Genomic DNA, 230,686 nt, shown 5'->3' with positions numbered 1-230,686 from the left:
TCATGAAGTTGCGCAGACAAGTCTTCCTTATTTTTCAATAAATTATAAATCATCGATTGAAGAAGGTAATTATAGTTTACTGGCAAGATAAACTGATCAATTTTTTGCAGTTCAATTAATAATTTCATCCTACATTCCTCCCTGAATTAAAATACATCTTCTTATATTATAGATATTACAAAATTTTGTAACCGCTGTCAAATTATATTGTTACATTTTATCATCTTAAATCAACTGTGAAATCACTGCTTGCTCTTCAAATCAAATAAATAGTGCTACAACTTGTTGACACCAATAATTCAGGATTCAAAAATCTTGCAGTAGATTTAGCTAATACAAAATTAAAATAGACGAGAATAACTTAGCGGTTATTTCAGATTGAAGAAAAAATCTATTTTGGACAATTTGTTAGTGAGTCATCGTATTCAACATTCAAATGGTGATAAAGACTTTCCACACGGTAATAGCAGTTTTGAATCATTTTATACAACAATCAGTATTGAGCATAAAGGCTTCAAAACTGATACGCATACATTACCCAATACATAGATATTTTCTATGATTCACGAATAGACTTAGTAAATCGGATTATCCTCATCAGAGTTATTTTGAATAATAAATTGTTTAGTTACCTAAACTTCTTCATTAAAAGGTGACTAGTTTTCCAAAAATGTGTTTAGAATATTGACAAAATGCATGTTTTGTTCTTGTTACAAATGGAAGAATGAACGAACTTTATATAATTTATAATAATAAAAGAATTGGACGTATTTCAGTAAGTTCTATTGGCGAAAATTTGGCTTTTCAATAGAGTTCAAAAATGATATAATCAATAATGTACTTTAATGATACTGTCTCAACCAAAGCTAGTGAGTTAATATTAGCCACGATTTCAGTAAACTGACAGGTGAGAGAATATGTCATAGAAAGCGAGGTAGCCTCACAAGAATAGAGTCCAAGTAATACGAATCTAAGTATAGACTTCATAGCTTAATCAAGTAACATTTAAAATATCTGTTGAGTATCTTTGTGAGATTTCTACGTAAGAAAATATTTTAAAAGAGGATAAGCGTGGTGCTTTTTATACGTCGAATATACATTCATAAGACTTTCGTTCAAGAACTAACGCAATGGAAAGAAAAACAAGCTCATCTATTACTAGAGTTTACGGACAATACAGAAGACTTACAAATCTTTCAAGACAGTCCTTTACAATTGACTGCTCCAATAGTTTCTAATCAAAAGATTAAATTGAAAAAAAGAATACCTGCGTCATTAAAAATGATTCGTAATCACGATTTCCGGCATTCACATGCAGCGTTTCTAGTTTCAAAAGGACTCAGAAACGGTGAGGGAAAAGATTATATATTTTTTACACTTATGAAACGACTTGGACACAGTAGCATTAATACAACTATTAACATCTACTCGCACCTATTCCCAACTCAACAAAAAGAAGTCGCCAATGCTTTTGACAACTTCTAGGGCAAAAAATGGCAAAAAAATTTATAAAACAAGGCACAAAGCCTTGATACGAAAGGAATCTTAAAAATCTTATGATGAACATGCAAAACATGATGCGCCAAGCACAAAAACTTCAAAAACAAATGGAACAAAGTCAAGCAGAACTCGCTGCTATGCAATTTGTTGGAAAATCTGCTCAAGACCTTGTCCAAGCGACCTTAACTGGAGATAAGAAAGTTGTTAGTATTGACTTCAGTCCAGCAGTTGTAGATCCAGAAGACCTAGAAACCTTGTCTGATATGACCGTTCAAGCCATCAACGCTGCTCTAGAACAAATCGACGAAACGACTAAGAAAAAACTAGGTGCTTTCGCTGGAAAATTACCATTCTAATCACCTACAGAAAAAGGAGGAAGGTTCACTTCTCCTTTTTTCTATGTTAGAAATTAAAGAACTCCGTAGCTTTTTTCAAAAGGAGATCGGTGTATTCTGGATCTTCCTGAGCTGCTGCTAAAGTCTCCTGTAGCATTTCCATGTCATCTGTAATCATCCCATCTACTGACAACTGCAAGGATTTATCAAGTGCGTCAGAGCTATTGATGGTCCATACGTAAAGCTTTTGTTCTGTATACCAAAGTTTAGTGACAAAGTATTCATCCAATGTTGAATACTCCATGGTATATCCTGTTGCCTTGGTTTTTGGGAAAATACTGTTATATGGTAGGATAAAATAAACTGGAATAGTCGAATCATATTTCAGAACTTGGTCAATCACATGATAGTCTAGTGATTGCATCTGATGACCATACTGCTTGATAATCGGTCCATACTTCTCTAGAAAACGTTCCATCATTTGTGGACTGTCTTTTTTACTGGTTTTGATTTCAATCAACAATCTTTGATGAAGTTCATTCGCGCGATTGAGATAATCATCAAAACTAGATATTTTGGTTCGATAGCCATTTTCAGAAATATCTAACCCTGTCAACTCCTCCAAAGTCAAGTCTTGAGGTCTGGCATTGATACCTGCTAAGTTCTTAAGATTGGCGTCATGCATCATCACAAACTGACCATCTTTGGTCTCCTGTACATCCATTTCAATCAAATCTGGTTTCAGTTGCGCTGTTTTTTCCAAAGACTGTACAGTGTTTTGTACACCATTTTTATTTGAAACGCCCCTATGTGAAATGACTAAAGGGGTATTTGTCACAGGAGCTTCCAGATAGATATAACCTTCCAGCGCAAAAAAGATACTAGCACAGCCCATAACCCCCCACCTCATTAGGTGATCTTTTTTTCTTCTTGGCATAATCTCCAGCTCCTCTCCTGTCAAAAAGGAGACAAACTTAACAAGGAAATAACTCAACGCCATATAGTGAACATTTTTCATCAAGACAAAGTTGATAACTCCAAGAATCAGTGATTCTTTCTGTGTTAAATTGTCAATTACAATCTGTCCTATTAGCAAGGGAGTCAAGAGAAGGAAGAAAAAGAGATAGGTTTTAATAATAATAAGTAGCAAGTTCCAAGCATAAAAGAGAACTTGTTTTTTTGTCTTTTGCAGACTATATTTTACTCCTTCTCTCACAGTCCTCTTTTCAAAGAGAATCTTCGGAAGGGCAAACATGAGTCGGACAGACACATAGAGCAAAATCCAAGCAGATGCAAAAATCATCAAGCCTACTAGCCAGTACTTGTCTTCCAGATAAGTCACGATAAAGTCTGGAATAACGATTTTATTTAAGTAATAAATTTTTAAAATTTTCCTGATGAAAGGAAAGAGCATGGCTACGTAGAAGAATACAAAGGCCATCTTACAGAAGCTCAAGCGTTTCATGAACAGAAAACTTTGCTGGAAAACTTTGCGACTGTACTCAATCAAGGTTCTCTTTTCGTGGTAGAGAAGGTGACGCGCCCCAATAAAGAGTAGGCAAATCTGGAAATAGGCCACCAAAAGATTGATTACAATCAAGACGAGAAAGGCCAGACTGATTAAAGGAGAACTCGTGATAATGGCAAAAATATTATTGTAAGAAATAAACAAATAGCCCGTCTGGCTGAGTAAAAGACCAGCAAGAAAAGAATTGAGAGGTAACCACAGATATTCCACCATCATGAAAATTAAGAAAAAGAGGAAGAGAACTTTATCTAGGTTGAGGTAAATTTTCCTAAAACCTAGTTTTTTAGGTTTTTCAGGTTTCATAGGCACTCCTAGTCTAGAAATTGAGATAAGTCTAGCCCACCAAAAGGATTCATGGATAGATTACTCTGTTCTTCTAACAATAGTTTTCCTTCGTCAGACTCCAAAAAAGTTTCATAAACACGCGCTGTCATGCGGGCATCTTCTAAACTATTATGTGACTTACCATGAAAGCCTAAGAAATTCGCCACAGTTTGCAATTTAAGATTAGCTATGCCGTGTAGGTCAGAACTACGGCGTTCAAAAGCCTCATCATATAGGTCGACCTTGTACTGGTCACGATAGTCCAAGCCATGCTCCAAGAGAATAGGTAAATCACTCTTGGATGCATTGTATCCAACGATAGGTGAATTGCCAACAAAAGCCTGAAAGTCTTGTAAAACTTGTTCTACTTTTGGCGCATCTTTCAAGGTTTCAGCTGTAATTCCTGTCAAACCATTAATAAAACTCTTTAAAGGCACGCTGGTATAGACATAAGAATCAAAGGCACCTATCTCTTGACCATCTTGAAAACGAACTGCTGATACCTGAATTAAATGAGTAACCCCTTCGTGTTGATTGAATTCTAAGTCAAAGGCGATATAGTCTCTTAATTTTTCCATCTTTTACCTCAATTCCGACTCAATTTAAACTATAAATAATAAAAGAAGCTATTAGGTTAGTGAATAACCCAAACAGCTTCTTTATTTTCCTCCAAATAGGCGAGCAAAAAAACCTTTTTTGGTTGCTTGGACTTCTTCTTTTGCTTGGTCTAACTCTAGTTTCAAGCTTTCTTGATCCTTCATAGCTTGAAGAGTTAACTGTTGCTGTTGGTCCAATTGTTTGTCCTTTTCTGCAATCTGACGGTCTTTGATGCGCATCTGCTCATCTTTTTCTGCCAGTTGCTGGTCCTTGGCCTTGAGTTGCTCGTACAAACGAAGAATTTCAGCATTTTTCTCATCGACCAAGATTTCCATCAGTTCGCGTTGTTTGACATCATCACTGACTGGTTCATCTTCAAAAATCGTTTTTTTGTAGATTTCTTCTAGCTTGATTAAGCCACTTCGAGTAACTACTGTTACACCTTTGTCATTTTTTTTCGTGTCTTCTTCGGGAAGTTCTTTAACACGATTGTTGATTGCCTGACGAGATAGTCCTAAGACCTCTGCAATCTCGCTGACGGTCATTTCAATACTCATAATATCCTCTGAAACGTTTTCTAGCTTTTCTTTATTTAAATCTTATCATAAGCTAGATAAACTGTCAAATTTCCGCTTAATTCAAGGCCTTTAAAAAGGCTAGTAAGACTTGGGCCGAACGACGTCCAGCTTCGATAATAAACTCATCAAAAGAGATAGAGGCTTCGTGATTGGCATTGTCACTCATAGCACGAATGACGAGGAAAGGTAGGCCAAGAGTCTGAGCCGCTTGAGCAATGGCCGCCCCTTCCATTTCAACTGCTAAAACAGCTGGAAAGTGGGATTTGATACTAGCAATCTTATCATCCCCAGCTATAAAACTGTCCCCTGTAGCAATCAAGCCTAGGTGCCAAGTCTGTTCTACTTGAGATAAACTTTCTTTAATCCCAGTGATAAACTTCTGATCTGATTCAAAGTAAAGAGGTTGACCAGCCATCTGACCATAAGCATAGCCAAAAGCAGTCACATCCACATCATGGTAAGCCAACTTATCCGCAATCACTACATCTCCAACGGCAATCCCTTCTGCAAGTGCACCTGCTGATCCTGTATTAATAATGGCTTCTACTTGGAAGTGGTCAGCTAACACCGCTACACTCATAGCCGACATAACTTTCCCAATCCCACTCTGAACTAGGACAACTTCTGTCTTGCCAATAGTACCAGTGTAGTAAGTATTTCCTAAGACTTGGACTTCTTTGGGTTTATCCAAATTCTGAGTCAAATATAGGAGCTCTTCTGGCATGGCAGCAATGATTCCAATTTTCATTTCATTTCCTTTCAATTACAAGAGTTTCATTGCCAAAACTAGCAAAATCAAAAGTAGGATGACTGCAAACAAGATGCGATTGAGTTTCGAATTAAAAACATTTCTCTTAGTGTTCTCAATGCGGCGGCTCTTATGAATCGTTGGTTCTACTTCGATTGTAAGTGTATCTTGACTAAAACCGCGGTCTCTAGAACGTGAATTACCAAAATGTTGTGAAGACGTTGGTAGGATCTTGGTTTCCTCATCATCTTGAAGAGGTGGTCCTGAGATTTTCTCACCTCGGTTGGCACGTTCAATCATTTCGTCTGTTAATAAAGGTTTTCCCATGGGTTTCTCCTCTATTTCTTTTGTAGTTCCCAGTACTGGATTGCCATGATAGTCTTGGCATCACAGATATGGCCTGACTGGATCAGGTTCTTGGCCTCCTCTAGACTCACTTCTAGAACTTCCAAGGTTTCATCATCATCTTGTGGGCGAGGATTTTCTACCTTGACCAAATCACTAGCGAGGTAGAGTTTTAGTTTTTCATTACAAAATCCAATCGCAGAATAGAAATCGTACAACAGTTCTAACCTACCAGTGTAGGCAACTTCTTCTTCCAATTCACGGAGGGCAGCTGCCATTGGATCTGCATTTTCACCAAGTTCTAGTTTTCCTGCGGGAATCTCATAAGAGACGGCCTCGATAGCCTTTCGGTATTGCTTAACGAGGACAATTTTATCCTCAGTTGTCACGGCTAGAACACAAACGGCTCCATTGTGAAAAATCAGGTCACGTTGGGCAGTACCCTTTCCTTCTGGTAGTTCTACCTGGTCTTGTACTAGTTTGAAAATAGGACCTTGATAGATTTCCTTTCGGTGAATCGTTTTTTCTTCAAATTCCATGACAAACTCCTACTGGTTCTTAGGATGATGAGGTAAGCGTGTTGCGTACTCGTCTTTGTTAACTTGTCGTCCACGACCGATAGCAACGGCATCAGCAGGAACATTCTTGGTAATGGTTGAACCCGCTCCAACCAGAGAATTATCCCCAAGTTCTACAGGAGCAATAATAGTTGAGTTTGAGCCAACAAAGACATTATTGCCAATGACAGTTTTGTATTTATTTTTGCCATCGTAGTTGACTGTAATAGTTCCTGCACCAAAATTAACGTTGCTGCCCACTTCACAGTTTCCGATATAGGTCAAATGACCTGCCTTGGTATTTTCACCGATTGAAGAGCCTTTAACTTCTACGAAGTTACCAATGTGAACTTGGGAAGCTAGGCTTGAACCTGGACGAATGTGGGCATAGGGGCCGACTGTCACACCGTCCGCAACACTACTTTCCTCAATCATAGAATTCGTAATCACAGCTCCAGCTCCAATGGTGCTATCCACGATATAAGTCCCATTTGTTAAAATGGTCTCCGCACCAATCTTCGTTTGACCTTTCAAGGTAACGTTGGCTTCAATTTGGACTTCAGGAGCAATCTCAACATCAATGTCAATGTAAGTTGCTTCTGGATTAACAAAGCTGACACCATTGACCATATGTTTTTGATTGATACGGCGGCGCATCACTGCTTCCGCAGTCGCAAGAGCTACACGGTCATTTACCCCAAGACTTTCATCAAAATCCTTGAGAGTATAAGCGCCAACCTTCTCACCCGCATTACGGAAAATACCAATCACATCAGTAATATAGTATTCACCTTGAGCATTGTTAGTGTTGATATTTTTAAGGGCTTCAAAAAGACGTTCATTATCGAAAACATAAGTACCAGTATTGATTTCCTTGATTTGTTTTTCAAAGTCTGTGGCATCTTTCTGCTCAACAATACGAAGAACTTCAGCGTTATCGTTACGGACGATTCGACCATATCCAAAAGGATCAGCTGCTTCAGCTGTTAAAATCGTCGCAACATTTTTGTGATTGATATGGAAATCCAAGAGGTTTTTCAAGCTTTCACCTGTAATCAGAGGTGTATCCCCAGCGATAACCAAGGTGTGCCCAGTGCGATTTTGGAGAATGGGCTCTGCCATCATGACAGCATGCCCAGTTCCTAGTTGTTCTGATTGGGTAACAAAGTCTGTCTGACCAGCCAAGACTTGCTCAACTAGCTCAGCCTTGTGACCAACTACAGTAACTGTTTTTTCAGGTTGAATAGCACCAACACTACGAAAAACATGTTCCAACATCGAAATTCCTGCTACTTTATGAAGTACCTTTGGAAGATCTGATTTCATGCGAGTACCTTTACCCGCTGCTAAAATAATGGCATAATTTGACATACTATTCTCTTTTCTGTAAAAATTCCCTTATATTATACCATAATTTTACTTTTAAAGAACAAACAAACAGGTGCTTTCCTGAAAATCTCCCCTACTTGTCTACATTTCTAGACTGTTTCCTTTGATTTTTTTAAATTTTTACGATAAACTAAATAAATATGAGAAAACAAATTCATCCTGCTATTATTTTTAGTTTATTTGGAATTTTCATAGCGATTTTACTCCTCAACAAACCAAGTTTTGAGGACCATCCTGTCAAAACTAAACCAAATTCTCTTCAAGTTGAAACACAAGCCTTGCATAATCTTGACAAACCCATTATCGACGTCTCTGGTTGGCAAAGACCTGAGGAGATCAACTACGACACCTTATCTCAAAACATTTCTGGTGTTATCGTTCGCGTGCACAATGGGGCTCAGCACACTGAAACAAATGATGCTGCCTTTATCAATGGTGTCGATAAAGCCTATAAAAATCATATAGCAGAATTTCAAAAACGGAATGTCCCTGTGGGGGTTTATGCCTATGTAGCTGGAAAAAATAAGGAAGAAATGGAGAAGGCTGCTGAAGTCTTCTACAACGCTGCTTCTCCCTACAATCCTAGCTACTACTGGTTAGATGTTGAAGAAAAAACAATGTCCGATATGAATGAAGGTGTTGAAGCCTTTCGTGCCAAACTGGCAGCTCTCGGCGCTAAAAATATCGGTATCTACGTTGGGGTTTACTTCATGCAAGAGCATAGTATCAATACAGATAAGTTCACTGCTATTTGGATCCCCTCCTATGGAACAGACTCAGGTTATTTTGAAACGAAACCAAATACCGATCTGGACTACGATCTCCACCAGTACACTTCTAAGGGGAGAATTGCAGGATTTGAACATCATTTGGACATCAATTTGATTTCTACTGCTAAAGAGAAGGAAGAAACCTTCAGAAAACTATTTTTAAGGCCATAAGACAAGTGAAAATAACAAACTTTTTCACTTGTTTTTTCATTTTCTCCCCGTCTGTGTTATAATTGATAGCATAGAGAAAGAATTTTATGAAATTGAGGATTTTATTATGTTTTCATGGATTGCACGAGTTATTAAAGGAATCGTCATCGCATTAGGATTTATCCTACCGGGAATTTCTGGCGGTGTTTTAGCAGCTATTTTGGGTATTTACGAGCGAATGATTGGCTTTCTGGCTCACCCCTTTAAAGATTTTAAAGAGAATGTCCTTTACTTTATCCCAGTAGCTATCGGGATGTTGCTTGGGATTGGTTTATTTTCCTATCCGATCGAGTATTTGCTAGAAAATTACCAAGTCTATGTTTTGTGGAGCTTTGCTGGAGCTATCATCGGTACAGTTCCTAGCCTCCTTAAAGAATCTACTCGAGAGTCTGATCGTGATAAGATTGACCTAGTCTGGTTCTGGACTACCTTTATCATTTCAGGATTGGGTCTTTACGCGCTCAATTTTGTCGTAGGGTCACTCAGTGCTAGTTTTGCAAACTTCATCTTAGCAGGTGTTCTTTTAGCTCTTGGTGTCTTGGTGCCTGGTTTAAGTCCGTCAAATCTACTTTTGATTTTGGGACTGTACGCTCCAATGCTGACTGGTTTTAAGACCTTTGATTTGTTTGGTACCTTCCTTCCTATCGGGATTGGTGCAGGAGCAACCCTCATTATCTTTTCAAAATTAATGGATCACGCCTTGAACAACTACCACTCCCGTGTTTATCACTTTATCATTGGGATTGTGCTTTCAAGCACCCTCTTAATTTTGATCCCAAATGCCGGAAATGCTGAAAGTATCCAATACACTGGGCTTTCTATTGTGAGCTATGTTCTCGTTGCCTTCTTCTTTGCGCTTGGTATTTGGCTTGGTATCTGGATGAGTCAATTGGAGGATAAGTATAAATAATGGCAAAGAAAGTTAAGATTAAAAAAACCTTGGTCGAGCAGATCTTGACCAAGGCAGGTATTGACCATACTGGTATTCAAATCAATGCGCTTGAAGGAGAACTTCCTCCTGAATACGACCGAAAACAGATTTTTAAAACCTTGGCTCTTTTGGGAGACAAGACAGGACCGATTATTGGAATTGTTCCCATAACGGAACACCTGTCTGAGAAAAAACTAGCAAAGGTTTCTGGCAATAAAAAAGTAAGCATGATTCCTCAAAAAGATTTGGAAAAAACGACAGGCTATGTTCATGGAGCTAACAACCCTGTCGGTATTCGTCAGAAACACAATTATCCCATTTTTCTCGATAAGACTGCTTTGGACTTGAATCAAATGATTGTCTCTGCTGGGGAAATTGGCCACAGCATTATCGTCGCGCCACAAGACTTAGCCAGCTTTGTAAAAGCGGATTTTGCTGATATCTTGGAGGAAAGTAAGTAATGAAACTCTATTTTGTCCGTCATGGTCGCACCCTCTGGAATCTTGAAGGACGTTTTCAAGGTGCTAGTGGTGACTCTCCCCTTCTTCCAGAGTCTATTGATATCCTAAAGCAACTTGGCCAGTATCTTAAGGATATTCCTTTTGATCAGATTTATTCAAGTGATTTACCTCGAGCAGTCAAATCTGCTGAGATTATCCAAAGCCAACTCCAGGCCCCTTGTCCTTTAAAGAGCATTCCTGACTTACGTGAATGGCAACTTGGCAAACTAGAGGGATTAAAAATCGCTACGCTCAATGCCATCTACCCACAACAAATCAAGGCCTTTCGCTCTAATCTGGCTCAGTTTGATACGAAGATGTTTGAAGCGGAATCCCTCTACTCTACGACTCAGCGTACTGTTCAATTTATCAAATCTCTGAAAGAAAGTTCGGCTGAAAACATTCTAATCGTTGGTCACGGTGCAAATCTCACTGCTAGCCTACGTACTCTTCTAGGCTATAAAGAGGCTCATCTTCGCAAAGATGGAGGCTTGGCCAATGCTAGTCTGACAGTTTTAGAGACTAATGATTTTGAAACCTTCACTCTGGAAAGATGGAATGACACTTCCTATCAAGAAAAATAATGGAACTTGATCTTAATGGTCAAGTTCTTTTTAGTTTTCAAAGAATATCCGTGAATTTCTCGGCTATTTATGATAAAATGAGAGTATCGCAAAAAATGACTCATCGTATCAAATTTTGAGTAAAATTAGGAGGAACCCATGTCTACAGAACATATGGAAGAACTAAATGACCAGCAGATCGTTCGCCGTGAAAAAATGGCTGCGCTCCGTGAACAAGGAATCGATCCCTTCGGAAAACGTTTTGAACGTACTGCTAACTCTCAAGAACTTAAAGACAAATTTGCAGAACTTGATAAAGAACAACTACACGAATTAAACGAGACTGCTACAATTGCTGGACGCTTGGTAACTAAACGTGGTAAAGGGAAAGTCGGCTTTGCCCATCTCCAAGATCGTGAAGGTCAAATTCAGATTTACGTTCGTAAAGACGAAGTTGGTGAAGAAAACTACGAAATCTTCAAAAAGGCTGACCTTGGTGACTTCCTTGGTGTCGAAGGTGAAGTCATGCGTACAGATATGGGAGAGCTCTCTATCAAGGCAACTCACATTACACACTTGTCTAAAGCACTTCGCCCACTTCCAGAGAAATTCCACGGTTTGACTGACGTTGAAACAATTTACCGTAAACGTTACCTTGACTTGATTTCTAACCGTGAAAGCTTTGAACGTTTTGTCACTCGTTCAAAAATCATCTCTGAAATCCGTCGTTATCTTGATCAAAAAGGTTTCCTTGAAGTGGAAACACCTGTCCTCCACAACGAAGCTGGGGGCGCTGCTGCTCGTCCATTTATCACTCACCACAATGCACAGAACATTGACATGGTGCTTCGTATCGCGACCGAGCTTCACTTGAAACGTCTTATCGTTGGTGGTATGGAACGTGTCTATGAAATTGGCCGTATCTTCCGTAACGAAGGAATGGATGCTACTCACAACCCTGAGTTCACTTCTATCGAAGTTTACCAAGCTTATGCGGATTTCCAAGATATCATGGACTTGACGGAAGGTATTATCCAACACGCTGCTAAGGCAGTTAAGGGTGATGGTCCTGTTAACTACCAAGGAACTGAAATTAAGATCAACGAACCATTTAAACGTGTTCACATGGTAGATGCTATCAAGGAAATTACTGGTGTAGACTTCTGGCAAGACATGACTTTCGAGGAAGCTAAAGCTATCGCTGCTGAGAAGAAAGTTCCAGTTGAAAAACATTACACTGAAGTTGGTCACATCATCAATGCATTCTTTGAAGAATTTGTTGAAGAAACCTTGATCCAACCAACCTTTGTCTACGGTCATCCAGTAGCTGTCTCTCCACTCGCTAAGAAAAATCCTGAAGACGAACGCTTTACAGACCGTTTCGAGCTCTTCATCATGACCAAAGAGTACGGTAATGCCTTTACTGAGCTCAACGACCCAATCGACCAGCTTAGCCGTTTCGAAGCCCAAGCAAAAGCTAAAGAACTTGGTGACGATGAAGCAACAGGTATCGACTACGACTACATCGAGGCTCTTGAATACGGTATGCCACCAACAGGTGGTTTGGGTATCGGTATCGACCGTCTCTGCATGCTCCTCACTGATACAACTACTATCCGTGATGTATTGCTCTTCCCAACAATGAAATAACCCCTTATCCTCTGGTTTTTGCCAGAGGTTTTTTTGATAAGAAAAGAGACTCAATTTGAGGAAAAAATTTAGAAAATCTTTCCAGAATATAGTGAAATGAAATAAAATCTGAACAAATTGATTGGAAAAGTCAAATCAATTTCTAGCAATGTTTTAGAAGTCACAGTATACTATTCCAGATTTAATACGCTATATTAAATGGCTATCATGCGCTTTCCCAATTGATAAAAAGACTACGTTTTGCTAATCAAAACGCAGTCTCATCCACTATTTTATCTCACTGTCCTTCTTGTACTTCTTTGGTTGCTACATCTTCTCCAAACCATTTTTGACTGATTTCTTGGAACTTACCATCCTTATAAAGACTAGAAAATCCTTCATTTATCTTATTAACCAGAGTTGTATCTTCCTTACGTGCTCCAACTGCAAAAGCTTCTGTTTCTAGTCCAACTGTAAAGACATTATAATCGTTTAAAACGCCTTCTGCTTCTAAATAATAGTTTGCATAGACACGATCAATCAATAGGCCGTCAATTCGATCGTTTTTCAAATCAATCAAGGCTTCATTAAAGGTTTGGTATTGATTCGCTTCATTATTAGCGACAATATCCTTCAAAATCGCTGGCTTTCCTTCAAAGTCCGCATAACCAGATGAACCAGCTTGAGCTCCCAAAGTCTTTCCAGTCATATCTTTTACAGTCGTGATACCTGACGATTTCTTAGTAACCAATACCTGCTCATTCTTCATATATGAGTTACTGAATGCTACCTTTTCACGACGTTCGTCTGTAGCGGAATAGCCATTCCAAATCAGATCAATCGTTCCTTTTGTCAATTCAGCTTCTTTCAAATCCCAATCAATCGGTTGCCAATTTACCGTAATTCCGTATTTTTCAAAAACAGCTGTAGCTAAATCAATATCAAATCCTGCATAGGAACCATCTTTCTGAGCAAATCCCATTGGAACAAAAGTACTATCAAACCCAATAGTAATAGACTTGTTAGACTCGTACTTAGACCAATTATCTCCACTAGTTTCACTAGAATTTTTCCCACAAGCTACTAAGAACAAAGCAGTCATTAGACTGACTAATACAAGCATCAATTTTTTCATCATTTTTCCTCCTATTTAGGCTCTACTTTTAATAATACATCCGCAATATTTTCAGCGAATTGTAAATCGTGGGTAACCACAATTTGCGTCATCCCAAGTTCCCTATTTTGCAAAATCAGTTTTTCCACTTCCAAGCGCAATTCTGGATCCAAGGCAGAAGTTGGTTCATCGTAACCAATGATTTCTGGGTCAATCATCATAGCACGCGCCAAGGCCACCCGCTGCTTTTGCCCACCTGATAATGAAAATGGATAAGCATCTGCGTGCCCTGCTAGTCCTAACTGTTCCAAGAGTACACGCGCCTTCTTCTCAGCCTCTTCCTGCTTCATTCCCATAGTTTTCACAGGCGATAGGGTCAAATTGTCCAGAACTGATAAATGAGGGAAAAGTTGAAAATCTTGGAAGACAAATCCTAGTAGGTTGCGCTTTTCTAGTTCGTCTAAAGCTAGCGATTCGCCGTTATAGTAAATTTCCCCTGAATCGATTGTTTCCAATCCAGCTAACATACGTAATAAGGTTGTTTTTCCGCCTCCTGATGGACCTACGATTGCCAGGATTTGCTTTTCAGGAATTGATAGGCTGAAATTAGTTAAGATTTGTTTGCCACCAAAGGCCTTGTTGATGTTTCGTAATTCTAACATGGCAACCTCCTATCTATAGTAACTGTACTTCTTCTCAACTTTTTTGGCAAGGATAGTCACAATACCAATCAAAATCAAGTAAATTGCTCCTGCCAAGAACATAGGAATCAGACTAGCATCACGGTTGGCTGCTGTACGACTAGCCAAAATCAAATCTGAAATACCTAAGGCATAGACCAAAGAAGTATCCTTGACCAAACTCATGACTTCATTAAATACACTAGGAAGAACAATTTTGGTCACCTGTGGTAAGATAATATAGCGCACTGTGGCAAAAGGGCTAAACTTCAAGACCTTAGCAGCCTCATATTGCCCCTTAGGAATAGTATCAATCCCTCCACGGAAGATTTCAGCAAAGTAAGCTGCATAATTCAAAACAAAGGCAATAATAGCCGCAGGAAGGCGATCCAAACGAATCCCAATATTTGGAAGCACATAATAGATAAAGATCAATTGTAAGAGCAAGGGTGTTCCTCGCATGATCCAGATATAAATGTTGATCAGATAATGGAGGAGTTTCCAATGGACTTGCAAGGCAAAAGCAATCAAAACGCCCAAGGGAATAGAAAAAATCAAGACCAGTGCAAAAACCTGTAAAGTCATGCTTGCACCGCTCAATAAACTCGGTAATATCTCAAACAAATAAGACATACTGCACCTCCTAAAAATAATTGTTCCTATTATAGCATAAATAAACAATTTATCAAGGGTTATTGTAAAAAAATTCTATTTCTTTCAAAAAACGTATCTGACAAATTGACAGATACGTTTTTTGAGAGATAACTTTTAAAGTGTTTCTAAGAGTTCTTGCATCTGAACATCATCTGGGACTAGTTTTAAACAGGCTTCGGCTTGCACTTTGGCTTCTTCAAAATATCCCAATTCACGCAAGAGATAGCTATATTGCTCCAGAAACTCTGGATTGTCCTTGAGGTCAGACGATAGTTCTTGATAGAGCTCATAGGCCTTATCTAAATCCTCGATTTTCTGGTAAGAGCGTGCAATCATCCACTTGGTCAGGAGGTTTTCAGGTTCTTGACTTTGGAGAGCGATGATATCCTCATACCGCTCTTGTTCCATATAAATGGTTGCGAGACGAAGGAAAATTTCTTCTGTATCCTCTGCATCTTCTTTGGCAGTAAGGAGAAACTGCTCTGCAGCACCAGAATCATGCAATTCATACGAAAACTGTGAGGCTGCTAGCAAGAGACGAGTCTCAAATGGATTTTTCTCCAAACCTTGTTTAGCGATACGGAGAGCTTCTTCTATCTGATGTTCCTTGTGCAAAGCTTGACTATAACCATACTCATATCCTTCAAAATCTGGTGAAATGGTATCAATCTGCTTAAAGTAAAGAACAGATTTTTGATACTCTTCTTGGTCAAAGTAAAGACTAGCCAGTTCAAAAGCAGTTTGGTCATCGTATTCTAGTTCTAAGGCTTTTTCTAAGAACTCAGTTGCAGCTTCAAACTTGCCTAACTGGGCATAAGCGTAGCCAATTCGTTGATAGGTTGATACGCCCGTTTGCTCATAGATGGAGCGATTGTCTAATTGAGCATAGCCCTGAATGGCTTCCTGATAATTTCCTAACTCGCTATCCAACTCAGCCAAACCAAAAAGTAATAAGGCATCATCTGAGTAATTTAAGGCTTCCAGTAACTTTTCGCGTGCTACATCTGTCAATCCTTCCAACTGATAGAGGTCTGCCTTCAAGGCCAAGGCCGATACGTACCAGTCACTTTCGGGTGTGATTTCCTCAAGGTAAGCAAAAGCTTCCTCAACATTGCCATCCTCGCTAGCAATGCTTGCTAAGTTCAGATTCACTTCTGGAAATTCTGTAACGATATTTTGGTAAATTTCTTTTGCTTGAGGATAAAAGCCAATTCCCTCTAGATAGCTTGCTAGTTCGTAAAGAACTTCACTTGAATCTGTTTCGAGGGCTTTGTGATAATACTGATCCGCCTTGGTTAAATCCTGTTCATCCAGAGCCTGGAGCATGCGTTGACTATTGTTCACTCTTGATTTCCTCCCCCTTTTCTTCATACAAGCCGCTGACTTTTTTATACCAGTTAAAGATAGCTGAGATAACGACCTTGGCAGAGGCATAGACAGGGATTCCCAGCAAGACTCCCCAAATACCAAACATAGAACCTGAAGTTAGGAGAACAAAGAGGACATTGATCGGATGGATGTTTAGCTGACTACCCAAAATAAGCGGAGAAACGAAGCGACCTTCAATCGTTTGTTCAACAATAAAGACAATAATCACTTTCAAAAGCATCACAGGTCCTGCAATCAAGCCCAAAACCAGAGCAGGCAACATCGCTAGAAAACTACCCAGGTAAGGTACTAGATTGAGGATACCAGCCGTAATACCAAGAGTCACAGCATATCTGAGATCAATAATCTTAAAGAAGATAATAAACATAATTGCCACGATAATAGCAACTGTAACCTGCCCTCTAACGTAGTTTGATAACTGTTTATTAACATCTGACAAAACTTGTCCGACAGGTTCTTTTAACTTGTTTGGGATGAATTTAGTTAGGTAATCCCGCAAGCCTTTCCCATCTCTCAAAAGATAAAAGAGCATAAAGGGTACGATAATGACCGCTACAATCACCTGAGAAACACTACTGATAAAGGCGCTGACCCAGTTAACGGCTTGAGAAGAAATTTTGCTGGCCCATATCGTTGCTTCTGTAGAAACATTTGCAAGAACCTGCTCCAACTGCGGTCTAAAATCATCTGGCAAGCGTTTGGTTACAAGGTCATTGATAACCATATCAGCATCCTTAAGATAAGTCGGCACATTCTTCGCAAAATTTAAGACTTGGCGTTGCAGATTAGGAATTGCGACTGCCAGCCCCCAAATGATAAAGAGTCCAATAATAACAAAAACAATACTAACGGCAAGAACACGATTGATCTTGTGTTTCTCCATCCAGTCAACAATCGGATTGAGGAGGTAATAAAGTAAACCAGATAGAATAACTGGTAACATGACAACCCCAAGAAAGTCTAAAACGGGTAAAAATATAAAACTAATCTTACTTAGAATGAAAATGTTTAGCCCCAGTAACAAGGTTACTAAAAATACAGTGATGGCTTTATTATCTAAAAACCACTTAAAAAACCAAGATAGGCTAAAATGTTTCTCTTTATGTTCCATAAATACATCCTTTCTGTCATTATTTCATTATACCATTTTTAATCTAAAATAACTCTTATTAAAGTGCTTACATAGATTAAACGAACACTTCCTGACTGTCATTTTGTGGTATAATGAACTTATCATTATTAAGAGGTATGGACATGAAAGAAACTGTTTATTTTGGAACTTATACTCGTCGCTCATCTAAAGGGATTTACAAGGCAGATTTTGATACAGAAACAGGCCAGCTTGCAAACCTTGAACTCTTTGCTGCTGAACCAAGTCCGACCTACCTTGCCTTTGACCAACAGCAACACTTATACACCGTAGGAAGCCAGGATGGCTTAGGTGGAATCGCTGCATACAAGACAGATGGCGTTTTGCTAAATCATGTGGTTGAAGAAGGCGCTCCCCATTGTTATGTGGCAGTGGATGAAAAGCGCAGTCTCGTTTACGGAGCCAACTATCACAAAGGCCAAGTTCTGGTTTATCAGCGCCAAGCAGATGGTTGTCTCATCCAAACGGACCTGGATCAGCATAGTGGACAAGGCCCTCATGAAAATCAAACTTCTCCTCATGTCCACTTTACAGATCTAACACCTGACCAGTATCTCGTCACATGTGACCTAGGTACTGACGAGGTGACGACCTATGATGTTAGCCCAGAAGGAAAACTAAGTAAGCTCCACACTTATCACAGCCAGTCTGGAGCAGGTGCTCGCCACATCGTTTTCCACCACCACTATAAGATTGCCTATCTCATTTGCGAACTAAATAGTACCATTGAAGTCTTGATTTACGATGGGGTTGGTGAATTTGAACGCATGCAAGTCATTTCAACCTTACCAGACGGCTATGAGAGATTCAATGCTACTGCAGCCATTCGTCTTTCAAAAGATGGGAAATACCTTTATGCATCCAACCGAGGTCATGATTCCATTGCCGTCTATACAATCCTCGCTGATGGCAGTCTGGAATTATTAGAGATAGTACCAACACATGGACAAAATCCACGTGATTTCGACCTAACTCCTGATCAAGAGTTTCTCATTGCTGTTCATCAAGATTCTGATAACGCAACCGTCTTTAAGCGTAATCCTGAAAGTGGTCGTCTTGCAGAACTTTCTAACGATTTCCATGTCCCAGAAGCAGTCTGCATTCACTTTGCGAACTAAGATAATCAAAAAATGAACTTGAATCTCAAGTTCATTTTTTGATTATAGTTTATTTCCGACATTAATACGGTTAATGGCACGTTGAAGAGCAATCTTAGCGCGTCGTTCTTGGTCAATTAAGTGCTTGTCTTGAGCTTCTTCAATCTCACGTTCAGCACGAAGTTTAGCACGTTGGGCACGGCTAATATCGATATCACGAGCACGTTCTGCTGAGTCTGCTACAATAGTAATGATGTCATTGGCAATCTCGATAATCCCTCCGTTCACTGCAATCCAGTTCACATGAGTATCGTCATCGATTCGTTTTACCTTTACTTCATCAACCGCTAAAACCGCAATCATATTTTCATGTCGTGGCAAGATCCCCATCTCACCATCCAGAGTTCGTACCGATACAAAGCTGGCATGGTGATCATAGACGAGGCCATCTGGTGTCACGATCTGGACAGTTAAATGAGCCATAGATCACCTCTTAAAATCCCATTTTCTCAGCCTTAGCAATGACGTCTTCGATTGAACCGACACCACGGAAGGCATCTTCCGGTAGATGGTCATGTTTTCCTTCAAGGATTTCCTTAAAGCCGCGAACTGTTTCCGCTACTGGTACATAAGAACCAGGTTGACCAGTAAATTGTTCGGCAACGTTGAAGTTTTGAGACAAGAAGAACTGGATACGACGGGCACGAGCAACCAAAGTCTTTTCTTCATCAGAGAGTTCATCCATACCAAGGATAGCAATGATATCTTGCAATTCATGGTAACGTTGAAGGACACGTTTGACTTCAGCAGCAACTGCATAGTGCTCCTCACCAACAATCTCAGGTGCCAAGGCACGAGAGCTTGAAGCAAGTGGGTCAACGGCTGGGTAAATCCCCAACTGTACCAACTTACGTTCCAAGTTAGTTGTTGAATCCAAATGAGCGAAGGCCGTTGCTGGCGCAGGGTCAGTATAGTCATCCGCTGGCACATAGATAGCCTGGATAGAAGTTACAGAACCCTTCTTAGTTGAAGTGATACGCTCTTGCAATTGACCCATTTCCGTAGCAAGGGTTGGTTGGTAACCAACGGCTGAAGGCATCCGACCCAAAAGGGCAGATACTTCTGAACCAGCTTGAGTGAAACGGAAGATATTATCGATAAAGAGAAGCACATCTTGGCCTTCTACATCACGGAAATATTCGGCGATTGTCAAGCCAGTAAGGGCAACACGCATACGTGCTCCAGGTGGTTCATTCATCTGACCAAATACCATGGCTGTTTTCTCGATAACACCTGATTCTTTCATTTCCCAGTAAAGGTCGTTCCCCTCACGAGTACGTTCCCCAACACCGGTAAATACTGAAATACCACCGTGTTCTTGGGCAATATTGTGAATCAATTCTTGAATCAGGACAGTTTTACCAACTCCGGCACCACCGAAAAGTCCAACTTTACCACCTTTTAGGTAAGGGGCAAGAAGGTCGATAACCTTGATCCCTGTTTCCAAGATTTCAGATGAGGTAGACAATTCATCAAAAGTTGGAGCTTTCTTATGAATTGGCTGACGCTCAGCGTCTTCAGCGAAAGGAGCATCCAAGTCGATGGTATCTCCCAAAACATTGAAGACACGTCCCAAAGTTTCTTTACCTACTGGAACAGAGATTGGGCGGCCTGTGTCCAAAACTTCCATTCCACGAGTCAAACCATCTGTTGATTCCATGGCGATCGTACGAACCATACCATCACCCAACTCCAAGGCTACTTCAAGGACGATTTTTGTTTTTCTTTCGTCATTTTTGTAGACGACAAGTGCATTATTAATCTCAGGAAGTGTTTCCCCTGCTGCGAACAAGACGTCGACAACGGGTCCAATAACCTGAGCAATTTTACCTGAACTCATCTCCTTCTCCTATTCTATATAAGATACTGTCGGTTCCTAGTTCACCTAGGGCCTAAGTTCATTTTGATATGAGGGAGGCAAAGCCTTATTCTAAGGCACTAGCCCCCGCTACAATTTCTGTAATTTCTTGTGTAATCGCCGCCTGTCTGGCACGGTTATACTGGATTGTCAAATCATTGATGACTTTCTTAGCATTATCAGTCGCCGTTTGCATGGCTGTCATACCTGCAGCATTCTCAGCTGTCTTGGCATCGATGATAGCCCCGTATATCATACTTTCTGCAAACTGAGGTAACAACTGCTCTAGAATCTCATCACGACTCGTTTCCAACTCAAATGTCAAGCTATACTCTTCATCTGCTTCATTTGGATCTAAGTCAACAATCGGCAACATTTGTTCCACACGCATTTGACTTGTGAGAGTATTGACATGATGGTTGTAACAAACATAGAGTTCATCAAAAAGTTCATTTTGATACATTTCAATCGTTTTTGAAATAATTTTACGAACTTCATCAAAACTTGGTTGGTCGGCCAAGCCACGTAGTTCATAGATTGGTTGAATGCCACGAGCCTTAAAGAAATCAGCTCCCATACCACCAATACAGATTATCTCAAAACCTGTACCATCTGGATGGTATTCTTCTTTCAACTCCATCACAGCTTTAAGGATGGAAGCATTATAACCTCCAACCAAGCCACGGTCTGAAGTAATAACGATATAGCCTGTTTTCTTAACTGGGCGACTAATGAGCATCGGATTGGTAGAACCACCAGATCCGTTACCATGCAGAATATCCGTCAAAAGCTTACGAACCTTCTGAGCATAAACTTGAAAGTTACGTGCTGCTTCTTCAGAGCGACCTAACTTGGCAGCCGATACCATTTGCATGGCATTGGTGATTTGACTAGTATTTTTTGTTGAGGCGATTTTTGTTTTAATATCATTTAGAGATACTGCCATTTGACACCTCTATTCTTATTGGAAGCTGGATTGATTGAGAAACTCTGTAATCGCAGCATCCAAGACTGCTTCTTCTGGCAAGTCTTTTGTTTCACGAATAGTTTCCAAAATCTCTGGATGTTGTGCATCAAAGAAATCATGAAACTCTTCCTCAAAACGAACAATGTCATCTACAGGAATCGTATCCAAGAAACCATGTGTCAAAGCATAAAGAATGGTTACTTGTTTCTCAACAGGTAATGGTTTATGAACTGGTTGTTTCAGAACTTCAACGGTACGACGTCCACGATTTAACTTAGCTTGAGTAGCCGCATCCAAATCAGAACCAAACTTAGTGAAGGCTTCCAACTCACGATATGAAGCAAGGTCGATACGAAGTGTACCAGCAACCTTCTTCATAGCTTTGATTTGTGCAGAACCACCTACACGAGATACAGATGAACCCGCATCAATAGCTGGACGAATACCCGCATTGAAGAGACCATCGCCAAGGAAGATTTGACCATCTGTGATTGAAATCACGTTGGTTGCGATATAAGCAGAGATATCTCCTGCTTGTGTCTCGATAAATGGTAGAGCTGTGATTGAACCACCACCAAGTTCATCAGAAACCTTAGCTGAACGCTCAAGCAAACGGCTATGAAGGTAGAAAACATCCCCAGGGAAGGCTTCACGACCTGGTGGACGACGAAGCAAGAGGGAGAGTTCACGATAAGCGACCGCTTGTTTTGAAAGATCATCATAAACGATCAAAACATGCTTCCCTTGGTACATAAACTCTTCTGCCATAGCAACCCCAGCATAAGGAGCTAGGAAGAGCAATGGAGAAGGTTGTGAAGCAGAAGCTGTCACAACGATTGTGTAGTCCAAGGCACCGTACTGACGAAGTGTTTCAACTTGCGTACGAACAGTTGACTCTTTTTGCCCAATCGCTACATAGATACAGATCATATCTTGACCTTTTTGGTTCAAAATAGCATCAATAGCGATGGTTGTTTTCCCTGTCTGACGGTCACCGATAATCAACTCACGTTGACCACGACCAATCGGAACAAGGGCATCAATAGCTTTCAAACCTGTTTGCAATGGTTCTGATACAGACTTACGTTGCATAACGCCAGGAGCCGGCGCTTCTACTGGACGAGACTTATCAGTATGGATTTCTCCAAGACCGTCAACTGGACGACCAAGTGGATCCACAACACGTCCAATAAGGCTCTCACCAACAGGAACTTCCATGATTTTACCTGTACGGCGAATGGTATCGCCTTCACGAATATCTGTAAAGTCACCTAGGATGATAATCCCAACGTCTGTCGACTCCAAGTTCTGCGCCATCCCATAAGAGCCGTTTTCAAAAATCAACAGCTCCCCGCTCATGGCATTTTCAAGGCCGTGAGCACGCGCAATTCCGTCCCCGATATAGGTTACAACACCTGTTTCAGATACATCAAAATTGGGTTTGAAATTTTCAATTTGTTGCTTAATTAAAGCGCTGATTTCTTGTGCGTTAATTGCCAAAAGAACACCACTTTCTATTTCAAATTTTCTTTAACAACTCGAAGTTGTTGTTTAATACTCACATCAATTGTCTTGTGATTAGCAAAAATGACAAAACCACCAATGAGTCCTTCATCAATTTGTTCTTTGACGCTCCGCACTTTCAGAGACATTTTTTTCTCTATCAATGGGAGCAGACGTTCCTTCTGTTCATCTGTTAAAGGATGGGCTGAAGAAATAGTTACTACAAAACGATTGGTCTCTTTTTCAAGGCGATTCAAACAATCTGCAATTACTTCATAAAAAAGATTTGCTCTGTGATTGTAAACCAGAACTTGAATAAAGTTTTGCATTAAAGGTGACACAGAGTCTTGAAAGAAACCAACTGTTTTTTCCTTATCTGACTCATCGACTGCCACCTGAGCTAAAAAAGAAGGTAAGCCCGTTTCTTCTGCGACTTGCTTGATTTGATCCAAGTCTGAAAAAATCCGGTCCTCTTCTCCTTTTTCAATCACTAATTGGACAAAAGGCATGCTGTACTTTTCAATGACCTTTGCTGTTTTCTTGTCCATTAGGCTTCTCCTAGCTGATCGATATACTGATCAATGAGTTCCTTATGGGCATGACTGTCAAGGTTTTGTGAGATGATTTTTCCAGCTAAACTAACTGTCAAATCTGCTACCTCACCTTTAACGCTTTGTAAAGCCTCAGCTTTGTTTTGCGCAATTTCTTGGTTAGCTTTTTCTTTCAAGCGACCAGCTTCTAGCTTAGCTTCAGCCAGAATATCTGATTTGCTCTTTTCAGCTGTCTCCTTAGCATTCTCGATGATAGTTTTAGCTTCGCTACGGCTTCCTGCTAATTCATCTTCACGCTTTTGAGCAAGAGTTTCTGCTTTTTGACGAGCTTGTTCAGCACCATCAATATCAGCAGCAATCTTTTCGGCGCGTTCTTCGAAGACACTTGTCAAGTTTGACCATGCGTATTTTTTGACTAAGACGATCAAAAGGATAAAAGAGCCAGCAATTAAAATAAAGTTACCAATCAATTCACCTACTGTTACGTGCATCATTTACTCCTTTCTACTCTTCATCATTAATTTTATTTCCTAGATACATTGAAGACAAGACTGTGAATACATAGGCCTGAACACAGGAAATAAACACAGAGAATGCCGTCCAGACAAGATTGGTAACAAATGCGACTGGATACCAATAAAGAGCCTGATGAGAAAGAGTAATAAGCAAGCTTGCCATCACTTCTCCGGCAAAGATATTCCCGAACACCCGCAAAGCAAGTGATAGGAAATTCGTGACTTCTTCAAGGAGATTCATCGGTGTCATAAAACCTGGGGTTACAAAGCCTTTCAGATACTTTTTAACACCACGGCGACGAATTCCTTCTATATGGGTCATCAGGATAATTCCAAATGACAAAGCCAAGTCAAACTGGAGATTTGCAGTTGGCGATGTCCAAAGGTTTGTCCCATCTGTAGTTTGAAGTTTCGCCATCAAACCAAGATTGTTTGCGATAACCATAAAAAGAAATAAACACAAGTAAAAGAGTGAGTAATCTTTCATGTACCGAGAACCTACGTTGGGTTCTGTAAATCCGACTACAAAGTCATAGAGATACTCTAGTACATTTTGCTTTCCTTTGGGTTTCACAGTCATATTACGACTTGCCCAATAGATAAAGGCAAAAATCAGTGCCACAGACAACAAAGTCAATGCTGTCAAGGTTAAATCAAAGGTAACAGGACCAATATTGATGGTTGGATTGATACTTTCTTCCATCTAGAATCCTCCCTTTTCCATTTTATACTTCTCTTTATTTGATGATAAATGAAAATACGAGAGTTACAAAGAATGTTCCTTCGATAAAGGCAATCCCCATGATCATCAAACTACGCAATTGTGGGATGATATCTGGTTGGCGTGCTGCAGACTTGAACAAACCGTTCATCAAAAATCCTTCTGCAAGGGATACACCCATACAGGCAAGACAAAGACCGAAAAATGTTAAATTCATGATGAATTCTCCTTTTATTTAAAATTTACTTACTTAGTTTAGTCCTAAAATTTGTTTTTGTCAACTTTTTACTTACGTTGGAAGCGTTTCAGATGATTTATTTTTATTTTTGCTATTTTTATACCACTGTATAGATAAGTTTCTCATTTTATGATGAAATGTGTTTCCACTTTTTCTATATTTTCCGAAATAAATTGAAAAATCCAAGTTTAGAACTTGGATAGATTCATTTTATTTGAAATAGTAGGAATAGTGTTGTTTACACCCTGGATTAAATGGAGATTTGCAATAAGGGCAGGCTATTTGTTTTTGATATTCTTGAAATGTTATTGTCCTCATACAAGCCCCACATAAAATCGGTCGATCCTCCGCAAGCGTCAAGGGGTAAGGTGAAAACAAATGCGTTTCTATAGCATTGTGGCACTGATAGCAAGCATAGTATTTTTTACACTCATAGCACTGGAGGGAAATAATATCCTTTTCACCATGATAGTGAACACATCTGCTTTCATTATCTACCAACAATCCTTGCACTTGAATCATTCACTTTTCCTTATCTAGGCACGAACTGTGACACTTGTCCCGTCTTCCTTATAGAGATTGATAAGACCTTCTTTGAGAGCTCGAACCATATCCCCAGCTTGCACAGGTTGAGGAACCTTAATGGTCAAGAGTTCCATTGGATTTGGAGCACGGTCGATTTTATTGCCTTTAGAATCGTGAAGATTTTCGATATAGGTTTCAAAATGACGGAAACCTGGTCCATAAAACTCAACTTGATCTCCTTCATTGATAACATTCCGTTGACGAATGGTTGCTGTCTGGGTTGCATCATCATAAGAAACCACCTCAGCGACAAACTTGTATTCAGGGATTTTACGACGTGCACCAAACAACTGTTCATTTTCTGTAGGTGTGCTATAGTAGAAACCTGTTGCCAATTCACGCTGGGCAACTTTCCACATCTCATCTACCAGGTCTTGTTTAATAGCTTCAAATTTTTCTGGGCTTTCAAGGTAAGCATCCACAGCCGCCTTGTAGCAGTTTGTTACTGTTGAAACATAGTGAATAGACTTCATTCGACCTTCAATCTTGAGACTATCTACACCATTTTCAATCATATCTGGGATATGGTCAATCATAGACATATCAACGGCAGACATTGAAAATTCTTCTGGGATTTCACCCTTAAGGCTCTTACGTTCTTGGCCAAAGGGCATATCGTAGAGGTCGTATTTCCAACGGCAAGACTGAGAACAGCCTCCGCGGTTAGCATCACGCATACTCATGTGGTTTGAAAGCGTACAACGACCTGAGTAAGAAATACACATGGCTCCATGTACAAAGGCTTCAATCTCAACATCTGTACGTTTGCGAATCTCTGCCAATTCTTCCATTGAAACTTCACGAGCCAAAACCACGCGAGTTAGACCAAGTTCTTTCCAGAACTCTAGAGTTTCATAGTTAGTGGCACTTGCTTGGGTAGAGAGGTGGATTTCTAAACCTGGTGCTTCTGTTGCTGCAATCATGATCAAGGCTGGATCTGACACGATAACTGCGGCAATCCCGATGTCACGCAACTTACGGAACCATTCTCCAGCACCAGCTTCGTTTCCTTCGTGCATTACCATGTTAGCAGCCACATAGACCTTGGCACCGTACTTGGCAGCGAACTGGACACCTTCTTCCATCTGTTCAAAGGTAAAGTTTCCAGCACGGCTACGAAGACCATAGGCCTGTCCACCGATGAAGACTGCGTCCGCACCATATTGAACAGCTACTTTCAGTTTTTCTAAAGTTCCAGCAGGTGAAAGAACCTCAGGACGTTTTAATGTTTTTGTCATGTTTTCTCCTATTTGCAATATAAAAGTTTGACGTTTTTCCTTCTCATTTTATAGTAAATAAGTGATAAAATCAAGCCTAGACAGATTGTTTTGACAATTCTAATCTTCTTAAAAACGAAAAACTAGTCTTCTGAGACTAGTTGTTTTCAAGATAAAATTCAAAACGTTCACCCACATACTGACTCTTAACATATTCAAAAGCCGTCCCATCATCGAGATAGGAAACCTGAGTCAATGCCAGAATCGCATGCCCTTTCTCAACTTCTAAGTAATGGGCAATCTTTTCCTTAGCCAATCTCGCATAAATGGTCTGTTGGGATTTTCCAATTCGGTAACCATGTTCTTGCAAGGTCTGAAAGAAATGACTGGTTACTTCTTCTTTTTTAAAATTCTTAATGAACTTTTCGGGGATAGAAGCTACTTCATAGACTAACGGAACTTGATCAGCATAACGCACCCGTTCCATGCGGATAATATTCTCTGTCGGAGTAATCCCTAGCTTTGCGACCTCTTGCTCATTTGGAATGGTTCTTCTGTAAGAAATAAGTTGGCTGGAAGGTACTTTGCCCTGAGATTTGACAATCTCCGTAAAACTGGTTGTCCCTCTCATTTTTTCTTGGACACGAGTGCTAGAGACAAAAGTCCCACTTCCTACACGACGCTCCAAAACTCCTTCCTCAACTAAGAGAGAGATGGCCTGGCGTAATGTCATCCGGCTAACTTGAAACTGTTCCGCTAAATCTCGCTCACTTGGAAGTCTCTCTCCGATTTTCCAATGATGCTCATCTATATCCTTTTTTATCTGATCGTGGATTTTCATATAGGCTGGTAACATGATTCTCACTTCTTTTCTTTATTTTCTCCATTGTACCGTATTTAATTAGAAAAAGTCAAACTTTGCCTTGTTTAGTTGGTAATTCACCCTCATTTATGATAAAATATTGAAAAAGATATTTCTTTTGAGAAAGGAAAAAGATGAGCAACATTTCAACTGATTTGAAAGATGTCGAAAAAATCATCGTACTGGACTATGGTAGCCAATACAACCAGCTGATTTCACGCCGTATTCGTGAAATTGGTGTTTTTTCAGAGCTAAAAAGCCATAAAATTTCAGCTGCAGAGGTTCGTGCGATTAACCCTGTAGGGATTATCCTCTCTGGTGGCCCAAACTCTGTATACGAAGATGGTTCATTTGATATTGACCCAGAAATTTTTGAACTCGGTATTCCAATTTTGGGAATCTGCTACGGTATGCAACTTTTAACCCATAAACTTGGAGGAAAAGTTGTTCCTGCAGGTGATGCTGGCAACCGCGAGTATGGCCAATCACCACTTACTCACACAACTTCTGCCCTCTTTGAAGGGACTCCTGAAGAACAGATTGTTTTGATGAGCCATGGCGATGCTGTTACAGAGATTCCAGCTGATTTTGTTCGAACTGGAACTTCTGCTGACTGTCCTTATGCAGCTATTGAAAACCCTGACAAGCACATCTATGGTATCCAATTCCACCCAGAAGTTCGCCATTCTGTATACGGGAATGATATCCTTCGTAACTTTGCCCTTAACATCTGTCAGGCTAAAGGTGACTGGTCAATGGACAACTTCATCGATATGCAGATCAAGAAAATCCGTGAAACTGTAGGTGACAAGCGAGTTCTTCTCGGCCTATCAGGTGGTGTTGACTCTTCTGTTGTTGGAGTTCTTCTTCAAAAAGCAATCGGTGATCAATTGATCTGTATCTTTGTAGACCACGGTCTTCTCCGTAAGGGAGAGGCTGAGCAAGTTATGGACATGCTTGGTGGTAAGTTTGGTTTAAATATCGTCAAAGCAGACGCTGCAAAACGCTTCCTTGACAAACTTGCTGGCGTTTCTGACCCTGAACAAAAACGTAAAATCATCGGTAATGAGTTTGTTTATGTCTTTGATGACGAAGCAAGCAAGCTAAAAGATGTAAAATTCCTTGCTCAAGGAACGCTTTACACTGACGTGATTGAGTCTGGTACAGATACTGCTCAAACTATCAAGTCACACCACAACGTAGGTGGTCTTCCAGAAGACATGCAGTTTGAACTCATCGAACCACTCAACACTCTTTACAAGGACGAAGTTCGTGCCCTTGGTACAGAGCTTGGTATGCCAGACCACATCGTATGGCGCCAACCATTCCCTGGACCAGGACTTGCTATCCGTGTCATGGGTGAAATCACTGAGGAAAAACTTGAAACTGTTCGTGAGTCTGATGCTATCCTTCGTGAAGAAATCGCCAAAGCAGGTCTTGATCGTGACATCTGGCAATACTTCACTGTCAACACAGGCGTTCGTTCAGTCGGTGTTATGGGTGACGGTCGTACTTACGACTACACAATCGCCATTCGTGCCATTACTTCTATCGATGGTATGACAGCTGATTTTGCCAAGATCCCTTGGGAAGTCCTTCAAAAAATCTCTGTACGTATCGTAAATGAAGTAGACCACGTTAACCGTATCGTCTACGATATTACAAGTAAACCACCAGCAACCGTTGAGTGGGAATAATTGCAATCAATAAGACAATATAATTTATTAACTCAAAAAAACTAAAGGGCAAGAAGATTTTTTCATAACCTTAAAAATCTTCTTGCCCTTTAGTTCTTTATTTTTTGTTATTTTTCTCTCATACGAAAACATATAGAAATCTAATTATCAATGATACATAAATATTTTAACTTTTTTATCTTATATTCAATTCTCCTTTATTAATTTGTTTGAGAAGGAACATACCTTGTGGTATTTTTAATATCCATTCTTAAATTATTTTGAACAACATTATTATATCATTTCTGATTAGATATGAATTTTACATAACTTTTTAAGGCTAAATGATTAAAAGATAAATATAGTTTTTTTCATTCTATTCCTACTGCAAATCAGATAGCAAGAAGCAAAATTTTAACAAATTCTTTTTCTATATCTACTCATCCCTATACTTAATTTTTTCCACTTCTACAACTGAAGCGGGATTAGCAGTTCGGTAATCTAAAATTTTATTTTTAAAATCAGAGTTTTCTACAATTGTCATATCAAAAGTAAGTCTATTTGAGTTAGAAGTATCCGCTATAATTTTGGAACCAATTTCATATTCTTCCAATACACGCCCTCTAAATAGTAATAAAGCTCTTTTTACTCCATTAATTTTCGAAAGTGAAATTCTCCAACTACCATTGGCACGGTCTACCAACTCTTCATCGTTACCGAAAGGAATTGTTCTGTCTTTGTCACTAAGTTTTAAAATCAATAATTTTTCCATAATATTTACACACTTTCTATTTTTTATTAAATTATAACATAGTTTACTCTAAAAGTAAATAAATTGCGATTCTTATTTTATAAGAGCATAACTCTTATTCAGGAACATAAAGAAATAACAAGTTTGTGCTCATTTAATCTTGACATAACAATAGAATAAGAAAATCAGGAATAGAGTTAATAAGTTTAAAAAGTCCTAGAAATCAATATTTCTAAGGCTTTTTCTTTCATATTTTCAAAATAAGGAATTTTTGTAATATAGAGAGTCCTTGAGCTTTAACTCCTCTTTTTAAATCCCTAAAACCATGCTATAATATAGTAAGTATAAGTCCAATAACCTGACTATAAAAGTCAACGATAAAGATTTCTTACATCATCCGTAAGTGTTATTCTACTCTGATTCATACTATAATGAAAGTAACAAAAGATGGAGGTGTTTCACATGGAAACAATTTTACGAGTAGAATCATTAACAAAGCATTATGGAAAAGAGTCGAATATCACCAAGGCCTTGAACGGCATATCTTTTCAAGTTGTCAAAGGTGAGTTCTTAGGGATTATGGGGAGCAGTGGATCTGGAAAAACAACCCTTCTTAACTGTCTCGCCACTATCATCAAGCCAACTGACGGTTCCATTCAAATGCAAGAAAAGGATTTAAGTCAATTAAAAGGTAGTCAGTTAGCTGATTATCGTGGTAAGGAAATTGGTTACCTCTTTCAAAATTTTGAGCTTTTGGACAATCTGACAGCCAAAGAAAATATTTTACTTCCCTTGTCTTTGCACAAGGTCGATGCCAACGAAAGCAAGGTTCGGTTAGAATTGCTTTCCCAATATCTGGATATTTCTGAACTTCTGGATAAGTTCCCATCTCAATTATCGGGTGGTCAACGGCAAAGGGTAGCTGCTGCGCGTGCCTTGATTTTAGACCCTAAGATTGTATTTGCGGATGAGCCCACAGGGGCTTTGGATTCAAAAAATGCGACCATTTTGATGCAAAAATTATCCAAAATGAATCAAGTTGAAGAAACCACCATTCTCATGGTGACCCACGACTCCGTCGCTGCCAGCTTTTGCAACCGCATCTTGTTCATCCAAGACGGAAAACTATTCCATGAAATCCGACGCGATTATCCAAGAGAAAGTCAAGAAGACTTCTACCACAGAATACTAAAGGTCATGGCAGCGCTAGCTGGAGGTGATGGCAATGTTTTCTAAATTAGTCTCAAGAAACAGCAAGAGGGATCGAAAGAATAACGGCTTGTATTTCAGTTCCATGGTTCTTTCTATTATCTCCCTTTACATCATCCTTTCTTTGTCACATCAAGATGTGATGCTCTTTCTAAAACAAATAGAGAGTGACGCTGTAAATAAAATCTTTAGCATGATTCCCATTTTTTACGTAGCAACGCTCTTTATTCTCTTTTTTCTAGTCTACTTCGCAAGCAGTATGCAGATGGAAAGGAGAAAACATGAATTTGGTGTCTATCTCACACTAGGCATGCGAAGAAGCAAACTGTTCTTGCTACTCCTCCTTGAGGATTTGAGAAACAGTGTCCTTGCCCTTGGAATAGGCCTTCCAATTTCAATCTTGATTTCAGAACTGATCAGCCTAATAACCGCTAAAATTGTGGGACTAGGGATTATTGAGCATCAATTTTCTCTATCTACTACAGCTCTACTCTATACAGTCATTGGCTTCCTAGCCGTAAAATTAGCTGTTTTTGTCCTTTTAAGTGCAAAGACGGCCAATAAGGAAATCGGAAACCTGCTTCCCTATTCACCCTCTGGAATGAAGAAACTACTCCCCAAGGGTGTGTACCTTCTTGCTTCCGTCCTCGGAATTTTGCTTCTAGAAACAGCCTATTACATGGGTATGAGTGGACGAGCTTGGGAAAGTGTCATAACCATGGGCATCACTGTTCTCTTGGGGACTCTAGGAACTATCCTCCTCTTCTTTGGTATGCGTTTATTTATAGACTTTTTGGTCAAGCTTGGAAACAATCGAAAACTTCATGCCTATAATTTTAGACAGATTCAGGAATTAGTTATCCAGCGCTCAACTATACTGGCCATCTGCTCCCTCTTAATCTTCTCTGCCTTGTGCCTCTTTGGAGCAGGTGTTGCTATTGCAAGTGGCAATTCAGGCAATCAAACCCACGTATTGGATTATACTTTTAGAGACAGCAAGCAAGAAACAGATGAAAATCTTGATATAGACACAGTTAAAAAAGAGCTTGAAGCTACAGGACTAGCATCACAGTTTTCAAAGATTCTGCAAATCAAAGTCGGCAAACCGAAAGAACACGAATCCGTGTCCTTCGAAGACGTCATCAAGGAGTTGAAAACTCAACAAGACAGCAAGAACAAGGAAATTTTACTCCATAAATTTAAACAGTCGACTACTTCCCACCTCATACCAGTTTCCGAATACAATGAACTTAGAAAGGCTGCCAATCTCCCTCCTCTAGAATTAACTAGCAAGGAAGCCTACTTGTATATGGGGAAAGATTTTCTCCCAGATGAGAATCTCGTCAACTCTGTCCTGAAATCAAATCCTCATGTCAAAGTCATGGGAAATGATGTAAAATTAATTGGAGAGGTACAGTCTTTACCAATTGTAACGGACCGTGAGGTAACCCTCTCTGTAGCCCTCATAGTCCCAGATGAAACCTTTATGAACTATACAGATGGTCAGTATTCGAACTATGTCAGCGGTATCTTGGCTCCTGAGCTGGTCAAGGAAAAAGGCCTGATGAAAGCTATCTCAGATACCAATGAAAAGCTAAATCAAACCTCTCTTGGCTATGAAAGCTATATACAAAATATGGGAAGACAATTGTTTTATATCATCTCTGCCAGCTATATCACCATCTATCTGGCTATCATCTTCCTTGTTGTCGCAAATACAATCATCGGCGTTCAATTTTTGATGGGTCAGAGACAATCCTACAGACGATACCAAACCTTGATCCATCTCGGTGCCAACTACGAAACTCTTTGTAAATCTTCAGAAAAACAAGTCAACTGGTATTTCGGTCTGCCAATAGCCCTTGCACTTATCAGTAGTAGCTTCGGAGTGAGCTCCCTCCTCACAGGAATAGTACCTGCTAGTGTAAGAATGGACATGGGGCAAAAATTTATCACAGCCATGCTGATCGTACTGCTCTTAGCTGGCTTTGAAGTCATCTATATCAGAATTGTAAAGAAAAATAGCAACAAGTATTTGTTATCCTTAATGGAACCCAAAAGAGATGAATAAAGTCGCATAAATTAGAAAAGGAGGAACCGATATGAAGCATATTCTGGTTATTGAAGATGAAGCCTTGATTCGAGATGAAATTGTCATCTTGTTAGAGAAAGCTGGTTACCAAGTTGATAAGTTGACTGACTTCAAAGAAACAAGCCAGCAAGTGCTGCAATACGATACGGATTTAATCATACTGGATTTGAATTTGCCAGGAGAAACAGGTTTTCAAATTTGTAAAAATCTCAAGTCAAAACGCTCTGTGCCCATATTGGTTCTCACCTCTCGTGAACAACTAAAAGATGAGATCTACGCCCTGAAATTAGGGGCAGATGAGTATCTAACAAAGCCTTTCAAAAAAGAAAGATTCTTGGCACGTATAGAAAATATCTTGAAACGCTATGAAGGTAGACAAAATCTACTTGAAAAAGATAATTTTCTACTGGATCGAAATACCTATACCCTTTATATAAATGGACATTCGATTTTACTCCCCCAAAATCAAGGGAAATTGTTAGAAACCTTATTAGTGGCAACTGATTCTGTCGTCACAAAAGAAGAATTGAGCATGAAACTGTGGAATACAACTGAGTTCATCGATGAAAATGCCCTTCAAGTAAATATTGCAAGGCTAAAAAAGGTGATGAAACAGGCTGGCATTGCCCTTCAAGTCAAGTCCGTCAGAGGTATTGGTTACAAGCTAGAAGAGGTAAGTCCAGATGAAATATAATCTAAAATATCTAGCTACTTATCTGCCTTGGTTACTTGTTCTCTTAGCATTTGATCTATTTACAGCTGTCCTGCTTTGGCTTTCAGATGTGAGAATGTTTCAGGCCCTCATCCTTCTCTATATTTTAGCCACCGTCCTGCTCTTTTTCATCCTATCACTCCTACTGATAAGAAAAGAAAGAAAAAAATCCGCTACCTATAAAGCCTTCATAGCCAATCCTAAGATCGATACTGAGCTTGAATTATTGCATTTATCAAGTGCCTCAGAGAAAGAAAGCATTGAACAAATGGCAGATACACTTTATCAAAAGCAGGCTGAAATAGGAAAGCTCAACTCATTACTAGCCGAGTACGAGGACTATGTTGAAAAATGGGCACATGAGATTAAACTCCCTCTATCGCTTCTTTCCCTCCTTTTGGACAATCAAAGTGACCAGTTGCCGAAGGATACAGCTTTTAAGTTGGACTATGTGAGAAATCAAATACAAGAAAATGTATCGCAGATCCTATTCTACTACAGGGTGAAAAGTGAGAAAAATGATTTTCTATTTGAAGATCTTGACCTAAAAGAGTGTATCCAAGACCTCTTGGAAAACTTTGATCCCTTGCTCAAAGAAAAGAATTTTACGATTCAGCTAGAAAATATACAAGGAACTTGCTACACTGATCAACGCAGTTTTGAATTTATCCTCTCCCAAATCCTCGCCAACGCCCTTAAATACAGCTCTGACAAGCCCAAACTCAGTATTTCTATATCAAAAGACAAGGAGCACACAGCATTGATTATTAGGGATAATGGCTGCGGAGTTAAAGCTTGTGACTTACCTCATATCTTTGAGAAAGGTTTTACAGGTGATTCAGGAGAGACAAGGAAAAAATCGACAGGCATGGGCCTCTATCTGGTCAAACAATTAGCAGATGCTTTAAAAATCGAAATCACAGTAAAATCCGAATGGATGCAAGGCTTTGAAATCTCTCTTTCTATTTAGTCATTTTTCAATTAAGAAAATTGCCTAATCATAGAAAGCACATATTTTATACCAAAAAGGAAAGCACTTCTGCTTTCCTTTTTTATTTACGTTTTTTCTTCGCTTTTTTCATTTTGTTGGCCATACGTTTCATAGACTGTTTCATGGCAAATTCACCGATTTTACCTTTGAGTCCGCCACCAAACATCTGGCTCATATCTGGCATGCCTGCTCCTCCGAGACCTGACATATCCGGCATTCCACCTTGTCCCATCATGCCTTCAAGGGCAGACATATCCATCCCTCCCATATTTGACATATTTTTTGGAAGGTTATTTGGATTGATTCCCATTTGCTTCATCATCTTGTTCATATCGCCAGACATGACACCTTGCATGAGCTGTTTGGCCTGGTTAAAGTCTTTGATAAATTTATTGACTTCAACAAAGGTATTTCCAGAACCTGCAGCGATACGACGGCGACGGCTTGGATTTAACAAATCGGGATTTTCACGCTCCTCAGGTGTCATGGAAGATACAATGGCACGTTTGCGCGCAATCTGACGCTCGTCCACCTTCATGTTTTGAAGGGCTGGATTGTTAGCCATACCTGGAATCATCTTGAGCAAGTCTTCCATTGGTCCCATATTTTGCACCTGATCCAATTGATCAATGAAATCATTGAAATCAAAGGTGTTTTCGCGCATCTTCTCAGCCATTTCAAGGGCTTTTTGCTCATCGTATTCCTGAGAAGCTTTCTCAATCAAGGTCAGCATATCCCCCATACCAAGGATACGGCTTGACATACGATCTGGGTGGAAGGTTTCGATATCTGTTATCTTTTCACCCGTACCAGTGAACTTGATAGGTTTTCCAGTGATGTGGCGAACAGACAAGGCCGCACCACCACGAGTATCCCCATCAATCTTGGTAAGGATGACACCAGTTACTTCCAACTGAGCATTAAACTCACGGGCAACATTAGCCGCTTCCTGACCGATCATGGCATCAATGACGAGGAGGATTTCATTTGGCTGAGCCAGTGCTTTAACATCACGAAGCTCATTCATGAGAAGTTCATCGATTTGTAAACGCCCTGCCGTATCAATCAAAACATAGTCGTTGTGGTTGGCCTGCGCTTGCTCCAAACCTTGGCGAACAATCTCAACAGCTGGTACTTCTGTTCCAAGTGCAAAGACTGGAACATCAATCTGCTGTCCAAGTGTTTTCAACTGGTCGATGGCGGCTGGGCGGTAAATATCCGCAGCAATCATCAAAGGACGAGCATTTTCTTCCTTCTTGAGTTTATTAGCCAGCTTACCAGCAAAGGTCGTTTTACCAGCCCCCTGCAAACCGACCATCATGATAATGGTTGGAATTTTTGGTGACTTGATAATTTCTGCCGTATCGGAACCTAAAACAGCTGTCAATTCCTCATCAACGATTTTGATAATCTGTTGGGCTGGATTGAGGGTATCAATGACCTCGTGTCCGATTGCACGTTCACGAACCTTCTTGATAAAGTCCTTTACAACAGGCAAGGCAACGTCGGCTTCCAGCAAGGCCAAGCGAATTTCTTTGGTTGCTTCCTGGACATCAGCCTCAGAGATTTTTCCTTTTTTACGTAGATTTTTAAAGACGTTCTGTAAACGTTCTGTTAAACTTTCAAATGCCATTTTTCTTCCTCTTACTCTCTATTATCAATGCTTGTTAAAATTTCTATCTGCTCCTGCAGAAAGTCATCCTTGGGATAACGCTCCAAGATCTGGTCAAAAATCTGACTGCGGACAATGTAGTCCGAATACATGTGCAGTTTCATCTCATAATCTTCTAGAATCTTTTCCGTCCGCTTGATATTATCATAGACAGCCTGACGACTGACACCGAACTCTTCAGCAATCTCAGCAAGACTATAATCATCAGCATAATAGAGTTCAATATAGTTCATCTGCTTGTCTGTCAAAAGCGCCGCATAAAATTCAAAAAGGGCGTTCATACGATTGGTTTTTTCGATTTCCATAACTTTTATTATACCAAAAAAACTATTATACTGCTAGAGTAGAAGCACTTCAAATAGAGTAAGGAGAAGAAAAAAAGAACCTTGCAAGGCAAGATTCTTTTAGTGTCTGACTTAAATAATTGTTCTTCTGGGAACTTAATCGAATTAAGCTTCGATTTCTGTAACCATACCTGAACCAACAGTACGTCCACCCTCACGGATAGAGAATGTAGTACCTTGTTCTACGGCGATTGGGTGGATCAACTCAACGTCGATAGTCACGTTATCACCAGGCATTACCATTTCAGTACCTGCAGGAAGTTCGATTGAACCTGTAACGTCAGTAGTACGGAAGTAGAATTGTGGACGGTAGTTGTTGAAGAATGGAGTGTGACGTCCACCTTCTTCTTTAGTAAGGATGTAGACTTCACCTTTAAATTTAGTGTGTGGGTTGATTGAACCTGGTTTAGCGATAACTTGTCCACGTTCGATTTCGTCACGTTGAACACCACGAAGAAGGACACCTACGTTATCTCCGGCAAGACCTTCGTCAAGTTGTTTACGGAACATTTCAACACCAGTAACAACTGCTTTTTGAGTTTCTTCTTTGATACCAACGATTTCGATTTCGTCGTTGACACGAACAGTACCACGGTCGATACGTCCTGAAGCAACTGTACCACGTCCAGTGATTGAGAATACGTCTTCGACTGGAAGAAGCAATGGTTTTTCAGTGTCACGTTCTGGTTCTGGGATGTACTCATCAACAGTGTTCATCAATTCCATGATGATGTCTTCGTATTTAGAGTCACCTTCAAGAGCTTTAAGAGCTGAACCTTGGATAACTGGAAGATCGTCACCTGGGAAGTCGTATTCTGACAAGAGGTCACGGATTTCCATTTCAACCAATTCAAGCAATTCTTCGTCGTCTACCAAGTCAATTTTGTTCATGAAGACGATAAGGTGTTTAACACCAACCTGACGAGAAAGAAGGATGTGCTCACGAGTTTGTGGCATTGGTCCGTCAGTTGAAGCTACTACAAGGATAGCTCCGTCCATTTGAGCGGCACCAGTGATCATGTTTTTAACGTAGTCCGCGTGCCCTGGAGCGTCGATGTGAGCGTAGTGACGTTTTTCAGTTTCGTACTCAACGTGCGCAGTGTTGATAGTGATACCGCGTTCGCGTTCTTCTGGAGCAGCATCGATAGACGCATAGTCTTTTGGTTGGTTAACTGCTGAAGGCAAGCGACGTGCCAATACAGTTGTGATAGCTGCAGTCAAAGTAGTTTTACCGTGGTCAACGTGTCCGATAGTACCAATGTTAACGTGTGGTTTACTACGATCGTATTTTTCTTTTGCCATTTGAGTAAAAGCCTCCAATAAAATATATTTTATAGATAGACAGTAGGCAATACAGTCTAACTTTCCTTACTATTTTATCAAATTTCTGCTAAATTGCAAGTGTTTTACACATATTTTGTGAATTAATCTAAATCTTATCAAATCCTGTTCTTCTGCTTCTTTATAGCAATATGAATTCAAACTTCTTTTTGTTTGGAGATAGTATTTTCATCAAAAAATCAGGTTTCCCTGATTTTAATTTGATTCTGTTTTTTCCAGTTCCTTAGCTTCTTTATGGTTTTCATATAATTTCGCTAGGAACTTAGTAATTTCTTTAAAAATAGAGTAAGTAGGTACTGCTACGACCATTCCTATGACACCGTAGATATTACTTGACAGTAAAAGGAGCACCAAGATTGTAATCGGGTGTACTTTCATAACCCCTCCAACGATACGTGGATAGAGAACATTTCCGTCAATCTGCTGAATAATAAGCATATAAGCAACCGCAATCAACATACGATGAGGATCCGTGAACACATTGGCAATCACCATTGGAATTAAGCCAATACTTGGACCAACATAAGGAATCAAATTTGCGATTCCAGAGAAAATAGCAAAAACTAGGGCGTACTTTAATCCGATAACGCTATAGCCAATATAGGCTAAACATCCAATAATAACCGCATCAATCGCAATTCCACTGATATAACGGGCTATAGTTGTATTGAGATTGGTTAAAAGGCTAGAAAGATTCAATTTGTCATGTTTTAAGATGGTACGTTCCAACATTGGTAGCAACTTATGACCATCCAACAAGAAATAAATCAAGAATACAGGGGTCATAATGAGAATCAGAACCGTACTAAACAAAGCTGAAAGAACGCTTCCTAAACTGTTGCTGACGCTATTCAGGATATTCTGGAGGATATCCACATAGGAGAGATTCAGTTGTTGAATTGTTTGTTGAATATCAATATTTTGGAAGACTGGATTCATGGACAAATCGATGATCAAATCTTGTAGTCTACTATAGATATTTTGACTAGAAATAATCAAGCTGGTCAACTGATTAATCAAAATCGGCAAGAGATAAACGACCCCTACAACGATAGCACCAATCAAGGCACAAAGAGTGACCAAGACACCAATTAGACGATTGATCTTACATCTCTTTTCCAAGAAAGTAACGACTGGATTTGTAATGTAGTAAAAAAATCCACCAAGCAAAAATGGAATCATGATGGTATTCACAACCGTTACGAAGGGAGTAATGATGGCTCCCATTTCTCGCCAAAGATAGAAAATCAGTGTTAATAATAAAATTTCAGCTGTCCAAAAAAATAATTTGTTTCTACGGAACATAGGTATCCTCCTTCTCTCTATTTTACCATATTTCTGAAAAAGATAAGTTGGCTTTAGTAAAAAAGCGAGAATATTTTTTTTCTTTATGATAAAATAAAGCTAATATGAAAAAAATAATTTTATCTTTTATGACACTTTTAGTTTTTGGAACAGCTTCTACTGTTTCTGCTCAGGAGTTTGATGTTGCTGCTAAACATGCCATTGCCGTCGAAGCTACAACTGGAAAAATCCTCTATGAAAAAGATGCAAATCAGCCTGTAGAAATTGCTTCTATTACCAAACTGGTTACAGTTTATCTGGTCTATGAAGCTCTGGAACAAGGAACTATCAGCCTATCTACACCTGTTGATATTTCGGACTATCCTTACAAACTTACAACTAATTCTGAGGCGAGTAACGTCCCTATGGAAGCCCGAAATTATACTGTTGAACAGCTATTAGAGGCTACAATGGTATCCAGCGCGAACAGCGCTGCGATTGCACTAGCAGAAAAGATTGCTGGTTCTGAGAAAGACTTTGTAGACAAAATGAGGGCTAAACTTCTTGAATGGGGAATTCAAGATGCAACTATTGTAAACACAACTGGTTTAAATAATGAGACACTTGGCGATAATATCTATCCTGGTTCTAAAAAAGACGATGAAAACAAGTTGAGTGCCTACGACGTTGCAATCGTCGCTCGTAACCTCATCCGAGATTATCCTCAAGTTTTGGAAATCACCAAAAAACCAACTTCTACATTTGCAGGACTTGAAATCCACTCAACCAACTATATGTTGGAGGGAATGCCTGCCTATCGTGGTGGTATTGATGGACTAAAGACAGGTACTACTGATAAAGCTGGTGCTTCATTCGTTGGAACAACTGTTGAGAAAGGGATGCGTATTATTACGGTTGTTTTGAATGCAGATCAACAAGATACCAACCCTTATGCACGTTTTACTGCTACTTCTGCACTTTTAGATTATATTTCTGCAAACTTTGCCTTAAAAACTGTTGTTCAGAAAGGTGAAGCATACAAAGACAGTAAAGTGACTGTACTTGACGGGAAAGAAGATAGCGTTTCGGCAGTCGCTAAATCAGACATTTCCATCGTCCAACGCATCGAAAGTGGTACTACACCGGCTCTCCAATTCACACCGAAATCAACATCAGAAATAGCTCCATTGGAAGAAGGCAAGGTTGTTGGTACCCTAACCTATGATGATCAGGATTTGGTCGGCCAAGGCTATCTCACTTCCGACAAACCGTCTTTTGAAATGGTCTCTGAAAAGAAAGTTGAAAAAGCCTTCTTCTTAAAAGTTTGGTGGAATCAATTCATCCGCTTTATCAATGAAAAACTATAAAAAAATCGCGAACAATCGCGATTTTTTCTTTATTTCATTTCTTTAAAAGCCGCTTCTGCATCTGCATTGCTAATAGCACCGAACTGAATTCTCCCGATTTTACCTTGACTGTCAATCAAGTATTCCGTTGGAATACTACGAATTTGGTAGGCTTGGAAGGTAGTTGCTTGCGTATCATATAGAACTGGAATATCCTTGTAGCCTTGTTCTTGGTACCATTTTGGAAAGTCTTGAACTGTTTTTTCACCTTGGAGACCAGGTGCAATGACACTCAAGATTTCAAAGTCTCGATCTTGTTTGGCAGCTAATTCCATCAACTCAGGCATGCTTTTTTTGCATGGTCCACACCAAGAAGCCCAGAATTTCAAATAAACTTTTTTCCCTTTATAATCTGATAACTTCACTTCTTTGCCATCCATAGACTGCAAGGTGAAGTCTGGTGCATCCTTACCGACTGCGATTTGTTGTACAGCAGGTTGTTTTGGACTGCTTGTCTGTTTGGTTTCTTTTTCACCACAGGCAATCAACAAGAATAGAGACATGAGGCTCAATCCAGCAAAAATAACTTTTTTCATTTTTTCTCCTTTTATCCAAGAATTCCTGACAAGGCATTTAACTGCCCTAGCATTAATAATAATCCCATCAAAATAATCAAAGCTCCCCCGATTTTCTTTAGTAGAATCATATGGGGTTTTAATTTACTAAAATAGGGCATAATCCAGCCCGAAGCCAAGGCCAAAAGAATGAAAGGAAGGGCCATTCCCAATGTGTATACTAATGTTAACACGGCTCCTTGCCAAGCACCATTGCCACCTGAAGCTGCTAGGGCCAAGACTGAACTTAAGACCGGTCCGATACAAGGGGTCCAACCAAAACTAAAGGTTATCCCAAGTAAAAAGGCTGATAGATAGTGATTAGACTTAGATTGTTTGAAGGTGACTGTCTTTTGAACTTCCAGTTTATTGAAATGCAAGATTTCCATCTGGTGAAGCCCTAAAAGAATAATGACTATTCCCATAGCATAACGAAACCAGGCTGCATAGAGCATGTGCCCTAGGAATCCAGCTCCAAATCCTAAAATAAAGAAAATTAGGGAGATTCCTGCAATAAAGCACAAGGTCCGAATTAAGCCTGACCAGGCAACGTCTCTTCCAAAAAAGCGAAAACTTTTCGAATTTCCCTGATCATCCAGTAAAATACCAGCATAGACAGGTAGCAAAGGAAAGATGCAGGGTGAAAAGAAGGACAGAATACCTGCTAAAAAAACGGATACTAGAAATATAATCGACTCCAACGAATTACCTACTTTCACAAAATTCTAATCTTATTTTACTACAAAAGAAAAAATTTGTGACAACTTTGCTACGCTTGTCTATTTTATCTAAACTTGAAACAAAAAAGAAGCTAAGCTCCTTTCAGATTGAAGACAAAGTCCTTAGACCACAAATTTCTAAGGGCTTTTCTTTGTGTAAAGTCGTATAATAGAGGTAAGAAAAGTTGTCAGGTGTTCCCTATGTTTCACAAAGAAAATCTAGAATATAACCGTAATCAAGTTGGTTTTTACACGCTAGATGAACTCGTTCCGCAAGCCCATTTTCTTCGTCAGGTTGAGCAAGTGGTCGATTTTTCCTTCATCTATGACTTAGTCGCAGATACTTATTCTGAAGATAAAGGTCGTCCTAGTTTAGACCCTGTTATGCTGGTTAAAATCCCTCTCATCCAATGTTTCTACGGTATCCGTTACTTGCTCTTGGTAGCTTTCCACTTGTGCCAGCAAGTCTGCCACTTCTGCTAAATCTCTCGTTTTTAACTCTCTGATGGACTGGGTAAAGGTGTATCTCTCACCCAAAGCCCTAAAATCAATCACTGTTTTTCTATGCATATCTTAAGTATAGCACAAAAAGGCAGACCTAGAACAGCTAAATCCAGCTTTGTTTACTGATTTCCATAACGAAAAATCTTATCTAAGTTGCTTTTTTCTACTTTTGGCAATTTTCCATCAGATAGCATCCCTTCTTCTTGTAAAAGATGGTCTTGTTTGGAGTGCTTTGCACAAGAATTCAACAAAAAAACAGGGAGAGTCCTGGTTTCTATACCCTTACTCTCTCTGTCTTTTACTGTTCAGAAATTAAAAATTGATTTGAAGTTTTAATGATGTTTACCGTTTCCTTGACATCTAAATCATCTGTGAATAGAAAATGATGTTTCTCACTATTTTTAGCTAGAAACTCATTTCTTGCTTGGATTGATAAATTGCCTGTTCTCTCAATTTCTTTTCGAGAAGAATCTCTATCTTTCAAGGTTTCTTCTTGAGCCATTAGGACACAATATTTTAGCTTGATTTGTTTTTCTTTTAAAAAGGTGGCAATTTTCTTCAGTTGATCATCAAATATGACATACTCTATCACGACGGTAATGCCTCGGTCGATGAAATTATTGGTCAGACTGATGATATTATCCCAGAACAAATCCACGTAAAATCCATTATCTTCCCAAGGAGCTACGAGACCTCCTTTAATCATTAAGTAAATCATATCCCCCTCTATAACTGCACTTTTGTCAAAAGAATAGGCCAACTCTTTGCTGACAGTGCTCTTTCCAACGCCTGGGGGACCTGAAATGATATAAACACAATTTTCCAACTTTACCCTCTATATACTTGAAATATCTCTCTAACTTATGATCATTCTCCGCCCACTTATGACTTTCTTATGAAGTCTTCTGGATACTGTGCACGCGCACCCCCGATGAGTTTGGGACGGCTAGCGAGAGCGGTTACATGGGCATGTCCAATCTTACGCAAAACTGGTCGAATCGGAACCTGCACATGCTTGACATGCATGCCAATTGCGGTATCTCCGATATCCAATCCAGCATGAGCCTTGATGAACTCCACCTCAACAGGGTCTTTCATAAACTTAAAGGCAGCTAGCTGACCCGAACCGCCTGCATGAAGAGTCGGAAGGACACTGACGATTTCTAGACCAAACTGCTCTGCCACCTGACGTTCAACGACTAGGGCCCGATTAACATGTTCACAACCTTGAACAGCTAGATGAGTTCCTATTTTCTCTAGAATATCTAGGATGGTTTTCACAATGATTTCCCCAATTTCTTGGCTGGATTCCTTGCCAATCTGGCCCCCTAAAACTTCGCTAGAGGATAGACCTAAGACAAAGAGACTTCCTTCACGCAATCCTATCTTTTCCAAAACATCCTCAATTACCTGCTGTGTTTCTGTTTTAATTTTACTTTTGTCCATCACTCTTAACCTCATTATTCTCCTACTATCATATCTTTTTTTACTGATTTTATCAAGACCAACTAATCATTCTGATTTTTAATAGTAAAACTCCCAGAATTGACTGGGAGCTAACTTGTTTCTATTTTATTGATGTATATTTCAACCGTCGTCCCTTTTTCGGGTGCAGAATTGATCTTCATCTGGTAATTGTCTCCAAAATGAAGTTTAAGTCGTTGGTCGACATTTTGAAGGCCAACTCCCCCACGTTTGAGGTTACTCTGACTACTGTCGCCAGCAGCTTGGAAGCCAACACCATCATCCTCAATGCGGATGACTAGTCCTGAATCCTTTTTCTGAACAGAGACTTTAATACGGCCCTGACCCTCCTTCTCCTTGATGCCATGGTAAAGAGCATTTTCTACAAGAGGTTGCAACACCAACTTGGGTAAGACTAGGTTATCAAAAGCAGGTTCTTCATCAATCTCATACTCCAGCTTATCTCCGTAGCGTTGTTTCTGGATAAAGAGGTACTGGCGGACATGATTAATCTCATCAGACAGGTAAATCAAATCCTTTCCTTGATTGAGCGCCAAGCGGAAATAGGTTGCCAAGGACTTGGTCACCTGAACCACTCGCTGACTATCCTGAAACTCAGCCATCCAGATGATAGTATCCAAAGTATTGTAGAGGAAATGGGGGTTAATCTGGCTTGACAAGGCTTGAAGTTCATACTGCCGGGTCGCTTCTTCCTGCCTGCGCACATCTGCCATCAGCTGATCAATCTGATCCAACATGGCATTAAACTGGCGAGTCACTTCTCTCAGTTCATAGGCGCCAGCTTCCTTAGCACGAAGATTTTGTGTACCAGAAGCAATTTCCAGCATGGTTTCTCTCAGGTCCTTCAAAGGAGCAATCCAGCGTTTGAGACTGAACCACACCAAGCAGAGACAGGTAAGAAGAGATAAGGCACTAGCACCAAGCAAGGTCCACATGAGTTGACTCCGAACCTGGTCTAACTTCTCCAACGAAGACACGCCTATGACCGTCCAATCTGTTCCTGCAATCTCTTCCTGACTGACGTAGGATTGGTGATCCAGCGTATAGCCCTGCCCCGTCTCAATGTAGGGTTTCATGGCCTCCATTTCACTCGCTGAGCTATAGACAGTACGTTTAGGATGGTAGACAAATTCATGGTTTTCATTGATGATAAAGGCAAAGCCCTGCTGGCCCAACTGGAGTTGGTTGAGATAGGCTTCCAAAGTTTCATAGGAAATATCCAAACGAAGCACACCAAGATTGGCTCCCTTTGCATCAACAAGTTCCTGAGTAACAGAAATGACCCATTGACTATCTGATTTACGAGCTGGGGTTAAAACTGGCTTAGCTCCCTGATGAATAGCCTTTTGGTACCAATCCTCAGCCATCATATCTGAGGAAGTTTTCATTTGCACACTGTCATCTGTAGAAATAACCTGACCGGATTTGGTGACCAGTACCACCGTTTTCAAGTCCTGGTCTGCCTTTAAGATAGTCAAAAACAGATCTCGGATTCCCTTGACTTGGTCTTGGTTAGGATTCTCAGCATAGGCTAGGACATCCGTCTGCTGGGTCAAACTGGTAGAGGTGGTTTCTAATTTTTTGATATAAGACTGAATAAAGTGGCTAGTCTGGCTAATTGTCGTTTGGCTATTGCCCTCAATGCTAACCTCAATGGCCGAGGAACTAGATTGATAGTAGAAAGTCCCGACCACAGCCAGGAGAATGAGAAAGACCAGAAAGATGGAAATAACCATTCTAACTAAAAGAGAAGAACGCTTCATCGGCCTTCTCCCTTCTTAAACTGACGAGGTGTCACACCTGCAATCTGTTTAAAACGTTGGGTAAAATAGTTCATATCTTCAAAGCCAACCTTTTCGGCTATCTCATAAATCTTTAAATCTGTGGTCAGAAGCAAGAGCTTGGCTTGTTTGACACGCTCTCTCACCAGATAATCCTGAAAAGGCAGGCCCAACTCTTTCTTAATCAAGGAGCTCAGATAAGTCGGACTAAAACCTAAGTCACTGGCCAAGCTCTTTAAACTAAACTGACTGTTAGCCAAATGAGACTGGATCTTCTGAGCCAGGTTTCCTTCAAACTTATCGGTTAATAAATCTTGTAACTGCTCTTCTTTTTCTTCCTTGTCTAGTTTTTGCTTGATTTTCCCCAACATTTCCTCAATATCCTGACGAGAAAAGGGTTTGAGCAGGTAATCATCCACACCTAGTTTGACAGCAGATAAGGCATAATCAAAATCATCGTATCCTGTCAAAAAAACTAGGTGAACCTGAGGATAGGTTTCTCGGACCAGACTGGCCAACTGGATGCCATTTAGCTGAGGCATATTGATATCGGTTAAAATGATATCTGGCACCTGCTTTTGAATTAAATCCCAAGCCTGTCTTCCATTTTCAGCCTGACCGATGATTTCCATATCGTAGGCCGCTACATTGACCAGCTTGGTCAAGCCTTGTCTTACCAGATACTCATCTTCTACGATTAAGATTGTGTAGGTCATGCTCTGCTCCTTTACCACTTACTAGTATCAGTATAGCAAAATTCTCCTCTAACTGCTTAGGAAAGACTTCTTAATCAACATAATCTAGTAAATAGGCATAACCTTTTTCTGCCATTTGATCTTTAGGAATAAAGCGGATAGAAAGGCTATTGATACAGTAGCGTAAGCCACCCTTGTCCTGAGGCCCATCTGTAAAGACATGGCCAAGGTGAGAATCTCCAACTCGGCTTCTTACTTCCATGCGTGTCATATTGTAAGACTTATCTTCCTTGTAGGTGGCAACATCTGGACTGATTGGTTGGGTGAAACTAGGCCAACCACAACCAGACTCAAACTTGTCCTTTGATGAAAAGAGGGGTTCGCCAGTTGCTACATCCACATAGATACCGGATTCAAATTTATCCCAGTAGCGGTTTGAAAAAGCTCGTTCTGTTTGATTTTTCTGGGTAACTGCATACTCCTCAGGTGACAAGGTCTTTTTCAATTCTTCATCGCTTGGTTTAGGATATTTGCTGGCATCAATGACAGGGTAGGCCGCCTGATTGACATTGATATGACAGTAGCCATTTGGATTTTTCTTGAGGTAGTCTTGGTGATAATCCTCAGCCACCACAAAATTCTTCAAGTTTTCCTTTTCAACTGCCAGAGGTTGGTCGTATTTCTTAGCCACCTCATCAAAGACTTGGTTAATCACCTCTAAATCCTTGTCATCTGTGTAATAAACACCGGTACGATACTGGGTCCCCACATCATTCCCTTGTTTATTTTTGCTGGTTGGATTGATAATGCGGAAGTAATGAAGAAGAATTTCCTTGAGGGAAATTTGATTAGCATCATAGGTAACATGAACAGTCTCTGCATGTCCTGTTTGGTTAATCAATTCGTACTTGGTTGTTTCCCCTCTACCGTTTGCATAGCCTGAAACGGCATCTGTCACTCCAGGCACGCGTGAGAAGTATTCCTCCACTCCCCAGAAACATCCTCCAGCTAGATAAATTTCGTGCAAGTCTGCGTCTTTGCTCACTTCTGTTTTTTTCACTGTTTTTCCTCCTTGGCTAACTGATGTTTTCTCAATTTGCGAGCTATCTGTCTGCCCTGCATTTCGCATTAATAGAAAATAGAAACCGGTTATGGCTAGAAGAATGACCCCTGCCAAGACAAAAAATTTTACTTTATCATTCATGGCCTTTCTCTACCCCATTTCTTTCAATTCTTTTAAAATCATATCCTTATCCATAAAACCTGGTTGTGTTTTGACCAGCTTGCCTTCCTTGTCTATAAAGGCTTGAGTTGGATAAGAACGGACACCATAACTTTCCAAGAGTTTACCTGATGGATCAATTAGAACTGGGAAATTTTTATAATCCAAGCCCTTGTACCAGTTCTTAAAGTCCGCTTCAGCTTGTTCTCCCTTGTGACCAGGAGACACCACTGTTAAGACCACGTAGTCATCACCAGCATCCTTAGCAATTTCGTCCGTATCTGGAAGACTAGCTAGACAGATAGAACACCAAGAAGCCCAGAATTTAAGATAGACTTTCTTGCCCTTGTAATCAGACAAGCGATAGGTCTTGCCATCGACTCCTGTTAGTTCAAAATCAGCGACTGCCTGACCCTTGGTGGCAGTTTGCGAACTGACTTGTTCTGTTTTGGTTTGCTCCTTCATAGTAGACTCGTCTGCCATGTTTTTAGCCGAACAGGCTGCCAAGCAACAGATTGAGCCTACTCCAAGGAGACATGTTTGCCATTTTTTCATTTCTTTTTCCTCTCTATTCAAATAATGTAGTCAAAATGGAAGCATTTCCCAAAAGCACCAAGATTCCCATCAGGATAATGAGGAAACCACCGACTTTTTTGAGGGTTCCGAGATAAGGATGGAGTTTTCGGAAATGTTTCAAAACATAGCTGGAGGCGAGAGCTAGAACCAAAAATGGTAGCGCCAAACCCAGCGTGTAAACCAACATGAGACCAGCTCCCTGCCAAGCTCCTGAACCACCTGAAGCCGCCAAGGCCAAAACAGACCCCAGAACTGGCCCCACGCACGGCGTCCAAGCAAAACTAAAGGTCAACCCCAGTAAAAATGCCTGACTATAGCCGTTAGCGTTTTGACCCTGTCTCTTTAATTGTAGCCTTCTTTCCTTGTAGAGTCCCTGCAAATGTAAAACATCCATCTGGTGCAAGCCCAAGAGAATGATAATCGCACCCGTCACATACTGAAACCAAGAAGCATACAGCAAATTGCCTAAAAAACCAGCTCCATAGCCCAGTAAGATAAAGATAAAAGAAATCCCCGCTATAAAGGCCAGAGTTCGCAATAGACTAACAAGTGAGATTGAAAATTTTTCGCTAGAAGCCTGAGCACCATCTTTGTCATCCAGTAAGACCCCTGCATAGACAGGCAACAAGGGTAAAATACAAGGAGAAAAGAAGGAAAGGATTCCAGCAAGAAAAACACTGATAAAAAAAATTACATTGTCCATTGCCTTCCTCCATTCTTTGATTTGATAGGACTATTATAGCCCCAAAATTCCAGAAAAAACAGGGACAATGATAGGGAAAAATAGGAATTTAATCAGTTTATTTAGAAACCTTGTACAAAAAAGTCCCATAAGATCTATAATGAAAAGCTACTAATAACCTCATTAAACTCATCAAACGAAATGCCTTTGGTTTTCGGAACTTTGAAAACTTCAATAAAAGAATTTTCATCGCTCTGAACATCAAAAAAGAAAGGACGAAATCCGTCCTTTCTCGATCTTAGCTGACTTCAACCCACTACAGTTGACAAAGAGCTGATTTTTCTGTCTAACTTTTTGGGGGCGGTACAAGCTCCCTTCATTTTAATACGTTCCTTCTTCACCTTGACTAGTCAAGATAACAGGACCGTCTTTAGTAATCACGAACTGGTGTTCATATTGGCACGATAGACCACCATCAATGGTCTTATGAGCCCAGCCAGTCTTCATATCTGTATCAATTTCCCAATCTCCAGTATTGATCATGGGTTCAATGGTCAGCACCATTCCTTCACGGAGACGGAGTCCACGGCCTGCAATACCGTAGTTAGGAACCATTGGTTCTTCATGCATAGTGGGACCAACTCCGTGTCCAACCAAATCACGCACGACACCGTAACCGCGACTTTCAGCGTATTCTTGAATGGCTGCACCGATATCACCGATGCGATTGCCAACAACTGCTTTCTCAATCCCTATATACATAGCTTCCTTGGTTACGTCCATCAGGTTTTTCACTTCTTCAGACGGTGTACCAACCGCATAAGCCCAACATGAGTCTGCTAAACCACCAGAATAACTTTGGGTGTATTTTTTCATTTGCTCAACATTGTTGAAGTTGAGTTTAGAGACATTGAGGTCGGATTTGGCAATCGGACCACCAAGTACCATGTCAACCTTGAGTAAATCGCCATCTTTCAAGATGTAATGACGTGGAAAAGCATGAGCAACTTCGTCGTTGAGAGAGCAACAAGTAGCATAGGGATAATCCATAACTGCGCCATCCACGCCAATCTGTAGAGGAAGGAAATTTTCCTCTTTACAACGTCGACGAACGTACTCTTCAACTTCCCACATATCTACGCCTGGCTTAATCAAATCACGTAAGCCGATATGGATACTTGCTAGGAAATCACCAGCCTTGTCCATGGCTTCGATTTCACGTGTTGATTTTAAAGTTATCATTTTTTCTCCTAGATTCTAATTAATTTTAACCGTAACATTTGCTTTTGAAACAATCTGATGATCATGATAAATATCATAATCAATAATAGCTGAGCGTCTCGTGTGGTGAATAATCCGAGCCTGAATTCGCAAAGTATCATCTATTTGCACAGCCTGCAAGAAATAAATCAACATCTGTTCAATGATGAGATTACGTCCGCTATTTGCCACCAAATCCTGTGTCATGTGAGTTAAAATTTCAGCAAGAACACCATTTGCTAAAACCCCGTTTTTCTCAAGCATAAAAGGCTCAACTGTAATCACAACTTCGTCGTGATGATAAGACAACTTCTGACCGATTTGCTCTGAAAAAGTCGGCAAAGCCGAAACCTGAGAGCGGCTCATCTTATCCATGACATCTCGTCTCGTTACAACTCCGAGCAAAGTTTGATTGCTTCTCACTACCGGAACCATCTCAAAGTCTTCTGCAATCATTCGTTGACTGACATTGGCAATATTGGTCGCTAATCCTGTCACGAAAATGCTGCGCGTCATCACCTTATCAATCGTCGTGCTAGGGGATTTGTCCCCTGCATCACGCATGGTAACAACTCCCACAACCACTTGATGCTGATTGATGACTGGGAAACGACTACTTCTGTTCTTACGTACCAAGTCCAAATAGTCTTTCACTGTGTCCGTTTCTCTTAAGAAACCATACTCATGACTAGGACGATAGAGCTTTTCAACTGTCAGAATATCGGTTTTGATTTGAACATTTGAGAGAGCTCTGTTGATCATGGTCGCTACTGTAAAAGTATCATGCTTACTTCTCAGGACAGGAATACCCTTTTTATTGGCAAGAGCTAGTACATCCTCGTGCACATGAAAACCACCCGTCACGAGGACAGCATTTTCATTTTCCAGAGCTAAAAGTTGAATACGAGTACGGTCTCCGACGATTAACAAACCACCATCATTCAGATAGGACAAGATATTCTGCTCTGTCATAGCCCCAATGGAGAATTTACTAAACTCTCTCTCAAGCCCTTCCTGACCAGCCAAGACTTCAGAGGAAGTTACTTCTGCAATTTCAGCATAGGTTAGTCTCTCAATAGCCACTTTCTGAGATTTGACACGAATGGTTCCACTACGAGGTCGAGTTTCTACAATTCCACGGTTTTCAGCTTCTTTAATGGCACGATAAGCCGTCCCATCACTGACACCCAAGTGATTGGAAATACTACGAACGCTGACACGTTTCCCTATTGGCAACTCTTCCAGATAACTTAAGATTTCCTGGTGTTTACTCATTGAATTCTCCTTTAACGTATCGAAATTCAAGGTAGTCTCTCATTTTACGAGTATAGCGGTCACTCCCCTTGAATTGGCGAAAGAGACTAAAACCTGCTTTTTGAGCCACTTTTTGGCTAGCTTGATTCTCCAGATGAGTGATGATGGATAATTGTTTTAAACCAAATTCTTCAAATGAAAGCTGACAAAGTTTGGTAACTACTTCTGTCATAAAACCTTGTGACCAAGAATCCTTTCTTAAGAAATAACCAATTTCAGCTTCTTTTTTGATTTCGTCTATTTTTTCAAACTTGATGGAACCAATCATTTCCTGATTGTCTTGGCTACAAATTGCCCAGACACCCAGAGGAGCCTTCATAAAATAGTTAGCAAGAGCATATTGACTCTCCTCTAAACTTGCTTGGCAAGGAAAAATAAATTGCAGATTTTCAGGATTAGAAGCAATTTCATAAAAAGCTTTGCTGTCACTAAAAAAGAAAGGACGCAAATACAAGCGCTCCGTTTCAAAGAAAGAAAACATTGCTAATTTGGTCCAAATATTCATAATCACCTCAACGGTTTAGTCTTCAACGAGTGTAATGTCCGCTCCAAGACTACGCAATTTTTCAATAATATCTGAGTAACCACGAAGGATAAACTCAATATTTGTAATTTCAGTCTGTCCTTGAGCCATCAATCCAGCGATGACAAGTGCAGCACCAGCACGAAGATCTGTAGCTTTCACCTTGGCACCATGTAGAACACGCCCACCAGTGTAGAAAATATGGTCATTTGTAGTCGTAATATCCGCATCCATTTTTGCTAACTCAAAGACATGGTTGACACGTTTTTCGTAAATGGTATCAATAATAGTTCCACGACCTTGAGCAGTTAGTAAAAGTGGCGTAATTGGTTGTTGCAAATCGGTTGCAAATCCTGGATAGGGGGCAGTTTTAATATTGATGGCCTTCAAATCAGACTGTTCTTCAACGAAGATACTATCCTCAGAGACCGTCATGCGAACGCCCATTTCTTCTAGTTTGGCGATAAAGCCTTCTAAATGCTCATAGAGAACATTGTTAATACGAATTCCTTTACCAACCGCTGCAGCAAGTGAAATATAGGTTCCAGCTTCGATACGGTCTGGAATGACTTGATGACGCGTCCCATGAAGTTGCTCGACACCATCAATGATGATAATATCAGTCCCTGCACCACGAATGTGAGCCCCCATGTTATTCAAAAGGGTAGCCACATCGATGATTTCTGGTTCACGAGCCGCATTTTCAATGACAGTACGTCCCTTAGCTTTTACTGCAGCAATCATGGTGTTAATAGTTGCACCAACGCTGACAGTATCCATGTAGATACTTGCGCCGTGAAGTCCCTTACCCTGAGCAGACAAATTCATATTGTCTCCCTCATAGCTCACCTTAGCTCCCATGGCTTCAAAAGCTTTTAAGTGAAGGTCAATCGGACGAGGCCCCAGATCACATCCACCAGGAAGTCCAACTGTAGCTTCACCAAAGCGACCTAAAAGACTTCCGTAGAAATAATAAGAAGCACGCAAGCTATTGATCTTACCATAAGGCATTGGAATGTTTTGAACACCTCTTGGATCAATCTCCAAGACATCATTGTAGCGTTTTACTTTCGCTCCCATGATTTCCATAATCTCTACAAGACTAGCAACGTCTGAAATATCTGGGACACAATCCAAAGTGACAACATCATTTGCCAGTATGATAGCAGGGATTAATGCTACAACACTATTCTTAGCACCACTAATGGTGATCTCACCTTGCAATGGATGTCCACCATTGATGACAATTTTTCTCATGTTATACTCTTTCAAAATTTACTAAAAAGGTCTCTACGTTCTATTATACCATAGTTCTCCTATTTTTCCCATTTCTGTTTAATAAAAATCTCTCTCTTTTTATCTTCTAAAATAGAAAAAAGACCCATCATACAAGCACAAAAGCTTGATATGATAGGCTTTGTAATGTTAGATTAGCGTACAGTGCGGATGCGCATTGTGTTTGTACGAACAGCTTCGCCAAGTGGTACACCTGCAACGATAACAATATCATCACCAGATTCTACCAAACCTTGCTCAACTGCAATTCTTTCAGCGAGATCAAACATATCATCAGTGTTTGATGGGCGATCAGTTGTTACTGGAATAACTCCCCAGTTAAGCATCAAACCACGCTGAGTCAATTCATCGAAAGTGATTGCCAAGATATCAGCATCTGGACGGTATTTAGAAATCAAACGAGCAGTGTGACCTGTCTTAGTGAGAGTAACCACCAACTTGATATTCATAGAATTTGTCGCATCCTTAACAGCTGAAGCCATAACCTCAGTCTTAGAATTACGTGACAAGTTAACAGATGACAAGCGACCGTATTCTTTCAATAGGGTTTGAGCATTCTTGTCAATTGTTGCCATTGTACGAACAGATTCAAGTGGGTATTTACCGTTTGCAGACTCACCTGAAAGCATTGTTGCGTCGGTTCCGTCGATAACAGCGTTAAACACATCTGATACTTCTGAACGCGTTGCACGTGGTTTTTCAGTCATAGTTTCAAGCATGTTTGTTGCTGTGATAGCGACTTTACCAGCTGCATTTACTTTTGTAATAATCATTTTTTGGTAAACTGGAACCATTTCGAATGGTACTTCGATACCCATGTCACCACGAGCAATCATAATACCGTCAGCAGCTTCGATGATTTCATCCAAGTTGTCGATACCTTGTTGGTTTTCGATTTTAGCGAACAATTGAACATGCCCGTTTCCAGTTTCTTCACAGATTGCACGAACTTCATTCACGTCTTTTGCAGTACGTACGAATGAGATCGCGATGAAGTTAATACCTTGCTCAAGACCGAAACGGATATCATCGTTATCACGTTCAGCAAGTGCTGGGAAAGGAATTTTAGTGTTAGGGATGTTTACACCTTTTTGTTTAGCGATAATTCCGTCGTTTTCAACTTCAACTTCAAATTCACGAGTTGCATCGTCTTTAGCAACAACGCGAAGACCAAGTTTACCATCGTCAACCAATACTTGACGACCAACTTCAACATCGTCGTAGATGTCAAGAGCACCCGCAACGTTCAAAGCAATCACTTCACGAGTTGATTTGATTCCTTGTTTAGTTGCAACACGGATTTTTTCACCAGTTTTGTATGAGTACTCTTTAGCTTCACCTTCGAACAATTCAGTACGGATTTCTGGTCCTTTAGTATCAAGAAGGAAACCAACTTTTTTACCTGCAAGTTTTTCTGCAAGTTTAACAGTTGCCATACGTTCACCTTGTTCTTGGTGGTCACCGTGTGAGAAGTTGAAACGGAAAGTGTTAGCTCCCGCTTCAATCAATTTAGCAATGTTTTTTGCTGAAGCTTCAACGTCAAGTTTTTCACCCCAGTATCCGTCATCACCGAATTTTTTACCACCACGGATTTCTACCGCAGGACCCAAAGTTGCAACGATTTTTACACGTTTATTCATGATTTGTGACTCCTTTATATAATTTGACCTTTTATGGTCATTTTACCAGATTAGTTAAAGTTGATTATGACAAGCTCTTGTTCAAGCTAGCAAGTCCAAGGTCAGCTTTGTGAGGGTTGTTAACAACGATTTTGCCATCAGCTGTTAGGCTGAACAAGGCTCCTTCTTCTGCTGTTCCAAGAATTGGATTTTCAACCATTTTCTCATTACGAATACCAACAGCGACACCACCGATTCCTTGTTTGAGGAGTTTAACAGCATGTGCTCCCAAGCGTGACGCCAAGACGCGGTCACGCGCAGTTGGTGAACCACCACGTTGGATGTGACCAAGTTCAGTTACACGAAGGTCACTAGTGTCTCCTGCTTCCTTGAGTTTCTTACCGAATTCATCGGCAGACATAACCCCCTCGGCCAAAACGATGATGTTGTGTTTTTTACCGCATTCGTAACCAGCTTTGATGCTAGCTACGATATCTTCCATCTTGAAGCCTTCTTCAGGGATAATGATTTCATCGGCACCAGTAGCAATACCTGCCCAAAGTGCGATATCACCAGCATTACGTCCCATTACTTCTACAACGAAAGTACGACGGTGACTTGATGATGTATCACGAATCTTATCAATCGCATCCATTGCAGTAGTAACTGCAGTATCAAATCCAATTGTGAAATCAGTACCTACGATGTCATTATCAATTGTGCCAGGCAGACCGATAGCTGGGAATCCATGCTCAGTCAAGCGCATAGCTCCGTGATAAGAACCGTCACCACCGATTACAACGACACCTTCGATCCCGTGTTTTTTCAACTGCTCAATCCCTTTAAGTTGACCTTCAAGTTGTGCAAACTCAGGGTAACGAGCAGAGTGAAGGAAAGTACCACCACGTGAAATGATGTCTCCAACTGAAGCAGCATCAAGTGGATAGATTTCACCGGCAACCATCCCTGCGTATCCATCATAGATACCAAAGACTTCCATTCCTTCTGAGATTGCTTGACGAACTACTGCACGGATGGCAGCGTTCATACCAGGGGCGTCTCCACCGCTAGTCAAAACAGCAATACGTTTCATTTGGTTTTGCTCCTTTTTCTTTTAACATTCTTATTGATTATACCACATTTCATTTGAAAATTCTTCTATTTTTCGTATTTTTAGCGATAAATCGTTTTCATAGCAATTCCCTCTAATTTTTCCTGTAAAGCAGGGTCTTTTTTTACAAAATGACGGGAGGAAACAATTGTTTTTTCTTCCTCTACATACCTGATAATAACAGGAATAGGGCCTTTGTATTGTTCTAGGATATTTGAAATCTCTTTATCGTATTCATGATTTCTAACTTGAATCCAGAATCGTTCAGCGACTGCTTCTCTCAAATCTTGTGCAATCATTTGCAGACGGCCTTCGCGGGATTGAACCTTGCCGTTGATATAGTAGAATTTTCCTTCAGATAAGATGGAGGCGAATTTTCGATACTGGTCAGAAAATACAGTTACATCCATCCGAGACTTACTGTCATGAACCTGTAGAAAGGCCATACTCTCACCTTTCTTAGTTCGAATGACTTTTATTTTTTGCACTTCAACTAGGAGAGTAGCTTGAGCTCCCTCAGTAAGATTAGCGATTGGTGTTGTCGGATATAGGGCTTGTTTAGCAAGAGTTTGGAGAGGATGGGCACTAATACCTACCCCAATCAGTTCCTGCTCCTTGTAAAATTTCTCTGCTTCTGTAAAATCATCAGCCTCAGTCCAACTATAGTTTGCATCTGCAAAGAGTCCTCCTAACTCCTCAACAAAAACAAATAAGTTTGGTAGGTTTACTAAGATTTTCTGGCGGTTCCTGTCAAATTCATCAAAAAGCCCTAGTTCAACCAAAGGAGTCAAAAGCGACAGTTTCTTGTAATTCTTGGGGAGACGTGTGACGAAATCTTCCACACTTGAAAAAGGACGATTTTCGATAATCCAGTAAGAAAAATCTCTTGGCATGCCCTTAATGGCTTTCAGACCAAGATAGATTTTCTTCTGAACAATCTTATCATGATAGGGAATACTGTTGATTGCTAAAGGAGCCACTTCAAAGCCCATCTGCAATGCATCCACAATGTAATCACTGCTGGAATAATTCAACATGACTTGAAAGAAAATAGCAGGATAGTGCGTCTTGAAATAAGCTAGCTGGAAAGCCAGTGCTGAGTAGGCGTAGGCGTGGGATCTGTTAAATCCATAGCCCGCAAACTTTTCCATCACTGCAAAAACTTGGTTGGCCTTTTCTTCTGTATGCCCCAATTTCATAGCTCCTGTGATAAAATCTTCCTTCATGAAATGCATCTCTTTAGCATTTTTCTTACCCATGGCTCGTCTGAGAATATCGGCTTTACCAAGACTGAAACCTCCAAAACGCTGAGCAACCTGCATGACTTGCTCTTGATAGAGCATAATTCCGTAGGTTGATGACAGAATGTCCTCCAAGGCAGGATCTAGTACCGTCACCTTTTCTTTGCCATGCTTACGGGCCACAAAATTATCGATATAATCGCTTGCCCCTGGTCTGTTGAGTGAGGTCGTTGCTACCACTTCTTCGAAAACTTGCGGCTGAACTCGTTTCAAGAGTCGAATAGCACCAGGTTGTTCAAATTGGAAAATCCCCTTGGTATTTCCAGCAGCAAAGAGGGCCAGAGTGTCCTTGTCTTCCAAATCAATCTCTTCGATTTTCAGATGAATACCTTCTGATTCAGCAAGCAATTCCTGCATTTTTTGTACAAAAGTCAGGTTACGTAAACCCAGGAAATCCATTTTTAGAAGACCATTAGCTTCAACTCCATGAGCATCATACTGGGTGATGAGCATATCCTCACCATATTTGAGGGGAATATAGTCCGTCAGGTCTTGGTCACTCATAACGACACCAGCCGCATGGATAGAGGTCTGACGAGGATAACCTTCAATCTTTCGAGCAATCTCAAAAGCTTTTTGGTATTCAATCTTACTATTGATAACTTGCCTAAATTGCAAATTCTTTTCATAGGCCGTGGTTAAGGTATCTCGAAAACTGATCTTTTTCGTAATATTTGTTAATTCGTACTCTGGAACACCATAACGTTTGAAAACATCACGAATTGCCTGTTTTGCTCCAAAGGTCGAATAAGTGACAATCTGCGCCACGTGTTGACTGCCATAGCGATCACGAACATAACGAATGAACTCTGGTCTATATAGGTCAGGGATGTCGATATCGATATCGGGCATGGTATAGCGCTCACGATTTAAAAAACGCTCGAAAATCAAGTTCTTTTCAACCGGGTCAATTCCTGTAATATCCAGTGAGTAAGCTACTAGACTACCAACCGCAGAACCACGCCCCATTCCCATATAGTAGCCTTGGGAACGTCCAAAACGCAACAAATCCCAAACAACTAGAAAATAGTCATCAAAGCCCATATCATGAATCACAGCCAACTCTTCATTCAGTCGCTCACGATAGATAGCTGAGGTTAGCCCCTTGTCACTCAACCCTTGCTCAGCCCTCTCACGAAGTTCTTCGACCGCTGGTCTTTCAGGATTAAAGCGAGGAAGTTTTAAACTTGGATCAAGTTGATAATCAACATTCTCTATCAAACCTTGAAGATTGGCAAGTGCCTGAGGGAAATGATTTTTAAATCGAGCTTCTAAGTCTGAGGCTGGTAGAAAGATTCCTTGTTGTGAGTGCAGATCCACTTCTCTCAGACTGACATTGTCCTTGATTGCCGACAAGATTTGCAAAACTTGAATATCTTCTTTTTCAAAAGAGTTGACCTGATACAGTGGAAGAATGGGTCTGGTAAAGACTTCTTGAGGAGTATCAGGACTAATACCGATAAAATAATCATGTCCCAAATCTAGCTGTTCGATTCCCTCAAAATAAGGAACAATAACGGCAACATCCTCAAGGTGGCTAGTAAAGTCAGACCAATTCTTTCGACCAGTCATTTTTAGAGTGGATAACTTCATCAACTCTTGGTAACCTTTAGTGGATAGGGCTAGAAAACGAAGAGAGATATTCTCCTCATTTTTGACCAAAGTCATTTCCAGACCGACTAAAGGTTGAATACCATACTTACGAGTCACTTCTAAAAAGTGATAGGCTCCATAGAGATTATCCACATCCATAATAGCAAGGTGAGAATAGCCGTATTCTTTAGCCATTTGTACGTATTTTTCAATCGAAACCACACTTTCCATAAAACTATAAACAGTCTTGGTGTCGAGCTGTGCAATCATTTCCTCTCCTCCTTGCTTTAGATATAGTACTATTATACCATTTTAAAAACTAGAATGAAAAGGTAGAGACCATTCCTTTTAAAGTAACTTCATCACAGGTCAACAATATCTTTTTTACCTTATTTTTGATATACTAAATTTAGAATATTTCTAAAGGAGAGCGCCATGCGTTTTAATCAATTCAGCTACTTGCCTGTTTCTCATTCGCAAGTTTTACGCGAATTATCTCAGCTTGGTTTGAAGCTGGTACCAGAACAAACATCAAAAAAACAACTTGAACAATTTGTCCGCTGGAGTTTTTTCACTTATAAAAATACCGACTATCCTTTGTCTGTCTTAGCAGCTGACAAGGATACTGATCTCCTTACCTTCTTTCAGTCAGATTGTGACCTGACTCCTGAGATTTTTTATACCGTGGCTTTTCAACTTCTGGGATTTAGTTATCTGGTTGACTTTGAGGATGCCGAACAGTTCCGTAAAGAAACTGGTTTTTCTATTGTTTATGGGGATCTCATCGAAAATCTTTATCAATTGCTCAATACGCGAACTAAAAAAGGAAATACGCTCATCGACCAGCTTGTTAGTGATGGACTCATTTCAGAAGATAATCACTACCACTACTTTAACGGTAAGAGCTTGGCAACCTTCTCTACTCATGATGTCATTCGTGAAGTCGTGTATGTCGAGAGTCGTGTGGATACTGATAAAGACGGTCTCCCTGATTTAGTCAAGGTCAGCATTATTCGCCCGCGTTATGATGAACAAGTCCCTGCTCTTATGACTGCCAGCCCTTATCACCAAGGGACCAACGATAAAGCCAGTGACAAAGCTCTCTACAAAATGGAAGGAGAACTTGAGGTCAAACCTGCCCACATTATTGAACTTGAGAAGCCTGAGATTGATTTTGTCGAGCCTCTTGGTCAAACCAAACTCGTTTCTGAGGCTGAAGAAAAGCTAACTCACATCAATAGTTCGTACACTCTCAACGACTACTTCCTTCCAAGAGGATTTGCCAATCTCTATGTATCGGGTGTTGGTACCAAGGATTCCCAAGGTCTCATGACCAATGGGGACTACCAGCAGATTGAAGCATATAAAAATGTCATTGACTGGCTTAATGGCCGTTGCCGTGCTTTCACGGACCACACGCGCAAGCGCCAAATCAAGGCTGACTGGTCAAACGGCAAAGTCGCAACAACAGGAATTTCTTATCTAGGCACCATGTCCAATGGTCTTGCCACCACTGGTGTTGATGGCTTGGAAGTGATCATCGCTGAAGCAGGAATTTCCTCTTGGTACAACTACTACCGTGAAAATGGTCTGGTGACTAGCCCTGGTGGTTATCCAGGTGAGGATTTTGACTCACTTGCTGAGCTTACCTACTCCCGCAATCTCTTAGCTGGCGACTATATTCGTACTAATGAAGCTCACCAAGCAGACTTAGAGAAGGTAAAAGAGCAACTGGATCGCAAGACTGGTGACTACAATCAGTTTTGGCATGACCGCAACTATCTGCTCAATGCTCACAAGGTTCAAGCTGAGGTCGTCTTTACGCATGGTTCCCAGGATTGGAACGTCAAACCACTTCATGTTTACCAGATGTTTCATGCCCTTCCTAGCCATATCAATAAGCACCTCTTTTTCCATCATGGTGCCCATGTCTATATGAACAACTGGCAGTCGATCGACTTCCGCGAGTCCATGAATGCCTTGTTAAGCAAGAAATTGTTAGGACTTGACTCAAGCTATCAACTTCCTACTGTCATCTGGCAAGATAATACTGAGCCTCAAACATGGCATAGTCTCGATGACTTTGGCAAGCAAGATGAACTGCATACCTTCTCTCTTGGAACTGAAGAAAAGGTGATTCAAAACCAGTATGATCAAAAAGATTTTGATCGTTATGGTAAGACTTACCAGACTTTCAATACAGAACTTTACCAAGGAAAAGCCAATCAAATCACCATTGACCTTCCAGTAACTCAAGACATTCACTTAAATGGTCGAGTGGAGCTAAAACTTCGTGTCAAATCAAGTACAAACAAGGGCTTATTATCTGCTCAACTGCTGGAACTTGGACAAAAGAAATATCTACAGCCTTATCCAGCTGTTTTAAGTGCTAGAACCATTGACAACGGTCGCTACCACATGTTAGAAAATCTCTGCGAACTGCCATTTACTCCAAGCGCCCAACGTGTCATCACCAAAGGCTACCTTAATTTACAAAATAGAAATAACTTACTGTTAGTGGAGGATATTACTACAGATGAATGGATGGATGTGCAATTAGAGCTGCAACCAACTATTTACATGCTGAAAAAAGGTGACACACTTCGCCTTGTTCTCTATGCAACCGACTTTGAAATTACAATTCGAGATAATACAGACTACCACTTAACTATTGATTTAACACAGTCTTCTATCACCATCCCCTCATAAAAGGAGCCAGCCTCATATGAATAAATCTGAACATAGACACCAACTCATCCGTGCACTTGTAGCTAAAAATAAGATTCATACACAGGCAGAGTTGCAAGCTTTACTAGCTGAAAACGACATCCAAGTCACACAGGCCACTCTCTCACGCGATATCAAAACCATGAATCTATCAAAGGTTCGCGAAGCAGATCATTCTTACTATGTCTTAAATACTGGTTCCATCTCCAAGTGGGAAAAACGCTTGGAAAACTATATGGAAGATGGCTTGGTCATGCTACGCCCTGTCCAGCATCAGGTTGTCCTCAAAACCTTGCCAGGCCTTGCCCAATCGTTTGGAGCTGTTCTCGATGCACTTGATTTCAAACAAATCATTGCCACCGTATGTGGTGATGATGTCTGCCTTCTTATCTGTGAAAACGCTGAAGAAGCACAGACTTGCTTTGAAATTCTTAAAAAATTTGCGCCACCATTTTTCTTCAATGACTAAAAAATTCCCCGTGATGAATACAATCACGGGGTTTTGTTTTATCAATGTTGATAGGCTATTTTTCTTCTCTATCAGCCTTCTCATTGCCTTTTTTTTCTCGTGCCAATCGAAGAGCACGTTTGGGATTGAGACGATTAAACAATTCTTCTAGTTTCTTTTCATTCCATACATCTGCTGCAGAAACAAAATTTCCATCTGCATCTCGGAATGATATCGGTTTATCTCCCATATCGATCTCCTAGTCTACAAATTCAAACTCAAATTTACCAATTCGGACTAAATCACCATCCTTGGCTCCACGCGCACGAAGGGCTTCGTCAACCCCCATACCACGTAACTGGCGAGCAAACTTCATGACAGACTCATCACGGTCAAAGTTGGTCATGTTAAAGAGTTTCATGAGTTTCTCACCAGAAAGCACCCATGTCGCATCATCGTCACGGCTAATTTCAAAGGCTTTTTCTTCCTCATCAAAGCCATAGTAAGCTTCTTCTTCCATATCAGACTCATCATAGAGCAAGAACTCAGGAGTCTTATCCAACAATTCAGCTGTCGCATCCAAAAGGGGCACCAACCCTTGCTTAGTCAAACCAGAAATAGGGAAGATTGCTGGAAGTTCTTCAAACTCGTCGTAGTTTGCTGCCAATTTTTCCTTGAAGGCTTTAAGATTTTCCTGACTTTCAGGCATATCCATCTTGTTGGCTACGATGATCTGAGGACGCTCCATAAGACGAAGGTTGTAGGATTCCAACTCTTTATTGATAGCTAGGTAGTCCTCGTAAGGATCACGTCCTTCGCTAGCTGACATATCGATGACGTGGAGGATAACTCGAGTGCGTTCGATATGACGGAGAAACTGGGTTCCAAGACCAACACCTTGACTGGCCCCTTCAATCAAACCTGGAAGGTCTGCTACTGCAAAAGATTCACCTGACTGCGTACGAACCATACCCAAATTAGGGACAATCGTCGTAAAGTGGTAAGCACCGATTTTTGGTTTAGCTGAAGTAATGACACTAAGCAAAGTGGACTTTCCAACAGATGGGAAACCGACCAAGCCAACATCCGCTAGAATCTTCAATTCCAGTTGCAACTCACGTTCTTGACCTGGTTCTCCATTCTCAGAGATTTCAGGTGCAGGATTTTTTGGTGTCGCAAAACGGATGTTTCCTCGACCACCTCGACCGCCATGAGCCACGATAAATTCTTGACCATGTTCAATCAAGTCTGTAATCACTTTTCCTGTCTCAGCGTCACGTACAGTTGTTCCTTGTGGTACACGAACACGAAGGTCTTCTGCACCACGTCCATGCATTCCTTTGGTCATCCCTTTTTCACCGGATTCGGCCTTAAAATGACGGTTATAGCGGAAATCCATCAAGGTACGCAAGCCTTCGTCTACAACGAAAACAACGTTACCACCACGTCCGCCATCGCCACCCCAAGGACCGCCATTCGGGACATATTTTTCACGGCGAAAGGCAACCATACCATCGCCACCATTACCAGCCTTGACCTTGATCTTGGCTGTATCTAAAAACATACTCATATTTTCTTCTCGCTTTAAAAAGGACTGGAAAATCCAGTCATTAGTTATTGTTTCTATCTTAGCAACTTGCTTAGAATCTGCTAAAAGCTCCAAGCGCTGTCGCAAAGATACCAGCAAGGGTTACAAACAACATAATTAGCACGACAAAAAGCGTTACTTTTTCAAACATTGTTTTTTTACGTTTTCCATTATCTCCAAAAGCCATCTGGACTCCTTTTTATTTCTCTTTGTTCTATTCTGATTCTCTTTTAATCTTCGCTAGAAACAGGTGCAATTACCCATAAAATCAAGTAAGCAAGTACCCCTGCCCCATAACAAAAGGCAAGAACGCCCCAAATCACACGGACAATAGTAGGGTCAATATCAAAATAGTGGGCTACACCTGCGCAAACGCCTCCAATTTTTTGATCTCTACCACTTCTCATAAATTTTTTTGCCATATTTTATTCTCCTATATTTTTACTAATCTCTCCAGTAATCTCGGATGCTAGACAACTGCTTTTTAGAAGCCTTTAATATTCGTTTAGACTCTTTAACCGGAGCTGAAACAGCCTGCTGAGGTAGGTACAAAATAGTTTTTAAGAATCGCTGTGTCATGGGTTCGTCGCCACGTAGTTCCTGCTCAAATTTATTTGAAATCATCGCATCGAGATAAAACTCATGAACTCGTTTCCCAAAATTCTCAGCCGAAATCTCATACAACTTATCAGCCAACTTCTGCTCATCCATATCTGGAGTGGCAATCAAGGCCTCCAAGATAGCACCCGCAAGATCATGCTCTCCATAGTAGAGGGTTCCAAACATTTTGTCACTGATCAGATTATCCAGATAAGGATTGCCATGAGCGATGACAGGCGTTCCACTGGCTAGACTCTCTAGATAAGTCAGGCCTTGGGTTTCACTAGTGGATGCAGAGATAAAGAAATCAGCCACTTTATAGTATAAGGCTGTTTCACTCGGGGCGATCATACCAGTAAAAATCACATGATCTTGGATCTGCAATTTCACTGCTTGTTCCTTCAGACTGTCCAGATAAGGACCATCTCCAGCAACAACCAACTTCACCTTATCTTCTTCTTTCAATACCTCAACAAAGGCATCTAGGACTGCTTGGATATTCTTCTCATAGGAGATACGAGAAAGACTCAGCAATATTTTCTCGCCTTCCTGAATGCCTAACTTCGAACGAAGTTCTTTCAAGTTTTCCTCTTTGATCTCAGGTCGTTCAAACTTAGCTAGCTCAATTCCAGTTGGGATGACACGCTTTTCAACCTTGACTTTGTATTTAGATAAAAGGTCACGAACAATCTCACTAGGGCAAATCACACCATCTACATCATGAAGGAAGCCACGCACCAAATATTTTACCATACTCGGACGAATTAGCATGCCCTTAGCAATGTAATGCACATAGTCTTCATACTGGGTATGGTAGGTATGAATAACTGGAATTTTCAATTCTCTCGCAATCCAAATCCCTAACAAACCAAGAGAAAATTCTGTCTGGGTATGAATGATATCGAGTTGATACTGCTTGGCAATTTCAAGCGCCTTTGTAAAACCTCGGTAGGCAAATCGTCGATCCTTAAATGCAAAGAAAGGGACACTCGGAATGCGAATAATTTGCCAATCCTCGTATCGGTTCACGTCTTTATCAGTCGTTGTAAAGATAAAAACTGCATGCCCCTGCTTTTCAAGCTCAGTTTTCAAGGTCCGTATACTAGTCGCGACCCCGGAAACCTGAGGGAAATAGGTATCTGTAAATAAACCAATTCGCATAAATTACCTCACTTTTTGCCCAAAGCAGCCTGTTCTCGATAAAATTTTAACCAGATTTCCAACAAATGCTCCTCAGAGTACTCTTTGGAGATCTCGCGAGCTTTTTCTTTCAAGTCCTTTAAGGCTTCAGGGTCATTCTTGTATTCTAGGATTGCTTCTCTCATCTCGGAAACATCACTTGTAGCACGATAATTCCCATCAAGAATAACCTTATACAAATCCAAATCTCTTAACATAATAGGAGCCTCGCAACTAGCGGCCTCTAAGATAGTCATAGGGAATAATTCATTGTAACTTGGTAGCAAGAATAGATCCGCCATAGCGTAAAGCTCCCGCATCCGTTCCGGTGACACAATTCCAGGGAAAATAAGATTTTTGGGTGGATTGTCCATTATCTTCTTGTAGCGTTCATAACCATCTGTCATCCCACCAAATGAAAAACCACCTGCCCAGATAAAGGTAATTTCTGGCAATTCCTCAGCAAGACGGATAAAGTCATCAATCCCTTTACGTTTCTGAACCTGACCCGCACCGATTACGACAAACTGATCTTCCGCAAGATCCATTTCCTTTCGGAGTTGTGCAACCTGTTCAGCTGGTAATGGATGCCATTTTTCTTTGTTTACAAAGTTTGGAATATAAGTTACTTTTTCACGCGGAATACCAGCAGCCACCAAATTCTCGATAAACATGGGATTGACCACCACCAAGTGTTCCATTCGGTTGTAAAAGGAAAAAACATAGCGTTTGACAATTCCTTTTAGGAAAAATGGAATCTTCAAACTCCCCTCAAGCGTATCAGGCAAAAAATGCACATAGCCAATTTTTCTCCCAGAGCGTTTCTTTTGGAAAGTAGATAAATAATAAGGGAAATCAATAGTGTGAAAATGAGTTACATCTGCCTCTACAGGAAGATTCTCCGTAACAATCAACTGGTCTTTGGCATCGCGGTGAAGGAGACTAACCAATTCTCGATAAGCTCCTGACACTCCTTGACCAGCTACTTTTTCACTTGAACTTAGCATATTAATACGCAATTTTTCGTTTTCCATACCTTTCATTATACCATTTTATTTCCAGAAAATCAGCAAAAGAAAGAAGAGACGATTGGAAAAAGGATAAAATTATCCTATTTTCCAATCGTCTCTCACATTTTTCTTAGTCTTTATTTAATTCCTAGGGCGATACGCGCGTATCGGCTCATTTTTTCAACCGTCCAAGCTGGATACCAGACCAATTTAACTTCGGTATTGGTTACCTCAGGCACATCTGTCATCGCATCATGTATCTGGTCTGTCAAAAGGTCAGCCAGTGGGCAGCCCATAGTTGTCAAGGTCATATCAATTTCAGTGTGACCTGTTTCACCATCAAAACGAATTTCATAAATCAAACCTAGGTTGACAATATCAATCCCCAACTCAGGGTCGATGACTTCTTCCAAAGCATTTAAAATGCGTGTTTTGATCGTTTCAATTTGCTCTTCTGTATAAGCCATGTTATTCCTCACTCTTAGTCTTCAATAAAATCACGAAGGGGTTTGCTGCGACTTGGTTGGCGCAATTTTCTCAAAGCCTTGGCCTCAATCTGACGGATACGCTCACGAGTCACGTTAAAGACTTTACCAACATCTTCAAGAGTACGCATTTTTCCATCATCTAGTCCGAAACGCAAGCGCAAGACGTTTTCTTCACGGTCTGTAAGAGTATCCAAGACTTCATCCAACTGCTCACGCAAGACGATACGAGTTGTGTAGTCTACTGGATTTTCAATCACTTCGTCTTCGATAAAGTCCCCAAGATGGCTATCGTCCTCTTCACCGATCGGTGTTTCAAGTGATACTGGTTCTTGAGCGATTTTTAGGATTTCACGGACCTTGTCAGGTGTCATATCCATACGCTCAGCGATTTGTTCAGGAGTTGGATCTTGTCCCAATTCTTGAAGGAGATTACGCTGTTCACGGACAAGCTTGTTAATGGTTTCTACCATGTGGACAGGGATACGAATAGTACGGGCCTGGTCAGCGATGGCACGAGTGATTGCCTGACGAATCCACCAAGTTGCATACGTAGAAAACTTAAATCCTTTTGAATAGTCAAACTTGTCAACAGCCTTCATCAAGCCCATGTTTCCTTCTTGGATCAAATCCAGAAACTGCATGCCACGCCCTACGTAGCGCTTAGCAATCGAAACCACCAAACGAAGGTTGGCTTCTGCAAGACGTTGTTTGGCTTCAATATCACCAGCCTCAACTGCTAGAGCCAATTCTTTTTCCTCTTCGTTGGTCAAGAGAGGAACGACCCCGATTTCCTTCAAATACATACGGACTGGGTCATTAACCTTGGCAGAAGTTGAGCCAATCAAGTCCTCATCACTGAGTTCTGGTTCTTCTTCTGCACTAAGCACACGCGCGCTTGGATTTCCTTCGTTGTCTGTGATAGAAATTCCAGCATCCTGAATCCGTTGCAAAAGGTCTTCAATGCCGTCTGCATCGAGGGTGAAAGGAATAACCAGACTTGAATTGATTTCATCATCTGTTGCTGTTCCTGTTTTTTTGTGGTTACGGATAAAGTCCGCTACTTGCACATCAAATGTGGTTACTTCTTTTTGTTTTGTTGCCATTATTACTCCATTCTTCTCTTTTGGGAAATCAATCGTTGCAATTCTTCCAAGGCTGTGTCTGTATCTCCTACATGACTAGCCTCCTGCACTTTCTTTTTAATCCTTAAATTGTCCTTGCTGAGGAGGGCACGGTTACGAGTTTCTTCGACTTCAGAAAGTTCTTGAGGCGACATCTCAGCTGGCAAATCTAGACCAAGAACATGGTACCAGGCATTTTCAACCTCAGGAGTCTGATGAGACAGTTCCTCTGATCCGATTTCTCCCTCTACACTTAATAATTCGTAAAGAATTTGAAATTCTGGGGTATCAAAGAAAAAATCTTCTCTTAATCGGTAGTCATTTAAAACAACTGGATTCTCAGCCATCCTATAAAGGAGATGAGCCTCTGCTCTCATAACTGCTGTCAGTTGCCGCGTCACAGGCAAACTAATCACTACTGGCGTAGGATGCTCCTTGACTCTCTCCTGCCTTTGAACAATCCGACTTTCATTTACAATCTGTTCTACTTGCTGATAATCAAAGGAAGGTAGGTTATCCGCCAGAATGTGGATATAAGAATTCTGGGCAGTGATAGACTTTTCTTTGGCGATTAAGGGCGCAATCTTTTCAATGAATTCGATTTGCGCTTGCAAGTTATCACTATTCTCAGGTTTGAGTTGGTGAATATAGAACTCTATGGGACTAATCCGAGTCTTGGTTAAAAGGTAAGCCAGGTCTTCAGCAGAATTCTTTTGCAAATACTCATCTGGGTCCATGGCATCAGGTACTCGAACAACCTCAACTGAGAAGTCTTTTAACTCCTCTAGAGCCTTGGCTGTTGCTGCCTGCCCTGCCTTGTCGCCATCATAGCTGAGAACAATTTTTTTGGTAAAGCGTTTGAGGTGGTCAACATGCTCCTTGCTTAAGGCTGTTCCCATGGAAGCTACAGCATTTTCTATACCAGCACGGTAGGCTGCGATCACATCCATGAAGCCTTCCATCAGATAGAGCTCTGTAATCTTACCTGTTCCCTTTTTTGCCTTGTCCAAATGGTACAATTCGTAACTCTTGTTAAAAATTGCAGTCGAGCGACTATTTTTATATTTGGCAGTCTGACTGTCAGTTTCTTGCCAGATACGACCTGAAAATGCAATGACCTGTCCCTTGTCATTGGTCAAAGGAAAGATGATCCGTCCAAAAAAAGTATCATAAAACTGATTGCCATCTGACAGGTAAAACAGGCCAGAATCCAATAAATCCTTTTCCTCAAACTTGTCAGCCAAACGTTGATAGAGATAGGTTCTCTCTGCTGGAGCTAGTCCAATCTGGAAGTGCTTCAGAACATCGTCTGTCAATCCGCGTTTGTAGAGATAAGCCCTTGCTTCTTCTCCCATCTTTGTCGTCATGAGGATGGCATGGTAAAAGCGTGCAGCTTCTTCATGCATATCATATAGAGCTTGATGGGGGGAAGCTTGTTGAGGACGAGACTGGACAGGCATAGCCAGTTGAATACCGACGCGCTCTCCTAAGAGCTGAACGGCTTCCATAAAGGACACGCCTTGGTATTCTTCGATAAACTTAAAGACATCTCCTGAACGCCCACATCCAAAACAGTGATAAAACTGCTTGTCTTCCACAACGTTGAAAGAGGGGGTCTTTTCACCATGAAAAGGACAGAGCCCTAAATAGTTCCGTCCAGCCTTCTGTAAAGAAATCACATCACCTATGACTTCCACAATGTTGGCATTGTTTTTGATTTCTTCAATGACTTGCTTGTCAACCATACACAATACCTCCATCTTATCATAGTTTCACGTAAACTAGTATAGCTTATTTCTGAAAAAAAGTAAACCATTTCATACGCTTTCCGTAATTCTCTTTGCCTTATTTTTCCAGATAGAAAGAGGAGATAAAAAACTCAGAAACACTTTCATGTTTCTAAGTTAATTTTCACTATTTTTTGATGATTATTTAACTCACCTATTCAAATAATTGATAGTAGTCTGAGATTTTCATCTTAGCTTTTTCTTCTTTATTGAGGTCTTGGATAATACGACCTTCCTTCATGACTATCAGACGATTTCCATACTTCAGTGCATCCTCCATATGGTGGGTAATCATCAAGGCTGTTAGATGATCCTTGCTGACAAAGTCATCTGTTAACTCCATCAAGGCAACACTTGTTTTTGGGTCAAGAGCTGCTGTGTGTTCATCCAACAAGAGCAACTCTGGTCGCTTCAAGGTTGCCATCAAGAGACTCAAGGCCTGGCGTTGACCACCTGATAGAAACTCAATCGGAGTATCTAGATGTTTCTCAAGCCCATTTCCCACTTTTTCAATGGTAGCCTGAAACTCTTCCCGATGACTTGATAGCCTTCTAGGCAGGAGTCCTCTCTTCTCACCACGAAACTTGGCAATTAAGAGATTTTCCGCCACCGTCATACGGGGAGCCGTACCCATCTTAGGATCCTGAAAAACACGAGACAAGTACTTAGCCCGCTTTTCAGGTGAAAAATGCGTCACATCCTCGCCCATGATACGGATACTTCCACTTGTTAAGGGCAAGGTACCTGCAATAGTGTTAAAAAGCGTTGACTTCCCTGCTCCATTTCCACCTAGGATAGTAATGAAATCATGTTCAAAAATTTCAAGAGAAACATCATTCAGAATGATTTTTTCCTCGTCAAAGCCATTCGTGATGACTTTGGTGGCATTTTTTAATTCTACAATTGCTGTCATCTGCTAAACTTGACTCCTTTCAGGTATTTGCTTTTGAAGGTTGGAATCATGAGGCAAACTGCCAAAATCAAGGCGCTGTACAAACGAAGATAACTTGTATTAAACCCAAGAGCAATCACTCCCCAAACGAGGAACTGATAAGCAATAGACCCTACAACGATGGTCATGAGTCGCTCTGCCAAAGTCAAACTCTTGAACAAAACCTCACCAATAATCAAGCTAGCAAGCCCTACGACAATCACGCCAATTCCTCGAGAAACATCCGCGTATCCTTCTTGTTGAGCAATTAAGGCTCCTGCAAGCGCGATAATCCCATTTGAGAGAACCAAACCCATAAGTTCCATACGACCCGTATTGATACCAAAGCTACGAGCCATATCGGGATTGTCACCTGTAGCGATGTAGGCCTGACCTAGTTTGGTATCAAGGAAAAAGAGCATAAGGCCAATAACAAGAGCTACAAAGATTAATCCAGTCAGGAGTTGGTTAAGATCTGAATCGAAAGGCAAGACATCCTGTATTTGTTTAGTTCCAAGAAGCCCCAGATTGGCACGCCCCATAATCATGAGCATGATGGAATGGCAGGAAGTCATGACCAGAATCCCTGATAAGAGGGTTGGGATTTTTCCTTTGGTATATAAGAGTCCCGTCGCCATTCCAGCTAGACAGCCCGCTCCTACTGCAGCTAAGGTCGCTAAGAATGGATTGACTCCCTGTGTTATCAAGGTTACAGCTACTGCTCCCCCTAGAGGAAAAGAACCTTCAGTAGTCATATCTGGAAAATTCAAAATTCGAAAAGTCATAAAGATTCCCAAACCTAGAATCGCCCAGACCATCCCCTGAGAAATAATGGATACTATCATAATCTTTCACTCATTTCTTTCTTTAGTAAAAATGGGAGGAGATGTGCCCAGCTCCTCCTTTATCTTTATTCAATCACTTGTCCTGCTTCTTTTAGAACGGACTCAGGAATGGTGATACCAAGTTCCTGCGCTAGTTTTTTATTAATCACTGACTTACCAGTTGAAAAGACATTAACTGGCGTATCAGCTGGTTTTTCACCTTTCAAAACTTTGGCAATCATCTTACCAGTAGCCACTCCAAGATCGTGTTGGTCAACTACTACAGATGCTAATCCACCTGCTTCTACCATGGCAGTGGCACTTGGGTAGATTGGCTTTTTAGCTGTTTGGTTGCTTGAAACAACTGTTGAGAATGCGGATGCAATGGTGTTGTCAATTGGAACCCAGATTGCATCGACCTTGCTTGTCATGACATTGACTGTTGAAGCAATTTCATTTGTTGATGGAACTGCAAAGGTCTCGACTGTTAAACCAGCTTTTTCAGCATAAGCCTTGAATTCTTCTACCTGTGTTTTTGAGTTATCTTCGCTACTTGAGTAAAGAGCTCCGATTGTTTTGACATTTGGTGTGAGAGTTTTTATCAACTCTACTTGTTGTTCAGCAGGGTTGTGGTCTGATACCCCTGTGATGTTGCCACCTGGTTTTTTCAAATCTTTGACCAAGTTAGCACCGATTGGGTCTGTAATAGCAGCCATGATAACTGGTAGGTCTTTTGTAGCACTTGCGAGTCCTTGAGCCGCTGGAGTCGCAATCCCAACAACGACGTCATTTCCATTTGCCACCAATTGTTTACTCATGGTTGCAACCTTGCTCTGATCACCTTCAGAGTTCATAAAGTCGATTTTTACTTGATCGTCCTTATAGCCTTCTTCAGCTAGTCCATCTTGAATCCCTTGGTAAATCAAGTCCAAGGATGGGTGACTAACAAATTGAAGGACACCAACCTTAGCAACCTTTTGCTCTTCCTTAGCTGCTGGCTTGTTCATTGATGAATAAATCAAGCTAGCCACTACCAATACTGCTAATCCAGCGACAATTCCAATCAAACGTTTATTTTTCATTTTTCTTTCTCCTTAATTCTTTTACCTTAACTTTTTAAATCACATCATCAAGCGACGCCATCGTTTAAATTTCATAGTCTTTCCTCCCCATAGAAAAAGTCCTCACACAAAAAACTTGTGTGAGGACGTCGATGCGCGGTGCCACCTCAATTATAGGGAATATCCCTATCGCTCTTTCTCGCAATAACGAGTTGCACTGTAAGGTGTGCTCACCGAATTTTTATGATTTCAAATTCTTAAGTACATTCAGCCCAATTTCATCAATTTCATCTATCTGCTTTCACCAACCACAGACTCTCTAAAAAATGAGCATGATTACTTTCTGAATGTTTAAATTATATCATTTTTCAACTACTTGTCAAGCTTATTTTTAGAATTTTTTAAACAATTCAAAAACTTCCCCTTTATAAAAGAGGAAGTTTGTAGAATATCAGCCTGAATTACGCAAACCTGTTGCAATTCCGTTAATGGTTGTATGAATCAATCTTTCTTCGTCTGCCGACAATTCGCCGCGACGTTGACGTTTGATCAACTCCAACTGGATGTAGTTAAGGATATTAAAGTAAGGCATACGATAGTTTAGACTGTCTTTTAGGTAAGAGTTTTCTGCCAAGAGTTCGTCATAACCTTCGATAGCTAAAATAACGTCCTTAGTCAACTGCCATTCATCTAAAATAGTGTAGTAGATAGCCTGCACTTCTTCATCTTCACAGAGCTTGGCATATTCGAAGGCAATGTTCATGTTAGACTTAGATAAGACCATGTCCACATTAGAGAGCAGAGATTGAAAGAAAGGCCAGTTTTGGTACATGTCACGGAGGATCTCAATATTATCAGGATCTTGATCAATAAATTCTTTGAAGCTTGAACCTACGCCATACCAGCCAGGGAACATGACACGGCTTTGTGACCATGAGAAGACCCAAGGAATAGCACGCAAACCGCCGATTTCAGTGATGGTCTTACGAGCTGCTGGACGCGAACCGATATTGAAGCTTGAAATAGCCTTGATTGGACTTGATTCAAAGAAATAATCATAGAAATGTTCATTTCCAAAGACCAAATCACGGTAGATATCGTAGCTGCGGTCCACTACTTGATCCATGATAGCTTCGTAACGATTTGACGTATTAGTATCACTCTTCTTCTTTGTAATCATACGGTTAATGGCTGCAGAAACCAACATTTCAAGGTTATAATAAGCAGCGTCTTTGTTACCGTATTTGTTTCCAATCACTTCTCCCTGCTCAGTCAGACGGATGCGGTCTTTGATAGACTTGAGTGGTTGGGATGTGATAGCTTCATAAGTTGGGCCACCACCACGACCCACGGTACCACCACGACCGTGGAAGAAGGTAACTTTAACGCCAAATTCATCACCGATAGCAGTTAGTTGTTGTTGCGCCTTGTAGAGGGTCCAACATGATGACAGGTAACCACCGTCCTTGTTACTATCAGAATAGCCAAGCATGATTTCTTGGTAGTTGTCTTTTGAAGCAATCCATTTTTTAGCCAAAGGAAGAGAGAAATATCTTCTCATGGTTTCTTCTGAGTGATCCAAGTCCTCAATCGTTTCAAATAGGGGAACAATCTGAACGCGGGCTTTTTGAGCATCCACCAAGCCGACTTCCTTAAGCATAATGGCTAATTCGAGCATATCGGATACACTTGTTGCGTGAGAAATGATGGTTTGACGAATGACGTTTTCACCTAATTTATCCTTCAACTTGCGAGCGGCTTTAAAGATAGATAGTTCTTTCTCAAGTAGTTCTGACTTTTCAGCATGAGTGGCTGAGAGGATACGAGGATCTTCTTCCAACTCTTTTAAGAGGAGGGCGCATTTTTCATCTTCAGACAAATCGCTATAGTGGTCGTTGATCCCTGCGGATGCTAGCAATTCTGCCACACAGGCTTCGTGAACACTAGAATCTTGGCGCATGTCGATAGAGGCAAGATAGAAGCCAAAGATTTCAACCGCCTGCATCAACTCGACAAATTCTCCTGAAATCAGGTACTCACCTTTGTTCTCTAATAGAGAATCTCGGATGGCTAACAAGTCTTGGTAGAATTCATCTGCAGTGGCATATCTAGGTTGAAGATCCTTGTCTTCAATAAGATAAGCCTTGGTTGCCTGCATCTTAGCTTGGATGTCAAAGAGAGCACGACGATAGAGTTCTTTTTCACGATAAATCGAGTTGTCCTGAGACTTCAGCGCCATCTCACGAACCTTGTCACTGACATTCACGATGCTGGTTGAAAGTGAAAATTCACGATAAAGGTTATAAATCTTCTCATCGTAGTAGTTCATGATGACTTCGCACTGAGTCAAGGCTGATTTGTTGAGGGTTTCCGCTGTTACGAAAGGATTTCCATCACGGTCTCCTCCGATCCACATCCCCATGGTAATCGGTTTTGGATGTTGGAGCTCGATACCTTGTTCCTTAGCTAGTTTCTTATACTCAGCCGTCAAACGTGGAACAGCATTCAAGAAAGAACTCTGATAGTACTCCATCACGTTGGTGATTTCGTTGGTTACCTTCAATTTCTTCTCGCGAATCATATCCGTTTGCATGATAATTTCAATGTAACGACGGAGATCTGTGTGCCATTTTTCTTTGTTGATCAAGCCGAGTTTGACATCACGGTACTTCCGTAAGAGTGTATGGATATGATTGGTTAAGTCCAGCATACTCTTGCGTTGTACTTGAGTCGGGTGGGCAGTCAAAACTGGAACTACATTCAGCTGCTCCAAAATTGCAGCCGCATTTTCTTTTTCAGCCACCATCTTAATGGTTGTTGACAGTTTTCCTAGATAGTCTTGGTCTACATTATTTTGGTGATTGATTTCATAAGCCAAATCCACATCTTCAGAGATATTGATCAAGAGTGGAAGGATTGAGAAATAGCGAGAAATATAGATCATTTCCTCGTTTGAAAGGCTGGTCACCAATTTATTGAGTCCTTGATAGTTTTCGCTTGTAGACAAGTCCTTCAACTGCATGATTTTATCAAAAGTCTCTGGCGCAAGCATATTTTTAGTGATGTCTTCTAACAGCTCAGTCAAAATCAAGACTTCTTCTTGGACGACTGCTTTATTGCTATAGTTTTCTAATTTTTGAAGTGACATAAACTTTCCTTTCCATTCAATCCTTATAGAGTAACAGAAGTTTGACCTTCATATTCTCTGATAAGTTTGGCACGTTTTTCGCTGGCATCGATATTTAGTACAAAGGCAATGGCTACAGATAAGACCAGAAGACTATTCCCCCCTTGTGAAAGGAAGGGGAAGGTTACCCCTGTAGAAGGAATCAAACCGGAAATTCCACCGATATTGACAAAGACCTGAACAAGGATCATCCCTCCGACACCGATAGCAACCATGGAGTTAAAGGGATCCTTAGCTCGAATACCGACTAGAATGATTCTCAAAATCAAGAAGAAGAGAAGTGCCAAAATCATACCCGCTCCTACAAATCCAAATTCCTCGATGACGATTGAAAAGACGAAATCCGTATGCGCTTCTGGCAAATAACCACGTTTCTCAATGGAATTTCCTAATCCAAGTCCAAACCAGCCACCATTTACCATTGCATAGTAGGAATTTGCGAGCTGGTGTCCTGCACCCGCCAAGTCATTAAAGGGATTAAAGAAGGCACTAAAACGTTTGGCAACGTAACCAAATACCGGAATTTGAGAAAACTTTTCAACCCCGACAAAGCGAATGACAGACAAGACCAAAATCGAACTGCCCGCCAAGAGAGTCAGAATAGTCGAAAACCAACGATAGGCGATTCCACTAACCGTATACATGATGAGAGCCACCAAAACCAAGATGGTCGCATTTCCCAAGTCGGGGAAAATCCCCAAACTACCAATCAGAACCAGTAAAACGAAACGCCAGTCGTTAAAAGCTCGAGGTAACCACTGATTCTGAGTCAAGACTTGGAAGTCGTAAACAGCTATCTCATCTTGCTGTTTTGAGAATCGATGGGCTAGGTACCAAATAATGATAATCTTAAGATACTCTGCAGGCTGAATCGTTACAGGTCCTACAGAAATCCAACCGTAGGCACCATTTACTGGTGTTCCAATTAGCCGAGCCAAAGCTAGGAGAATCATCTCTACAAACATAACGATAAAAATCAAGCGTTCATTTCTTAAAAAACCAAGTTTCAGTTTATAAATTAAGGCAATCAAAACCAAACTAACTACCCAAAACATTCCTTGGTTCCGAGCTAACTGAAGAGCACTTTTCCCTTCTTGGATCAAGGTAGCACTCGTCGTTGAGTAAACAACAATTAGACCCAAAATCGATAAAAGGAGGTAAGGAATCAAAATGGAATAGTTCAATAGGTGCCTTTTACTAATTTTCATATGTCACCACTCTAATAGAAACAGAGAAAACTGTTCCTAATTCCGTTTTATTTTCTAGTTTTGATTGCTATTATACCATTTTTTCAGAAAGAAAAAAACTCTTATCCTCCAATCCTTCGAATTTTGCTATTTGGACAAAATTGATTACTAAAAAATACAAACTTCAAGACGAAGTTTGTATTTTCTTTTTTATTCTGCTGATGAGCTACTGCTTGAGTTTGAGTCTGCACCACCAACGTATTGGGCAAAGATATTTTGGAAAACAGGATCTTTCACTTTAATATTTGCAGCTTGGAATTCTTTTCCGATAACGCTCTGAACGAAAGATGAATCGTTTTGTTTCTGAGCCAGGATGACCGTTTTCAATTTTTCTTTGTAATCATCTAGGTTTGATGATTTTTCTGTTTTCTTGGTTAGCTTAATAATGTAGTATTGGGTACTGTAGGCTTGTGTTCCAGTCGCTGTGATGACATCAGAGACACCATTCACATCCAAGGCAAAGGCCGCCTTCTTGACTTGTTCTGGAAGTTCTGTTGATGCAGAGTCAAAAGTGATTTCGCCACCATTTTCTTTTGTCTTGTCATCGTTTGAGTTGTCTTTTGCCAACTGGGCAAAATCCGCTCCTTCAGCTTTTGCTTTTTCAAGAACTTCTTTTGCCTTGTCTTCATTATCCATACGGATGATCTGAGCTGTTACATCTGGTGTATAAGACTCAAAAGCTTTTTGGTAAGCTTCGTCAGTCAATTCACTCTCTGCGGCTTTTTTAACTGCCAATTCGACCAACTTACTTGTGCGAATTTGAGCTTTACGAGTCTCAGGAGTCATACCCGCACGTTGAAGTACGCTGTTGTAGCTATCGCCGTATTTCTTTTGTTCCTCAGCAACGGCATCATCCACCTCTTTGTCAGTCACTTCTGAACCATATTGTTTTTCAAATACTTTTTGGATGGTCATATTAAGCAAGACTTGTTGCGCAGTTGGATTGTTTTTGACTTGTTCATAAAATTGGTGTTCAGTGACGACATCACCCTTCATGCTGATGAGGTCAGCCCCTTCAGAACTTTTTGAACAAGCAGCCAAAGTCGCTACAGATAATAAGGTAATGGCTCCTGCCAATAGTTTTTTCTTCATGTTTACTCCTTTTTCTAAAAACGGTCAAAAATTTCTCTAGACCAACTCAATCATTATACCATATTTTATAGCAGATAACTTAAATAAGACTAAAAATACTAGCTTTTAAATTTTAAATGATTCCATTTTTTCTTATTCCAAAAAGAACCTGAACAACAGTTCAAGTTCTTGTTTATCGTATGTTAATTTTTTAGTGACGTCCTTTGTAAGTTAGACCTGCTAAGCCAAGACTTGCTAGGAGAAGACCTACTAGAGAAAGTGAAGAACTTTGTTCACCCGTGTTTGGAAGAGCTGGAGTTTCTTTTTTCGACGTAGGTTTGTCAGCTTTAGAGTTTGAAGTTTGCCCAACAGGTTTGACAGGAGCTGTTGGAGCAGTATTCGAATTAGTTTGTGGTTTAAGCTCTGGCTTAACTTCTGGTTTTGAAGTATCAGAAGGTTTAGGTGCCGGTTTTACTTCTGGTTCTGGAGTCGGAGTTGGCGTTGGTTCCGGAGTCGGAGTTGGCGTTGGCGCTGGTTTCGGAGTCGGAATCGGAGTTGGCGTTGGCGCTGGTTCCGGAGTTGGCTCCTCTACTTTCTTGTATTCTAGGCGCAGATCATTGTATCCGTCTGCCGAGCCATAGAAGTATTCATTAACTATGTCATACGTCATGTCATAGTTTGGCATCCAGCTATCCTTTGAGATTATCTCATGTCCATTAAATTTTTTATAGATATTGATAGTCTGCCCGGGATTTATCACGCCCGTCATTTGACCAAGCATCTCTCTTGTTTCAATATCATAATAAGTGATGCGGTATTTGAGGGGCTCCTGCTTTTCTTCATCTTTTGGTGCTGGTCCCGGTTTTACTTCTGGTTTTGGCGTATCAGAAGGTTTAGTTTCCGGTTTTACTTCTGGTTTTGACGTATCAGAAGGTTTAGTTTCCGGTTTTACTTCTGGTTTTGAAGTCTCTGAAGGTTTGACATCTGTATTTAATTTTCTATAATCCAGATACATTCCGTGGTATCCATCTGGATCACCGTGGAAATAAAGACTCACCATATCATAGGTTATGACATAATTAGGCATCCAGCTGATCTTTGAGACAATTTGATATCCGCTAATCTCTTTATGTATATTAATGGATTCACCAGGTCTTATAGTGCCCGTCATTTCAGGAGCAATTTCTTCTCCTGTCTCCGCGTCATAAAAAGAGATACGGAAATTAATTGACCTCTGTTGTTCTTCAGCTTTTACGACAGTAGCCCCTAAAACAGGCACATCAGTCAAAGCTGGCGCAACAACACCAAGAGCTGCAACAGAAAGCAAAGAAATACCAAGTTTGGTCACTTTATTCGTTTTCATAATTTCCTCCTTAGGAATGTAGAATTACTTTTTAATGTGCGCAAATACTATAAAAAGCCTAATTTTTTGATTTTAGTATTTCGTAAAATTCACCTCAACCACTTGAGCGACAAGGGTTTTGGTGTATCGCGTAAAGACCGTTAAACGATACACTTAAAAAAACAAAAAATACCAATCCAACACAGGCTCAAAACCTTGTTAAATTCGTATTTTCTGAAATATTCACATTGTTATTTTGAATGTTTCGCCAAACGGTCGTTAATCGACACAAATTTACGCCTTTATTCTACCATTTTGTCTTGTTTTTAGCAAGAATTTTGCGAAACTTTTTTTCGATTGTTGGCCACATCGTTGCGTTCCAACACTTTATAGATGGTTGAGGTCGAAATTTGTTCTGTTTTTGCAATTTTTCTTATGCTTAATCCACCTGCCAAATACTGCTCAATAATTCTCTCCTCCTTCTTTTTCGAAATTCGCTTAGCACCCAGTTTGACACCTTTTTCCTTAGCTTTACGAAGCCCTTCACGAGTACGAAATCGCAAGTTTTCCAGCTCACTTTCTGCCACAAATCCTAAAATGACACAAAGTAACCTACCAATGAGCGAATCGGTTTCCAGCTTTTCATGCAAACTGACTAGCTGAATATCCGAATCATTAAATTGTTCAATCAGTTCTAGCAATTTAAACATAGAGCGCGTAAGCCTATCAAGCTTGTAGATGGTGAAAGTGACTTGCGTTCCTTTTTTCGAAAGCGTTTGAGCCAATTTTAGAGCCTTTTCGAGTTCTGAGCGTGCATTATTTGAGCCAGATTCACGCTCGATAAAAAGCTGGTCACAATGCTTGAGAGCATCGATTTGCACCTCTAAGCCCAAATCTTGCTTGTGGGTTGAAACGCGTGCATAGCCAATATTGATGATGTTTTGAGACATAAAAATCCTCCTGTTTTTGATACAGAAGGATTATACGATTTTTAATATTATTCCATTTCTGGTAAAGTTACATTTTCCACATTCTTTCGTAGCATAAGAATACCGTCTCCAAGTGGAACTAAAGTCGCTGTTAAATCTGGATTGTCTAACGTTGCGTCGAACAGTCTTTGCAAACCACGGTAAATGGTGCGTTGACCCCGACGGACTTCCATGATGTCCTTGGCAACATCGCCTCCTTGGAAAATATCATCCAAAACCACTACTCCACCAACTTCCAAGTGTTTAAGGATTTCTGGTAGAAAGACGATGTACTTGGACTTGGCTGAATCCATAAAGACAAAGTCATATGTTTCAGTCAAGGTTAACAAGACATCGACTGCGTCTCCCTCTAGGAGGGTGATTTGTTTGCGACTGTCAAACTGGGCAAAGTTTTCCTTGGCAAAGCCTATCATCTCAGGATTGCGGTCAATGGTTGTAATCTTAGCATTTGGTGCATGTTCCGCCATCAGGAGGGCAGAAAAGCCAATTGCCGTTCCAATCTCCAAAATGTTCTTGGGCTGCAGACTTTCCATGAGAAAACGGAAATATGCGACTGTTTCATGAGGAATAATGGGAATATTTTCCTTACGAGCGAAGGTTTCCAATTCTTTCAAGGAACCTGTCACCTGCTTTTGACGCTGGCGCATGAACTCTACGATTTCTTCCTTGACAACGGGACGACGCATGTTATGATTGGCGTTTTTACTATAAGACTCTACCATCTTAAGCTAGTCCCAATTTTTCAACTAAGGCTTCAAACTCATTCAAGCGGCGTTCAAAGACTGCAAAGGCGTCGTTGAGATAGTCTTCCTTCTCCATATCTACTCCCGCTTTTCTCATGACATTGAGTGGATAGTCTGACTTACCTGCCTTGAGGTAGTCGATATAACGGTCACGGTCTTCCTGACTACCATGGACAATCTTCTCAGCCAAGGCTGAAGCCGCTGCAAAACCAGTCGAATACTGGTATACGTAGTAGTTATAGTAGAAGTGTGGAATGCGCGCCCACTCGTATTGGATTTGAGGATTGTCTTCCTTGCTGAGTCCATAGTACTCTTGGTTCAAGTCAGCGTAGAGTTTATTGAGGAAATCACTTGTCAAGACTTCTCCATTTTGGTCTGCTTGGTGGATGGCGTGTTCAAACTCAGCGAATTGAGTTTGACGGAAGACTGTTCCACGGAAACCGTCTAGGAAGTTATTGAGAATAGCAAAGCGAGTTGCATCGTCTTCCACTTCCTCCAATAATTTCTCCGTCAAGATATTTTCATTGGTCGTTGAGGCAATCTCTGCCAAGAAGATAGAATAATCCCCGTAAACATATGGTTGGGTTTCACGAGTATAGCTTGAGTGCATACTATGACCTGTTTCATGGACAAGGGTAAAGAGATTGTCTAGATTGTCCTGCCAGTTGAGGAGCATAAAGGCATTGGTATCGTATGAACCACCAGAGTAGGCACCAGAACGCTTGCCTTGATTTTCATAGACATCAATCCAACGCTCACTGAAGGCCCGTTTAACACGGCTCAAGTAGTCGTCACCCAAGACCGCCAAGGCCTCTTCTGCCTTTTTCAAGGCTTCTTCGTAAGTAAAGCTATAATCTACTGACGAGAGCGGAGTGTAGACATCATACATCTTGAGATCTGAAATCCCCAAGATTTTAGAACGAAGTTTAAGGTAACGATGTAAGAGTGGCAAATGCTTGCGAACTGCTGCTACTAGATTGTCATAGACACTTTCTGGAACAAAATTTGCTGCGAGGGCTGCATGGCGAGCACTCTTATAGTTACGAACTTTTGCGCGGTAGTTTTGCACCTTAACATTTGTCTGCAAAGTCTTAGCGTAAGTATGCTGGAATTGCTCATAAGTCGCATAAAGGGCTTCATAGGCACCACGGCGCACCTCACGGTTTTTAGACTCCATCAAGCGAATGTAAGTACTGTGTGAGAGTTGCACTTCCTTGCCTTCGTCATCAAGGACATATGGGAAGCTAATATCCGCGTTGTCCAAAATAGCGAAGGTTTCACTAGCAGCGCCAAAGATTTCTCCTGCTCCAGCAAGCAATTCTTCCTCACGTTGCGAAAGAACATGGTCTTTCTTTTGCAAGAGCTTGTCAAAAAAGTGCTTGTAAACTTGGAGTTTTGGTTGAGCTTCTAGGAAGGCCGCATACTGCTCTTCACTAATCTCCATAAACTCAGGTTCATAGAATGAAAAGGCTTGTTCTAACTGACTGTATAGGGTCATTGCCTTAGCATAGTACTCTTGATACTTGGCCTCACGCGTGTCCTGGTCATTTTTCATATGCGCATAGACATAAAGCTTTTCAACTTGGCGTTCCAAGTCAAGTGAGAATTCTGTAATCTCAAGCAAACTGTCTGCGCTATCCAAGAGATGCCCCTCATACTGGGCTGCTGTTTGTACTTTTTCAGTTAAGTCTTTCAAGGCTTCTTCCCAAGCATGATCTGTTGGGTAGATTGTTGAAAGATCCCATGTATCTTTTTCATTTATTTCATGTCGTTGTAATACCATAAGATTCCTCCATCCTTTCTATTTTACCATATTTCTTGAGAAATATAAGTGATAAAAGGCTGGTGGATAGAGCTTTTGGCGATTATTTTTCGGATTTTTTTGATAGTATGCCTGAAAATTTCTATAATAGCTAGTCAGATCCGTTTCAATCTGCAAAAAATCACCTGATGCTATCGGTCTGACCTGGGGATACCAGTCGTCCAGTTGACGGTTTAATAGATTGTCTCCTTGCTGATAGGCCTCCTCCTGCTTCTTCATCCAGTAAGGCGTTTGGTAGTACAACTGCTGACGAATGTAGTGACAGATAGATGAATCTTGTACAACTGCAAAATGAGGCAGTTTTTGTTTTTGATAAGGAAATCGTAGAATTTCCAAGAGATTTCCTTGGCCATAGGGAAATTCCTTGACCTGAAAATGAAGCTTGCCACGTAGATCCTGATGCAGAAGATATTTGAGTCTCAAAATTTTCCTTTTGAGATCCAGTTCCCAAACATAGAAACCCATATTTTGACTAAAATAGAGAAATCCCCTTTGCAGTTGTGTTAATCGCTCTTTTAACCAGAGTTTTTCTCCCAGTAGCCAGATAACCTGATAGCCCTGGCTACGGTATCCTTGGCTTCTATCGCCTAAAATCTTTTGAGACAAGGGACTACACTGAACCTCCAGAGCTAGTTTCTCATTGACGAGAACATCCGCTATCTGCTGAATCTCGGGCAAACTATATTCTAAGGCGACCTGACTGTCCTTCTTGGCCCAGTGATAAAGGGCCTCTTTGTTGCCTAAGTGTTCTGGACTTTCATTCTCGAAAATAGCGATACAATCCCTTAACCTTTCATGGGCAAAGTGCGTTCGAACACTCTGTCCTTGGCGTAAGCGTAGTCCGCCCCCACAAACTGGGCAGGTGTAAGGCTGCTTGGTCACATCTTTTTCGAGGGCATTCACCAAATTTCCCTTGGCATCTCTGGCTACAAACATGGTCTACCTCCTTTTCTCATTTATTCGAAAAAGAAGTAAAAAAGGCTGGAATTCCAGCCTTTCATATTGCTTTTTTATCTTTTAAATCTCTTAGAGTATTTTTTAGTATAGGAATGAGATTGGGGATCTGCTCGCTTCTAATGACGAGCACGCCATATTCCTGACAACGATTGGCATAAACGGGATTGATTTTCCCCGTACAGACAATTAACTTGAGGCAACTCTCCCCAGCAAAATGATTGGCGTAGACTTCTAGTTCGTTGATGGCTTCAACTGATAAATCTGTCATCTTGCAGGAGATAAAGGTAATCGAGCGCCCCTTTCTCAGAATGACATCAATCTCATTTTGAACATTGTCTGCCTCTGGAAAGATGCCGTTCCAATCAATTTCACCGCCTATCATGCACTCATCAAACAGCTGAGATTCAAGCGCCAAGAGATAGAGATACACCTCTAAAATATGCCCCTTGTTGCGACAAAAAACTTGAGCTTCTTGACTTGGAAAGCTGTATGCTACTCGTTTCTTGTCTTCACTTTCAATACGAATCATCCCAGCCTCCACAAGTAAAGGGATGAGAGATTCTGGGTAGTGATAATACTTGCCATTGTTTTCCAGTATCTTTTCGGTTTCAGCATGAAGGTCATTGGTCTTAGCTAGAGAGAAAAATTGGGTCACTTGATACCAGTGAGCAGGATTGGAAATGGCAGAGCTGGCTAATTTTTTGATGGCAGCAATTTGCTCAACTGAGTGGATAGGGCGTTTTGATTTGAGCATTTTTCCACCACGCAAGGCTATCAACTGTTGGATGCTTAGGGTAGGGATGTCCAAGTCTTCTTTTTCCAACTGACCAGCTACCCACTTGTATTGTTTTCCCCGCTCGACATCCATGGCTACGATGGGGAGGTGGCGATCCAAGCCATATTGATAGAGAGATAAGGCTAGTAGTGAATCTCCGCCAAAAACATCGAGAAGGACTTGGTCATAGCCTGCAAGGCAATAATCTAACTGGTCTGTTAATTGTTCTAAAGATAGCTGACGAAAGGTCACACGCTGGATATGGGGGACTTCTTCAAGGATAAACTGACGGAGAGAAACTTTCTCTTCATTGCTTATTTTTATCAAAGATAGAAAAAGAATCTCGTCACAATCACTGATAAAGGCTTGGTAGACATTCTTTTCCAATACATGCCGATCATACAATTCCACCAAAAGACTCGTCATTCGACCACCTCCATCATAAAGACTTTCTTGCGCTGAGTGTATCAGCAATACAGCCCTACTGCTCAGATTTCCTACTTCTAGTATAGCATAAAATCCTGCTCGCCCCAATCAACCAACGCAAACAAAAACGAATAGAGACCTTGCAAAGTGGTTTCTATTCGCTGGTATAGGTTTGATTTACTTGATTTTTTTAGCTAGCATAGTCGCAAAGCGTAATTGAATGCGATTGCCATTTTCATCACGACGGTGCAGATGTCCTGGGTTTTCATTATACTTGACCAATTCCCAATCCTTGTAGTAGTCGGCTAGCTCCCCTTCTTTAAAGGTGAATGGGAAATTCACTGAGCAAGGATAATCCTCTGTATCCATGGCACAGACGATAAGATTGTAGCCACCGACCGTGGTGTGCTCCTGCATATTTTGGATAATAGCTGGAATGCGGTCCGCTTGTAGGAACATCAGAACAACTGTCGATACGATGAAATCATAGTCTTGGCTAATGCTGGCTGAATTGATATCATAAAGTCCGACAGGCATGTCTAGATCCTCTTGTTCCACAATGCTTTGCAAGATTTCAAGGGACAATTCATTTTGATCCACAGCTGTCACATCAAAACCATTCTGTGCGAGAAAGAGAGAGTTACGGCCTTGACCACAACCCAAATCCAAGGCTCTTCCTGGTTTCACCGTTTGCACAGCCTCTAGGACCTCTGAATGGACTGGATTGGTCTGGTATTTCTTAGGGAAATAATCCTCAGGTTTACAATAAAATTCCAAGTACCATTCTACATCGTCTGTTGCAGCCTCTACTCGGTGCCAGGCTTGCGGTTGCGCCATGGGATTGTCAGCCCCTGCCTCAAAGAGGTGCTCAGCTAGAACCTCACCATCTTCTGTCAACTCAATAAACTTGAGTGCCCCCTTCAAGACAGTAATTTTTCCCCAGGTGCCGACTTTAGTATTGTGCTTTTGCTGAACTGCTTCAGGCATGGTCTGTTTATTCCACAAGGGCATCCGTTTATAGGCAATTAATTTTTCCATTTTACTTCCTCTTCTTAACGCTGGTTGACAGCTTTCATCACACGCGCGATGTCGCGGTTTTGTTCACGACGCTTGATAGACTCCCGTTTATCATAGTCATGTTTCCCTTTAGCAAGTCCTAAAAGAAGCTTGGCGTAGCCATCTTTGATATAGACTTTAAGGGGAACAAGGGTCATTCCTGTCCCTTTGGTCTCTTGTTCCAATTTTTGAATTTGCTTCTTATGGAGCAGGAGTTTACGACGGCGTTCTGGTTCCTGGTTCCAGATATTGCCCTCTTCGTAAGGGGCAATATGAACATTGCTCAGCCAGACTTCCCCATTTTTTACTTGGGCAAAGCCGTCCTTGAGATTGATTCGAGCAGCTCGAACGCTCTTGATTTCCGTTCCTGTCAGGACCATTCCTGCCTCTAGCGTATCTACGATTGTATAGTCGTGGTGCGCCTTTTTATTTTGTGCGACGACCTTTCCCTCGCCCTTTGCCATACTTGGCTCCTTTCTTAGCTACTTCCTTGTAAAAAGGTTTCTTGCCTTTTTTCTTTTTATCCTTTTGTGAATGCTTGTGCTTATCATTTGAGCGCCCTGATTTTCTCTTGTCTTCCTTCTTGTCTGAACGACGACTTGAACCACGACCTCTGTCTTTGCGCCCAGCTTGTTTCAAACCTTTTTCGATGACATCAAACTCACTTGGGATATAAGAGAAGTCAATCTCACCTGTCATCTTATCCGCTCTTTCAACTCGAATTCGAATTTGCTGTCCTACACGGAAAGTTGTTCCTGATTTTTCCCCACGAAGAGTCAAATCCCGTTCATTAAAATGATAAAATTCAGGCAAATTGGTAATGTGAATCAATCCTTCGACTGTATTTGGCAATTCGACAAAGAGACCGAATTTAACGATGCTAGACACAACCGCATCGTACTCTTCGCCCACGTATTCTTCCATGTACTCAGCCTTTTTCATTGCTTCGACTTCACGCTCTGCCTCGATGGCACGACGCTCACGATTAGAAGACTGGGTAGCAATCTCAGGAATAACCTGTTCAAAATGCTCGGCTACGTCCTTGGAACGTCCATAGTCACGAATCATCCGATGAACAAGAAGGTCAGGATAACGACGAATTGGGCTGGTAAAGTGAGTGTAATAGTCCGCAGCTAGTCCATAGTGACCATGATTATGCTCAGAATAACGAGCCTGCTGCATAGAACGCAAAAGCATCATGGACAATACATCCGCATAGGGTTCTCCCTCAACAGCACGCATGATGTCTTGAAGCGCCTCCTGGCTAATCTCACTGGCAGTCCCATAAATCCGCAAACCAAAGCTCGAAGCATAATCAATAAACTTCTGAACTTTTTCAGCCTTGGGCTCCTCGTGAATCCGATAAATGAAAGGTAGGTCCAGTTTACTGAAGTGCTCGGCAACCGTTTCGTTAGCAATCAACATGAAGGACTCAATCATCCGCTCTGCAATGCCACGTTGGCGAAGAACGATATCCACAGGCTTGCCTTTTTTATCCACTAGAATCTTAGCTTCATTAGTATCAAAATTGAGAGCTCCACGTTTCTCACGCATGTTTTCTAGCCTTTCATGAAGCTTGGCCATGAGTTCGATACCAGGAACAATTTTCTTAAACTCTTGTCTTTTTTCCTCGTCGCCAGCCAGGATGTCATTGACAGCGCTATAGGTCATACGGAAACTAGTCTTGATAACCGTTTGGGTAATGGTGTAATGAACCACACGACCATGTTTATCAATTTCCATAATAGCAGACTGGGTCAAGCGATCTACTTGAGGATTGAGAGAGCAGATACCATTTGACAGTCGTTCTGGAAGCATTGGAACTACACGGTCTGTCACATAAACAGAAGTCGCGCGGTTAAGGGCTTCCTTGTCAAGTGCAGAACCCTCTGTCACATAGTAGGAAACATCCGCGATGTGAACTCCGAGTTCCATATTGCCATTTTTCAAAGGCTTAATGTGAACTGCGTCGTCCAAGTCCTTGGCATCTGCGCCGTCAATGGTGAAGGTAAGCTCATCTCTCAAATCAAGACGACCTTCCATATCCTTCTCTGATGGAGCATTCGGCACACTTTCAACCTCCTTGAGAGCAGCTTCTGGGAATTCTGAGACAATATCCATGGATTCCAAGACTTCAAGAACGTCAATCCCAGCATCAGTCGAGTGCCCCACCACATCAAGGACACTAGCAACAAAGAAATCATGTTTCTTACTTGGGTATTTATCGATAAAGACCTTGAGAACCTCAGTACCTTCCAACTTGATAGCTGGTTTCTTAACATAGATGGGTTGGCTGATTTTCTGATTTTTTGAACGAATGTAGCCCGCATACTTGGGCTTTTCCTGATCCAGAACGATTTGCCCGACAACAGTTGTCAGACTGTGTTCTAGAATATCAATAATTTTGGCTTCGGCAGCAGTTCCCTTGTTACGGTCAGCGACTTTCTTGATGACCACCTCAACGGTATCGCCATCAATGGCATAGTTGACATCGTTTTTTCCTACAAAAAGATCGTCCTCTTCCCCTTCTAGACTGACAAAACCAAAGCCATTTTTATGGGCATGAAAAATCCCTTTGAGGGTGATTTCATGTTTCTTCTTCTGATCCAAGGCAAGGCTACCATCATCTTCAAAACGAATCTGGTGCTTTCTTTCCATCAGAGACAGGGTTTTAATCAACTCACGGAAATCCTTGGATCCATCCTTTCCGAGAACCTGAGCCAGGTCATTTACCGTCACTCGCCCCTTCTCTTGCAAATATTCTTTAATTTTATCTTTCATGTTTTCTTTCTAGATTTTTAATTTTCTTTTACTGTAAGACCTTCTCAAACATCATTTAATACTCAATAAAAATCAAAGAGCAAACTAGAAAGCTAGGCGCAGGCAGTACTTGAGTACGACAAGCCGACGCTGACGTGGTTTGAATTTGATTTTTGAAGAGTATAAAAATAAAAATAGGCAAAGACCTAGTCCTGCCCATTTCTTATCTACTTGATAATACCGTCAATGCTAAGGCAATGGCTAGCCAGAAAAAGACTAAAATACCTGTCAAACGTTGCATCACGGCTTCAAAACCACGTGCTTTACTACGTTCAAACAAATCACCTGAGCTGGCATCAAATACATTGCTGGATTGGTTTTTAGTTGGTTGCATGAAAATCGCAATCACAATCACAACAGATAATACTAATAAAATGGTTAATAATAGGTTGTACATATCAAACTCCTTAAAATCCCTATTATTTTACCATAAATTCTACTTAGATTCAAGATGTAGGGTTACTTTTCTTTCCTTGGGACAATACTTTAAAACCTCAATCTTGTCTGGATGGGTTTTGGAGTTTTTACTGGTTAGGTAATTAATACTGCCACAAGAGGAGCATTTGAGATTAATTTTTACTCGCACGAGATTTCCTTTACTTTTAATAATGATCTAAATTGAACTAAGTTAAATAAACAACTGAAAGCTACACAGGCTGCTGTCGCATAAAAAACAGAGTGGTAGCCGAATTGCCCTGCTACTGCTGAACCAGTCATGGGACCAACAACACCCCCAAGGTAGAAAAAGACTTGGTTAAAGGCAAAAATCCTTGAAATGCCTACTTTGGGAGTCATCTTACTAAGCAATGCATTAACACCTGGTATCAGAGCACCCGTTCCCAAACCAAAGAGAAAACGATACAAGCCAAGTTGAAGGGGGCTGGTTGCATGGGCACAAAGAAGGTAAATGATGACTGAATAAATCTGCGCTGCAACTAAAAGTCTATGATTTCCCACCTTATCTCCTAGTTTTCCCATCACTCCAGCACTCATCATGCTAGAAAATCCCATACTGGATACTATCAAACCAGATACAAAGAGGAGATTTTCAGTCTGCCCTAAGTCCCGAACATAGAGAGCTAGAATGGGACCAATTGATTGAGCTGAAAATTGAATGACAAAGCTGGTTAAAAACAAGTTAATCAAAAGATGAGAGTGTTTAATAGAACTAAACAACTCTTTTGTTGGGATAGCCTTCTCCTTAGCTACTGGTTGAAAATCTTCCTTGATGAAGAAAATGGTTAGGATTGCAGCTAAAAATAGGAAAGCACCCACCAATAAAAAGACATTGCGAATACCAAAAATTTCAGCAATCAAGCCACCCACAAAGGGCCCGGTTAGGGTTCCAGCTACTACTCCAGTTGATAAAGTCCCCAAAGCATAGCCAGACTTATCCTTGGGAACTTGACTGGCTATTAAAGCTGTCGCATTCGGTACGAAACCTGTAAATACGCCATTTAGTAATCTAAGAAAGATTAGCCAATAGATGTTCGGCACAAAGGCCAAGCCTCCCATGGTGATGGTCATAGCAAGCCCAGCTCGAATCATCATGGGCTTTCGACCATATTTGTCAGCAAGAATACCCCAGATAGGAGAAATCAAAGCTGCTGAAACTGCCGAAACTGAGATAGCTAATCCAGCATAGAAAGCAACTTGGTTACTCTCGATTCCCAACTGCTCTACAAAGATAGGCATGAAAGGAACGACCAGGGAAATACTAGCTCCCGTTAGAAAACTACCGAACCAGGCGACACGAAGATTCTCTTTCCAACTAATCTCTGTCATCATGTTCACCTCCATCAAGCAGAAAAGATACCTGATCTAGAAGTTGATCTCGATTTCCATTGTTGTCCAGGACATGACTCGCCAATTTTTTCTTTTCTTCTAAAGACCACTGGGCGGCCAGACGGGACTCTGCTACTTCTTTAGAAAGATGATCCCGTTTCATGAAACGTTCTAGTTGTATATCACAGTCCACATAGACCAGCCATGTTTCATCAAACCAAGCACTGTAGTCCTGTTCAAAAAGCAGGGGAATATCCATGAAAAAAATCGCTTCTGTCTGAGCCAACTGTTCTCTCAGTGCAGTCAATTCCTCACGAATAATCTCTCCTTGGGTTTGTTTAGACCATTCCCGCTCCTCAGGATTTGAAAAGATGAGGCTAGCCAGGAGAGGGCGATTGAGTTCTCCATTTTCTAAGAGAATTTCCTGTCCAAAGTGCTGAACTAAGAGCTGATAAAGACGCCCACCAGGTCTTTGTAGCTGATGGACGACTGCATCAGCATCCACCACTTGAAAGCCTTGCTCTCTTAGGAAATTTGTCACAGTTGACTTACCAGAAGCAATTCCTCCTGTGATTCCGATAATTTTTCCCATCAGTCTCTCCTTTGACAAGTTGGACAAAAGTGGGTTCCACGTCCGCCTAATTGGATTTTCTCAATTAGAGTTCCACAGCGTGCACATTCTTGACCAGTCTTATCATAGACCTGATGGAAATCCTGCATGGTTCCGTCTTCCCCAAAGGCATTGGTATAGGTTCGAATGGTGGAACCGCCCTTTTCAACTGCCTGTCCCAAAACAGCAATGGTTTGGTCATGAATAGCCGACGCTTCTTCTACCGTCAAAGTCTGGGAAGGTCTAGCTGGATGAACCTGAGCTCGCCAGAGGACCTCATCCACATAGATATTGCCAAGACCAGCTACCAAGGTCTGGTCTAGGAGATGGGATTTGATAGGCTTTTTAGACTTGGCTAGAGCAGTTTGAAAGACCTGCAAATCAAAGTCCTGCTCTCTTGGCTCAGGTCCTAATTTTTTAGAAACAAAGTAGGCGCCCAAAAGATCTGGCGCCAGCAGTTCCATAGTACCAAACTTGCGCACATCCTCATAAACAAGCGTCCCACCATCCTCAAACTGGAAGAAAACATGGGCATGCTTGCGTTCAGGAACCTGGTCCGGATAGTAAAAATACTTGCCCTCCATCCGCAGATGGGAAATCAATACCTTATCTGTCAGGTAGAAAAGCAGATACTTGCCACGGCGCCCCATGGACTCAATTACTTGGCCAGGCACTTCCTTTTGAAACTCGTCCAAATCCGTCTTAATCATCTTGGGATAAGCAATCTCTATACTAGAAATCTTCTTTCCCAAAATTAATTTCTCTAAGCCACGACGAACCGTTTCAACCTCTGGTAATTCAGGCATAAGTCCTCCTTCCGTAAAAACAAGAAGCAGGCATGAGCCCACCTCTACTTAATATTCTTTCTCATTATAGCCAAAGTCAGCCAAATCTAGCTTTTTATCACGCCAGTTTTTCTTGACCTTGACCCAAGTTTCTAGGAAAACCTTGTCCCCTAGCATGAGTTCGATATCACGACGGGCCATGGTCCCAATTTTCTTGAGCATTGCGCCACCTTTTCCGATGATGATGCCCTTTTGGCTATCGCGCTCAACCATGATGGTTGCCCGGATATGAACCTTGTCTGTCTCTTCGTCACGCTTCATAGAGTCAACTACTACTGCGACTGAGTGAGGAATCTCTTCACGAGTCAAATGGAGAACCTTCTCACGAATCATTTCTGAAACCAAGAAACGCTCAGGATGGTCTGTGATCTGATCAGATGGGAAGTACTGGAAACCTTCCTCCAGATTCTCACTCAAAATATCGATTAGATGAGAAACGTTATTTCCCTGAAGGGCTGAGATAGGAACAATTTCCTTAAAGTCCATCTGGTTACAGAAGTCATCAATCTGAGCCAAAAGCTGGTCTGGATGGACCTTGTCAATCTTATTCACCACTAGAATCACAGGAACCTTAGCAGCTTTCAGACGCTCAATAATCATATCGTCGCCCTTACCACGTGGCTCATCAGCTGGCACCATGAATAGAACAGTATCCACTTCACGCAGAGTACTGTAGGCAGATTCCACCATGAAATCTCCAAGAGCCGTCTTAGGCTTATGAATTCCAGGTGTGTCGATAAAGACGATTTGCTCCTTATCCGTGGTGTAAATACCCATGATTTTATTGCGCGTTGTCTGCGCCTTGTCACTCATGATGGCAATCTTTTGCCCCATGACGTGATTCAAAAAGGTTGACTTCCCAACATTGGGACGTCCTAAAATGGCTACAAAGCCTGATTTAAATGTCATAATTTCCTCTTATTGTTTAAAATAGTAAATCCCAAATGCGTGGGAGAAAGATAAGTGCACCTGTCACTGCGGCAAGAAGGGAAACCACAAGCACGGCACCTGCTGCCATGTCCTTGGCTTTCTTTGCCAACATAGAAAAGTGATAGTGACTGGCTAGATCCACCACATTTTCAATAGCAGAGTTTATAATCTCAAAGGCTACTACTAAGAAAATGCTCATTAGGAGAAAGAGCCATTCGATTCGTGACACCTGAAAAACAAAACCTGCAAGGATAACTACTAGAGCCGTCACTGCATGTTTTCGCATATTGCGTTCTTCCTTGATCGCAGTCAGAATCCCTGTGATGGCAAATTCTAAACTGGATACCAGGTCACGATTTTTCCATTTTCGTTTATTGTCTTGTGAGTCCATAGGCTGTCAAAATTTCTTCTTGTAAACCGAACATCTCCGCTTCTTCTTCCGGAGTGTAGTGATCGTAGCCGTTAATGTGTAAAAAGCCGTGTACTGCCAAGAAGCCCATCTCACGCTCAAAGCTGTGACCATATTCCTCAGCCTGCTCATGTGCTTTATCGATAGAGATGAAAAGTTCCCCAATATAGGCATCAAACTCAGACATCATCTCTACTAATTCAGGATTTTCAAGCAAATCCTCTTCATCAAAGGCAATATCCAACTCTGGTTTATACTCAAGGCTGATGACATCTGTCGGACGATCCGTATCACGGTACTCGAGGTTGAGTTCGTGGCTACGATCGTTGGTCACAAAAGTGACTGCCATCTCCTTGTCTTCTTTTCCTATTTTTTGGGCTGCAAATTCCAAAATTTCTTGGGTTTGTTGCAAGATTTCTTGTGAAACTTGACCAGTTTCATCTACCATTTCAATATACATGTACTTCTCGATTCTCTTTACTTGGCTTTATTATACCATATTTCCATGATTTTATTCTACCTTTTTGATATAATACTATGGAATACAATCACAAGGAGAGAACGATGTCATTTGACGGATTTTTTTTACACCACATGGTTGAGGAATTGCGAAGAGAGTTGGTCAATGGTCGCATCCAAAAAATCAATCAGCCTTTTGAACAAGAGTTGGTCTTGCAAATCCGCAGCAATCGCCAAAGCCATCGCCTGCTCCTCTCTGCTCATCCCGTTTTTGGTCGCGTCCAGCTGACGCAAACGACTTTTGAAAATCCAGCCCAACCTTCTACTTTTATCATGGTTTTGAGAAAGTATTTGCAAGGTGCCCTGATTGAATCAATTGAGCAAGTGGAAAACGACCGTATCGTGGAGATCACCGTTTCCAATAAAAACGAAATTGGGGATCATATTCAGGCGACTCTGATTATCGAAATCATGGGCAAACACAGCAATATTCTCCTCGTAGATAAAAGTAGCCATAAAATCCTCGAAGTCATCAAACACGTCGGCTTTTCACAAAATAGCTACCGCACCTTGCTTCCTGGATCGACCTATATCGCTCCACCAAGTACCGAGTCTCTCAATCCTTTTACTGTCAAGGATGAAAAGCTCTTTGAAATCCTGCAAACCCAAGAACTAACTGCAAAAAATCTTCAAAGTCTCTTTCAAGGTTTGGGGCGAGATACGGCAAACGAACTGGAAAGTCTATTGGTTCATGACAAACTGTCTACTTTCCGTCACTTTTTTGGACAAGAAACCAAACCTTACCTAACAGAGACTTCTTTCAGTCCAGTTCCTTTTGCCAATCGTGTAGGAGAGCCTTTTACCAGTCTTTCTGACTTGCTGGACACCTACTATAAGGACAAGGCTGAACGAGACCGCGTTAAGCAGCAAGCCAGTGAACTGATTCGTCGTGTTGAAAATGAACTTCAGAAAAATCGACATAAGCTGAAAAAACAAGAAAAAGAGTTACTGGCGACAGACAATGCTGAGGAGTTTCGTCAAAAAGGAGAATTGCTGACAACCTTCCTCCACCAAGTACCTAATGACCAAGATCAGGTTACCTTGGACAACTACTACACCAATCAGCCTATCACAATTGCTCTTGATAAGGCACTAACTCCCAGCCAGAATGCCCAACGCTATTTTAAACGTTACCAGAAGCTCAAAGAAGCTGTCAAATATCTGACTGAACTGATTGAAGAAACCAAGGCCACCATTCTTTATCTGGAAAGCGTTGAAACGGTTCTCAACCAAGCTGGGCTGGAGGAAATCGCTGAAATCCGTGAAGAATTGATCCAAACAGGTTTCATCCGAAGAAGACAGCGGGAGAAAATCCACAAACGCAAAAAACCAGAACAATATCTGGCGAGCGATGGCAAGACCATCATCTATGTCGGACGCAATAACCTGCAAAACGAGGAACTAACCTTTAAAATGGCTCGCAAGGAGGAACTTTGGTTCCATGCCAAGGACATCCCTGGAAGCCATGTCGTCATCTCAGGGAATCTTGATCCATCTGATGAAGTTAAAACAGATGCGGCCGAACTAGCTGCCTACTTCTCCAAAGGGCGCTTGTCAAATCTCGTGCAAGTGGATATGATAGAAGTCAAAAAACTCAACAAACCAACTGGAGGAAAACCCGGTTTTGTAACCTACACAGGACAAAAGACCCTCCGTGTCACACCAGACCCCGAAAAAATCGCATCTATGAAAAAATCCTGATTCCACTTGAAATCAGGATTTTCGTTTACATTTTACTCTGCAATCAAGGTTTCCAAACCAACCTTCATCATATCGGTGAAGGTGTTTTGGCGTTCTTCTGCAGTAGTGTCTTCATCTGGATTGACCAAACTATCGGAGATGGTCATAATAGCAAGTGCATCAACGTGGTGTTGGGCAGCAAGATAGTAAAGAGCTGCTGCTTCCATCTCCACAGCCTTGACTCCCCATTTACCAAGCTCGATGTTCTTTTCAAAATAGTTTGAGTAAAAGACATCTGAAGACAAGACGTTCCCAACGTGGGTTGTCATACCGAGTTCTTTGGCGATATGGTAGGCCTTATCTAGCAAATCAAAGCTAGCGATTTGTGGGAAATCATACTGTGGCCAGTCGTTGCGAATGATGTTTGAGTTAGTTGCAGCAGCCTGTGCCAAGACCAATTCACGGACATGGACATCCTCATTTAACGAACCCGCAGTTCCCACGCGGATCAATTTTTTCACCCCGTAGTCCACAATCAACTCGCGTGCATAAATCGAAATCGATGGCATCCCCATCCCAGTTCCCATGACAGATACACGGTGACCCTTATAAGTACCAGTGTAACCAAACATGTTACGCACTTCGTTAAAACAAACAGCATCTTCAAGGAAATTCTCCGCAATAAATTTCGCACGAAGAGGATCCCCCGGAAGAAGAATTTTATCAGCAATTTCACCCTGCTTAGCAGCAATATGGATAGACATAATATAAGATACCAAACCCGTCAAAAAGCAAAGGGAAAATAGGAGTTGGGTGCAGTGAGCGATGCTCGCTAGACCAACTATCTTTTTCCCACTGCTTTTAGGGTGGGTTCAATTCCTTTCTTTCTTAATTTTGATGACAAATAGGAGAACAGCACGGGTTCAATTCAAACCCAAACTACCTACCTTTCAATTTTTTTAGAAAAGTTTTCCGCTCGTGTTCAAATCTGAACATCTCGCTCTACCTTTCTTTTTTTTATTTTTATATTTCATAGCTAGGAAAAATCGTATTCAATCATGACTCCGATAAGCCTACTACATTTTTATTTAAAACAGTTATTGATAAACTGACAATAGTTTTTAATCTTTTAAGATAAATCCTTGATTAGAAGAAACGGGCATTTCCTACCTAATTACTTTGTTCTTTGACATCTTACACAGTATGCTAGCCCAAGGAAAGCGATCTAACACTTTTGCAAAACCATAAGCCAGGAAAGCAGTTACTAAGAGATACGGAAGAGAATCTATACCTAGCCCAGTGAAACCTATAACTAATCCGGTTGCAGAAATGGGTGCCCTCAAGGTCACAGATAAAAAGCAAACCGATCCCAAAAGCAAAATGCTTGGCTGGCTGTCCAAACCTAGAATCATGCCTAAGAGAGCAGCTCCAGCCATCCCCAAGGCAAAAGATGGCGTAAGAGTACCACCATAGGCCCCTGCCCAAAGGATAATAAGAACGACCACTGCTTTTAGGAAAAACATGAGAAGCACTGTTTTACCATCGCTACCATTTAAAATTTCCTGAGCCATCATGCGTCCATTGCCAAGTAGATGCGGAAAGTAAATTGCCAGACCAACAAGAAAAAGAAAAGCTGAAGGCAATGTGAGAAGTATTCGTTTATCTTTTATCCTGTTTGAAGACACTTCTTTACTTAAACGACCAAAAAGCCAAGCTAGGGGGGTTAAGAAGAGAAGTAATAAAGGGGCAAACCACACTTCCTTTAATGACCATGCAATAGCTGGAATCTGGTAGAGAGCATGATCTGAAATAACCCAGCCTGCTATATAGGTTGACACATAGGTAGTCAAACCGACTAAGACAAATCGCTTGATAGATAAAGTAATTCCTAGAGTCTCAAAAACGAAGAAAACACTTGTTAATGGAACCTGATAGACAGCCGCTAAACCAGCACCAGCACCACAAGCAAGGAGAAAGATGCGATCCTTCATAGACAGTATACATATTTTTCCAATTGGCCCTGCAAATAGAGTTCCAATCTCTCGTGGCGCAGCTTCTTTGCCAATAGGCGCTCCCCCTCCAACTGCAATAATCTGCCAAATTGAATGAAATAGCTGTCTTAAAAAATGAAGCTTGTATTGTGAAGTCTCATCCTTCATCTGAGCTTTGATGGAATAAATCTTCGACCCTTTTTGCAAGAAGTACCAGACTAAGGACGAGCTAAGACCCACGATTATTAAACTTAGTCCTATCCGTGAGGAGGAAACTCCATCTGTCAAAAATCCACTATGGTGCTCTGACTGACCAAAAGCTAGCCCCTCCACCATCTCTAAAAGATAATGGAGAAATATACCAGATAAACCCGAAACTATTCCTTGCAGAATCACTGCTACGAATAATCTAAAATTATAAGGGATTTTTCGAAAAATACTCCTCAATTCTATTAACATGATTACAATTCAGCAAGAATCGCTTTAAGCAAACCTTTGAAGTCACCTTTGACACGCTCAGTCACTTCTACAACTTCTTCGTGGTTGAGTTCTTCTTGGAAACCAGCAGCATGGTTAGTGATACATGAAATACCGAGAACTTTCAAGCCTGAGTGGGCTGCCACAATAACTTCAGGAACAGTGGACATACCAACTGCATCTGCTCCAAGTGTCTTATAGGCACGAATCTCTGCAGGTGTTTCATATGTCGGACCTGTTACACCAATATAGACACCTTCATCAAGCTTGATACCAAGTTTCTTAGCCACTTCATGGGCAGTAGCACGATACTCTGGAGTGTAGGCTTTAGACATATCTGGGAAACGTGGACCAAAATCATCCAAATTTTCACCCATCAATGGGTTCTGCCCCGTCATATTGATATGGTCTGAGATAGCCATCAAGGTACCAGGACCATAACCAATACCGCCAGCTGCATTGGTTACAATGACACCTTCACATCCGAGAACTTTCATCACACGTACTGGGAAAGTCACGACTTCCAGAGGATTGCCTTCGTAGAAATGAAAACGACCTTGAAGAGCCAAGACCTTGCGACCTGCAAGGTCACCATATACCAATTTACCAGCGTGACCGACTACTGTCGAACGACCCCAGTTTGGAATGTCTGCATAGTCTACTACAACTGGATTCTCGATTTCTTCCGCCAATTCTCCAAGACCCGATCCAAGGATTAGACCGAACTCAGGTGCTTGAATACCCTTGTCTTTCAGGAAGGCAGCTGTTTCCTTGATTTTGTCTAAAAATGTCATTGTGTGTCTCCTTTATTATTTTTTAGCATTTGACCGATTTTGTCAAAAGTTTTAGCATTGCGAATGGTGATTTGGCGGTAGAAAGGCATCTTTAGCAAGTACTTGTGATAGGCAGTTGCATAGTAAGATTCTTCAGAAAATTTCCCCCAGAAAATCCCAAGTCTTCCAAAATGAACCACTTCATCTTCCAGTTCCAAACTGTCCACTTTCTCGATGACTTGATCCACATCCAAGCCCTCCGTGTAGAAGAGGACATCTTTTCGTGCCATGTCTTTTGTCCACCAATCTGGTAGATTGTCAAGCTCCGCCTCAAAGTCCTCTAGACCCAGTAAAGAAAAGCTCTGAATAAATGGATAATGGACTTCAAAGAAAGCCTCTAACTTTTCAACCAATTGGGCTTTGGGAACAGTCGAAGTAAAGAAAATGTTGCCACTGTTGATGTAGGTTTCAATCTTTTCCAGTCCCAACTCTGTCAATTCTTGACGAAGTTGCGCCATGACAACCCTATTTTTCCCTCCGACATTAATGCCCCGAACAAGTAAAGCATATCTCGTCATCTTATACCAATTTATCTAAGAAACTTTCCCCAATCATGGCAGTTTCAACACCAAAGTTATCCGCAACTGTCGCTGAGATATCTGCAAAATGTCCAACTGGAATCAAACCGTTTCCTTTAAAGGCAGGACTGTAAGCTAAAAGTGGAATATATTCACGAGTGTGGTCAGTTCCCGCATAAGTCGGGTCATTTCCATGGTCCGCAGTAATCAAGAGAAGGTCGTTCTCTCTCATGGCTGCGATAATTTCAGGCAAGCGCTCATCAAACTCATGCAAGCAATCACGGTAACCATGAGCGTTACGGCGGTGACCGTAAAGGGCATCAAAGTCTACCAAGTTTGTAAATGAGAATCCTTTTTCAAACTCAGCAAGTCCCATCGTTTTCAAAAGTGTATCAATTCCATGACTATTTGACTTGTTGTGGCCCATGTCATGGTTGATACCAGCACCGTTAAAGATATCGTTGATTTTACCAACAGCATAAGTATCGATGCCAGCTTCGTTCAATTTATCCAAAACAGTTGGTGCAAATGGAGATACTGCCAAGTCACGACGGTTTGCTGTACGAGTGAAGTTACCTGGTTCACCAACATATGGACGGGCAATGATACGACCTAGAAGAGCTGGACGCTCAAGGGTAATCGAACGAGCATATTCACAGATACGGTACAATTCATCTAAAGGAATGATATCTTCATGGGCAGCAATCTGCAAAACAGGGTCAGCTGAAGTGTAGATAATCAACTCCCCAGTTTCCATCTGACGTGGTCCAAAATCATCGATAACAGCTGTTCCTGAGTAAGGTTTGTTGGCTTCACGAATGACCTTGCGTCCTGAAAATTCTTCGATTTTTGTCAGGATTTCTTCTGGGAATCCGTTCCAGAAAGTATCGAATGGCTCAGTAATATTGAGTCCCATGATTTCCCAGTGACCAGTCATGGTATCCTTGCCTAGAGATACTTCTTCCAATTTTGTTGCATAACCTGTTGGATTGCTTTCAGCTGGTACAGTCTTAAGAGGCGTTTCGCGAGGAATATTTCCTAGACCGATTTTAGCCATGTTTGGCACATTCAAACCAACTGTTTTGGAAATGTGTCCTAGTGTGTCAGAAGCTCCATCTGGAACCCCTGCATTGACAAAGTTATTGGCATCTGGTGCAGCACCAATTCCTACAGAATCCAGTACCACCAAGTGAATTCGATTAAATTTTGACATAATCTGTCTCCTTATTATTTTAGTTATCTTGCTTTTGTTGAAGTTAAAATCTGAACGCCATCCCGTCCCGCTACGATGACCTCATCCACCATTTGGTTGAATAAGCCATGCTCTACGACACCAACGACATGGTCCAATTCTTGTCCGAAAGCAATTGGGTCTTCGATGACTTCCAAGGCTAGATCAATGATAAAATTCTGCATATCTGTCACAAAACGTTGGCCGTCTTTTTCACGGAAACTTGGTTTGTAGCCAGCTCGCTCAAAACGACGAAAGACCTGTTCTGCGCCATACTGAACCACTTCCACAGGCAATTTAAAAGCACCTAGTTTGTTTACAAGCTTGCTTTCATCAACAACCCAGATGTATTCTTTAGATGGCGTTGCTACAACCTTCTCCATGAGAAGGGCGCCCCCACCACCTTTGATTCCATTAAACTGGCTATCCACTTCATCTGCTCCATCGACTGTCAGATCGACAAAGTCTACTTGGTCAATCGACTTGAGTGGAATTTTGAGTCCTTCTGCCTGTTTACTGGTCACACTAGAAGTCGTTACAGCTGTGATCTGCAATCCTTCTTCCTTAATCCGACGACCGATTTCTTCTACGAAATAGTAGGCAGTAGAACCCGTTCCCAGTCCGACAACCATGCCATCCTTGACAAACTCAGCAGCCTTGATACCTGCCATCTTTTTCAGATTCTCCACTCAAACACCTCCATCAAATAGCTACTTTCATTATAACATGTATCCGTTTTTATTTCATGGATACACTGGAAAACCCGAACATTTTTATTTCGGGTTTTGGTGTCCTATTTAACCATATCAGGATCGTAATCATAGAATCCTGTATCAAGGAAACGATTTTTAGGGTGAAGTTTACGGACTTCTTCATCCAGCAAGAAGGCTTGATCATGGCTAAAGTTACCCTCTTGGATCAAGCTACGCGCCTGGATAAAGAGTTTAGCAATCTCAACAAAGTTCTGACCTGGAGTGTATAGTCCTTCTAGCTTCCAATGGGTGAAACCATGCTCCACCAATTCTGTCAATTTGGTCATCAAATCAAGGTCATTGTTGGCAAAGATATGGGTACCATGATTATCTTCAAAGATAGAATAATGGCTCTCTGGATCACTTGGTTCTGCCAAGAAAAGGTCACGCTTACGTGTCTTTTCATCATCAATATGCGTAAAGTTATAGTAGTTTTGTAAGAGCGGACGCTTAGAATGGTGAATGACACTGGCACCATAAACCAAGACTTCAGCAGGAATTTCCAAAATCTCTGGCATTTTAAAGAGTTCAGCAGATGGAATTTCACGCGCTAAAACCGCCTCAGAAGCTCCTGCCTTTTGACCCCAGAAATTAATCTGACGACTACTAGTTACCATAGTTGAAGCATCGTAGATAGTCTTGAAGGAATAGCCATCACGGTTGACCACGTAAAAGACACCTGCGTCCCCAACAGTAATATAGTCTGTCTTGATTTCTTCCAAGAAGTCTAGGAATGGCTTGATACGGTCCATCATATCTTGGTGCATGAGGGCATTAACCGCGACAATCAATTCCTTGCCTGCTTCATGAACCAACTTAGCGATGGTGCGTAAGTCTTCATGACTAAAGGTCGTTGGCAGACGAAGTCCAAAATCTTTCTCACCGACATAGATACGGTCTACGCCAACTTCGAGTAACTGTTCAACTTGTTCAATACTTTCAGCAGTTGCTGTAATGATAATCTTTTCCATAAGAAAAATTATACCATATTTCTCAAAAATCAGCTATGGTTACTGGGAGTTTCACAAAATGTTAAACATATCTCTATCTTTCCCAATCAAAAAAGTGAACAGTAACTTGTACTATTCACTCTATTTTATACATGTGTTTCTTCAACTAGGTGGCCATCGTTCATAACATAAATACGATCAACCTTATCAAGAAGACGAGTATCATGCGTAATCATAACAACTCCTCTACCTTGTTCATGGGCAATGGCGGCCAACATCTCCGTTACTTGGTAAGCACGCTCGGTGTCTAGACTGGCTGTCGGCTCATCTGCAAGAACGATGCTCGGATTGTTATAGAGCGCTCTGGCAATCGCCGCACGTTGACGTTCACCACCTGATAGAGCCTTGGGATACTGATCTTGTACCTTTTCCAAATCCAACAAGTCAAGTAACTCTTTTCGATCACTTTTACTATTTTTCCCCTTATCCAGTCTGTCAATCAAATCCAGCTGTTCCTTGACCGTTAGAAAAGGAATTAAGTTTGAAGCTTGTAGAATAAAGCCAAACTCTCTAAAACGGAGGTCTGTTTTCTCCTTCTCCGTCAAATTGCCTGTTTCTTTCCCCTTTACCAAAATCTTTCCACTCGATGCTTCCTGAAGTTGTCCAAGAGTTGTTAAAAAGGTCGTCTTTCCAGAGCCAGAAGGCCCAACGATAGCAACGAACTCTCCCGCATTTAGCTGAAAATTCGTTTCATGCAGGGCCACGACTTTCATCTTTCCTTCCCCATACGTTTTTGTCACTTGAGTCATTTCAATCAATGCTGTCATACTATTCTCCTTATCATTCTGCAATCGCAGTAATCGGGTCCACCTTTAGCAAGCGTGGAAGTGAAATGACACCACCTAGAAGGGCCATCAAGCAAATCACCAAGCTTAGGACAGAGTAGGCTATCCAACTTGGGTAGAAAAAGAAGGTAGCTGGTAAAACTAAAATCACTCCACCAATAGAAAGCAAGGCTAAAGCAATCCCCATACCAGCTAAGAGGAAGATTTGACAGAAAAGAGACCAAACAATGGTTTTGATCTGTATACCCTGAGCCCGCATTATTCCATATAGTCCTAGTTTTTGGATGGTAATGATATAAACAAAAATACCTACAATCAAGCCTGAGATGACAATCATAGCGAGAATCATCCCTGAAAATACATTAACCTGAGGGGTGTAACCAGGAATTTTTGATATCATTTTTGGGATGGAAATCTGTTTCAGTCCATCGCCGACCACTTCTATGTCATTTTTCAATACCAAGGCAGAGATGGAACGATTGGCTTTCAAGGTTCCTTGTAAGGTCCAATAAGTTGTCAGACTCGTAAAGACAACAGGCTCAGTGAAAAATTTATTTCCTTGAGTCAGGCCTACAATCTTGTAACTTGCCTCGCTTCCATTGAGCTGAATGGCATCACCTAGCTTCATCCCATAGTTCTCAAAAGACTGATCCACGACAACCTCATCATCTCCTTCAGGATAACGACCCTCCGTCAAACTAGGAGAGATAAAAGAATCCCAGTTTTGAGCAAAGATGGAAACGTTGATCTTTTCACTACCATCGACTAGATTGGTTACAGCGAACATATAGCCCAATGGAGCAGCCTCTTCAGAATTCTTATCCTTGTAGTCCTTTTCAGGAATAAAGGATGCCGTCAAATTATCATTTGCGTAGTCGGATAAAACGACACCTGTTGCTTGCCAATTATCAATAGCTGCTCGGTTGTTTCGCACAAGACCAAGAGCTAGACTGGTCATAAAAAAGACCATAAAAGCGATAAGAAAAATGGTCGTTAGAATCAAACTATATCGAAGTTTGTTTCGTAATATCTCTTTGATAGCAAGATACATGCTTATCTCCTTTTACTTTCCCGAGAGGTAGCAAGAAGGCCACCCAGTCCAATAGACAGAATCTCTGTCCTTCCATCCATTCAAAACAACTCCTACCAATACTCTTCAAAAGTATCCAGGTAGCAACTTAACAAATCATCTTAGGAAAAAGCCTCAGCTTGCTATCAATTTATATAAGTTATCCTTTCCTTTCTCAGTATATTTATAATAGAGAAAGTCAGGTCATCTGTTTTAAGTGTAGCATCCATGTTATCACTTTCTCTAGTGGGTGTCAAGAAGAGTGACTTAGAAGATGATAAGAGACTTTAGTAGTTTTGTAACCATTCTGTAACAATTCTCTGCATAAAAAATGATAAAATAGTTAGGTACTGTTAAGGAGAGAATCATGCCCGCAAGAAAATTAGAAGCTTATGAGTTTGAACAAATTCCCGAATCAAAACAAACTCCGCTTTATCAAGATTATACACCGGAAGCCCCAGTCGGCCCTGGCTTAAAAGAGATTTTATTTTTTGTAAATATTGCTTGTTTTTGTATTTTTATGGCACTTTTTAGTTTTATCTTTTTGGCCTTAAAACTAAATACAGCTTTATCATTTATTGTTGCTATGGGAACAAGCTTCGCACTTTTACAACTTCAACGAAAGATTATTAAACAAAAGATTCTAAAATAAAGGTTGGTACTACTACCAACCTATTTTCTAGTTATCTGAAAAGACAGTTATAAAACTGTCTTTTTTATTTATTCTTTCGTTTTGGAGGAGATTGGATAGCGACTTTAACTTCAAAAATCGTTCCTCTAGGTTTGTTATCTTTTACGCTAATCGTTCCTCGTAAGGCATCAACAATCTGCTTGGCCAAAGATAATCCAAGGCCAAAGCCACCTTTCTGACGGGTTCTCGCCTTGTCTACACGGTAAAAACGGTCAAAGATTTTCTTCTTGTCAGCAGCTGAGATTCCAATCCCATTATCCGCTACTGTTAGATAGAGGTGGCGATCTGTAGCATAAACCACAAACTCAATTTTTCCATCTTCTTCGGTATACTTGATGGCATTATCAAACAAGATGGTCATGAGTTGTTTTAAGAGCAACTGATCGGTCATGAAGGGACGATAAATCCGATTTTCATAGTCAAAAACTCGATCATTTTCAGAAGCAATTAACTCATAGTTGGTAAAGGTGGTTTTAAAGAATTGTGGAGAAACTTCTGCTATTTCTGGCTTAAGTCCATCATCTCGACGTGCTAAATTGAGAAGGTTGGTTGTAAGGAAACGCATATTCCGAACTTCTTCGAGGCTAGAAGCAATACTTTCGCTGGATTCCATGATCGTCGCTTCTGGTTTTCGAAAGAGAGTCTCTAAACGATTTTGTAAAACAGCCAAAGGTGTTCTCAGTTCGTGGCTTGCATTTTCAACAAAGGACTTCTGCTTTTGCATACTTTCCAGCAAGGGTTTGACACTGACACGTGCCAAGTAAACACTGGCAATTAAAGACAGGAGCCAGAAACTAGCCATGACTACAACAATTAAATGCTCGTGATTTTGGCTGATTTGCTCAAGCTGGCTGGTATTGATTAGAACCGCCGCATATTTAACATTGCTTGAAACAGTGGACGAATTTGTTTCCATCAAGATCATTCGGTAGGTTTCTTCCTGACCGTAGCTATTGACAACTTGGATTTGCCGAATATGATTCAACTCTTTCTTGTCCAGTTTGATCTTGTCCAAGCCTAAAAAGCGGTTACCCAGTAAGAGTTGGTTAAAATCCTTGTCAAAGAGCAAGACTTCCGTATTGGAGCTGACATTGGGCTTGATTTCAGCCTTGCTGGCATCCGCTGTTGCTGGTTGAATATCTTTGACTTCTTCAGTTGCCCGATTAAGGGCTAATTGGATGACAGCTTGAGGGCTAGTGCTAAGGGCTTGTAGTTTTTCATCTACAGAAGTGTAGAGACTCGAGTGCATGACCTGAAGGATAATCAAGGTCATAGCAGAGAAGATCAGGGTGAACACTCCAAAGTTTCGAATGAAATAACTGAAATCATCCGCATACCATGTTTTTTTTAGTTTATTGAACATCTTTTAAAATATACCCGACACTACGCAAGGTTTGAAGATTCTCAGCAAAGGCTGTCCCCTTCAATTTCTTACGAACTTTTGAGACATAGACTTCTACAACGGAAATAGTCGTATCGCTATCAAATCCCCATAGACGGTCAAAAATTTGTGTCTTGGGAAGAATGACATTTTGATTTTGAAGGAAGTAAACCAATAACTCAAACTCTTTTCCAAGCAGTTCCACAGGAGTATCTTCCACTTTTACTTCATTCGTTGAAAGGTTGACGACAATATCCCCATAGGTCAAGGTATTTTCGTTAAACTTACCTGAACGTTTGAGAAGGGCTTGGATCCGCATTTTGAGTTCTTCAAGGTAGAAAGGCTTGGTCAGATAATCATCTGCTCCCAACTCAAAACCATGTCCCTTGTCATCCAAACTTTCCTTAGCAGTCATGATAAGGACAGGGGTTGTAATTCCTTTTTCACGCAATTCTTTCAAAACTTGGAAGCCATTTTTTTCAGGCAACATGAGGTCAAGCAGAATCAAGTCATAAACGCCACTCTCAGCTTCGTAAAGTCCTTCTTCACCATCAAAGACCTGCATGACATCAGCAAAATCATCTAAAAAGTCAAATACTGAGTTTGACAGACCTAGGTCATCTTCTACTAATAAGATTTTTATCATCAGAAACTCCTCCTTGTTATGATTATTATACCAAAATTGCCTTAAAAAAAACTCAACTCTCTCTTGTTTTCAGATAGAAAGTTGAGTTTTTATTTACATTTCGAACGAATTAAGCTTTAGCATATTGGGCTACAACAGCTTCTACTGCCGCTTTCTCACGCTTAATCAAGTCAACACGCGCTGCAATATCCTTGATTCCCATCTTGATATTACGGCTAAGAGCAAGGTCAGAGAGTTGTGGTTCAAAGAATTCCTTGTACTCTGCCAAGCGTTGATCTGTTTTAAAGATATGCGATGGGAAGATGACAAAGCTATCAAAGCTCATATCACCACCAAGGGCTGCCTTAATCCAGTCCCAGTTTTCACGCGCCCAAACCCAAACAGTTTCTTGGGTAGCTTGGTGTCCTAGGAATTGGAGATACCATGAAGAAAGGTCTTGTGGTTTCACCACAAATTTATCTTTCCATGAACTAATCAAGGTTTGGATATTATCCGTATCTTTACTATAGGCAAGAGCCCCTGCCAACTGACGTTTGAAGACTGCATCCGTCGCATGAGTGTAGAGGTCCAGATAAGTTGCCACCAAATCCTTGGTCTCATGGTGTTTCATTTCATTGATGAGAACTTGAGCGCGAATTGCTGCTGGAAGTCCTGCAAGATTTTCCTTGTGAGTCGCAAAGATTTGGCTAGCGACTTGACTAGCTTCTGCATCATTGGAGCGAATCATCATGGAAATGGTCAACTGACGAACCAATTCATCTTCATCTGATTCACCATCTTTAGCTTCAAAACCAAGACGGTCATAGTTATGACGAGCCAATTTAGCAACGAGACGGTTAAAGGATTTCTCAGTTTCTGTTCCTTCATCAATAAAGCGCTCAAGGGCAGAAATCACTTGAGAAACAGCTGAAACCACAAGGTAAGACTCTTCCTTAGCAAGTTTATCAAGCACAGGTAGCAAGTCAGCATAAGAAATGTGACCTGCCTCAGCAAGCAAACGACGTTCTTGCACGATTTGCAGTTTGCTTGTATTATCAAGTGTCTCTAGCTCAGCAAGAACAGCTTCTAACAAGTCTCCTTGATAGTCGGTAATGTAGTGGGCAGTATTTTCAGTGTTGAGACGAAGAGCTCCTTCATTTTCAGCAAGAAGAGCTGCATAGCCAGGAATTTCAATACTTTCAGTTTCGAGTGTATCTGGTAATCCTTTCCAGTTGCTGTTGAGTGGCACAACCCAGAGACGATTCTTGTCTTCGTGCTCACCGATAAAGAATTGTTTTTGCGAAATCTTCAAGACATCATTCTCAACTTTAACAGTAAGAACTGGATAACCAGGTTGCTCCAACCAAGAATCCATGAAGGCTGCCACATCACGACCAGACGCTTGTCCAAGGGCATTCCATAGGTCACGACCAATGGTATTTCCATATTGGTGTTTTTCAAAGTAGGCATGCAAACCTTTAGCAAAATCAGCATCGCCGAGCCAACGACGAAGCATGTGCATGAGGCGACTTCCTTTGGCATAGACGATAGCTCCGTCAAAGAGCGTATTGATTTCATCTGGGTGTTTAACTTCGACGTGGACAGACTGAACGCCATCAGTCGCATCACGTTTAAGTGCTCCCGGCACACCACCTGTTTGGAAGTCTTCAAAGATATTCCAAGTTGGCTCGATGGCATCGACACAGACGTATTCCATCATGTTAGCGAAGCTTTCATTGAGCCAAAGGTCATCCCACCATTTCATAGTCACAAGGTTTCCAAACCATTGATGGGCAAGTTCGTGAGCGATAACAAGGGCAACTTGTTGGCGGCTAGCAAAGGTTGAGTTCTCATCCACAACCAAGTAAACTTCACGGTAAGTGACAAGACCCCAGTTTTCCATAGCACCTGCTGAGAAATCAGGAAGGGCAATATGGAGAGATTGAGGAATTGGATACTTAACTCCGTAGTAATCTTCGTAAAACTCGATTGAGCGAACGGCGATGTCTAGTGAGAAATCAAGGTTAGATAGTGGGTGGGCTTTGGTTGAGTAGACACCTACGAGGGTACCGTTTTTAGTTTTAGCTGTTACCCCCTGTAAATCACCAGCACCAAAGGCTAACAAGTAAGAAGACATGCGAGGTGTTGTCTCAAACTTCCAGATACCCGTTTCCTTACGGTTTTCAACATCAATTTCTGGCATGTTTGACAAGGCCAATTCACCTTCTGCTTGGTCAAAACGTAGAGAAAGATCAAAAGTTGCTTTGGCTTCAGGCTCGTCCACACATGGGAAGGCTTCACGCGCAAAATGGCTCTCGAACTGAGTAGACAAGACTTCCTTCTTCACTCCATCAACTGTGTAGTAAGAAGGGTAAATCCCTGTCATGTTGTCTGTAATTTTTCCTGAAAAAACAATAATCAATTCAACTTGACCAGCCTCAGCCAATTCGATATGAAGGGCTTCATTGTCATGGTCAACTGTAAACGGACGAGCTTGACCCGCAACTTCTACAGAAGCGATTTCCAAGTCTTTTTGGTGAAGGGAAATACGGTCACCCTGTGCTTGACCAGTAATGGTCACCTTCCCAGAAAACGTCTTGGTCTCACGACTCAAGTCTAAAAATAAATCATAGTGTTCAGGAACAAATTGCGTAATAAAATGTTCAACTGCTTGCATAGTTTTCTCCTATTCTAAGTTTAAGAGCTGTTGCTCTTCTTCAAACAAACTTATTATATCATGTTTTGCTTAAGAAAAAAGGATTGGGCGGCGATTTCCAAAACTTTCTTCCTTCTATCTGTCTACAGAGGGTAGACCTTGCGAAACTCTTCCAAAACGACCTTGCTGTCAGGCGTAAAAGTTAGTCCTGCCTCTCTCAGCCAGTCAGCGAAACAGTCCTCATGAACCTGACGCCAATAGGCTAGGGATTTGTCACCTTCCCCTTCCTTAAAGGCATGGTCAGCAGAAACTTGATGAAAGGGCTGAACGGAAACCTTTGTAATTTCGACAATGCAGACAGCCTGATTTTGACTATCTAAAATGACGTCAAATGTCCCTTCTTGCGGTAGAGATTCGCCTTCTAATGCGTAGAGATCGTAGGCTGAGGCGGTTGCTGTCTTTTCGCCTTTTAAAACCAAATCTGCCAAGAGATCGGCTTCCACTCCAAAAGCCCAGGCATCTATCTCATCGCCGATAGAGGGGTTGATTTGCTTGTATGCTTTCCACATTTCTTGAGGTGTCATGGGTACTCCTTTTCATTTACTTTTTTATTTAAAGGGATAGAGTTGCTTAAATCCATTTATTAAAATATAGTCACGAAGAATTAAAATCATGCTTTGAATCTCATTATTAACTAAATCCCGATCGATTTCCAATTCATTGGAAAAAGTTTTTAAATACAATAAATGAAATAAGATTCCCATTCTTTTATTCATTTGCGAAACTTCATCCTTGGCTTTCTCTAACTCTGTTTGAAGAGAGTTTAATCTAAAACCTGTCAAAAAACGTTTGTGTACCTTTCTTTTCCCAAATACACTCACTTCATCACTATAATTTAATGCATAGAGAATCCTATCTCTTACTTGTGTTAGATATTTTTCTTCATCTATCAGAATAGCCAGTAAAGCAGAATTTTGCACAGGTTCCCAATAGCGATAATCACCGTCAAAGTTAACTTGAACCATTTTATCAATCATTGACTGAGCTAAAGCAGTATTATCGGACAGATACAAGATATAACTTAAGCGATTGAGAACATGCATAGCATCCATCTGAGTTTTTTTATTCTTTTTGGGGACCAGGTTTAAATACGATACTAACTCAGCATCGTTTTCAACCTCTTCGATTAGTTCTTTAACATTCATGTATCTACTCCTTTTAATACTTACAATAAGCCTTTACTCTATCCCATCATCTTTATTATATTCTATCATGCAGTTGACTGCATATTCTCCCCATTCCCAAAAGTCATTAAACTCTTCCCGTTGCTCCCAGCCTTCTGCAGCAAAGTCATGAATGAGTTGAACCCTATTGCTCTTTCCTATTTCAAAACAAGCAGTATCATCACAATCTCCTCTTTTAGCGAATGGAATCAACTTTCTTGTTGGATACCTTTCCTGCAACCCCTTGTACAGAGATAGCGCCCATTCTGAATCTAAAAAATACCAAATATCAAAATCAACTAAATTGAGTTCTACCATTTTTTTAAATGATTCAGGATACTGAAATATACTTTCATTCATTAAATAATTTTTCATCTCTCACCTTCCAATTTCTATAGCTTGTCATATCTAATTCTGGAAATCCTAGTAATTCAGACTTAACCTTCAAAACTAATGGCGATGCATTTTCTGTAGTAAGTTCTTCCAAATTCAACCAAAGTACATTTGCTGAATCATTACTTCCATCAAGAACCTCCTGAGGAATTGAATTTTGAGAGTGTTCAAAATCGAGTACTATATCATAAAAGGCCATGATATGATGTACTGCAAAGTCTTGCCCATCTTCTTGAACCAGCACATCATAAATCCTAGGATTAGCGTAACCCTTAAGCTTATATCCTGTCTCTTCCAAAACTTCTCTAATCAGAGTTTTCGTCAGTCCTTCACCAAGTTGCTGACTACCACCCGGTAGATCATAACGATGTTGATAAGGGCCTCTCGTTTTTTCAATGCAGAGAAGCTTCTCATTTTCAAAGCAAATGCCATAGACTCCAAAGTGATTTTTGATTTCCATCCAACTTCTCCTACTTCAAAGACCAACCACCATCAATCGTAATGATTTGTCCTTGCATGGCGCTTGCTTTTCCACTTGCTAAGAAAAAGCTAAGCTCTGCTACTTCCTCTGGATCAATCCAGCGCTTGATGGGCGTTTCACTAGCCACCCAGTCTGCCAACCCACCTGGCTCAAAATCCGCGGCGGTCATAGCTGTCTTAACAGCTCCTGGAGCGATACCAAAGACCTGAATACCTGCCTCTGCATAGTCTAGAGCCAACTGCTTGGTAAAGCCAGCCAAGGCGTGCTTAGACGAGGTATAGGCATGACCACCTCCGCCAGCTAGGCTTGAGGCAATCGAACACATATTGATAATAATTCCTTTTTTATTTTCTAGCATTTTTGTCAAATAATGTCGAGTTAGCTCAACAGGAGTTATGTAGTTGATTTCAAAAATCTCTTGAATTTCCCGCGCTGATTGTTCCAATAGGGGCTTATAAGCATCCAAAACTCCTGCAGTATTACACAAGACATCCACCTGAGGGCACCAGTCAAAAACAGGCTCTAAATCAAGAGTTAAATCTCTCTGTAAAAAGTGGAAATCACCGTCTAAGATTGGCTTTTCGACTTGATCCACACCGTAAACTTGATAGCCATTCTCTAAAAAGAGTCGAGCTTGAGCCAGACCGATCCCTAAACTCACTCCCGTGATCAATACACGTTTAGTCATGCACTTCTACCCAATCTGTCGCCAAAACATCACAAGGTGTCGGACTCCACATGGAAAAACCTTCCCCTTCTCCGGACACGTTGATTAGAAAATAGGGCGTCACTTCAAGTGCAACTCCGTTTTGTTCGATGGTGTCAAAAAGTTGGACATAGTTTTCAGCCCCTCCCCAACCAGTTCGTACATATTTTTTCTTAGCCTTTAATCCAGGCAGGATTTCTTCAAATGTCATGAGTGTCTCCTTTGTTGTCTACTTTTTTTATTATAACAAAAAATCGACAACCAATCTATCATGGTTCCCGATTTTGTTCTTCCCTAGTCTTTCCCACCAAGTTTGCTATTGATAGTCATCATGATACTGGCAATTTTCTCTCCCCAGTATGGGTCAGAAGCATAGCGTACATTCATACCAGAAGCCTTGTTTCCAAGATGGTCTCGTCCATAGTCAATGTAGTTCTCACGAATCCACTTAGCCGCGCCGAGGATCCCCTTATCCACATCATCAAATTTTTTGGCCGAGGTATATGGGCTCGAATCATAAGCTGCAATTCCAAAGAAGTTATTCTTATCCTTGGCAATCTGGCTCCGTCCCCAAGCACTCTCAAGTGCACTATGAGCCATTAAGTAAAGAGCATTCACACCATAGCGTTTCTCAGCTTCCTTAAAAACAGCTCCCTTACCAGCGAGGCGACTATCCCGAATATTCATCAAAGAATAAATTTTATCCAATTCAGCTGCGCTGTAATTACTTGGCTTAGTCAAATTTCTAAAGAGGAAGGGATTTTCAATGGTAAAGCCATCAAAATGAATTCCATCAGTTGAATAATATTTCTTACCAATAGTCATAGCTGAGCTATGTGGCGCAACACGGAGACTCACATAAGGTGATAACTCATGGTAAAAATACTTGCCATCACTTGTATAATGAGGGACAAATTCACTATCTTTATCAATAGCTACTAAATCACTTTTATTCATGAAGCCGGATAAACCAGAAATATTGACTGGTATTTGACTATCTTTTTTAGATTGTGCATCTCCAAGCGAGACTATGGTTCCCTGTGATACATAACTCAATCTTTCACCAGAAGCGCTATAAACATAAGCAGTAATCGGTTTTACTTTGTAATATTTTGCCTCTGAGATCCACTTCCCATTATTCTGGAAGGAATACTCTTTACCTTTGATCGTAAAAGTACCTGTTACATATCGACCATCATCTTTTAGATAGTACCAAGCATCGTAATCTTTGTCAAAAATCCATTCATTTTTGGCCATATAGCCACCAGATTTAAGGTAGTATGAACCAACCCATTCGCGGGAAGCGTAGGCACCACCTGACTTCAAGTAGAACCAGCTATTGTAGGATTTATCAAAAATCCACTCTTTTTCCGCCATTGCGCCACTATCTTTCAGATAGTAGTCACTTTTCCACTGGCTACTTGCCATCACACCATCGCTATTAAAATAGTACCATGTTCCTTTGATTTTTTCCCATTTGTTGCGAGAAATCTTGCCTGAAGTTGTGGCATAGTACCACTTGTCAGATATTTTCACCCAATCATTTTCTGCCATGGCACCACTACCTTGGAAAAGATAGTCATTATAGATGGTACGGCTAAGCATGACACCATCTTGATCAAAGTAATACCAGCTGCCTTCAATCTTTTCCCATTTGTTGCGAGAAATCTTGCCTGAAGCTGTTGCATAGTACCACTTGTCAGATATTTTCACCCAATCATTTTCTGCCATGGCACCACTGCCTTGAAAGAGGTAGTCATTGTAGACAGTACGGCTAAGCATAACACCATCTTGATCAAAGTAATACCAGACACCTTCAATCTTTTCCCATTTGTCGCGAGAAATCTTGCCTGAAGCTGTGGCATAGTACCACTTGTCAGATATTTTTACCCAAGCATTTTCTACCATTGCGCCATTACCTTGGATAAGGTAACCATCAATTATAGTATTACTGAGCATAATACCGTTTTTGTCAAAGTAATGCCAAGTGCCACTAATTTTTTTCCAGTTTACGACGGGCTGGTTATTTTCATAAAAACGCCAGTTTCCTTGCTCTTTTCTCCAACCTTCCTTGATAACGTCCTCATTTTTTTTCTTTTTGGATGAGTCATCTTTAGAAGAATTTTCCTCTTTTACAGCTGGCTCTTTCTTCGCCTCGACTTTAGGAACTTCTTTCTTGGGAGTAGCTTCCTCTTTTTTCTCGACTACATCTGTAGTCTGAGTTTTTTTCGTAACCTGAGATTCTTCAGCATATACAGATGTCTTTGCAAATCCTGCCATAGAAAGAACGACAGTACTTGCAAGTAGTATCTTCTTCATTTTATTCTCCTCAGTAGAAAACTATCTACACTATTACTATTTTATAAAACCTATTGTAACATAGTTGACTAACGGAAATATTACAAATTGATGAAGATTCTATTTCTTGTTGACGATAAGGAAAGACTAGCTTATCTTAGACTGACTTTGACTTCCTTGCGAAGATTTTCTAAACTGCTAATGCCATATTTGTCCATGACTTTTGGTAGATTTTCGATGATATCAGGACAAGCGTAAGGATTGGTAAAGTTGGCTGTTCCAACTCCGATGGCAGAGGCACCAGCCAGATACATTTCTAGGGCTGCTTCAGCTGAATCTACTCCTCCCATTCCAATAATGGGCAGGTCTGTTGTTTGAGCTACTTGTCGGATGAGTTTGAGGGCGACTGGAAAAACTGCAGGACCAGACATCCCACCCGTTCCATTGGCTAGAATTGGTTTGCGAGTTTTGAGGTCAAAGCGCATACCGACAAGGGTATTGATCATGGTTAAGCCACTTGCCCCTGCATCTTCTGCGGCTTTGGCGATGGTAACAACATCCGTTACACTAGGGGTTAATTTAACATAAACTGGCACATCAGAGGCTTCCACAGCTGCCTTTACCACTTCATAAGCCAAGTCAGGATCTTGCCCAATCAAAAGTCCATGATTGCCGTGATCCACATTCGGACAAGAGATATTGAGCTCAATAGCTTTTACATTGGCTGCCTTGGAAATTCCTCGAGAAACAGCAGCGTACTCTTGTTTTGAAAAGCCTGCAACATTTGCGATGATAGGAAGCGTAGGATACTCTCTTTCCAGCCAAGGCAGTTTTTCAGCCAAAACAGCCTTCAAACCTGGATTTTGCAGGCCGATTGCATTGAGCATACCAGCAGGTGTCTCTGCAACCCTGGGAGTTGGATTCCCAAAACGGGGTTCAAGTGTCGTCGCCTTGATCATAATAGAGCCCAAAAGGTCTAAATCATAGTACTTGGCATACTCTTGACCAAAACCAAAACAGCCTGATGCGGGGATAATAGGATTTTTCAAATCTAACCCCGGTAGAGAAACTTGTAAACGTTTGTTAGTCATGACTTTCTCCTTATAATACAACTGTTCCTGTGCGGAAAACAGGGCCATCTTCACAGACGCGTTGACTGACCGTCTCACTATCTGGCACTTTTAGAACGCAGGCATAGCAAGCCCCCATTCCACAAGCCATACGAGATTCCAGAGATAGATAGGCTCTTGGATGATCATAAAAGGTTTGATTGATGTACTTCATCATCCCAGGAGCACCACATGAGTATACAGCATCAAATTGACTGTCTAAATCATTGATGACGACTGACACATTTCCCTTGATGCCATAAGAACCATCATCTGTCGTTACAAAAACCTGCCCATATTGGGCCAATTCCTTTTCGAGAATAACAGCATCCTTAGTCGCAAAACCGAGGACTGTCACTACTGTCACCCCACGCGCATGCAATTCCTTGGCTACTTCTAGCAAGGGTGGAACACCAATCCCACCACCAACGAGGAGGACTTGACTCTGATTGTCTAAATCAGACAAGTCAAAACCATTCCCCTGAGGCCCCATCACATCAAGAGTATCTCCCTGCCTTAAGGTTGAGAAAATAGCTGTCCCAGCCCCCTCAACCCGATAAATGAGATGACACTGCTTGTTTGCCTTGTCAATAGACGAAATTGAAATAGGGCGACGCAAGAGATGGGCATCATCAGGCACACGCAAGTGAAGAAATTGGCCTGCTCGCATGGCTTTAACCATTTCTCCTTCTAGGACTAATTCAAAGATTGCTGGCGCGATTTCCTCTTGTGCGACCACCTTCATGGTTTCCAAACGAATGGCACCCAAACGCTTCTTACATGTGGGATTCATGACTTTTCCTCCTTAAATTTAAGGGGATCAGATAAAGAAAAGACCTTGCTAATGCAAGGCCTCAGTTGGGTTAGGCTAGAACTCATGCGCACACTTAAAAAGTCCTCACAGAGAACCCCCTATCCCTTTTATCTGACACCTTGTGAGTCTCTCTGGACTCCCCTTAAAGGTTAAATTTATATTAGTATACTCTTTCAAAGTAAAAAAGTCAAGTAGAAAACGAACATTCTACTTGACCTTACTGGATTATTTTTCGCGAATCACTTCGACCTTGTAGCCATCAGGATCCTTGACAAAGTAATAGTTTGGTGGGGTTCCTGGTAGGCCTTTTGGCTCTGTAACCTCATAGCCTTTAGCACTATGTTCTTGATGAAGAGCTTCAAGATCAGGTGTACTGAGGGCGATATGGGCAAAGCCATCACCTACCACATAAGGACCGTGGTCATAGTTATAGGTCAATTCCAACTCGTAGTCATCACCCTCAAGTCCTAGATAGACAATGGTGAAGGTATAATCTGGAAAATCCTTGCGACGTAATTCTTTAAAACCAAAAGCATCTTGATAAAATGCGATTGATTTTTCAAGGTTTTCTACTCGCAAGCAAGTGTGTAGCATTTTTGAAGCCATAGCTTTCTCCTTTATTTCTAAAAAGACTGGGACAATCCTGTTCCAGTCTTAAAAGTAATTATTTACCAAGCTTTGCTTTAGCTGCATCTGCAAGAGCTGTGAAAGCTGCTGCATCGTTAACAGCCAAGTCAGCAAGCATTTTACGGTTAACTTCGATTTCAGCCAATTTCAAACCATGCATCAATTGTGAGTATGAAAGTCCGTTCAAACGAGCTGCCGCATTGATACGAGTGATCCACAATTTACGGAAGTCACGTTTTTTCTGACGACGGTCACGGTATGCATAGTAGTAAGAGTTCATTACTTGTTCTTTTGCAGTACGGAACAAGATGTGTTTAGCTCCATAGTAACCTTTTGCTAATTTAAGAATACGTTTACGACGTTTGCGTGATACAACGCCACCTTTAACACGTGCCATGTTTTATTTCCTCCAAATATTTCCTAGAATTGTTTACTTACTGTTAGGCTATTATTTCAAGCGAGTAAGCATTGCTTTGATACGTTTGAAATCTCCTGAATGCACCATAGATGCTTTACGAAGATGACGACGTTGTTTCTTAGTTTTTCCGTGGAAACGGTGAGAAGTGTAAGCACGGAAACGTTTAAGTCCACCAGAACCTGTACGTTTGAAACGTTTAGCTGATGCGCGGTGTGTTTTTTGTTTTGGCATGATTTTTTCTCCTTTATTTAACTTTCTGACAATTATTTTTTGTCAGTTGCTGGCGCCAACTGCATGAACATTTGGCGTCCATCCATCTTAGCTCGTTGTTCGATGATCGCAATATCTTGTGTTGCTTCAGCAAACTCGGCTAAAACTTTTGCACCAATCTCTTTATGGGTAATCATACGACCCTTAAAGCGGATAGATACCTTAACTTTGTTCCCTTTTTCAAGGAATTTACGTGCATTGCGAAGTTTTGTGTCAAAGTCACCCTTGTCAATAGTTGGACTCAGACGAACCTCTTTCACAGTAACAACACTTTGTTTTTTACGTTGTTCTTTTTGCTTTTTCTGATACTCAAATTTGAACTTACCGTAGTCCATAATTTTAGCAACAGGCGGTTTTGCTTGGGGTTGAATCAATACTAAGTCAACATTTGCACTATCAGCCAATGCTTGCGCTTCGCTGAGTGGCTTGATGCCTAGCTGCTCTCCCTCAAGACCGATCAAGCGAACTTCACGTACACGAATTTCATCATTGATGAATAAGTCTTGCTTTGCTATGGTTTTCACCTCTTTTTTATTATTAGAGAAAAACAAGAGCGGACTCGTAATAATACAAGCCCGCACGTTATGATAGCGTTTCTTAGAAACTTTTCATCCGTAGGGCCAGGCAACTTGATGTCACAAGGCGAGAAGCTCTCACTTCTGCTTTTCTCAACTTTTATATGATACCAAGTTTTCTATCCCTTGTCAAGATAAAAAGTCAATTTTTCGAAAAGTTTGTCTATTTTATCGAACCGTTTCAATTCGCCAACTATTCCATCCTTTAAAGCGAATAGCTCCTTGCTGGTCAGTTCGGTAAATCTTACTCTTGATGGTCTCTAGTCGAGTCAAGGTTTCCTGATGGGGGAGTTTCGCACGATTGTTCTTTCCAACTGAGATGAGAGAAATCTCTGGTTTAAGTTTTTCTAGAAAAGCTGGATTTGATGATGTTTTAGAACCATGTTGACCGACTTTCAAGACATCCACCTCTAAGTTAGGGTATTGCTTTAGAATATCCTTCTCTCCCTTCTCTTTCAAGTTTCCTGTAAAGAGAAAGTGCTTATCCAAAAGTTTTCCATAAAGAACCAGGGAACCATCACGATCTCCATCTCCAATCTGCCTTGGAGATAGGACTTCTAACTGACTTCCAAAAATTGGCAAGTTCTCCCCTGCTGTCACACTGCGCACCTTGGTTTGGCTTGCTTCTAGTTCTGCTACAAATTCCTTCTGTGTCAGAATTCCTTTTGATACTAAAATCTCCCCAACATGGAAAGCCTTGGTCACCTCCAGCAAATCTCCAACATGTTCTTTATCTGTGTTGGTCAAAATCAGCTGGTCAATCTTGGCTACCCCACGACTTTTAAGATAGGGAATCAAGGTTCTCTGGGCATTGCTGGTCGTCGCCTTTTCTTGCCATTTTTCGATTTTCTTATCAGACTCTGCCTTGCCTCCCACATCTATGAGAATGGCTTTACCAGTTACATCCCGTAGGAAAATACTTTCTCCTTGCCCGACATCCAGCATGGTGATTTCATTTTCCAGCGGATGTTTGGTTAGGAAAAAGAGACCTATAATCAATAAGCTGACTCCAGCTACTCTTTTGATGTTTTTCCTAAAATCATACAGTATTGCCAAGGAAATTAATAGTAGAATCAACAGCCATGCGTTGGGTTGACCAAAGACCAGGGGCCTGCTTGCCAGCTGCGATACCAAGCGAATGATGTCCTCCAACCACTCAAAGACAAGGTTAAGCTGGGTGATTGGGTAAACAAAAGACAGAATAAATAAGATGGACAAAAGCGGCAAGAAGACAACATCAAACAGAAAGGAAAAGACAAAGGTTAAAAGAATTGACCAAGGCTGAAATTCTGCAAAATAAAAGGACAAAATAGGCAATATTCCCAAGGAAATGACCAAACTTTCTCTGGCAACAGCCTTGAGCCCCTCCCCTTCTTTGCTTGTCATAGTCAAGATAAAAGCATAAGCGCAGGACAAGACCCCTCCAGCTGTCAAGAAAAAGTTGGGCATGATGATAAAGAGGACAAGGACTGTCAAGGCAAAATTATCCAAGCCCTTAATACCATGTTGTGCTAGTAACTTTTGCAAGAGACTGCGAATGACTGAAGCTGAAAATCCTGTCAGACCTGCATAGATAAGGGAAAAGGGATAGGTCAGCCACTTCAACTTTTCTTGAGTCAAGCCCAATCGCAAGAGGAGTTTCTTAAAGGCATCCATAAAGAATCCCACCTGCATACCCGACAAGGCAAAGAGGTGGATAATTCCTAGACTGGAATAAAGTTCATTCATCTCCTCAAAGTCCGTATCCAGATGTCCTAACAGAAGACCTGTCATATAGTTGCGCATAGGGTCTGGAAAGTGCGTCTTGATCCAAACTACAGCCTTTCGACGTAAACTTGATAAATTTTCACCTATATCCCAACTGCTAATCTGTTTAACTGACTGGATTCTCTTGATAGTCAGTGTCTGGTAAATCCCTTGAGTCTTCAGGTAGGCTTGGTAGTTAAATCCACCAAAATTCCTCTGACCTTCAGGCTCTGAAACTTTCCCTTCTAGTTCAATCTCATGAAGATCTGTTAAGGTTTGAAATTGCTCTTTCTCCTCCTCAGACTGGAGTTTATAGTAAACTTGGAAGGTATGGCCGTCAGCCTTGCCCCGAAAGGACAGACTGTCTCCATTGACTTTGATGGTATCAGGCAAGATCTTCACCTTTTCAACAGAATCCACTAGGTTTTGACTAGCTTGTGTCTGTTGCCAAGTTTGAAACAGAAACCAAAATCCAAAAACTCCACAAATCGCTAGAACTTTTCCAGCAGATTTCCAAGGAAATTGAAAAAAGAGACAGACGAGCAAAAAAACAAAACCTAGCAGTGCGAGATAGGACGCTCCAAAAATGGCATAGTAAAGCCAGAGCAACAGAAAGCTCAGATAGATTAGAGGAATAGGGAAATTCTTAATCCACTGTGACATAATCTTTTAGCTTTTCTATGGTCTTAGCGCCAATGCCAGAGACTTTCTTTAATTCATCTACCGACTTGAATTTGCCATTCGCCTCACGATGGTCGATAATATCCTGTGCTCGTTTTCCTCCCAAGCCTTTGACCTGCTTGAGTTCTTCCAGACTGGCTTTATTGAGGTTGACCTTCTTTTCTTTACTTGTCGAAGGAGACGTTCCAGAGGCAGCCTGCTGACTAGCTGCTTCTTCTCCCTTAGTTGGAACATAGACAAGAGCCTCGTCACTGATTTTCTGTGCTAGATTAAGCGACTTGCTGTCTGCTTCTTCTGTCAAGCCACCCGCCTTCTGAACGGCATCGTGAACTCGACTGCCAAGAGGCAAGTCATAAATCCCTGGCGATTTGACAGCACCTTTGACATCTACTGTGATTAGATCTTGTTCAGGAGACTCTTCCTTTTCTTCCTTCTTGACTTCCTTTTCAGACGATGAATCCTTTGAAACGGCCGCAACTTCAGCCTGCAAATTTGTTTCTTTCACAGGTGTTTGTGAAGTTGGCTTTAGCAGGAAAAATCCGCCTAAGGCTAAACCCAAGCCAGCACAGATGACAATGATTTTATATTCTTTGATTTTCTCGATAATGACTTCCATTTTTTCTCCTCTCTTAACTTATTCGTAAGAGAAAGAAAAAACAGTCAAAAATTTCTTTTCAACTGCTTATTTATTGGCAAAATACTCTTCCTTGGTCAAGGCATAATGAACTCTTGTAACAATTCTCCCTGGTTCTTTATTATCCATTCTAGCATAGGGTTCTTCATGTGAAAAACGCATACCTGATTTCTCCATGACTCTTCCAGATGCGGGATTATCCTTATCGTGAAGGGCGGTCAACTTATTCATTCCAATCTTCTCAAAAGCCAGCTCAATCACGGCACGATTGGCTTCTGTCGTCAATCCTTGGTTCCAATACTTTTGGTTGATAATGTAACCGATAGCTGCCTTTTTAAGGACGGTGTCGATCTTGTGCAAGTCAATAGTACCGATAAACTTGCCATTGCTTTTTAGTTCGATTCCCCACCGTCCCAAGGGATTAGCCAAGTAAAACTGAGCAATGTTGTTCTTAGTTTCTTCTAAGCTTTGATTTGTTGGAAAAGTGTAGCGTGTATTTTCTCTGTCTGAAGCATACTCAAACATAGCTTCTGCATCATCCAAGGTTACAGGTCGGAGCAATAAACGCTTCGTTTCTATAGTTGGATACTGGGCAAATTTCACAAATATTGATTCCATACTTTTTCCTCCATTAGAGCTTGATTCTCACTAGTCTAGCATAAATAAATTTGGATGACAAGTTTTTCTTGATTTTTGAAGCGGTTTCATATACAATAAAACCATCACATTTTTGATTTATGAACTGGAATGTGACAACTAAAACAATACCGTCAATTGAAAGGTAGGTTATCTCTATGTTAATCGGAATTCCAAAAGAAATTAAGAACAATGAAAACCGTGTTGCCCTCACACCTGCTGGTGTTTATAGCTTAGTTATCCGTGGTCACCGCGTCCTCATCGAATCAAATGCTGGTCTCGGTTCAGGATTTACTGATGCAGACTATCAAAAGCAAGGAGCTGAGATTGTCGCTACTGCTGCTGAAGCATGGGCAGCTGAGTTAGTCGTAAAAGTAAAAGAACCACTAGCTTCTGAATATGCTTATTTGCGCGACGATTTGCTCCTCTTCACCTACTTGCACATGGCTGCTGCTCCAGAGTTAGCAGATGCCATGTTAGCAGCCAAAACAACAGGAATTGCCTATGAGACTGTCCGTGACTCCCTAGGTCACCTACCACTCCTCGTTCCTATGAGTGAGGTTGCCGGTCGTATGGCAGTTCAAATCGGTGCTCACTTCCTTACCAAACAAGCTGGTGGCTCTGGTGTCTTACTTGGTGGTGTACCGGGTGTTCCAAAAGGAAAAGTAACCATCATCGGTGGCGGTGTCGTTGGTACACATGCTGCCCGCATCGCCTTGGGACTCGGTGCTCAAGTGACTATTTTAGATATCAGTGCTAAACGTCTCTCGGTTCTAGAAGAAGTCTTTGGAAACCAAATTCAAACTCTTATGTCTAATTCATTCAACATCGAAGCAAGTGTGAAAGATGCTGATGTGGTGATTGGAGCGGTTCTCATCCCTGGTGCCAAGGCACCAAAACTGGTGACAGATGAGATGGTCAAACAAATGCGTCCAGGCTCTGTCATCGTTGATGTTGCCGTTGACCAAGGTGGTGTTATCGAGACAGCTGACCGTGTGACAACGCACGATGAGCCTGTCTATGAGAAACACGGTGTTCTCCACTATGCCGTTGCCAATATCCCTGGTGCGGTCGCCCGTACTTCAACCATCGCCCTAACCAATGTCACTCTTCCTTATATCGAAGCTCTGGCTGGCAAAGGTTTCGCACAAGCAATTGCTGAAGATGAGGGCTTGCGTCAAGGTGTGACCACTTATCAAGGTTACTTGACCAGCCTCCCAGTTGCTCAAGGCCTCGATAAAGAGCACACGTCTATCGACGAACTTATTTAAAGCTAGACACTCATTAAAAAAAGCAGTTCACATCTGAACTGCTTTTTTGCTATTCTGTTTCTTGGTTACTTTCTTCAACCTTAACTGGAGCTGGTTCATAAGCTCGGATAATCTGAGCGACAACTGGATGGCGAACCACATCCTTGGCTGAAAAATGAACAAAGTCGATTTGGTGAATGTTCTTGAGTTTTTCTTGGGCATCAATCAAACCGGACTTGACATTTCGTGGCAGGTCAATCTGACTGATATCTCCATTGACAATCATCTTAGAATTAAATCCTAAACGAGTCAGGAACATCTTCATCTGCATGATGGTCGTGTTTTGCGCCTCATCAAGAATGACAAAGGCATCATCCAAGGTCCGTCCACGCATGTAGGCAAGGGGCGCGATTTCGATAATTTCACGCTCCATGAGACGAGTCGTCTGGTCTTTCCCGAGAATCTGGTACAAGGCATCATAAACTGGTCGAAGATAAGGATCCACCTTCTCCTTGAGATCACCCGGAAGAAATCCTAGACTCTCACCTGCTTCCACTGCTGGACGAGTAAGGATAATCCGCTTGACCTGCCCACGTTTAAGGGCAGTTACTGCCAGGGTCACTGCAAGAAAGGTCTTCCCTGTCCCTGCAGGTCCGATTCCAAAGGTCACATCATGCTGTTTGACACTGTCCACATAAAGTTTTTGACCCAAGGTTTTGACACGAATCGGTTTCCCAGTATTGTCTTTGATAATTTCTTCTTCGTAAAGGGCGACAAACTTGTCAATTTCATCGTTTTTGACCATACTAATCGCAGTCACCACATCTGGCGTGCCAATGGTCATTCCACGATTTACCAAGACCATCAAAGCCTGGATAACCTGACGGGCTTCCTCACAGGCAGTCTCTTCCCCCAAAACCTGGACAATCTCCGTACGAGCATGAATCACCACATCGAGTTCTTCTTCCATCAAACGAAGATGGCGCTCATTGGAACCAAAAAGATGGAACAAGTCATCTGGATGACTTAGTTGAATGTCTATTGAATGTTCCTTCAAATAAAGAACCTCTCTAATCCGTTTATTTCTTTTTATTATAGCAAAGAGAACAATAAAATACTAGCCTCATCTCATTGTCTCTAGTGTTCTAAGTATTCTTGCCAGATGGCGTCAAAGTCTCCTAGGTTAAAAGAGAAGCTGGCATGCTCCTCCAAAAAGCGACTCACCTCATCAAAATCATCCGTGTGTTTTGGGAAGGCTGACTCTTCAAAAGCGAGGTCTGCCAAGGTGGCTTTGGGGCTATTACTTTTAGGATTGCGCTCGGTCATGAGCCAAGTGTAAAATGATTTTCTCAATTCTTTCTCCTATCAAGAGTTTTTTGATGACACTTTTCTGATTCTTGAAAATTACTGGACTTAGCCTCTGAAACGTAGTGGTTTATAAAATCTGTTTTTGCATCTGTATAGGCGTCTCGATTGTGTTCAAATTTTTTCCACAAACTTAGTTTTAATTCCTGATACGCTTGGGCAATATCTGGATGCTGGCAGAGATAATCTCTAAAATAAATCTCGTCATGATCTCCCGCCATTCGCAAATGTAAATGAAAAACTTTCTCAGCAAATCCCTGCTCTGTATATCCTTTATTTAGCGAAATCCTGTTGGGACTTTCCGACATCACTAGCCAACCATTCTTCACCAATAAATCCCTAACTCTTGCTAAATCCTCTATTCTACCTACTTCTAGCAGAATATCAACGATATTTTTGGCCCAAATATTAGGGATAGCAGTGCTACCGATATGTTCTATTCTTTTAATAACATTTGCACCCAATATTTTTTTCAAATTTGTTTTTTCCAATTCATACCAGTCTCCCCACTCTGATTTGTGCTCTACTAGAAAAATAGGAAAAAGTTGCCAGAGTTCCTCTAAACTCATTTCTTCAAGTTTCTTTATCATTTCTATAAGGCCTAAATCAACTCTGTCCCAAACTGGTCTTGCTTGATTTTACCAGCCTTCATCAAGCCGCCGAGTGCTTTCTTGAACTGGCCTTTTGAGATGCCAAAGGTTGCCTTGATGTCATCAGGAGATGACTTATCATTTAAGGTCATGAAACCGCCATTGCTTTCCAAGTAGGTCAAAATCATCTGAGCATCATTTTCCAACATTTCAAAGGAACGTGGTTTGAGGGATAGGTTCAAGGTACGGTCCACTTCACGGAAACCGATAACACGCGCATCTAGCACTTGTCCCAAACGTGGCTCTGCGTAGCGCTCACTTGGGTGGATAAAACCAAGCATGTTATTCTCTGGCAAGTAAACAAAGGTTCCTGACAGCTTGAGACGATATACAATGGCTGGCCAGTTTTGGTTCTGCATATTGTTGTAGGCAGGACAAGCCAAACGTTGAAAGTCTTCTTGATAAGCCAAGAGTCCCCAGATGCGGTCTTTCTTATCTACTTCAAGGCGGATGTAAAGTTGATCACCTTTCTTTGGCCAGAGTTCCTTGAGCTCAGGGAGGATATCGAGTGACACAACGATTTCCTTATCAGGTAGACCTGTATCCACAAAGACACCCAAGTCCTTACGAACTTCCGTTACGGTTCCCCAACCAAATTGGTCCTGAGTGGCAGTCACTTCTAGAGTGGTCAAGCGGAGTTTTTGCTTCATATCGGTATAGGCAAAACCTTTGACCGTATCACCTACCGAATGTTGACCTTCTTCCTTAGCAAGAGCATAAGTTTGACCATCCTTTTGCACAAAGTAAAAACGGTCATTTTCATCGATGATAAGTCCAACGATAAAACTAGCAAGATTTGTATTCATATTTCCTTCTTTCGAATAAAACTCAGCCAGCAATGCCAACTGAGTTTTTCTGTTTATTTTTAGACTTCCAAGATTTCTTTTTCTTTATTGGCAGTCATGTCGTCGATGTGTTTCACAGCGTCGTCTGTTACTTTTTGAATATCTTTTTCAAGAGTCTTCAATTCGTCTTCAGTGATTTCTTTTGCTTTTTCTTGTTTCTTGGCTTCGTCCATAGCATCGCGACGGATATTGCGGATAGCCACTTTAGCATTTTCACCGACCTTCTTCACTTCTTTGGCAAGGTCACGACGAGTCTCTTCAGTAAGAGCAGGGATAACCAAGCGGATCACAGAACCGTCATTAGCTGGTGTGATACCAAGGTCAGAAGCGTTCAAGGCACGTTCGATGTCTTTCAATGAAGACTTGTCAAATGGTGTTACCAACAAGACACGCGCTTCTGGAATGGTAATTGAAGCGATTTGGTTAAGAGGAGTTTCGACTCCATAGTATTCTACGTGGATACGGTCTAGCAAGCTTGCGTTGGCACGACCGGCACGGATTCCACCAAATTCACGAGCAAGTGATTGGTGAGACTGGGTCATTCTCTCTTTAGCTTTTTCTACAATTGCATTAGCCATAATTTTCTTATTCCTTTTCTTCGATATTGTTTGAAACTGTTGTTCCGATATTTTCACCAAATACGACACGTTTGATGTTGCCTGGTTGGTTCATGTTAAAGACAACCAAGTCAATGTCGTTATCCATAGAGAGGGTTGAAGCTGTTGAGTCCATGATACGAAGACCTTTGTTGATAACGTCACGGTGGGTCAATTCTTCAAACTTAACGGCAGTCTTGTCTTTCTTAGGATCGGCATTGTAAACACCATCTACGCCATTTTTAGCCATAAGAATGGCATCCGCTTCGATTTCAGCTGCACGAAGGGCTGCTGTTGTATCTGTTGAGAAGTAAGGTGAACCAATTCCAGCACCAAAGATAACGATGCGGCCTTTTTCTAGATGACGAAGGGCACGTCCACGTACGTAAGGTTCTGCCACTTGTTGCATAGAGATAGCCGTTTGCACACGTGTATCGACGCCAACTTGCTGCAATGAATCTGCCATCACAAGAGCATTCATCACGGTCCCAAGCATTCCAGTGTAATCTGCCTGAACGCGGTCCATTCCTGCTTCTGCTGCAGGTTCTCCACGCCAGAGATTTCCTCCACCAATAACAAGGGCAATTTCGATACCTAAGCTATGAACTTCTTGAATCTCTTTTGCGATTTTTTGAACTGTCTGGATATCAATCCCTACGCCACGTTCACCGGCAAGGGCTTCACCTGATAACTTGATTAAAATACGTTTATACTTGGGGTTAGCCATTTTTACTCTCCTTTTTTTATCCTACCTATTTTATCACAATTTCTAAGATTTTTATAGTATCATGAGCAATTCTTTCAAAAAAATTAGACCGTTAAAAATTCCTCTAAGTCGGTAAGGGCACGCTCTGCAATTTTTTCATAACGAGCCTTCTTATCACGGATACGCTCGCCTTCTAACTCCTTGATAATCCCGAAATTGACGTTCATCGGTTGGAAATGCTTGCTGTCAGCATGGGCGATGTAATGAGCCAGACTTCCAATCGCTGTTGTCTCTGGGAAGATAGCTTCTCCTTCTCCCTTAAAAAGACGAGCCGCGTTAATACCTGCAACCAAGCCTGAAGCTGCTGACTCAACATAGCCTTCCACACCCGTCATTTGACCAGCAAAGAAGAGGTTGGGCTGTTTCTTAGAACGATAGGTTTGCTCAAGAAGATTTGGTGAATCCATGTAAGAATTGCGGTGCATGACACCATAACGAACAAACTCAGCATTTTCAAGACCCGGAATCATTTGGAAGACACGCTTTTGTTCTCCCCATTTGAGGTGGGTTTGGAAACCGACGATATTGTAGAGGCTACCAGCCGCATTATCCTGACGAAGCTGGACAACAGCATACGGTGTTTTGAACTCCCCATCGCGAGGTCCTGTGTAGTCGTCTGGATACTCCAAACCGACTGGCTTCATCGGACCATAAAGCATGGTTTTAATACCACGTTTGGCCATGACTTCGATAGGCATACATCCTTCAAAGTATTTTTCTTTTTCAAAAGAATTCAGCGGTGCTTCTTCCGCATTGACCAAGGCTTCATGGAAATCCATAAATTCTTGTTTGGTCATGGGAGCGTTGAGATAGGCTGCTTCTCCCTTATCATAACGAGACTTGAGATAGACCTTACTCATATCAATAGTGTTAACATCGATAATTGGCGCCGCCGCGTCGTAGAAATAGAAACCATCACCGTCATTAAGGGCATGAATCTTCTCAGCCAAGGCATCGCTAGTCAAAGGACCTGTAGCGACCACAGTAATAACGTCAGTTGGCAATTCTGTAATTTCATCACGAACCACTTCAATCAGGGGATGATTGGCTACTTTTTCGGTCACCATTTGAGAGAAACCATCGCGGTCCACCGCCAGGGCTCCGCCTGCAGGAACACGGGTAGCTTCAGCAGATTCCAATATGACAGAACCCAAGCGACGCATTTCTTCCTTGAGGAGTCCAACGGCATTTGTCAAAGCATCCCCACGTAAGGAATTGGAACAAACCAATTCAGCAAAATTGTCTGTTTTGTGCTGAGGAGTTGACTTGACACCACGCATTTCATAGAGTTTAACTGGAATACCACGTTCTGCGATTTGGTAAGCTGCTTCAGAACCTGCCAAGCCAGCACCGATAACATTGATATAAGATTGAGACACGACACTAATACCTCTTTGGGTGGAACCTAAGTTCATATCAAAACAAGCTACTAGACTGTTTGACACCCACAAATCTTTCTAAATTTATACTTGGTCCATTATACCAAAAAGCTAAGTAAAAAGACAGACAGGAGAATTCCTGAATGTCTTTCATAAACTAATGTTTATTGAAGCTGAATTATTTAAAATCATACCAGTTTAGTTTGCTTCCATATTTTATAGTAAAACGTACTTCTGTATTCTTAGGTAGTTTATCGCTTTGAAGTATTTGTTCAAGTAAGTATTGAAAATCAGATTCTGTCCAATTGTCAATATCTTCATTAGTCAATTGAAGATTTTGTCTTCGTACCTGTTCTATATCAATGTCTATCTCAATACTAAAGGTTGAACGATTATCAGCAACTCTTTTTAAAAGTAGATCTCGATTACGAACAAGCGTCTCTTCATCAAGATTGTTGACTCTACTTGAGTCTAGGTCCTCAATTAAGGGAGTGAGTTCTTCTACATCCGTCTTCAAAATGGCCTCTCTTTTATCTCTCTCTTCAAGACGGGTTTTGGGGTTGCCACTATATTCTTCTTTTGGAACCAAAGAATAATAGGAGTCAAATGAGTCCAATTCAATTGAATTTTTAATATAAAGATTCCTAATCACATCATCGCTTAAATATGTTGAAGTCAAGCTACCACTTTGAAGTAATATATTATAAGCTTCCTTAAGTCGGTCATAGTTGTCATCACCAGAAACATACTCCATTTCTAAACGGTAGACTGTTTTCTTAGAAAAACCAAAGAATTTTTTCTTTTCAACTTCTTTAAGCCTCGAATTGTATTTAAGGACTGGAGTGCTCTCAACATAATCTTTTTCAAAATCCACATAGACATCAACAAATTTCGTATTTCCTTCAACGTAAAACGGAGATCCATAATATCCAAATGCATCAGCTGTCGAGTATCCTTCTGCTTCTAGTCCTGCAGCTTCTACTACGGAACGAATGTTTGAAATAGCTATTTTAGCTAAATCACGATCGACTCTGTTGTTACATGCAGATAACATAAATAATGTGAGAATAGGAAACAGTAAACCAATTACCTTCTTAATCATTTTGCTTTTCATTTCCCCTCCAAATAAGCATTCGTAGTAAAATACTTATGATTGCTATATTCACTTCGGGAGGAAGGCAAACTTCCCTGTTTAGTCATTTTATTGATTTTCTTCCCAGTCGTGGTAGGCAGCGTAGAGCTGGCTTTTATTCCACTGGTAGAGTTTCGCAACTTCCTTAATGGCTTGATTTTTCTTCATGCCTTCTTGGATACGGGCTTGAATTTCTAAAAACAAGTCTTCCTCGTCCTTTTCCTCCACATCCTGACTGGCACCTTCAACTATGAGAAGGCATTCGCCTTTGAGTGGCGTTTCAGCGAGGCTTTCTAGCAATTCAGAGATCTTTCCTCGTTGATATTCTTCATAGATTTTAGTCAATTCCCTGACCAAGACTACCGAGCGGTCACCGTAGACTTCTAGCATATTTTCCAATGTATCTGCCACACGGTGGGGGGATTCATAGAAAATCTGAGTTTCTGGGTAATCTTTTTTTAAGTCGAAAAATTGCTTTTGCTGTCCTGATTTTCTAGGTAAGAAACCGTAAAAGATATGTGGTTGTGGTGCTAGGCCACTAGCAATTAAGGCAGAAATCCCTGCAGAAGCACCTGGAACTGTCACTACTGCAATATCTTCCTCAATAGCTGCCTTGACCAAATCATGACCAGGATCCGAGATGCTAGGCAGACCCGCATCAGAAACCTGAGCAATACTTTGCCCCGCTTTCAAGAACTCAATCAAATCAGGAATTTTTTCCTTGGCATTGTGCTCATGAAAACTAATCTGCTTGGTGGAAATGTCAAAATGCTTGAGCAAAAGGCCTGTATTGCGCGTGTCCTCAGCCGCAATCCAGTCCACCTCTTTCAAAGTCTGGATAGCACGAAAGGTCATATCGTCTAGATTGCCAATCGGCGTTGCCACTAGATAAAGCTTGCCATAGGAAGATTGCCCCTTAAAACTTTTTTGAATCTGCATGCTCACTCCCTGTATAACAACTCATCACAGAACATACATTCCTCGTCCTGCTCTCGACGTTGTCCATAAAAATCATTACATACGTGAAACCCGTCTTTATAGATCCGACGGACGCTTTCACGAACATGCTTGGCTTTGACGGGTGTATCTGCTTCCACCTCGCCCAAGCGTTCGCGCAATTTACTATTTTCCAAGCGAAGAGCTGTATTTTCCTCTACTAGGCTCTTGAGATTTTTCTTGATGGCTTCTACATCAGCCAAGGTCACCAGTAACTGTTGGGAAAAATCGTCTAGTGCATCAAATAATTCTTTTTTGTCCATAAACCAGCCCTTTCCTTTCTTTATCCTTCATTGAGTTTATATTTCTTTCAAGACCAGATATTCCATGGCATTTTGAAAGCTGACATTAGCCTGCCACATTTTTCTAGCTTCTAGCAAATCTTGTAAAATCACTCTTACTCTTGCTTGCAAGAGGTTCTGTCCACAGAGCACTTCGAGGATTCGTAAAACCTGATCTTGTTTTTCCTTATCATCAGCCAAGTTGGCTAATTTAGCAACCTGAAGATAACTCTCTTTTTTCTTGGCTAATAACCATGTCAGCAGGCGTTCACTTTCATCCACCAAGGTCCAAAAACTAGCTTGATTTGCCAACTTTTCTGCTTCAGCTCGCGATTGACAAAACTGGGCTAAAAGAGTCGCTTTTTTCTTGACCAGTCCCATTTGTTCTAGGAGCAAGATGAGTTTTTCTTCCTGCTTTTTAAAGTGGAAAATCTGGGTACGACTTCGGATAGTCGGTAATATCTTTTCCTCATCGCTGGTCAAGAAGAAAATATAAACCTCACTCTGGGGTTCTTCGATGACCTTGAGCAGAGAATTGGCTGCGTTGGGATGCATTTTCTCCGCCTGCTCGATAACAAAAACCTGTTGTTGACTTTCAATCCCTGCTTGGGAAAACTGACCCACCAATTCTCGAATCCGTTCTGTCTTAATGACCTGATTGACTGGCTTGATTAAAGTAACATCGGGAAATTCTTCCTGTTCAATCAGCTTGCAGTTTCGGCATTTCTCGCATGGTAAAACGCCTACCTTATCCGTACAAAAGAGGCTCTTAGCCAAAAACTGCGCCATTTCCAAGCTTCCAAAGAAACCTGAAAAGAGATAAGCATGATTGAGCTGGTCTTGTTCTAGGATACGTACAAAACGATCAAACTGGTCTGGCTGCCAAGCCTTTAGTTGATCTTGTTTCATTTATCCAAGCCCATTCTGTCAAATAAGACAGCCTTGGTCGTTTCCACAACTTGCTCCAAAGGAAGACTCGCATCAATCTTGACAATGCGATTTCCTTCTTTGTCCAGAAGAGAAAGATAGCCTTGACGAACTTTTTGATGCAAGTCCAAACCTTCCAAGTCCAAACGATTGACCTCCCGATCACTATTAGCAGCAATACGAGCCAATCCTTCTTCCACCTCGATGTCAAAATAGAGTGTCAAATCGGGTTTAAGTCCATCTGTCGCAAAGTGATTGAGCCAATCAATGGCATCAATGTCCAAGCCACGGCCAAATCCCTGATAAGCAACGGAACTATCGATGAAGCGGTCCATAATGACCAACTTACCAGCTTCAAGGGCTGGGAGAACTTTTTCCACTAAGTGCTGTCTGCGACTTGCGATATAGAGAAGGAGTTCCGTTTTAGGATCCATCTGAGTATGACTTGGATCCAAAATCACTTGACGAATCTTCTCCCCAATCAAGACTCCACCTGGCTCACGGGTCGTCAACACTTCTACTCCTTTTTCCTCTAAAATTGGGAGTAGAGCCTCTAAAACACTGGTCTTCCCTGCTCCCTCTGGTCCCTCAAGAGAGACTAAAAATCCTTTTGACATGTCTAACTCATTTCTTTTTTTCTACCTTCTATTCTATCAAAAAAATAGGTTTTTGTGACAATCTTTTTGTGTCTTCTCCATTCAATCGACCATAAAAGAGGCTGGGAGTCATCCAACCTCTTATTTACCTAGTTCTTGTGTTCGTTTGTAAGATTGATGAACTGCGTCCATGACTGTTCCTCTAAAGGCATGTTCCTCCAGACTTGCTACACCAGCGATAGTCGAACCTCCTGGGCTACAAACTTGATCTTTCAAAACTCCAGGATGTTGCTGGCTTTCGAGAACCATTTGTCCAGCGCCAACAACTGTTTGGGCTGCCATTTTCAAGGCCGTTTCTCTTGACAATCCTGTCTGAACACCTGCATCTGCCAAAGCCTCGATAAAGAGATAGACAAAAGCTGGTCCACAACCTGCGAGACCTGTTGCTGCATCGATTAAGCCATCTCCCAGCTCAACCAAGAGACCAGCCTTGGCTAATAATTGACAAAAGAGTTCACCGTCCTCGGCACGACAGTTTGCTGATAAAGCATAACTAATCACTCCTTGGCCGATAGCCACTGGAGTATTGGGCATGATGCGAATGATTCGGTGGTGACTCGGTAAAAATTTGGCTAGTTTTTCCAAAGTCAATCCAGCCGCCATGGAAATCAAAAGAAGACTCTCTCGTTTTTCAAGAATGGTCTGATATTGAGAAAGCAGTTCAGAAAACTGAGCAGGCTTAACTCCTAGAAAAATCACATCTGCTTCTGCAAAAATTTCTTCATTACTGGAAGCCTGGCCACCGAAATTAGTGATGAAAGCATCTACTTTTGCTTGACTACGATTGGCAAGGAGAATCTGAGCACCCGTCTTGGCCTGCAAAACAGCCTTAGCCAAGCTAGAACCCATATTTCCCAAACCGATAAATCCAATCTTCATCTCTTACTCCCTTATCTGTCCGTCACCAGTAACCACATACTTGTAGCTGGTCAACTCTTTCAAGCCCATAGGCCCACGCGCATGCAGTTTCTGAGTAGAAATTCCCATCTCACATCCAAGACCAAATTGGCCACCATCAGTGAAACGCGTTGAGGCATTGACATAAATCGCGGCAGAGTCCACTTGCTCTGTAAAGAAAGCCGCAGCTTCAGCATTTTCCGTCACAATGGCATCCGAATGATGGGTACTGTGGGCTTCAATATGCGCAACCGCTTCTTCTAAACTGCTCACAACCTTAACCGCTAGGATATAATCTAAAAACTCAGTGTCAAAGTCTTGGGCCTCAGCTGCTCGACCTGAAACAAACTGACTTGCTGTGCTATCCAAACGAAATTGAATTGGTTCCAGTCCAGCTTCCTTACGCTCTGAAACCAGAACTTGTTCCAAGCGAGGAAAGAAGCTTGCTGCCTTGTCTTCATGAACCAGCAAGACCTCCATAGCATTGCAGACAGAAGGACGGCTAGTTTTAGCATTGTTGATGATAGACAGAGCCTTGTCTTCATCTGCATCCTTATCCACATAGACATGGACAATCCCAGTTCCTGTCTCGATAACAGGTACGATAGCATTTTCAACCACAGCATTAATCAAGCCAGCTCCTCCACGAGGAATGAGAAGATCTAGATAGCCCTTGGCCTTCATCATGGCATAGCTACTTTCACGGCTAGTATCTTCCACTAGTTGAATCACGTCTGGATGAATGGTAGTCGTCTCCAAGCCCTTCTTCAAGGCTGTGACAATAGCATGAGCTGTTTGGTAGGCGTCCTTACCACTACGAAGAACGACCGCATTGCCACTCTTAAGAGCCAAAGCAGCTGCATCAGACGTCACATTTGGACGGCTTTCGTAGATAATACCAATAACCCCCATGGCCACACGCTTCTTAGTAATAACCAAGCCATTATCAAGATGACTTGTTTCTAGGACTTCACCAATAGGATCTGGTAAAGCAACCACTTCACGAATCCCTCTTGCCATCGCTTCTATACGTCCCGCATCCAAATAAAGACGGTCTAGCATAACATCTGTGATTTTCCCTTTGGCCGCTTCCATATCGAGGGCATTGGCTGCTAAAATCTCCTTAGTAGCTGCCAATAAATGATCAGCCATGGCTAGCAAGGCTTGGTTTTTCACTGCTTCACTGGCAGTATTGATTGATTTCTTAACAGCCTGTACCTGTTCAAATTGTTCTTGTGTACTTACCATCGTTCACCTCTAAAATTCTGTAAAGAGCAACTGGATTTCAGGAGTGATTGAAATCCAGTCATCTCGGTGAATCAAGACTCCCTTAGCTTTTTGAGAACGGAGCATATCTTCCAAGGCTGAGACGCCAAATTGGACACGTCCCTTTCCAAGAGATTGACCTGTTTCTTTATCTGCTACTGTAACAATATCGTGGTAAGAGAAATTTCCTTCCACTTCTACCACACCCGATAAAAGGAGACTTTTTCCGTTTTTTGAAAGGGCTTCTGCAGCTCCACCATCTACCCAAATCGTTCCCTGACTTTGAGCATAGAAAGCCAGCCATTGTTTCTGAGTACGGAGGCCCTTCTCTTGCGCAACAAAGAAGGATCCATCCTTGGTCTCTTCCGCTGCCTCAATCAAGGCATCTGATTTCATGGACGAGCAGATATAGACTGGCACCCCCGACTCCGTCGCGATCGTAGCCGCCTTGATCTTAGTCAACATCCCACCGGTCCCATTAGATGAACCTGCTCCACCAGCCATATCAATAATCTCACGATTGATGGTCTCGATTTTCTCAAGACGTTTAGCTCTTGGATCTGAGTTGGGATTGCCAGTATAGAGACCATCTACATCTGTCAAGAGAACCAAAAGGTCTGCCTGCACCATAGCCGCTACCTGAGCACTCAGAGTATCATTGTCCCCAACCTTGAGCTCATCAATAACGACACTGTCATTCTCGTTGATGATAGGAATGGCACCACGATGAAGCAATACAGACAAAGCCTGATGGGCGTTCTTATAACGACGTTTATCTACAAAATCATCCTGTGTCAGCAAAATTTGCGCGGAGACGATTTGGCGCATGAGGAGGTTGGTTGTGTATTCTTCTAGGAGCAAACCTTGTCCTACTGCAGCCGAAGCCTGCTTATCTGCAATCTTAGTTGGACGTTTTTTAAAACCCAAAGCTCCAAACCCTGCCGCTACTGCCCCAGAAGAAACCAAAATCAACTCATGCCCAGCTTCATGCAACATAGCTAATTGTTGGGTAATTGCCTTTACTTTACTTCTTGATAAACTTCCGTCTTCATTTGTTAAGGACGAGGTCCCCACCTTAAAGACGATTCGTTTGTACTTCATATTCTCACTCCGATTCTTCATATTTATCCATTATAACATGAATGCTTTAAAATAGAAAAGACTTGAAATAAAAAAGGTTGAGACAGGCATCTCAACTCTTTTATCTATTCTCAGTTTTACGCAATCTTTCCAGCGTTTCTTTAAAAATATCTGGAATATCTGCCGTGAATTCCATGGTTTCACCTGTTTTCGGATGGGTAAATCCTAGAGTTTTAGCATGGAGAAATTGTCCATGTCCTTTCAAGGTCTTTCGAGGACCATAGACCTCATCCCCAGCGACTGGATGGCCAATATAAGCCATGTGCACACGAATTTGGTGGGTACGCCCTGTCTCCAGTTGCAACTCTAACAAACTATAATCACCAAAGCGTTCCAAGACGTGAAAGCGCGTCACTGCTGGCTTGCCCTTGGCAGTCACAGCCTGTTTCTTACGGTCTTTTTCACTCCGACCAATTGGCGCTTCAATCACACCACGATCATTTGGTAGATTGCCGTGAACAATCGCCCAGTATTTGCGCAGAGACTTTTTGTCCTTGAGTTCTTGGGCAAGCGCCAAGTGGGCCTCATCATTTTTAGCAATCATAAGGAGACCAGACGTGTCCTTATCAATGCGGTGAACGATACCCGGTCGAAGAACACCATTGATACCTGACAAGTCCTTGATATGGTACATGAGGGCATTGACCAAGGTTCCACTGGTATGACCGGCGCTGGGATGAACCACCATCCCTTGAGGTTTGTTGACGACGGCAACGTCCTCATCTTGGTAGATGATTTCGAGAGGAAGATCCTCAGCCACATACTCTAAAACCTCTGGTTCTGGCACATGGTAGGTGACGATATCCCCCTCTTGGACAGTGTATTTGGCTTTCTTGGCTTGCCCATTAACCAAAACTTGTCCAGCCTTGATTTGTTCATTCGCGAGACTGCGTGACAATTCTGTCAAGTCCGACAGAGCCTTGTCTAGACGTTGCCCACCAGTTTCAATTTTTATTTCCATTTACTTCCTCTTTAAGCATTGCAATCAATAAAACAATCACACCAACTGTCAAATAGCTGTCAGCAACATTGAAAATCGCAAAGTTGATAAAGTCTAGGTGAAACATATCCACCACAAAACCTTGACTCATTCTGTCGATAAAGTTGCCCAGACCTCCCGCGATTATCAAGGTCAGTCCAAAAACCAACCAGAGAGAATCCTCCATGTGTTTATGTAGATACCAAATGGCACCTACCATGACGACCAGTGTAATGACAGCAAATAACCACTGCTGATCTTGCAGCATGGAGAAGGCTGCCCCACGATTTTGCAGGTAGGTCAAGCTAACAAGATTGGGGATCCACGAACGCACTTCACCCAGTGGAATCTGCTGGACAACATAATTTTTGACCAACTGATCCAGCCCAATCAAAAGCAGTACAATGACTGCTACTATTCCTCTTTTTTTCATGATTTCCTCTTTTGATCAAAATATTCTTGCATAACCTCAACGAAAAGAGTCCCAGCTTGGCTAAGCTCCACCTCTTCCCGTTTGACGTAGACCATGCGATTATCTAGATTATCCTTGAGACGAATGACTGTGATGCCATTAACACTGTCACTATCTAAAAATCCAGATCCAGTCGCATAGGCATCTGTCCGCTCCAAAATACCATTCAAAGTAGCACGGTCGGTCACATTGAACATCTGCGAGCTCGCGCTGGTGTCGACAAAGTTCTCTGAATAGTATAGATACTCATCCTTTTCCTGAGTAAACCGAACCGTTGGTAAATCCGCTAGGTCCTCCATGACCAATTCCTCTTTCTGTGCTAAAGGATGCCCTTCACGAAGATAAATGTGAGTCTGGAAAGGAATTAGTTCAATAACTTCTAAACCAAGCTTTTCAACCCGTTGCATGATGCCCTTTTTATTTTGATTGTTGAGGTAGATAATCCCAATCTCACTATGTCCTTGAGCCACTTCGTCTAAAATTTGAACTGTGGTAGACTCAAAAATACGAAAGTTCTTGTAGTCAGGATAACGTTCCGAAAAGGCCGTAATCGTTGGTGGCAAGAAGTCATAGTGCTGGCTGGCAATGGAAAATTCATCCTTTTCTTCCTCAGGATTGGCATATTGATTTTGAAAAACATCAAATCCTTTGACCAATTCCTGCGCTTTCTCATAAAATTCCATACCACGACGGGTCAAAAAAGTCCCCGAACTCGTCCGACGGAAAATCTTAAAACCCAGCTCTTTTTCCAAATCGCGCACAGAAATAGACAGACTTGGCTGACTAACATACATCTTTTCAGCAGCTTCACGGAAAGTACCACTATTGGCAATGGCCACAACATAGCGTAATTGTTGAATGTTCATCTTTTACCCCCAACTTCTCTATCTGTTCATTATACCATATTTCAGAACTTTTCCAAAAAAGAAAAAAGTGTCCATCGCAAGTTTAAATCTAACTATTCTCTATCAAATTCAAAATGTGTATCAAAACAAAAAAATAGGCTCTCCGAAAACTCGGAAAGCCTTATTTTATGCTACTTCTAGCTTCCTCGCCTTTTCATTTCAAGGCTCGGGATAAAAAGGTTCACTGGACCTTTTTATTTAGCGATTGGGTAAACAGAAACTTGTTTTTTATCGCGACCTTTACGTTCAAAGCGTACTACGCCTTCAACTTTAGCGAACAAAGTATCGTCTCCACCACGTCCAACGTTTACACCTGGATAGATGTGTGTACCACGTTGACGGTAAAGGATTGATCCACCTGTTACAGTTTGTCCGTCAGCTGCTTTAGCTCCAAGACGTTTTGCTTGTGAATCGCGTCCGTTTGATGTAGAACCTCCACCTTTTTTGTGGGCGAAAAGTTGCAAGTTGTTAAGAGTCATTTTTAACATAATGTTTTCCTCCGTGTTAGTTTTCTGTGATAACTCTGGTTTGGACGAACTCAGAAGAGTTCTCCGATAAGTTTGCCATACCTAAGAAAAATGATTCGAAGAATAACTGCGTCATTTCTCTCTGGTGTGAAGGAAGATCCGCTGGTATATCAACCTTTAGATAGCCACCTTCATCTTCGTTTAATTCTAAGATTGGTTCGTAGCCTGCAAATTTCTCAATGGAATTGACAAAGTTAATGGCAAGCGTAGAAACCGATGCACACACGACATCTAAGCCGTATTCGCCACTTTCGGCGTGTCCAGTAATTTCCGCACTCCTCAGCTCGCCATCTTCGGCTCTCTCAAAGACTGCTTGTATCATGTGTTCTCCTTAAAATTAAGCGTTGATTGCGTTGATGACAACTTTTGTATATGGTTGACGGTGACCTTGTTTACGGTGGCTACCTTTTTTAGGTTTGTACTTGTAAGTAACAACTTTCTTTTGTTTTCCTTGTTTTTCAACAGTTCCAACTACAGTAGCTCCAGCAACAAGTGGAGTTCCGACAACAGTGTTTTCACCACCAACAAGAACAACTTCGTTAAAAGTAACTTCTTGACCAGCTTCAACGTTCAATTTTTCAACGTAGATTGCTTGACCAACTTCAACTTTAACTTGTTTTCCGCCAGTTTTGATAATTGCGTATGTGCTCATTATGCACCTCCTATGATTTTTAGGGTTTCCCCGTATTTTTGTGAAGACTCGCCTAGCATCGTGGGACGAACCACTTTATACTCACTATGTGAGCAAACGATGTTCGTGCGGTTGCACAGGACTGTGCATAGTCAACTCTTCAAGTATAGCATATCTTCTTTTTTCTTACAAGCGAAATCAATCAAATTTAAGCTTTTTCTTTCCTTTTTTTCTCCAAGAAGCAAAAAGCATACTGAAGTAAAAGATACTCATCATAAGAGGAACACCTAGAATTGTCTTCTCCTGATAATAAATCGTCAAATAAGCTGAAAAAACAACTCCGAAGACAAAACTGCTAAGCAAGCTAACAAAAATCAAGCCCTCTCGTAGGAAAGGCGTATGCTTGGTCCGGAAATAATCTCCAAAAGCCAACATGGTTCGTTTGATATTCCCTGTCATAAAAGCATTATTATAGGCAATACCTGACACTTCTCCAAAAGCAGTTGTCACCAGACCCATACAAAAGGCCAAGGGCGGTACGAGATAGATATTGTCAACCGTTTGCGGCACAAAGCCTATAATTAGGGATAAGACTGCAAGTGGAATCAAGGACAAAATCGGCTTTTTAACAATTCGTAGTTTTTCCTTATACAATGTCAGAAAAAAGACACCCATCATAAAGAAAAGCAAGGTCATTACTTTAGCACTAGCATCCGATACATTTTGTTGAATGAGTCCTACAGAGAGAAAAACCACATTCCCTGTTTGTCCAGCCACAAGGGTGTTCCCTCGCACGATAAAGGTATAGGCATCGACATACCCTGCACAAAAAGTCAAAAAAAGCGCTAGCCTCTTAGACTGACGTGATATTTTTCTTATTGGTAATAATCTCATCTTCTCCCCCTTCTCATTTCATCTACTTATCTAAATATTGTACCACTTTCTCCAAGAAATTCGTAGCCCATTTGAAAATTTTTACCATCTGTTGGATAGTCCTTCTTTTCTATGTTATAATGAAGGAAGGATTTGAAGTCGGAAAAGGAGTATTTATGCTTAAATTAGGTGTTATCGGAACAGGCGCTATCAGCCATCATTTCATAGAAGCATCCCATGCCAGTGGAGAATACCAGCTGGTTGCTGTCTACTCTAGAAAGTTAGAAACTGCGGCAACCTTTGCTTCCCGCTATCAGGATATCCAACTCTTTGATCAATTAGGAGACTTCTTTAAGTCTTCCTTTGATGTGGTCTATATCGCCAGTCCAAACTCCTTGCATTTTGTTCAAGCAAAGGCTGCCTTGTCTGCTGGCAAGCATGTCATTCTTGAAAAACCAGCTGTCACTCAGCCACAAGAGTGGCTGGATTTGAGACAGACAGCTGAGAAAAATAATTGTTTTATCTTTGAAGCAGCACGAAACTACCACGAGGAAGCTTTTACTACTATCAAAAACTTTTTAGCAGACAAGCAAGTGTTGGGAGCAGATTTCAACTATGCCAAGTATTCATCCAAGATGCCGAACTTGTTGGCTGGGCAGACGCCAAATGTCTTTTCAGACCGTTTTGCTGGTGGAGCCCTTATGGATTTGGGGATTTATCCCCTCTACGCTGCCATTCGCCTCTTTGGAAAAGCTCAGGACGCGACTTATCAGGCGCAACAACTTGACAATAGCATTGACTTAAATGGAGATGGTATCCTCTTCTACCCAGAATTTCAAGTTCACATCAAGGCTGGGAAAAACATCACTTCCAATCTTCCTTGTGAGATTTGCACAGCAGATGGAACCTTGACCCTCAGCACGATTGAACATGTCCGCTCAGCTATTTTTACTAACCACCAAGGAAATCAAGTTCAACTCCCTATCCAACAAGCTCCCCATACGATGACTGAGGAAGTTGCTGCATTCGCACAGATGATCCAGCAACCAGACCAGACGCTCTACCAGAACTGGCTGGATGATGCAAGCTCTGTTCATGAGCTATTATATACCATGCGCCAGACTGCTGGCATTAGATTTGAGGCAGAAAAATGAAAACCAAACTACCCACTGATTGGCAAGAACTGAGCGATCAATTCGGTTTCCAAGAATTTACCCCCATTCAAACTCAACTATTTGAGCCCATTCTTACTGGAGAAAACCTCCTAGGAGTGAGCCCAACAGGAACTGGTAAGACGCTAGCTTATCTCTTACCTAGTCTTCTCAGACTACAAAAGAAAAAAGCCCAGCAACTCTTGATTCTAGCACCAAATACAGAACTAGCTGGACAGATTTTTGACGTATGTAAAACGTGGGCAGAGACTATCGGCTTGACTGCTCAGCTCTTCCTATCAGGCTCAAGTCAGAAACGCCAGATTGAACGCCTTAAAAAAGGACCAGAAATTCTGATTGGAACCCCTGGCCGTATATTTGAGTTGATTAAATTGAAAAAAATCAAGATGATGAATGTGGAAACCATCATCCTGGATGAATTTGACCAATTGCTCGATGATTCTCAGATTCACTTTGTCGAAAAAATCACTCACTATGCACCTCGTGACCACCAACTCATCTACATGAGTGCGACGACCAAGTTTGACCAAGAAAAGATTGCACCAAACACGCGCACTATTGATCTATCTGATCAAAAACTGGATAACATCCAACATTTCTACATGCAGGTAGACCAACGTCACCGAGTGGATATGCTACGAAAACTAGCTCATGTAGAGGATTTCCGTGGCCTGGTCTTCTTTAACAGCTTGTCAGACCTTGGAAGTGCGGAGGAAAAACTACAGTATCGCGATATCTTGGCTGTTTCCCTCGCCAGCGATGTCAATGTTAAATTTCGAAAAGTCATCTTAGAAAAGTTTAAAGACAAGCAACTAACCCTACTCCTTGCAACTGACCTTCTGGCTCGTGGGATTGATATCGATAGCCTAGAATGTGTCGTAAACTTTGATGTTCCTAGAGATATCGAAACCTACACTCACCGCGCTGGCCGTACAGGTCGCATGGGCAAAGAGGGCTATGTTATCACTCTCGTAACCCATCCTGAAGAACTTAAAAAACTCAAGAAGTTCGCTAGTGTGCGTGAAATTGTCCTAAAAAACCAAGAACTCTATATCAAATAAGGTTGGCATTCGCCAACCTTTTTCTTATCCCCAGGTAATTTCTAATTGATAGCTGGCAAAGGGGTGCCCCTCTTGGTTTTGCAGTTGATAGGCTAGTTCAATCTTTTGCCCATCCAGTTTATAGTGACTCGTTTGAATGATAAATTCCTGCATCCCCATTGGAGTCGGAATATAGGCTAAACTATCACTATCCTTTAGAAAACGCATAATTGTTTTCGGATTGGAAAAACGGGTCATCACCAGTTCTTGACTATGAAACTTGAGAACCACTTTCTCCTTTTCCTCATTGTAGAAAAGCAGATAGCTATAATCTCCCTTTTCACGCACTTCCACGTCATAGAGTTGGTCTATGACTTCCAACTGTTCATCAAACTGAATCCTATTTCGCATCCGAATCTTCACATCAGGTCCTCTTTCTTCTCTCTTGTCCTACTATTTTACCAAAAAGAGCAGGATTTTGCTATAATGGTCATATGAACGAAAAAGTATTCCGTGACCCAGTTCACAACTATATCCATGTAAACAATCAGGTCATCTATGACTTGATCAATACCAAAGAATTTCAACGTCTGCGTCGTATCAGACAGCTAGGGACTTCCAGCTATACCTTCCATGGTGGCGAGCACAGTCGCTTTTCCCACTGTTTGGGGGTCTATGAGATTGCTAGACGTATCACAGAGATTTTTGAAGAAAAGTATCCTGAAGAATGGGATCCTGCTGAGTCTCTCTTGACCATGACCGCTGCGCTCCTTCATGACCTCGGGCATGGTGCCTACTCGCATACTTTTGAACATCTCTTTGATACAGATCATGAGGCCATTACCCAGGAAATCATCCAAAGTCCTGAGACAGAGATTCACCAAGTCCTGCTACAAGTAGCGCCTGATTTCCCCAAAAAGGTTGCCAGCATCATTGACCATACCTATCCTAACAAGCAGGTCGTACAGCTCATTTCCAGTCAGATCGATGCGGACCGCATGGACTATCTCTTGCGCGACTCCTATTTTACAGGAGCATCATATGGGGAATTTGATCTGACTCGCATTCTCCGAGTCATTCGTCCAGTCGAAAATGGCATCGCCTTTCAGCGCAATGGCATGCACGCCATTGAAGACTACGTCCTCAGCCGTTACCAGATGTATATGCAGGTTTATTTCCACCCAGCAACACGGGCAATGGAAGTTCTCCTACAAAATCTCCTCAAACGTGCCAAGGAACTCTATCCTGAAGACAAGGACTTCTTTGCACGCACTTCTCCTCATTTGCTACCTTTTTTTGAAAAGAAAGTTACTCTATCTGATTATCTGGCTCTGGATGATGGTGTGATGAATACCTACTTCCAGCTTTGGATGACCAGTCCTGACAAAATTCTCGCAGACTTGTCGCAACGCTTTGTCAACCGCAAGGTCTTTAAATCCATCACCTTTTCTCAAGAGGACCAAGACCAACTCATAACCATGAGACAACTGGTTGAAGACATCGGCTTTGATCCCGACTACTACACTGCCATTCATAAGAACTTTGACCTTCCTTATGATATCTATCGCCCCGAATCTGAAAATCCGCGGACACAGATTGAAATTTTACAAAAGAATGGAGACCTGGTAGAACTCTCTAGCCTGTCTCCTATCGTCCAATCCCTTGCTGGCAGTCGCCATGGAGATAATCGTTTCTATTTCCCGAAAGAAATGTTGGACCAAAATAGCATCTTCGCAAGTATCACCCAGCAATTTTTACACTTGATTGAGAACGATCATTTTACCCCAAATAAGAACGAATAGAGGAAATATATGAGTATTAAACTAATCGCCGTCGATATCGATGGTACTCTGGTTAACAGTAAAAAGGAAATCACTCCTCAAGTCTTTTCTGCTATCCAAGATGCCAAACAAGCCGGTGTCAAAATCGTGATTGCAACGGGTCGTCCCATTGCAGGTGTTGCCAAACTTCTGGACGACTTGCAGTTGAGAGACGAGGGTGACTATGTAGTAACCTTCAACGGTGCCCTTGTCCAAGAAACTGCTACTGGCCATGAGATTATCAGCGAATCCTTGACCTATGAGGATTATCTAGATATGGAATTTCTCAGTCGCAAGCTTGGTGTCCACATGCACGCCATTACCAAGGACGGTATCTATACTGCCAATCGCAATATCGGAAAATACACGGTGCATGAATCAACCCTCGTCAACATGCCTATCTTTTACCGCACTCCTGAAGAAATGGATGGCAAGGAAATCGTCAAGTGTATGTTTATCGATGAACCAGCGATTCTCGATGCTGCGATTGAAAAAATCCCAGCAGAATTTTACGAACGCTACTCCATCAACAAATCTGCTCCTTTCTACCTTGAGCTCCTTAAAAAGAATGTAGACAAGGGTTCAGCCATCACTCACCTAGCTGAAAAACTCGGATTAACCAAAGATGAAACCATGGCGATCGGTGACGAAGAAAATGACCGCACCATGCTCGAAGTCGTTGGTAACCCAGTTGTTATGGAAAATGGAAATCCAAAACTCAAAAAAATTGCCAAATACATCACTAAAACAAATGACGAATCTGGCGTCGCCCATGCCATCCGTACGTGGGTATTGTAGCAAAAGGTAAGAATAGACGAAAACCGCTCAGCAGAGCGGTTTTTGTATGAATATATCACAATGAGAGTAAATCAATAAATTGAATTGCAGTTGTACAGTTACTTAAATCTTGAGAGTACAAAAACGTTCTAGAGATATTTTGGATGTTGCAAACGGTTGTACAGTTACTTAAATCTTGAGAGTACAAAAACAGAAAGAATTAGCTCAAAAGCTTGGAATTTGTTGTACAGTTACTTAAATCTTGAGAGTACAAAAACCAAGGTCTAATATACAATGAAGGTGAGGCTGTTGTACAGTTACTTAAATCTTGAGAGTACAAAAACCAAGACAAGTATGACTCTACTGTGAAGATTGTTGTACAGTTACTTAAATCTTGAGAGTACAAAAACAGATGATAAGAGTATACTACGTTTTAAGAAGTTGTACAGTTACTTAAATCTTGAGAGTACAAAAACAAATATCCTCAGTTTGGTCGCACAGAGCAAGTTGTACAGTTACTTAAATCTTGAGAGTACAAAAACTGGAGATGTCCACTTTGTTATATTTTATCTGTTGTACAGTTACTTAAATCTTGAGAGTACAAAAACTGCACTCTAGCCCATCCGCCTATCAGTGTAGTTGTACAGTTACTTAAATCTTGAGAGTACAAAAACTCCTACTAATTTTTAAATCAAAATAAAAAGTTGTACAGTTACTTAAATCTTGAGAGTACAAAAACCTGCTCTTAGCTTTAGCATAGCACGGACAGGTTGTACAGTTACTTAAATCTTGAGAGTACAAAAACTGCGTTTATCTACAAAGCCTTTGACCTTAGGTTGTACAGTTACTTAAATCTTGAGAGTACAAAAACGATTCAGAATATTTGGTATGCGAGGACCTAGTTGTACAGTTACTTAAATCTTGAGAGTACAAAAACTGGTGGTCAAGTCCGTCACCGTTGATGTGGGTTGTACAGTTACTTAAATCTTGAGAGTACAAAAACTCATTGAATGGTATCACAATAACTGGCAAAGTTGTACAGTTACTTAAATCTTGAGAGTACAAAAACCCAACGTATTCCGTCCATGCTAGGGAAATAGTTGTACAGTTACTTAAATCTTGAGAGTACAAAAACAGCTGGGTGCACATAGATTTCTTGAAGAGTGTTGTACAGTTACTTAAATCTTGAGAGTACAAAAACACGAAAACAACGCTTTGAAATCGCAATCAAGTTGTACAGTTACTTAAATCTTGAGAGTACAAAAACCAAAGTTCGGCGCCCTTTTTGAAGTCCTCTGTTGTACAGTTACTTAAATCTTGAGAGTACAAAAACTCAATATTTAAAATGATTGGTTGTGGATTTGTTGTACAGTTACTTAAATCTTGAGAGTACAAAAACGAATTTCTTGTTGCTGTTGGATAAGTTCAGGTTGTACAGTTACTTAAATCTTGAGAGTACAAAAACTGAAGATACAGTTATTTCTGGACGCGATAAGTTGTACAGTTACTTAAATCTTGAGAGTACAAAAACAAATCGAATTCCGTGAAACAACTAAAAAAGGTTGTACAGTTACTTAAATCTTGAGAGTACAAAAACTAAACAACAAACTTGGTAATGGCCCTGCTAGTTGTACAGTTACTTAAATCTTGAGAGTACAAAAACGTGGTTTAGAGATGTTGGTGCTGGTGAAAGTTGTACAGTTACTTAAATCTTGAGAGTACAAAAACAAATTGAATTATATGACATTTACGGGAATAGTTGTACAGTTACTTAAATCTTGAGAGTACAAAAACAAATGAGGAAGGCAACTGGCTTACGCTGGTGTTGTACAGTTACTTAAATCTTGAGAGTACAAAAACGTCGTCGCTTGCATGGTCTTCATAGTCAAGGTTGTACAGTTACTTAAATCTTGAGAGTACAAAAACACACTGAAACGAAACAATATCGATATCAAGGTTGTACAGTTACTTAAATCTTGAGAGTACAAAAACTGTCCTAGGTAGGTACTGAGGTTGGTATACGTTGTACAGTTACTTAAATCTTGAGAGTACAAAAACAAATTCAAATCAGGTATTAAAATTGTTTTAGTTGTACAGTTACTTAAATCTTGAGAGTACAAAAACTTGCCATAACAGCACCAGAACCACTCCAAAGTTGTACAGTTACTTAAATCTTGAGAGTACAAAAACAACTGTTCGGCTTTAATAATGACGTCAATTGTTGTACAGTTACTTAAATCTTGAGAGTACAAAAACTGTCCATGTTAAAGGCATTTGCAAGCAACAGTTGTACAGTTACTTAAATCTTGAGAGTACAAAAACCTGCATCGCAAACATAAACGCAATCAGCACGTTGTACAGTTACTTAAATCTTGAGAGTACAAAAACGTAGAGATGGTGTCGCTGGTAAGGATGGCGGTTGTACAGTTACTTAAATCTTGAGAGTACAAAAACGAAAAACTTTTCTGAACTAGCTTGAAACATGTTGTACAGTTACTTAAATCTTGAGAGTACAAAAACCGATGTACTGAGCTATATTCAGAGCTAGCGGTTGTACAGTTACTTAAATCTTGAGAGTACAAAAACTATGATTAAATTCTAAACTATAGATTGTTTGTTGTACAGTTACTTAAATCTTGAGAGTACAAAAACTACTTTCGACCTGCCCATTCAAGCGAGCGAGTTGTACAGTTACTTAAATCTTGAGAGTACAAAAACTCTGCAGTTGAAACACTGATTGTCTTGTCTGTTGTACAGTTACTTAAATCTTGAGAGTACAAAAACCTCAAATTCGTCAATTTTGATTTTTGTGCCCTCAAGAACATTATAAAGCCTTAAATCTCACTCGTCAATACTATTCTTCCAAATATTTCAATAACATTGGATTGACTGATTCAATACGGAATTTTGTTTTTATTTTGTACTGATACAAATTATTCAAAATTTTTAATGCTACTTGATCTTCTACAGATAAACTCATGTGGAGAATGTCCGAGCTAAATAAATAGGATCCAATTTTTCTTAAAGAGGTTAAAAATTCTTGTTCATCAGGTATTTGATTTATTGGATACTGATTGGTAAAGCGATCATACATAAATTCTAGAGAATAAAAATGATCAACATAATCGGAAACAATATTGATTTCCTCTAAAACTTCTTTCGATACATGAAGATAACCTTCATTGGAAGGAAATGAAACAATATATAATGAATCGCTATGATTAATCAAAAACTCCATTTTCTCGCAACATTCAACAAAATCATTATAGGATAGAAAATCATCCAAATTTCGTAAGACAAGCAAAAACTTTTCAGAACTGTTCGTCGCCATAACTTCTAACATGGAAAGAAATAATAAAAACTTTGTCTTATTGTCTACAAATTCAAATGAAATATTTTTATTATTTTTCCCAAAGTATGGTAAAAAATTCTTTTGAACCAATTGATCTGTATTAAAATATTTTGCTTCGGTATGATAGATAATATCATCTATTTGAAGATTCAACTTCTGATTCAATAGAAGTGAAATCCTATCTAGATTGTCATTGATATTTTCAATTTGCTCCATTATCTCTATAGAATTAATCTTTTTCTTTATATAATCATAGGCTACTGTTCCTTTTTTATATTCCATTTGTTCAATTAAATCATTGATATTGGACACTTGAATAACACTGAATTCTGACCGGGAAACCATTGTATCGTCTATTAGTATTTTAGGCTCATTTTGTTCAAATAGAACTAAATCTTCCTCACTATATTTTTTTCCTCCAAAATACCATAATAGTATCTGCCAAATATAGTATTTTAATTGCTGATCTTGACCTACAATTTGAGTAAATTGGCCAAAACTTAATGAAATATTATCCTTATACGGATGACTAATGTTCATTTTCATATAACTACCAACTTATTATCACTGACTACTTCTTCTTGCTTTGTTTTCCCACCTATAATCAAAACCATTTCAGAAAATTGTTTCTCAGTCACTGCTAGCAAACGGACATTCCCACTTGGTAAATTACTCTGACTTAATTTTTTATAGAATTTACTAGCAAAACTTCGATTCGGACAGGTTCTATAATAAACAGAAAACTGCAACATTTCAAAACCGTTTGCGATTAAGTCTTTCCGAAAATTACGATAGACTCTTTTTTCCTGATTTGTTTCCATTGGTAGATCAAAAAAACACAATAATCTCAATGCTTCATACCTCATTTCTTTAGCTCCATTCTATACTCGAAACCACCGGACAGTAAAATTTACTGGTATTCTTATCAGAGATACATTTCAAAAAACCTTTAACATACTTATCCATTGCTACTGTTACTGAACACGTTTCTTTCCCATAACGTATCTTTGCATTTAGTGTATCCGTTAATGCCAGTCGAAATTCGTATTTCAAATACTCTTCATCTCGTAAATTTTGATAAACCCAGACATCTATAATCTGCCGAAAAGGTTCCATTAGGTCATCAACCAAGTTAAATTGATTATATTCATTCTTATGGAAAATGCCAATCAAGGGATTCAAACCGTAACCAGCAATAATACGTGCCATCTGCGCTCTCATGATGGCATAACCATAATTTAGACCAGCATTGATGACGTCCGTTTCCTGTTGTGTAAGACGTACGAATTTCTTTCCAAATAATTCATTGAAATAAACTTTGGCAGCATGGCCTTCACGATTGGTTTTATCTCCATATTCAATATGATCTTTGTAGTCTGCTAATAATTGGATACAATCTATATTTTTCTCAAACATTGCAAGAACATCTTGTTGATTATTTATTTTAAAATAGGTCACTATTTGCCATAATTTGTCTTTTTGTTCCTGTGTCCACAATAATTGCTCCTGTAATTTTTTATAGGCTCTGAAATGGCCATTCTGTGAATGGTAAATTCCTGTAGGCAAGTGCTCATTATCACAGACAATTAAGGCAATATTATACTTACTTAAAGCACTTAATAATCTTAAAGTTACAACAGTCTCCCCTCCTTCTGCCACAATTATCGAAATATCACTCAGTGGGATAACATAGTCTTGACCCATTTTCTTAATTAAAAGGTTATCCAACTTCAATTGCATTTTTTCACTCTGACAGACATGCACAATTCTCCAAGTCATCGTATTTTCCTCTTTCACAAAACGAAAACACCCAGCCATAATTGACAGGGTGTTGAATTCGGCATGAAGCCTTATCTTTGTAGCTTCTGCAAGATTTAAGTAACTGTGCAAGGCGTCCCTTACAGTTACTATTATAATACATTGTACAAGCGTTTGCAACTCTTTTTTTAAAATATTTTAAAAAAAGAGTTTTGGTTCGTCACCCTCTTTTTTGATGAAATGTTTATTACCTAAAACATCAGTTTTAACTTTGTAGATAGAGAGATATTTCTTTCCTAATCCTTTTATACAACGACCATTAGAGGTCATTTTTAACACTTTGATTTTTTCTTTACCTTCAAAATTACCTTTATCGTAAGGCTTTAATTCGACATAGTGATTTTGATTAGGCATTGTTCTAGATAAAAACCTAAAAATCTGTTCTTCATTATTTTTGGTATCCTTAATCAAAAGTAAGTCATTTTTATATAAGGTAAATTTGAATTCTGACTCCTTGCTAACTCCTTCTTTTTCTTTAATTTCATTATATTTATCAATAGTTATAGAATATTTCCCAGTTGCTTTCTCAAATTGTAGATCTGCATATTTTAATCCTAGCAACTCATATTTATCAGTTTGTGGATTAAAATAAACATCTGTTCTCCAAGGATATAATTGACGAAGAAGCACTTTATTATTACTATTAGAGGGAGTTATGTTAATAAATGATTCTGGAATATTTTTATCGTAGTATTTCAGACTTTTAATTTCTGGTCCATTACCTTTTTTACTGTACTTACGAATAGGCCCATTTTCTTGTCTATATTTCTCAAAAGGATTGCAAGGGATCTCTTTATTTTTATCGTTCAATTCTTTAGAAGGATAGGTTCTTAAAATTTCTTCAATCACTTTTTCAAATGTTTGTGGATCTTTGTGATACATCAAGAATTTACTCTTATCTTTATTGTAAATTTTAATGAAAGCATCATATCCTGCTTGACTATAAATATCTTTAATCTTACCTAAAACATAAGTTTCTTCAGACTTATCTTTATCCAATTTTGCTTTTCTTGTTGCATAAATGGTTGCATCTGAAATTTTTCGATTGTATTTTGAATCTACTTGATAAGAAAACAGTATACTATCCTCAAATGTCTTGCTACGCAATGTATCAACAAAATGGTCATAAGGAGCTTTAAACACTAACTCTTTGTATTCATCATCACTTAATGAAATAATTTCTCCAGTCTCTGAATCTACAAATTGTCCTTCTTTATAAGAAATCAAAGGATTATTCTGTTTTTTCCATAATCTTAATTGACTCGAAGCAGCAATAATTAAGGCATCCACAGCATGATGGTGGTAAGTTTCACGAGACTTTTCAAGCCCCCACTTTCTTCTTAGTTGAGAAGTAAATTGTCCACGTACCACAGAAATAGTTGTATCAAATTGATGGCTCTTATAAAAATCTTGTAGAGCGTTTAGAACTACTCGCGATGAATATCGAGTATCAACTAAATTTCTTTCAATGAACTTCTGTTTCACTTCAATTTTACTAATGTCTTCTTCTGTTAAAAGATAATCTTTCTTTTTATTACTTAATAATTTAGAGTCTTTTACATAAGATTTAAACTCACGGTAGAACCAGGCATCATCCATACTATCTAAAGCCTGAAACGGTGTTCGCTGTCCCTTTTCTTGGTTTGCTGTAGCTAAAACCAATACTTTATTAGATAAACTATCATCAAATGATAAAGATAGAGGTAAAATATGGTCAATTTCGTACTTGTACTGATTGTGGATTAAATCTGAAATTGGAATATTCTTCCCAGTATAGAGACACTTTTCTCCCTGTTGATGCCATAAACGAATCTTAGTAGCTAATTCCTTATGCCCATGAAAAATGTTATCCGGCAACTCTTTTTTCCCATTGTATTGAAACGCCGCTTTTTCCATAGCTGCATTTTTCTCATCTTGGTTTGCCTTTTGACGTTTTATATAATCTTTCTTAGCGTCTTCTTCGTTATTTTCACGCGCCATTTCGATAACGATATTATCAAAGATACCATATTTTTTAGTTGCTTCGTTGATTATCTTTATGGCCTGTCTGACAGATTTCGCTACTACAGGGTTATAGATTTCTTCTGTTACTTCTTTTTCATCAATATACTTAGTTCGTTTTGATGTCTCTTTGTTTTTTTGTTTCCCCAATCGTGTTAGAATTGTCATTTGCTCTTCTGAAGTTTCATAGAGTTCTGGTATCAATTCCATCATGAGTTTAAGAGAAAAATTATGCCATCCCTTACTAAATAGACTGCTATTATTTTTTCTAAATTGAACCAATTCAAGTACTTGGTCTTGACTAAATACACCCATTAACTTCGTATTAATCGCTTCTTCTATACCTTCTCGTTCAGTATTTAGAGTTAAAATATGGGCAAGTTCATCTAGAACATTTCTAGATAATTCCCCAACTGAAATTGTTTCTAGCGATTGCATTTTTCGATATACTTCAAAAGTATGCATTTCAGGTTTATTGTTTACATCAACTCGATAACCATGTATCTGATCTACTGAAGCATCAATCATTTTAGCAATGTACTTCAATAAGGTTGAGGCTCCTAAGGTTTTCGCCGACTTCGCATATTCAATGATTGTTTTCTTTTGTTCCTCACTCAGTTTCTTGGTCTCTGTAGGAACTGATAAATTATTTAGATCATTTAGCAAATTAAACTCTTGAGCGGTATAGGAAGCTTTAGAAGCTCTGTATTCATTAGGATAAAATGTACATTTACCGATTAAAATACCAAAAATATTATCTAAGGTAGTACCATCTTTTCGGAAACGTCCATAATCCGTCCGAGATTTTTCATTTCCTGGTCCATGATAATATTTTCTTTTCCCTGTAAGGATTTTTAGATAATCCTCGATAAACTCATCCGTAATTTTACTATTGAATTCCTGCTGTTTTCTAAGAATTCTTTCAGCTTCCTTTTTATACGCAGATGTTGAAAAAACATTGATCAATCGGCATTTCTCACCATTTTCTAAAACAGTGAAATCTCCCCTTATTTGACCATATCTTTCAAAACGATCAAGTTGGATTTGACCAGGTGTTTGTTCAGCAAGTAATTTTCTATTTTCCTCAACTGCCTTGCCATAATCAGACGATACTGTACCCCCATCCTCAGAAGCATCATCTAAATAGCTAATACCACGTCTCTTAACAATGTTCTTTAAAGCTATGAACAGCTCTTCATTCGTTAGTTGCTGATTCAAGCCATCTACACGAAGTCGATATGGATTAAGATTAATGGATACCTTAGAAAAATCAGTTAACAAACCATAGTCTTCAAATAGATCCTGAAAGCGAACTCTACGGTGTTTTTTTCGACGATTTAATCGTCTAGCTTGTCTACTACTTCTTCTTACAACATTACTATCAGCAGTTGCAGCTGGGAAAATACGAGAATTCGTATGGATAATCTTACCAGAATTTTTTTCTAGAATTCCCACTCCTACGGAGGCAATACCAATATCCAAACCTAAAACTAAACCGTTCATAGTCAAACTCCTAACTAATTATCATATTAATTAAATTTTACTCTTTACTTCCTAAAAAATCAAATCATTATATGCAATTAACTAAAATATCCTGTCTTTTTATAATTATATGCAAATTCTCCCGTTTTCATCATTGATAAAAACAAAAAAGCGTAATCTAACGCTTTTTAAGTTCTATTTTAACTTGAGTGATTTCTGAATAAAAATCAATAGTTTATATGCCCCCTGCAGGAATCGAACCTGCAACTACTCCTTAGGAGGGAGTTGTTATATCCATTGAACTAAGGGAGCTAGAGAAAAACCCTGCTGGGTGAGCAGAGTTTTTTAGTCGAATTAACGACGGATTTCTTTGATACGAGCTGCCTTACCTTGAAGTGCACGCAAGTAGTACAATTTCGCACGACGTACTTTACCGTAACGAACAACTTCGATCTTTTCAACACGTGGAGTGTGGATTGGGAAGATACGCTCAACACCTACACCGTTAGAGATTTTACGAACTGTGTAGTTTTCTGAGATGCCAGCACCTTTACGTGCAATAACAACACCTTCAAAAATCTGGATACGTTCACGGTTACCTTCGACAACTTTCGCGTGTACACGAACAGTGTCACCAGGACGGAATGATGGGATATCTGTACGAAGTTGACCTTCAGTCAAGCTTTGGATTAATGGATTCATTTTATTCTCCTATCTTTGTCAATCTTGAGGAACCTTCCTCAGCGGATAAACTGTATTTTTGTGCGTCCATTACACACAAGATACAGTTTACCAAATTTCCACCTAAAAGTAAAGAAATTTATAGCAAAATTCCTAAAAAAATCGCTAGAAAACCGCCTATGTAAGTTAAGAGAAAATAGCAATAAAATACCTTCTTGTCACTTAATAGTCTTTGCAGCTCATCATTCAGGGTCGAAAAGGTCGTCAGCCCTCCACAAAAACCTGTCGCTAGGATAGCATAGACTTCCTTAGACTCCACATGATTGTAGAGTAGGCCAATTAAAAAACATCCTATAAGATTGGCAATGAGAGTTCCCAATGGCAATTTAGAAGCTTGATTGTAGCGGGAAAAGAAATAACGCACAAGGGCTCCGAACCCGCAGGCGATTGCAAGATAAACGATTACCATTTCTTCCTCCCTAGAACATAAGCCAAGAGCAGACCTCCTCCAATACTCAAAAGCAGATAGATGATTAAGCTAAGATAACGCCCGGTATCAAGCAGTTTCACGGCATCAAGCATTAGACTAGAAAAGGTTGTTAAACCTCCGCAAAAACCCGTCCCCAGTGCTAAAACCAAGCCTTTACTAGTTCCCTTATAGACCAGATAGCCTTTCACCAGATAGACCAAGCAGAAAATGCCCAGATAGTTGACAAGGAGGGTCCCCCAAGGAAATTCTGGACTAGCTGGTAACCAAGTGGAAACTAGATAGCGGACAAGCCCGCCCAACATGGCAGCTAGAAAAATCCCTAGTGGATAGAATTGTTCTTTTTTCATTTGATATTTTGATCCTGATAATCACGCGAACGTTTGAGAATGTCTGAAAAAGTCGCAACAATGGTTTCCTGATAGCGCTTATCTTCCACTCGATTTTTGACTTTCTCAAAAATAACTTCTTCTCTCTTAGAATCTAAGATTGGCTTACCAGATGCTTTCTTATAAGCAACAACCCCTTCAACTAAGAGCATCCGTTCTTCTAGGAGCTTGACGATTTGGTCATCGATTTGATCAATTTCTTGCCGAATAATATCTAAGTTCATACAGTCTCCTCCTTTATTTGAATTATTGTATCAAAAAGCCTCTAAATAGGCTAGTAAAATCCCAAAAAAACTAATAAAAAACGCACTGACTTCTTCCAGTCAGCGCAGTTTGATTCTTATCCTACTTTTGCAGCCAATTCTTCTGCGAATTGTTCCAAGCGTTCAATATCTTCTTCCTCGGCAGAGAGGTCCACTTTAACACACTCTGAACCTTTTTCTGCTCCTGTCGCTACAAATACACGATCAAAGTCATCGACAGCCTTACAGAATTCGTCGTAGAAGGTATCTCCTGAACCGACCACTCCGTAGATTTTGCCATTCAAGTTGAGATCTGCTAGGTCTTCGTAGAAGTCCATCATCTCATCTGGCAATTCTCCGTCTCCATAAGTATAAGTCGCAACGATCGCGATGTCCGCTTCCAAGAAGTCTGAAGCGTCAACAGTTGTACATTCATCAACATCGACATCCAAGCCCAAGTCACGTAATTTGTCTGCTACAATATCTGCAATTTCTTCGGTATTACCGGTCATACTGGCAAATACAATTTTTGCTAATGCCATATCGTCCTCCTCAATTTATCTTTCTCCATTATATCATATCTTTTTCATTTTAAAAATAAAAATTCTTGTGCTACAATGAAATGAGAAAGAATTGAGGTTATTTATGGAAATTTGCCAGCAAATATTAGAAAAAATCAAAGAATACGATACTATTATCATTCATCGTCATATGAAACCAGACCCTGATGCCTTGGGAAGTCAGGTGGGCTTGAAAACTCTTCTTACACACCATTTTCCAGAAAAGACTATCAAAGCAGTCGGTTTTAACGAACCAACTCTAACTTGGATAGCGGAAATGGATACTGTCCAAGACAGTGACTACCAAGGAGCTCTTGCTATTATTTGTGATACAGCGAATCGTCCTCGTATCGATGATAAACGATACGAACAAGCTGCTTTCACCATCAAAATCGATCACCATCCAAATGATGATATTTATGGTGACCTATCTTGGGTGGATACAAGTTCAAGCAGTGCCAGTGAGATGATTGCCCTATTTGCTCAAGAAAATCAGCTAGCTTTGTCTAGTGAAGCTGCACGACTTCTCTATGCAGGAATTGTCGGGGACACAGGGCGTTTTCTCTACCCATCAACTAGTGCCCGTACCTTTAGAATAGCTGGCCAGCTCCGAGAAATTGATTTTGACTTTGCTGGATTATCTCGTCAAATGGATACCATGAGCTTCAAGATTGCAAAATTGCAAGGGTATGTTTATGATCACTTAGAAGTTGATGAGAATGGAGCCGCACGCGTTCTGCTTACTCAGGAAATCCTGAAAGAATATAAGGTTACGGATGCTGAAACAGCAGCGATTGTTGGAGCACCTGGTCGAATCGATACTGTTAAGGCTTGGGCTATCTTTGTTGAGCAAGCTGATGGTCACTTCCGTGTGCGAATGCGCAGTAAAATCACCCCTATCAATGAAATAGCCAAACAACACGACGGGGGAGGGCATCCATTAGCCAGTGGTGCCAATTCCTATAACTTAGAGGAAAACGAAATCATCTATCAAAAGTTAAAAAACTTGCTTAAAAACTAATAAAATACTTGCCAAACTTTTCAGAATCTGATAAACTAGTATGGTAACAATCTATGGCTCGCAAAGAGACCATGGCAGAAAGGAAATATTGCAAAATGAAAAAAGATATCCATCCAGAATATCGCCCAGTTGTCTTCATGGACACAACTACTGGTTACAAATTCCTTAGCGGTTCAACAAAATGCTCTAACGAAACTGTTGAGTTCGAAGGCGAAACTTACCCATTGATCCGTGTGGAAATTTCATCAGACTCACACCCATTCTACACTGGACGTCAAAAGTTCACTCAAGCAGATGGACGTGTGGATCGTTTCAACAAAAAATACGGTCTCAAATAATCAACCGCATTTATTGCTTAAAAACGTTGATACAAAGCCTTTTCCAAGAAATTGGAATTGGCTTTTTTTGTTTTTAGTACCGTTTTTGGTACCGTCTTGGAAAACTAACCTTTTGCACTATCCAGATAATCTACAAATTTTGTGATAGCTTTCTTCTCTCCTGCTACTGTAGAATGGCTATAAGTATCCAGGGTCATTTGACTACTTGCATGACCTAATCTTTTGGCCGCATTGACAGGGTCAACCCCTACTTCAATCATCAAGGTTGCATGAGTATGTCTGAAGCCATGAGGAGTTATCTTCTTCAAGCCATGTTTCCTGATGATCCGCTTTAGAACACTATTGATATAATCCTGATATAAAGGTTCTATCTTTCCGTCTCGATCAACAAACGTAAACATATAATCGCTATCAATCAATGGGGTAACTGACAGTTGCCCCTTTTCTCTTCTGCTCTTTTGTTTCCACTCTTTCAAAATCGAGATTGTCTCAGTATCTAAAGGGATTTGCCGTATGGAAAACCTGTTTTTGGTGCTTTTCTCAACTGCTTTCCCCTTGATTCTACCTAGATTTTTGCTGATAGAAAGTAATTGATTGTCAAAATCAATATCAGACCACCTCAAAGAATACAGCTCCCCTTTCCTTAAGCCACTATAGGCCAACAAACGAAATAAGGCATAGTTTTTATAAGGCTCTTCTGCCTTAATAATATCTAAAAACTCATGCAACTCCTCAACGCTAAAGAAGTTATCTGACTTCTTCCGCTCTCTTTTTGGGAGTATCGTTTGCTTCATTGGGTTTTCTGTAATCAATTTCATCTTCAAAGCAAAATCAAACACTTGACTAGTGTAAGATTTTACCTGTTTGATATTTCTAAAAGTCTGACCTTTTTCGGTAATAAAGTTCTGACATTGCCAAGGAGTAATTTTGGAAATTTTCATCTTTCCAAGAACTGGCAAGATATGGATTCTAAACAAATCATCTGTACGGACGCTTGTCGTCCTCTCTACTGTGTTTTGATAAGTTTTGAACCATTCTTCAAAAACTTCATCAAAACGTCTCTCAGAGACTCTCAGAAGCCCTGAGAGGTCTCCTGACGCTTTTTTGTGGTAAATCATAGCTTCATACTGTCTAGCCTCTCTAAGGCTCTTAAAACCGCTTTTAAAGAAGTCCTGACGTTTGCCATCAATCACCCTGTAGATTCTGACCTTATAAAGATACCCTGATTTAGACTTTTTAGCCTTATATTTAATAATAGACATTCTAATTTCTCCTTTATTTTTTAAGGTTTCGGAGCTTATAAAATAAAGAAATCATGATTGTCAGTTATTTATTACGTTTTTCTGCCATTCTTTCCTGGTATTCAGGAGTTTTTTCCCATGCTTGCCATACGTAGTGATAAGGGGAGTCTTCTGCTCCTGATTTGTTAATCAGGAAAGGAATAAGACCTTGTTTCTCATCAGCTATAAATTCCTTAATAGCTTTAACCAAAATAGGGTTAAAGTCTTTTTTGCTTGCTAGAAAATCAATGTAGTCAGACAATGCCTCTGACTGATTGAGCTCTTTAAGTATAATAGCAAGATCTTCTCCAAAAGGAGTCCATTGAGTGATTTTATTTTCAATCGTACTTTTTCCCTGAAGCACTTTGGCGAAGCCTTTAAAAATTTCTTTGGTTGAACCTGGATTGACTAATACAGGGTTATCATCAATCCCCAGCAAGTAAGGGATAGACACCCCGAAGTATTCTGCAAGGATTTTTGCATTTTTCTTCTTAGGTGTTCTAATTCCTTGATTATACCCCGACAACGTAGGATAAGCTATACCTGTACTATCGCTAATTTCAGTTAATTTTTTTTTACTGTCTTTAATAAGTTTTCCAATATTGTTAGTCATATCTTAATTCCTTGTTTTTTATATATTGTAACACAAATAATACAAAATGAATAAAAAAACTTGACAACAATTCAAAAAGAATTTATAATCTATGTAAATAATTCAAAATGAATTATTCGGAGCTTATAAAATTAAGAAAGGGGTCAGAATATGACAGAAAATTTTACCATCCACCTCCCAAAAGCAACCGAAAAGAAGTTGCTTGCTCGCTACGATACCATGCTTCAGAAAGCTATCGAAAAAGCTTTTGAAGATCAGGAACTATATAAGCCTATGCTACGAATGTCAGGTCTATGTCGATGGCTTGATGTATCAACTACTACCGTTATCAAATGGCAACGTGAAGGCATGCCTCACATGGTCATTGATGGAGTGACCCTGTACGATAAACACAAAGTCGCTCAATGGCTACAACAATATGAAAGATGAGAAATATGGATTACTGTGATGATTATTACTTAATACCTAAAGTATTATTTCAAGACGATTTCTATAAGGATTTGATACCCCTTGATGTTATTGTCTATTCTGTGCTAAGAAACAAACAAGAAGAGGCAATAGAGAAAGGTTGGGTAGATGATGAAGGAAATATTTACCTAGCATATAGAATTGAGGATCTAGCCAAAAAATTTTCTTGCGCTAGAACGACTATGGTAGCCGTTTTACAACGCTTGGAATCTGTCAACTTAATTGAACGTGAACGGCAATGGAATACAAGCTATTATAACCATAACTTACCATACATGACTTATATTAACGAGGTGTAAATATGATAAAGGTTTACTTTGGAAAAGATACAGCACTTAATCAGGCCATCCAGTCACGATTGGATAGCTATCAGCTTGAATATCAAGTATTCTCAAGTAAAGATATAGATACTAAAACGCTGATGGAATGGCTTTTTAGGTCAACTGATATATTTGAACTGTTAAGTACTAAGATGTTGAAGTATAAATTAAATACACAAATTACACTTAGTCAATTTGTTAGAAAGATTTTGAAAGACGTTGATAGTTCCTTAAAACTCCCCATTGTTGTAACAAAAGAAGCCATCTATTCGAACATGACTCCAGAATATGTTGGGACACTCTTGCCAAAAGAATACCGTAAAGCAGAACGAGAGAATTTATTTAGAAAATTTGAAAAGCTAGATGAGGGTAGACGTTTTTGGAGAAACTTCGAGGTTGTCCGTAAACAATCTGAACTACCTTGGTTTGAATTACATAAGTTGCTATTTGCTGATGTGTCTGATGATTTAGGAGAAATGAAAAAAGCTAAGGACCGATTCTTTAAATACAAGAAAAACAAGCAGATTCCCCCTGAAGATATCATCGAAAAAATACTAGAAATATTTTTGATTGAAAGAGTTGACCTTTTTCAAAAATCTGTTTCAGATTTACAAAATTTCTAGTCCTAAAACAGTTATGAAAACAGCTATGAAAATATTTTGAAAATGAGATTTTGAGACTAAATTTTTGAGCTTCCTCAAAATTTATAACGCGGGCTCCTCTAACAGCCCGCTATGTTCCCATTTCGTGGGATTTTACTGCACCCATTTTTTGGCAAGTTTGACCGTAGCAAAATGAAAATGGTCCGACGAAGTCGGCTTGGGGTTGCTCCCCCAAGAATGTCATTTTACGGAGGTCTTTGCGCAGACAAAAAAGAGGCGCCGATAGGCGACCTCTACAAGAAAGGAGGTTGATTTGGAATTAAAAGTTAGCTTGGACAACATCACTATTACAGCTTATATCAAACCTATCAAACTCCTTGATCTCAAAAGTTTGATAGAAAGTCATACAGCCATTATCGTCCAGACTGCAATGACTGATATGTTTAGAGCAATCACTCGGGACGGAAGTCACGTTAGACTCCTCCTAGACTACGACAAATTAAAAGGACAAGCCTTTAATGCTCGCCCTTTCAGGATAGAGTTTAACCCCAATAAACTCCGACAGATTGATATTAATATCTTAGATACAATTATACCATATCTTGAAGATATTGCAATCTCTCGAGTCGATTTAGCTTTTGATATATTTGAAGTTGATTGTAGTGAGTTTATTCTTGAAAAGAAAGGCCGCCCTACTGCTACCAAAGAATGGAGAGACCAGAATGGAAAACTAGAAACTAAATATCTAGGCGCCTCCAGGTCAGAAAAGCAAATCAGACTCTATAACAAAAAAGTTGAACAATTAGAAAATGGCTCTGATGAAGACAAGAAATTTGCCCAGCAGTTCCAGCATTGGTGGCGCTTAGAATTTCAGCTCCGCAGTCGCTCGGTTGAAGAAATATTTGAAGTCATTGACTCTGTTATCTTTAAACCGTTTAACTTTGAAGGTTTAGGCATAGAGGCTCAACTTTACTTACTTGCCCTTACTCGTGATAAAGGAATCTGGAACAAAGTCAGTAAAAACACACGTACAAAATACAAGAAACTTTTACAGATCTATAAAACATCTGATATTGACTATCTGAAATTGATGAAAGATTTATTAAAACATGAACGACCAATATTAGAAAAACAGCTTGCTTATTATGGGGGAAGAGAAACAAAAAATAGCTTTCAACCATTTGGTTGAAAATCCAGTATTAACAAGGAGTTACGAGGCCTAAAATGAGAATAAAAGACTACGCTGATAGCCTGGGAGTTAGTAGTCAATCCATCTATAAACGGATACGATCTCCAAAATATAAAGAGAGGTTGAAAGGTCATTTATACCTAGACAACCAAAAGGTTGAAAACCTTGATTTAATAGGCATTAGAATACTTGAAGATTATCATTTTGAAAATGATGTGATTAAACTTGAGAAAGAATTAGAGGAGGCTAAAGAACAAGGCAAACAACTAGAACAAGATTTGCAACTATTGAAAGGCTATAGGAAGAGTGAGCAACAAAATTTAAAAGCTTGGGCAGATTATGCTGAACGATTGGAACAACATCGATTTTACTTAATGATTGCACTCACTACTGTATCTATAGCTTTCCTTGTAGCTTTAGCCTTTGCCGTCTTCTGACGGCATTTGTCGGACAATGCGAAGCGTCCGACCCTGGGGCACTGATAGAGTGCCCTACTCGCTTCGGCGAGTATAATCGAAACTCCTCTTGTGGCTCGAGAGGTGGTTCGATGTCGCTCCTGTATTCGGAGCGATGTGCCGTCTGCAAGACCCTTCGGAGAACGCACATTTACGGAGTAAAGTGTAGTGCGTTACACTTTACATGGAAGTCGTGCCGATCCTTCAGGAAAGAAACTACCCTATGGGGCACTTAGTCCTGGTGGCAATCTTCCGCCACCAGCTCGGCGACCCTTTGAGCCGAGAAAGGAGAACAAACTATGAGTTATGCAGTAGCTAGGATGCAAAAAATGAAATCTGGAAATCTTGGTGGTGCCTATCGTCACAATGAACGAATTTTTGAAAATCACTCGAACAAGGATATTGACCCAGAAAAGACTCACCTAAATTATGAATTAACCGACCGTGATCGCTCTATCCCTTACGATAGGCAGATTAAACAATACATCAACGATAATAAAATTTCCAAACGTGCTCTACGTAAAGATGCTGTTTTGTGTAATGAATGGATTATTACATCAGATAAGGCATTTTTTGAAAATATGAGTTCGGATCAGATTAAGGACTTTTTTGAAACAGCAAAAAATTTCTTTGCTGAAAGATACGGTAATAGTAATATCGCTTATGCTATGGTACATCTTGACGAGAGTACGCCACATATGCATTTAGGACTTGTACCTATGCAAAATGGCAAGTTAAGCTCTAAGTCATTATTTGGTAGCCGTGACCAACTGAAAGAGATCCAGGAGGCATTTCCTAAATACCTGAATGAACATGGCTATAATTTGCAACGTGGGGAGTCTGATAGCAAGAAGAAACACCTTGAAACAGCAGAATTTAAAGAAAAGCAACGCTTACTGGATGATACTGATAAAAAGATAGTTGATAAAACCGAAAAACTAAAGCAACTAGAAAAAGAGAAAGATGCTTTACTAGATGATATCGCTGTTTTGGAGTCTATTCAACCTCTACAGCTTGAAGAAATGAAAAAAGAAAAATTAGTCAGACGTACATTTGACGGTAAGCTAAAAATGGATAAGGCGACGTATGACAGACTCTTTAATACAGCATCTCAACATGCCCTGGATAATAATAGGCTAAGTCATGAGAACAGCAACCTTGAACAGCAATTACAGCAATCACTTTCTAAACAGAATAACTTAGCTAAAGAACTGATGAAGAGTGATCATATATTATCTGAAAATCGTACGCTAAAATCAGAAGTCGATAAACTAGAACACGCAAATAAAAAACTCAATGAAAATATGAAACGATTAAGTGAGCAATTAAATGCCGTAAATAAAAAACTTGCGCTTTGGCGCAAAACAGCAAGAAATTACATGCACCCTAAAGAATTTAGCAAAATGCTACATGTCATAAATCAAATACGTCCACCAAGAATAACCATTATGTCAGTCGCTCGAAGTTTTAAAAACATGATTGAAAAAAATATATTTTAAGCACTTTATGCCGTGAAAGTCTCTTGATAACAAGCTAGTCGACTTTAGACTAAAGACAGTCGAGTCGTCAGGCTGAAAAGCTGACGACCGATTGCCAAAGGCTAAAAAAGACTAGGTTACTTGTTGTCAAGAGAACCATGGAATAAATGAACAAGGAGAAAAAGATGAACAATATTAACAAACCTTTAGTACACAAAATTAAACAACCTGGTACATTTTCCGGAAAAATATTACTGGGTTTCCTACAGTCAGTTTTCAAAGAAATCACTGGTAACTATCTAACATCAGCCTATCCACTCAGCATTATTGAGCCTTATTTTACTTCAGATGAACAAGGAGAATCGTTTTGGTCAAATCCCCTGGCCATCAATGTTTTAGAAATTCGCCTCAAGGATAACTATAACATCCATCTAATACAAAAATCACCTTATATTCTTCTTGTTATTGAGGATATTGATAGCTTTAAAACTGGAGTCATTAAACTCTTTAATGACTTACTTGATCCTGATAAAAAGTATCTGATTTATCGTGATTTTATCAAAACATATCGCAATATGACTCCGATTGAAAAAATCGATTTTTTCAAAAAGAAGACCGTCGAGGGAATCGCAGCTAAAAAATAAGCTGTGGTATACTATTTAGTGAGGAGGTAACGCTATGAGAAAAACACTATTTGGTTGGATGCTTGCATTTTCTGCATTACGCTTTCTTGATCGCTCAGTACGTCAGTCAACTAAAGCGCTACGGCGATTTTTAAGATAAATTATATAAGTTAATAAAAATTATTATTGACATTCTCTCTTATTTATCCTAAACTATAACTAAGGATAGGATGTTTGTCGGGTGACTGGTAACAGTTTGCTCAAAGGTACTTGTTTCAAGTACAGGTGAGGTACTGCCTTCAGCTTTAGGCTGTAAAGAACCCGTGCCACCACTGGTCCTATTTGTTTCACTCTTGGATTATATTCAAGAGTTTTTTCTTGCCAAAAAAAAATCTCAAACACCTGAGACATCTTTCTTTATTTTATAAGCTCCGAAACCTTAATTTTTGGTACCTTTTTGGTACCGTCTTGGTTTAACAATACGGTATATATATAATATTTTACAGCTATATCCCTTTTAGAAACGTTGATTTAATAAGGATTTAAACACTATAGAGTATATCTTTGTAAAATACGGTCTCAAATAACAAGAAAAAGAACAGTTTCAACTGTTCTTTTTTTGCACTTGTTTTTATGAACCAACCACTACTATTATCTCAATATCAAGCTTCAAGCTAGTGCCGAGAACTAATTTGAACAAGTTTAAAAAATATCAAAAAGAAGCTTGATATTGAGAATGGTTAAGATGATTGAAACTGCGTAACCTAGGATGGTGTTCCACTTGGCATTGGTGAATTCTCCCATCAGTGACTTTTTAGATGTTAGATAAATCAAGGGGAAAATTGAAAACGGAAGAGCGATTGACAGAAAGACCTGTGAATAGACCAATAACTGATCCAAGGTTTTTTCTTGATGTCCAAACAAAACGGCAACAATAATCACAGGGAGCAAGGCAAAAATACGTGTACCGATACGGATAATCCACTGAGGCAATCTTAGATGCAAGAAACCTTCCATGACAATCTGTCCTGTCAAGGTACCTGTAATAGTAGAATTTTGACCACTTGCTAAGAGAGCTAGAGCAAATAAAGTTGACAAGGTTGAGCTGGCTATTGCTCCTGCTATCTTCGAATCCTGTAAAGCATTGTACATTTGAGAGAAAGCTGAAATCTCAGATGCATGACCAAAAAAGAGAGATGCCCCTAAAATGAGCAGTAAGGAATTGACAATAAAGGCTAGGGACAGCTGAATATTTGAATCCCAGGTCATAAAACGCACGGCTTTTCGAACATCCTTCTTATCTTTGTGATTGATTTTCCTTGTTTGGGATAGAGAGGAATGGAGATAGAGATTATGGGGCATGACTGTCGCACCTACAATCCCTAAAGCCAAGGTCAATTGACTTTCATGGCCTGGTAACGGTGTTTCAAATAAAGTTGAAGTTGGTAAATAACCACCAATAATCCCCTGGATACTTGGATTAGATAAGGCCACAAGATAGGTAAAAATGGCCAATATGGTTAAAATAAGGGTTGTAACAATAGCTTCAATTTTTTTGAAACCAAATTTCATTAACAACAACAAAAGAAATACATCTAAAACGGTTAAGAGGATAGCGACCATAATTGGTATTTTAAACAAAAGATTTAAGGCAATCGCTGAGCCTAGAACCTCAGCTAAGTCTGTCGCCATTAAAGCCAATTCTAAAATCACCCATAAACTATAGCGAAGCCATTTGGGAGCATGATGAGCTGTTGCCTGTGCTAGGTCCATCCTAGTCACGATACCGAGCTTTCCAGCCATCTGTTGTAACTGCATAGCAATGATGGAGGAAATCAAAATAACAAATAAGAGACTATATTTGTAGGAAGCACCACCAACCACACTGGTAATCCAGTTTCCAGGATCCATATAACCCACTGCTACAAGGGCTCCAGGTCCTAAAAATGCTTTTAGATTTTGCCAAAAATGATTGTTATTCGGAGTTTCAATAGATTGGTTGATCTCAGAAAGAGAGACTTTTTTGTAAGAAGACATCGGAATTTTACACTTTCTAATCTGTCTTTACCTATTTTCTCAATGGGATTTTTGAAAATATCATGAAAATAGTTTCCTATTTCCAATTCTTCCTTATTATATCACAATTTAGAATGATTCTTAAGGAAAGAATGATAGTTAAAATAAGCAATATCTGTATTGCAAAAGCCAGCGTTTTCTGACGCTGGCTTTAAAACTGTGAAAATTCTTTCTCAACTAGATTGCTTCTGTGACAAAACTGCGGCTTTCTAACACCTTGAGCATGGCATTAGCTGTATCTAGGGCTGTAAAGAGTGGCACACCGTGTTCAATGGCTGAACGGCGGATTTGCTCACCATCTTCGTCAGCAGTTCGTTTGGTTCCGACAGTATTGATGATTGCTTGGATTTTCCCTTTGCGAACAAAGCTTGGGATATCCTGATCGTCATCACCAATCTTACCAACAGGTTGTGCTTGAAGTCCATGACTAGCAAAGAAGGCTGCTGTCCCTTCTGTCGCAAGGATACCATAACCGATATTTTGGAAACGACGAGCCAAGTCCAAGGCTTCTTCTTTGGCATCATCTGCGATAGTAAAGACTACATTTCCAAAAGTTGGCAAGTGTAGGTAAGAAGCTTCAAAGGCCTTATAGAGAGCTTTTTCAAGAGTTGTATCAGAACCCATAACTTCCCCTGTTGACTTCATTTCAGGACCGAGCAAGCTATCTACCTTAGCTAGTTTCGTAAAGGAGAAGACTGGCGCCTTGATATGAACGCGAGTGCTTTCTTGGTAAAGGCCATCTTGGTAGCCAAGTTCTTCAAGGTTTTGACCAAGAATGAGCTTAGTCGCTACCTGAGCCATAGGAATATTGGTTACCTTAGAAAGGAATGGCACCGTACGGCTGGCACGTGGATTGACCTCAATAACATAAACTTTCTCATCCTTGATGACAAACTGGATGTTCATCATCCCAAGACAGTTAAGACCGATTGCTAGGCGTTTGGTGTAGTCTGCGATTGTTTCTTGGACTTTTTGAGACAAGGTTTGTGGTGGGTAAACGGCCATTGAGTCACCTGAGTGGACACCGGCACGTTCGATATGTTCCATGATACCAGGGATGAGAACATTTTCTCCATCTGAAATGGCATCGACTTCACACTCCTGACCAACGATGTATGAGTCAACAAGGACTGGGTGGTCTGGACTGGCCTTAACAGCGGTACGCATGTAAGAACGAAGATCTTCTTCGTTTTCAACGATTTCCATGGCACGTCCACCCAAGACATAAGATGGACGAACCAGGACTGGGAAACCAATTTTGCGAGCTGCAAGCACAGCTTCTTCTTCATTAGTCGCTGTTTGTCCTGGTGGCTGTGGAATATCTAAATCTTTGAGTGCTTGTTCAAAGAGATCACGGTCTTCGGCACGGTCTAGGTCAGCAACTTGTGTACCAAGAATGGTCACACCTGCTTTTGCCAAGGGCTCTGCAAGGTTGATGGCTGTTTGACCACCGAACTGAACGATAACCCCTTTTGGTTGCTCAAGGTCAATGACATTCATGACATCTTCAAAAGTTAATGGCTCAAAGTAGAGCTTGTCAGACACAGAGAAGTCTGTTGAAACAGTCTCTGGGTTTGAGTTCATGATGATAGCTTCATAACCAGCTGCCTGGATAGCCTTAACCGAGTGAACGGTTGCGTAGTCAAACTCAACCCCTTGACCGATACGGATTGGACCTGAACCTAGGACAAGGACAGATTCCTTATCCGACTTGATAGACTCATTTTCCCATCCATAGGTTGAATAGAAGTATGGTGTTTCAGAGTCAAACTCTGCCGCACAGGTATCGACCATCTTGTATACTGGGACAATCTTATTTCCCAGACGAAGTTGACGAACTTGATCAGCTGTCGTTTCCCAGAGTTCAGCAATCTTGCGGTCTGAGAAACCATTAAGTTTAGCAGTTTTCAAGACTTCTAAATCTTGTGGATGGGCACCCAATTCCTGCTCAATTTCAAAGATGTGCAAGAGTTTATCTAGATAGAAGATATCAATCTTGGTCAATTCAGCAATTTCTTCTGGTGTGTAACCACGGCGAATGGCTTCTGATACGTAGAAGAGACGGTCATCTTGGGCTTTCACAACTTTTTCAATCAAGGCATCATCCGAAACTGTTGTAAGTTCAGGCATTTCATTGTGGTGAACCCCAATTTCAAGGGAGCGACAAGCTTTAAGAAGAGATTCCTCGATATTACGACCAATCGCCATGACTTCTCCAGTCGCCTTCATCTGGGTACCAAGACGACGCTCCCCTTTTTCAAACTTATCAAATGGGAAACGTGGAATCTTAGCAACGACGTAGTCAAGGGCTGGTTCAAACATGGCATAGGTTGAACCTGTAACTGGGTTGATAACCTCATCTAGGGTCAAACCGACGGCAATCTTGGCAGCCAATTTGGCAATCGGATAACCTGTTGCCTTAGAAGCAAGAGCTGACGAACGCGATACACGAGGGTTTACTTCGATAACATAGTATTTAAAGCTATGCGGATCAAGAGCCAACTGAACGTTACATCCACCTTCAATTTTGAGGGCACGAATGATGCTCAAGCTCGCGTCACGTAGCATTTGGTTTTCATAGTCTGACATGGTTTGCGCAGGAGCAAATACAATAGAATCCCCTGTATGAATCCCAACTGGGTCAAAGTTTTCCATGTTACAAACAACGAGGGCATTATCAGCTGAGTCACGCATGACTTCGTATTCGATTTCCTTGAAACCTGCAATCGAACGTTCAATCAAACATTGGGTAACAGGTGACAGTTTCAACCCATTTTCAGCGATTTCACGCAATTCTTCCTCATTGGCACACATACCACCACCAGTACCACCAAGTGTGAAAGCTGGACGAACGATAACTGGGTAGCCGATTGATGCCGCAAAGGAAACAGCTTCTTCCACTGTGTTGACAATTTCAGATTCAGGGATCGGTTGCTCAAGCTCTTCCATCAATTGTTTAAAGAGGTCACGGTCCTCCGCTTGGTCGATGGCAGATAATTTAGTACCTAAAAGCTCTACCCCAAGCTCATCTAAGATACCATTTTTAGACAATTCCATAGCCATATTGAGCCCTGTCTGACCTCCAAGAGTTGGAAGCAAAGCATCTGGACGTTCCTTACGGAGAATACGCGTCACAAACTCAAGTGTAATCGGTTCGATGTAAACCTTGTCAGCAATCTCCTTATCCGTCATGATGGTGGCAGGGTTTGAGTTCACCAAGATAACCTCATAGCCTTCCTCTTTCAAAGACAAGCAGGCCTGGGTCCCCGCGTAGTCAAACTCAGCAGCCTGACCAATAATAATCGGACCAGAACCAATCACCATAATTTTTTGAATATCAGTACGTTTAGGCATTTATAAGATATTAAGGGCGTCAAGCGGACAAAGCTAAAATAGGAGTTATGACGAAGAACTATCAGTTCTAGGAATAACTATCTTTTTAGCACCGTCCGTAGCCCGTATTCAGTTCAGAAAATACGGACCACCCTTCTCCTTTCTATTCGGCAACTCTCGGGTTGCCATTAAATAAATTCTCCGACGATTTTTTAGCGAAACGATACTTTTCGATAAAAAATCTAGTGCAGGGAGTTTTTAGTTCGCCTGATAGCGACTAAAAGAAACGACCTGCCTTTCTATTCGTCGCCTCACAGGGCGACATTAAATAAATTCTCCGATGATTTTTCAATAATAAATCGAGTGTAAAAATTTTCAGCATCTCATTGCTCAACTAAAAGAAAGGACTTGCCTTTTTATTCGACAAGCCTCTGACAGAGTTTCCTATATCAGCGATTAGCAGATTTAAACGACTCCATCATTTCGATAAATTCATCAAAGAGATAGCTTGCATCGTGCGGTCCTGGAGCTGCATCTGGGTGGAATTGCACAGAGAAACCTGGTTGGTATCTGTGACGCACACCCTCAACTGACTTGTCATTGATTTCTTCGTGGGTAATAATCAAATGCTCTGGCAAATCCTCACGGCTAACCGCATAACCATGGTTCTGGCTAGTAAAGTCTACTCGGCCTGTTGCAATTTCACGCACCGCGTGGTTAAATCCACGGTGACCAAACTTCATCTTGTAGGTCTTAGCACCATTTGCCATAGCAAAAAGTTGGTGCCCCATACAGATACCAAAGATTGGAATTTTCCCTTGCACACCACGAATCATATCAAGTGCCTGAGGAACATCTTCTGGATTTCCTGGACCGTTTGACAACATGACCCCGTCAGGATGGAGATGGAGAATCTCTTCTGCTGTTGTTGTGTATGGAACAACGGTCACGTTACAGTTACGCTTAGATAGTTCGCGTAAGATGGAGTGTTTAAGTCCAAAGTCTACCAATACGACACTCAATCCAACTCCAGGAGCAGGATAAGCTGTCTTAGTAGAGACTTGCTTGATATTATCTGTCGGTAGAACTGTCGCTTGGAGCTGGTCTATGATATGGTCCATACTGTCTCCAACATGTGTCAAGGTTGCACGCATGGTACCATGCTTACGGATAATTTTTGTAAGAGCACGGGTATCAATCCCTGAGATACCAGGAATTTTCTTGGCTTTCAAGAATTCATCCAAGGTCATTTGATTGCGCCAGTTGCTGGCTCTACGCGCTTCTTCAAAAACTACTACTCCCTTGCAGGTAGGAGTGATTGACTCGTAGTCGTCACGGTTAATTCCATAATTTCCCACCAAAGGATAGGTAAAGGTTAAGATTTGTCCATTGTAAGACTGGTCAGTAATGGATTCTTGGTAACCAGTCATCCCTGTGTTAAAGACGATTTCCCCTGTTACATCAATATCTGCTCCGAAGGCCTTGCCTTCAAATACTGTACCATCTTCTAATACTAGAAGTCGTTTTTTCATCTACTCACCTCTCGTTGATGCTCTCAGACATCTTTTAACGCTTTGTGCCTTATTTTGCTTTTCTATAGGCCAGCACAGATTCTAAAATTGCCATTCTGACAAAGACACCGTTGGTCATTTGCTGAACAATACGTGATTTCGGTGCTTCTACCAAGTGATCAGCGATTTCCACATCACGATTGACTGGAGCTGGGTGCATAAGGATTGCTTTTTCTTTCAAGCGGTCATAGCGTTCTTGTGTCAATCCATGCTGGTTATGATAGTCTTCTTTTGAAAATCCTGTCACAATTTCATGACGTTCATGTTGCACACGAAGAAACATCATAACATCTACTTGATCAATTACCTCATCAATTGATACAAAGCGACCGTAATGCTCAAACTCCTCACTTCTCCATTCCTCAGGACCCGCAAAGTAAAGCTCCGCTCCTAAGCGTTTAAGAATTTGCATATTAGACTTAGCTACTCGAGAGTGGTTTAGGTCGCCAGCGATGGCCACCTTAAGACCTTCAAAATGTCCAAATTCTTCATAAATTGTCATCAAATCAAGCAAACTTTGGCTAGGGTGTTGCCCTGAACCGTCCCCACCATTGATAATCGAAGTTGTGATGGTCGGGCTAGCAATCAATTCTCTGTAGTAGTCCACCTCTGGGTGACGAATGACACAGGCATCCACTCCTAGTGCAGAAAGCGTCAAGATCGTGTCATAGAGTGTTTCACCCTTATTCACTGAACTGGTCTTCACATCGAAATCCAAAAGATCAAGTCCAAGTTTCAGTTCTGCTACCTCAAAGGATTTGTGGGTACGAGTTGAACTTTCAAAGAAAAGGTTGGAAACGATATGTTGTTCCTCATAAGAAGCACTCGCTCCGTTTTTAAATTCGATTCCTCGTTTAATCAATTTCATTACTTGTTCTACAGTAAGATCTTCCATAGAAACGACATGTTGCAAAGCTTGTTGATTTTCTGACATTTTTTTACTCCTTTTAGTGTTTTAGGCTTGTTCTGTGATTAGTACTCTGTCTTGTCCATCTAGTTCTGTCATCTCTACGATAATTTCTTCAGAACGACTGGTTGGGATGTTTTTTCCAACATAGTCCGGACGGATTGGAAGTTCTCTGTGGCCACGATCAACCAAGACTGCCAAACTCACACGAGCAGGGCGACCATGGCTAACAATATTGTCAATAGCAGCTCGGATAGTCCGACCAGTGTAGAGTACATCGTCCACCAGGATGACTTCCCGATCTGTCACATCAACAGAAATTAGAGAAGTATCTTCACCACTTTTTACATCGTCACGGAAAGGCTTGGTATCCAGTTCTACCACTGGAACAGCGATATTTTCTAACTGTTCCAAGCGTTCTTGGATACGACGAGCGATAAAAACACCTCGCGTTTTAATACCAGCCAAAACGATTTTATTCAAATCTTTGTTTCGCTCAATAATCTCGTAGGTAATCCGAGTAATCGCTCGTTTGACGGTCAATTCGTCTACAACTTCTTTTGTCCTCATGACAAACCTCCAAAAAGAAAAGTCTCCTTAACAAGGAGACTTCAGAATGTATAGCCAAGCCAGCTCTACTGTAAAGAGTATAGACTTCTGCTATCTATTGATCCGACTCCTTGCCTGCCTCACGGGACAGGTTTAAAGGAATATTTTATTGTTATTACTATATCACAAAGAAAGGATCGATGCAAGAAAAAAACATAAAATTTTCATCTTATAACGAACTAAAATCATATAATTGTGGATAGTGATCGCATTCTGGGTTCTTTGGGTGACAGATAGCCCGTCCAAAGTAAATCATAGCCTGATGGGCTGCCAACCATTTCTCTGGAGGCAGAACATCCATGACACGTTTTTCTACTTCGAGGGGCGTAGCTGATTTTTTAACGATATCGTGATGCTTACAGATACGCTCAACATGAGTATCAACTGCAAAGGCTGGAATTCCAAAGCCCACACTCATGACTACGTTGGCTGTTTTGCGTCCAACACCTGCTAGGCTTTCTAATTCCTCTCGAGTCTGAGGCACTTGACCATTAAAATCGTCTAGTAACTGCTGGGCACATTTTTTAAGGAATTTAGCCTTATTTCGATACAGTCCCAGACGGGAAATGTGTGAAGCAATTTCACTCTCTGTCGCTACAGACATGGCTTGTGGCGTTGGAAAGGCTGCAAAGAGACCTGGTGTGGCCTTATTAACCGCTGCATCTGTCGTCTGGGCTGACAGCATCACTGCAACCAGTAGTTCAAAATGATTGGTAAAATCAAGACTAGGCTTAGCATCTGGAAAAAGGGCGATAATTTCCTCTATGACATGACGGGCACGTTTCTTGGATAAAACCATCTACTCGTCTCCGTCAAATAGTCCTTGCAAGCCTGCAAATGGACTGTTTTCTTCTTTCTTGACTGCTTGTTGGGCTTGGTATTCTTCCTCAGTCATGATTTGCCAGTCATTTCCAGACACAAAACCTTGACCAGCTTCTTCTTCTGCTGTTAAGACTTTGATTGGAATGTTTAGCAAGATATTATCTGACACACTTTCAGCCAAATCAATTTCCCCATTTTCGATAGGCAAGACCAAGTCATCATCTAAAACTTCTTGGTCCAGTTGGTTGGTCGCTCCTTCCATGAAGACCTCTGTGACTGGATAAGACTCTGCCAACTCAACTGGCTCCATACTGCGGCTGGAAGCAAGAACGATGGTATAAGATAACTGATAATCTAGGAAATACATACGGTCTTCGTACTGGACCTTTCCCACTGCTACGATATCTTTGACATCTAAAATTTCTTGATTTCGTTTACGTAAGTCTGCTGCCAGGTCTAAAGCTTGTTCAAAGTGTAGACCTTCAGGTTGCTTACGAATTTCTTGAATGTTTAACTTCATATTTCCTCCATAAAGATTTACTCACTTGATTATACCATGAAAAGGCTATAAGTCAGCTTTCCAAACTTTGATATTAAAATCTCATTTTTTAACATATTTACTATGACATATTTTCTGATTAGTGCTATACTATAGGCAAGAATGCATCAGAGCAAGGAGGATGCTCATATGGAAGACAAAGCACTCATCACTGAAGCTTACCAACTCCTATCCGAGTTAAATAAAAGCTACCAAAGCTGCAAACAAGGTACAGCCGATGATTTCCGTCTACAAGAACTGCTGAACAGCACTCTCAAGGAACTTAAAAAAGCGGAAAAGCTTGACAACAGCATCTTAATCGACCTTGAGAAATTTTACCAACGCACCAGTCTTCTGATTGGACTGGGGAGCCTAAAACTAAACGACCAAGCACGCACCGCTTGGCGCAACTATGACAAGTTCCATTACGAGCATGTCAAGCACGTACTGAATCTCTATGGACCTGTTTTTGGATTTTAGAAATTAAAATTTTGGATTTACTATTGACAAAATTTCCTTAAAGGTATAGGATAGAGGTACTAATACTCGGAGGTAAGGGAGACATGAACAACTAAGTCTATCAAATAAAGAAACTTTATTTAGTAGATCGTGTTTTTGTCTCTTTTTGCATGCTCTTTTTGTACTAGATCATCTAGTGCTTTATCCACTTTGAAAATCAAAAAACTAGAAAGCTATGCTCCTCTTGGGTTGGATAGGGTTAGACTGAACTAGTTTGATGGGATTTTCAGTGAGGAGAATAGAGTTTTTTGACATAAAATACTAGCTCTACTAGGTAAAGTAGAGCTTTTTGTTATGCACAATGGACATTCTAGAAAGGGCAAGAATATGATAAAAATCAATCATCTGACCATCACACAAAACAAAGATTTACGAGACCTTGTATCTGACTTAAGCATGACTATCCAAGACGGGGAAAAGGTTGCTATTATTGGCGAAGAAGGAAATGGCAAATCGACCTTGCTACGAGCTTTAATGGGGGAAGCTTTGCCTGATTTCACTATCAAAGGAGACATCCAGTCTGACCTTCAGTCACTGGCCTACATTCCTCAAAAGTTACCTGAGGAGCTAAAAAATAGAACTCTACACGATTACTTCTTTTTAGAGTCTACTGATTTAGACTACAGTATCCTCTATCGTTTGGCTGAGGAGTTGCATTTTGATAGTGATCGATTCGCTAGTGACCAAAAGATTGGGAGCCTTTCAGGGGGTGAAGCTTTAAAAATTCAGCTCATCCATGAGTTAGCCAAACCCTTTGAGATTCTTTTTTTAGATGAACCTTCAAATGACCTGGACCTTGAGACTGTTGATTGGCTAAAAAGGCAAATACAGAAGATGAGGCAAACCGTTATTTTCATTTCCCATGATGAAGACTTTCTTTCTCAAACGGCAGATACTATTGTCCACTTGCGACTGGTCAAGCACCGAAAAGAAGCGGAAACGCTAGTAGAGCATTTAGACTATGATCGCTACAGTGAGCAGAGAAAGGCTAGTTTTGCCAGACAAAGCCAGCAAGCTGCTAACGACCAGAGAGCCTATGACAAAACAATGGAAAAGCATCGCCGCGTCAAGCAAAATGTAGAAAATGCTTTGCGAAATACTAAAAATGATGTTGCTGGGCGCCTACTGGCTAAAAAGATGAAAACTGTTCTCTCTCAAGAAAAACGATTTGAAAAGGAAGCTCAGTCCATGACCCAAAAGCCACTTGAAGAGGAACAAATCCAACTTTTCTTTTCAGATATCCAACCATTACCGGCTTCTAAAGTCTTAATCCAACTTGAAAAAGAACATTTGTCCATTGGCGAGCGAATTTTAGCTCAGGAGTTACAACTAACTGTCCGTGGTCAAGATAAAATCGGTATCATCGGGCCTAATGGTATTGGGAAATCGACCCTGTTAGACAAGTTACAGCAACTGCTAAGCGACAAAAGAGAAATTTCGCTTGGTTTTATGCCACAAGATTACCACAAAAAACTACAATTAGATTTATCTCCAGTAGCCTACCTCAGCCCAACTGGACAAAAAGAGGAACTACAGAAAATCCAATCCCACTTAGCCAGTCTCAATTTCAGTTATTCAGAGATGCAACACCAGATTCGTTCCTTATCTGGTGGTCAACAGGGAAAACTGCTTCTTTTGGATTTAGTTCTACGAAGACCAAACTTTCTCCTTCTCGATGAACCCACACGAAACTTTTCTCCTACTTCTCAACCCGAAATCAGAAAACTCTTTGCCTCCTATCCCGGCGGTCTGATCACTGTTTCGCATGACAGACGCTTCTTAAAAGAGGTCTGTACGAGTATCTATCGTTTAACAGAAAATGGTTTGGAAGTTGTTGATTTACAAGATTTATAAATGTTGAACATAGCAAAAATCCAGAGACGATCTCTGGATTTTTTTACATGTGTTTCAAGCGTTCGATTCGTTCTGAGATAGGTGGGTGGGTATAAAAGAGTTTTTGAAGTCCCCCACCTTTCTTGGGATCATTGATATAAAGAGCGCTGCTGGCATCATCAACATGGTGATGCATTGGCTCGCTATTCTCCAACTTGCGCAGTGCATTGATCATCCCTTGAGGATTGCGAGTCAGCTCCACACTGGATGCATCCGCTAGAAATTCCCTCTGACGGGAAATGGCAAGTTGCACCAAAGTTGCTGCGAGAGGTGCTAGAACAATGGCTAAGAGAGAGATAATAAGCATGATAATCTCCAAACCATTTCCATCGCGATCATTATCACTCCGTCTGCGACCTGCGCCACCCCACCACATCATCCGTCCTGCCATACTAGACAGAAGGGTAATGGCACTGGCAAGGGCGACAGCAATGGTCGAAATGCGGATATCGTAGTTCCGAATGTGACTGACTTCATGCCCCATAACAGCTTCTAGCTCCTCACGATTCATGATAGCCAGAAGGCCCGAAGTGGCTGCGACAGCTGCATTCTGCGGATTCGAACCTGTCGCAAAGGCATTTAAAGAAGAATCCTCAATGATGAAAACACGCGGCATGGGAATCTGAGCGACCATGGCCATATCTTCTACTACATGGTAGAGGTCTGGCGCCGTTTGCTCATCAACCTCACGCGCCCCATTCATAGACATGACAATCTCTGTCGATTGAAAGATCATGGTCAGAGCGTAGATAAGACCAATAATCAAGGCAATAATCATGCCACCAAGACCTGAGCGCATGAAGAGATAGCCAACCGCATAACCAACCAAGGTCAAGAGTAGGAAGAAAACCAGCAACAAAATCCAAGTTCTTCGTTTATTGCTCGCAATTTGATCAAACAACATCTTAGTCACCTAAACCGCTAAAGTCAACTTTAGGAACTGCCTTTTCCTCTTCAGGTGTTTGAAGGAAGTCTGCAGCTTTAAAGCCAAATAGTCCTGCGATGATGTTACTTGGGAAGCTTTCAAGTTTTACATTGTAGTTGCTGACAACACTGTTGTAGAGTTGGCGTGAGTAAGAAATTTTATTTTCTGTATTGGTCAACTCTTCTTGCAATTTAATAAAGTTAGCGCTAGCTTTCAAGTCTGGGTAATTCTCTGCTACTGCAAAGATACCAGAAATCTGGCGGGTAAGGGCATCACTGGCCTTCATCGCTTCAGCTGGTGAAGTTGCTGCAGCTACTTGTCTACGAAGTTCTGTCACTTTTTCCAAGGTAGAACCTTCATATTTGGCATAGCCTTTGACTGTTTCAATCAAGTTTGGGAGGAGATCATTACGACGCTTCAACTGAACATCGATCTGGCTCCAAGCCTCCTTGGTTTGCATACGATTTTTAACCAAACCGTTATAGCTAACAATCACAAAAATAATAATCAGAGCCAAAACTCCAAGAATAATCCAAATCATAATCTTATTCCTTTCTGCTTTTAGATTAATACCAGTATATCAAAATTTTAATGAATATGGTAAAATAAGATGATACTAGAGAAGGAAACTACTATGAAACCAGAAACATTTTACAGCCTACTAGCTGAGCAAAATCTTCCACTTTCGGACCAGCAAAAAGGGCAATTTAAACGTTATTTTGAGCTCTTGGTCGAGTGGAATGAAAAGATTAACCTGACCGCTATTACAGATAAAGAAGAAGTTTATCTTAAACACTTTTACGATTCGATTGCACCTATTCTGCAAGGTTTGATTTCAAATGAAACTATTAAACTTCTTGATATCGGGGCTGGGGCAGGATTTCCTAGTCTCCCCATGAAAATCCTCTATCCTCAGTTAGATGTGACCATCATTGATTCGCTCAATAAGCGCATCAACTTCCTTCAGCTTTTGGCTCAGGAGCTGGATTTGGACGGAGTTCACTTCTACCATGGTCGTGCAGAAGACTTTGCCCAAGACAAGAACTTCCGCACCCATTTTGATATAGTGACAGCTCGTGCGGTTGCTCGCATGCAGGTCTTATCTGAATTGACTATCCCTTACCTTAAAGTTGGTGGCAAACTATTGGCACTCAAGGCCAGCAATGCTCCTGAGGAATTGCTAGAAGCCAAGAATGCCCTCAACCTCCTCTTTAGTAAGGTAGAGGACAACCTCAGCTATGCCCTGCCAAATGGAGATCCACGCTATATCACTGTGGTAGAAAAGAAAAAGGAAACACCAAATAAATATCCACGTAAGGCTGGCATGCCCAACAAACGCCCGCTTTAATCCTATCAATAGCGCACACTTGTTTAAAGTTGAGTAAAAATGATTTACAAAATCATTTCTCGCTCTTACATTTCTAGGCTCGGGAAAAATGATTTACAAAATCAACCTCGCTCTTACATTTCTAGGCTCGGGAAAAAATGATTTACAAAATCTGCCTCGCTCTTTTATTTCTAAACTCGGGAAAAATTCGTTTACAAAACGAATTTTTTCTGCTATACTATCCTAAGCAAAGGTTTTTAATGTCATCCTGTGAGGTGACGAAGACGCGGATATATATGAAGTTCTTTAAGAATGGAATAATCTATTTTAAAGAAGTCTTACTCTGAGAGCCTGTTGCTGTAAAATAATGGGCTCTTTTTTGATGCCCAAAAGTGAGGTTTATATGAAACAAGAATCAACTGTTGATTTGTTACTAGACATTGATCAACGTCCTTCAGCTGGTAAAGGCATTCTTCTAAGCTTCCAGCACGTTTTTGCCATGTTTGGTGCAACCATTCTCGTTCCCTTAATTTTGGGAATGCCTGTATCTGTTGCCCTTTTTGCTTCAGGTGTTGGTACACTTATCTACATGATTTCAACTGGGTTTAAAGTTCCAGTTTATCTAGGTTCTTCATTTGCCTTTATCACAGCTATGTCACTGGCTATGAAAGAAATGGGTGGGGATGTATCTGCTGCCCAAACAGGGGTGATCTTGACTGGTTTGGTCTACGTCCTTGTTGCTGCTGGTGTTCGTTTTGCAGGTACAAAATGGATTGATAAACTCTTGCCACCAATCATTATCGGTCCTATGATCATCGTTATCGGTCTCGGACTTGCAGGTTCAGCAGTTACTAACGCTGGACTTGTAGCGGACGGAAATTGGAAAAATGCTCTTGTAGCAGTTGTTACTTTCTTGATTGCTGCCTTTATCAATACTAAAGGAAAAGGCTTCCTACGAATCATTCCTTTCCTCTTTGCCATTATCGGTGGTTACCTCTTCGCACTAACTCTTGGCTTGGTTGATTTTACACCAGTTCTTAAAGCTAACTGGTTTGAAATTCCTGGTTTCTACTTGCCGTTTAGCACTGGTGGTGCCTTTAAAGAATACAATCTTTACTTTGGTCCAGAAACCATTGCCATCTTGCCAATCGCTATCGTAACAATTTCTGAACATATCGGAGACCATACTGTTTTGGGTCAAATCTGTGGCCGTCAATTCTTGAAAGAACCAGGTCTTCACCGTACACTTCTCGGTGACGGTATCGCAACATCTGTATCTGCCTTCCTCGGTGGACCAGCTAATACGACTTACGGTGAAAATACAGGGGTTATCGGGATGACTCGTATCGCTTCTGTCTCTGTTATCCGTAACGCAGCCTTTATCGCAATTGCACTTAGCTTCCTTGGTAAATTCACTGCCTTGATCTCAACAATCCCAAGTGCTGTACTTGGTGGGATGTCCATCCTTCTCTACGGAGTTATCGCCAGCAACGGTTTGAAAGTCTTGATCAAGGAGCGCGTTGATTTCAGTCAAATGCGTAACCTCATCATTGCTAGTGCTATGTTGGTTCTTGGGCTTGGTGGAGCCATCCTCAAAGTAGGACCAGTTACCCTTTCAGGTACTGCCTTATCAGCTATGACAGGTATCATCTTAAACTTGATCTTACCATACGAAAATAAAGACTAGTCATCTATATACACAAAATCCACTCAGTTGAGTGGATTTTTCTGATTTCTTACCTTCCCCAGGCAATCAAGAGATACATGAGGCTAGAACCAAACATGTCTGCCAGAGCATGCATGAGGAAAAATGGCAAAAGATTTTTAACCTTATACTTGTATAAAAAATAATAGAATAAACCATAAACTACACCAATAACCAGTGCCCACACCAATCCTTGATAAGTGTGAAAAGAAATCCGAATGAGGGTAGAATAAAACAAAACCCGCCACTTGTGCTTTTCTTTCACTGAGATCAACAACCCTAGAAAGAAAAACTCTTCATAGAAGCCATTTAGCAAGGCATAGGCAATTGCCATCGGACTAAGCGCTAGGAACTTCCGTATAACTTCCATGGGATCTATGTGGGCAAAAAGGGCTGGATTAAAGTAATTGTATTCACCAGTTAGTGTCGTCACCAAGTCTCCAAACAATCCCATAATGGCAAATATAAAAGGAACCCAAAAGAGAAGGGACCAGGTCCAACGAATAGGAAGTTGTTTGAAATCATAATTCCGAATCAAAAGGTAAAGCAAGGCCAAGGTCAGAAGTATCACTTGCAAGGTGAAGTTGCTGGAATAGGCTGCTCCTTCGCCGACAGTATTACTTGCCGTATCCATTGTAGTTGACAAACCTGTCGGAAACATACTTGCTAAAAAGAGCTCCGTTGACCGAATGATAAACAGGCCAAACATTAGAACTGTGATAATCAAAATGTCAAACCATCTCAAGTAGCGCAGGGGCTTAGTTGGGTGAATGCTTTGTAAAATTTTCATATCTCCTCCTTCTAGCAGTTAAAGATTGGTTTATTGTAAGAAAAGAAACTTAAAATTTTATAAAATTCCACTCCCATTCCTTATCCTTGATCAGTATTTCGATAGGATATTCAAAACAACCACTTTTTACGAGTAACTAGTTTCTCATTCAACCTTCCGTTTATTTTCTATCAACAAATCTTTCAAAGAAATGATGGTTACTGCAAGTAAAATCATGGCCATACCAACAAAGTCAATCGCGTAGAATTGTTCCTTCATAATCAGAAAAGCAAAGAAAACAGCAGAGATGGGCTCTATGGAAGCCAATAAACTGGACTTAACAGGGCCTATCATACTAGCTCCTTTTAGGAAAGCTGTATAGGCAAAGACCGTGCCAATGATGATAATGCCAGCAAATGCAAAAAGAAAATCCAAGCTGGTCGGTATACTGGCCTGCAAAACCCCTGTGAAGGGAATAGCCACCACTCCAGAAATAACCATGCCCACACCAATCACCAACATGCTTCCCCATTTCTTAATCAAAGTGATAGGAAGAATGATATAAAGGGCATAGGTCAAGGCAGAAAAGAGTCCCCAGAAAAGACCAGCAGGTGTGACAGACAACTGGTCAAGTTCCCCATGAGTCGCGATAAGAAAAGTCCCTCCGATTGCTAAAACAATCGAAACAATCTCAGCCAGAGTCGGTGCCACCTTGTCCTTGATACAAGTATAAATCAAGATTCCAACAGGACATACATACTGGAGAACCGTAGCCGTTCCAGCATTGGTTTCCTGAATGGCAGAAAGATAGGCAAACTGGTTTAAGAAAAGTCCAAACAAGGCAAATAGCAGTAGAGAGAGTAAGCTTTTTCTGTCTTTTAAAAAAGCTAGGAGTTTATCCCTTGCAGTTGCATAGGATATGAATACCAGCGCCAATCCTGCAATGATAAGCCGCAGATTGGTCAAGACTAAAGCGGAAATCCCGTGTGCCATCAGGTATTGGCCACTGGTTCCAGACAAGCCCCAAGCAATGCCTGCAACTACTGTAAATAGCGTTCCTTTTACGGTTTTTGACATGCTTTCTCCCTACTCTTCCCTACGAATCATATCCATGACTTGGTTTCGATCGATTATCCACTGGGCACGCTCATCCTTCTCATACGTTCGATTGGATAAAAAGATAGCGGCTTCCTGTTTCTCTCTATTCCACATGATGAAGGTACCTGTATAGCCCGTATGGTCGAGCCAGGCCCCCTCCAGATTCCAGGCTAACGAACGCTCCTTATCATCTAAGGGAGAAAAATTGCGGCTCAAATCTGCAGCAAAATCATCTTTCAAGTAATGCTCCAAAAAGTTTTGCAAATCCTTAACAGTTGAAAATAAACCAGCACTTCCAGCATGTTTGCCCAAAAGACGAGCTTTGGGATCGTGAATACTGCCTGCCTCTACTCCCCTGACTGTTGGTACAGCAAACTCAACGGGGCCAAACACTGTTTCCTTCATTCCCCATGGTTCCAAAACTTGTTCTTCTATAATCTGATCCAAGTCTTGTTCAAAGATTTTCTCCAAAAGAAAGCCCAAGAGTAAAAAGTGAACATCCGAATATAGAAAAGTAGGCTGACTACGTCTATTCAGATGAAACATGGCCTCTCTTAACTCCTCAGCACTTAACTGGTCCCGATTTGGAATAAAGGGGTCCAGGTCTGTTGCGTGGGTCAAAAGTTGACGGATAGTGATATCTGGATAATCACATTCAGCTAAAAAATCCGTCACTGGTCGATCAATATCTAATTTGCCTTGTTGCCACAAGAAGGTGAAGACTGTCCCTACTCCCACAACCTTACTCACACTAGCTAGGTCATAGACTAGCCCTGACTCTGTCTGTAAACCTCTCTCAGGATCACTCAAGCCTAGGTAAGATTCTCTCCATTCATCATCCTTAAAATACGCAAAAGAGGCCCCGGGATAGACCCCTGCCTCGATTTGTTCTTCTATTTTTCTTAGAATTTTTGTCCACTTCATGCTTCTTCAAACCACAATTCAATGTTATTGGTATCTTTACCAAGGAAGAATTTTTCAGACTTGGGAACAAAATAGCCTGTCTTTTCAAATTTCTGACGAAGACTGGTTAAATCAAAATTCTTCACTAAAAATTTCAGCATAGATAAGTCCCAGGTAACATTGTTTTCAACAGTCAAATCTGGACCTTGCCCTTCCGTAAAGGTGATAACTGTCCCAACTTTTTCAGGATCGAGTATACTCTCCGTCCCCTCAGGAAAACGCAACTCCATAGAAATCTCAAATTGACTCAAGTATTTTATACCTGTATTTGAAGAAAATTCAGGAACAGTTTCCAGTGGAACCAAATCTCTTATATCATTTTCCGCATGAACAAGAATCACATCCTCTTCAGGAGAAACAATCTCAAAAGCATAACCACGGCTTCCTTTAAGCAGGCGAGGAAGGGACTCCATCTGATAGAGAAGAGCCTCTATTTCTGAAGGATTTTCTACTTTGATCAAGAGTCTAGCTAGTTTCTTAAGCCCTTCAACTCTCCGAGTTCGCATACTGGGAGCCTCTTCGAGAATCAACTTCTCAATACCTGATTGGTCACCAAGTGAAAGGAAGGCAGATTCTTCTAATAAGGGCTTCATCCCAAGAGTTTCAATGTAAAATTTTTCATTTAATTTTCGGTTATTGACCTTCAAAGTCGGAATAATTTGTATCATTTGATTTGCATTCATAGCTTCCTCCAACTCTTTTATTTTAAAGGATTTTAGGATTTTTTACAAGCTATTCCACTTAAATTCTAGAATTTTTTACAAAAATTTCCGATAAAAAAACTGGGATTCCCCAGTTTCGTTTCTTATAGGTAAAGTAGTTTGAAGACTGCTACTGCTGCAATACCCGCTGCAATTGGAGCTACAACTGGAACCCATGCATACCACCATTTTGAATCACCCTTGTGTTGACCAAGAACTGATTTTGGAAGGAGTTCGTGAAGAAGACGTGGTCCGAAGTCACGAGCTGGGTTTAAACCAGGTCCAGTAGGTCCACCAAGTGAAGCTACCAAAGCCAGCACTAGGAAACCAAGTGCCAAGTGTGCAATTCCAAGACCTGGTGCCAAAAATGGAGCGGCTTGGTTTTTTGCTTGCTCAAGCGCTGCTGTTACTTGTTCTTGAGGAATTGTTGTTCCTTGCGCTGCAGCTTGAGCTACTTGGTCATTAATTGTCGCCTGAGCTTTCGCTACTAATTCAGCACCAAAGAAGTTTTTAGTCAAACCAAGTGCTGCAAAGAAAAGAACGAATGAACCTACAAACTCATTGAGGAAGCCGTTAACAGTAGCTGCAAAACGTGATTCTTTTGTACCGTGGTCGATGCTTGAAATCGTTGAGAAGGTACCCAAGATATTGTTTGGGTTTTCTGTTTTCAAGTAGTAAGGGCGGTGAGTCGCTACAACCAAAGCTTGACCGAAAATTGCTCCCAAAACTTGTGCTAGGATGTAAAATGGTACTTGCTCCCAAGAGAAAAGACCACTAACAGCAAGTCCAAGTGTGAAGGCTGGGTTGATGTGGTTACCAGATACATTACCGAACATCAAGGCTGGGATCATAACCCCCATACCATAACCAACCGCGATAACGAGCCAGCCACTTTGGTGACCTTTCGTACCTTTAAGTTCAACGTTAGCAACTGCACCATTACCAAGAATGATCAAAATAGCAGTTCCCAAGAATTCTGTGGCATATTTAATAGCCCATGTAAAATCCATTTGATAGATTCTCCTTAAATTTTTTTAGACAATCCTTATTCTATCAATTTTTAGGCCTTTTAGCAACCGATTTTCTAAAAGAATATCTGGAAAACGCTTTATTTAACTTATCTTTAAGAAAAGGACAAAAGAAGTCAAACTCCTTTTGTCCTAATCGTTATTCTTGACGCTGACCAAAATCTGCAATCATCTGCTCCATCTCTTGGCGACTCGGAGTGGTCAGCATATAAAGGTAGTCCCCTTGTAGCTCTGCAAAGGCTGCTGGCATGATTTTTTTGACCTTGAATTGCTGGCTGTATTTGGCAAGAAGGTCCTCTTCTGAATAAACATAGTTGGCATTGGCACGACGTGATGTAGCTAGACAGTATTGAGGTTCAAACTCCGATGTTGGAAACCCCTCACCTGCGACGATAGCTGCATAGCCACGATAGAGGTCCAAGGAGTGAGCGAAGTTATAAACATCAATGGTAAAACCACCTGCAGGACGATTGTTGTACTCAATGGCGATATAGTCATCTCCCTCACGGAAGAATTCGATATGGAAAAAACGCTCCTTCATGCCAAATTCTTTGACAATGGCTTCACCATACTTGCGCAGTTTGGGATCCATATCCTTGAGCACATAGTAGGAATTGTCCATCTTATAAATCATGAGATCAAGTGGTGTATGGGCATAATCGAAAGTCGTTGAAAAGACGATGTTGCCATCCTTGTCTACAAGCCCGTCAAAGGTACAGATTTCGCTAGAAGTGACAAATTTTTCAAAGAAATAAACGGTTGAATGGTCCCATTCAGCCTTGAAGTGATTTACATCTTCTTCTGTCTCAAGCTTAAAGGTTGCTGCCGCTCCCACTCCGTTATCAGGTTTGGCAATCATTGGTAGACCGATTTCTTTCACTGCTTTATCCACATCTACTTCCGTCTGGATAACAGCTCCAGGTACCACAGGGACACCTGCTTTTTTGAAAAGTTTCTTCATCTCAGACTTATATTTGGTCTTTTTGAGATCCTCGGGTTTGGCACCAAAGACATTGAATTGTTCTCTAAGTGCTGCGTCTAGCTCAAGCCAGTATTCATTGTGTGACTCGATGCGGTCAATTGGACCATGCTTGTAGAAAAGAAAGGCAACGGCACGCTTGACTTCGTCTATATTCTCAAGATTGTCTACACGAAAATACTCAGTTAGGCTATTGCGCAAAGGTTCATCTAGTTGTTCGTAAGGCTCCTGACCAATTCCCAAGACTGTGATGCCTTTATTAGCTAACTCGATTGTAAACTGTTGAAAGTTTTGCGGATAGTAGGGAGAAATAACAAGGTAATTCATAGGCAACTCCTTTTATAGATACAGGTGTCCAAGAAAATAGGGCATTTGTTTACGCCACCATTCCCAGTCGTGGGCGACATCGTGTCCCCATTCAGCAAACCAGGCTGGAATTTGTTTCTGGTCAAAGGCTTCTTTAAGCTTGTAGAAAGATGGTAGACCATCTTGTTCCCAGGCACCGAGGCCCGTACAAACGACAATCTCCGCCTGACGGTAACGATCGATAAACCAGCCGTCATTCTGATTCCAGATATAATCTACTGGCGAGTTTTGGTAAATGGCATCGTCATTGTAGTAATCTCCAACGAAGAAACGCGCGTCGTAAACACCGCTGAGAGCAATCACCTTGGTAAAGACATCTGGATGCTGGAGGAAGAAATTGAGTGCATGGTAGGCCCCCATCGAGCAACCTGTCGTCATCATACCATCAAACCAACCTGTCTTATGCTTGATAAAAGGAATGCCCTCCTCAATCACATAGCGTTCGTAGGCACGATGCATCTCTGCCTGGTCATGACTATTTTTCCAAGTAGCCAGCCAGCTCTCACTGTCAACACTGGAGAGAGTAAAAAATTGGACACGACCTTCTTCGATAAAGGAAGCACAGGCGTCTATCATGCCAAAATCATAGTATTCATTGTGACTGCCACCAGATGAAGCAAAAACCACAACTGGAATCCCAGCATGCCCATAACGGTTGAGATACATTTCACGGTTGAGGTGGCCACTCCAGTGGCTAAGGTTTTCAATATGCATTGGCTTTCTCCTTTCCTAACTTACCATTTCTCCGCAAAAAATCGGAGACAGTCTGGTAAATTTTCCGACCATGGAATTTCACTATGGATGGCACCAGACTGAACTTTTAAGACAAGATTATCCAAGTGTACTCCACCTGCAATCAAATCATGGTAATAGCGAAGCGATGAGTCAATATAGGCTTGCTTGATATTACCAGCCATCAGGGTCTTGTCCGTATCATCCGCTTCTTCCGTTCCAACATAGATAAAAATGCGCTGTTCAGGCGACAGTTTCTTACGCTCGATATAGCGGTTAAAGGCTTCTTGGTGGAGCCAGTTAGCAGATGAAAAGACACCTAGACAACCAATTCGATCTTGGTACTCTAGTCCGATAAACTGGGTGATATTGCCTCCTAGCGACGAACCAATCATAGCCGTGTGCTGGCGATCAGCTTTGGTACGATAGGTTTCATCGATAAAAGGCTTGACCACCTCCATGACAAACTCAGCATACTCCACACCCTTACCACCAAACTGCTGGCCTGGGATAGGAGATTCTTGAAATTTCCAAGCTGCGTATTCATTCATCCGTCCCATACCATCATTATCTATGGCAACGACAATCATGCGACTGATATCAGGATTTCGCTTAATGGCTGGAATAATCTTCCAAGAGTGTCCGATATAGGACTCCTTGCTGTAAAAGACATTTTGCCCATCATGAAAGTAAACTACAGGATAAAAACGGTCTGTGTCCTTCTCGTAGTCCTTTGGCAGAAGCACACGCACACGACGCTCTTTTCCTGTATAAGGAACCTTGAGTTTATGTTCTTTCATTTTCAAGTAAAAGTAGGAATGATTCATTGTCAGAAAACTCTCTATATTCAAAATTTTATCTCATTATACCATAAAAATAGAAAAAAAGTCAGTAATTGTCCATTTTAAGGATAAATAACTAACTTTTTTCATTTGTTTTTCTGAATTCTTCTGGATTCTCTGATTAGAGGAGATTGTCAATCAAGTTATCAACTTCATCTTTTTCAACCTGAGGCGTGATCTTAGTGATTATAATTCCAGCCACTGCTCGCTCAACCAAACCTTCAACATCCATCCATTTTTCATACTTCTCAGCATTCTCTATCTTAGGATTGGTCTTAGGACGATCAGGCGCAAAAATAGTACAGCAATCTTCAAAAGGCTGGATTGAAATTTCAAAGGTATCGATTTCCTGAGCGATGTCAATGATTTCCAACTTGTCCATCGTAACCACAGGGCGGATGATGGGAGTATTGGTCACAGCGTTGATAGCCTGCATACTTTCCAAGGTCTGGCTCGCTACTTGACCTAGACTTTCCCCATTGATGATGACCAGACCCTTTCTCACCTCACGGATACGGTCAGTAATGCGCATCATAAAGCGACGCGTCAAGGTCATGAGATAGGCTTCTGGCGCCTTGGCCTTGATTTCTTCTTGAATCTCTGTGAAAGGCACCTCGATAAACTGGATATTGCCACCAAACTTGGTCAATTTACGGGTCAAATCTTGGGCCTTCTTGAGAGCTCCAGGGCTAGTGTATGGTGGGCTGGCAAAGTGAACGGCTTCAATATCCACCCCACGTTTAAGGGCTAGATAACCAGCAACAGGTGAGTCAATCCCTCCTGACAACATGAGCATCCCCTTACCAGAAGTACCTACTGGCAAGCCACCTGCTCCACGAATAGTTTCATAAGAAAGATAAGCAGCTTCCTCACGAATCTCCACCTGAAGATTGATATCCGGATTTTTCATTTGAGCTTGAACATTTGGAATAGCTTCAAATACAGCTCCACCAAGCGTTTGGTTGAGTTCACGACTGTCGAGTTCAAAGTTGTGGTCACTACGTCTACTAGAGATTTTAAAGGTCATGCCTTCCTTGTAGATGTCCTGCATAATCTCTTGGACAGCAGCCTTAAGCCTTACAACTGACTTTTCAACCTTATATACTGGAGAAAAATTTTGAATTCCGAAGACTTGTTTGAGAGATTCTGCTACTGCTGTGTAGTCGGCTCCATTGAGGTAAGCGTGGGCACGGTCGCGATCTGCTGTCACTTTTACTTGGGGATAGATGGACAAAACGTCCGAAATATTATTGCGAAGTTTATTGATGAACCGCATACGGTTTTTACCCTTGGTTGACAACTCTCCGTAGCGAATCATAATTTCTGAATACTGCATGAATGCTCCTATCTTACTTTTCTAGTTTGATTGTAGATTAATTTTAGCTTGGTCAAAAATTGCTCGACCTGACTCATGTCATTTTCCAGGTCTAGGCTTAGGCGAACAGCTGACTGGGCCTTATCTTTGTCCACTCCCATAGCAAGCAAGGTCCCCGCAGGTTTTCCAGCCTTGGATGAACAAGCAGAGGTTGTGGAGATGAAAATATCATAGTCTTCAAAGGCGTGAACGATGACTTCTCCACGAACACCCTTAATTCCAAAAGTCAGGATATGAGGGGCAAAGTCTTCCTCATCTGAAAAGACAAAAATATCTGGATAATCCAGAAGGGCTTGACGAATGACTGCCTTCATCTGCTCTGTCTTACTAGTAAAGATATCTAACTTTTCCATAGACAAACGGAGAGCCTTGGCTGTTGCGGCAATTCCTGTCACATTTTCAGTTGTTGAGCGATAATCATGCTCTTGACCACCACCTGTCAAAAGAGGCGTAATTTTCTTACCAGACTTGATATAGACAAAGCCAACGCCTCGAACACCATGAAACTTATGACTTGAGAAGGTTGCAAAATCCACTCGATCTGTCAGATACTTTTCAGTCGGAATCTTAGCAAGTGCCTGAACCGCATCAACGTGGAAGGAAATGGTCGGCTTGTCTGCCAACAGTTCTGAGATGGTCTCAATAGGTTGAATAGACCCAATTTCGTTGTTTACTGCCATAATGGAGACGAGGGTCGTATCAGGTCGTATCAAAGCTCCTAGAGCCTCAACATCCACAAACCCTCTGCTATCAACTGGAGCAAAATCCACCTCAAAACCCTGACTTTTCAGCCAGAGGGCTGATTCCTTAACTGCTGGATGTTCAATGACTGATACGATGATGTGCTTGCCAAACTGGGCTTTTTCAAAGGCCACACCCTTGATGACCCAGTTATCCCCTTCTGTTCCACCAGAGGTAAAGAAGATTTCATCACTCTTCTTGCCAATTAAATCTGCAATTTGCTGACGGGAAGCATCTAAAATTCGTGTTGCCTGGTCTCCCAAACGATGGAGACTAGACGGATTTCCTACAATTTTTGAAGCGACCTGCATATAGGTCTCTAGAGCTTCAGGATAAGGCTTGGTCGTTGCCGAATTATCAAAGTAGATCATGTTTTCTCACGCTTTCTAAAATCACTCCTTCTATTTTATCATGAAACGAAGCTTACGACAAGAAAGGGAAGTTTCTCTTTTTTTAAGATTTTTTTAAAGAAATGAGGTATAATAAATCATAATCAAAGGAGAGTATCATGTCTAACTATCGTAGAACTTCAAAACCAAAAACAGAACACATCAAAAAGGGATTCACTGTCTTTCAAAAAACGATTGCTACCATCGGTAGTATCCTTGGTCTGATCACCGCTAGTATCACCATTATGAACGCTATGGATAATAACAAGAACAACAAAAAAGAGCCGACAACAACCCAAACAACTGTTGTCAAGGAAATTCAAAAAGAATCGCCTCAGGAAAATACTACACCTAACAAGGACAACACTTCTACTAAAGAAAATAACCCGCAAGAAGAAACTTCTCAATCCAACAAGAAAGAGGAGAAAAAAGAAGAACAGAAAACAACAACTCAGGACTCTTCTACAGCTCCTACAAACAAAGAAACAAGCGATAACGGAACACAGTCAAATACGACGAGTTCTGAAACTAAAACGAACCAGTAATCGCAAAAATAACTTCTTTCCAAATTTGGAAAGAAGCTATTTTTTATTGTTGCAATACTTTTCGCGGTTTGGTTCCTTCAGCTGGACCGATAACACCTGCCATCTCAAGTTCTTCCATAAGGCGGGTCGCACGGTTAAATCCAACCGACAAACGACGCTGAATCATGGAAGCACTGGCTTTCTGCGTCTCAATAACCAGAGCCTTGGCTTCCTCAAAGAGCGGATCGCCACCAGCTTCACCGTCTGAAAATTCTCCTTCATTTTCAGAAACTTCTCCTGGGTCAAAGCTGTCATCGTAGTCCGCATCAGCCTGAGCCTTGATGAAGTTTACGATGCGTTCAACATCATCATCCGAGATAAAGGATCCTTGCAGACGGACTGGATGATTTTCATCAATTGGTTTAAAGAGCATGTCTCCTCGACCAAGCAATTTTTCTGCTCCATTTTCATCCAATATAGTTCGTGAATCTGTACCTGAGGATACAGCAAAAGCCACACGAGACGGGACATTGGCCTTGATAAGACCAGAGATAACATCGACTGATGGGCGTTGCGTTGCGAGAATCATATGAATCCCTGCAGCACGCGCCTTCTGTCCGAGACGAATGATAGCATCTTCCACTTCCTTGCTGGCCACCATCATGAGGTCAGCCAACTCGTCTACAATGACAACAATCAAAGGAAGCGGTACTTGTTTGTACTCAGATTGGCTATTAAATTCCTCGACCTTTGCATTGTAGCCAGCGATATTTCGTACTCCAACCTTAGCGAAGAGTTCATAACGGTTTTCCATCTCATCCACGACCTTTTGGAGAGCCTTGCTGGCCTTGCGTGGATTGGTCACAACTGGAATCAAGAGGTGAGGAATGTCATTGTAAACAGATAACTCAACCATCTTTGGATCCACCATCATAAACTTGACCTGGTCGGGTCTTGCTTTCATAAGAATGCTAGCGATAATACCATTAACGGCAACCGACTTCCCTGATCCTGTCGAACCTGCAACGAGTAGGTGGGGCATCTTGGAAAGGTCAAAGGTGCGAGCAGTTCCATTGACCGCCTTCCCTAGAGGAATTTCGAGGAGATTTTCTGGTTTAGTTTGAGACTGTTCCCAGAGTTCACGGAAGGAAACGGTCGCAATTTCAGAGTTAGGAACCTCAATTCCGACTAAGGATTTACCAGGTATTGGAGCCTCAATCCGAACATCCTTGGCCGCCAGAGCAAGCGCTAAGTCGTCTGCCAGATTGGAAATGCGGTTAACCCGTACACCAACGGCTGGCTTGACTTCATATTTTGTAACAGATGGACCGATTTCAGCCCGTTCAACCGTCACCTTGATACCAAAGCTGGCAAAGGTTTCTTCTAGGATTTTGATATTTTCTCGAACAATCTTCTTTTCCTTGGACTGATCTTTGGGTTTATCTGGCGCAAAGAGTTGCAAGCTTGGCAGTTTGTATTCGAGAGCTTCTTTGGTAGAAAAATCAACCTGAACCTCTTCATCCTCAAAGTCTTCTTCCACATCTGGAACGTCAAAGTCAGCTTGAGGGAGGATAATCTCTGGTTCAATCCATTCTTCCTCAGGAATTGGTGGGAGATCGTAGACTGGTACCTCTGATAAGATTTCTCCAGTTTCAGGATCTACAGGAGGAAGCGGTAGGGCATCCTGTTCTTCTTGTTCTCTCTGAATTCTGGTTGCTTCTTCAGCTTCTTGACGAGCCTTCGCTTCTTCTCTCTTGATAAAGCGTTCTTGTTTTCTCTGTTCCTGTTTTTCCATGAAGGATCTGAACCGAGCTCCAATAAAGGTTGCAACATCATAAATAGACCAAGGACTAACCAAGAGTGCCCCAACTAGAATCAAGAGAACTCCAATAAAGTACGACCCGATATTTGAGAAAAGAAAGGCAATGGGGATATAAAGTCCAACACCAAGCAGGCCTCCACCAGCGAAGCTAGTCACCCGCATACCAGTCAGATCCGTCATAACTTGAGACAGGGTCCCTTTTAGAACTGACTGCTCCAAGCCATATTTCCATACCAAGTAGGCCTCAAAAATCAAGAGCAAGCCAGCAAAGATACAAAGAAATCCTGACAGAAGTCCCTCTTTCTTGCGTATCCATTTAAAAAGAAAAAGATAGATGAGGAGGGCACCTATAGCCACGTAGGCCAAACTTCCGACCACCAGTCGAATGAGATTATAAAGAGTAATACCTGCCGCACCAAGTTTGAGGGCTGCAATAATCAACAATAAGGCAATTCCTAAGGAAATCAGCATCCTCTGGATAGCCTGTTTTCTTTCAAGTTCTGCTTTAGACGGTCTCCGTCTTGTTTTTGTAGTATTCTTGTTTGCCATTCTTCTATTATAACATATTTCACAGTCATTTCGAACAGAGAAAAAGATTGCACCAAAGGGTACAATCTTTCTATTTTGATACTTTTTTATGCTTGCGGTTTGCGTAGGTAACCATAAACCACACCGCTTACAATTGCTCCAATCAAAACAAAGACTAGGTAAAGTAGGGCATTTGAAGTTAGAGCGATAACGAAGATTCCTCCGTGTGGCGCCATGAGTTTGATTCCTGCAAGACCAACGAGACCACCTGCTATTGCCGAACCAAGAATGAAGCTTGGGATCGCACGAGCTGGGTCAGCGGCACCAAATGGGATCGCTCCCTCAGTGATAAATGACAATCCCATGATAATATTTGTCAAACCAGAGTTACGTTCTTCTTTGGTAAATTTATCTTTAAAGAGAAGAGTTGCAACAAAGATGGCAAGCGGTGGCACCATTCCTCCAGCCATAACTGCTGCCATGGCTACAGAACCACCTGAAGAAACAGTCGCTGCAAGCGTACCTGTACCAAAGACATAAGCTGCTTTGTTAACTGGTCCACCCATGTCAACAGCCATCATTCCACCAAGAACGATACCAAGAAGGACAGCTGAACCTCCTCCAAGACCGCCTAGGAAGTCATTCATAGCAGTGTTGATTGCTGCCATTGGAATGTTAACAGCCAACATAACAAATCCTGTCAAGATTGTTCCAAGAAGTGGCAAGAGAAGGATTGATTTAGCACCTTCAAGTGAACGAGGAACTTTAACATATTTCTTGATAGCAAGAACCAAGGCACCTGCGATAAATCCACCAACAAGGGCACCTAGGAAACCAGATGAGACACCTGCAAGAGTTGAAGTTGCTTCACCACCTGCAGCATAAGGGATTTTACCAAAGGCAAAACCTTCTTTGGCAATAGCACCTGCCACGAAACCTGCTACCAAACCTGGTTTTTCAGCGATAGAGTAGGCTACATAACCTGCAAAGACTGGGAGCATCAAGCCAAAGGCAGCGCCACCAATTTTCATGAACATAGAAGCTAGTTCATGGTAGGATCCGAGATTGCCAAGATTTTCATTTGGAACACCCAAAGCTCCGTCGATCAAGAAAGCAAGGGCAATCATGATACCACCACCGATAACGAATGGTAACATTTGGGATACACCACTCATCAAGTGTTTGTAGAAGGCACCACCAAGGCTTTGTTTTTCATTAGATGCTGTTGCAGCTTTTGCTCCATTAGCAGCACGATAAACTTCAGCATCTCCTGAAAGAGCCAAGTTAATCAACTCTTCTGTCTTACGGATACCGTCTGCAACTGGACGATTGATCAATGGTTTGCCATCGAAACGATCCATCTCAACAGCCTTGTCTGCTGCGATGATAACAGCTTTAGCCTTGCGAATGTCCTCTGCAGTCAATTGATTCCCAACACCGCTGGCACCGTTGGTTTCTACCTTGATCCCAACACCCATTTCGGCGGCTACTTTTTGAAGGGCTTCTTGGGCCATGTAAGTGTGGGCAATACCTGTCGTACAAGCTGTAACAGCTACGATAAAGTCACCAGATTCATTGGCAGGTGCTTGAACAGGTTCCTCAGCTTTTTCTGAAGCTTGGTCAAAAAGTTCGATGACTTGGTCAGCTGATGTTACTTGACGAAGTTTGTCTGCAAAACCGTCTTTCATCAAGTATTGAGACAATTCTGCCAAGGCTGCCAAGTGGGTATCATTGGCACCTTCTGGAGCTGCAATCATGAAGAAGAGGTCTGTTGATTGCCCATCCAAGCTTTCGTAGTCAACACCCTTGTTTGACTTAGCAAAGAGAACCGTTGCTTCTTTGACAGCAGAGTTCTTGCTGTGAGGCATAGCGATTCCGTCACCCAAACCAGTGGAAGTGAGAGCTTCACGCGCTAAAATGCCTTCTTTAAATGTTTCAAAATCCGTCACATAACCGTGATCTACCAAGCTTTTAATCATCTCTTCGATGACAGCTGTTTTTTCAGTTGCCTGCAAATCCAGCAACATGACATCTTTTCTCAATAGGTCTTGAATTTTCATCGTTTTTCTACCTCAACTTTTTCATATGTTTCTTTAATAAATTCCGCTGTTGCCAAGTCATCCGAGAAGGTCGTTGCTGTTCCACAAGCCACTCCCCATTTGAAGGCTTCTACTGCATCTTTAGATTTTACAAACTCACCGGTAAATCCAGCAACCATAGAGTCGCCAGCTCCAACTGAATTTTTCACTGTTCCCTTGATTGGTTTAGCGAAGTAAGCTCCCTCAGATGTGACAAGAAGTGCACCGTCTCCAGCCATAGAGATGATAACGTTTTGAGCACCTTTAGCCAACAATTCTCGAGCATAGTTCTCGATTTCATCTAAACTTTCGAGTTTCACTCCAAAGATAGCTCCAAGTTCGTGATTATTTGGTTTAACCAAAAGGGGCTGGTAGGCCAAACTATCAATCAAGGTCTGTCCTTCAAAATCACAAACGACTTGCGCACCAGTCTGGCGTGTCAATGCAATCAAATCCTTATAGATAACATTGCCTAGGTTCTTAGCACTCGAACCCGCAAACACGACCGTATCATCTGCTGTCAGACTAGATAAAATAGCTTTCAATTCTTCTAGCTGAGCTGGTTCCACATTTGGACCCGTTCCGTTGATTTCCGTTTCTTGGTCTGCTTTAATTTTGACATTGATACGAGTATCTTCTGCTACTTGAACAAAACGTGTCTCGATTTCCTCTTCTGCCAAAGTATCTGTGATAAATTTACCAGTAAAGCCTCCGATAAATCCAGTCGCTGTATTTGGAATACCCAAGCGTTTCAAAACACGACTGACATTGATTCCTTTTCCACCAGCAAACTTATCATCACTGTCCATACGATTGACACTACCGACTTGGACTTGGTCCAAGCGAACGATATAGTCAATGGATGGATTGAGTGTGACTGTATAAATCATACTTCTATTACCTCCGTTTTCTTCTTAATGGCCTGCAAGAGCTCATGCCCTTGACTTGTGATGATAATGGCGCGTTTAAGTGGTGCTACCTTGGCAAAGCAAGTTTGACCAATCTTTGACGAATCCACCAAGACATAGGTTTGTTTGGCATTCTCCAAAATGGCACGTTTCACAGCTCCCTCTTCCATATCAGGAGTCGTATAATAGCCATCGTCTACACCATTCATCCCGATAAAGGCACGGTCAAAGTGCAATTGGTTAATCTGGTTAAGAGCAACGCCCCCGATACTAGCATCCGTCGCTGTCTTGACGCTTCCTCCAACCATGACCGTCGGAATCTGCTTTTCAACCAACTGAACCGCATGATGAATGGAGTTAGTCACAACTGTAATATTCTTATTAACCAATTCCTTGATTAAAAAAGCAGTTGTCGTTCCAGCATCAACAAAGATAACATCTTGTTCCTTAATAAGAGAGGCTGCTTTCTGAGCCAGTAGCTTCTTCTCTTGAAGGTTTTTGACAGATTTTTCTTGGATGGTTTCTTCTTCCTGCAAGGAGTGGGGCAATTCTGCACCACCATGCACACGGCGAAGCTTGTTTTCCGCCTCCAACTCATCCAAATCTCTTCGTACCGTTGATTCTGATGTTTCTAATAGACTAACCAATTTTTCTAGGGAAACTACATGATGTTGATTTAACTCCTCTAAAATCAGTTGCTTCCGCTCAGTTTTTAACACCAAATCACCTCCTGTTATCGTTTACACTATTCATTCTAGCACAATTTCTATCAAAGTCAAGCATTTTTTATCATTTTCTTTCAAATTCTATCATTTTTCTTATTTCCAAAATTTTTATTGCAAGATAAGTGGCTTTATGGTAGACTATTTGAGTAAGTATTGGAAGATTACTCAAGAGGCTTAAGAGGCCGTGTTGGAAACGCGGTAGGCGTGTAACAGCGTGCGTGGGTTCGAATCCCATGTCTTCCGTAGAAAAGAAAAATTATTTTTTTAGATACAACAAATGTTGTATCTTTTTTTGTATCCCTTTTTAAAAAAAGAATACCAAGGAATACCAAAGGCAAAAACAAAAAACGTTGATTTAACAACGTTTTTCCAAGGTGGGTGAAAGAATAATGGAGCCGGTGGGAGTCGAACCCACGTCCAAACACCTGCCAACATATTTGTCTACAACCATAGGTTATGTATTGTTTTAACAGTCCCTCGACACATAACTCAAGCCTAGGAACTGCGAGTCTATTAATCTCTTATCAAACCACTAGACAAGGCTTGATCGTATCTCGCTAATCATAAGACCTGTCATTGAACACGAGCAATCCAAATCGGGTCACGCCTGCTGGTTTTTAGGCAGCTAAAGCGTAAGAAGTGTTATTTTTTGCAGTTATATTTAACTGAGCGTTTACGTCGCCACACGGGTTGCAAAATATGCCTCATAATGCCTGTCGAATCCGTAACGACCCCAAAAGACGATAGAACCATTATAACCTATCTTCATGAAAAATGCAAAATCAAGCCACCTCTTTAGAAAAGAACCCCTTTTAAGGCTTCCGATAAGACTTGATAACCGGCTACACTTAGATGAAGGCCATCTGTTGTATAGTCTTTTTTGAGTTGTACTTCTGAATCTATCAAACTATCATAAACAGGCACAAAATCTACCTGCATATAGGCGGATGTTAGAGCCTCATAGGCTTGATTCCATTCTCTAATCTTTTCATTGGTTCGGATATAAACAGTCTGCTTGTATTTCTCTCCCTCATTGACTGGCAGAATAGAAAGGAGCTTTATTTGTGACAGCGGATATTCTCGGGCAATCGATTGGATTACACGCTCGAGATTATCCAAGGCTTCATTCATGGGAATATCTTTTCCAATATCATTTGTCCCAATTAAGAGAACAATCTGATCGACAGCATCACCATACAGATGTGCATCAAGGTTATCTATTAAAAGTCCAGTTTGGTAACCTCGGATGCCACGATTAACAATCGTCTTGGCAACCCCAAACAACTCTTGAAGAGGGTAATATTCCACTATCGAATCACCAATAAAGATGATATCTGGCTCTAGAACAGATACTTGATTCAATTCACGATACTTGGTTTGAATTTTTTCCTGCTCCTTTAAGAGCCAATTCTCTAATAACTGTACTGCCACCCTATCCCTCTTTCTCTAACCAATTCTCTAGAACTTGATAAACGCCCGCCTGGCTGTTAGCTGGTGCTAGGGCAGTCGCAACTGCCTTGACATTATCATCTGCATTTTCCATCGCATAGGCAATTCCAGCCAGCTCTAACATTTCGACATCATTTTCACTGTCACCAAAAGCCATGACTTGTTCCGATTGCAAATTCCAGCGCTTGAGTAATTCTTCCAATCCCCAAGCCTTGTGAACACCAGCCTGTAGGATATCGATACAACCATAACCACTGGAAACAGCTCTTACATGCCCATTAAAGAGGTCATTGATTTCCCGCAAAACAGAACTTGATCGTTCTTCACCAACGACCATGCTCATTTTAAGCACTCCACCAAAGAGATCCGATCTGAGCTCTTCAACAAAGTTTGTATGCCGATAGAGTTTTTCAATCATCTCAGGAGTCATAAATTTATCAAGTTCTGTAAAAACAGTTCCTTTCTTGACAAAACTCCCATTCATACTGGTAACGACGAACTGATCTCGACACTCTCTCCCTTTAAAATGAAGGAGAGCCTTGTCAACCATAGCATCATCCCAGGTCTGAGCTTGAAGTAATGTATCATACTCAAATATACGAGCGCCGTTAGCAACAACCAAGATCACTCGACTCGCCAAGTGTTCTAATAATTGCCTCATTCGATGAACCTCATTTCCCGTCGCAATGACAAAACGGATACCTCGTTCATCTAATTGGTCTAAAATCTTTTCTAAACGTGGCAAGTCCAGTTGCCCTCTTGGATCCAACAAGGTTCCATCCATATCTGTTGCAATGAGTTTTATCATACAATTAGCTCCTTTTTATTATTAGGGCTGTGCAAAGGGCATTTAGGGTGTGCATCTTTTAACGATTTAGGCAACCCCCATCATTTCTCATCTCTGTTAATCCTTTATATTATATCATAAAATGAATGTCTCATTCCATTCATAAAAACAGTCAGATCATATTTCTATGACCTGACCGTTTTTGAAGTGGACTTCTACTTTATCTTTTGTGTGTATGACCATTTTTTCCACTAATGTGTTGAAGAGTTTTTCATTAAATGCCGTGATCATGTATTGTTTTATAGATAAATCCTATTTCTCGAATCTCTCACTGCTGCTATTCCTTTAGTGAAATACTTATATTCTGTTTGTTGAGTGATAAATTCATCATCAAATTCAAAAGATTTTTCGCTTATATATTCATAAGTAATTAAAACAGCTTCTCCTGATTTTATTAATAAAGGAAATTTAGCATCATTGACATAATTATTCATAGAAGTATCAATTACATTGATTAATTTCTTATCTATAAATTTAACATTTTTACCTGTAAGAAACTTTTGATTCCCTTCCTTAGTTGTAAACTTTCCAAATCCACATTCTTTTATAATTATGGGAACATCACCCATGTTTTCCAATGTAATTACAAACTCCAGCATCTTCTTATCCAGATACTGAGAGAATGTACTACTTACTAATAATTTTCTTGATTTAGGTCTTAATATTTGCCATAAAGCTACAATAACGGCTCCAATTGTCCCTACAGCAGATAATGCTGTCCAAAATAATTCAGAACATATTACATTCATATATAAGCTACCTCCATGTGTATTGTAACTCTTATTATACTACTAAATACCTATTTCTAAAACCTATCAAACTCATCTAACCATTCATCAATGGTTGGAGGAATAGTTTTATCTGCGTGATACGCCATAATACATGCCACATTCTCAAAAATCTCTAAATCTTCAATCTCAAAACTTTGTTCGTTGACTTTAAATGATTTTTCTAGTTTAGCTAAATCTTTAAAAATATCACGCTTGAACTTGATACGATACAAACGTGGAATGGTAGCTGATGATTTGAACTTCACTTCTTTGTCGTTAACTGTTACTGTTTTTTCAATCATAAGCTACGTCCTAACGTGACGGTGTATTCGCAGCTTGTTCCTGTGGAAGATAAACTGCCTTATACCAATTCTTTTAACGTTTTAAATTTCATCTTCTGCGAATCAAATTATTTCATTCGCACCAAATTTCACCTTAACTCTAACTCTCTTTATTCCAAGGAATTTCTTGCTTCTATTGTATTATCCATTTAATCTCTATTTCTGTTGCAATTAATTTAATCGTCATCCTATCTCCTTTAGGGTGAGCACCTACCACTTCAATCCCACATGTTCATTCATTTCTTTATAGGCCGTGTCAATTCGTTCCTTGGTCGCCTCATCCAACTTATCACGGTGACTGCCTCCCTCAATGAAGTCCTCTAGGATATAGGTCTGATAGAGGAAGAGCGGATAGCCTTCTGGGGAGTAAGTTCCTTTGGGTGTTCGATTGACCCAAGTAGGATGCGCTTTGGCAGTTTCAATCCTAGTCTTGCCATCTTTCTTCTTAATGGTCACATCCATGAGAACACCGCGCTCCGTCCACTTGGCATTTTCCTCATCTTGCATGGTTTCAATGCGCTGGTTTGAAAGGAAATTTCCCATGGAATAGATGATCAATTTTTTGTCACCATCCTTTTCAACTGTTTCAGCAGGTTCAACGACGTGAGGATGCCCTCCAAAGATAATATCGGCTCCCCAGTCAATCATCTTGTGGTACAGTGTTTTCTGTTCTTCCGTCGGTTCTAGCTGGTACTCAATTCCCATCTGAGGCATGATGACAGTAATATCCGCTTCCTTCTCTGCACGCTCGATTTCCGCCTTCATCTTATCTTCATTCAGGTCAGAAAGATAGCGATTATAGTCCTCTTGAGAGATATACTGCTCAATGCCATTAAAACCGTAGGAATAGGCCAGGAGAGCTACCTTGATACCATTGACTTCCTTGATGACTATAGGGGCTTGGTCACGGGATTCATGTGAGTAGACTCCGATGGGTGTCATTCCAGCCTTTTCAATAGCCTGAGCCGTTGAAACCACTCCCTCTATCTGAGAATCCAAGATGTGATTGTGAGCCAAGTCTAGAACTTGATAGCCTGCATCTTTGATCGCATCCATGACTTCTCCGGGTGCATTAAACAATGGATAACCTGCCAAATAGTGGTCCTTGTTCACAGTTCCTTCAAAGTCACCAATTACCAAATCCGCTTGTTTGAGCCAGGGTTTTACATACTCAAAATTTTCATAGAAATCATAGGTCCCATCTTCTTTTAGAGCTGTTCGGTAGATGGGAATATGGTAGAGAAGGTCTCCATTTGCCATGATACGGGCTGTCGTTTCGTCAGACTGATTTTCCTTGGACTGACTAGACGTCCGAGCAGAATCAAGAGTTTGACTTCTAGGACTCGTTCCCTTACTACCTTGTACTGCTCGAACCAGCAAGTTCAATCCCATGGACAAGGCAACTGCAAGCAACAACACAATAATAAACTGAGCATTGGTCCAAGATTTATAATTCCTAAAAAAACCAATACTACTCTTCAACAATCCAAAAATAGGACCATGAGACCGTCTATCTTGCCGCTTTTCCATCTGTATTCCCCCCTTGCTTTTACTGCAAGTCTTTTCTTTTATTATACCACAGACAAAAGGGGAATATCGTTTATTATATTATTTTTTAGAAACTTCTGCGACTTTCTTTCTCGTCTATTTTGTGTTATCATGTAGAGGTAATGAAAGGAGAGAAAATGTCTGCTATAGAACGTATTACAAAAGCTGCTCACTTAATTGATATGAAAGATATTATCCGTAAGGGGAACCCAACTCTACGTGCAGTTGCTGAGGAGGTCACTTTCCCACTGTCTGACCAGGAAATCATCCTTGGAGAAAAGATGATGCAATTCCTCAAACATTCCCAAGATCCTGTCATGGCTGAAAAGATGGGGCTACGCGGTGGGGTTGGACTGGCTGCTCCTCAGTTAGATATCTCAAAACGCATTATCACTGTTTTAGTACCAAATATTGTTGAAGAAGGTGAAACTCCTCAGGAAGCCTACGACCTGCAAGCTATTATGTACAATCCCAAAATCGTATCCCACTCTGTTCAGGACGCTGCTCTTGGCGAAGGAGAAGGTTGCCTGTCTGTTGATCGTGTAGTTCCGGGCTATGTCGTTCGTCATGCTCGTGTAACGATTGACTATTTTGATAAGGATGGAGAAAAACACCGCCTCAAACTCAAAGGCTACAACTCAATCGTTGTCCAACACGAAATTGATCATCTAAACGGAATCATGTTTTACGATCGTATCAATGAAAAAGACCCATTTGCTGTCAAAGATGGACTACTCATCCTTGAATAAAGAAAATCCCGTTGCAAAACGGGGTTTTGTGTTATAATAGAGGCATGAAAACAAATGATATTGTCTATGGCGTCCACGCCGTTACAGAAGCCCTCCTTGCAAACACTGGAAACAAACTCTACCTCCAAGAAGATCTAAGGGGAAAGAATGTTGAGAAAGTCAAGAAACTGGCTGCTGAGAAAAAAGTCTCCATCTCTTGGACCTCAAAAAAATCCCTCTCTGAAATGACCGAAGGCGCTGTCCACCAAGGTTTTGTTCTACGAGTCTCTGAATTTGCCTATAGCGAGCTGGATCACATCCTTGCAAAAACACGACAAGAAGAAAATCCACTTCTATTGATTCTAGACGGGCTAACTGACCCCCATAATCTGGGTTCTATCTTGCGAACAGCCGATGCGACCAATGTTTCAGGTGTCATCATTCCCAAGCACCGTGCTGTCGGAGTGACTCCTGTCGTTGCCAAAACGGCCACAGGTGCTATTGAGCATGTACCGATTGCGCGAGTGACCAACCTCAGTCAAACCCTAGATAAACTCAAGGATGAAGGATTTTGGACCTTTGGAACGGATATGAACGGTACTCCTTACCACAAGTGGAATACAAAAGGGAAAATCGCCCTCATCATCGGAAATGAAGGAAAAGGCATCTCTAGCAATATCAAAAAACAGGTCGATGAGATGATTACCATTCCGATGAATGGACATGTTCAAAGCCTCAATGCCAGTGTTGCTGCGGCTATTCTCATGTACGAAGTTTTCCGAAACCGACTATAAAAAAGTTTCCAATCAATTGATTGGAAACTTTTTTGCTTAACTATGTTCTGTGATAAATTTATAGGCTTCTTGACCAGCGATAGCCCCATCTCCAACTGCTGTTGTTACTTGACGAAGATCTTTCTGACGAACATCTCCAACCGCAAAGATACCATCAACTGCAGTCTTCATGTGGTTATCTGTTAGGATCCAGCCTGCCTGGTCTTGGATATTCAAATCCTTAACAAAATCGCTAACAGGATCCAAACCAACATAAATAAAGACACCACCGAAGGCTTGCTCTGTCACTTGACCTGTTTTTACATTTTCAAATACGACAGATTCTACTCGGTTTTCACCTTTGATTTCCTTGACGACAGAATCCCAGATAAAGTTGACTTTCTCATTTGCAAAAGCACGGTCTTGCAAAACCTTTTGAGCACGAAGTTCATCCCGACGGTGAACAATGGTAACAGTCTTGGCAAAGCGAGTCAAGAAGAGAGCTTCTTCTACCGCTGAATCTCCACCACCAACTACAAGCAAGTCTTGGTCACGGAAGAAAGCTCCATCACAGACTGCACAGTAAGAAACACCACGACTGTTCAGTTCTTCTTCTCCGGGAACACCCAAGAGACGGTGTTTTGACCCAGTTGCCACGATGACAGTACGGGTTTCGTAAACTTGATCATCAGTGATCACCTTCTTATAGTCAGCACAGTCTTCAATCTTTTCGACAAATCCATAAAGGTGCTCTACTCCAAGGTTTTCAAGTGGTTCAAACATCTTCTCAGCCAATTCAGGTCCACTGATGTTGGCATAACCTGGATAGTTTTCAATGTCAGATGTGTTATTCATTTGCCCGCCTGGCAGGCCACCTTCTATCAAAGCCACTTTCAGATTGCTTCGAGCGGCATATAAGGCAGCGGTCATTCCCGCAGGTCCAGCACCGATAATAATCGTATCGTACATTTCGATTCCTTCTTTCTTGTTGTAACTATCTTTATTCTAACTCATTCTTGCTAGTCACGCAAGAATTATGCCTTGAAAACCAAGAGCAAACTCATGACGGCAAAGGATAACACCGGAACGACCAAAACTCCAATCATAATCATATCATAGAGATGAGCTTGGCGAGCCTTGGCTGTCTTATCCACACCAGACATGGCTCTCAATCCAATCCAAATCCCCAGAAAAATCACAACTAGGATGGTCGTTAAGATCAAACTCTCGAAGTATAAAGAAAACAGTTGCAGCAGCATGATCTCTCTCGTTTCTATCTTTTTTAAAGAGTAAACTCAGCTAGTCCAACTAACTGAGTTTTCCTTTTTCTATTATATCAAATATAAGTCCGTTTGTAACTAGCGAAGAATTCTTTTGTCCGTTCTTCTTTCGGATGATTGATGATTTCATCCGGTGTACCTGACTCGATGATTTTCCCCTTATCTAGGAACAAAATCTTGTCTGCCACTTGGGCTACAAAAGACATGTCATGACTGACCAAAATCATAGTTTGACCTGACTTGGCAGCGTCTGCAATAGACTTCTCTACTTCACCGACCAATTCTGGGTCAAGGGCTGAAGTGGGCTCGTCCAAGAGCAAGACATCTGGCTTCATAGCGAGAGCACGCGCAAGGGCAACCCGTTGCTTTTGTCCACCTGATAAGTGGCGAGGGTAATGGTTTTCACGGTCAGAAAGTCCAACCTTGGCCAACTCTTCCTTAGCGATTTTTGTTGCTTCCTCGTCCGATAATTTTTTAACGACAACCAAACCTTCCTTGACATTGTCAAGAGCAGTTCGACGTTCAAACAAATTAAACTGTTGAAAAACCATGGACAACTTGCGACGAAGGGTTAGGATTTCTTCTTGGCTAATCTGAGAAAAATCAACTTTAAAATTGTCAATCTGAATCGTTCCACTATCTGGAGTTTCAAGGTAGTTCAAACTACGAAGAAAAGTTGATTTCCCAGCTCCAGATGAACCAATCAAGGCCACTACCTCTCCTTTTTGGATATCCAAGTCCAGATGATCCAAGACAGTCTGACCTGAAAAGGATTTGCTTAAATTCGAAATCTTAATCATTAACGAAGGTCTCCTTTCACATCTGTAGACACTGTATCCGGCGCTGAGATAGCCATTTTCTTCTCGATGAAACGACCGAGGCTTTCAATTCCGATATTGACTACCCAATAAACAAGGGCTACGGAGATGAAACGCTCAAAGTAACGATAATCTGCTCCACCCAAAATCTGAGCTTGAGCAAAGACCTCCACAACACCTGCGCTAAAGGCTAGAGAAGTTCCCTTGGTCAAGCCGATGAGGGAGTTAATCAAAGTCGGTGTCGCTACCACCGCTGCATTTGGAATAATCACACGACGATAAACTTGTGCTCGTGTCATGCCCAGACTGCGTGCCGCCTCAATCTCACCAGGATTAACTGAGAGAATCGCTGCACGAATCGTTTCACTTGCATAAGCAGCCTCATTAAAAGCAAAGGCCACAATCGCAAAAAGCGCTGCTGGAATCGCATTGATATTAAAACCAGTTCCCCATTGTTGATTGAGTGCTTTCAGAGCAAGTGGAATCCCGTAGTAGGTCAACATGAGCTGAACCAAAATCGGTGTCCCTTTTAAAAAGCTAACGAAAAAGGCCTGCAAGGGATATAGAATCTTAACACGATTGATTTTAACAATGGCGAAAACCAAGGCCAGCACCAAGCCAAAAATCGCACCTCCAAGCGTCAACATCAAGGTTGTAGGCAGTTGTTGGACAATCCTTGGAATTCCATCAAAGACCGAACGCAAACTAAAGAGCTTACCATCCGGAATGAGTTGCATCAAACTTTGGTACCAATCTGATGCTAAAAATGTTGTAACAGTCATAAAAACATCCTCTCCTGATAATGATTCATTCTATCATACTTCTGCTCGCAAGCAAATTATTTGCTACGGGCTGATCAGACTTTGTCTATCTTCTAGTTTATCACACTTTAAAACAGGGAGGCTATATATTTTACCTATCAAGGAGATAGATAAAAACTATCTCAAACCTAAGTCCTCATAGGGTTTTCTATAGCCAATTTGTTTAACAGCACCATTCTCCACCAAAATTGGACGTTTCAATAACATGCCATCACTCGCTAGAAGCTTGGCTGCTTCTTGTTTTGACAAACTTCCCACCTTATCTTTTAGGCCCAGTTCGCGGTACTTAATCCCGCTAGTATTGAAAAATTGTTTCACTTCAAAACCGGATGTTTCTAACCAGTTCAAAATCACGTCTTCACTTGGTGTTTCTTCTACGATGTGGACATCTTGGTATTCCAGTCCAAGTTGATCCAATTCATTTTTTGCTTTCTTACAAGTTGAACATTTTGGGTATTCAATAAATTCTAACATCTTCTTTTCTTTCTATTTTTTATTTTCTTGAAATGCTACACCTTCATGTTGCAAGAGCCAGGCTTTCTTTTCGACTCCCGATGCATAGCCTGTCAAGCGATTGCCTGATCCCAGCACACGGTGACAGGGTACGAGGATGGACCAAGGATTACGCCCCACTGCTCCGCCAATCGCTTGAGCAGAAGCCACTTGCAGATCTTGAGCTATTTGTCCGTAAGTTACTGTTTGACCATAAGGAATGCTCTGTAAGTAAGCCCAGACTCGCTTTTCAAAATCCGTTCCAATGGGAGCCAGAGGCAAGGAAGACAAATCTTGAGCACATCCATCAAAGTAAGTATCTAAATAGGAAATAACCTGGTCTAGGACAGGATGTTTCTTAACTACTTCTATACTATCTCCAGCGATTCCCCTCTCAAAATGCTTCTGGTCCTGTACCCAAATTCCATACAGATATTGCTTGTCAGCAACTAAGGATAAGGTTCCAATTGGCGACGGGTAGAGCATTTTTGCGTACTTATTCTGCTTCATTTTTTTAATTTCTGATAGGCCAAACGTTCCCCATCAACCGGAACCTTACCAACCTGTTGAAAACCTAGCTTTTCAAAGATATGCTGCATGGGCTTGTTTTCAGCATGCGTATCTGAACGAAAATCTAGATAATCAAAACCTTCAATCAAGCCTTCTAGGAACGTCTGAGCAACACCTTGTCCTTGTACATCTGCTGCCACAGCGATACGATGAAAGACCAGGTATTCTGATTCTCCTCCTTGCCAACTTCCTTCATAAATGGCTTCATAGGATTTCTCTGGGCTCTTGGTCACAGCAGCATAGGCTAGTAGTTCTCCTTCTTCCAAGGCCACATAGGCTTGGCCTGAGATGATATCATCAATAATGATATCTGCATTTGGATAGCCATTTTGCCACTGGTCACTACCAGACTCAGCTAAGCACTTTTGGGCATCCTCCATCACCTGCATAATCGCATCCACTTCGTTTGGAAAAGCTAAACGAATCTTCATCTTTTCCCCTCATTTCTAACTATTTTCTCTCATCATAGCATAATTTAAAACTTTCTACAAGCAGTTGAAACTTGACTTTTGTCTTTTATTATTTTATAATCTAGTTATCAAAACTAGATAAAAAGGAGTTCGAAATGAATTCTAACTTTTCCTACCCAAAATGGGAAGACATTCCAAACATTGACCTCTATCTGGATCAGGTTTTACTTTATGTCAATCAAGTCTGCGCCCCTATCTCTCCAGATAAGGACAAGGGTCTAACAGCATCCATGGTCAATAATTATGTCAAACATGGTTACCTAACAAAGCCAGATAAGAAAAAATACCAACGCAAACAAATTGCCCGTTTGATTGCCATCACTACTCTCAAGTCTGTCTTTTCGATCCAAGAAATCGCTCACACACTCAATACTCTACAAAGTCAGGCAAGTTCAGACCAGCTCTACGACGCTTTTGTGGACTATATGAACCATGGGATTGATCCAGAAAATCCTATTATCCAAACCAGCTGTCAAACGGTTAAACTCTATCATCAAACTCTAGACTTAATCCTTATCAAAGAAGAGGAGGAAATCCAATGAATACCAGTCTAAAACTCAGTAAAAAACTCAGTTTTGGAGAGGAGATTGCTAATAGCGTAACCCATGCTGTGGGTGCCGTTATCATGCTCATCTTACTCCCCATCTCATCCACCTATAGTTATGAAGCACACGGATTTTTATCATCTTTTGGTGTTTCTATCTTTGTTATCAGTCTATTTCTCATGTTCCTCTCGTCAACCATTTACCACTCTATGGCCTATGGTTCGACCCACAAATACGTCTTGCGAATCATCGACCATTCTATGATTTACGTGGCTATCGCAGGCTCTTATACGCCGGTCGTATTGACTTTGATGAATAACTGGTTTGGCTATCTGATCATTGCCATTCAGTGGGGAACGACCATCTTTGGCATCCTCTATAAAATCTTTGCTAAAAAGGTCAATGAGAAATTCAGCCTTGCTCTTTATTTGATCATGGGCTGGTTGGTTCTGGCTATCATTCCTGCCATTATCAGTCAAACAACGCCAATTTTCTGGGGTCTCATGGTAACTGGCGGACTCTGTTACACAGTTGGAGCTGGATTTTACGCTAAGAAAAAGCCTTATTTCCATATGATTTGGCATCTCTTTATCCTAGCTGCGTCTGCACTTCAGTACATTGCCATTGTTTATTACATGTAAAAAAGTTGAGAATCTTTTCTCAACTTTTTTGTTTACACATATTGATAAAATACTGATGCAAGCGCACATCATCTGTCAATTCTGGATGAAAAGAGGTTACCAGCATATTCAGTTCTTGCGCAGCAACGATTTGATCGTCTACTGTTGCTAGAATTTCTACACCTTCTCCAAAACTGCTGATAATCGGTCCACGAATAAAGGTCATGGGAATCTGACCGACTCCCTTACATTCTGCTTCCGTATAGAAACTTCCCAGTTGGCGCCCATAGGCATTGCGCTCTACTACTATGTCCATAGTCGCTAGATGGCTTTCTTCCTGAGAAGTGATTTCCTTAGCCAGCAAAATCAAACCCGCACAGGTTCCAAAAACGGGAAGGCCAGAAAGAATGGCTTCTCGAATGGGAATCAGCATGTCCTGGTCACGCAAGAGCTTGCCCATGGTTGTAGACTCACCACCAGGTAATATCAAACCCGCCAAGTCACTCTGATATTGTTGAAAATCCTCTAAATTTCTGATTTCGACACTAACAACACCTAACTTTTCTAGCACTTTTGCATGTTCTGCAAAGGCACCTTGCAAGGCTAATATTCCGATTTTCATCTATTTTCCTCGCTCTGCCATGAGAATTTGGATTTCATTCTCATTGATACCAACCATGGCTTCCCCTAGGTCTTCAGAGATTTGAGCCAGAATTTGAGGATTTTGGTAGTTGGTTACGGCTTTGACAATAGCACTTGCTCGTTTAACAGGATCTCCTGACTTGAAAATACCTGAACCGACAAAGACGCCCTCTGCCCCCAGTTGCATCATCAAGGCCGCATCTGCTGGCGTTGCAACGCCTCCAGCTGCAAAGTTTACAACCGGCAATTTTCCATGTTCATGGACATACTGAACCAATTCAATAGGGACTTGCAAGTCCTTAGCAGCTACGTAGAGCTCATCTTCACGTAGATTTTGAATACGACGAATTTCCTGATTCATCATGCGCATATGGCGAACGGCTTGAACAATGTCTCCTGTCCCCGGTTCTCCTTTGGTACGAATCATAGAAGCTCCTTCAGCGATACGACGCAAGGCTTCACCCAAATCCTTAGCTCCACAGACAAAAGGAACTTGGAATTCTTTCTTGTCCACATGGAAACGGTCGTCAGCTGGAGACAGCACTTCACTCTCATCGATATAGTCAATCTCAATAGCCTCTAAAATCTGAGCTTCAACAAAATGCCCGATTCTGACCTTGGCCATCACTGGAATGCTGACCGCTTCTTGGATTTCCTTAATCATCTTTGGGTCGCTCATACGGGAAACTCCACCAGCTGCACGAATATCAGCTGGAATCCGCTCCAAGGCCATAACAGCTGCCGCACCGGCAGCCTCTGCGATACGAGCCTGTTCAGGGTTCTGAACGTCCATGATAACCCCACCTTTGAGCATCTGTGCCAAGTTTTTATTTAGTTCATAACGATTTTCAGTCATTTCTTAATCCTCATCATTTGTATTGGTAGCTACCATTTTATTTTATGTCAGATTAGAATGAAGTACAAGATAGAAAAACTACAATTGTCTGGGTACAAAAGTATAAAAAACTACCTGACCTTCAGTTGAGGCCAGATAGTTCATCCATTTCTATTTTTCAGCTGTAAGTGCAGCCATTGTGATGTAGTTGTATGGTTTGTTAAAGTGTGGCAAGAAGAATAGGTCTGTCAATGCCAACTTGTCAATTGTCACATGCTCTTGGATAGCAAGTGAGAACATATGGATTCCCATACCGATTGATGAGTCATGAGATACCATTTGCGCACCAAGGATTTCACGGCTGTCTTTGTCAAAGACAATCTTGATGGCAACTTCGTGGTTGTCATGTTTGATAAATTCTGGTTTTTGAAGATCGTTAAAGCCTGTTTCAGTTGCGTTGTAACCAGCAGCTTTAGCTTTTTCAAGAGTCAAACCAGTCGAAACCATGTGAAGACCGTAGATAGAGATACCGTTTGATCCTTGAACTCCGATTCCTTCCAATTCATGACCACAAGCGTTATAAGCACCAACAATACCAGTACGTACAGCGTTAGATGCAAGCGCGATGTAGCTAGTGTCTTTACGAGCGTTATCATAAACAGTCGCACAGTCACCTACTGCATAAACACCTGGGATTGAAGTTTCTTGTTTCTTGTCTACAAGGAAGGCACCGTTGCGGAAGAGTTCAATCTTACCATCAGCAAGAGCTGTGTTAGGACGGAAACCAACTGCAAGAACAACCATGTCCACATCAAATGTTTCTTTGTCTGTTACCAAGCGTTCTACTTTGCCGTCACCTTGGATTGCTTTAACAGTTTGACCAAGAGCCAAGCGGATGTTGTGGTCTTCCAAGTTCTTCGCCATCATTTGAGTGAAGTCTTTGTCGTAATAGCCGTTCAAAACAGTGTCTACGATGTCAACAAGTACAACTTCTTTTCCAAGACGCTCGAAAGCTTCAGCAAGCTCAACACCGATGTAACCACCACCAACAACGGCAATGCGCTCAAGGTGTTTGCTCTTGTCTTCAAGTTTTTCAATAACTTCTTCAGCGTTTTGGTACAATTTAACAAATTGTACATTTTCAAGAGTTGCTTTGAATTCGCGGTTGCCCTTAACGATTTCAACACCTTCGATTGGAGGCAAGATTGGAGTTGAACCAGTTGCAAAGATCAATTTATCATAAGACTCTTTGTGTTCTTTACCTTCAACTTCTGCTGTCACAACTTTGTTATCGTAGTCAATTGAAAGAACTGGTGAGTTCATGTAAACTTTAGCACCTTTTGCTTCCAATTTTTCTTTATCAGAGTAGAAGAGACCTTCTGGGCCATCAATTTGTTCCCCAATCCAAAGCGCCATTCCACAACCAAGGAATGAAATATTTGAGTTTTGGTCAAATACAACGATTTCATTTTCATGTCCAAAGTTGTCCAACATAGTGTTGATACATGCTGTACCAGCGTGGTTAGCACCAACTACAACGATTTTACTCATAGAAAAATTCCTACCTTTAATTTTTGATTTACCTTTCTAGTATATCATTTACTGTTAGCGTTTACAAGGCATTTGCTCAGAATTCTCTTTTTTTCAGAAAAAAATACACTTAACATTGATAAATCTAATTTTTCTATCGTTTTCATATTAATTCTGAGCATATTTCTTGACTTTTTGTCAAAATTTATTTGTGAAAACGCTGACTTTATGATATGCTAGATACATGGAAAGAAAATGTAAGGGGTTTAATTTTTCTTTAACGACCTTATATTGAATGATTTCCTATAAAGAGAAAGGAGCTGGTAGCTTGCCTCTTCATTCACGTTCTGAACGGCTAATGGGAACAACGATCACGATTTCATTAGTAGATGAACAGGCTGATTGCCTACTTCAAGGAGCCTTTGATTTGCTCAAGGAACTCGAATACCGCTTTAACGCCAACAGTCAAGAATCCGAACTGATGGAAATCAACTACCAGGCTGGAATCAAACCTGTTAAGGTTCATCCTGACCTGTTTGAACTGATTGCTCTAGGGTTAGAACATAGTCTAGCTCCATCTAGCCATCTAAATATCAGTATTGGTCCCTTGATTCAAACCTGGCGAATCGGATTTGCAGATGCACGGCTTCCAGACTCCAAAGAAATCGAAGCTGTCTTGCCACTAGTTGACCCGCATTTTATCAAGTTGGATCCGACTAGCTCTACTGTCTTTTTAGAGAAGAAAGGAATGAAGCTTGATTTAGGTTGTTTAGCTAAGGGCTATAGTGCAGATAAGGTTGCCCAGTATTTGAAAGAACACGGTGTCACCTCTGCCTTGATCAATCTCGGAGGAAATATCCTCACCATCGGGAACAATCAAGTCAAAGACGGGAAAGCCTGGCAGATTGGGATTCAAGATCCGCGAAATCCTCGTGGCAATCATCTCCTAACTATCCCTGCTTCTAACAAATCCGTTGTCACTTCAGGTATCTATGAACGCCACCTGACAGTAGATGGAAAAGACTATCACCATATCTTTGATAGTGAGACAGGATTCCCTGTCGAAACCGATCTCGCTAGCCTAACGATTATCTCTGATAAATCCGTTGATGGTGAGATTTGGACAACTCGCCTATTCGGAGAGCGAAGCGCTTCTATCCTCTGGCAAGTCGAAAGTATAGATGGTATTGAAGCCATCCTCATCGACAAAGAAGGACGCCTTGCATGTTCTTCAGGCCTTCAAAATTGTATTATGTAAAAAGAGAAAGGAAATCTCATGCTAAAACTTATTGCCATTGTTGGAACGAACTCTAAACGTTCTACAAACCGCCAATTGCTCCAATACATGCAAAAACACTTTGCTGATAAAGCTGAAATTGAACTCGTTGAAATCAAGGATATCCCTGTTTTCAACAAACCAGCAGATAAGCAACTTCCAGCTGAAATTCTTGAGATTGCAGCTAAAATTGAAGAGGCTGATGGTGTGATTATCGGTACTCCTGAGTACGACCACTCTATCCCTGCAGTTTTGATGAGCGCTCTTGCTTGGCTATCTTACGGTATCTACCCACTTTTGAACAAACCAATCATGATCACTGGTGCTTCCTACGGTACACTTGGTTCATCTCGTGCCCAATTGCAACTTCGTCAAATCTTGAACGCTCCTGAAATCAAGGCAAATGTTCTACCAGATGAATTCTTGCTCTCACACTCTCTTCAAGCATTTAACCCAAGTGGTGACTTGGTTGATCTTGACGTCATCAAGAAATTGGATGCCATCTTTGATGACTTCCGTATCTTCGTGAAGATTACTGAGAAATTGCGCAATGCACAAGAATTGCTTCGCAAAGATGCAGAAGAATTTGACTGGGAAAATTTGTAAGATAGGAGACCGAAAGAATGAAATTTGTTGGACTTGTTGGATCAAACTACGATCAATCATATAACCGCAAACTCTTGGAATTTATTCGTCGCAATTTCAAATTCAAATTTGAATTAGAAGTCCTTGAAATCGACGAAGTTCCAATGTTTAACCAAGACGAAAAATGGGACGAAAGCTTCCAATTGCGTTTCTTGTATAACAAGATTACACGTGCTGATGGTGTTATTATCGCTACTCCTGAGCACAACCACACTATCTCAGCTTCACTTAAATCTGTACTCGAATGGCTTTCATACGAAGTTCATCCATTTGAAAACAAGCCTGTTATGATTGTGGGTGCATCATACTATGACCAAGGAACATCACGTGCCCAAGTTCACCTTCGTAAAATCCTTGATGCTCCAGGTGTCAATGCCTACACGCTTCCAGGTAACGAATTCCTTCTTGGTAAAGCTAAGGAAGCTTTTGATAACAACGGAAATATCACCAACGAAGGAACTGTTAAATTCCTTGAAACTTGCTTAGATAACTTTGTAAAATACGTAGGAGTCGTTTCGAAATTGAAAAAACCAAAACCAATCGAACCAGAAGACTTGGATTGTGGAAAACCAATTGCTACAACCATTACTGAAGTTGATCCTGACGATCCAGAATGGGTAGAAAAAGTTGCAGCAATCACTGGCGCTGTTTCTGGTGATACCTATGTCAAATTGGACCACGGTATCTTGACAGTTAATCAAATTGATATGTTCTTGAAAGCTATGCCATTTGAATTGACATACGCTGACGACAACAACCAATTCCTATACTACAACAACGCTCACCAAGATCCAGACACCATGTTTGCCAAACGTGTGCCACCTCAATCAGGTAGCCGTATGTCGACTGTTCATAATTCTCTTCCACCAGCACGTATGAAGAACGTGGAGTGGGTTATCGGAACACTTCGCAACGGAAACCAAGAATACGTCCGTACTATCGTTCCAGGTTCTCCTACAGGTGTCATCAACACCCACAACTACCAAGCGATGTACTATCCTGACGGATCATACGCTGGTATCAATGAAATCGTGTTTAACTTCCAACCATGGCTTGACTGGTACCTAAAAGAAACTGGTCAACGTTTGGTAGGTGGTAGCGGACCATTTGCTCCAGCTGCTGGAGGTCATGGAGACGCCGATGCTACTTCTGGCGCTTCTGATTCAGGGGATGCTGGAGGCCACGGTGGTGACGCTGACGCTACTTCTGGCGCAAGCAACTAAGAAACCAAAAAGGAGCCATTTGGCTCCTTTCAGATTGAAGACAAAGTCCTTAGAAGACACTTTTCTAAGGGCTTTTCTTTTTGTAAAGTTGTATCATAGAGGTAAGAAAAGTTGTGAGGTGCTAACTATGTTTCACAAAGAAAAACCAGATTATCATCTCTGCCAATATGGCTTCTATACGATAGACGAATTGGTCCCAAGAGATCACTTTCTTCGCCAAGTGGAATCAGAGGTTGATTTTGACTTTATCTATGACTTAGTTGAGGATACCTATAGTCCAGATAATGGTCGTCCTAGTCTCGATCCCGTCATGTTAGTCAAAATTCCTTTGATTCAATGCTTTTATGGCATTCGCTCCATGCGCCAAACCATTAAAAACATTGAAGTAAACGTAGCCTATCGTTGGTTTCTTGGACTAAGCTTGGATGACAAGGTGCCTCATTTTACCATATATGGAAAGAATTACAGTCGTCGCTTTCAAGATAAAGAACTGATTACCGAGATATTTTTACAAGTACTCCATCAAGCTTTATTTGCTGGTTTAATGGATCCTTCGGAAATATTTGTGGATGGTACCCATATCAAAGCTACAGCTAACAGTCACAAGTATCATAAGGAAATGGTTGCCCAACAAGCTAAATTTATGAGTGAGCAATTGGAAGTTGAGATTGATGTAGATAGGAGAAAACACGAAAAAAAGTCCTTAAAGCCCGCAAAAGAAAGCGAGGCTAAGGAAAAGAAAATCTCAAGGACAGATCCTGAGAGTGGTTGGTTCCACAAGGGGGAACACAAGGAAGTATTTGCCTATTCTGCCCAAGTAGCGTGTGATAAGCATGGTTGGGCCTTGGCTTATAGTGTTGAAGCAGGAAATGTACACGACAGTCAGGCTTTCCCTGCCCTTTTTTCAAAGTTAGAAGCTTTCTCCCCACGCTACATTATTGCGGACTCAGGCTATAAGACCCCAGCTATTGCCCATTATTTATTACAGCGAAACATTATCCCTGTCTTCCCCTATACCCGCCCCAAGGGAGTAAGGGGGAACTTAAGACCCGGTGATTTTGTTTATGATGCCTTCTATGACTGTTACCTCTGTCCAGAGAACCAAGTATTAGCCTATCGCACGACGACCCGAGCAGGCTATCGTGAGTATAAGAGTGATCCAAAAGTATGTATCGCCTGTCCCCTATTATCCGTTTGTATACAGAGCCAGAATCAGCAGAAAGTCATCACAAGACATGTATGGAAAGACGACCTTGAATATTGTGAAGAGATTCGACACCAAAGAGGGATGAAGGAGCTTTATAAGAAGCGCAAAGAAATAATTGAGCGACTCTTTGGGACTGCCAAAGAATACCACAACCTCCGTTATACAAGAGGGAAAGGCAAGTCCAAGATGGAAGATAAGATTGGGCTTACTTTAGCGTGTTTGAATCTCAAAAAACTAGTAAAAATGAGGGTGGACAAGCCTTTTTATTTTGTTCAAATGACCATTATTCTATCAAAAGATGGAATTTTAGCCTGACAAACAGAAAAAGACAAACACCATTTGGAATGTTTGTCTTCAATCTAAGACGGAAGACCCTTCTTCCGTCTTATTTCTGGTATCGAGACTCTGGAATCAATCGATTCCAAGCTCTTCCTTCTTCTTCTGCTGGGTTTCCTTGTGATTATCATAGCGATCTACCAAGAACTTGGCGATTTCTTTGAGGATAAAATGAGTCGGGATTGCCACAATCATCCCCAGCATGCCATGGATATTGCTGGATAAGAGCAAGAGCACCCTGATGGTAATAGGATGGACCTCATCTAACACCAGATAAAGAAGATAATCATTAGCAAAAGGACCTACATCAGCTTACTTTTATAAAACATCTGCCTCCTCCTATCGGTTATTTTTTCCTAAATTTTGTTATAATAAAGGAGATTTAACGAAAGAGAGTAAAAATGGAAAAGATTATCAAACTAGAAAATGTAAGCTTGGCTAAACAAGGCCGAACCATCTTAAAGGATCTCAACTGGCAGGTGAAAAAGGGGGAGCATTGGGCCATTCTCGGTCTCAACGGTTCAGGAAAGTCTACTCTCCTGCGCTTACTCATGGCTGAACATTGGAAGACCCAGGGCAAGGTGACAGTTCTCGGTACGGAATTTGGTGCTGGAGACATTCCTCAGCTGCGAACTAAGATTGGAGTAGTTGGCTCCTTCATTGCTGAGCGCCTGCCCAGCCATCTCTCTGCTGAAGAAATCGTCCTGACAGGAAAGTATAAAAGCAGTATTCTCTATGCTCCTTACGGGCAAGCAGAGCTGGATCAAGCTAGGGAAATGCTGGTCTCCCTTGGCGGACAAGATTTGATTGGCCGGAGCTACATCAGTCTGTCTCAAGGGGAAAAGCAGCTCTTGCTGATTGCGCGCAGTCTCATGGAAAAGCCAGAACTGCTTATCTTAGATGAAGCGACCAGCGGTCTGGATCTCTTTGCTCGCGAGCGCCTGCTGGATCAGATTGGTAAGATTACACAGACGGAGAAAGCTCCAACTATCCTCTATGTCACCCACCATGTTGAGGAAATCACTTCTGCTATGGATCATGTCCTACTCCTAAAAGAAGCTGAAATTATTGCCCAAGGTCCTAAAGGAGACATACTTCAAAAAGAGGTCATGGATCGCTTCTATCCTCAGCCAGTCGAGCTGATTGAGCTGGGAGAAGACCGTTATTTCATCAAGATGGAGAACAGGTCCTCATGAAGCAATTTTCTAACACTATCTTCAACCTGGGCTAGTTTCTGATTCTGACCATGACTGCGATTGTCTTGCCTTTCCTATCTGGACAGAGTCTGCTGTCCCACACTTACATCCCTTTGAGGATTGCTGAAGGGGTCCAATTCGTCAGTAATCCTTGGTATTTCTATCCTATCCTATCCTCTTGCTCTTTCTCCTCAGCCTCTTTTTAATCCGGCCCCTGCTAGAAAAAGTTCAGACCAAGCATCTTTTTTGGATTTTGTCCTTCACTTGACTGATGCCCGTAACGAGATTTTACCTTGTTCTAAAACTACCATCTGAGAACGGTTTGACACTTAACTTATCAAAGACAAGGTCATTTTTTCCCAATCGCCTATATATTTAGAAACTATCTTTTCATTTAGGCCAACGGGACTTATATGATACCCTCTCGTCCAAAACTTTCGATTGTCATAATGTACCTCCTCTTATTTTTCAATCTGAACAGGAGGAGGGATTTTGAATGGAAATGAATAAGACTTAGTTTTGTGTTATTAGCTTTTTCATCACTTCATTTTAATCATAATCAGCATACCTCCACCAAGCTATTGTTGCGATAAGACCTAGAATGCTTACCCCAAACAAACTGACAATGCTCCCAAAATTCAATAGTGCTATTCCTGCAATACCACTTGCGAGTGCAGGAATAGCCCATGGGATGTATTTCCCAAAGTTAAGAGCAGAACCAAGTTGAGAAAAAATAATTGTAAAAATAATAAATGCCAATGGTGACAGATATCCCCTGCCTAAACAAGCAAAAAAAGCTACTGGAGTAGAGAGTATGATCGTAAGAGTAGTACAATAACCAAAAGTAAGTATACCTTTGAAAATCACCGTTAAGCTCCCACCCTCAAGCCCAATCAGATTGCCAGCTAATAATCCTAATAAAAGTGCAAAAATTGATAGAATATAGCTCCATAGAGCGATAACGATAAACTTGGATAATACGATTGTATCTCTTTTCATCGGGAGCGCTAATAGGTCTATCATCGTTTTATCAGAATATTCTCTACCAAAAACCCAAGATGCTGTAAATCCAAAAATGAGCAATCCCCCAACAGAAATGACTTGTGATACGGTCATTAAGTACGACGACCAGTCTGTTATCCTCATCATTTCCATTTTTGCAGAAATCAATCCAAGATTTTTGAAATTCTCTGGATATTTCATCATAGTTGCAAACAACCCAACAATAAAAGGAACTAAACAGATAGAACAAGCAGTTACGATGGAAAGTTTTGATTTTATTAACTTTTTCCATTCAATTAAAATACAGGAACTAAGCTTTTTAATTCGAAACACCTCCATTATAGTCATTCAGTATTCTTAAGAAATAATGCTCTAAATCTTCTTTCTCAACAGTCAGTGATTTAGGTGGATAACCTGCATTAACTAGCAATGTAGCAATTTTTTCCGGATATTCCACAGCTTTTGTATCAGTTAATTCTAAGAAATCGATATTATTTTCTGTGTCTGATTGAATGTTTACATGATAGCCCTGGTTAGATAATACTTCTTTCATGGCCTTATTATTAGAGCCACTTACTAGTAACTTCTTTTCTAAGTACTGCTCTAATTCATTGCTTTCAACTTCTCTTATAAGTCTGCCCTCATGTACAATAACTATCCTAGTAGCAATTTTAGATATTTCTTCCAGATTATGACTTGAAATAAGAACAGTTGTGCCTAGATTATTCGCCAATTCCTTTAATAGTTCTCTCACTTCAATAACTCCAAAAGGATCTAATCCATTTGTTGGCTCATCAAGAATTAGAATTTTAGGTTTATGAATAATCGCTTTTGCAATTCCTAAACGCGCAACATTTCCTAAAGAAAGATGCTTCTCCTGTTTATGTTCATATTGCTTTAGTTTTAATTTCTCAATTACCCAGTCAATATTATCTTTATTAATCCCTCTTAATTTACTAACTATTTCTAAATTTTCTCTCACAGTTAAGTCTGGATAAGAATAAGGCGTCTCAATAATATAACCTATTTCGTTTCGAAGTTCTAAATTACTTAGATCTAACTTTCTTCCTTGGATATAACATTCTCCTGATGTAGATTTTATCAATCCTAGCATCATTCTCATCGTCGTTGTTTTCCCTGCACCATTTAGTCCTAAAAAACCTACTATTTCACCAGGTTTTATTGAAAGATTCAAGTTGTCGACAACATTTTTTGTTCCATATCTTTTAGAAAGCTTTGCGGTTCTAATTGCTTCTTTCACCATTACCTATCCTCCTTAGTAATTTGCTCAACAATTCCTTGTATAACGAACTTCAATGCGATATCAAATTGTTCTTCACCGATTTCCTCGATGTGTAATATAGTCATAGCAATCGTTCTAAATAAAGCAGAGACGATTTCTACCGATACATTTTCTTTAATGTTGATTCGAGACACAATTTTTTTAACCATCCTATCGTCTATCAGATGATGATTTGTTATCGCCTCTTTCGGCAATTTTCTTATGAGTAATTCCATTTCATTATTTTTAAATATGGTATACATAAATGAATAGCGAAAACCTTGATAAAAATCATAAAGTAACTCTACCAGACGACTTGTATCTATCTTGGCTTCCATATCTAATTGTTCTGTCAGGCGATTCATAACATCTATTTGATATTCTTCTAAGACCGCAAAAAATAACATTTCTTTTGAGGAATAAAAATTATAAAAAGAACCTTTGGAAATATCTACCATTGCTGCCATCTGGTCAACTGTGGTTTTCTTAACCCCATATCTTTGAAGGCATTCCTTTGCAACTTTATGTAATTTCTTTCTAATTACTTCTTTTTCTTCAGTAGTAAAAGCAGTAGCCATAACTTCCTCCTAAAAACTCTGTGACGTTTTTTTATTTTATAGTCATAGAATATCATATAAATTGAAAAATGTCAAAAGTCTTATATCTTCTATGTAAGAAAATATAAAATTTTAAATTTACACACACCTCAATTCTCTTCATTTAGAGCTAATTATTCGATTTTCACGATTTAAAAAATAAGGATACAGTACTGAAAGCTCCTATTATCTGGCTTTTCTCTCTGTATCCTTATTGTATCTCAAGTTCCTTCTCTCAATTTCTCAATCATGACCAAGAAAGATGGATTGTTAATCTGATTGATGGTCTTGTAGAGGGCAACAGTGAAGTCCCGCTGAGGCAGGTAACTAAGATTAGCTGAACATTGTTCAAGCAAGCTTCTGCCAAACCGCTGGCGGTTTACTACTTCGTTTAAAACAAAGAGTCTGAGACAAAAAGATTTTGATTTTAGGAATTCCTTATTATAAATTTTTAAAATCGATAGATTAGAGCAAAAAAGCGAACAAGACAGAATTCTGAGTGTCAGATAACTCGTTTTGTTCGCTTTTTATATTGTAGGTTAGACTTTTGTCCCAGACTCTTTTTTATTGCAAAAGAAAAGGGGAATGTAAATCATCTACAAACCCCTTTCATTTTATGAGTTGGGATCATCTAAACTACGCCCATGCAAACCTTTTTCACGTTGTACCTGACGTAGTTTTTCTGGTGTGACGTCATTTCCTTCCTCGTCCACAATTTTGATTCCTTCAATATGGTGGCGAACAGAACGACGATAGCCTTCGATGTACTCCTCACGAAGTTTAGCTTGTTCCACTTTTTCAGCAGAAGTTAAGCCTTCTGTTTTTTTCTTTTTGGCAAGCTCGTTAATACGAGCGATTTTTTTCGGATCCATTTCTTCTCCTTTGTGATAAGGTTTAATCCGTTTAACAGATTTTATTTTTTATTTGGTATTAATTTGATTGAAACGTGCAAGTTTAGCGGCTTTCTTGGTTAATTGCGACAAGATAGCCAAGCGATTTTGACGGACATCCTGATCTTCAGCCATTACCATGGTATTTTCAAAGAAAGCATCAATAATTGGGCTAAGTGCAAAGAGTTGTTCTAATTGCTGACCTGCAGTACCTGACAAAACGAGTGATTCCACTGCTTCTGCCAAGGCTTTCTCTTCTTCATTCTCAAAGAGGGCAGGATCAACAGTATCAGTTCCTTCGGCTTTTTCAGCCAAATTGAAAGCACGTGAGAGGGATTCGACAGACGGTTTGAAATCTTCTTGCTTGCTTGCTTCTACGAGAGCACTTGCTGCTTCTAGCATATCTGCCACAACAAAGTTCAAACTTGCAAGGACCGCTTCCTTAATGTCTTTTGGAGTTGAACCCATCATCTTATCAACACGAGCCTTGATAAAGTCCATGACCTCTGCTTTATTTTCATAAGTTAAGCTGTCGAATTTTAGATCATAAAGGCTATCGATCAGCTCATCCATAGCAATATGCCAACCAAAGGCATCCAAGATACGAACCACACCTTGCGTCGCACGACGAAGGGCATAAGGATCATTAGAACCTGATGGGATCAAGCCTACTGAGAAGAAACTCAAAATCGTATCCAATTTGTCTGCAATGGCTAGAATGGCTCCAACCTTGCTCTCTGGAAGTTCTCCTTCGGCTGATGTAGGCATATAGTGTTCACGAATAGCAGCCGCAACTGCTGGAGTTTCACCAGCAAGAAGGGCATATTTCTCACCCATAATACCTTGGAGTTCATCAAACTCACCGACCATACCCGTCAACAAGTCAAATTTGTAAATAGCTGCTGCACGCGCTAGGTCAACTGTTTCATCCACTGACAAACCAGCTTTTTCTGCCAAGAGAATGGCAATCTGCCCCGTACGAATCATGTGTTCACGAAGAGAACCAATCTTTTCGTGGAAGGTCACATGGTTCAATTTTTCAACAAGATCTGAAATGACCAATTTTTGGTCTTCACGCCAGAAGAATTCTCCGTCTTCCAAGCGGGCAACTAGGACTTTTTCATTCCCCTTGATGACATTTTCCAAATGCTCTGCATTTCCGTTACGGACTGAAATGAAGTTTGGCAAGAGTTTACCATCTTGATCACGGACAACAAAGTAACGTTGGTGTTCCTTCATCGAAGTCACCAAAACTTCTTCTGGAACTTCAAGGTATTTGGCATCAAAACTTCCCATAAAGGCAGTTGGGTATTCAACCAAGTTCAAGACTTCATTCAACAAGTCAGCATCAATTTCGATGCGTACGCCTTGTTCAGCTTCGATTGCTTTGATTTGATCAACAATCATTTGCTCACGTTCACGAGGATCCGCAATTACAAATTGTTTACGAAGGTCTTCTTCATAGCTCAATGCTGACTGAATCTTAGTTTCTTGTCCCAAGAAACGATGGCCGCGACTCACACGACCGCCCTTGATATCAAGGAAATCCAAATCAAACTCTTGCTCGTCCAAGAGAACTGTCAAAGTGTGTACAGGGCGGATATATTCAAAAGTGTTGTTAGCCCAGTGCATGCTGACAGGGAAAGTTAGTGACTTCAAGACGTCTACTACACCTGGAACAATGGATTCAACCGGTTGGCCCACTTCTTCCTTAGTAACATAGACATATTCTTCACCCTTGATTTCACGGAATTCAATATCTTCAACTGTCAAGCCTTTTCCACGGACAAATCCTTGAGCTGCTTTAGTGAAGTTTCCATCACTATCCAAGGCAATTTTCTTTGCTGGTCCCTTGAAATCTTCTGTTAAATCAGACTGTTTGTCTGCAAGACCAGTCACACGAACAGCCAAACGACGTGGTGTTGAGAAGGTTTGAATGGCTTCAAAAGACAGGCGGTTTTCCTTGAGGAAGGCTGCCATTTTTTCACCTAGTTGTTTTTCACTAGGAGTTACTACGTAGGCTGGTAACTCTTCAAGACCGAGTTCTACTAATAAGTTTTTTGTCATGTTTTTTCTCCGAAAAGTATCTTTTTATTTTCCAGTTTGCCTTATGTGATTGGCACGTAAGCAACCAACTTCGTTGTTTCATTGCTAAAATTGGAGCCGAAAGTCTCCAATTTTGCCTAGTATCCTTAGCTTCACTAAGGATACCTTCATCACTACGGCAACTGGCTCAAGGCTCACTCTGTTCGCCCATTTTCGTAATTTGTCACTCTCTTTATTCTGCGTCTTCTGCTAAGAGTTTAGCTCGTGTTGCTTCATCCAAAAGTGGGTAGCCTAGGCGTTTGCGTTCTGCGACAAAGGTTTTGGCTACGACACGGGCCAGGTTACGGATACGAGCGATATAGCCTGCGCGCTCCGTTACGGATACGGCACCACGCGCGTCAAGCAGATTAAAGGTGTGTGAACATTTGAGAACATAGTCATAGGCAGGGTGAACCAGACCTTCTTCCAAGGCACGACCAGCTTCTTTTTCAAACTTATCAAAGTTTTCCAGCAACATCTCTTGATCCGAAATTTCAAACGAATATTTTGAATGCTCGTACTCAGGCTGGATAAAAATTTCTCCGTATTTTACACCATCAGCCCACTCGATATCATAGACAGAATCAACTTCTTGAATGTAAGAAGCCAAGCGTTCTAAACCATAGGTAACTTCCGCAGTCACAGGGCCAGTTGCCAATCCCCCTACTTGTTGGAAATAAGTGAACTGAGTGATTTCCATCCCATCAAGCCAAACTTCCCATCCAAGACCAGCTGAACCAGTAGATGGATTTTCCCAGTTATCTTCAACGAAGCGGATATCATGTTCCAATGGATTGATACCTAATTTTTCCAAAGACTCAAGGTAAAGTTCCTGGATATTTGATGGAGATGGCTTCATGACCACTTGGAATTGGTGGTGTTGGTAGAGACGGTTAGGGTTTTCCCCGTAACGACCGTCAGCAGGACGACGTGATGGCTCTACATACGCTGCATTCCATGGCTCAGGACCGATAGCACGAAGGAAGGTGTAAGGACTCATCGTTCCCGCACCTTTTTCATTATCATAAGCCTGCATAAGCATACAACCTTGGTCATTCCAAAATTGTTGCAAAGTCAAAATAATTTCTTGAAATGTTAATTTCTTAGACATTGAATACTCCTTAATAAAAAATGTTTTCTTGCGACACGAGTTTGCCTCGTCGATTATACGAGGCAAGACGAGTTAGTACTGCGTCTAGCTCAGCACCCTAGTGCTGAGCGTGGGGCAGTCCGACTGTAAGGAGGTCTATGCTACTGACGCAGTGGAAAGTCAATTTTTTAGACATTATTTACTCCTTTTTTTATAAATTACTTGCGACACTAGTCTGCCTCGTCGATCATACGAGGCAAGACGAGTTAGTACTGCGTCTAGTTCAGGCACTCTAGTGCTGAGCGTGGGGCAGCCCGACTATAAGGAGGTCTCTGCCACTGACGCAGTGAAATGTTAATTTCTTAGACATTGAATACTCCTTAATAAAAAATGATTTCTTGCGAACGAGTCTGCCTCGTCGATTATACGAGGCAAGACGAGTTAGTACTGCGTCTAGCTCAGCACCCTAGTGCTGAACGTGGGGCAGCCCGACTGTAAGGAGGTCTCTGCCACTGACGCAGTGAAATGTTAATTTCTTAGACATTGAATACTCCTTTAGTTTATATTATCTTTTTAAATTTATTTATCAAGCAACCAAGAAAAAGCTGGATCCTGAAAAATATGACGTTTAGGAACAGTTTGTAAATTCTGATTGCATTCATCTACTGTACCCAATTTCAAAGCACAAACTTCTGTTACATCTTCTTGAATAGTGAAAATTTGACTGTGACAGTTCTGGCAGTAATAGCGTTGTTTCCCTGGAGATGAACTATAAGTAACTAAACTCTTTTCTCCATACAATACTAAATTTTTGCTGCTAACTTTGGCATTCACTGTATAAGCAGATGCAGTTGCTTTCCGACAGAATGAGCAATGACAAAAAACTAATTCCGACAATTCCTCATCTAAAGTGTAGGTCACTGCTTTGCATAAACAAGATCCTTTAAGCATTATGCTCCTTTCTACTTAGGTATTAGATCAAATTCAAAAAGAACCGAATTTCAACACCCAAGTCTTGCGACTAGGGGCGTCAGAAACGCGGTTCCACCCTAATTTATTACTTCATTGTTTTTTTAAATACGACAGAAAGCGCCAGTTTCTTACCTTGTCCTACTTGGCTCCCACTATCCCAAGCTCGCTTGAAGAACGCCATAAAACTTTCTTTCTTGTTGATTATTATATCAGAAAGAGAGAAAATTTACAATTCTTTTTCTTACTTTCTAAAAATCCATCTCATCCACACGAGGTGCGCCAGAAATCACTGAGATAGTCTTTAAGATCTCTCGCTCTCCTTTACTGAGTTCAATCCCAAAACAGTCAAGATTGCTCTGGATGCGAGAAGACGTTACTGACTTAGGTAGAGGTAAGAAGCCTTCTGATAAACTCCAAGCCAAGGCGATTTGAGCTACTGACTTCCCATGCTTTGCAGCAATTTCTTGGACTTCCTTCTGTTCAAACAACTCCCCTTGCCCAAAAGGTCCCCAAGCCTCTAGGAGAATTCCTTTCTCTTTACAGTATGCAACTACTTCCTCTTGATAAACACCTGGCGCTAAGCGCACCTGATTAACCGCTGGAATGACTCTTGCTGTCTCAAGCAAAGCATCCAGATGATGAGGGAGAAAATTACTAACTCCGATAGCACGAATCTTGCCTTCTTTGTAAAGTTCCTCCATCGCTCTCCAGACTTCAGCATTGCGAGTTTTCCATTCGTCATTTTCTCTTAGTGGTTTTGGATTTGGCCAATGGATAAGGTACAAGTCTAGATAATCCAATCCCAGTTTTTCCATTGATTCCTCAAAAGCTTGGCGAGCTTCTTCATAGCTGTGATTGGTATTCCAAAGTTTGGTCGTTACAAAGATTTCTTGACGTGGAATACCGCTATCTCGTATAGCACGGCCAACGCTCTCCTCATTTCGATAGATGGTCGCAGTATCGATATGACGATAACCAGCCTTTAAGGCTTCTAAAACAGCTTGGTAGGCCACCTCTCCACTTTCAGCTTTCCATGTTCCAAATCCTAGTACAGGAATTGAAATTCCATTATTAAGGGTGTAAGACTTCATCGTTTTTCCTTTCTATGTGAAGAAAATCTAAAGAAACAAAGTCCTGATTATCAGCACATTTGCTCCTTTAGATTTTAAAATCATTGATCACGGTCGTAATACATTTCGTGAGCTTTCAAGCGAGAATTAAGCATTTCCGGAATCGTTACAAACGTATAACCTTGCTCTTTTAGATATTCTATAATCTTTGGAAGAGCATTAACTGTAGCGCCATGAATATCATGCATAAGAACAATCGATCCATTACGAACTTGATGCTGAATCTCTGTTAAAATAGCAGATTCATTCTTGCTCTTCCAGTCCAAACTATCTACATTCCACATGATAAAACTCAAATCCAGACTATTACGAATATCATCTGTAATCGCTCCGTAAGGAGGTCGCATAAGTTTAGAACTCGAACCTAAAACCTTTGTCAAGGAATCTTCCGTATCCGTGATTTGTTTTTTAGCATCTTCCAGAGACAATTTGGAAAGAACGGGATGATCCCAGCTATGGTTTCCTACAACATGGCCTTCCGATTTCATTCGTTTCAGAAGTTCTTCATTACCCGCGATGTTTTTACCAAGTACAAAAAAGGTTGCCTTTACACCATACTTAGCCAAGGTATCCAAAGCCTGAGTAGTTGTAGATGGATTTGGACCATCATCAAAAGTCAAGGCTACAACTTTTTTATTTTTCTGAGCAAAGTAAGCTTGGTAAAGTTCAGCATCTTTCTCAAGCAAATAGGATGACTCAATAACATCAAAGAAACTGGATATTGGTAAAGCAATTTCCTCCAGAGCCTCTCTTGAGTTCGCTGGATAAAGAATGAGTTGGCTATCTTTATAATCAAAGCTCCATGACGACAAATCTTGGTCTGTAAAGTTTTTTAGGACCTGATCAATTTTTGTCTGGTTAAGTTTCTTATCTTCTAGGGTTGCTTTGATTTGACTCAGCAAGAGTTCCTTAGCCTTGGTCGCATCTTTGAAAAATTGACTAAGAGTAAAAGTTTTACCGTCTTCTGTCAAGAAAATTTTTCCTAAAGAAGTCTTTTCTTTTTCTTCAACCTTTGCTGCAGACAAATCGTAAACTTGCTTACTAATATTACGAGCCACAACTCCCTTTAGGACGGGATCCAACTGCTCCGTATAATAAAAAACCAAATCTTCTTTATCTTCCAGCTTTTCCTTAATATCCTGGTTGATCTTTTCTCTAACAGGCGCAATGACTTCCTCTCCTTGAAGAGGGTAGTAGACAATCACTTCAGCTTGACCTTTTCGGAAATGGTCTCTCTGACTGCCTACGTTGAATTGTTGATCTTTTTCATTTTTTAAGGTTTCAATTTTCTGTTCATAGGACTGTTTCTGCAAAATCTTGTAACCAATCACGCCACCTAGGCAGAGCATAGCAAGACTTAAAATACCTACTAAAACCAGTAATACATTTCTCTTTTTATCGTGGGAAACACGCTTCTCTCTATTTTTCTTCATACCTCCATCATATCAAATCAGAACTATAATTTCAATGATAAATCGATATTCTTCTATTTTTGAAAGAAATAATAAAAAGCCTAGATGATCTAAGCTTTTCAGGTATTAGAAGCGAATCGCTTCACGTGTTTTTTCATAAGAAGAAACAAAGCGATTTGTGACTCCTGGTTCTGCAACTTCCAAGGCCTGAGAAATCTTCTCAAATGATGCCTTGTAGTCAAATTCTTTTTCAAAAATTTCAAGTGCTTCATTGAAAGCTTGCTGGATACGCTCATCAAATGAACGGTAACGGTTTGAATACTGCAAGAGTTGCTCCGTCAAAGTCGCGTATTGAACAATATTGTAGGTTTCTGTTTCAAGAGCCTCCATGTCATGAGTCGTAATTTCAAGAATTCGTTTAACTGATTCAATATTAACTTGTGCTTGTTCTAACTCTGCCATCAGATCTTCTGTGTTATGGCTTGCAGTGAAGAAAAGTTTCAAGAAACTTTGAGGAATACCCGGCAAGTTTCTCTTCTCCATGTAACGTTTGATAGTATGCAAACGGTTCACATAGACATTTGCTTTTTGACGAGCATTGATGTCGTCTTTTTCGATTTGAGCTAGGCGTTCACTAACAGAAACTTGTTCGTCTTCAATGTCTTTTAGATTACTTTGAAGTGAACTAAACTGCTCCTCTAAAACAGAGTAGGCTTGAGTAGGTTCTGTCTGATCTTCAGTTGCCT

The 230,686-nt window shown here is 40.8% G+C and carries 230 protein-coding genes, 2 tRNA genes, 1 other RNA gene, 9 pseudogenes, 1 CRISPR repeat array and 3 other annotated features (2 of these 246 only partly in view); of the genes and pseudogenes, 51 read left to right on the top strand and 191 right to left on the bottom strand.

All coding sequences use genetic code 11. From position 1 onward, the window contains the following. Nucleotides 1-128 carry the 5' portion of a CRISPR-associated endoribonuclease Cas6 gene (gene cas6 / locus I6G42_RS06495; RefSeq protein WP_038805158.1) on the bottom strand. 601 nt of this gene lie to the left of the window's left edge, so only the first 128 of its 729 coding nucleotides appear in the window; its start codon is at nt 126-128; its stop codon lies off the left edge, out of view. A gap of 958 nt (nt 129-1,086) precedes the next feature. Between cas6 and I6G42_RS06490 the strand changes: the two are divergent. Together I6G42_RS06490 and I6G42_RS06485 are read left to right on the top strand one after the other, a co-directional pair. Further along, nucleotides 1,087-1,485 (top strand): annotated as a pseudogene (locus tag I6G42_RS06490) (tyrosine-type recombinase/integrase); the annotation flags it as partial. A 71-nt stretch (nt 1,486-1,556) separates the two neighbouring features. Next, the gene (locus tag I6G42_RS06485; protein WP_000981527.1) at nt 1,557-1,856 is read left to right on the top strand and encodes a YbaB/EbfC family nucleoid-associated protein; all 300 of its coding nucleotides are present in this window, start codon (nt 1,557-1,559) and stop codon (nt 1,854-1,856) included. 46 nt (nt 1,857-1,902) lie between these two features. On the opposite strand, the gene I6G42_RS06480 is transcribed toward I6G42_RS06485, so the two are convergent. From I6G42_RS06480 to glmU, 7 genes are all read right to left on the bottom strand, one after another. Continuing rightward, the gene (locus I6G42_RS06480; protein WP_038805157.1) at nt 1,903-3,666 is read right to left on the bottom strand and encodes a glycerophosphoryl diester phosphodiesterase membrane domain-containing protein; all 1,764 of its coding nucleotides are present in this window, start codon (nt 3,664-3,666) and stop codon (nt 1,903-1,905) included. 8 nt (nt 3,667-3,674) lie between these two features. Further along, nucleotides 3,675-4,265, bottom strand: a complete 591-nt coding sequence (locus tag I6G42_RS06475; RefSeq protein ID WP_038805156.1) for a 3'-5' exonuclease — start codon at nt 4,263-4,265, stop codon at nt 3,675-3,677. Nucleotides 4,266-4,346: 81 nt separating this feature from the next. Next, nucleotides 4,347-4,841: a chromosome segregation protein RocS gene (rocS, locus tag I6G42_RS06470; protein WP_000021247.1), complete on the bottom strand. Its 495-nt coding sequence runs from the start codon at nt 4,839-4,841 to the stop codon at nt 4,347-4,349. Between the two features lie 76 nt (nt 4,842-4,917). After that, nucleotides 4,918-5,610, bottom strand: coding sequence for a 5'-methylthioadenosine/adenosylhomocysteine nucleosidase (locus tag I6G42_RS06465; RefSeq protein ID WP_038805155.1), 693 nt, complete (start codon nt 5,608-5,610; stop codon nt 4,918-4,920). 15 nt (nt 5,611-5,625) lie between these two features. Next, on the bottom strand, nt 5,626-5,937 hold the full coding sequence (gene macP, locus I6G42_RS06460) for a cell wall synthase accessory phosphoprotein MacP (protein ID WP_038805154.1): 312 nt from the start codon (nt 5,935-5,937) through the stop codon (nt 5,626-5,628). Nucleotides 5,938-5,948: 11 nt separating this feature from the next. Then, the gene (locus I6G42_RS06455) at nt 5,949-6,494 is read right to left on the bottom strand and encodes an NUDIX hydrolase (RefSeq protein ID WP_038805153.1); all 546 of its coding nucleotides are present in this window, start codon (nt 6,492-6,494) and stop codon (nt 5,949-5,951) included. 9 nt (nt 6,495-6,503) lie between these two features. Further along, nucleotides 6,504-7,883 (bottom strand): bifunctional UDP-N-acetylglucosamine diphosphorylase/glucosamine-1-phosphate N-acetyltransferase GlmU, encoded by a 1,380-nt coding sequence (glmU, locus tag I6G42_RS06450; protein ID WP_038805152.1) that lies wholly within the window; start codon nt 7,881-7,883, stop codon nt 6,504-6,506. A 158-nt stretch (nt 7,884-8,041) separates the two neighbouring features. On the opposite strand from glmU, the gene I6G42_RS06445 reads away from it, so the two are divergent. The 5 genes from I6G42_RS06445 (at nt 8,042) to lysS (ending at nt 12,525) form a co-directional block, all read left to right on the top strand. Beyond that, entirely contained in the window at nt 8,042-8,842 is an 801-nt protein-coding gene (locus I6G42_RS06445; protein WP_038805151.1) for a glycoside hydrolase family 25 protein, read from the top strand. A 106-nt stretch (nt 8,843-8,948) separates the two neighbouring features. Next, nucleotides 8,949-9,791 carry a DUF368 domain-containing protein gene (locus tag I6G42_RS06440; protein WP_038805150.1) on the top strand — a complete coding sequence of 281 codons (843 nt, stop codon included), beginning with the start codon at nt 8,949-8,951 and terminating at the stop codon, nt 9,789-9,791. Then, the gene (locus I6G42_RS06435) at nt 9,791-10,273 is read left to right on the top strand and encodes an aminoacyl-tRNA deacylase (protein ID WP_038805149.1); all 483 of its coding nucleotides are present in this window, start codon (nt 9,791-9,793) and stop codon (nt 10,271-10,273) included. Before I6G42_RS06440 ends, I6G42_RS06435 begins: the two co-directional genes overlap by 1 nt. Beyond that, complete coding sequence (locus I6G42_RS06430; RefSeq protein ID WP_038805148.1) at nt 10,273-10,896, top strand: histidine phosphatase family protein; 624 nt, start codon at nt 10,273-10,275, stop codon at nt 10,894-10,896. The genes I6G42_RS06435 and I6G42_RS06430 overlap by 1 nt, the downstream gene beginning before the upstream one ends. Before the next feature lie 138 nt (nt 10,897-11,034). Then, entirely contained in the window at nt 11,035-12,525 is a 1,491-nt protein-coding gene (gene lysS, locus I6G42_RS06425; protein WP_000102438.1) for a lysine--tRNA ligase, read from the top strand. 277 nt (nt 12,526-12,802) lie between these two features. Here lysS and I6G42_RS06420 read toward each other — a convergent pair whose 3' ends face one another. The 5 genes from I6G42_RS06420 to I6G42_RS06400 all read right to left on the bottom strand — a co-directional run bounded on the left by I6G42_RS06420 (nt 12,803) and on the right by I6G42_RS06400 (nt 17,452). Continuing rightward, nucleotides 12,803-13,639 carry an amino acid ABC transporter substrate-binding protein gene (locus I6G42_RS06420; RefSeq protein ID WP_038805646.1) on the bottom strand — a complete coding sequence of 279 codons (837 nt, stop codon included), beginning with the start codon at nt 13,637-13,639 and terminating at the stop codon, nt 12,803-12,805. Nucleotides 13,640-13,650: 11 nt separating this feature from the next. Further along, nucleotides 13,651-14,280, bottom strand: a complete 630-nt coding sequence (locus tag I6G42_RS06415; protein ID WP_038805146.1) for an amino acid ABC transporter ATP-binding protein — start codon at nt 14,278-14,280, stop codon at nt 13,651-13,653. 9 nt (nt 14,281-14,289) lie between these two features. After that, on the bottom strand, nt 14,290-14,931 hold the full coding sequence (locus I6G42_RS06410; RefSeq protein ID WP_038805144.1) for an amino acid ABC transporter permease: 642 nt from the start codon (nt 14,929-14,931) through the stop codon (nt 14,290-14,292). 135 nt (nt 14,932-15,066) lie between these two features. Beyond that, nucleotides 15,067-16,296, bottom strand: coding sequence for a tetratricopeptide repeat protein (locus tag I6G42_RS06405; RefSeq protein WP_038805143.1), 1,230 nt, complete (start codon nt 16,294-16,296; stop codon nt 15,067-15,069). Further along, on the bottom strand, nt 16,286-17,452 hold the full coding sequence (locus I6G42_RS06400) for an AI-2E family transporter (RefSeq protein ID WP_038805141.1): 1,167 nt from the start codon (nt 17,450-17,452) through the stop codon (nt 16,286-16,288). The genes I6G42_RS06405 and I6G42_RS06400 overlap by 11 nt, the downstream gene beginning before the upstream one ends. 143 nt (nt 17,453-17,595) lie before the next feature. Here I6G42_RS06400 and I6G42_RS06395 point away from each other — a divergent pair, with 143 nt between their 5' ends. Further along, nucleotides 17,596-18,609: a lactonase family protein gene (locus I6G42_RS06395; RefSeq protein WP_038805140.1), complete on the top strand. Its 1,014-nt coding sequence runs from the start codon at nt 17,596-17,598 to the stop codon at nt 18,607-18,609. 42 nt (nt 18,610-18,651) lie between these two features. On the opposite strand, the gene I6G42_RS06390 is transcribed toward I6G42_RS06395, so the two are convergent. The 11 genes from I6G42_RS06390 to I6G42_RS06340 form a co-directional block, all read right to left on the bottom strand. After that, entirely contained in the window at nt 18,652-19,071 is a 420-nt protein-coding gene (locus tag I6G42_RS06390) for a F0F1 ATP synthase subunit epsilon (protein WP_038805138.1), read from the bottom strand. Between the two features lie 10 nt (nt 19,072-19,081). Beyond that, nucleotides 19,082-20,488 carry a F0F1 ATP synthase subunit beta gene (gene atpD, locus I6G42_RS06385; RefSeq protein ID WP_000094371.1) on the bottom strand — a complete coding sequence of 469 codons (1,407 nt, stop codon included), beginning with the start codon at nt 20,486-20,488 and terminating at the stop codon, nt 19,082-19,084. Between the two features lie 85 nt (nt 20,489-20,573). After that, nucleotides 20,574-21,452, bottom strand: a complete 879-nt coding sequence (locus I6G42_RS06380) for a F0F1 ATP synthase subunit gamma (RefSeq protein WP_000301231.1) — start codon at nt 21,450-21,452, stop codon at nt 20,574-20,576. Between the two features lie 15 nt (nt 21,453-21,467). Next, nucleotides 21,468-22,973 carry a F0F1 ATP synthase subunit alpha gene (gene atpA / locus I6G42_RS06375; RefSeq protein ID WP_000996624.1) on the bottom strand — a complete coding sequence of 502 codons (1,506 nt, stop codon included), beginning with the start codon at nt 22,971-22,973 and terminating at the stop codon, nt 21,468-21,470. Nucleotides 22,974-22,987: 14 nt separating this feature from the next. Further along, nucleotides 22,988-23,524 (bottom strand): F0F1 ATP synthase subunit delta, encoded by a 537-nt coding sequence (locus tag I6G42_RS06370; protein ID WP_033584142.1) that lies wholly within the window; start codon nt 23,522-23,524, stop codon nt 22,988-22,990. Next, entirely contained in the window at nt 23,524-24,018 is a 495-nt protein-coding gene (gene atpF, locus I6G42_RS06365) for a F0F1 ATP synthase subunit B (protein WP_000558540.1), read from the bottom strand. The genes I6G42_RS06370 and atpF overlap by 1 nt, the downstream gene beginning before the upstream one ends. A 13-nt stretch (nt 24,019-24,031) precedes the next feature. Next, entirely contained in the window at nt 24,032-24,745 is a 714-nt protein-coding gene (atpB, locus tag I6G42_RS06360; protein ID WP_000392853.1) for a F0F1 ATP synthase subunit A, read from the bottom strand. A gap of 34 nt (nt 24,746-24,779) precedes the next feature. Next, nucleotides 24,780-24,980: a F0F1 ATP synthase subunit C gene (locus tag I6G42_RS06355; RefSeq protein ID WP_001054552.1), complete on the bottom strand. Its 201-nt coding sequence runs from the start codon at nt 24,978-24,980 to the stop codon at nt 24,780-24,782. Nucleotides 24,981-25,211: 231 nt separating this feature from the next. After that, complete coding sequence (locus tag I6G42_RS06350; RefSeq protein ID WP_080566831.1) at nt 25,212-25,523, bottom strand: CHY zinc finger protein; 312 nt, start codon at nt 25,521-25,523, stop codon at nt 25,212-25,214. Between the two features lie 14 nt (nt 25,524-25,537). Then, complete coding sequence (locus tag I6G42_RS06345; RefSeq protein ID WP_000169103.1) at nt 25,538-26,824, bottom strand: peptidase U32 family protein; 1,287 nt, start codon at nt 26,822-26,824, stop codon at nt 25,538-25,540. A 136-nt stretch (nt 26,825-26,960) separates the two neighbouring features. Continuing rightward, nucleotides 26,961-27,659, bottom strand: coding sequence for a GntR family transcriptional regulator (locus I6G42_RS06340; protein WP_038805135.1), 699 nt, complete (start codon nt 27,657-27,659; stop codon nt 26,961-26,963). A gap of 140 nt (nt 27,660-27,799) precedes the next feature. Here I6G42_RS06340 and guaA point away from each other — a divergent pair, with 140 nt between their 5' ends. Next, complete coding sequence (gene guaA, locus I6G42_RS06335; RefSeq protein ID WP_038805134.1) at nt 27,800-29,362, top strand: glutamine-hydrolyzing GMP synthase; 1,563 nt, start codon at nt 27,800-27,802, stop codon at nt 29,360-29,362. A gap of 415 nt (nt 29,363-29,777) precedes the next feature. Here the strand turns inward: guaA and I6G42_RS06330 are convergent, their stop codons facing one another. Beyond that, nucleotides 29,778-30,113, bottom strand: coding sequence for a hypothetical protein (locus tag I6G42_RS06330; RefSeq protein ID WP_038805133.1), 336 nt, complete (start codon nt 30,111-30,113; stop codon nt 29,778-29,780). Nucleotides 30,114-30,554: 441 nt separating this feature from the next. Between I6G42_RS06330 and I6G42_RS06325 the strand changes: the two genes are divergently transcribed. From I6G42_RS06325 to I6G42_RS06310, 4 genes are read left to right on the top strand one after another with little or no spacing between them, the layout of a single operon-like run. After that, nucleotides 30,555-31,328, top strand: coding sequence for an ABC transporter ATP-binding protein (locus I6G42_RS06325; RefSeq protein WP_038805132.1), 774 nt, complete (start codon nt 30,555-30,557; stop codon nt 31,326-31,328). After that, nucleotides 31,318-33,372 (top strand): FtsX-like permease family protein, encoded by a 2,055-nt coding sequence (locus I6G42_RS06320; RefSeq protein ID WP_038805130.1) that lies wholly within the window; start codon nt 31,318-31,320, stop codon nt 33,370-33,372. Before I6G42_RS06325 ends, I6G42_RS06320 begins: the two co-directional genes overlap by 11 nt. Nucleotides 33,373-33,403: 31 nt before the next feature. Beyond that, nucleotides 33,404-34,087 carry a response regulator transcription factor gene (locus tag I6G42_RS06315; protein WP_038805129.1) on the top strand — a complete coding sequence of 228 codons (684 nt, stop codon included), beginning with the start codon at nt 33,404-33,406 and terminating at the stop codon, nt 34,085-34,087. Then, a complete protein-coding gene (locus tag I6G42_RS06310; RefSeq protein ID WP_038805127.1) occupies nt 34,077-35,075 on the top strand; it encodes a sensor histidine kinase in 999 nt (332 codons plus the stop codon). The genes I6G42_RS06315 and I6G42_RS06310 overlap by 11 nt, the downstream gene beginning before the upstream one ends. 82 nt (nt 35,076-35,157) lie before the next feature. On the opposite strand, the gene ffh is transcribed toward I6G42_RS06310, so the two are convergent. From ffh to I6G42_RS06290, 4 genes are all read right to left on the bottom strand, one after another. Next, entirely contained in the window at nt 35,158-36,729 is a 1,572-nt protein-coding gene (gene ffh, locus I6G42_RS06305; protein ID WP_038805126.1) for a signal recognition particle protein, read from the bottom strand. An 11-nt stretch (nt 36,730-36,740) separates the two neighbouring features. Beyond that, nucleotides 36,741-37,073 carry a putative DNA-binding protein gene (locus tag I6G42_RS06300; protein ID WP_000402066.1) on the bottom strand — a complete coding sequence of 111 codons (333 nt, stop codon included), beginning with the start codon at nt 37,071-37,073 and terminating at the stop codon, nt 36,741-36,743. Nucleotides 37,074-37,217: 144 nt separating this feature from the next. Continuing rightward, nucleotides 37,218-38,414 (bottom strand): elongation factor Tu, encoded by a 1,197-nt coding sequence (tuf, locus tag I6G42_RS06295; protein ID WP_001040720.1) that lies wholly within the window; start codon nt 38,412-38,414, stop codon nt 37,218-37,220. Between the two features lie 234 nt (nt 38,415-38,648). After that, nucleotides 38,649-39,758, bottom strand: a complete 1,110-nt coding sequence (locus tag I6G42_RS06290) for an AI-2E family transporter (RefSeq protein ID WP_000489828.1) — start codon at nt 39,756-39,758, stop codon at nt 38,649-38,651. Nucleotides 39,759-39,862: 104 nt separating this feature from the next. On the opposite strand from I6G42_RS06290, the gene pbp3 reads away from it, so the two are divergent. Continuing rightward, a complete protein-coding gene (gene pbp3 / locus I6G42_RS06285) occupies nt 39,863-41,104 on the top strand; it encodes a D-alanyl-D-alanine carboxypeptidase PBP3 (protein WP_038805125.1) in 1,242 nt (413 codons plus the stop codon). A 29-nt stretch (nt 41,105-41,133) separates the two neighbouring features. Here pbp3 and sdbB read toward each other — a convergent pair whose 3' ends face one another. Then, complete coding sequence (gene sdbB, locus I6G42_RS06280; RefSeq protein WP_038805124.1) at nt 41,134-41,679, bottom strand: thiol-disulfide oxidoreductase-associated lipoprotein SdbB; 546 nt, start codon at nt 41,677-41,679, stop codon at nt 41,134-41,136. Nucleotides 41,680-41,690: 11 nt separating this feature from the next. After that, a complete protein-coding gene (ccdA2, locus tag I6G42_RS06275) occupies nt 41,691-42,398 on the bottom strand; it encodes a thiol-disulfide oxidoreductase-associated membrane protein CcdA2 (protein ID WP_000443808.1) in 708 nt (235 codons plus the stop codon). A 219-nt stretch (nt 42,399-42,617) separates the two neighbouring features. Between ccdA2 (I6G42_RS06275) and I6G42_RS06270 the strand changes: the two are divergent. Next, a pseudogene (locus tag I6G42_RS06270) lies at nt 42,618-42,845 on the top strand (IS5/IS1182 family transposase); the annotation flags it as partial. Nucleotides 42,846-43,218: 373 nt separating this feature from the next. On the opposite strand, the gene I6G42_RS06265 reads toward I6G42_RS06270, so the two are convergent. From I6G42_RS06265 to ccdA2 (I6G42_RS06235), 7 genes are all read right to left on the bottom strand, one after another. Further along, nucleotides 43,219-43,746 (bottom strand): AAA family ATPase, encoded by a 528-nt coding sequence (locus tag I6G42_RS06265; RefSeq protein ID WP_038805122.1) that lies wholly within the window; start codon nt 43,744-43,746, stop codon nt 43,219-43,221. 56 nt (nt 43,747-43,802) lie between these two features. Next, nucleotides 43,803-44,366 carry a TIGR01440 family protein gene (locus I6G42_RS06260; RefSeq protein WP_038805121.1) on the bottom strand — a complete coding sequence of 188 codons (564 nt, stop codon included), beginning with the start codon at nt 44,364-44,366 and terminating at the stop codon, nt 43,803-43,805. Between the two features lie 110 nt (nt 44,367-44,476). After that, nucleotides 44,477-46,168, bottom strand: a complete 1,692-nt coding sequence (locus I6G42_RS06255; protein ID WP_038805120.1) for a cache domain-containing sensor histidine kinase — start codon at nt 46,166-46,168, stop codon at nt 44,477-44,479. Next, nucleotides 46,165-46,902, bottom strand: coding sequence for a response regulator transcription factor (locus I6G42_RS06250; protein WP_038805118.1), 738 nt, complete (start codon nt 46,900-46,902; stop codon nt 46,165-46,167). Before I6G42_RS06250 ends, I6G42_RS06255 begins: the two co-directional genes overlap by 4 nt. A 70-nt stretch (nt 46,903-46,972) precedes the next feature. Continuing rightward, nucleotides 46,973-48,085, bottom strand: a complete 1,113-nt coding sequence (gene msrB, locus I6G42_RS06245) for a peptide-methionine (R)-S-oxide reductase MsrB (protein ID WP_038805117.1) — start codon at nt 48,083-48,085, stop codon at nt 46,973-46,975. Between the two features lie 9 nt (nt 48,086-48,094). Next, on the bottom strand, nt 48,095-48,658 hold the full coding sequence (locus I6G42_RS06240; protein ID WP_038805116.1) for a redoxin family protein: 564 nt from the start codon (nt 48,656-48,658) through the stop codon (nt 48,095-48,097). A 13-nt stretch (nt 48,659-48,671) separates the two neighbouring features. Next, nucleotides 48,672-49,382 (bottom strand): thiol-disulfide oxidoreductase-associated membrane protein CcdA2, encoded by a 711-nt coding sequence (ccdA2, locus tag I6G42_RS06235; protein WP_038805115.1) that lies wholly within the window; start codon nt 49,380-49,382, stop codon nt 48,672-48,674. A 143-nt stretch (nt 49,383-49,525) separates the two neighbouring features. Here ccdA2 (I6G42_RS06235) and I6G42_RS06230 point away from each other — a divergent pair. Beyond that, nucleotides 49,526-49,663, top strand: a pseudogene (locus tag I6G42_RS06230) (transposase); the annotation flags it as partial. A 79-nt stretch (nt 49,664-49,742) separates the two neighbouring features. Here I6G42_RS06230 and I6G42_RS06225 read toward each other — a convergent pair. The 7 genes from I6G42_RS06225 to I6G42_RS06195 all read right to left on the bottom strand — a co-directional run bounded on the left by I6G42_RS06225 (nt 49,743) and on the right by I6G42_RS06195 (nt 59,648). Then, nucleotides 49,743-50,603 (bottom strand): methionyl aminopeptidase, encoded by an 861-nt coding sequence (locus tag I6G42_RS06225; RefSeq protein ID WP_038805114.1) that lies wholly within the window; start codon nt 50,601-50,603, stop codon nt 49,743-49,745. Nucleotides 50,604-50,618: 15 nt separating this feature from the next. Further along, nucleotides 50,619-51,896 carry a CBS-HotDog domain-containing transcription factor SpxR gene (gene spxR, locus I6G42_RS06220; RefSeq protein WP_038805113.1) on the bottom strand — a complete coding sequence of 426 codons (1,278 nt, stop codon included), beginning with the start codon at nt 51,894-51,896 and terminating at the stop codon, nt 50,619-50,621. Beyond that, a complete protein-coding gene (locus I6G42_RS06215) occupies nt 51,889-52,440 on the bottom strand; it encodes a GNAT family N-acetyltransferase (RefSeq protein ID WP_038805112.1) in 552 nt (183 codons plus the stop codon). The genes spxR and I6G42_RS06215 overlap by 8 nt, the downstream gene beginning before the upstream one ends. Nucleotides 52,441-52,455: 15 nt before the next feature. Continuing rightward, nucleotides 52,456-53,715, bottom strand: a complete 1,260-nt coding sequence (locus I6G42_RS06210) for a UDP-N-acetylglucosamine 1-carboxyvinyltransferase (RefSeq protein WP_038805111.1) — start codon at nt 53,713-53,715, stop codon at nt 52,456-52,458. 173 nt (nt 53,716-53,888) lie between these two features. Then, a complete protein-coding gene (gene pyk / locus I6G42_RS06205; protein ID WP_038805110.1) occupies nt 53,889-55,394 on the bottom strand; it encodes a pyruvate kinase in 1,506 nt (501 codons plus the stop codon). A gap of 64 nt (nt 55,395-55,458) precedes the next feature. Continuing rightward, entirely contained in the window at nt 55,459-56,466 is a 1,008-nt protein-coding gene (gene pfkA / locus I6G42_RS06200; protein WP_038805109.1) for a 6-phosphofructokinase, read from the bottom strand. 80 nt (nt 56,467-56,546) lie between these two features. Beyond that, nucleotides 56,547-59,648 carry a DNA polymerase III subunit alpha gene (locus I6G42_RS06195; protein ID WP_038805108.1) on the bottom strand — a complete coding sequence of 1,034 codons (3,102 nt, stop codon included), beginning with the start codon at nt 59,646-59,648 and terminating at the stop codon, nt 56,547-56,549. Between the two features lie 165 nt (nt 59,649-59,813). On the opposite strand from I6G42_RS06195, the gene I6G42_RS06190 reads away from it, so the two are divergent. Together I6G42_RS06190 and I6G42_RS06185 are read left to right on the top strand one after the other, a co-directional pair. Continuing rightward, nucleotides 59,814-62,087: a Xaa-Pro dipeptidyl-peptidase gene (locus I6G42_RS06190; RefSeq protein WP_038805107.1), complete on the top strand. Its 2,274-nt coding sequence runs from the start codon at nt 59,814-59,816 to the stop codon at nt 62,085-62,087. A gap of 16 nt (nt 62,088-62,103) precedes the next feature. Next, a complete protein-coding gene (locus I6G42_RS06185; RefSeq protein ID WP_001043005.1) occupies nt 62,104-62,574 on the top strand; it encodes an arginine repressor in 471 nt (156 codons plus the stop codon). Nucleotides 62,575-62,629: 55 nt separating this feature from the next. Here the strand turns inward: I6G42_RS06185 and I6G42_RS06180 are convergent, their stop codons facing one another. The 32 genes and pseudogenes from I6G42_RS06180 to ybeY form a co-directional block, all read right to left on the bottom strand. Continuing rightward, complete coding sequence (locus I6G42_RS06180) at nt 62,630-62,803, bottom strand: hypothetical protein (protein WP_038805106.1); 174 nt, start codon at nt 62,801-62,803, stop codon at nt 62,630-62,632. 9 nt (nt 62,804-62,812) lie between these two features. After that, nucleotides 62,813-64,123, bottom strand: a complete 1,311-nt coding sequence (obgE, locus tag I6G42_RS06175) for a GTPase ObgE (protein WP_038805105.1) — start codon at nt 64,121-64,123, stop codon at nt 62,813-62,815. Between the two features lie 70 nt (nt 64,124-64,193). After that, complete coding sequence (locus I6G42_RS06170) at nt 64,194-64,328, bottom strand: DUF4044 domain-containing protein (protein ID WP_000863854.1); 135 nt, start codon at nt 64,326-64,328, stop codon at nt 64,194-64,196. Nucleotides 64,329-64,371: 43 nt separating this feature from the next. Next, nucleotides 64,372-64,563: a PspC domain-containing protein gene (locus tag I6G42_RS06165; protein ID WP_068981917.1), complete on the bottom strand. Its 192-nt coding sequence runs from the start codon at nt 64,561-64,563 to the stop codon at nt 64,372-64,374. A 22-nt stretch (nt 64,564-64,585) separates the two neighbouring features. Further along, the gene (locus I6G42_RS06160) at nt 64,586-65,902 is read right to left on the bottom strand and encodes a glycosyltransferase family 4 protein (protein ID WP_038805103.1); all 1,317 of its coding nucleotides are present in this window, start codon (nt 65,900-65,902) and stop codon (nt 64,586-64,588) included. A gap of 8 nt (nt 65,903-65,910) precedes the next feature. Then, nucleotides 65,911-66,954: a glycosyltransferase family 4 protein gene (locus I6G42_RS06155; protein WP_008276348.1), complete on the bottom strand. Its 1,044-nt coding sequence runs from the start codon at nt 66,952-66,954 to the stop codon at nt 65,911-65,913. A gap of 113 nt (nt 66,955-67,067) precedes the next feature. Next, complete coding sequence (locus I6G42_RS06150; protein ID WP_000331930.1) at nt 67,068-67,397, bottom strand: metal-sulfur cluster assembly factor; 330 nt, start codon at nt 67,395-67,397, stop codon at nt 67,068-67,070. Nucleotides 67,398-67,411: 14 nt separating this feature from the next. Beyond that, nucleotides 67,412-68,521, bottom strand: coding sequence for an RNA polymerase sigma factor RpoD (gene rpoD, locus I6G42_RS06145; RefSeq protein WP_000201892.1), 1,110 nt, complete (start codon nt 68,519-68,521; stop codon nt 67,412-67,414). A gap of 2 nt (nt 68,522-68,523) precedes the next feature. Further along, complete coding sequence (gene dnaG / locus I6G42_RS06140) at nt 68,524-70,284, bottom strand: DNA primase (RefSeq protein ID WP_038805102.1); 1,761 nt, start codon at nt 70,282-70,284, stop codon at nt 68,524-68,526. A 196-nt stretch (nt 70,285-70,480) separates the two neighbouring features. Further along, nucleotides 70,481-71,239 (bottom strand): ABC transporter ATP-binding protein, encoded by a 759-nt coding sequence (locus I6G42_RS06135; RefSeq protein ID WP_000125419.1) that lies wholly within the window; start codon nt 71,237-71,239, stop codon nt 70,481-70,483. Next, on the bottom strand, nt 71,236-72,102 hold the full coding sequence (locus I6G42_RS06130; protein ID WP_038805101.1) for an ABC transporter permease: 867 nt from the start codon (nt 72,100-72,102) through the stop codon (nt 71,236-71,238). Before I6G42_RS06130 ends, I6G42_RS06135 begins: the two co-directional genes overlap by 4 nt. A gap of 65 nt (nt 72,103-72,167) precedes the next feature. Further along, nucleotides 72,168-73,163: a tryptophan ABC transporter substrate-binding protein gene (trpX, locus tag I6G42_RS06125; RefSeq protein WP_000792183.1), complete on the bottom strand. Its 996-nt coding sequence runs from the start codon at nt 73,161-73,163 to the stop codon at nt 72,168-72,170. Between the two features lie 118 nt (nt 73,164-73,281). Further along, nucleotides 73,282-73,497 (bottom strand) — a binding site (T-box leader). A gap of 96 nt (nt 73,498-73,593) precedes the next feature. Further along, nucleotides 73,594-76,290, bottom strand: coding sequence for a phosphoenolpyruvate carboxylase (gene ppc, locus I6G42_RS06120; RefSeq protein WP_038805100.1), 2,697 nt, complete (start codon nt 76,288-76,290; stop codon nt 73,594-73,596). A gap of 23 nt (nt 76,291-76,313) precedes the next feature. After that, nucleotides 76,314-77,537 carry a cell division peptidoglycan polymerase FtsW gene (gene ftsW / locus I6G42_RS06115; RefSeq protein ID WP_038805099.1) on the bottom strand — a complete coding sequence of 408 codons (1,224 nt, stop codon included), beginning with the start codon at nt 77,535-77,537 and terminating at the stop codon, nt 76,314-76,316. A 189-nt stretch (nt 77,538-77,726) separates the two neighbouring features. Beyond that, nucleotides 77,727-78,668: a peptidylprolyl isomerase PrsA gene (prsA, locus tag I6G42_RS06110; RefSeq protein WP_038805098.1), complete on the bottom strand. Its 942-nt coding sequence runs from the start codon at nt 78,666-78,668 to the stop codon at nt 77,727-77,729. A 190-nt stretch (nt 78,669-78,858) separates the two neighbouring features. Next, nucleotides 78,859-80,010 (bottom strand): LPXTG cell wall anchor domain-containing protein, encoded by a 1,152-nt coding sequence (locus I6G42_RS06105; RefSeq protein WP_050562297.1) that lies wholly within the window; start codon nt 80,008-80,010, stop codon nt 78,859-78,861. A gap of 305 nt (nt 80,011-80,315) precedes the next feature. Beyond that, entirely contained in the window at nt 80,316-80,939 is a 624-nt protein-coding gene (locus I6G42_RS06100; protein ID WP_038805097.1) for a recombinase family protein, read from the bottom strand. 47 nt (nt 80,940-80,986) lie between these two features. Further along, nucleotides 80,987-81,700: an O-methyltransferase gene (locus tag I6G42_RS06095; RefSeq protein ID WP_068981916.1), complete on the bottom strand. Its 714-nt coding sequence runs from the start codon at nt 81,698-81,700 to the stop codon at nt 80,987-80,989. A 1-nt stretch (nt 81,701) separates the two neighbouring features. Continuing rightward, nucleotides 81,702-83,504, bottom strand: a complete 1,803-nt coding sequence (gene pepF, locus I6G42_RS06090; RefSeq protein ID WP_038805096.1) for an oligoendopeptidase F — start codon at nt 83,502-83,504, stop codon at nt 81,702-81,704. An 18-nt stretch (nt 83,505-83,522) separates the two neighbouring features. After that, a complete protein-coding gene (locus I6G42_RS06085) occupies nt 83,523-84,479 on the bottom strand; it encodes a competence protein CoiA (protein WP_038805095.1) in 957 nt (318 codons plus the stop codon). A gap of 74 nt (nt 84,480-84,553) precedes the next feature. Then, nucleotides 84,554-85,701, bottom strand: a pseudogene (locus I6G42_RS06080) (hypothetical protein). A 177-nt stretch (nt 85,702-85,878) separates the two neighbouring features. Beyond that, complete coding sequence (gene tehB / locus I6G42_RS06075; protein ID WP_000413063.1) at nt 85,879-86,739, bottom strand: SAM-dependent methyltransferase TehB; 861 nt, start codon at nt 86,737-86,739, stop codon at nt 85,879-85,881. Between the two features lie 14 nt (nt 86,740-86,753). Then, a complete protein-coding gene (smpB, locus tag I6G42_RS06070; protein WP_001051742.1) occupies nt 86,754-87,221 on the bottom strand; it encodes an SsrA-binding protein SmpB in 468 nt (155 codons plus the stop codon). Continuing rightward, a complete protein-coding gene (gene rnr / locus I6G42_RS06065) occupies nt 87,184-89,538 on the bottom strand; it encodes a ribonuclease R (RefSeq protein ID WP_000653284.1) in 2,355 nt (784 codons plus the stop codon). Before rnr ends, smpB begins: the two co-directional genes overlap by 38 nt. A 202-nt stretch (nt 89,539-89,740) precedes the next feature. After that, nucleotides 89,741-89,974 carry a preprotein translocase subunit SecG gene (gene secG, locus I6G42_RS06060; protein WP_000282517.1) on the bottom strand — a complete coding sequence of 78 codons (234 nt, stop codon included), beginning with the start codon at nt 89,972-89,974 and terminating at the stop codon, nt 89,741-89,743. 39 nt (nt 89,975-90,013) lie between these two features. Further along, complete coding sequence (gene rpmG / locus I6G42_RS06055; RefSeq protein ID WP_001809104.1) at nt 90,014-90,163, bottom strand: 50S ribosomal protein L33; 150 nt, start codon at nt 90,161-90,163, stop codon at nt 90,014-90,016. Beyond that, nucleotides 90,154-91,362 (bottom strand): multidrug efflux MFS transporter, encoded by a 1,209-nt coding sequence (locus tag I6G42_RS06050; RefSeq protein ID WP_025168924.1) that lies wholly within the window; start codon nt 91,360-91,362, stop codon nt 90,154-90,156. The genes rpmG and I6G42_RS06050 overlap by 10 nt, the downstream gene beginning before the upstream one ends. Then, the gene (gene coaE, locus I6G42_RS06045) at nt 91,349-91,954 is read right to left on the bottom strand and encodes a dephospho-CoA kinase (protein ID WP_000516175.1); all 606 of its coding nucleotides are present in this window, start codon (nt 91,952-91,954) and stop codon (nt 91,349-91,351) included. The genes I6G42_RS06050 and coaE overlap by 14 nt, the downstream gene beginning before the upstream one ends. Then, nucleotides 91,954-92,778, bottom strand: a complete 825-nt coding sequence (gene mutM / locus I6G42_RS06040) for a DNA-formamidopyrimidine glycosylase (protein ID WP_001114612.1) — start codon at nt 92,776-92,778, stop codon at nt 91,954-91,956. Before mutM ends, coaE begins: the two co-directional genes overlap by 1 nt. Nucleotides 92,779-92,826: 48 nt before the next feature. Next, the gene (gene era, locus I6G42_RS06035) at nt 92,827-93,726 is read right to left on the bottom strand and encodes a GTPase Era (RefSeq protein WP_000143272.1); all 900 of its coding nucleotides are present in this window, start codon (nt 93,724-93,726) and stop codon (nt 92,827-92,829) included. A gap of 16 nt (nt 93,727-93,742) precedes the next feature. Next, a complete protein-coding gene (locus tag I6G42_RS06030; RefSeq protein ID WP_000378175.1) occupies nt 93,743-94,138 on the bottom strand; it encodes a diacylglycerol kinase family protein in 396 nt (131 codons plus the stop codon). Continuing rightward, nucleotides 94,119-94,616: an rRNA maturation RNase YbeY gene (gene ybeY, locus I6G42_RS06025; RefSeq protein WP_000275167.1), complete on the bottom strand. Its 498-nt coding sequence runs from the start codon at nt 94,614-94,616 to the stop codon at nt 94,119-94,121. Before ybeY ends, I6G42_RS06030 begins: the two co-directional genes overlap by 20 nt. 104 nt (nt 94,617-94,720) lie before the next feature. Between ybeY and pavA the strand changes: the two genes are divergently transcribed. Next, nucleotides 94,721-96,376, top strand: coding sequence for an Rqc2 family fibronectin-binding protein PavA (gene pavA, locus I6G42_RS06020; protein WP_000006751.1), 1,656 nt, complete (start codon nt 94,721-94,723; stop codon nt 96,374-96,376). Nucleotides 96,377-96,408: 32 nt separating this feature from the next. Here the strand turns inward: pavA and deoD are convergent, their stop codons facing one another. The 9 genes from deoD to I6G42_RS05975 all read right to left on the bottom strand — a co-directional run bounded on the left by deoD (nt 96,409) and on the right by I6G42_RS05975 (nt 105,003). Beyond that, the gene (gene deoD, locus I6G42_RS06015; RefSeq protein ID WP_000022080.1) at nt 96,409-97,119 is read right to left on the bottom strand and encodes a purine-nucleoside phosphorylase; all 711 of its coding nucleotides are present in this window, start codon (nt 97,117-97,119) and stop codon (nt 96,409-96,411) included. A 402-nt stretch (nt 97,120-97,521) separates the two neighbouring features. Then, complete coding sequence (locus I6G42_RS06010; RefSeq protein WP_038805089.1) at nt 97,522-98,805, bottom strand: chloride channel protein; 1,284 nt, start codon at nt 98,803-98,805, stop codon at nt 97,522-97,524. A gap of 2 nt (nt 98,806-98,807) precedes the next feature. Then, nucleotides 98,808-99,617 carry a purine-nucleoside phosphorylase gene (locus I6G42_RS06005; RefSeq protein ID WP_000143354.1) on the bottom strand — a complete coding sequence of 270 codons (810 nt, stop codon included), beginning with the start codon at nt 99,615-99,617 and terminating at the stop codon, nt 98,808-98,810. Further along, entirely contained in the window at nt 99,614-100,174 is a 561-nt protein-coding gene (locus I6G42_RS06000) for a DUF1697 domain-containing protein (protein WP_004245928.1), read from the bottom strand. Before I6G42_RS06000 ends, I6G42_RS06005 begins: the two co-directional genes overlap by 4 nt. A 1-nt stretch (nt 100,175) precedes the next feature. Then, complete coding sequence (locus tag I6G42_RS05995) at nt 100,176-101,387, bottom strand: phosphopentomutase (protein WP_038805088.1); 1,212 nt, start codon at nt 101,385-101,387, stop codon at nt 100,176-100,178. Nucleotides 101,388-101,410: 23 nt separating this feature from the next. Continuing rightward, entirely contained in the window at nt 101,411-102,094 is a 684-nt protein-coding gene (rpiA, locus tag I6G42_RS05990) for a ribose-5-phosphate isomerase RpiA (RefSeq protein ID WP_038805086.1), read from the bottom strand. A gap of 104 nt (nt 102,095-102,198) precedes the next feature. Further along, nucleotides 102,199-103,128 carry a peptidase U32 family protein gene (locus tag I6G42_RS05985; RefSeq protein ID WP_038805085.1) on the bottom strand — a complete coding sequence of 310 codons (930 nt, stop codon included), beginning with the start codon at nt 103,126-103,128 and terminating at the stop codon, nt 102,199-102,201. Between the two features lie 125 nt (nt 103,129-103,253). Continuing rightward, nucleotides 103,254-103,934, bottom strand: a complete 681-nt coding sequence (locus tag I6G42_RS05980) for an ABC transporter ATP-binding protein (RefSeq protein ID WP_000125736.1) — start codon at nt 103,932-103,934, stop codon at nt 103,254-103,256. Between the two features lie 13 nt (nt 103,935-103,947). Beyond that, entirely contained in the window at nt 103,948-105,003 is a 1,056-nt protein-coding gene (locus I6G42_RS05975) for an ABC transporter permease (protein WP_000280274.1), read from the bottom strand. A gap of 385 nt (nt 105,004-105,388) precedes the next feature. On the opposite strand from I6G42_RS05975, the gene I6G42_RS05970 reads away from it, so the two are divergent. Next, nucleotides 105,389-105,673: a DUF3270 domain-containing protein gene (locus I6G42_RS05970; RefSeq protein ID WP_001111509.1), complete on the top strand. Its 285-nt coding sequence runs from the start codon at nt 105,389-105,391 to the stop codon at nt 105,671-105,673. Between the two features lie 64 nt (nt 105,674-105,737). Here I6G42_RS05970 and I6G42_RS05965 read toward each other — a convergent pair whose 3' ends face one another. The 19 genes from I6G42_RS05965 to I6G42_RS05875 form a co-directional block, all read right to left on the bottom strand. Continuing rightward, nucleotides 105,738-107,075, bottom strand: a complete 1,338-nt coding sequence (locus I6G42_RS05965) for a sensor histidine kinase (RefSeq protein WP_000482352.1) — start codon at nt 107,073-107,075, stop codon at nt 105,738-105,740. Next, nucleotides 107,065-107,739 carry a two-component system response regulator CiaR gene (gene ciaR / locus I6G42_RS05960; protein WP_000590630.1) on the bottom strand — a complete coding sequence of 225 codons (675 nt, stop codon included), beginning with the start codon at nt 107,737-107,739 and terminating at the stop codon, nt 107,065-107,067. Before ciaR ends, I6G42_RS05965 begins: the two co-directional genes overlap by 11 nt. A 109-nt stretch (nt 107,740-107,848) precedes the next feature. Then, nucleotides 107,849-110,395 (bottom strand): M1 family metallopeptidase, encoded by a 2,547-nt coding sequence (locus I6G42_RS05955; protein WP_001149137.1) that lies wholly within the window; start codon nt 110,393-110,395, stop codon nt 107,849-107,851. 122 nt (nt 110,396-110,517) lie between these two features. Then, on the bottom strand, nt 110,518-110,958 hold the full coding sequence (locus I6G42_RS05950) for an ASCH domain-containing protein (protein WP_000188803.1): 441 nt from the start codon (nt 110,956-110,958) through the stop codon (nt 110,518-110,520). 24 nt (nt 110,959-110,982) lie between these two features. After that, nucleotides 110,983-111,579 carry a DUF6707 family protein gene (locus tag I6G42_RS05945; RefSeq protein ID WP_001101063.1) on the bottom strand — a complete coding sequence of 199 codons (597 nt, stop codon included), beginning with the start codon at nt 111,577-111,579 and terminating at the stop codon, nt 110,983-110,985. 33 nt (nt 111,580-111,612) lie between these two features. Continuing rightward, nucleotides 111,613-111,972, bottom strand: a complete 360-nt coding sequence (locus I6G42_RS05940) for a hypothetical protein (protein ID WP_000800853.1) — start codon at nt 111,970-111,972, stop codon at nt 111,613-111,615. Then, nucleotides 111,950-112,450 carry an NUDIX hydrolase gene (locus I6G42_RS05935; RefSeq protein ID WP_000403619.1) on the bottom strand — a complete coding sequence of 167 codons (501 nt, stop codon included), beginning with the start codon at nt 112,448-112,450 and terminating at the stop codon, nt 111,950-111,952. Before I6G42_RS05935 ends, I6G42_RS05940 begins: the two co-directional genes overlap by 23 nt. A gap of 10 nt (nt 112,451-112,460) precedes the next feature. Continuing rightward, nucleotides 112,461-113,159 carry a 3-oxoacyl-ACP reductase gene (locus I6G42_RS05930; protein ID WP_000167098.1) on the bottom strand — a complete coding sequence of 233 codons (699 nt, stop codon included), beginning with the start codon at nt 113,157-113,159 and terminating at the stop codon, nt 112,461-112,463. Beyond that, complete coding sequence (locus I6G42_RS05925) at nt 113,152-113,388, bottom strand: DUF2829 domain-containing protein (protein WP_000141913.1); 237 nt, start codon at nt 113,386-113,388, stop codon at nt 113,152-113,154. Before I6G42_RS05925 ends, I6G42_RS05930 begins: the two co-directional genes overlap by 8 nt. Before the next feature lie 83 nt (nt 113,389-113,471). After that, nucleotides 113,472-115,496: a glucosaminidase domain-containing protein gene (locus I6G42_RS05920; RefSeq protein ID WP_038805084.1), complete on the bottom strand. Its 2,025-nt coding sequence runs from the start codon at nt 115,494-115,496 to the stop codon at nt 113,472-113,474. Between the two features lie 131 nt (nt 115,497-115,627). Beyond that, complete coding sequence (locus tag I6G42_RS05915; RefSeq protein WP_080641291.1) at nt 115,628-116,614, bottom strand: dihydroorotate dehydrogenase; 987 nt, start codon at nt 116,612-116,614, stop codon at nt 115,628-115,630. Then, entirely contained in the window at nt 116,577-117,377 is an 801-nt protein-coding gene (locus I6G42_RS05910) for a dihydroorotate dehydrogenase electron transfer subunit (RefSeq protein WP_038805082.1), read from the bottom strand. Before I6G42_RS05910 ends, I6G42_RS05915 begins: the two co-directional genes overlap by 38 nt. Nucleotides 117,378-117,623: 246 nt before the next feature. Then, nucleotides 117,624-118,004, bottom strand: a complete 381-nt coding sequence (locus tag I6G42_RS05905) for a VOC family protein (protein WP_038805081.1) — start codon at nt 118,002-118,004, stop codon at nt 117,624-117,626. Nucleotides 118,005-118,062: 58 nt separating this feature from the next. After that, entirely contained in the window at nt 118,063-118,422 is a 360-nt protein-coding gene (rplT, locus tag I6G42_RS05900) for a 50S ribosomal protein L20 (protein ID WP_000124830.1), read from the bottom strand. Between the two features lie 51 nt (nt 118,423-118,473). Beyond that, entirely contained in the window at nt 118,474-118,674 is a 201-nt protein-coding gene (rpmI, locus tag I6G42_RS05895; protein ID WP_001125942.1) for a 50S ribosomal protein L35, read from the bottom strand. Nucleotides 118,675-118,706: 32 nt separating this feature from the next. Further along, a complete protein-coding gene (gene infC / locus I6G42_RS05890) occupies nt 118,707-119,237 on the bottom strand; it encodes a translation initiation factor IF-3 (RefSeq protein ID WP_000848184.1) in 531 nt (176 codons plus the stop codon). Between the two features lie 15 nt (nt 119,238-119,252). Then, nucleotides 119,253-119,384 (bottom strand) — a sequence feature (ribosomal protein L20 leader region). A gap of 72 nt (nt 119,385-119,456) precedes the next feature. Next, the gene (locus tag I6G42_RS05885; protein WP_038805080.1) at nt 119,457-121,697 is read right to left on the bottom strand and encodes a DNA internalization-related competence protein ComEC/Rec2; all 2,241 of its coding nucleotides are present in this window, start codon (nt 121,695-121,697) and stop codon (nt 119,457-119,459) included. Continuing rightward, nucleotides 121,681-122,331 carry a helix-hairpin-helix domain-containing protein gene (locus tag I6G42_RS05880; protein ID WP_038805079.1) on the bottom strand — a complete coding sequence of 217 codons (651 nt, stop codon included), beginning with the start codon at nt 122,329-122,331 and terminating at the stop codon, nt 121,681-121,683. The genes I6G42_RS05885 and I6G42_RS05880 overlap by 17 nt, the downstream gene beginning before the upstream one ends. A 66-nt stretch (nt 122,332-122,397) precedes the next feature. Beyond that, nucleotides 122,398-122,967, bottom strand: a complete 570-nt coding sequence (locus I6G42_RS05875; RefSeq protein WP_038805078.1) for a GNAT family N-acetyltransferase — start codon at nt 122,965-122,967, stop codon at nt 122,398-122,400. A gap of 176 nt (nt 122,968-123,143) precedes the next feature. On the opposite strand from I6G42_RS05875, the gene ald reads away from it, so the two are divergent. After that, on the top strand, nt 123,144-124,256 hold the full coding sequence (ald, locus tag I6G42_RS05870; protein ID WP_038805076.1) for an alanine dehydrogenase: 1,113 nt from the start codon (nt 123,144-123,146) through the stop codon (nt 124,254-124,256). Between the two features lie 49 nt (nt 124,257-124,305). Here the strand turns inward: ald and I6G42_RS05865 are convergent, their stop codons facing one another. From I6G42_RS05865 to I6G42_RS05780, 18 genes are all read right to left on the bottom strand, one after another. Continuing rightward, a complete protein-coding gene (locus tag I6G42_RS05865) occupies nt 124,306-125,292 on the bottom strand; it encodes a PhoH family protein (protein ID WP_038805075.1) in 987 nt (328 codons plus the stop codon). Between the two features lie 80 nt (nt 125,293-125,372). Beyond that, nucleotides 125,373-125,588 carry a YozE family protein gene (locus I6G42_RS05860; protein ID WP_038805074.1) on the bottom strand — a complete coding sequence of 72 codons (216 nt, stop codon included), beginning with the start codon at nt 125,586-125,588 and terminating at the stop codon, nt 125,373-125,375. Then, entirely contained in the window at nt 125,585-126,190 is a 606-nt protein-coding gene (locus tag I6G42_RS05855; RefSeq protein WP_038805073.1) for a GrpB family protein, read from the bottom strand. The genes I6G42_RS05860 and I6G42_RS05855 overlap by 4 nt, the downstream gene beginning before the upstream one ends. A gap of 11 nt (nt 126,191-126,201) precedes the next feature. Next, on the bottom strand, nt 126,202-127,056 hold the full coding sequence (gene cvfB, locus I6G42_RS05850) for an RNA-binding virulence regulatory protein CvfB (protein WP_038805072.1): 855 nt from the start codon (nt 127,054-127,056) through the stop codon (nt 126,202-126,204). 59 nt (nt 127,057-127,115) lie between these two features. Further along, nucleotides 127,116-127,673 (bottom strand): ribosome recycling factor, encoded by a 558-nt coding sequence (gene frr, locus I6G42_RS05845; protein ID WP_001262233.1) that lies wholly within the window; start codon nt 127,671-127,673, stop codon nt 127,116-127,118. 7 nt (nt 127,674-127,680) lie between these two features. Continuing rightward, complete coding sequence (gene pyrH, locus I6G42_RS05840) at nt 127,681-128,418, bottom strand: UMP kinase (protein ID WP_000002990.1); 738 nt, start codon at nt 128,416-128,418, stop codon at nt 127,681-127,683. Between the two features lie 83 nt (nt 128,419-128,501). Then, nucleotides 128,502-129,836, bottom strand: coding sequence for a methylenetetrahydrofolate--tRNA-(uracil(54)-C(5))-methyltransferase (FADH(2)-oxidizing) TrmFO (gene trmFO / locus I6G42_RS05835; protein ID WP_038805071.1), 1,335 nt, complete (start codon nt 129,834-129,836; stop codon nt 128,502-128,504). A gap of 178 nt (nt 129,837-130,014) precedes the next feature. After that, nucleotides 130,015-130,938: a hypothetical protein gene (locus I6G42_RS05830; RefSeq protein WP_038805642.1), complete on the bottom strand. Its 924-nt coding sequence runs from the start codon at nt 130,936-130,938 to the stop codon at nt 130,015-130,017. 99 nt (nt 130,939-131,037) lie between these two features. Then, complete coding sequence (gene rsmI, locus I6G42_RS05825) at nt 131,038-131,907, bottom strand: 16S rRNA (cytidine(1402)-2'-O)-methyltransferase (RefSeq protein WP_038805069.1); 870 nt, start codon at nt 131,905-131,907, stop codon at nt 131,038-131,040. Between the two features lie 2 nt (nt 131,908-131,909). Next, nucleotides 131,910-132,227 (bottom strand): DNA replication initiation control protein YabA, encoded by a 318-nt coding sequence (gene yabA / locus I6G42_RS05820; protein ID WP_000358229.1) that lies wholly within the window; start codon nt 132,225-132,227, stop codon nt 131,910-131,912. Nucleotides 132,228-132,263: 36 nt separating this feature from the next. Continuing rightward, on the bottom strand, nt 132,264-133,154 hold the full coding sequence (locus I6G42_RS05815) for a DNA polymerase III subunit delta' (RefSeq protein WP_038805068.1): 891 nt from the start codon (nt 133,152-133,154) through the stop codon (nt 132,264-132,266). Continuing rightward, nucleotides 133,151-133,789 carry a dTMP kinase gene (gene tmk, locus I6G42_RS05810; protein ID WP_038805066.1) on the bottom strand — a complete coding sequence of 213 codons (639 nt, stop codon included), beginning with the start codon at nt 133,787-133,789 and terminating at the stop codon, nt 133,151-133,153. Before tmk ends, I6G42_RS05815 begins: the two co-directional genes overlap by 4 nt. Before the next feature lie 120 nt (nt 133,790-133,909). Further along, nucleotides 133,910-134,707, bottom strand: a complete 798-nt coding sequence (gene proC / locus I6G42_RS05805; protein ID WP_038805064.1) for a pyrroline-5-carboxylate reductase — start codon at nt 134,705-134,707, stop codon at nt 133,910-133,912. A 3-nt stretch (nt 134,708-134,710) separates the two neighbouring features. Beyond that, on the bottom strand, nt 134,711-135,973 hold the full coding sequence (locus I6G42_RS05800; protein ID WP_038805063.1) for a glutamate-5-semialdehyde dehydrogenase: 1,263 nt from the start codon (nt 135,971-135,973) through the stop codon (nt 134,711-134,713). Between the two features lie 9 nt (nt 135,974-135,982). Beyond that, on the bottom strand, nt 135,983-137,092 hold the full coding sequence (proB, locus tag I6G42_RS05795; RefSeq protein ID WP_038805062.1) for a glutamate 5-kinase: 1,110 nt from the start codon (nt 137,090-137,092) through the stop codon (nt 135,983-135,985). 100 nt (nt 137,093-137,192) lie between these two features. Then, nucleotides 137,193-138,092, bottom strand: a complete 900-nt coding sequence (locus I6G42_RS05790; protein WP_038805061.1) for an RluA family pseudouridine synthase — start codon at nt 138,090-138,092, stop codon at nt 137,193-137,195. Further along, nucleotides 138,076-138,543, bottom strand: a complete 468-nt coding sequence (gene lspA / locus I6G42_RS05785) for a signal peptidase II (RefSeq protein ID WP_000745683.1) — start codon at nt 138,541-138,543, stop codon at nt 138,076-138,078. Before lspA ends, I6G42_RS05790 begins: the two co-directional genes overlap by 17 nt. Then, the gene (locus tag I6G42_RS05780; protein WP_001025717.1) at nt 138,540-139,448 is read right to left on the bottom strand and encodes a LysR family transcriptional regulator; all 909 of its coding nucleotides are present in this window, start codon (nt 139,446-139,448) and stop codon (nt 138,540-138,542) included. Before I6G42_RS05780 ends, lspA begins: the two co-directional genes overlap by 4 nt. Between I6G42_RS05780 and I6G42_RS05775 the strand changes: the two are divergent. Then, a pseudogene (locus tag I6G42_RS05775) lies at nt 139,441-139,516 on the top strand (AraC family transcriptional regulator); the annotation flags it as partial. The gene I6G42_RS05780 and the pseudogene I6G42_RS05775 sit on opposite strands and share 8 nt — an antisense overlap. 165 nt (nt 139,517-139,681) lie before the next feature. Here I6G42_RS05775 and rpmA read toward each other — a convergent pair. The 4 genes from rpmA to I6G42_RS05755 form a co-directional block, all read right to left on the bottom strand. Continuing rightward, nucleotides 139,682-139,975 (bottom strand): 50S ribosomal protein L27, encoded by a 294-nt coding sequence (rpmA, locus tag I6G42_RS05770; protein WP_000916509.1) that lies wholly within the window; start codon nt 139,973-139,975, stop codon nt 139,682-139,684. Between the two features lie 16 nt (nt 139,976-139,991). Then, on the bottom strand, nt 139,992-140,336 hold the full coding sequence (locus tag I6G42_RS05765; protein WP_000613704.1) for a ribosomal-processing cysteine protease Prp: 345 nt from the start codon (nt 140,334-140,336) through the stop codon (nt 139,992-139,994). A 15-nt stretch (nt 140,337-140,351) separates the two neighbouring features. Continuing rightward, entirely contained in the window at nt 140,352-140,666 is a 315-nt protein-coding gene (gene rplU / locus I6G42_RS05760) for a 50S ribosomal protein L21 (RefSeq protein ID WP_000109137.1), read from the bottom strand. Nucleotides 140,667-140,700: 34 nt separating this feature from the next. Continuing rightward, nucleotides 140,701-140,789, bottom strand: a sequence feature (ribosomal protein L21 leader region). Between the two features lie 54 nt (nt 140,790-140,843). After that, nucleotides 140,844-141,539: a YoaK family protein gene (locus I6G42_RS05755; RefSeq protein ID WP_002879917.1), complete on the bottom strand. Its 696-nt coding sequence runs from the start codon at nt 141,537-141,539 to the stop codon at nt 140,844-140,846. Nucleotides 141,540-141,694: 155 nt separating this feature from the next. Between I6G42_RS05755 and I6G42_RS05750 the strand changes: the two genes are divergently transcribed. Together I6G42_RS05750 and I6G42_RS05745 are read left to right on the top strand one after the other, a co-directional pair. Beyond that, the gene (locus I6G42_RS05750; protein ID WP_038805060.1) at nt 141,695-142,672 is read left to right on the top strand and encodes a Gfo/Idh/MocA family protein; all 978 of its coding nucleotides are present in this window, start codon (nt 141,695-141,697) and stop codon (nt 142,670-142,672) included. After that, complete coding sequence (locus I6G42_RS05745; RefSeq protein WP_038805059.1) at nt 142,669-143,751, top strand: DEAD/DEAH box helicase; 1,083 nt, start codon at nt 142,669-142,671, stop codon at nt 143,749-143,751. Before I6G42_RS05750 ends, I6G42_RS05745 begins: the two co-directional genes overlap by 4 nt. Nucleotides 143,752-143,775: 24 nt before the next feature. Here I6G42_RS05745 and I6G42_RS05740 read toward each other — a convergent pair whose 3' ends face one another. Next, nucleotides 143,776-144,153: a DUF1934 domain-containing protein gene (locus tag I6G42_RS05740; RefSeq protein ID WP_142358405.1), complete on the bottom strand. Its 378-nt coding sequence runs from the start codon at nt 144,151-144,153 to the stop codon at nt 143,776-143,778. 71 nt (nt 144,154-144,224) lie between these two features. Here I6G42_RS05740 and I6G42_RS05735 point away from each other — a divergent pair, with 71 nt between their 5' ends. After that, entirely contained in the window at nt 144,225-145,532 is a 1,308-nt protein-coding gene (locus I6G42_RS05735) for an HD domain-containing protein (protein WP_038805056.1), read from the top strand. Nucleotides 145,533-145,541: 9 nt separating this feature from the next. Beyond that, nucleotides 145,542-146,348: a sugar-phosphatase gene (gene yidA / locus I6G42_RS05730; RefSeq protein WP_038805055.1), complete on the top strand. Its 807-nt coding sequence runs from the start codon at nt 145,542-145,544 to the stop codon at nt 146,346-146,348. An 89-nt stretch (nt 146,349-146,437) separates the two neighbouring features. Then, nucleotides 146,438-149,111: direct repeats of the CRISPR family, unit length 36 nt; unit sequence GTTGTACAGTTACTTAAATCTTGAGAGTACAAAAAC. A 70-nt stretch (nt 149,112-149,181) separates the two neighbouring features. Here the strand turns inward: yidA and csn2-St are convergent. The 10 genes from csn2-St to I6G42_RS05680 all read right to left on the bottom strand — a co-directional run bounded on the left by csn2-St (nt 149,182) and on the right by I6G42_RS05680 (nt 157,321). Next, nucleotides 149,182-150,225, bottom strand: a complete 1,044-nt coding sequence (gene csn2-St, locus I6G42_RS05725; protein ID WP_038805054.1) for a CRISPR-associated protein Csn2-St — start codon at nt 150,223-150,225, stop codon at nt 149,182-149,184. Next, nucleotides 150,222-150,545: a CRISPR-associated endonuclease Cas2 gene (cas2, locus tag I6G42_RS05720; RefSeq protein WP_001268300.1), complete on the bottom strand. Its 324-nt coding sequence runs from the start codon at nt 150,543-150,545 to the stop codon at nt 150,222-150,224. Before cas2 ends, csn2-St begins: the two co-directional genes overlap by 4 nt. A gap of 4 nt (nt 150,546-150,549) precedes the next feature. Continuing rightward, nucleotides 150,550-151,458, bottom strand: coding sequence for a type II CRISPR-associated endonuclease Cas1 (cas1, locus tag I6G42_RS05715; RefSeq protein ID WP_038805053.1), 909 nt, complete (start codon nt 151,456-151,458; stop codon nt 150,550-150,552). Nucleotides 151,459-151,635: 177 nt separating this feature from the next. Beyond that, nucleotides 151,636-155,001, bottom strand: coding sequence for a type II CRISPR RNA-guided endonuclease Cas9 (cas9, locus tag I6G42_RS05710; RefSeq protein ID WP_038805640.1), 3,366 nt, complete (start codon nt 154,999-155,001; stop codon nt 151,636-151,638). A gap of 219 nt (nt 155,002-155,220) precedes the next feature. Then, nucleotides 155,221-155,292 (bottom strand) — tRNA-Arg (locus I6G42_RS05705). Between the two features lie 42 nt (nt 155,293-155,334). Next, complete coding sequence (gene rplS, locus I6G42_RS05700) at nt 155,335-155,682, bottom strand: 50S ribosomal protein L19 (RefSeq protein WP_001068669.1); 348 nt, start codon at nt 155,680-155,682, stop codon at nt 155,335-155,337. A 118-nt stretch (nt 155,683-155,800) separates the two neighbouring features. Next, nucleotides 155,801-156,130: a fluoride efflux transporter CrcB gene (gene crcB, locus I6G42_RS05695; protein ID WP_038805052.1), complete on the bottom strand. Its 330-nt coding sequence runs from the start codon at nt 156,128-156,130 to the stop codon at nt 155,801-155,803. Then, entirely contained in the window at nt 156,124-156,498 is a 375-nt protein-coding gene (gene crcB / locus I6G42_RS05690; protein WP_038805051.1) for a fluoride efflux transporter CrcB, read from the bottom strand. Before crcB (I6G42_RS05690) ends, crcB (I6G42_RS05695) begins: the two co-directional genes overlap by 7 nt. After that, the gene (locus I6G42_RS05685; protein WP_038805050.1) at nt 156,495-156,761 is read right to left on the bottom strand and encodes a chorismate mutase; all 267 of its coding nucleotides are present in this window, start codon (nt 156,759-156,761) and stop codon (nt 156,495-156,497) included. The genes crcB (I6G42_RS05690) and I6G42_RS05685 overlap by 4 nt, the downstream gene beginning before the upstream one ends. A gap of 116 nt (nt 156,762-156,877) precedes the next feature. Then, nucleotides 156,878-157,321 (bottom strand): flavodoxin, encoded by a 444-nt coding sequence (locus I6G42_RS05680; RefSeq protein ID WP_001162125.1) that lies wholly within the window; start codon nt 157,319-157,321, stop codon nt 156,878-156,880. A 103-nt stretch (nt 157,322-157,424) separates the two neighbouring features. Between I6G42_RS05680 and I6G42_RS05675 the strand changes: the two genes are divergently transcribed. After that, complete coding sequence (locus I6G42_RS05675) at nt 157,425-158,360, top strand: DHH family phosphoesterase (RefSeq protein ID WP_038805049.1); 936 nt, start codon at nt 157,425-157,427, stop codon at nt 158,358-158,360. 95 nt (nt 158,361-158,455) lie between these two features. Then, on the top strand, nt 158,456-158,698 hold the full coding sequence (locus I6G42_RS05670; RefSeq protein ID WP_038805048.1) for a type B 50S ribosomal protein L31: 243 nt from the start codon (nt 158,456-158,458) through the stop codon (nt 158,696-158,698). Nucleotides 158,699-158,802: 104 nt separating this feature from the next. Here the strand turns inward: I6G42_RS05670 and I6G42_RS05665 are convergent, their stop codons facing one another. Continuing rightward, complete coding sequence (locus I6G42_RS05665) at nt 158,803-159,960, bottom strand: tyrosine-type recombinase/integrase (RefSeq protein WP_038805047.1); 1,158 nt, start codon at nt 159,958-159,960, stop codon at nt 158,803-158,805. 64 nt (nt 159,961-160,024) lie between these two features. Then, a complete protein-coding gene (locus tag I6G42_RS05660) occupies nt 160,025-160,591 on the bottom strand; it encodes a helix-turn-helix domain-containing protein (RefSeq protein ID WP_038805046.1) in 567 nt (188 codons plus the stop codon). A 150-nt stretch (nt 160,592-160,741) separates the two neighbouring features. On the opposite strand from I6G42_RS05660, the gene I6G42_RS05655 reads away from it, so the two are divergent. From I6G42_RS05655 to I6G42_RS05625, 7 genes are all read left to right on the top strand, one after another. Further along, the gene (locus I6G42_RS05655; protein WP_038805044.1) at nt 160,742-161,020 is read left to right on the top strand and encodes a hypothetical protein; all 279 of its coding nucleotides are present in this window, start codon (nt 160,742-160,744) and stop codon (nt 161,018-161,020) included. A 5-nt stretch (nt 161,021-161,025) separates the two neighbouring features. Continuing rightward, nucleotides 161,026-161,358: a replication initiator protein A gene (locus tag I6G42_RS05650; protein ID WP_038805043.1), complete on the top strand. Its 333-nt coding sequence runs from the start codon at nt 161,026-161,028 to the stop codon at nt 161,356-161,358. Between the two features lie 2 nt (nt 161,359-161,360). Then, entirely contained in the window at nt 161,361-162,002 is a 642-nt protein-coding gene (locus I6G42_RS05645; protein WP_038805042.1) for a hypothetical protein, read from the top strand. Between the two features lie 292 nt (nt 162,003-162,294). Beyond that, nucleotides 162,295-163,170: a replication initiation protein gene (locus I6G42_RS05640; protein ID WP_038805041.1), complete on the top strand. Its 876-nt coding sequence runs from the start codon at nt 162,295-162,297 to the stop codon at nt 163,168-163,170. 35 nt (nt 163,171-163,205) lie between these two features. Further along, nucleotides 163,206-163,607: a hypothetical protein gene (locus I6G42_RS05635; RefSeq protein WP_001220478.1), complete on the top strand. Its 402-nt coding sequence runs from the start codon at nt 163,206-163,208 to the stop codon at nt 163,605-163,607. Nucleotides 163,608-163,924: 317 nt separating this feature from the next. Next, nucleotides 163,925-165,124 (top strand): MobV family relaxase, encoded by a 1,200-nt coding sequence (gene mobV / locus I6G42_RS05630; protein WP_038805040.1) that lies wholly within the window; start codon nt 163,925-163,927, stop codon nt 165,122-165,124. A gap of 164 nt (nt 165,125-165,288) precedes the next feature. Continuing rightward, a complete protein-coding gene (locus I6G42_RS05625) occupies nt 165,289-165,747 on the top strand; it encodes a hypothetical protein (RefSeq protein ID WP_227698178.1) in 459 nt (152 codons plus the stop codon). Nucleotides 165,748-166,428: 681 nt separating this feature from the next. Here I6G42_RS05625 and I6G42_RS05620 read toward each other — a convergent pair. The 7 genes from I6G42_RS05620 to I6G42_RS05590 all read right to left on the bottom strand — a co-directional run bounded on the left by I6G42_RS05620 (nt 166,429) and on the right by I6G42_RS05590 (nt 175,564). After that, on the bottom strand, nt 166,429-167,763 hold the full coding sequence (locus I6G42_RS05620) for an Nramp family divalent metal transporter (protein ID WP_038805038.1): 1,335 nt from the start codon (nt 167,761-167,763) through the stop codon (nt 166,429-166,431). A 216-nt stretch (nt 167,764-167,979) separates the two neighbouring features. Further along, complete coding sequence (gene carB / locus I6G42_RS05615) at nt 167,980-171,156, bottom strand: carbamoyl-phosphate synthase large subunit (protein ID WP_038805037.1); 3,177 nt, start codon at nt 171,154-171,156, stop codon at nt 167,980-167,982. A 428-nt stretch (nt 171,157-171,584) separates the two neighbouring features. After that, nucleotides 171,585-172,667, bottom strand: coding sequence for a carbamoyl phosphate synthase small subunit (locus I6G42_RS05610; RefSeq protein WP_038805036.1), 1,083 nt, complete (start codon nt 172,665-172,667; stop codon nt 171,585-171,587). Between the two features lie 49 nt (nt 172,668-172,716). Continuing rightward, on the bottom strand, nt 172,717-173,640 hold the full coding sequence (locus I6G42_RS05605) for an aspartate carbamoyltransferase catalytic subunit (RefSeq protein ID WP_001293859.1): 924 nt from the start codon (nt 173,638-173,640) through the stop codon (nt 172,717-172,719). A 21-nt stretch (nt 173,641-173,661) separates the two neighbouring features. Then, nucleotides 173,662-174,183 (bottom strand): bifunctional pyr operon transcriptional regulator/uracil phosphoribosyltransferase PyrR, encoded by a 522-nt coding sequence (gene pyrR, locus I6G42_RS05600; RefSeq protein WP_038805035.1) that lies wholly within the window; start codon nt 174,181-174,183, stop codon nt 173,662-173,664. 208 nt (nt 174,184-174,391) lie between these two features. Then, entirely contained in the window at nt 174,392-175,021 is a 630-nt protein-coding gene (gene nth / locus I6G42_RS05595) for an endonuclease III (RefSeq protein ID WP_000244438.1), read from the bottom strand. Then, on the bottom strand, nt 175,022-175,564 hold the full coding sequence (locus tag I6G42_RS05590) for a YceD family protein (RefSeq protein WP_038805034.1): 543 nt from the start codon (nt 175,562-175,564) through the stop codon (nt 175,022-175,024). A 168-nt stretch (nt 175,565-175,732) separates the two neighbouring features. Here I6G42_RS05590 and I6G42_RS05585 point away from each other — a divergent pair, with 168 nt between their 5' ends. Continuing rightward, nucleotides 175,733-176,062: a hypothetical protein gene (locus I6G42_RS05585; protein WP_038805033.1), complete on the top strand. Its 330-nt coding sequence runs from the start codon at nt 175,733-175,735 to the stop codon at nt 176,060-176,062. Between the two features lie 333 nt (nt 176,063-176,395). Next, nucleotides 176,396-177,955, top strand: a complete 1,560-nt coding sequence (locus tag I6G42_RS05580) for an ATP-binding cassette domain-containing protein (protein WP_038805032.1) — start codon at nt 176,396-176,398, stop codon at nt 177,953-177,955. 43 nt (nt 177,956-177,998) lie between these two features. Here I6G42_RS05580 and htpX read toward each other — a convergent pair whose 3' ends face one another. Further along, nucleotides 177,999-178,898 (bottom strand): zinc metalloprotease HtpX, encoded by a 900-nt coding sequence (gene htpX, locus I6G42_RS05575; RefSeq protein ID WP_038805031.1) that lies wholly within the window; start codon nt 178,896-178,898, stop codon nt 177,999-178,001. Nucleotide 178,899: 1 nt separating this feature from the next. Further along, nucleotides 178,900-179,460 (bottom strand): LemA family protein, encoded by a 561-nt coding sequence (locus tag I6G42_RS05570; RefSeq protein WP_038805030.1) that lies wholly within the window; start codon nt 179,458-179,460, stop codon nt 178,900-178,902. A 93-nt stretch (nt 179,461-179,553) separates the two neighbouring features. Between I6G42_RS05570 and rsmG the strand changes: the two genes are divergently transcribed. Further along, nucleotides 179,554-180,267, top strand: coding sequence for a 16S rRNA (guanine(527)-N(7))-methyltransferase RsmG (gene rsmG, locus I6G42_RS05565; protein ID WP_038805029.1), 714 nt, complete (start codon nt 179,554-179,556; stop codon nt 180,265-180,267). Nucleotides 180,268-180,649: 382 nt separating this feature from the next. After that, the gene (locus I6G42_RS05560; RefSeq protein WP_038805639.1) at nt 180,650-181,933 is read left to right on the top strand and encodes a uracil-xanthine permease family protein; all 1,284 of its coding nucleotides are present in this window, start codon (nt 180,650-180,652) and stop codon (nt 181,931-181,933) included. A gap of 49 nt (nt 181,934-181,982) precedes the next feature. Here I6G42_RS05560 and I6G42_RS05555 read toward each other — a convergent pair whose 3' ends face one another. The 10 genes from I6G42_RS05555 to I6G42_RS05510 all read right to left on the bottom strand — a co-directional run bounded on the left by I6G42_RS05555 (nt 181,983) and on the right by I6G42_RS05510 (nt 191,916). Beyond that, on the bottom strand, nt 181,983-182,741 hold the full coding sequence (locus I6G42_RS05555; RefSeq protein ID WP_038805028.1) for a CPBP family intramembrane glutamic endopeptidase: 759 nt from the start codon (nt 182,739-182,741) through the stop codon (nt 181,983-181,985). A gap of 144 nt (nt 182,742-182,885) precedes the next feature. Further along, nucleotides 182,886-183,797, bottom strand: a complete 912-nt coding sequence (locus I6G42_RS05550) for a DMT family transporter (protein ID WP_038805027.1) — start codon at nt 183,795-183,797, stop codon at nt 182,886-182,888. Between the two features lie 9 nt (nt 183,798-183,806). Continuing rightward, nucleotides 183,807-184,742, bottom strand: a complete 936-nt coding sequence (locus tag I6G42_RS05545; RefSeq protein WP_038805026.1) for a serine hydrolase domain-containing protein — start codon at nt 184,740-184,742, stop codon at nt 183,807-183,809. After that, nucleotides 184,739-185,464, bottom strand: coding sequence for a CppA N-terminal domain-containing protein (locus tag I6G42_RS05540; protein WP_038805025.1), 726 nt, complete (start codon nt 185,462-185,464; stop codon nt 184,739-184,741). Before I6G42_RS05540 ends, I6G42_RS05545 begins: the two co-directional genes overlap by 4 nt. A 122-nt stretch (nt 185,465-185,586) precedes the next feature. Continuing rightward, nucleotides 185,587-186,492: an aquaglyceroporin Gla gene (gla, locus tag I6G42_RS05535; RefSeq protein WP_038805024.1), complete on the bottom strand. Its 906-nt coding sequence runs from the start codon at nt 186,490-186,492 to the stop codon at nt 185,587-185,589. A 157-nt stretch (nt 186,493-186,649) separates the two neighbouring features. Continuing rightward, nucleotides 186,650-187,816, bottom strand: coding sequence for an ATP-grasp domain-containing protein (locus tag I6G42_RS05530; protein WP_038805023.1), 1,167 nt, complete (start codon nt 187,814-187,816; stop codon nt 186,650-186,652). 12 nt (nt 187,817-187,828) lie between these two features. Further along, nucleotides 187,829-188,569, bottom strand: coding sequence for an esterase family protein (locus tag I6G42_RS05525; protein WP_038805022.1), 741 nt, complete (start codon nt 188,567-188,569; stop codon nt 187,829-187,831). Nucleotides 188,570-188,589: 20 nt separating this feature from the next. Further along, entirely contained in the window at nt 188,590-189,414 is an 825-nt protein-coding gene (locus tag I6G42_RS05520; protein WP_001016814.1) for an alpha/beta hydrolase, read from the bottom strand. A 136-nt stretch (nt 189,415-189,550) separates the two neighbouring features. Beyond that, nucleotides 189,551-190,765 (bottom strand): tRNA uracil 4-sulfurtransferase ThiI, encoded by a 1,215-nt coding sequence (gene thiI / locus I6G42_RS05515; protein WP_038805021.1) that lies wholly within the window; start codon nt 190,763-190,765, stop codon nt 189,551-189,553. 8 nt (nt 190,766-190,773) lie between these two features. Then, nucleotides 190,774-191,916, bottom strand: a complete 1,143-nt coding sequence (locus I6G42_RS05510; protein ID WP_038805019.1) for a cysteine desulfurase family protein — start codon at nt 191,914-191,916, stop codon at nt 190,774-190,776. A gap of 137 nt (nt 191,917-192,053) precedes the next feature. Between I6G42_RS05510 and I6G42_RS05505 the strand changes: the two genes are divergently transcribed. Then, a complete protein-coding gene (locus tag I6G42_RS05505) occupies nt 192,054-192,479 on the top strand; it encodes a DUF6556 family protein (RefSeq protein ID WP_038805018.1) in 426 nt (141 codons plus the stop codon). Nucleotides 192,480-192,522: 43 nt separating this feature from the next. On the opposite strand, the gene I6G42_RS05500 is transcribed toward I6G42_RS05505, so the two are convergent. The 4 genes from I6G42_RS05500 to I6G42_RS05485 form a co-directional block, all read right to left on the bottom strand. After that, the gene (locus I6G42_RS05500; RefSeq protein WP_068981914.1) at nt 192,523-194,829 is read right to left on the bottom strand and encodes a DNA translocase FtsK; all 2,307 of its coding nucleotides are present in this window, start codon (nt 194,827-194,829) and stop codon (nt 192,523-192,525) included. A gap of 86 nt (nt 194,830-194,915) precedes the next feature. Then, entirely contained in the window at nt 194,916-196,868 is a 1,953-nt protein-coding gene (locus I6G42_RS05495) for a PTS fructose transporter subunit IIABC (RefSeq protein ID WP_038805016.1), read from the bottom strand. Then, nucleotides 196,865-197,776: a 1-phosphofructokinase gene (pfkB, locus tag I6G42_RS05490; RefSeq protein ID WP_038805015.1), complete on the bottom strand. Its 912-nt coding sequence runs from the start codon at nt 197,774-197,776 to the stop codon at nt 196,865-196,867. The genes I6G42_RS05495 and pfkB overlap by 4 nt, the downstream gene beginning before the upstream one ends. Continuing rightward, complete coding sequence (locus tag I6G42_RS05485) at nt 197,773-198,513, bottom strand: DeoR/GlpR family DNA-binding transcription regulator (RefSeq protein ID WP_038805014.1); 741 nt, start codon at nt 198,511-198,513, stop codon at nt 197,773-197,775. Before I6G42_RS05485 ends, pfkB begins: the two co-directional genes overlap by 4 nt. 161 nt (nt 198,514-198,674) lie before the next feature. Between I6G42_RS05485 and I6G42_RS05480 the strand changes: the two genes are divergently transcribed. Next, a tRNA-Ser gene (locus I6G42_RS05480) sits at nt 198,675-198,762 on the top strand. A 144-nt stretch (nt 198,763-198,906) separates the two neighbouring features. Here I6G42_RS05480 and ssrA read toward each other — a convergent pair. The 6 genes from ssrA to I6G42_RS05450 form a co-directional block, all read right to left on the bottom strand. Beyond that, nucleotides 198,907-199,254, bottom strand: a transfer-messenger RNA (tmRNA) gene (gene ssrA / locus I6G42_RS05475). A 60-nt stretch (nt 199,255-199,314) separates the two neighbouring features. Beyond that, nucleotides 199,315-199,950, bottom strand: coding sequence for an SGNH/GDSL hydrolase family protein (locus I6G42_RS05470; RefSeq protein WP_000290634.1), 636 nt, complete (start codon nt 199,948-199,950; stop codon nt 199,315-199,317). A gap of 1 nt (nt 199,951) precedes the next feature. Then, nucleotides 199,952-200,776 carry a Cof-type HAD-IIB family hydrolase gene (locus I6G42_RS05465; protein ID WP_000593352.1) on the bottom strand — a complete coding sequence of 275 codons (825 nt, stop codon included), beginning with the start codon at nt 200,774-200,776 and terminating at the stop codon, nt 199,952-199,954. Between the two features lie 278 nt (nt 200,777-201,054). After that, complete coding sequence (locus I6G42_RS05460; RefSeq protein ID WP_001100687.1) at nt 201,055-201,564, bottom strand: hypothetical protein; 510 nt, start codon at nt 201,562-201,564, stop codon at nt 201,055-201,057. Nucleotides 201,565-201,620: 56 nt separating this feature from the next. After that, nucleotides 201,621-201,887, bottom strand: a complete 267-nt coding sequence (locus I6G42_RS05455) for a hypothetical protein (RefSeq protein ID WP_000570834.1) — start codon at nt 201,885-201,887, stop codon at nt 201,621-201,623. Between the two features lie 249 nt (nt 201,888-202,136). Beyond that, entirely contained in the window at nt 202,137-203,456 is a 1,320-nt protein-coding gene (locus I6G42_RS05450; RefSeq protein WP_068981913.1) for a CapA family protein, read from the bottom strand. Nucleotides 203,457-203,611: 155 nt separating this feature from the next. Here I6G42_RS05450 and def point away from each other — a divergent pair, with 155 nt between their 5' ends. Both def and rlmB read left to right on the top strand, forming a co-directional pair. Then, nucleotides 203,612-204,223, top strand: a complete 612-nt coding sequence (gene def / locus I6G42_RS05445; protein WP_197906184.1) for a peptide deformylase — start codon at nt 203,612-203,614, stop codon at nt 204,221-204,223. 44 nt (nt 204,224-204,267) lie between these two features. Beyond that, on the top strand, nt 204,268-204,996 hold the full coding sequence (gene rlmB, locus I6G42_RS05440) for a 23S rRNA (guanosine(2251)-2'-O)-methyltransferase RlmB (protein WP_038805012.1): 729 nt from the start codon (nt 204,268-204,270) through the stop codon (nt 204,994-204,996). Nucleotides 204,997-205,032: 36 nt separating this feature from the next. On the opposite strand, the gene trxB is transcribed toward rlmB, so the two are convergent. The 7 genes from trxB to I6G42_RS05405 all read right to left on the bottom strand — a co-directional run bounded on the left by trxB (nt 205,033) and on the right by I6G42_RS05405 (nt 209,387). Further along, a complete protein-coding gene (trxB, locus tag I6G42_RS05435; protein WP_038805011.1) occupies nt 205,033-205,944 on the bottom strand; it encodes a thioredoxin-disulfide reductase in 912 nt (303 codons plus the stop codon). Nucleotides 205,945-206,009: 65 nt separating this feature from the next. Beyond that, nucleotides 206,010-206,234: a DUF4059 family protein gene (locus tag I6G42_RS05430; RefSeq protein WP_000926603.1), complete on the bottom strand. Its 225-nt coding sequence runs from the start codon at nt 206,232-206,234 to the stop codon at nt 206,010-206,012. A gap of 77 nt (nt 206,235-206,311) precedes the next feature. Then, nucleotides 206,312-207,055 carry an amino acid ABC transporter ATP-binding protein gene (locus I6G42_RS05425; protein WP_038805010.1) on the bottom strand — a complete coding sequence of 248 codons (744 nt, stop codon included), beginning with the start codon at nt 207,053-207,055 and terminating at the stop codon, nt 206,312-206,314. Beyond that, nucleotides 207,055-207,855 (bottom strand): amino acid ABC transporter permease, encoded by an 801-nt coding sequence (locus I6G42_RS05420; RefSeq protein WP_038805008.1) that lies wholly within the window; start codon nt 207,853-207,855, stop codon nt 207,055-207,057. The genes I6G42_RS05425 and I6G42_RS05420 overlap by 1 nt, the downstream gene beginning before the upstream one ends. A gap of 156 nt (nt 207,856-208,011) precedes the next feature. Continuing rightward, nucleotides 208,012-208,368: an arsenate reductase family protein gene (locus I6G42_RS05415; RefSeq protein ID WP_038805006.1), complete on the bottom strand. Its 357-nt coding sequence runs from the start codon at nt 208,366-208,368 to the stop codon at nt 208,012-208,014. A gap of 12 nt (nt 208,369-208,380) precedes the next feature. Then, nucleotides 208,381-208,896 (bottom strand): methylated-DNA--[protein]-cysteine S-methyltransferase, encoded by a 516-nt coding sequence (locus I6G42_RS05410; protein ID WP_038805005.1) that lies wholly within the window; start codon nt 208,894-208,896, stop codon nt 208,381-208,383. Continuing rightward, on the bottom strand, nt 208,893-209,387 hold the full coding sequence (locus I6G42_RS05405; protein ID WP_038805004.1) for a GNAT family N-acetyltransferase: 495 nt from the start codon (nt 209,385-209,387) through the stop codon (nt 208,893-208,895). The genes I6G42_RS05410 and I6G42_RS05405 overlap by 4 nt, the downstream gene beginning before the upstream one ends. 134 nt (nt 209,388-209,521) lie before the next feature. Between I6G42_RS05405 and I6G42_RS05400 the strand changes: the two genes are divergently transcribed. Further along, entirely contained in the window at nt 209,522-209,968 is a 447-nt protein-coding gene (locus tag I6G42_RS05400; RefSeq protein ID WP_038805003.1) for a DUF1836 domain-containing protein, read from the top strand. Further along, nucleotides 209,965-210,612, top strand: coding sequence for a PAQR family membrane homeostasis protein TrhA (gene trhA / locus I6G42_RS05395; RefSeq protein ID WP_038805002.1), 648 nt, complete (start codon nt 209,965-209,967; stop codon nt 210,610-210,612). The genes I6G42_RS05400 and trhA overlap by 4 nt, the downstream gene beginning before the upstream one ends. Before the next feature lie 19 nt (nt 210,613-210,631). On the opposite strand, the gene pdxT is transcribed toward trhA, so the two are convergent. The 3 genes from pdxT to nox form a co-directional block, all read right to left on the bottom strand. Further along, nucleotides 210,632-211,213, bottom strand: coding sequence for a pyridoxal 5'-phosphate synthase glutaminase subunit PdxT (gene pdxT, locus I6G42_RS05390; protein ID WP_038805001.1), 582 nt, complete (start codon nt 211,211-211,213; stop codon nt 210,632-210,634). Further along, nucleotides 211,214-212,089: a pyridoxal 5'-phosphate synthase lyase subunit PdxS gene (pdxS, locus tag I6G42_RS05385; protein WP_000138514.1), complete on the bottom strand. Its 876-nt coding sequence runs from the start codon at nt 212,087-212,089 to the stop codon at nt 211,214-211,216. It abuts the gene before it with no gap. A gap of 150 nt (nt 212,090-212,239) precedes the next feature. Continuing rightward, nucleotides 212,240-213,619: a H2O-forming NADH oxidase gene (gene nox / locus I6G42_RS05380; RefSeq protein ID WP_000036763.1), complete on the bottom strand. Its 1,380-nt coding sequence runs from the start codon at nt 213,617-213,619 to the stop codon at nt 212,240-212,242. A gap of 307 nt (nt 213,620-213,926) precedes the next feature. On the opposite strand from nox, the gene I6G42_RS05375 reads away from it, so the two are divergent. The 4 genes and pseudogenes from I6G42_RS05375 to I6G42_RS05360 all read left to right on the top strand — a co-directional run bounded on the left by I6G42_RS05375 (nt 213,927) and on the right by I6G42_RS05360 (nt 218,409). Further along, entirely contained in the window at nt 213,927-214,856 is a 930-nt protein-coding gene (locus I6G42_RS05375) for an FAD:protein FMN transferase (protein WP_038805636.1), read from the top strand. Nucleotides 214,857-214,874: 18 nt separating this feature from the next. Further along, nucleotides 214,875-215,480: an NADPH-dependent FMN reductase gene (locus I6G42_RS05370; protein ID WP_000915935.1), complete on the top strand. Its 606-nt coding sequence runs from the start codon at nt 214,875-214,877 to the stop codon at nt 215,478-215,480. Between the two features lie 17 nt (nt 215,481-215,497). Next, entirely contained in the window at nt 215,498-216,742 is a 1,245-nt protein-coding gene (locus I6G42_RS05365) for an NAD(P)H-dependent oxidoreductase (protein ID WP_038805000.1), read from the top strand. Nucleotides 216,743-216,869: 127 nt separating this feature from the next. Further along, a pseudogene (locus I6G42_RS05360) lies at nt 216,870-218,409 on the top strand (IS1182 family transposase). Here I6G42_RS05360 and I6G42_RS05355 read toward each other — a convergent pair. Next, nucleotides 218,361-218,546: pseudogene (locus I6G42_RS05355) on the bottom strand (AI-2E family transporter); the annotation flags it as partial. The pseudogenes I6G42_RS05360 and I6G42_RS05355 overlap by 49 nt on opposite strands. Before the next feature lie 140 nt (nt 218,547-218,686). On the opposite strand from I6G42_RS05355, the gene I6G42_RS05350 reads away from it, so the two are divergent. Continuing rightward, entirely contained in the window at nt 218,687-219,481 is a 795-nt protein-coding gene (locus I6G42_RS05350; protein ID WP_038804999.1) for an ABC transporter ATP-binding protein, read from the top strand. A gap of 50 nt (nt 219,482-219,531) precedes the next feature. Next, nucleotides 219,532-219,740, top strand: a pseudogene (locus I6G42_RS05345) (beta-carotene 15,15'-monooxygenase); the annotation flags it as partial. A 290-nt stretch (nt 219,741-220,030) separates the two neighbouring features. Here the strand turns inward: I6G42_RS05345 and I6G42_RS05340 are convergent. The 11 genes and pseudogenes from I6G42_RS05340 to ezrA all read right to left on the bottom strand — a co-directional run. Beyond that, nucleotides 220,031-220,807, bottom strand: a complete 777-nt coding sequence (locus I6G42_RS05340; RefSeq protein WP_038805634.1) for an ABC transporter permease — start codon at nt 220,805-220,807, stop codon at nt 220,031-220,033. After that, on the bottom strand, nt 220,803-221,747 hold the full coding sequence (locus I6G42_RS05335; RefSeq protein WP_038804998.1) for an ABC transporter ATP-binding protein: 945 nt from the start codon (nt 221,745-221,747) through the stop codon (nt 220,803-220,805). The genes I6G42_RS05340 and I6G42_RS05335 overlap by 5 nt, the downstream gene beginning before the upstream one ends. Beyond that, on the bottom strand, nt 221,747-222,343 hold the full coding sequence (locus tag I6G42_RS05330) for a TetR/AcrR family transcriptional regulator (protein WP_038804997.1): 597 nt from the start codon (nt 222,341-222,343) through the stop codon (nt 221,747-221,749). Before I6G42_RS05330 ends, I6G42_RS05335 begins: the two co-directional genes overlap by 1 nt. A 239-nt stretch (nt 222,344-222,582) precedes the next feature. Continuing rightward, nucleotides 222,583-222,693, bottom strand: a pseudogene (locus I6G42_RS05325) (SAM-dependent methyltransferase); the annotation flags it as partial. 282 nt (nt 222,694-222,975) lie between these two features. After that, complete coding sequence (locus I6G42_RS05320; RefSeq protein WP_000371291.1) at nt 222,976-223,233, bottom strand: DUF896 family protein; 258 nt, start codon at nt 223,231-223,233, stop codon at nt 222,976-222,978. Between the two features lie 48 nt (nt 223,234-223,281). After that, the gene (glyS, locus tag I6G42_RS05315; RefSeq protein WP_038804996.1) at nt 223,282-225,318 is read right to left on the bottom strand and encodes a glycine--tRNA ligase subunit beta; all 2,037 of its coding nucleotides are present in this window, start codon (nt 225,316-225,318) and stop codon (nt 223,282-223,284) included. Nucleotides 225,319-225,529: 211 nt separating this feature from the next. Continuing rightward, nucleotides 225,530-226,447, bottom strand: a complete 918-nt coding sequence (gene glyQ / locus I6G42_RS05310; protein WP_000038733.1) for a glycine--tRNA ligase subunit alpha — start codon at nt 226,445-226,447, stop codon at nt 225,530-225,532. Nucleotides 226,448-227,005: 558 nt separating this feature from the next. Next, nucleotides 227,006-227,377, bottom strand: coding sequence for a GFA family protein (locus tag I6G42_RS05305; RefSeq protein ID WP_038804995.1), 372 nt, complete (start codon nt 227,375-227,377; stop codon nt 227,006-227,008). 269 nt (nt 227,378-227,646) lie between these two features. Beyond that, the gene (locus I6G42_RS05300) at nt 227,647-228,489 is read right to left on the bottom strand and encodes an aldo/keto reductase (RefSeq protein ID WP_038804994.1); all 843 of its coding nucleotides are present in this window, start codon (nt 228,487-228,489) and stop codon (nt 227,647-227,649) included. A gap of 80 nt (nt 228,490-228,569) precedes the next feature. After that, nucleotides 228,570-229,961, bottom strand: a complete 1,392-nt coding sequence (pgdA, locus tag I6G42_RS05295; RefSeq protein WP_050562296.1) for a peptidoglycan-N-acetylglucosamine deacetylase PgdA — start codon at nt 229,959-229,961, stop codon at nt 228,570-228,572. Between the two features lie 105 nt (nt 229,962-230,066). Beyond that, nucleotides 230,067-230,686, bottom strand: partial view of a septation ring formation regulator EzrA gene (ezrA, locus tag I6G42_RS05290; protein WP_038804993.1) — the final stretch only. It continues 1,108 nt past the right edge of the window; only the last 620 of its 1,728 coding nucleotides appear in the window; its start codon lies off the right edge, out of view — the gene reads right to left on this strand; the stop codon is at nt 230,067-230,069.

This window comes from Streptococcus oralis (assembly GCF_016028255.1).
GTDB classification, from domain to species: domain Bacteria; phylum Bacillota; class Bacilli; order Lactobacillales; family Streptococcaceae; genus Streptococcus; species Streptococcus oralis_AC.
This window is presented reverse-complemented; position numbering and strand designations above follow the sequence as displayed.

Coding starts and splice junctions, on each gene's coding strand:
- I6G42_RS05955 (WP_001149137.1), bottom strand. CDS start 110,395: ATGCAAGCAGTTGAACATTTTATTACGCAATTTGTTCCTGAACACTAT.
- I6G42_RS05950 (WP_000188803.1), bottom strand. CDS start 110,958: ATGACACCTCAAGAAATGTGGAAAGCATACAAGCAAATCAACCCCTCT.
- I6G42_RS05350 (WP_038804999.1), top strand. CDS start 218,687: ATGGAAAAGATTATCAAACTAGAAAATGTAAGCTTGGCTAAACAAGGC.
- msrB (WP_038805117.1), bottom strand. CDS start 48,085: ATGAATGATAAAGTAAAATTTTTTGTCTTGGCAGGGGTCATTCTTCTA.
- I6G42_RS05530 (WP_038805023.1), bottom strand. CDS start 187,816: ATGAATTACCTTGTTATTTCTCCCTACTATCCGCAAAACTTTCAACAG.
- I6G42_RS05610 (WP_038805036.1), bottom strand. CDS start 172,667: ATGAAAAAACGACTTCTAGTATTAGAAGATGGTACAGTATTTGAAGGC.
- I6G42_RS05370 (WP_000915935.1), top strand. CDS start 214,875: ATGCTAAAACTTATTGCCATTGTTGGAACGAACTCTAAACGTTCTACA.
- I6G42_RS05735 (WP_038805056.1), top strand. CDS start 144,225: ATGAACGAAAAAGTATTCCGTGACCCAGTTCACAACTATATCCATGTA.
- I6G42_RS05750 (WP_038805060.1), top strand. CDS start 141,695: ATGCTTAAATTAGGTGTTATCGGAACAGGCGCTATCAGCCATCATTTC.
- rsmG (WP_038805029.1), top strand. CDS start 179,554: ATGAAACCAGAAACATTTTACAGCCTACTAGCTGAGCAAAATCTTCCA.
- pfkA (WP_038805109.1), bottom strand. CDS start 56,466: ATGAAACGTATTGCTGTTTTGACTAGCGGTGGAGACGCCCCTGGTATG.
- I6G42_RS05680 (WP_001162125.1), bottom strand. CDS start 157,321: ATGGCATTAGCAAAAATTGTATTTGCCAGTATGACCGGTAATACCGAA.
- I6G42_RS06105 (WP_050562297.1), bottom strand. CDS start 80,010: ATGAAAACGAATAAAGTGACCAAACTTGGTATTTCTTTGCTTTCTGTT.
- cvfB (WP_038805072.1), bottom strand. CDS start 127,056: ATGAATACAAATCTTGCTAGTTTTATCGTTGGACTTATCATCGATGAA.
- I6G42_RS06195 (WP_038805108.1), bottom strand. CDS start 59,648: ATGATTGCACAGCTCGACACCAAGACTGTTTATAGTTTTATGGAAAGT.
- I6G42_RS05330 (WP_038804997.1), bottom strand. CDS start 222,343: ATGGCTACTGCTTTTACTACTGAAGAAAAAGAAGTAATTAGAAAGAAA.
- I6G42_RS06130 (WP_038805101.1), bottom strand. CDS start 72,102: ATGATAGTATCCATTATTTCTCAGGGGATGGTCTGGGCGATTCTAGGT.
- I6G42_RS05570 (WP_038805030.1), bottom strand. CDS start 179,460: ATGATTTGGATTATTCTTGGAGTTTTGGCTCTGATTATTATTTTTGTG.
- I6G42_RS05525 (WP_038805022.1), bottom strand. CDS start 188,569: ATGCATATTGAAAACCTTAGCCACTGGAGTGGCCACCTCAACCGTGAA.
- pavA (WP_000006751.1), top strand. CDS start 94,721: ATGTCATTTGACGGATTTTTTTTACACCACATGGTTGAGGAATTGCGA.
- I6G42_RS06390 (WP_038805138.1), bottom strand. CDS start 19,071: ATGGCTCATTTAACTGTCCAGATCGTGACACCAGATGGCCTCGTCTAT.
- I6G42_RS05500 (WP_068981914.1), bottom strand. CDS start 194,829: ATGGCAAACAAGAATACTACAAAAACAAGACGGAGACCGTCTAAAGCA.
- pdxT (WP_038805001.1), bottom strand. CDS start 211,213: ATGAAAATCGGAATATTAGCCTTGCAAGGTGCCTTTGCAGAACATGCA.
- I6G42_RS06475 (WP_038805156.1), bottom strand. CDS start 4,265: ATGGAAAAATTAAGAGACTATATCGCCTTTGACTTAGAATTCAATCAA.
- trhA (WP_038805002.1), top strand. CDS start 209,965: ATGAATACCAGTCTAAAACTCAGTAAAAAACTCAGTTTTGGAGAGGAG.
- I6G42_RS05510 (WP_038805019.1), bottom strand. CDS start 191,916: ATGATCTACTTTGATAATTCGGCAACGACCAAGCCTTATCCTGAAGCT.
- I6G42_RS06150 (WP_000331930.1), bottom strand. CDS start 67,397: ATGGCTTATACAGAAGAGCAAATTGAAACGATCAAAACACGCATTTTA.
- mutM (WP_001114612.1), bottom strand. CDS start 92,778: ATGCCTGAATTACCAGAGGTTGAAACGGTTCGTCGTGGCTTAGAGAAA.
- cas2 (WP_001268300.1), bottom strand. CDS start 150,545: ATGAGGTATGAAGCATTGAGATTATTGTGTTTTTTTGATCTACCAATG.
- I6G42_RS05550 (WP_038805027.1), bottom strand. CDS start 183,797: ATGTCAAAAACCGTAAAAGGAACGCTATTTACAGTAGTTGCAGGCATT.
- gla (WP_038805024.1), bottom strand. CDS start 186,492: ATGGATTTTACATGGGCTATTAAATATGCCACAGAATTCTTGGGAACT.
- trxB (WP_038805011.1), bottom strand. CDS start 205,944: ATGTACGATACGATTATTATCGGTGCTGGACCTGCGGGAATGACCGCT.
- I6G42_RS05460 (WP_001100687.1), bottom strand. CDS start 201,564: ATGAATGTAATATGTTCTGAATTATTTTGGACAGCATTATCTGCTGTA.
- I6G42_RS06185 (WP_001043005.1), top strand. CDS start 62,104: ATGAATAAATCTGAACATAGACACCAACTCATCCGTGCACTTGTAGCT.
- I6G42_RS05970 (WP_001111509.1), top strand. CDS start 105,389: ATGCCCGCAAGAAAATTAGAAGCTTATGAGTTTGAACAAATTCCCGAA.
- spxR (WP_038805113.1), bottom strand. CDS start 51,896: ATGAGTAAACACCAGGAAATCTTAAGTTATCTGGAAGAGTTGCCAATA.
- pyrR (WP_038805035.1), bottom strand. CDS start 174,183: ATGAGGACAAAAGAAGTTGTAGACGAATTGACCGTCAAACGAGCGATT.
- I6G42_RS05765 (WP_000613704.1), bottom strand. CDS start 140,336: ATGATACAAGCAGTCTTTGAGAGAGCCGAAGATGGCGAGCTGAGGAGT.
- I6G42_RS05675 (WP_038805049.1), top strand. CDS start 157,425: ATGGAAATTTGCCAGCAAATATTAGAAAAAATCAAAGAATACGATACT.
- cas1 (WP_038805053.1), bottom strand. CDS start 151,458: ATGACTTGGAGAATTGTGCATGTCTGTCAGAGTGAAAAAATGCAATTG.
- I6G42_RS05415 (WP_038805006.1), bottom strand. CDS start 208,368: ATGTTAGAATTTATTGAATACCCAAAATGTTCAACTTGTAAGAAAGCA.
- I6G42_RS06215 (WP_038805112.1), bottom strand. CDS start 52,440: ATGAATATTTGGACCAAATTAGCAATGTTTTCTTTCTTTGAAACGGAG.
- deoD (WP_000022080.1), bottom strand. CDS start 97,119: ATGTCTATCCATATTGCTGCTAAGCAGGGTGAAATTGCTGATAAAATT.
- I6G42_RS05410 (WP_038805005.1), bottom strand. CDS start 208,896: ATGAAGCAGAATAAGTACGCAAAAATGCTCTACCCGTCGCCAATTGGA.
- glmU (WP_038805152.1), bottom strand. CDS start 7,883: ATGTCAAATTATGCCATTATTTTAGCAGCGGGTAAAGGTACTCGCATG.
- obgE (WP_038805105.1), bottom strand. CDS start 64,123: ATGAGTATGTTTTTAGATACAGCCAAGATCAAGGTCAAGGCTGGTAAT.
- I6G42_RS06330 (WP_038805133.1), bottom strand. CDS start 30,113: ATGGAAAAATTATTGATTTTAAAACTTAGTGACAAAGACAGAACAATT.
- smpB (WP_001051742.1), bottom strand. CDS start 87,221: ATGGCAAAGGGCGAGGGAAAGGTCGTCGCACAAAATAAAAAGGCGCAC.
- nth (WP_000244438.1), bottom strand. CDS start 175,021: ATGGTTTTATCCAAGAAACGTGCCCGTCATGTCATAGAGGAAATTATC.
- glyS (WP_038804996.1), bottom strand. CDS start 225,318: ATGACAAAAAACTTATTAGTAGAACTCGGTCTTGAAGAGTTACCAGCC.
- I6G42_RS06380 (WP_000301231.1), bottom strand. CDS start 21,452: ATGGCAGTATCTCTAAATGATATTAAAACAAAAATCGCCTCAACAAAA.
- prsA (WP_038805098.1), bottom strand. CDS start 78,668: ATGAAGAAAAAACTATTGGCAGGAGCCATTACCTTATTATCTGTAGCG.
- I6G42_RS05745 (WP_038805059.1), top strand. CDS start 142,669: ATGAAAACCAAACTACCCACTGATTGGCAAGAACTGAGCGATCAATTC.
- I6G42_RS05945 (WP_001101063.1), bottom strand. CDS start 111,579: ATGAATGTTAAAGAACTAATCGAAGAGGTTGAAAACGATGCTGAGTTA.
- proC (WP_038805064.1), bottom strand. CDS start 134,707: ATGAAGATTGGATTTATCGGTTTGGGAAATATGGGTTCTAGCTTGGCT.
- I6G42_RS05880 (WP_038805079.1), bottom strand. CDS start 122,331: ATGGAAGTCATTATCGAGAAAATCAAAGAATATAAAATCATTGTCATC.
- I6G42_RS05985 (WP_038805085.1), bottom strand. CDS start 103,128: ATGGAAAAGATTATCATTACAGCAACTGCTGAAAGTATTGAACAAGTT.
- carB (WP_038805037.1), bottom strand. CDS start 171,156: ATGCCTAAACGTACTGATATTCAAAAAATTATGGTGATTGGTTCTGGT.
- I6G42_RS05685 (WP_038805050.1), bottom strand. CDS start 156,761: ATGAACTTAGATATTATTCGGCAAGAAATTGATCAAATCGATGACCAA.
- I6G42_RS05430 (WP_000926603.1), bottom strand. CDS start 206,234: ATGCTGCTGCAACTGTTTTCTTTATACTTCGAGAGTTTGATCTTAACG.
- rnr (WP_000653284.1), bottom strand. CDS start 89,538: ATGAAAGATAAAATTAAAGAATATTTGCAAGAGAAGGGGCGAGTGACG.
- crcB (WP_038805051.1), bottom strand. CDS start 156,498: ATGAAAAAAGAACAATTCTATCCACTAGGGATTTTTCTAGCTGCCATG.
- rplT (WP_000124830.1), bottom strand. CDS start 118,422: ATGGCACGTGTTAAAGGTGGCGTTGTATCACGCAAACGTCGTAAACGT.
- I6G42_RS05555 (WP_038805028.1), bottom strand. CDS start 182,741: ATGAAAATTTTACAAAGCATTCACCCAACTAAGCCCCTGCGCTACTTG.
- nox (WP_000036763.1), bottom strand. CDS start 213,619: ATGAGTAAAATCGTTGTAGTTGGTGCTAACCACGCTGGTACAGCATGT.
- csn2-St (WP_038805054.1), bottom strand. CDS start 150,225: ATGAAAATGAACATTAGTCATCCGTATAAGGATAATATTTCATTAAGT.
- lspA (WP_000745683.1), bottom strand. CDS start 138,543: ATGAAAAAAAGAGGAATAGTAGCAGTCATTGTACTGCTTTTGATTGGG.
- I6G42_RS05885 (WP_038805080.1), bottom strand. CDS start 121,697: ATGTCACAGTGGATTAAGAATTTCCCTATTCCTCTAATCTATCTGAGC.
- I6G42_RS05920 (WP_038805084.1), bottom strand. CDS start 115,496: ATGAAGAAGATACTACTTGCAAGTACTGTCGTTCTTTCTATGGCAGGA.
- rsmI (WP_038805069.1), bottom strand. CDS start 131,907: ATGCAGATTCAAAAAAGTTTTAAGGGGCAATCTTCCTATGGCAAGCTT.
- I6G42_RS05300 (WP_038804994.1), bottom strand. CDS start 228,489: ATGAAGTCTTACACCCTTAATAATGGAATTTCAATTCCTGTACTAGGA.
- I6G42_RS05995 (WP_038805088.1), bottom strand. CDS start 101,387: ATGTCAAAATTTAATCGAATTCACTTGGTGGTACTGGATTCTGTAGGA.
- I6G42_RS05800 (WP_038805063.1), bottom strand. CDS start 135,973: ATGGTAAGTACACAAGAACAATTTGAACAGGTACAGGCTGTTAAGAAA.
- I6G42_RS05520 (WP_001016814.1), bottom strand. CDS start 189,414: ATGAATCATTCCTACTTTTACTTGAAAATGAAAGAACATAAACTCAAG.
- I6G42_RS05965 (WP_000482352.1), bottom strand. CDS start 107,075: ATGTTCAATAAACTAAAAAAAACATGGTATGCGGATGATTTCAGTTAT.
- I6G42_RS05980 (WP_000125736.1), bottom strand. CDS start 103,934: ATGACAGCATTGATTGAAATGACTCAAGTGACAAAAACGTATGGGGAA.
- I6G42_RS06415 (WP_038805146.1), bottom strand. CDS start 14,280: ATGTTAGAATTACGAAACATCAACAAGGCCTTTGGTGGCAAACAAATC.
- I6G42_RS05930 (WP_000167098.1), bottom strand. CDS start 113,159: ATGACTAAACGTGTATTGATCACGGGAGTGAGTTTAGGGATCGGTCTG.
- I6G42_RS05455 (WP_000570834.1), bottom strand. CDS start 201,887: ATGATTGAAAAAACAGTAACAGTTAACGACAAAGAAGTGAAGTTCAAA.
- I6G42_RS06340 (WP_038805135.1), bottom strand. CDS start 27,659: ATGTTACCAGCCTATATGAAAATCCACGATCAGATAAAAAAGGATATA.
- I6G42_RS06420 (WP_038805646.1), bottom strand. CDS start 13,639: ATGAAAAAATTGATGCTTGTATTAGTCAGTCTAATGACTGCTTTGTTC.
- rocS (WP_000021247.1), bottom strand. CDS start 4,841: ATGAGTATTGAAATGACCGTCAGCGAGATTGCAGAGGTCTTAGGACTA.
- coaE (WP_000516175.1), bottom strand. CDS start 91,954: ATGGGAAAAATTATCGGAATCACAGGAGGAATTGCTTCTGGTAAGTCA.
- I6G42_RS06440 (WP_038805150.1), top strand. CDS start 8,949: ATGTTTTCATGGATTGCACGAGTTATTAAAGGAATCGTCATCGCATTA.
- yidA (WP_038805055.1), top strand. CDS start 145,542: ATGAGTATTAAACTAATCGCCGTCGATATCGATGGTACTCTGGTTAAC.
- crcB (WP_038805052.1), bottom strand. CDS start 156,130: ATGGTAATCGTTTATCTTGCAATCGCCTGCGGGTTCGGAGCCCTTGTG.
- pyk (WP_038805110.1), bottom strand. CDS start 55,394: ATGAATAAACGTGTAAAAATCGTTGCAACTTTGGGTCCTGCGGTAGAA.
- I6G42_RS06260 (WP_038805121.1), bottom strand. CDS start 44,366: ATGGACAAAAGTAAAATTAAAACAGAAACACAGCAGGTAATTGAGGAT.
- I6G42_RS06000 (WP_004245928.1), bottom strand. CDS start 100,174: ATGACGAGATATGCTTTACTTGTTCGGGGCATTAATGTCGGAGGGAAA.
- I6G42_RS06165 (WP_068981917.1), bottom strand. CDS start 64,563: ATGGCAAAAAAATTTATGAGAAGTGGTAGAGATCAAAAAATTGGAGGC.
- I6G42_RS05505 (WP_038805018.1), top strand. CDS start 192,054: ATGTCTAACTATCGTAGAACTTCAAAACCAAAAACAGAACACATCAAA.
- I6G42_RS05925 (WP_000141913.1), bottom strand. CDS start 113,388: ATGACATTTGAAGAAATCCTGCCTGGATTAAAGGCTAAGAAAAAATAT.
- I6G42_RS06320 (WP_038805130.1), top strand. CDS start 31,318: ATGTTTTCTAAATTAGTCTCAAGAAACAGCAAGAGGGATCGAAAGAAT.
- I6G42_RS06480 (WP_038805157.1), bottom strand. CDS start 3,666: ATGAAACCTGAAAAACCTAAAAAACTAGGTTTTAGGAAAATTTACCTC.
- I6G42_RS05905 (WP_038805081.1), bottom strand. CDS start 118,004: ATGGCTTCAAAAATGCTACACACTTGCTTGCGAGTAGAAAACCTTGAA.
- lysS (WP_000102438.1), top strand. CDS start 11,035: ATGTCTACAGAACATATGGAAGAACTAAATGACCAGCAGATCGTTCGC.
- I6G42_RS05830 (WP_038805642.1), bottom strand. CDS start 130,938: ATGATTAAGAAGGTAATTGGTTTACTGTTTCCTATTCTCACATTATTT.
- I6G42_RS05365 (WP_038805000.1), top strand. CDS start 215,498: ATGAAATTTGTTGGACTTGTTGGATCAAACTACGATCAATCATATAAC.
- I6G42_RS06190 (WP_038805107.1), top strand. CDS start 59,814: ATGCGTTTTAATCAATTCAGCTACTTGCCTGTTTCTCATTCGCAAGTT.
- I6G42_RS06180 (WP_038805106.1), bottom strand. CDS start 62,803: ATGGGAGATAAACCGATATCATTCCGAGATGCAGATGGAAATTTTGTT.
- era (WP_000143272.1), bottom strand. CDS start 93,726: ATGACATTTAAATCAGGCTTTGTAGCCATTTTAGGACGTCCCAATGTT.
- tmk (WP_038805066.1), bottom strand. CDS start 133,789: ATGTCAAAAGGATTTTTAGTCTCTCTTGAGGGACCAGAGGGAGCAGGG.
- macP (WP_038805154.1), bottom strand. CDS start 5,937: ATGGGAAAACCTTTATTAACAGACGAAATGATTGAACGTGCCAACCGA.
- rplS (WP_001068669.1), bottom strand. CDS start 155,682: ATGAATCCATTAATCCAAAGCTTGACTGAAGGTCAACTTCGTACAGAT.
- I6G42_RS06030 (WP_000378175.1), bottom strand. CDS start 94,138: ATGGACTCACAAGACAATAAACGAAAATGGAAAAATCGTGACCTGGTA.
- thiI (WP_038805021.1), bottom strand. CDS start 190,765: ATGCAGTATTCAGAAATTATGATTCGCTACGGAGAGTTGTCAACCAAG.
- trpX (WP_000792183.1), bottom strand. CDS start 73,163: ATGAAAAATAAACGTTTGATTGGAATTGTCGCTGGATTAGCAGTATTG.
- I6G42_RS05405 (WP_038805004.1), bottom strand. CDS start 209,387: ATGAAGATTCGTTTAGCTTTTCCAAACGAAGTGGATGCGATTATGCAG.
- I6G42_RS05335 (WP_038804998.1), bottom strand. CDS start 221,747: ATGGTGAAAGAAGCAATTAGAACCGCAAAGCTTTCTAAAAGATATGGA.
- I6G42_RS05935 (WP_000403619.1), bottom strand. CDS start 112,450: ATGGAAATCAAAAATCACTTTGGAGTCTATGGCATTTGCTTTGAAAAT.
- I6G42_RS05665 (WP_038805047.1), bottom strand. CDS start 159,960: ATGTCTATTATTAAATATAAGGCTAAAAAGTCTAAATCAGGGTATCTT.
- tuf (WP_001040720.1), bottom strand. CDS start 38,414: ATGGCAAAAGAAAAATACGATCGTAGTAAACCACACGTTAACATTGGT.
- I6G42_RS06210 (WP_038805111.1), bottom strand. CDS start 53,715: ATGAGAAAAATTGTCATCAATGGTGGACATCCATTGCAAGGTGAGATC.
- I6G42_RS06400 (WP_038805141.1), bottom strand. CDS start 17,452: ATGGAACATAAAGAGAAACATTTTAGCCTATCTTGGTTTTTTAAGTGG.
- proB (WP_038805062.1), bottom strand. CDS start 137,092: ATGAAGTACAAACGAATCGTCTTTAAGGTGGGGACCTCGTCCTTAACA.
- pdxS (WP_000138514.1), bottom strand. CDS start 212,089: ATGACTGAAAATCGTTATGAACTAAATAAAAACTTGGCACAGATGCTC.
- I6G42_RS06240 (WP_038805116.1), bottom strand. CDS start 48,658: ATGAAAAAATGGCAAACATGTCTCCTTGGAGTAGGCTCAATCTGTTGC.
- glyQ (WP_000038733.1), bottom strand. CDS start 226,447: ATGTCTAAGAAATTAACATTTCAAGAAATTATTTTGACTTTGCAACAA.
- I6G42_RS06445 (WP_038805151.1), top strand. CDS start 8,042: ATGAGAAAACAAATTCATCCTGCTATTATTTTTAGTTTATTTGGAATT.
- rpmI (WP_001125942.1), bottom strand. CDS start 118,674: ATGCCAAAACAAAAAACACACCGCGCATCAGCTAAACGTTTCAAACGT.
- I6G42_RS06345 (WP_000169103.1), bottom strand. CDS start 26,824: ATGACAAAAACATTAAAACGTCCTGAGGTTCTTTCACCTGCTGGAACT.
- I6G42_RS06430 (WP_038805148.1), top strand. CDS start 10,273: ATGAAACTCTATTTTGTCCGTCATGGTCGCACCCTCTGGAATCTTGAA.
- def (WP_197906184.1), top strand. CDS start 203,612: ATGTCTGCTATAGAACGTATTACAAAAGCTGCTCACTTAATTGATATG.
- I6G42_RS06010 (WP_038805089.1), bottom strand. CDS start 98,805: ATGTTAATAGAATTGAGGAGTATTTTTCGAAAAATCCCTTATAATTTT.
- pgdA (WP_050562296.1), bottom strand. CDS start 229,961: ATGAAGAAAAATAGAGAGAAGCGTGTTTCCCACGATAAAAAGAGAAAT.
- I6G42_RS05625 (WP_227698178.1), top strand. CDS start 165,289: ATGAACAATATTAACAAACCTTTAGTACACAAAATTAAACAACCTGGT.
- rplU (WP_000109137.1), bottom strand. CDS start 140,666: ATGAGCACATACGCAATTATCAAAACTGGCGGAAAACAAGTTAAAGTT.
- I6G42_RS05855 (WP_038805073.1), bottom strand. CDS start 126,190: ATGATAAAGAAACTTGAAGAAATGAGTTTAGAGGAACTCTGGCAACTT.
- I6G42_RS06170 (WP_000863854.1), bottom strand. CDS start 64,328: ATGGCTTTTGGAGATAATGGAAAACGTAAAAAAACAATGTTTGAAAAA.
- I6G42_RS05670 (WP_038805048.1), top strand. CDS start 158,456: ATGAAAAAAGATATCCATCCAGAATATCGCCCAGTTGTCTTCATGGAC.
- ppc (WP_038805100.1), bottom strand. CDS start 76,290: ATGTCACTTCAAAAATTAGAAAACTATAGCAATAAAGCAGTCGTCCAA.
- ffh (WP_038805126.1), bottom strand. CDS start 36,729: ATGGCATTTGAAAGTTTAACAGAACGTTTACAGAACGTCTTTAAAAAT.
- frr (WP_001262233.1), bottom strand. CDS start 127,673: ATGGCTAATGCAATTGTAGAAAAAGCTAAAGAGAGAATGACCCAGTCT.
- I6G42_RS05450 (WP_068981913.1), bottom strand. CDS start 203,456: ATGGAAAAGCGGCAAGATAGACGGTCTCATGGTCCTATTTTTGGATTG.
- I6G42_RS05320 (WP_000371291.1), bottom strand. CDS start 223,233: ATGGATCCGAAAAAAATCGCTCGTATTAACGAGCTTGCCAAAAAGAAA.
- I6G42_RS06085 (WP_038805095.1), bottom strand. CDS start 84,479: ATGTTTGTAGCCAGAGATGCCAAGGGAAATTTGGTGAATGCCCTCGAA.
- I6G42_RS06095 (WP_068981916.1), bottom strand. CDS start 81,700: ATGGTAGAGTCTTATAGTAAAAACGCCAATCATAACATGCGTCGTCCC.
- dnaG (WP_038805102.1), bottom strand. CDS start 70,284: ATGGTTGACAAGCAAGTCATTGAAGAAATCAAAAACAATGCCAACATT.
- I6G42_RS06435 (WP_038805149.1), top strand. CDS start 9,791: ATGGCAAAGAAAGTTAAGATTAAAAAAACCTTGGTCGAGCAGATCTTG.
- I6G42_RS06100 (WP_038805097.1), bottom strand. CDS start 80,939: ATGTCTCAAAACATCATCAATATTGGCTATGCACGCGTTTCAACCCAC.
- pepF (WP_038805096.1), bottom strand. CDS start 83,504: ATGGTATTACAACGACATGAAATAAATGAAAAAGATACATGGGATCTT.
- atpD (WP_000094371.1), bottom strand. CDS start 20,488: ATGAGTTCAGGTAAAATTGCTCAGGTTATTGGACCCGTTGTCGACGTC.
- I6G42_RS05590 (WP_038805034.1), bottom strand. CDS start 175,564: ATGAAGTTAAACATTCAAGAAATTCGTAAGCAACCTGAAGGTCTACAC.
- sdbB (WP_038805124.1), bottom strand. CDS start 41,679: ATGAAAAAAGTTATTTTTGCTGGATTGAGCCTCATGTCTCTATTCTTG.
- I6G42_RS06160 (WP_038805103.1), bottom strand. CDS start 65,902: ATGCGAATTGGTTTATTTACAGATACCTATTTCCCTCAGGTTTCCGGG.
- I6G42_RS05425 (WP_038805010.1), bottom strand. CDS start 207,055: ATGATTAAGATTTCGAATTTAAGCAAATCCTTTTCAGGTCAGACTGTC.
- I6G42_RS06155 (WP_008276348.1), bottom strand. CDS start 66,954: ATGGAAAACGAAAAATTGCGTATTAATATGCTAAGTTCAAGTGAAAAA.
- I6G42_RS06455 (WP_038805153.1), bottom strand. CDS start 6,494: ATGGAATTTGAAGAAAAAACGATTCACCGAAAGGAAATCTATCAAGGT.
- cas9 (WP_038805640.1), bottom strand. CDS start 155,001: ATGAACGGTTTAGTTTTAGGTTTGGATATTGGTATTGCCTCCGTAGGA.
- I6G42_RS06355 (WP_001054552.1), bottom strand. CDS start 24,980: ATGAATTTAACATTTTTCGGTCTTTGTCTTGCCTGTATGGGTGTATCC.
- ybeY (WP_000275167.1), bottom strand. CDS start 94,616: ATGTATATTGAAATGGTAGATGAAACTGGTCAAGTTTCACAAGAAATC.
- atpF (WP_000558540.1), bottom strand. CDS start 24,018: ATGCACGTAACAGTAGGTGAATTGATTGGTAACTTTATTTTAATTGCT.
- I6G42_RS05585 (WP_038805033.1), top strand. CDS start 175,733: ATGGAAGACAAAGCACTCATCACTGAAGCTTACCAACTCCTATCCGAG.
- I6G42_RS06255 (WP_038805120.1), bottom strand. CDS start 46,168: ATGAAGCGTTCTTCTCTTTTAGTTAGAATGGTTATTTCCATCTTTCTG.
- I6G42_RS05645 (WP_038805042.1), top strand. CDS start 161,361: ATGATAAAGGTTTACTTTGGAAAAGATACAGCACTTAATCAGGCCATC.
- I6G42_RS05400 (WP_038805003.1), top strand. CDS start 209,522: ATGAATTCTAACTTTTCCTACCCAAAATGGGAAGACATTCCAAACATT.
- mobV (WP_038805040.1), top strand. CDS start 163,925: ATGAGTTATGCAGTAGCTAGGATGCAAAAAATGAAATCTGGAAATCTT.
- I6G42_RS05420 (WP_038805008.1), bottom strand. CDS start 207,855: ATGACTGTTACAACATTTTTAGCATCAGATTGGTACCAAAGTTTGATG.
- ccdA2 (WP_038805115.1), bottom strand. CDS start 49,382: ATGGACAATGTAATTTTTTTTATCAGTGTTTTTCTTGCTGGAATCCTT.
- I6G42_RS05635 (WP_001220478.1), top strand. CDS start 163,206: ATGAGAATAAAAGACTACGCTGATAGCCTGGGAGTTAGTAGTCAATCC.
- I6G42_RS05755 (WP_002879917.1), bottom strand. CDS start 141,539: ATGAGATTATTACCAATAAGAAAAATATCACGTCAGTCTAAGAGGCTA.
- pfkB (WP_038805015.1), bottom strand. CDS start 197,776: ATGATTTATACAGTCACACTCAATCCATCCATTGACTATATCGTTCGC.
- I6G42_RS05975 (WP_000280274.1), bottom strand. CDS start 105,003: ATGTATCTTGCTATCAAAGAGATATTACGAAACAAACTTCGATATAGT.
- I6G42_RS06300 (WP_000402066.1), bottom strand. CDS start 37,073: ATGGAAATCGAAAAAACCAATCGTATGAACGCCCTTTTTGAATTTTAT.
- I6G42_RS06250 (WP_038805118.1), bottom strand. CDS start 46,902: ATGACCTACACAATCTTAATCGTAGAAGATGAGTATCTGGTAAGACAA.
- I6G42_RS05940 (WP_000800853.1), bottom strand. CDS start 111,972: ATGAAAAATTATTTAATGAATGAAAGTATATTTCAGTATCCTGAATCA.
- I6G42_RS06370 (WP_033584142.1), bottom strand. CDS start 23,524: ATGGACAAGAAAACAGCAAAGGTCATTGAAAAGTACAGCATGCCTTTT.
- pbp3 (WP_038805125.1), top strand. CDS start 39,863: ATGAAAAAAATAATTTTATCTTTTATGACACTTTTAGTTTTTGGAACA.
- guaA (WP_038805134.1), top strand. CDS start 27,800: ATGAGCAACATTTCAACTGATTTGAAAGATGTCGAAAAAATCATCGTA.
- htpX (WP_038805031.1), bottom strand. CDS start 178,898: ATGTTGTTTGATCAAATTGCGAGCAATAAACGAAGAACTTGGATTTTG.
- I6G42_RS06005 (WP_000143354.1), bottom strand. CDS start 99,617: ATGACATTTTTAGACAAAATCAAGGAAACAGCTGCCTTCCTGAAAGAC.
- I6G42_RS06325 (WP_038805132.1), top strand. CDS start 30,555: ATGGAAACAATTTTACGAGTAGAATCATTAACAAAGCATTATGGAAAA.
- I6G42_RS06135 (WP_000125419.1), bottom strand. CDS start 71,239: ATGACAGCAATTGTAGAATTAAAAAATGCCACCAAAGTCATCACGAAT.
- rpmA (WP_000916509.1), bottom strand. CDS start 139,975: ATGTTAAAAATGACTCTTAACAACTTGCAACTTTTCGCCCACAAAAAA.
- I6G42_RS05545 (WP_038805026.1), bottom strand. CDS start 184,742: ATGAAGTGGACAAAAATTCTAAGAAAAATAGAAGAACAAATCGAGGCA.
- pyrH (WP_000002990.1), bottom strand. CDS start 128,418: ATGGCTAACCCCAAGTATAAACGTATTTTAATCAAGTTATCAGGTGAA.
- I6G42_RS05465 (WP_000593352.1), bottom strand. CDS start 200,776: ATGATAAAACTCATTGCAACAGATATGGATGGAACCTTGTTGGATCCA.
- I6G42_RS06485 (WP_000981527.1), top strand. CDS start 1,557: ATGATGAACATGCAAAACATGATGCGCCAAGCACAAAAACTTCAAAAA.
- I6G42_RS06225 (WP_038805114.1), bottom strand. CDS start 50,603: ATGATAACTTTAAAATCAACACGTGAAATCGAAGCCATGGACAAGGCT.
- I6G42_RS06050 (WP_025168924.1), bottom strand. CDS start 91,362: ATGACAGAGATTAGTTGGAAAGAGAATCTTCGTGTCGCCTGGTTCGGT.
- yabA (WP_000358229.1), bottom strand. CDS start 132,227: ATGGACAAAAAAGAATTATTTGATGCACTAGACGATTTTTCCCAACAG.
- I6G42_RS05910 (WP_038805082.1), bottom strand. CDS start 117,377: ATGAATCCCACATGTAAGAAGCGTTTGGGTGCCATTCGTTTGGAAACC.
- I6G42_RS05560 (WP_038805639.1), top strand. CDS start 180,650: ATGAAACAAGAATCAACTGTTGATTTGTTACTAGACATTGATCAACGT.
- rpoD (WP_000201892.1), bottom strand. CDS start 68,521: ATGGCAACAAAACAAAAAGAAGTAACCACATTTGATGTGCAAGTAGCG.
- I6G42_RS06410 (WP_038805144.1), bottom strand. CDS start 14,931: ATGTCTTATTTGTTTGAGATATTACCGAGTTTATTGAGCGGTGCAAGC.
- I6G42_RS06315 (WP_038805129.1), top strand. CDS start 33,404: ATGAAGCATATTCTGGTTATTGAAGATGAAGCCTTGATTCGAGATGAA.
- I6G42_RS05540 (WP_038805025.1), bottom strand. CDS start 185,464: ATGAATGCAAATCAAATGATACAAATTATTCCGACTTTGAAGGTCAAT.
- I6G42_RS06310 (WP_038805127.1), top strand. CDS start 34,077: ATGAAATATAATCTAAAATATCTAGCTACTTATCTGCCTTGGTTACTT.
- atpB (WP_000392853.1), bottom strand. CDS start 24,745: ATGGAAGAAAGTATCAATCCAACCATCAATATTGGTCCTGTTACCTTT.
- I6G42_RS06465 (WP_038805155.1), bottom strand. CDS start 5,610: ATGAAAATTGGAATCATTGCTGCCATGCCAGAAGAGCTCCTATATTTG.
- I6G42_RS05660 (WP_038805046.1), bottom strand. CDS start 160,591: ATGACTAACAATATTGGAAAACTTATTAAAGACAGTAAAAAAAAATTA.
- I6G42_RS06290 (WP_000489828.1), bottom strand. CDS start 39,758: ATGTTCCGTAGAAACAAATTATTTTTTTGGACAGCTGAAATTTTATTA.
- I6G42_RS05915 (WP_080641291.1), bottom strand. CDS start 116,614: ATGGCCCTGTTTTCCGCACAGGAACAGTTGTATTATAAGGAGAAAGTC.
- I6G42_RS05650 (WP_038805043.1), top strand. CDS start 161,026: ATGGATTACTGTGATGATTATTACTTAATACCTAAAGTATTATTTCAA.
- I6G42_RS05655 (WP_038805044.1), top strand. CDS start 160,742: ATGACAGAAAATTTTACCATCCACCTCCCAAAAGCAACCGAAAAGAAG.
- I6G42_RS06395 (WP_038805140.1), top strand. CDS start 17,596: ATGAAAGAAACTGTTTATTTTGGAACTTATACTCGTCGCTCATCTAAA.
- I6G42_RS06350 (WP_080566831.1), bottom strand. CDS start 25,523: ATGATTCAAGTGCAAGGATTGTTGGTAGATAATGAAAGCAGATGTGTT.
- secG (WP_000282517.1), bottom strand. CDS start 89,974: ATGTACAACCTATTATTAACCATTTTATTAGTATTATCTGTTGTGATT.
- I6G42_RS05605 (WP_001293859.1), bottom strand. CDS start 173,640: ATGTCAGAAAATCAACAAGCTTTGCAACATGTCGTTTCTATGGAAGAT.
- tehB (WP_000413063.1), bottom strand. CDS start 86,739: ATGGAAAAATTAATTGCCTATAAACGGATGCCCTTGTGGAATAAACAG.
- I6G42_RS05815 (WP_038805068.1), bottom strand. CDS start 133,154: ATGAAACAAGATCAACTAAAGGCTTGGCAGCCAGACCAGTTTGATCGT.
- rlmB (WP_038805012.1), top strand. CDS start 204,268: ATGAAAACAAATGATATTGTCTATGGCGTCCACGCCGTTACAGAAGCC.
- I6G42_RS05580 (WP_038805032.1), top strand. CDS start 176,396: ATGCACAATGGACATTCTAGAAAGGGCAAGAATATGATAAAAATCAAT.
- I6G42_RS05495 (WP_038805016.1), bottom strand. CDS start 196,868: ATGAAAATTCAAGACCTATTGAGAAAAGATGTCATGTTGCTGGATTTG.
- ftsW (WP_038805099.1), bottom strand. CDS start 77,537: ATGAAAATTAGTAAAAGGCACCTATTGAACTATTCCATTTTGATTCCT.
- ald (WP_038805076.1), top strand. CDS start 123,144: ATGTTAATCGGAATTCCAAAAGAAATTAAGAACAATGAAAACCGTGTT.
- I6G42_RS05305 (WP_038804995.1), bottom strand. CDS start 227,377: ATGCTTAAAGGATCTTGTTTATGCAAAGCAGTGACCTACACTTTAGAT.
- I6G42_RS05780 (WP_001025717.1), bottom strand. CDS start 139,448: ATGAACATTCAACAATTACGCTATGTTGTGGCCATTGCCAATAGTGGT.
- ciaR (WP_000590630.1), bottom strand. CDS start 107,739: ATGATAAAAATCTTATTAGTAGAAGATGACCTAGGTCTGTCAAACTCA.
- I6G42_RS05875 (WP_038805078.1), bottom strand. CDS start 122,967: ATGGAATCAATATTTGTGAAATTTGCCCAGTATCCAACTATAGAAACG.
- I6G42_RS05620 (WP_038805038.1), bottom strand. CDS start 167,763: ATGTCTTCTTACAAAAAAGTCTCTCTTTCTGAGATCAACCAATCTATT.
- I6G42_RS05790 (WP_038805061.1), bottom strand. CDS start 138,092: ATGGAAATAAAAATTGAAACTGGTGGGCAACGTCTAGACAAGGCTCTG.